This window comes from Pseudomonas sp. SG20052, assembly GCF_031766055.1.
Classification (GTDB): Bacteria; Pseudomonadota; Gammaproteobacteria; order Pseudomonadales; family Pseudomonadaceae; genus Aquipseudomonas; species Aquipseudomonas mandelii.
On the sequence record NZ_CP134498.1, the window covers coordinates 1,200,803 to 1,428,782 of the forward strand.

Annotated in this window: 207 protein-coding genes, 2 tRNA genes and 4 pseudogenes (2 of these 213 cut by a window edge); 131 read left to right on the forward strand and 82 right to left on the reverse strand. The window is 59.7% G+C overall.

Annotation, left to right across the window (positions count from 1 at the left end; translation table 11 throughout):
• From RHP74_RS05320 to RHP74_RS05345, 6 genes are all read left to right on the forward strand, one after another.
• Positions 1–140, forward strand: partial view of a polysaccharide deacetylase family protein gene (locus RHP74_RS05320; protein WP_042932353.1) — the 3' end only. It extends 985 nt beyond the left edge of the window; the window shows 140 of its 1,125 coding nt (coding positions 986–1,125); its start codon lies beyond the left edge, outside the window; it ends in the stop codon at positions 138–140.
• Between the two features lie 347 nt (positions 141–487).
• Positions 488–1,882 (forward strand): PhoH family protein, encoded by a 1,395-nt coding sequence (locus RHP74_RS05325; RefSeq protein ID WP_010463104.1) that lies wholly within the window; start codon positions 488–490, stop codon positions 1,880–1,882.
• Positions 1,883–2,120: 238 nt separating this feature from the next.
• Complete coding sequence (gene moaC / locus RHP74_RS05330; RefSeq protein WP_059406245.1) at positions 2,121–2,594, forward strand: cyclic pyranopterin monophosphate synthase MoaC; 474 nt, start codon at positions 2,121–2,123, stop codon at positions 2,592–2,594.
• Positions 2,591–2,833 carry a molybdopterin converting factor subunit 1 gene (moaD, locus tag RHP74_RS05335; RefSeq protein ID WP_010463101.1) on the forward strand — a complete coding sequence of 81 codons (243 nt, stop codon included), beginning with the start codon at positions 2,591–2,593 and terminating at the stop codon, positions 2,831–2,833. Before moaC ends, moaD begins: the two co-directional genes overlap by 4 nt.
• Position 2,834: 1 nt before the next feature.
• Positions 2,835–3,287, forward strand: coding sequence for a molybdopterin synthase catalytic subunit MoaE (gene moaE / locus RHP74_RS05340; RefSeq protein WP_102593963.1), 453 nt, complete (start codon positions 2,835–2,837; stop codon positions 3,285–3,287).
• A gap of 307 nt (positions 3,288–3,594) precedes the next feature.
• Complete coding sequence (locus RHP74_RS05345; RefSeq protein WP_010463099.1) at positions 3,595–4,371, forward strand: ABC transporter substrate-binding protein; 777 nt, start codon at positions 3,595–3,597, stop codon at positions 4,369–4,371.
• A gap of 75 nt (positions 4,372–4,446) precedes the next feature.
• Here the strand turns inward: RHP74_RS05345 and RHP74_RS05350 are convergent, their stop codons facing one another.
• The 5 genes from RHP74_RS05350 to RHP74_RS05370 form a co-directional block, all read right to left on the reverse strand.
• On the reverse strand, positions 4,447–5,073 hold the full coding sequence (locus RHP74_RS05350) for a transcriptional regulator (protein WP_010463098.1): 627 nt from the start codon (positions 5,071–5,073) through the stop codon (positions 4,447–4,449).
• A gap of 90 nt (positions 5,074–5,163) precedes the next feature.
• Complete coding sequence (locus RHP74_RS05355) at positions 5,164–6,291, reverse strand: FAD-binding oxidoreductase (protein ID WP_154911848.1); 1,128 nt, start codon at positions 6,289–6,291, stop codon at positions 5,164–5,166.
• A 148-nt stretch (positions 6,292–6,439) separates the two neighbouring features.
• The gene (locus tag RHP74_RS05360) at positions 6,440–7,387 is read right to left on the reverse strand and encodes an ornithine cyclodeaminase family protein (RefSeq protein ID WP_282411477.1); all 948 of its coding nucleotides are present in this window, start codon (positions 7,385–7,387) and stop codon (positions 6,440–6,442) included.
• A 126-nt stretch (positions 7,388–7,513) separates the two neighbouring features.
• Positions 7,514–9,001 carry an ATP-dependent RNA helicase RhlB gene (gene rhlB, locus RHP74_RS05365; RefSeq protein ID WP_042932351.1) on the reverse strand — a complete coding sequence of 496 codons (1,488 nt, stop codon included), beginning with the start codon at positions 8,999–9,001 and terminating at the stop codon, positions 7,514–7,516.
• An 85-nt stretch (positions 9,002–9,086) separates the two neighbouring features.
• Positions 9,087–9,743 carry an alpha/beta hydrolase gene (locus tag RHP74_RS05370; protein WP_311098193.1) on the reverse strand — a complete coding sequence of 219 codons (657 nt, stop codon included), beginning with the start codon at positions 9,741–9,743 and terminating at the stop codon, positions 9,087–9,089.
• Positions 9,744–10,211: 468 nt separating this feature from the next.
• Here RHP74_RS05370 and RHP74_RS05375 point away from each other — a divergent pair, with 468 nt between their 5' ends.
• The 6 genes from RHP74_RS05375 (at position 10,212) to RHP74_RS05400 (ending at position 16,642) form a co-directional block, all read left to right on the forward strand.
• On the forward strand, positions 10,212–11,243 hold the full coding sequence (locus RHP74_RS05375; protein ID WP_010463093.1) for an amino acid ABC transporter substrate-binding protein: 1,032 nt from the start codon (positions 10,212–10,214) through the stop codon (positions 11,241–11,243).
• Positions 11,244–11,308: 65 nt separating this feature from the next.
• The gene (locus tag RHP74_RS05380; RefSeq protein ID WP_145306886.1) at positions 11,309–12,490 is read left to right on the forward strand and encodes an amino acid ABC transporter permease; all 1,182 of its coding nucleotides are present in this window, start codon (positions 11,309–11,311) and stop codon (positions 12,488–12,490) included.
• A gap of 10 nt (positions 12,491–12,500) precedes the next feature.
• Positions 12,501–13,598, forward strand: coding sequence for an amino acid ABC transporter permease (locus RHP74_RS05385; protein WP_083374957.1), 1,098 nt, complete (start codon positions 12,501–12,503; stop codon positions 13,596–13,598).
• A gap of 10 nt (positions 13,599–13,608) precedes the next feature.
• Complete coding sequence (locus tag RHP74_RS05390) at positions 13,609–14,373, forward strand: amino acid ABC transporter ATP-binding protein (RefSeq protein WP_010463090.1); 765 nt, start codon at positions 13,609–13,611, stop codon at positions 14,371–14,373.
• A gap of 312 nt (positions 14,374–14,685) precedes the next feature.
• Positions 14,686–15,345 carry a FadR/GntR family transcriptional regulator gene (locus RHP74_RS05395; protein ID WP_010463089.1) on the forward strand — a complete coding sequence of 220 codons (660 nt, stop codon included), beginning with the start codon at positions 14,686–14,688 and terminating at the stop codon, positions 15,343–15,345.
• Positions 15,335–16,642: a CynX/NimT family MFS transporter gene (locus RHP74_RS05400; protein WP_311098199.1), complete on the forward strand. Its 1,308-nt coding sequence runs from the start codon at positions 15,335–15,337 to the stop codon at positions 16,640–16,642. The genes RHP74_RS05395 and RHP74_RS05400 overlap by 11 nt, the downstream gene beginning before the upstream one ends.
• Position 16,643: 1 nt before the next feature.
• On the opposite strand, the gene RHP74_RS05405 is transcribed toward RHP74_RS05400, so the two are convergent.
• The 7 genes from RHP74_RS05405 to RHP74_RS05435 all read right to left on the reverse strand — a co-directional run bounded on the left by RHP74_RS05405 (position 16,644) and on the right by RHP74_RS05435 (position 23,890).
• Entirely contained in the window at positions 16,644–17,294 is a 651-nt protein-coding gene (locus RHP74_RS05405; RefSeq protein ID WP_311098201.1) for a DUF1120 domain-containing protein, read from the reverse strand.
• A gap of 74 nt (positions 17,295–17,368) precedes the next feature.
• The gene (locus RHP74_RS05410) at positions 17,369–17,989 is read right to left on the reverse strand and encodes a DUF1120 domain-containing protein (RefSeq protein WP_311098203.1); all 621 of its coding nucleotides are present in this window, start codon (positions 17,987–17,989) and stop codon (positions 17,369–17,371) included.
• A gap of 82 nt (positions 17,990–18,071) precedes the next feature.
• A complete protein-coding gene (locus RHP74_RS05415) occupies positions 18,072–19,214 on the reverse strand; it encodes a DUF1120 domain-containing protein (RefSeq protein ID WP_311098205.1) in 1,143 nt (380 codons plus the stop codon).
• A gap of 10 nt (positions 19,215–19,224) precedes the next feature.
• A complete protein-coding gene (locus RHP74_RS05420) occupies positions 19,225–21,690 on the reverse strand; it encodes a fimbria/pilus outer membrane usher protein (RefSeq protein ID WP_311098206.1) in 2,466 nt (821 codons plus the stop codon).
• 117 nt (positions 21,691–21,807) lie between these two features.
• Entirely contained in the window at positions 21,808–22,524 is a 717-nt protein-coding gene (locus tag RHP74_RS05425) for a fimbria/pilus chaperone family protein (protein WP_311098207.1), read from the reverse strand.
• A 46-nt stretch (positions 22,525–22,570) separates the two neighbouring features.
• Positions 22,571–23,194, reverse strand: coding sequence for a DUF1120 domain-containing protein (locus RHP74_RS05430; RefSeq protein WP_010463082.1), 624 nt, complete (start codon positions 23,192–23,194; stop codon positions 22,571–22,573).
• A gap of 66 nt (positions 23,195–23,260) precedes the next feature.
• Positions 23,261–23,890 carry a DUF1120 domain-containing protein gene (locus tag RHP74_RS05435; RefSeq protein ID WP_010463081.1) on the reverse strand — a complete coding sequence of 210 codons (630 nt, stop codon included), beginning with the start codon at positions 23,888–23,890 and terminating at the stop codon, positions 23,261–23,263.
• Positions 23,891–24,245: 355 nt separating this feature from the next.
• Here RHP74_RS05435 and RHP74_RS05440 point away from each other — a divergent pair, with 355 nt between their 5' ends.
• The 4 genes from RHP74_RS05440 (at position 24,246) to RHP74_RS05455 (ending at position 26,830) form a co-directional block, all read left to right on the forward strand.
• Positions 24,246–24,878: a response regulator transcription factor gene (locus RHP74_RS05440; protein WP_077748275.1), complete on the forward strand. Its 633-nt coding sequence runs from the start codon at positions 24,246–24,248 to the stop codon at positions 24,876–24,878.
• Positions 24,879–24,980: 102 nt separating this feature from the next.
• Entirely contained in the window at positions 24,981–25,451 is a 471-nt protein-coding gene (locus RHP74_RS05445) for a nuclear transport factor 2 family protein (RefSeq protein ID WP_010463079.1), read from the forward strand.
• Positions 25,452–25,491: 40 nt separating this feature from the next.
• Positions 25,492–25,803, forward strand: a complete 312-nt coding sequence (locus tag RHP74_RS05450; protein WP_282411641.1) for a GIY-YIG nuclease family protein — start codon at positions 25,492–25,494, stop codon at positions 25,801–25,803.
• Positions 25,804–25,891: 88 nt separating this feature from the next.
• Entirely contained in the window at positions 25,892–26,830 is a 939-nt protein-coding gene (locus RHP74_RS05455) for a glutathione S-transferase family protein (protein ID WP_311098211.1), read from the forward strand.
• 54 nt (positions 26,831–26,884) lie between these two features.
• On the opposite strand, the gene RHP74_RS05460 is transcribed toward RHP74_RS05455, so the two are convergent.
• Together RHP74_RS05460 and yejK are read right to left on the reverse strand one after the other, a co-directional pair.
• Positions 26,885–27,235: a glutaredoxin family protein gene (locus tag RHP74_RS05460; RefSeq protein WP_010463076.1), complete on the reverse strand. Its 351-nt coding sequence runs from the start codon at positions 27,233–27,235 to the stop codon at positions 26,885–26,887.
• Positions 27,235–28,239, reverse strand: coding sequence for a nucleoid-associated protein YejK (gene yejK, locus RHP74_RS05465; RefSeq protein WP_010463075.1), 1,005 nt, complete (start codon positions 28,237–28,239; stop codon positions 27,235–27,237). The genes RHP74_RS05460 and yejK overlap by 1 nt, the downstream gene beginning before the upstream one ends.
• A gap of 394 nt (positions 28,240–28,633) precedes the next feature.
• Here yejK and RHP74_RS05470 point away from each other — a divergent pair, with 394 nt between their 5' ends.
• Positions 28,634–28,915, forward strand: coding sequence for an HU family DNA-binding protein (locus RHP74_RS05470; protein WP_007905514.1), 282 nt, complete (start codon positions 28,634–28,636; stop codon positions 28,913–28,915).
• 207 nt (positions 28,916–29,122) lie between these two features.
• On the opposite strand, the gene rlmF is transcribed toward RHP74_RS05470, so the two are convergent.
• The 5 genes from rlmF to RHP74_RS05495 form a co-directional block, all read right to left on the reverse strand.
• Complete coding sequence (gene rlmF / locus RHP74_RS05475) at positions 29,123–30,145, reverse strand: 23S rRNA (adenine(1618)-N(6))-methyltransferase RlmF (protein WP_010463074.1); 1,023 nt, start codon at positions 30,143–30,145, stop codon at positions 29,123–29,125.
• Positions 30,146–30,393: 248 nt separating this feature from the next.
• Positions 30,394–33,240, reverse strand: coding sequence for a valine--tRNA ligase (locus tag RHP74_RS05480; RefSeq protein WP_311098226.1), 2,847 nt, complete (start codon positions 33,238–33,240; stop codon positions 30,394–30,396).
• A 265-nt stretch (positions 33,241–33,505) separates the two neighbouring features.
• Positions 33,506–33,892 (reverse strand): hypothetical protein, encoded by a 387-nt coding sequence (locus RHP74_RS05485; protein ID WP_010463070.1) that lies wholly within the window; start codon positions 33,890–33,892, stop codon positions 33,506–33,508.
• An 8-nt stretch (positions 33,893–33,900) separates the two neighbouring features.
• The gene (locus RHP74_RS05490; protein WP_010463068.1) at positions 33,901–34,329 is read right to left on the reverse strand and encodes a DNA polymerase III subunit chi; all 429 of its coding nucleotides are present in this window, start codon (positions 34,327–34,329) and stop codon (positions 33,901–33,903) included.
• Positions 34,330–34,389: 60 nt separating this feature from the next.
• Complete coding sequence (locus RHP74_RS05495) at positions 34,390–35,880, reverse strand: leucyl aminopeptidase (protein ID WP_304816506.1); 1,491 nt, start codon at positions 35,878–35,880, stop codon at positions 34,390–34,392.
• A gap of 307 nt (positions 35,881–36,187) precedes the next feature.
• On the opposite strand from RHP74_RS05495, the gene lptF reads away from it, so the two are divergent.
• From lptF to pdxJ, 8 genes are all read left to right on the forward strand, one after another.
• On the forward strand, positions 36,188–37,306 hold the full coding sequence (gene lptF / locus RHP74_RS05500) for an LPS export ABC transporter permease LptF (protein WP_010463065.1): 1,119 nt from the start codon (positions 36,188–36,190) through the stop codon (positions 37,304–37,306).
• On the forward strand, positions 37,299–38,360 hold the full coding sequence (lptG, locus tag RHP74_RS05505) for an LPS export ABC transporter permease LptG (RefSeq protein ID WP_077748280.1): 1,062 nt from the start codon (positions 37,299–37,301) through the stop codon (positions 38,358–38,360). The genes lptF and lptG overlap by 8 nt, the downstream gene beginning before the upstream one ends.
• 171 nt (positions 38,361–38,531) lie before the next feature.
• Complete coding sequence (gene lepA / locus RHP74_RS05510; RefSeq protein WP_042932348.1) at positions 38,532–40,331, forward strand: translation elongation factor 4; 1,800 nt, start codon at positions 38,532–38,534, stop codon at positions 40,329–40,331.
• 5 nt (positions 40,332–40,336) lie between these two features.
• Positions 40,337–41,191: a signal peptidase I gene (gene lepB, locus RHP74_RS05515; protein ID WP_010463058.1), complete on the forward strand. Its 855-nt coding sequence runs from the start codon at positions 40,337–40,339 to the stop codon at positions 41,189–41,191.
• Between the two features lie 184 nt (positions 41,192–41,375).
• Positions 41,376–42,065 carry a ribonuclease III gene (gene rnc / locus RHP74_RS05520; protein ID WP_010463056.1) on the forward strand — a complete coding sequence of 230 codons (690 nt, stop codon included), beginning with the start codon at positions 41,376–41,378 and terminating at the stop codon, positions 42,063–42,065.
• The gene (gene era / locus RHP74_RS05525) at positions 42,058–42,960 is read left to right on the forward strand and encodes a GTPase Era (protein ID WP_010463054.1); all 903 of its coding nucleotides are present in this window, start codon (positions 42,058–42,060) and stop codon (positions 42,958–42,960) included. Before rnc ends, era begins: the two co-directional genes overlap by 8 nt.
• Before the next feature lie 166 nt (positions 42,961–43,126).
• Positions 43,127–43,810 (forward strand): DNA repair protein RecO, encoded by a 684-nt coding sequence (gene recO / locus RHP74_RS05530; protein WP_010463052.1) that lies wholly within the window; start codon positions 43,127–43,129, stop codon positions 43,808–43,810.
• Between the two features lie 47 nt (positions 43,811–43,857).
• Complete coding sequence (pdxJ, locus tag RHP74_RS05535) at positions 43,858–44,604, forward strand: pyridoxine 5'-phosphate synthase (protein ID WP_077748282.1); 747 nt, start codon at positions 43,858–43,860, stop codon at positions 44,602–44,604.
• A 129-nt stretch (positions 44,605–44,733) separates the two neighbouring features.
• Here pdxJ and mltF read toward each other — a convergent pair whose 3' ends face one another.
• The gene (gene mltF / locus RHP74_RS05540) at positions 44,734–46,194 is read right to left on the reverse strand and encodes a membrane-bound lytic murein transglycosylase MltF (RefSeq protein WP_311098236.1); all 1,461 of its coding nucleotides are present in this window, start codon (positions 46,192–46,194) and stop codon (positions 44,734–44,736) included.
• Positions 46,195–46,468: 274 nt separating this feature from the next.
• On the opposite strand from mltF, the gene purL reads away from it, so the two are divergent.
• The 4 genes and pseudogenes from purL to RHP74_RS05560 all read left to right on the forward strand — a co-directional run.
• Positions 46,469–50,365: a phosphoribosylformylglycinamidine synthase gene (gene purL / locus RHP74_RS05545; RefSeq protein WP_311098238.1), complete on the forward strand. Its 3,897-nt coding sequence runs from the start codon at positions 46,469–46,471 to the stop codon at positions 50,363–50,365.
• A gap of 5 nt (positions 50,366–50,370) precedes the next feature.
• Positions 50,371–50,682, forward strand: coding sequence for a YqfO family protein (locus RHP74_RS05550; protein ID WP_311098239.1), 312 nt, complete (start codon positions 50,371–50,373; stop codon positions 50,680–50,682).
• A gap of 395 nt (positions 50,683–51,077) precedes the next feature.
• A pseudogene (locus tag RHP74_RS05555) lies at positions 51,078–52,166 on the forward strand (autotransporter outer membrane beta-barrel domain-containing protein); the annotation flags it as partial.
• 610 nt (positions 52,167–52,776) lie between these two features.
• Positions 52,777–53,205, forward strand: a pseudogene (locus RHP74_RS05560) (autotransporter domain-containing protein); the annotation flags it as partial.
• Positions 53,206–53,371: 166 nt separating this feature from the next.
• On the opposite strand, the gene nagE reads toward RHP74_RS05560, so the two are convergent.
• The 7 genes from nagE to RHP74_RS05595 all read right to left on the reverse strand — a co-directional run bounded on the left by nagE (position 53,372) and on the right by RHP74_RS05595 (position 62,112).
• Positions 53,372–55,087 (reverse strand): N-acetylglucosamine-specific PTS transporter subunit IIBC, encoded by a 1,716-nt coding sequence (nagE, locus tag RHP74_RS05565; protein WP_311098241.1) that lies wholly within the window; start codon positions 55,085–55,087, stop codon positions 53,372–53,374.
• 46 nt (positions 55,088–55,133) lie between these two features.
• Positions 55,134–57,650, reverse strand: coding sequence for a phosphoenolpyruvate--protein phosphotransferase (ptsP, locus tag RHP74_RS05570; RefSeq protein ID WP_311098242.1), 2,517 nt, complete (start codon positions 57,648–57,650; stop codon positions 55,134–55,136).
• A 35-nt stretch (positions 57,651–57,685) separates the two neighbouring features.
• The gene (locus RHP74_RS05575) at positions 57,686–58,696 is read right to left on the reverse strand and encodes an SIS domain-containing protein (RefSeq protein ID WP_010463037.1); all 1,011 of its coding nucleotides are present in this window, start codon (positions 58,694–58,696) and stop codon (positions 57,686–57,688) included.
• The gene (gene nagA / locus RHP74_RS05580; protein ID WP_311098245.1) at positions 58,689–59,795 is read right to left on the reverse strand and encodes an N-acetylglucosamine-6-phosphate deacetylase; all 1,107 of its coding nucleotides are present in this window, start codon (positions 59,793–59,795) and stop codon (positions 58,689–58,691) included. The genes RHP74_RS05575 and nagA overlap by 8 nt, the downstream gene beginning before the upstream one ends.
• A gap of 20 nt (positions 59,796–59,815) precedes the next feature.
• A complete protein-coding gene (locus tag RHP74_RS05585; protein ID WP_010463034.1) occupies positions 59,816–60,547 on the reverse strand; it encodes a GntR family transcriptional regulator in 732 nt (243 codons plus the stop codon).
• A gap of 445 nt (positions 60,548–60,992) precedes the next feature.
• The gene (locus RHP74_RS05590; RefSeq protein ID WP_083374948.1) at positions 60,993–61,496 is read right to left on the reverse strand and encodes a murein L,D-transpeptidase family protein; all 504 of its coding nucleotides are present in this window, start codon (positions 61,494–61,496) and stop codon (positions 60,993–60,995) included.
• Between the two features lie 64 nt (positions 61,497–61,560).
• On the reverse strand, positions 61,561–62,112 hold the full coding sequence (locus RHP74_RS05595; protein ID WP_010463029.1) for an NUDIX hydrolase: 552 nt from the start codon (positions 62,110–62,112) through the stop codon (positions 61,561–61,563).
• A 217-nt stretch (positions 62,113–62,329) separates the two neighbouring features.
• Between RHP74_RS05595 and RHP74_RS05600 the strand changes: the two genes are divergently transcribed.
• From RHP74_RS05600 to purT, 5 genes are all read left to right on the forward strand, one after another.
• The gene (locus RHP74_RS05600) at positions 62,330–62,929 is read left to right on the forward strand and encodes a CoA pyrophosphatase (RefSeq protein WP_010463027.1); all 600 of its coding nucleotides are present in this window, start codon (positions 62,330–62,332) and stop codon (positions 62,927–62,929) included.
• 54 nt (positions 62,930–62,983) lie between these two features.
• Positions 62,984–63,508 (forward strand): gamma carbonic anhydrase family protein, encoded by a 525-nt coding sequence (locus RHP74_RS05605; RefSeq protein WP_007944857.1) that lies wholly within the window; start codon positions 62,984–62,986, stop codon positions 63,506–63,508.
• A complete protein-coding gene (locus tag RHP74_RS05610) occupies positions 63,505–63,720 on the forward strand; it encodes a DUF1289 domain-containing protein (RefSeq protein ID WP_010463023.1) in 216 nt (71 codons plus the stop codon). Before RHP74_RS05605 ends, RHP74_RS05610 begins: the two co-directional genes overlap by 4 nt.
• Positions 63,721–63,947: 227 nt before the next feature.
• A complete protein-coding gene (locus RHP74_RS05615; RefSeq protein ID WP_311098251.1) occupies positions 63,948–64,415 on the forward strand; it encodes a preQ0 transporter in 468 nt (155 codons plus the stop codon).
• A 99-nt stretch (positions 64,416–64,514) separates the two neighbouring features.
• On the forward strand, positions 64,515–65,696 hold the full coding sequence (purT, locus tag RHP74_RS05620; RefSeq protein ID WP_311098252.1) for a formate-dependent phosphoribosylglycinamide formyltransferase: 1,182 nt from the start codon (positions 64,515–64,517) through the stop codon (positions 65,694–65,696).
• 104 nt (positions 65,697–65,800) lie between these two features.
• Here purT and RHP74_RS05625 read toward each other — a convergent pair whose 3' ends face one another.
• From RHP74_RS05625 to RHP74_RS05635, 3 genes are all read right to left on the reverse strand, one after another.
• On the reverse strand, positions 65,801–67,114 hold the full coding sequence (locus tag RHP74_RS05625; RefSeq protein ID WP_311098254.1) for an MFS transporter: 1,314 nt from the start codon (positions 67,112–67,114) through the stop codon (positions 65,801–65,803).
• Positions 67,115–67,423: 309 nt separating this feature from the next.
• A complete protein-coding gene (locus RHP74_RS05630; RefSeq protein WP_311098256.1) occupies positions 67,424–68,656 on the reverse strand; it encodes a transporter associated domain-containing protein in 1,233 nt (410 codons plus the stop codon).
• Positions 68,657–68,668: 12 nt separating this feature from the next.
• Positions 68,669–69,481 carry an inner membrane protein YpjD gene (locus RHP74_RS05635; RefSeq protein ID WP_042932342.1) on the reverse strand — a complete coding sequence of 271 codons (813 nt, stop codon included), beginning with the start codon at positions 69,479–69,481 and terminating at the stop codon, positions 68,669–68,671.
• Between the two features lie 210 nt (positions 69,482–69,691).
• Between RHP74_RS05635 and ffh the strand changes: the two genes are divergently transcribed.
• From ffh to RHP74_RS05690, 11 genes are all read left to right on the forward strand, one after another.
• Positions 69,692–71,068, forward strand: coding sequence for a signal recognition particle protein (ffh, locus tag RHP74_RS05640; RefSeq protein ID WP_077748289.1), 1,377 nt, complete (start codon positions 69,692–69,694; stop codon positions 71,066–71,068).
• A 249-nt stretch (positions 71,069–71,317) separates the two neighbouring features.
• On the forward strand, positions 71,318–71,569 hold the full coding sequence (rpsP, locus tag RHP74_RS05645; protein WP_010463010.1) for a 30S ribosomal protein S16: 252 nt from the start codon (positions 71,318–71,320) through the stop codon (positions 71,567–71,569).
• A gap of 5 nt (positions 71,570–71,574) precedes the next feature.
• Complete coding sequence (gene rimM, locus RHP74_RS05650) at positions 71,575–72,111, forward strand: ribosome maturation factor RimM (RefSeq protein WP_010463008.1); 537 nt, start codon at positions 71,575–71,577, stop codon at positions 72,109–72,111.
• Entirely contained in the window at positions 72,093–72,866 is a 774-nt protein-coding gene (trmD, locus tag RHP74_RS05655) for a tRNA (guanosine(37)-N1)-methyltransferase TrmD (RefSeq protein WP_311098260.1), read from the forward strand. Before rimM ends, trmD begins: the two co-directional genes overlap by 19 nt.
• Before the next feature lie 45 nt (positions 72,867–72,911).
• On the forward strand, positions 72,912–73,262 hold the full coding sequence (gene rplS, locus RHP74_RS05660) for a 50S ribosomal protein L19 (protein ID WP_003175895.1): 351 nt from the start codon (positions 72,912–72,914) through the stop codon (positions 73,260–73,262).
• 99 nt (positions 73,263–73,361) lie between these two features.
• Complete coding sequence (gene xerD / locus RHP74_RS05665) at positions 73,362–74,258, forward strand: site-specific tyrosine recombinase XerD (RefSeq protein WP_154911832.1); 897 nt, start codon at positions 73,362–73,364, stop codon at positions 74,256–74,258.
• Between the two features lie 314 nt (positions 74,259–74,572).
• Positions 74,573–75,304: a bifunctional protein-disulfide isomerase/oxidoreductase DsbC gene (gene dsbC / locus RHP74_RS05670; protein WP_010462985.1), complete on the forward strand. Its 732-nt coding sequence runs from the start codon at positions 74,573–74,575 to the stop codon at positions 75,302–75,304.
• A 133-nt stretch (positions 75,305–75,437) separates the two neighbouring features.
• Entirely contained in the window at positions 75,438–76,742 is a 1,305-nt protein-coding gene (locus RHP74_RS05675; protein ID WP_010462982.1) for a homoserine dehydrogenase, read from the forward strand.
• A 109-nt stretch (positions 76,743–76,851) separates the two neighbouring features.
• Positions 76,852–78,261: a threonine synthase gene (thrC, locus tag RHP74_RS05680; RefSeq protein ID WP_010462981.1), complete on the forward strand. Its 1,410-nt coding sequence runs from the start codon at positions 76,852–76,854 to the stop codon at positions 78,259–78,261.
• A 121-nt stretch (positions 78,262–78,382) separates the two neighbouring features.
• On the forward strand, positions 78,383–79,738 hold the full coding sequence (locus RHP74_RS05685; protein WP_077748290.1) for a transporter substrate-binding domain-containing protein: 1,356 nt from the start codon (positions 78,383–78,385) through the stop codon (positions 79,736–79,738).
• Between the two features lie 162 nt (positions 79,739–79,900).
• Entirely contained in the window at positions 79,901–80,188 is a 288-nt protein-coding gene (locus tag RHP74_RS05690; protein ID WP_010462977.1) for a DUF3509 domain-containing protein, read from the forward strand.
• A 169-nt stretch (positions 80,189–80,357) separates the two neighbouring features.
• Here the strand turns inward: RHP74_RS05690 and RHP74_RS05695 are convergent, their stop codons facing one another.
• Positions 80,358–81,317 (reverse strand): TIGR02285 family protein, encoded by a 960-nt coding sequence (locus tag RHP74_RS05695; RefSeq protein WP_311098267.1) that lies wholly within the window; start codon positions 81,315–81,317, stop codon positions 80,358–80,360.
• A complete protein-coding gene (locus RHP74_RS05700; RefSeq protein WP_311098269.1) occupies positions 81,265–82,464 on the reverse strand; it encodes a CaiB/BaiF CoA-transferase family protein in 1,200 nt (399 codons plus the stop codon). Before RHP74_RS05700 ends, RHP74_RS05695 begins: the two co-directional genes overlap by 53 nt.
• A gap of 147 nt (positions 82,465–82,611) precedes the next feature.
• Between RHP74_RS05700 and RHP74_RS05705 the strand changes: the two genes are divergently transcribed.
• From RHP74_RS05705 to RHP74_RS05715, 3 genes are all read left to right on the forward strand, one after another.
• Positions 82,612–83,154, forward strand: a complete 543-nt coding sequence (locus tag RHP74_RS05705) for a YaeQ family protein (RefSeq protein WP_008151638.1) — start codon at positions 82,612–82,614, stop codon at positions 83,152–83,154.
• Between the two features lie 66 nt (positions 83,155–83,220).
• Positions 83,221–84,930: a single-stranded-DNA-specific exonuclease RecJ gene (recJ, locus tag RHP74_RS05710; RefSeq protein WP_010462969.1), complete on the forward strand. Its 1,710-nt coding sequence runs from the start codon at positions 83,221–83,223 to the stop codon at positions 84,928–84,930.
• Between the two features lie 267 nt (positions 84,931–85,197).
• Entirely contained in the window at positions 85,198–86,304 is a 1,107-nt protein-coding gene (locus tag RHP74_RS05715; protein ID WP_010462966.1) for an NADH:flavin oxidoreductase/NADH oxidase, read from the forward strand.
• 181 nt (positions 86,305–86,485) lie between these two features.
• Here the strand turns inward: RHP74_RS05715 and RHP74_RS05720 are convergent, their stop codons facing one another.
• Positions 86,486–88,111, reverse strand: coding sequence for a glucan biosynthesis protein D (locus tag RHP74_RS05720; RefSeq protein WP_010462964.1), 1,626 nt, complete (start codon positions 88,109–88,111; stop codon positions 86,486–86,488).
• Positions 88,112–88,502: 391 nt separating this feature from the next.
• On the opposite strand from RHP74_RS05720, the gene RHP74_RS05725 reads away from it, so the two are divergent.
• Positions 88,503–88,688 (forward strand): hypothetical protein, encoded by a 186-nt coding sequence (locus RHP74_RS05725; RefSeq protein WP_010462962.1) that lies wholly within the window; start codon positions 88,503–88,505, stop codon positions 88,686–88,688.
• Positions 88,689–88,746: 58 nt separating this feature from the next.
• Here the strand turns inward: RHP74_RS05725 and RHP74_RS05730 are convergent, their stop codons facing one another.
• A complete protein-coding gene (locus RHP74_RS05730; RefSeq protein WP_311098275.1) occupies positions 88,747–89,256 on the reverse strand; it encodes a Bro-N domain-containing protein in 510 nt (169 codons plus the stop codon).
• 441 nt (positions 89,257–89,697) lie between these two features.
• Between RHP74_RS05730 and RHP74_RS05735 the strand changes: the two genes are divergently transcribed.
• Both RHP74_RS05735 and RHP74_RS05740 read left to right on the forward strand, forming a co-directional pair.
• Positions 89,698–90,948, forward strand: coding sequence for an ATP/GTP-binding protein (locus RHP74_RS05735; protein WP_010462958.1), 1,251 nt, complete (start codon positions 89,698–89,700; stop codon positions 90,946–90,948).
• 2 nt (positions 90,949–90,950) lie between these two features.
• Complete coding sequence (locus RHP74_RS05740; protein WP_102593533.1) at positions 90,951–91,577, forward strand: RloB family protein; 627 nt, start codon at positions 90,951–90,953, stop codon at positions 91,575–91,577.
• A 50-nt stretch (positions 91,578–91,627) separates the two neighbouring features.
• Here RHP74_RS05740 and RHP74_RS05745 read toward each other — a convergent pair whose 3' ends face one another.
• The 8 genes from RHP74_RS05745 to RHP74_RS05780 all read right to left on the reverse strand — a co-directional run bounded on the left by RHP74_RS05745 (position 91,628) and on the right by RHP74_RS05780 (position 101,715).
• On the reverse strand, positions 91,628–93,112 hold the full coding sequence (locus RHP74_RS05745; protein WP_311098279.1) for an amino acid permease: 1,485 nt from the start codon (positions 93,110–93,112) through the stop codon (positions 91,628–91,630).
• Positions 93,113–93,340: 228 nt separating this feature from the next.
• The gene (locus RHP74_RS05750; protein WP_311098281.1) at positions 93,341–94,765 is read right to left on the reverse strand and encodes a gamma-aminobutyraldehyde dehydrogenase; all 1,425 of its coding nucleotides are present in this window, start codon (positions 94,763–94,765) and stop codon (positions 93,341–93,343) included.
• A gap of 178 nt (positions 94,766–94,943) precedes the next feature.
• Positions 94,944–95,768 (reverse strand): ABC transporter permease, encoded by an 825-nt coding sequence (locus tag RHP74_RS05755; protein ID WP_042932340.1) that lies wholly within the window; start codon positions 95,766–95,768, stop codon positions 94,944–94,946.
• Positions 95,758–96,705 (reverse strand): ABC transporter permease, encoded by a 948-nt coding sequence (locus RHP74_RS05760; RefSeq protein WP_077748299.1) that lies wholly within the window; start codon positions 96,703–96,705, stop codon positions 95,758–95,760. Before RHP74_RS05760 ends, RHP74_RS05755 begins: the two co-directional genes overlap by 11 nt.
• A 1-nt stretch (position 96,706) precedes the next feature.
• A complete protein-coding gene (locus RHP74_RS05765; protein ID WP_311098285.1) occupies positions 96,707–97,744 on the reverse strand; it encodes an ABC transporter ATP-binding protein in 1,038 nt (345 codons plus the stop codon).
• Positions 97,745–97,979: 235 nt separating this feature from the next.
• On the reverse strand, positions 97,980–99,131 hold the full coding sequence (gene ydcS / locus RHP74_RS05770) for a putative ABC transporter substrate-binding protein YdcS (protein WP_311098287.1): 1,152 nt from the start codon (positions 99,129–99,131) through the stop codon (positions 97,980–97,982).
• A gap of 82 nt (positions 99,132–99,213) precedes the next feature.
• Positions 99,214–100,701, reverse strand: a complete 1,488-nt coding sequence (locus tag RHP74_RS05775; RefSeq protein ID WP_077748302.1) for a gamma-aminobutyraldehyde dehydrogenase — start codon at positions 100,699–100,701, stop codon at positions 99,214–99,216.
• Between the two features lie 99 nt (positions 100,702–100,800).
• The gene (locus RHP74_RS05780; protein ID WP_010462940.1) at positions 100,801–101,715 is read right to left on the reverse strand and encodes a LysR family transcriptional regulator; all 915 of its coding nucleotides are present in this window, start codon (positions 101,713–101,715) and stop codon (positions 100,801–100,803) included.
• A 176-nt stretch (positions 101,716–101,891) separates the two neighbouring features.
• Between RHP74_RS05780 and RHP74_RS05785 the strand changes: the two genes are divergently transcribed.
• From RHP74_RS05785 to RHP74_RS05855, 15 genes are all read left to right on the forward strand, one after another.
• Entirely contained in the window at positions 101,892–102,614 is a 723-nt protein-coding gene (locus RHP74_RS05785) for a tellurite resistance TerB family protein (protein ID WP_010462938.1), read from the forward strand.
• Positions 102,615–102,877: 263 nt separating this feature from the next.
• On the forward strand, positions 102,878–104,500 hold the full coding sequence (locus RHP74_RS05790; protein ID WP_311098290.1) for a methyl-accepting chemotaxis protein: 1,623 nt from the start codon (positions 102,878–102,880) through the stop codon (positions 104,498–104,500).
• Positions 104,500–105,036: a chemotaxis protein CheW gene (locus tag RHP74_RS05795; RefSeq protein WP_311098292.1), complete on the forward strand. Its 537-nt coding sequence runs from the start codon at positions 104,500–104,502 to the stop codon at positions 105,034–105,036. The genes RHP74_RS05790 and RHP74_RS05795 overlap by 1 nt, the downstream gene beginning before the upstream one ends.
• Complete coding sequence (locus RHP74_RS05800; RefSeq protein WP_311098294.1) at positions 105,033–106,292, forward strand: CheR family methyltransferase; 1,260 nt, start codon at positions 105,033–105,035, stop codon at positions 106,290–106,292. The genes RHP74_RS05795 and RHP74_RS05800 overlap by 4 nt, the downstream gene beginning before the upstream one ends.
• A complete protein-coding gene (locus tag RHP74_RS05805; RefSeq protein WP_311098296.1) occupies positions 106,289–106,972 on the forward strand; it encodes a chemotaxis protein CheW in 684 nt (227 codons plus the stop codon). Before RHP74_RS05800 ends, RHP74_RS05805 begins: the two co-directional genes overlap by 4 nt.
• Complete coding sequence (locus tag RHP74_RS05810; RefSeq protein ID WP_083374931.1) at positions 106,969–109,269, forward strand: hybrid sensor histidine kinase/response regulator; 2,301 nt, start codon at positions 106,969–106,971, stop codon at positions 109,267–109,269. The genes RHP74_RS05805 and RHP74_RS05810 overlap by 4 nt, the downstream gene beginning before the upstream one ends.
• Positions 109,266–110,276: a chemotaxis response regulator protein-glutamate methylesterase gene (locus RHP74_RS05815; RefSeq protein ID WP_010462926.1), complete on the forward strand. Its 1,011-nt coding sequence runs from the start codon at positions 109,266–109,268 to the stop codon at positions 110,274–110,276. Before RHP74_RS05810 ends, RHP74_RS05815 begins: the two co-directional genes overlap by 4 nt.
• A 48-nt stretch (positions 110,277–110,324) precedes the next feature.
• Positions 110,325–111,326, forward strand: coding sequence for a diguanylate cyclase domain-containing protein (locus RHP74_RS05820; protein ID WP_311098300.1), 1,002 nt, complete (start codon positions 110,325–110,327; stop codon positions 111,324–111,326).
• Positions 111,327–111,597: 271 nt separating this feature from the next.
• Positions 111,598–112,693 (forward strand): peptide chain release factor 2 gene (gene prfB / locus RHP74_RS05825; RefSeq protein ID WP_102593528.1). Its coding sequence is split into 2 segments (ribosomal slippage): positions 111,598–111,669 and positions 111,671–112,693, totalling 1,095 coding nucleotides; the frame shifts between segments, so codons are not numbered across the junction.
• 101 nt (positions 112,694–112,794) lie between these two features.
• Positions 112,795–114,297 (forward strand): lysine--tRNA ligase, encoded by a 1,503-nt coding sequence (gene lysS / locus RHP74_RS05830; RefSeq protein WP_010462916.1) that lies wholly within the window; start codon positions 112,795–112,797, stop codon positions 114,295–114,297.
• A 102-nt stretch (positions 114,298–114,399) separates the two neighbouring features.
• On the forward strand, positions 114,400–115,116 hold the full coding sequence (locus tag RHP74_RS05835; protein ID WP_010462913.1) for a TetR/AcrR family transcriptional regulator: 717 nt from the start codon (positions 114,400–114,402) through the stop codon (positions 115,114–115,116).
• A 157-nt stretch (positions 115,117–115,273) separates the two neighbouring features.
• A complete protein-coding gene (locus RHP74_RS05840) occupies positions 115,274–115,834 on the forward strand; it encodes a hypothetical protein (RefSeq protein WP_077748307.1) in 561 nt (186 codons plus the stop codon).
• A gap of 36 nt (positions 115,835–115,870) precedes the next feature.
• A complete protein-coding gene (locus RHP74_RS05845; protein WP_010462909.1) occupies positions 115,871–117,148 on the forward strand; it encodes a flavohemoglobin expression-modulating QEGLA motif protein in 1,278 nt (425 codons plus the stop codon).
• A gap of 148 nt (positions 117,149–117,296) precedes the next feature.
• Positions 117,297–118,211, forward strand: a complete 915-nt coding sequence (locus RHP74_RS05850; RefSeq protein WP_154503267.1) for an alpha/beta hydrolase — start codon at positions 117,297–117,299, stop codon at positions 118,209–118,211.
• Positions 118,208–118,537, forward strand: coding sequence for a hypothetical protein (locus RHP74_RS05855; RefSeq protein WP_010462905.1), 330 nt, complete (start codon positions 118,208–118,210; stop codon positions 118,535–118,537). The genes RHP74_RS05850 and RHP74_RS05855 overlap by 4 nt, the downstream gene beginning before the upstream one ends.
• A 194-nt stretch (positions 118,538–118,731) precedes the next feature.
• Here RHP74_RS05855 and RHP74_RS05860 read toward each other — a convergent pair whose 3' ends face one another.
• The 3 genes from RHP74_RS05860 to RHP74_RS05870 form a co-directional block, all read right to left on the reverse strand.
• Positions 118,732–119,520: an OmpA family protein gene (locus tag RHP74_RS05860; RefSeq protein WP_172792322.1), complete on the reverse strand. Its 789-nt coding sequence runs from the start codon at positions 119,518–119,520 to the stop codon at positions 118,732–118,734.
• A 55-nt stretch (positions 119,521–119,575) separates the two neighbouring features.
• Complete coding sequence (locus tag RHP74_RS05865; protein WP_010462902.1) at positions 119,576–119,989, reverse strand: DUF4398 domain-containing protein; 414 nt, start codon at positions 119,987–119,989, stop codon at positions 119,576–119,578.
• A gap of 375 nt (positions 119,990–120,364) precedes the next feature.
• Positions 120,365–120,709 (reverse strand): hypothetical protein, encoded by a 345-nt coding sequence (locus RHP74_RS05870; protein ID WP_010462899.1) that lies wholly within the window; start codon positions 120,707–120,709, stop codon positions 120,365–120,367.
• A gap of 214 nt (positions 120,710–120,923) precedes the next feature.
• On the opposite strand from RHP74_RS05870, the gene ppc reads away from it, so the two are divergent.
• The 7 genes from ppc (at position 120,924) to RHP74_RS05905 (ending at position 128,256) form a co-directional block, all read left to right on the forward strand.
• Entirely contained in the window at positions 120,924–123,554 is a 2,631-nt protein-coding gene (gene ppc, locus RHP74_RS05875) for a phosphoenolpyruvate carboxylase (protein ID WP_311098307.1), read from the forward strand.
• A 289-nt stretch (positions 123,555–123,843) separates the two neighbouring features.
• A complete protein-coding gene (gene adk, locus RHP74_RS05880; protein ID WP_010462894.1) occupies positions 123,844–124,491 on the forward strand; it encodes an adenylate kinase in 648 nt (215 codons plus the stop codon).
• Between the two features lie 93 nt (positions 124,492–124,584).
• On the forward strand, positions 124,585–125,259 hold the full coding sequence (tsaB, locus tag RHP74_RS05885; RefSeq protein WP_010462892.1) for a tRNA (adenosine(37)-N6)-threonylcarbamoyltransferase complex dimerization subunit type 1 TsaB: 675 nt from the start codon (positions 124,585–124,587) through the stop codon (positions 125,257–125,259).
• 278 nt (positions 125,260–125,537) lie between these two features.
• A complete protein-coding gene (locus RHP74_RS05890) occupies positions 125,538–125,843 on the forward strand; it encodes a hypothetical protein (protein WP_010462890.1) in 306 nt (101 codons plus the stop codon).
• The gene (locus tag RHP74_RS05895; RefSeq protein ID WP_311098310.1) at positions 125,843–126,703 is read left to right on the forward strand and encodes a DUF72 domain-containing protein; all 861 of its coding nucleotides are present in this window, start codon (positions 125,843–125,845) and stop codon (positions 126,701–126,703) included. The genes RHP74_RS05890 and RHP74_RS05895 overlap by 1 nt, the downstream gene beginning before the upstream one ends.
• A gap of 33 nt (positions 126,704–126,736) precedes the next feature.
• Positions 126,737–127,558 (forward strand): isocitrate lyase/phosphoenolpyruvate mutase family protein, encoded by an 822-nt coding sequence (locus tag RHP74_RS05900; RefSeq protein ID WP_311098311.1) that lies wholly within the window; start codon positions 126,737–126,739, stop codon positions 127,556–127,558.
• Between the two features lie 2 nt (positions 127,559–127,560).
• Entirely contained in the window at positions 127,561–128,256 is a 696-nt protein-coding gene (locus RHP74_RS05905) for an extensin family protein (protein ID WP_311098313.1), read from the forward strand.
• A gap of 16 nt (positions 128,257–128,272) precedes the next feature.
• On the opposite strand, the gene RHP74_RS05910 is transcribed toward RHP74_RS05905, so the two are convergent.
• A complete protein-coding gene (locus tag RHP74_RS05910; protein ID WP_010462880.1) occupies positions 128,273–128,893 on the reverse strand; it encodes a hypothetical protein in 621 nt (206 codons plus the stop codon).
• Between the two features lie 93 nt (positions 128,894–128,986).
• Here RHP74_RS05910 and RHP74_RS05915 point away from each other — a divergent pair, with 93 nt between their 5' ends.
• Positions 128,987–129,769 carry a class I SAM-dependent methyltransferase gene (locus tag RHP74_RS05915; protein WP_010462878.1) on the forward strand — a complete coding sequence of 261 codons (783 nt, stop codon included), beginning with the start codon at positions 128,987–128,989 and terminating at the stop codon, positions 129,767–129,769.
• A gap of 108 nt (positions 129,770–129,877) precedes the next feature.
• Here RHP74_RS05915 and RHP74_RS05920 read toward each other — a convergent pair whose 3' ends face one another.
• A complete protein-coding gene (locus RHP74_RS05920) occupies positions 129,878–130,522 on the reverse strand; it encodes a TetR/AcrR family transcriptional regulator (protein WP_102593520.1) in 645 nt (214 codons plus the stop codon).
• A 93-nt stretch (positions 130,523–130,615) separates the two neighbouring features.
• Between RHP74_RS05920 and RHP74_RS05925 the strand changes: the two genes are divergently transcribed.
• The 3 genes from RHP74_RS05925 to RHP74_RS05935 all read left to right on the forward strand — a co-directional run bounded on the left by RHP74_RS05925 (position 130,616) and on the right by RHP74_RS05935 (position 135,724).
• The gene (locus RHP74_RS05925; protein ID WP_311098316.1) at positions 130,616–131,716 is read left to right on the forward strand and encodes an efflux RND transporter periplasmic adaptor subunit; all 1,101 of its coding nucleotides are present in this window, start codon (positions 130,616–130,618) and stop codon (positions 131,714–131,716) included.
• Positions 131,717–131,722: 6 nt separating this feature from the next.
• Positions 131,723–134,788 carry an efflux RND transporter permease subunit gene (locus RHP74_RS05930; protein ID WP_200667790.1) on the forward strand — a complete coding sequence of 1,022 codons (3,066 nt, stop codon included), beginning with the start codon at positions 131,723–131,725 and terminating at the stop codon, positions 134,786–134,788.
• A 546-nt stretch (positions 134,789–135,334) separates the two neighbouring features.
• The gene (locus RHP74_RS05935) at positions 135,335–135,724 is read left to right on the forward strand and encodes a DUF6124 family protein (RefSeq protein ID WP_083374920.1); all 390 of its coding nucleotides are present in this window, start codon (positions 135,335–135,337) and stop codon (positions 135,722–135,724) included.
• Positions 135,725–135,793: 69 nt separating this feature from the next.
• Here RHP74_RS05935 and RHP74_RS05940 read toward each other — a convergent pair whose 3' ends face one another.
• From RHP74_RS05940 to plsB, 3 genes are read right to left on the reverse strand one after another with little or no spacing between them, the layout of a single operon-like run.
• Positions 135,794–136,483, reverse strand: coding sequence for a DUF4197 domain-containing protein (locus RHP74_RS05940; protein WP_010462869.1), 690 nt, complete (start codon positions 136,481–136,483; stop codon positions 135,794–135,796).
• A 28-nt stretch (positions 136,484–136,511) separates the two neighbouring features.
• Complete coding sequence (locus tag RHP74_RS05945; RefSeq protein ID WP_154911819.1) at positions 136,512–136,910, reverse strand: YbaY family lipoprotein; 399 nt, start codon at positions 136,908–136,910, stop codon at positions 136,512–136,514.
• 54 nt (positions 136,911–136,964) lie between these two features.
• A complete protein-coding gene (gene plsB / locus RHP74_RS05950) occupies positions 136,965–139,466 on the reverse strand; it encodes a glycerol-3-phosphate 1-O-acyltransferase PlsB (RefSeq protein ID WP_311098320.1) in 2,502 nt (833 codons plus the stop codon).
• Positions 139,467–139,633: 167 nt separating this feature from the next.
• Here plsB and RHP74_RS05955 point away from each other — a divergent pair, with 167 nt between their 5' ends.
• A complete protein-coding gene (locus RHP74_RS05955; protein ID WP_010462862.1) occupies positions 139,634–139,843 on the forward strand; it encodes a cold-shock protein in 210 nt (69 codons plus the stop codon).
• A gap of 121 nt (positions 139,844–139,964) precedes the next feature.
• Here the strand turns inward: RHP74_RS05955 and RHP74_RS05960 are convergent, their stop codons facing one another.
• The 4 genes from RHP74_RS05960 to RHP74_RS05975 form a co-directional block, all read right to left on the reverse strand.
• The gene (locus RHP74_RS05960) at positions 139,965–140,342 is read right to left on the reverse strand and encodes a hypothetical protein (protein ID WP_010462860.1); all 378 of its coding nucleotides are present in this window, start codon (positions 140,340–140,342) and stop codon (positions 139,965–139,967) included.
• Between the two features lie 75 nt (positions 140,343–140,417).
• Complete coding sequence (locus RHP74_RS05965) at positions 140,418–141,227, reverse strand: putative RNA methyltransferase (RefSeq protein ID WP_010462859.1); 810 nt, start codon at positions 141,225–141,227, stop codon at positions 140,418–140,420.
• Complete coding sequence (dapE, locus tag RHP74_RS05970) at positions 141,227–142,378, reverse strand: succinyl-diaminopimelate desuccinylase (protein WP_010462857.1); 1,152 nt, start codon at positions 142,376–142,378, stop codon at positions 141,227–141,229. Before dapE ends, RHP74_RS05965 begins: the two co-directional genes overlap by 1 nt.
• A 196-nt stretch (positions 142,379–142,574) precedes the next feature.
• A complete protein-coding gene (locus tag RHP74_RS05975) occupies positions 142,575–145,166 on the reverse strand; it encodes a glycosyltransferase (RefSeq protein ID WP_311098325.1) in 2,592 nt (863 codons plus the stop codon).
• 217 nt (positions 145,167–145,383) lie between these two features.
• On the opposite strand from RHP74_RS05975, the gene tcdA reads away from it, so the two are divergent.
• Positions 145,384–146,196 carry a tRNA cyclic N6-threonylcarbamoyladenosine(37) synthase TcdA gene (gene tcdA / locus RHP74_RS05980; protein WP_010462854.1) on the forward strand — a complete coding sequence of 271 codons (813 nt, stop codon included), beginning with the start codon at positions 145,384–145,386 and terminating at the stop codon, positions 146,194–146,196.
• A gap of 86 nt (positions 146,197–146,282) precedes the next feature.
• Here tcdA and RHP74_RS05985 read toward each other — a convergent pair whose 3' ends face one another.
• The 4 genes from RHP74_RS05985 to RHP74_RS06000 all read right to left on the reverse strand — a co-directional run bounded on the left by RHP74_RS05985 (position 146,283) and on the right by RHP74_RS06000 (position 149,415).
• Positions 146,283–146,687 carry a SufE family protein gene (locus tag RHP74_RS05985; RefSeq protein ID WP_010462851.1) on the reverse strand — a complete coding sequence of 135 codons (405 nt, stop codon included), beginning with the start codon at positions 146,685–146,687 and terminating at the stop codon, positions 146,283–146,285.
• Positions 146,684–147,889 carry a cysteine desulfurase gene (locus tag RHP74_RS05990; protein ID WP_311098328.1) on the reverse strand — a complete coding sequence of 402 codons (1,206 nt, stop codon included), beginning with the start codon at positions 147,887–147,889 and terminating at the stop codon, positions 146,684–146,686. Before RHP74_RS05990 ends, RHP74_RS05985 begins: the two co-directional genes overlap by 4 nt.
• 149 nt (positions 147,890–148,038) lie before the next feature.
• Complete coding sequence (gene dapD, locus RHP74_RS05995; RefSeq protein WP_311098330.1) at positions 148,039–149,073, reverse strand: 2,3,4,5-tetrahydropyridine-2,6-dicarboxylate N-succinyltransferase; 1,035 nt, start codon at positions 149,071–149,073, stop codon at positions 148,039–148,041.
• 33 nt (positions 149,074–149,106) lie between these two features.
• A complete protein-coding gene (locus RHP74_RS06000; RefSeq protein WP_229801834.1) occupies positions 149,107–149,415 on the reverse strand; it encodes an arsenate reductase in 309 nt (102 codons plus the stop codon).
• 265 nt (positions 149,416–149,680) lie between these two features.
• On the opposite strand from RHP74_RS06000, the gene RHP74_RS06005 reads away from it, so the two are divergent.
• Positions 149,681–151,315 (forward strand): Na+/H+ antiporter, encoded by a 1,635-nt coding sequence (locus RHP74_RS06005; protein ID WP_010462844.1) that lies wholly within the window; start codon positions 149,681–149,683, stop codon positions 151,313–151,315.
• Positions 151,316–151,338: 23 nt separating this feature from the next.
• Here the strand turns inward: RHP74_RS06005 and RHP74_RS06010 are convergent, their stop codons facing one another.
• The 4 genes from RHP74_RS06010 to map all read right to left on the reverse strand — a co-directional run bounded on the left by RHP74_RS06010 (position 151,339) and on the right by map (position 157,308).
• A complete protein-coding gene (locus RHP74_RS06010; RefSeq protein ID WP_311098333.1) occupies positions 151,339–152,082 on the reverse strand; it encodes a M12 family metallopeptidase in 744 nt (247 codons plus the stop codon).
• 368 nt (positions 152,083–152,450) lie between these two features.
• Positions 152,451–153,650: a succinyldiaminopimelate transaminase gene (dapC, locus tag RHP74_RS06015; RefSeq protein WP_077748327.1), complete on the reverse strand. Its 1,200-nt coding sequence runs from the start codon at positions 153,648–153,650 to the stop codon at positions 152,451–152,453.
• 122 nt (positions 153,651–153,772) lie between these two features.
• On the reverse strand, positions 153,773–156,475 hold the full coding sequence (locus RHP74_RS06020; protein WP_010462838.1) for a [protein-PII] uridylyltransferase: 2,703 nt from the start codon (positions 156,473–156,475) through the stop codon (positions 153,773–153,775).
• Between the two features lie 50 nt (positions 156,476–156,525).
• Positions 156,526–157,308 carry a type I methionyl aminopeptidase gene (gene map, locus RHP74_RS06025; RefSeq protein WP_311098336.1) on the reverse strand — a complete coding sequence of 261 codons (783 nt, stop codon included), beginning with the start codon at positions 157,306–157,308 and terminating at the stop codon, positions 156,526–156,528.
• 373 nt (positions 157,309–157,681) lie between these two features.
• Between map and rpsB the strand changes: the two genes are divergently transcribed.
• The 23 genes from rpsB to ispD all read left to right on the forward strand — a co-directional run bounded on the left by rpsB (position 157,682) and on the right by ispD (position 183,818).
• Positions 157,682–158,419: a 30S ribosomal protein S2 gene (gene rpsB, locus RHP74_RS06030; protein ID WP_007907989.1), complete on the forward strand. Its 738-nt coding sequence runs from the start codon at positions 157,682–157,684 to the stop codon at positions 158,417–158,419.
• Between the two features lie 190 nt (positions 158,420–158,609).
• Positions 158,610–159,473, forward strand: a complete 864-nt coding sequence (gene tsf, locus RHP74_RS06035; protein WP_311098337.1) for a translation elongation factor Ts — start codon at positions 158,610–158,612, stop codon at positions 159,471–159,473.
• 209 nt (positions 159,474–159,682) lie between these two features.
• Positions 159,683–160,426: a UMP kinase gene (gene pyrH / locus RHP74_RS06040; protein ID WP_003172271.1), complete on the forward strand. Its 744-nt coding sequence runs from the start codon at positions 159,683–159,685 to the stop codon at positions 160,424–160,426.
• Positions 160,423–160,980: a ribosome recycling factor gene (gene frr / locus RHP74_RS06045; protein WP_010462824.1), complete on the forward strand. Its 558-nt coding sequence runs from the start codon at positions 160,423–160,425 to the stop codon at positions 160,978–160,980. The genes pyrH and frr overlap by 4 nt, the downstream gene beginning before the upstream one ends.
• 13 nt (positions 160,981–160,993) lie before the next feature.
• Complete coding sequence (gene uppS / locus RHP74_RS06050) at positions 160,994–161,749, forward strand: polyprenyl diphosphate synthase (RefSeq protein WP_010462822.1); 756 nt, start codon at positions 160,994–160,996, stop codon at positions 161,747–161,749.
• On the forward strand, positions 161,749–162,555 hold the full coding sequence (locus RHP74_RS06055) for a phosphatidate cytidylyltransferase (RefSeq protein WP_010462821.1): 807 nt from the start codon (positions 161,749–161,751) through the stop codon (positions 162,553–162,555). The genes uppS and RHP74_RS06055 overlap by 1 nt, the downstream gene beginning before the upstream one ends.
• Complete coding sequence (gene ispC / locus RHP74_RS06060) at positions 162,552–163,742, forward strand: 1-deoxy-D-xylulose-5-phosphate reductoisomerase (RefSeq protein WP_154912970.1); 1,191 nt, start codon at positions 162,552–162,554, stop codon at positions 163,740–163,742. Before RHP74_RS06055 ends, ispC begins: the two co-directional genes overlap by 4 nt.
• Before the next feature lie 53 nt (positions 163,743–163,795).
• Positions 163,796–165,148, forward strand: coding sequence for a sigma E protease regulator RseP (rseP, locus tag RHP74_RS06065; RefSeq protein ID WP_010462816.1), 1,353 nt, complete (start codon positions 163,796–163,798; stop codon positions 165,146–165,148).
• Between the two features lie 74 nt (positions 165,149–165,222).
• Positions 165,223–167,613, forward strand: a complete 2,391-nt coding sequence (gene bamA / locus RHP74_RS06070) for an outer membrane protein assembly factor BamA (protein WP_010462814.1) — start codon at positions 165,223–165,225, stop codon at positions 167,611–167,613.
• A gap of 45 nt (positions 167,614–167,658) precedes the next feature.
• Positions 167,659–168,162: an OmpH family outer membrane protein gene (locus RHP74_RS06075; RefSeq protein ID WP_010462812.1), complete on the forward strand. Its 504-nt coding sequence runs from the start codon at positions 167,659–167,661 to the stop codon at positions 168,160–168,162.
• Between the two features lie 3 nt (positions 168,163–168,165).
• The gene (gene lpxD / locus RHP74_RS06080; RefSeq protein ID WP_010462810.1) at positions 168,166–169,221 is read left to right on the forward strand and encodes a UDP-3-O-(3-hydroxymyristoyl)glucosamine N-acyltransferase; all 1,056 of its coding nucleotides are present in this window, start codon (positions 168,166–168,168) and stop codon (positions 169,219–169,221) included.
• Positions 169,222–169,329: 108 nt separating this feature from the next.
• On the forward strand, positions 169,330–169,770 hold the full coding sequence (fabZ, locus tag RHP74_RS06085) for a 3-hydroxyacyl-ACP dehydratase FabZ (RefSeq protein ID WP_008154051.1): 441 nt from the start codon (positions 169,330–169,332) through the stop codon (positions 169,768–169,770).
• On the forward strand, positions 169,767–170,543 hold the full coding sequence (lpxA, locus tag RHP74_RS06090; RefSeq protein WP_010462807.1) for an acyl-ACP--UDP-N-acetylglucosamine O-acyltransferase: 777 nt from the start codon (positions 169,767–169,769) through the stop codon (positions 170,541–170,543). The genes fabZ and lpxA overlap by 4 nt, the downstream gene beginning before the upstream one ends.
• 2 nt (positions 170,544–170,545) lie before the next feature.
• Complete coding sequence (lpxB, locus tag RHP74_RS06095; RefSeq protein ID WP_145307565.1) at positions 170,546–171,676, forward strand: lipid-A-disaccharide synthase; 1,131 nt, start codon at positions 170,546–170,548, stop codon at positions 171,674–171,676.
• Positions 171,677–171,687: 11 nt separating this feature from the next.
• Positions 171,688–172,314 carry a ribonuclease HII gene (gene rnhB / locus RHP74_RS06100; protein ID WP_010462803.1) on the forward strand — a complete coding sequence of 209 codons (627 nt, stop codon included), beginning with the start codon at positions 171,688–171,690 and terminating at the stop codon, positions 172,312–172,314.
• A 76-nt stretch (positions 172,315–172,390) separates the two neighbouring features.
• Positions 172,391–175,912 carry a DNA polymerase III subunit alpha gene (gene dnaE / locus RHP74_RS06105; protein WP_311098345.1) on the forward strand — a complete coding sequence of 1,174 codons (3,522 nt, stop codon included), beginning with the start codon at positions 172,391–172,393 and terminating at the stop codon, positions 175,910–175,912.
• Between the two features lie 139 nt (positions 175,913–176,051).
• Positions 176,052–176,999 (forward strand): acetyl-CoA carboxylase carboxyltransferase subunit alpha, encoded by a 948-nt coding sequence (locus tag RHP74_RS06110; RefSeq protein ID WP_010462799.1) that lies wholly within the window; start codon positions 176,052–176,054, stop codon positions 176,997–176,999.
• 133 nt (positions 177,000–177,132) lie between these two features.
• On the forward strand, positions 177,133–178,461 hold the full coding sequence (gene tilS, locus RHP74_RS06115) for a tRNA lysidine(34) synthetase TilS (protein ID WP_311098347.1): 1,329 nt from the start codon (positions 177,133–177,135) through the stop codon (positions 178,459–178,461).
• Between the two features lie 274 nt (positions 178,462–178,735).
• Positions 178,736–180,367 carry a CTP synthase gene (locus RHP74_RS06120; protein ID WP_010462795.1) on the forward strand — a complete coding sequence of 544 codons (1,632 nt, stop codon included), beginning with the start codon at positions 178,736–178,738 and terminating at the stop codon, positions 180,365–180,367.
• Between the two features lie 5 nt (positions 180,368–180,372).
• The gene (gene kdsA, locus RHP74_RS06125) at positions 180,373–181,218 is read left to right on the forward strand and encodes a 3-deoxy-8-phosphooctulonate synthase (RefSeq protein ID WP_311098350.1); all 846 of its coding nucleotides are present in this window, start codon (positions 180,373–180,375) and stop codon (positions 181,216–181,218) included.
• Positions 181,219–181,374: 156 nt separating this feature from the next.
• Complete coding sequence (gene eno, locus RHP74_RS06130; RefSeq protein ID WP_010462792.1) at positions 181,375–182,664, forward strand: phosphopyruvate hydratase; 1,290 nt, start codon at positions 181,375–181,377, stop codon at positions 182,662–182,664.
• Between the two features lie 171 nt (positions 182,665–182,835).
• Positions 182,836–183,114 carry a cell division protein FtsB gene (gene ftsB, locus RHP74_RS06135; RefSeq protein WP_008028992.1) on the forward strand — a complete coding sequence of 93 codons (279 nt, stop codon included), beginning with the start codon at positions 182,836–182,838 and terminating at the stop codon, positions 183,112–183,114.
• Complete coding sequence (gene ispD, locus RHP74_RS06140) at positions 183,111–183,818, forward strand: 2-C-methyl-D-erythritol 4-phosphate cytidylyltransferase (RefSeq protein WP_311098353.1); 708 nt, start codon at positions 183,111–183,113, stop codon at positions 183,816–183,818. Before ftsB ends, ispD begins: the two co-directional genes overlap by 4 nt.
• 136 nt (positions 183,819–183,954) lie before the next feature.
• Here ispD and RHP74_RS06145 read toward each other — a convergent pair whose 3' ends face one another.
• Positions 183,955–184,851 (reverse strand): LysR substrate-binding domain-containing protein, encoded by an 897-nt coding sequence (locus RHP74_RS06145; RefSeq protein WP_010462786.1) that lies wholly within the window; start codon positions 184,849–184,851, stop codon positions 183,955–183,957.
• Between the two features lie 107 nt (positions 184,852–184,958).
• On the opposite strand from RHP74_RS06145, the gene RHP74_RS06150 reads away from it, so the two are divergent.
• From RHP74_RS06150 to rpoS, 8 genes are all read left to right on the forward strand, one after another.
• On the forward strand, positions 184,959–186,071 hold the full coding sequence (locus RHP74_RS06150; RefSeq protein ID WP_010462785.1) for an S-(hydroxymethyl)glutathione dehydrogenase/class III alcohol dehydrogenase: 1,113 nt from the start codon (positions 184,959–184,961) through the stop codon (positions 186,069–186,071).
• Positions 186,072–186,079: 8 nt separating this feature from the next.
• Entirely contained in the window at positions 186,080–186,925 is an 846-nt protein-coding gene (fghA, locus tag RHP74_RS06155; protein ID WP_010462782.1) for an S-formylglutathione hydrolase, read from the forward strand.
• Between the two features lie 43 nt (positions 186,926–186,968).
• Positions 186,969–187,442 (forward strand): 2-C-methyl-D-erythritol 2,4-cyclodiphosphate synthase, encoded by a 474-nt coding sequence (gene ispF / locus RHP74_RS06160; RefSeq protein WP_010462780.1) that lies wholly within the window; start codon positions 186,969–186,971, stop codon positions 187,440–187,442.
• On the forward strand, positions 187,439–188,497 hold the full coding sequence (gene truD / locus RHP74_RS06165; protein ID WP_311098357.1) for a tRNA pseudouridine(13) synthase TruD: 1,059 nt from the start codon (positions 187,439–187,441) through the stop codon (positions 188,495–188,497). The genes ispF and truD overlap by 4 nt, the downstream gene beginning before the upstream one ends.
• Positions 188,485–189,234, forward strand: coding sequence for a 5'/3'-nucleotidase SurE (gene surE, locus RHP74_RS06170; protein ID WP_077748335.1), 750 nt, complete (start codon positions 188,485–188,487; stop codon positions 189,232–189,234). Before truD ends, surE begins: the two co-directional genes overlap by 13 nt.
• Before the next feature lie 41 nt (positions 189,235–189,275).
• The gene (locus tag RHP74_RS06175; RefSeq protein ID WP_010462773.1) at positions 189,276–189,911 is read left to right on the forward strand and encodes a protein-L-isoaspartate(D-aspartate) O-methyltransferase; all 636 of its coding nucleotides are present in this window, start codon (positions 189,276–189,278) and stop codon (positions 189,909–189,911) included.
• 211 nt (positions 189,912–190,122) lie between these two features.
• Positions 190,123–190,980 carry a peptidoglycan DD-metalloendopeptidase family protein gene (locus RHP74_RS06180; protein ID WP_010462772.1) on the forward strand — a complete coding sequence of 286 codons (858 nt, stop codon included), beginning with the start codon at positions 190,123–190,125 and terminating at the stop codon, positions 190,978–190,980.
• Between the two features lie 105 nt (positions 190,981–191,085).
• A complete protein-coding gene (rpoS, locus tag RHP74_RS06185; protein WP_010462770.1) occupies positions 191,086–192,093 on the forward strand; it encodes an RNA polymerase sigma factor RpoS in 1,008 nt (335 codons plus the stop codon).
• Between the two features lie 474 nt (positions 192,094–192,567).
• Here rpoS and fdxA read toward each other — a convergent pair whose 3' ends face one another.
• Both fdxA and mutS read right to left on the reverse strand, forming a co-directional pair.
• Positions 192,568–192,891, reverse strand: coding sequence for a ferredoxin FdxA (gene fdxA / locus RHP74_RS06190; protein WP_008154011.1), 324 nt, complete (start codon positions 192,889–192,891; stop codon positions 192,568–192,570).
• A gap of 142 nt (positions 192,892–193,033) precedes the next feature.
• Positions 193,034–195,601, reverse strand: coding sequence for a DNA mismatch repair protein MutS (mutS, locus tag RHP74_RS06195; RefSeq protein ID WP_191650639.1), 2,568 nt, complete (start codon positions 195,599–195,601; stop codon positions 193,034–193,036).
• Between the two features lie 211 nt (positions 195,602–195,812).
• On the opposite strand from mutS, the gene RHP74_RS06200 reads away from it, so the two are divergent.
• From RHP74_RS06200 to recX, 13 genes and pseudogenes are all read left to right on the forward strand, one after another.
• The gene (locus RHP74_RS06200) at positions 195,813–196,547 is read left to right on the forward strand and encodes an XRE family transcriptional regulator (RefSeq protein WP_102594303.1); all 735 of its coding nucleotides are present in this window, start codon (positions 195,813–195,815) and stop codon (positions 196,545–196,547) included.
• A gap of 597 nt (positions 196,548–197,144) precedes the next feature.
• Entirely contained in the window at positions 197,145–197,438 is a 294-nt protein-coding gene (locus RHP74_RS06205) for a tail fiber assembly protein (RefSeq protein WP_311098363.1), read from the forward strand.
• A 147-nt stretch (positions 197,439–197,585) separates the two neighbouring features.
• A complete protein-coding gene (locus RHP74_RS06210) occupies positions 197,586–197,996 on the forward strand; it encodes a tail fiber assembly protein (RefSeq protein ID WP_083374908.1) in 411 nt (136 codons plus the stop codon).
• Between the two features lie 134 nt (positions 197,997–198,130).
• Positions 198,131–198,475: a phage holin family protein gene (locus RHP74_RS06215; RefSeq protein WP_311098364.1), complete on the forward strand. Its 345-nt coding sequence runs from the start codon at positions 198,131–198,133 to the stop codon at positions 198,473–198,475.
• Between the two features lie 34 nt (positions 198,476–198,509).
• Complete coding sequence (locus RHP74_RS06220; protein ID WP_311098367.1) at positions 198,510–198,698, forward strand: Com family DNA-binding transcriptional regulator; 189 nt, start codon at positions 198,510–198,512, stop codon at positions 198,696–198,698.
• A gap of 10 nt (positions 198,699–198,708) precedes the next feature.
• Positions 198,709–199,557: a putidacin L1 family lectin-like bacteriocin gene (locus RHP74_RS06225; protein WP_311098369.1), complete on the forward strand. Its 849-nt coding sequence runs from the start codon at positions 198,709–198,711 to the stop codon at positions 199,555–199,557.
• A gap of 87 nt (positions 199,558–199,644) precedes the next feature.
• Positions 199,645–200,220: pseudogene (locus RHP74_RS06230) on the forward strand (hypothetical protein); the annotation flags it as partial.
• 4 nt (positions 200,221–200,224) lie between these two features.
• Positions 200,225–200,311, forward strand: a pseudogene (locus RHP74_RS31360) (DUF2635 domain-containing protein); the annotation flags it as partial.
• A 287-nt stretch (positions 200,312–200,598) separates the two neighbouring features.
• Positions 200,599–201,162 carry a glycoside hydrolase family 19 protein gene (locus RHP74_RS06240; protein ID WP_311100437.1) on the forward strand — a complete coding sequence of 188 codons (564 nt, stop codon included), beginning with the start codon at positions 200,599–200,601 and terminating at the stop codon, positions 201,160–201,162.
• Entirely contained in the window at positions 201,144–201,680 is a 537-nt protein-coding gene (locus RHP74_RS06245; RefSeq protein WP_311098371.1) for a lysis system i-spanin subunit Rz, read from the forward strand. The genes RHP74_RS06240 and RHP74_RS06245 overlap by 19 nt, the downstream gene beginning before the upstream one ends.
• 80 nt (positions 201,681–201,760) lie before the next feature.
• Positions 201,761–202,261 carry a CinA family protein gene (locus tag RHP74_RS06250; RefSeq protein ID WP_010462721.1) on the forward strand — a complete coding sequence of 167 codons (501 nt, stop codon included), beginning with the start codon at positions 201,761–201,763 and terminating at the stop codon, positions 202,259–202,261.
• A gap of 83 nt (positions 202,262–202,344) precedes the next feature.
• Positions 202,345–203,397 (forward strand): recombinase RecA, encoded by a 1,053-nt coding sequence (gene recA / locus RHP74_RS06255; RefSeq protein ID WP_007907270.1) that lies wholly within the window; start codon positions 202,345–202,347, stop codon positions 203,395–203,397.
• An 8-nt stretch (positions 203,398–203,405) separates the two neighbouring features.
• Positions 203,406–203,873, forward strand: a complete 468-nt coding sequence (gene recX / locus RHP74_RS06260) for a recombination regulator RecX (RefSeq protein ID WP_311098374.1) — start codon at positions 203,406–203,408, stop codon at positions 203,871–203,873.
• 57 nt (positions 203,874–203,930) lie between these two features.
• Here recX and RHP74_RS06265 read toward each other — a convergent pair whose 3' ends face one another.
• Entirely contained in the window at positions 203,931–205,049 is a 1,119-nt protein-coding gene (locus RHP74_RS06265) for a TIGR00730 family Rossman fold protein (RefSeq protein WP_083374902.1), read from the reverse strand.
• A gap of 478 nt (positions 205,050–205,527) precedes the next feature.
• Between RHP74_RS06265 and RHP74_RS06270 the strand changes: the two genes are divergently transcribed.
• A complete protein-coding gene (locus RHP74_RS06270) occupies positions 205,528–205,722 on the forward strand; it encodes a hypothetical protein (RefSeq protein ID WP_010462709.1) in 195 nt (64 codons plus the stop codon).
• Here RHP74_RS06270 and RHP74_RS06275 read toward each other — a convergent pair whose 3' ends face one another.
• Positions 205,723–206,148 carry a PA3611 family quorum-sensing-regulated virulence factor gene (locus tag RHP74_RS06275; RefSeq protein ID WP_008153984.1) on the reverse strand — a complete coding sequence of 142 codons (426 nt, stop codon included), beginning with the start codon at positions 206,146–206,148 and terminating at the stop codon, positions 205,723–205,725.
• Positions 206,149–206,332: 184 nt separating this feature from the next.
• Between RHP74_RS06275 and RHP74_RS06280 the strand changes: the two genes are divergently transcribed.
• The 3 genes from RHP74_RS06280 to RHP74_RS06290 all read left to right on the forward strand — a co-directional run bounded on the left by RHP74_RS06280 (position 206,333) and on the right by RHP74_RS06290 (position 208,388).
• Entirely contained in the window at positions 206,333–207,091 is a 759-nt protein-coding gene (locus RHP74_RS06280; RefSeq protein WP_311098379.1) for a tRNA-uridine aminocarboxypropyltransferase, read from the forward strand.
• Between the two features lie 208 nt (positions 207,092–207,299).
• Complete coding sequence (gene erdR, locus RHP74_RS06285) at positions 207,300–207,950, forward strand: response regulator transcription factor ErdR (RefSeq protein WP_010462704.1); 651 nt, start codon at positions 207,300–207,302, stop codon at positions 207,948–207,950.
• A 75-nt stretch (positions 207,951–208,025) separates the two neighbouring features.
• Positions 208,026–208,388: a diacylglycerol kinase gene (locus tag RHP74_RS06290; protein ID WP_010462702.1), complete on the forward strand. Its 363-nt coding sequence runs from the start codon at positions 208,026–208,028 to the stop codon at positions 208,386–208,388.
• Here the strand turns inward: RHP74_RS06290 and RHP74_RS06295 are convergent.
• Positions 208,385–209,311, reverse strand: coding sequence for a LysR family transcriptional regulator (locus RHP74_RS06295; RefSeq protein ID WP_010462700.1), 927 nt, complete (start codon positions 209,309–209,311; stop codon positions 208,385–208,387). The two genes, RHP74_RS06290 and RHP74_RS06295, sit on opposite strands and share 4 nt — an antisense overlap.
• 122 nt (positions 209,312–209,433) lie before the next feature.
• On the opposite strand from RHP74_RS06295, the gene fpr reads away from it, so the two are divergent.
• A complete protein-coding gene (gene fpr, locus RHP74_RS06300; RefSeq protein WP_003443014.1) occupies positions 209,434–210,213 on the forward strand; it encodes a ferredoxin-NADP reductase in 780 nt (259 codons plus the stop codon).
• Between the two features lie 132 nt (positions 210,214–210,345).
• Here fpr and tsaA read toward each other — a convergent pair whose 3' ends face one another.
• The 6 genes from tsaA to rimO all read right to left on the reverse strand — a co-directional run bounded on the left by tsaA (position 210,346) and on the right by rimO (position 215,564).
• Positions 210,346–211,044 (reverse strand): tRNA (N6-threonylcarbamoyladenosine(37)-N6)-methyltransferase TrmO, encoded by a 699-nt coding sequence (tsaA, locus tag RHP74_RS06305; RefSeq protein ID WP_311098384.1) that lies wholly within the window; start codon positions 211,042–211,044, stop codon positions 210,346–210,348.
• A 184-nt stretch (positions 211,045–211,228) separates the two neighbouring features.
• On the reverse strand, positions 211,229–211,999 hold the full coding sequence (locus RHP74_RS06310) for an SDR family oxidoreductase (RefSeq protein WP_311098386.1): 771 nt from the start codon (positions 211,997–211,999) through the stop codon (positions 211,229–211,231).
• 192 nt (positions 212,000–212,191) lie between these two features.
• Complete coding sequence (locus tag RHP74_RS06315; RefSeq protein WP_083374900.1) at positions 212,192–212,662, reverse strand: DUF1456 family protein; 471 nt, start codon at positions 212,660–212,662, stop codon at positions 212,192–212,194.
• A 75-nt stretch (positions 212,663–212,737) separates the two neighbouring features.
• The gene (locus RHP74_RS06320) at positions 212,738–213,448 is read right to left on the reverse strand and encodes an rRNA pseudouridine synthase (protein ID WP_010462687.1); all 711 of its coding nucleotides are present in this window, start codon (positions 213,446–213,448) and stop codon (positions 212,738–212,740) included.
• Positions 213,449–213,639: 191 nt separating this feature from the next.
• On the reverse strand, positions 213,640–214,113 hold the full coding sequence (locus tag RHP74_RS06325) for an acetyltransferase (RefSeq protein ID WP_010462685.1): 474 nt from the start codon (positions 214,111–214,113) through the stop codon (positions 213,640–213,642).
• A 113-nt stretch (positions 214,114–214,226) separates the two neighbouring features.
• Positions 214,227–215,564, reverse strand: coding sequence for a 30S ribosomal protein S12 methylthiotransferase RimO (gene rimO, locus RHP74_RS06330; protein ID WP_311098391.1), 1,338 nt, complete (start codon positions 215,562–215,564; stop codon positions 214,227–214,229).
• A 289-nt stretch (positions 215,565–215,853) separates the two neighbouring features.
• Here rimO and RHP74_RS06335 point away from each other — a divergent pair, with 289 nt between their 5' ends.
• Complete coding sequence (locus RHP74_RS06335; RefSeq protein ID WP_311098393.1) at positions 215,854–217,755, forward strand: potassium transporter Kup; 1,902 nt, start codon at positions 215,854–215,856, stop codon at positions 217,753–217,755.
• Positions 217,756–217,962: 207 nt separating this feature from the next.
• On the opposite strand, the gene RHP74_RS06340 is transcribed toward RHP74_RS06335, so the two are convergent.
• From RHP74_RS06340 to RHP74_RS06360, 5 genes are all read right to left on the reverse strand, one after another.
• Positions 217,963–218,289 carry a DUF3077 domain-containing protein gene (locus tag RHP74_RS06340; protein ID WP_311098395.1) on the reverse strand — a complete coding sequence of 109 codons (327 nt, stop codon included), beginning with the start codon at positions 218,287–218,289 and terminating at the stop codon, positions 217,963–217,965.
• 591 nt (positions 218,290–218,880) lie between these two features.
• On the reverse strand, positions 218,881–220,176 hold the full coding sequence (locus RHP74_RS06345) for an AcvB/VirJ family lysyl-phosphatidylglycerol hydrolase (protein WP_311098396.1): 1,296 nt from the start codon (positions 220,174–220,176) through the stop codon (positions 218,881–218,883).
• Positions 220,176–222,818 (reverse strand): bifunctional lysylphosphatidylglycerol flippase/synthetase MprF, encoded by a 2,643-nt coding sequence (mprF, locus tag RHP74_RS06350; RefSeq protein WP_311098397.1) that lies wholly within the window; start codon positions 222,816–222,818, stop codon positions 220,176–220,178. The genes RHP74_RS06345 and mprF overlap by 1 nt, the downstream gene beginning before the upstream one ends.
• Positions 222,819–223,097: 279 nt before the next feature.
• Positions 223,098–223,174: transfer RNA gene (locus tag RHP74_RS06355), tRNA-Met, on the reverse strand.
• Between the two features lie 206 nt (positions 223,175–223,380).
• Positions 223,381–223,457: transfer RNA gene (locus RHP74_RS06360), tRNA-Met, on the reverse strand.
• Positions 223,458–223,758: 301 nt separating this feature from the next.
• Between RHP74_RS06360 and dinB the strand changes: the two genes are divergently transcribed.
• Positions 223,759–224,820, forward strand: coding sequence for a DNA polymerase IV (gene dinB / locus RHP74_RS06365; protein WP_010462672.1), 1,062 nt, complete (start codon positions 223,759–223,761; stop codon positions 224,818–224,820).
• Between the two features lie 83 nt (positions 224,821–224,903).
• Here dinB and RHP74_RS06370 read toward each other — a convergent pair whose 3' ends face one another.
• The 3 genes from RHP74_RS06370 to RHP74_RS06380 all read right to left on the reverse strand — a co-directional run.
• A complete protein-coding gene (locus RHP74_RS06370; protein ID WP_077750278.1) occupies positions 224,904–225,857 on the reverse strand; it encodes a hypothetical protein in 954 nt (317 codons plus the stop codon).
• Positions 225,858–225,874: 17 nt separating this feature from the next.
• Positions 225,875–227,590, reverse strand: a complete 1,716-nt coding sequence (locus RHP74_RS06375; protein WP_010462669.1) for a proline--tRNA ligase — start codon at positions 227,588–227,590, stop codon at positions 225,875–225,877.
• A 130-nt stretch (positions 227,591–227,720) separates the two neighbouring features.
• Positions 227,721–227,980, reverse strand: partial view of an AmpG family muropeptide MFS transporter gene (locus tag RHP74_RS06380; protein ID WP_010462667.1) — the 3' end only. 1,300 nt of this gene lie beyond the right edge of the window; the window shows 260 of its 1,560 coding nt (coding positions 1,301–1,560); its start codon lies off the right edge, out of view; the stop codon is at positions 227,721–227,723.

The window sequence follows — 227,980 nt, forward strand, 5'->3', positions numbered from 1 at the left end:
CGCTGATGCTGCTATGGCGACATGGGGTGATCAACTTCAATGTGAAGCAGGATGCGGTGAAAACGGCGATGCCCTGGCTCATCACGCAAACGGCGCAAAGCGGGATCGGTTGGGAGGACTGTCAGGACGCGTTTCGCTGAAACCGTAAAAAGCCCGGAATCATTGGGGAGGAGGGCGCGGCGGGGTGATTTTCGAGCAGATTTCGATGCAGGCGGACTTCCGACTTTAACGGGGTGATGGCCATCCGCCTAGTGCTATTGGTCACTCTGAAAAATAAACTTCAAAAAAACGTCAAAGTACTTTTTTCTGTCATGGGTTTTGGAGTATTACGAAGACAGACCGCCGAAACCTGCAACACAGGTGGCGTCTTCCAAGACCCTACTTGTTCGCAGTTCACTTGAATCCTCGCAGGTGAATTCGGTGGCCACTTCGAGGCGCAGTACTGTCACGGTATTGCGTCGAATGGCTCCCACAAAGGTGACCGAGTATGGATGATCACGGACGTAGTTCTTCCTCCAACCAGCCAATCCTTTATGTACTCGATACCAACGTATTGATTCACGATCCAAACGCCCTGCTTAATTTCGAAGAACACCACGTTGCCATCCCGATGACCGTGCTTGAGGAGCTGGACAAGCTCAAGAGCGGGCATCACAGCGTGGCCGCAGAATGCCGTCAGGCGATTCGCCTGATCGACAAGACCCTGGGCGATGCCAGCCCCGAAGACGTCGAGCTCGGTGTGCCGATCCAGCGCGGCAAGAGTGGGCCCAAGGGTTTGCTGTCAATTCTGATGAGCAAGCGTGCCGAACCGAACATCATTCTTCCCGAACACCTGAACGACAACATCATCATCAACCAGTTGATTGACCTGCACGCGCGCGAACCGAAACTGCCCGTGGTGTTGGTCACCAAAGACATCAACATGCGCCTCAAGGCCCGGGCGTGCGGGATCGCGGCCGAGGACTACAGCACCGACCAACTGGTCGATGACGTTTCGTTGCTGCCCAACGGTTACCACAACATGACCGGCTCCTTCTGGGACCGGGTGAGGAATGTCGAAACCCGTCAGGACCACGGTCGCACCTGGCATCAGGTGCAATTGATCGACAACCTGCCGGCCGTCCACATCAACGAGTTCATCATTGACGAACAGGGCTTTGTCGGCTGGATCAAGGAGATAGAGGAAGACCGGCTGCTGATCCTTGACCTGCACCAGGAACCGCTGCTGCACCAGGAAGCGTGGGGCCTTAAACCCCGTGACATCTATCAGAGCCTGGCGCTATACGCCTTGCTTGACCCGGACATCCACCTGGTCAACCTGTCGGGTGCTGCCGGCTCCGGTAAAACCATCCTGGCCCTGGCGGCGGCGATCGAGCAGACCATGGTCAGCAAGCGCTACCGCCGGATCATCGCGACGCGCAGCGTGCAGGGCCTGGACCAGGAAATCGGTTTCCTGCCCGGCACCGAAGCGGAAAAAATGGAGCCTTGGCTGGGCGCCATCACCGACAACCTTGAAGCCTTGCACATGGATGACGAAAACACCCATGGCAGCGTCGATTACATCCTCAGCAAAGTGCCGTTGCAGTTCAAATCCCTCAACTACATTCGAGGCCGCAGCTTCCAGCAGAGTCTGATCCTGATCGATGAATGCCAGAACCTGACACCGCACCAGATGAAAACCATCATCACCCGTGCCGGCGCCGGTTCCAAAGTGGTGTGCCTGGGCAACCTGGCGCAGATCGACACCCCTTACCTGTCCGCGACCAGCTCCGGATTGACATACCTGACCGAACGCTTCAAGGATTTCCCCAACGGTGTACACATCACCCTGCAAGGGGTGCCACGTTCGATTCTGGCCGAATACGCCGAAACGCATTTGTAACTACGTCACCAGAACCGGGCGGCCCCAAAAGCCGCCCGGTTTTTTTATGCCCAACACAAATTCCCTTGCAGGAGCGAGGCTTGCCCGCGAAGACGACCGCACATTCAACATCAATCTGTCTGACACGCCGCCTTCGCGGGCAAGCCTCGCTCCTGCAAGGGCCATTCATCCAATAATCAAACGTGCGGAAATTTGACCCACAGGTTTACAATCGACGCTCCTGATCAGGAGTAAACCTGTGCTGACTCATCTCGATTCCCAAGGTCGCGCCAATATGGTCGACGTCACCGAAAAAGCCGTGACGTTCCGTGAGGCAACCGCTCAAGCGCTGGTGCGCATGCTCCCCGAAACCCTGCAGATGATCGTCAGCGGCGGTCACCCCAAGGGTGATGTGTTCGCCGTGGCGCGCATCGCCGGCATTCAGGCTGCGAAGAAAACCAGCGATCTGATTCCCCTGTGCCATCCGCTGATGCTCACCGGCGTCAAGGTCGAGCTGAGTGCCGAAGGCGATGACACCGTGCGCATCGTCGCGCGCTGCAAGTTGTCCGGGCAGACAGGCGTCGAGATGGAAGCCCTGACCGCCGCCAGTGTCGCCGCGCTGACGATCTACGACATGTGCAAGGCCGTGGATCGTGGCATGACCATCGAAAGCGTGCGGCTGCTGGAAAAACTCGGTGGCAAGAGCGGCCATTTCCAGGCAGATCAACCATGAACGTCACCGTGAAGTTTTTTGCCCGCTACCGCGAAGCGCTTGGCGTGGACTCAATCAAGGTTGAAGGCGATTTCGCCACGGTCGACGACGTCCGTGCATTGCTGGCTCAGCGTGACGGTGCCGAGGTGCTGAGCGAGCAGAACTTGATGTGCGCCCGCAACGAGGACCTCTGCCAGCTCGACGAACCGGTGACTGACGGTGACGAAGTGGCGTTCTTTCCGACCGTGACCGGGGGCTGACATGGCGATTCGCGTGCAGTCCACGGCCTTCGATCCGGGTGCTGAAGTCAATGCCATGCACGCCGCCAATGTCGGCGTCGGGGCGGTGGTGAGTTTTGTCGGCTATGTGCGCGACTTCAATGACGGGCTCGATGTGTCCGGGATGTTTCTCGAGCACTATCCGGGCATGACCGAAAAAGCCCTCGGCAAAATCGCCCTGGAGGCTGAACAGCGCTGGCCGCTGCTCAAGCTTGAAGTGCTGCACCGGATCGGCGCCCTTGAACCGGGCGAACCGATCGTCTTCGTCGGCGCCGCCAGCGCCCATCGCCAGGCGGCGTTCGACGCCTGCGCCTTTGTCATGGACTACCTGAAAACCCGTGCGCCGTTCTGGAAGAAGGAAAACACCCGAGACGGACCGCGTTGGGTGGAAGGGCGTGACAGCGATCATGCGGCGGCGGATCGCTGGAAGCAGTGATTCCTGCGGTGTCTGCCAGTATGCCTTCGCGGGCAAGCCTCGCTCCTACAGGTTTTGTGTCGTGCGCACATTTTGTGAACAACACAAAACCTGTAGGAGCGAGGCTTGCCCGCGAAGAGGCCATCAGCAACACCAAAAATCCCAATGACCCTCGCCCGACCACCGGCCGGCACATCTCCATTCTCCCCAATTGACGGCTAATACATAAAAGTCCAGTATGGAATTATAAGTACAAAAAAGGCGTTTCCCCGTTTCCAGCTCTTTCTTCTGTCTTGCCAAACCAACAACAACCCGCGAGAGAACGAACATGAAGAAATTCCCCCTCATCACCGGTCTGGCGTTGAGCCTGTTCGCGTGCAGCACGCTGTTCGCCGCTGAAAAAACCCTGCGCATCGGCATCGAAGCCGCTTATCCGCCCTTCGCGTCGAAAACCGACAAGGGCGAGATCGTCGGTTTCGACTACGACATCGGCAATGCCCTGTGTGCGCAAATGAAGGTCAAGTGCGTGTGGGTCGAAGGCGAGTTCGACGGTCTGATTCCTTCCCTGAAAGTGAAGAAAATCGACATGGCGCTGTCGTCTATGACCATCAACGAAGACCGCAAGAAGTCGGTGGATTTCTCCCACAAGTACTACTTCACTTCATCGCGTCTGGTGATGAAGGAAGGCGCGTCCGTGGATGACCAATACGCCAGCCTCAAGGGCAAGACCGTTGGTGTGCAGCGTGCCACCACCACCGACCGTTACGCCACCGAGGTGTTTGAGCCGAAGGGCATCAACGTCAAACGCTACGGCAACAACGAAGAAATCTACATGGACCTGGCAGCCGGTCGCCTCGACGCCATTTTTGCCGACACCATCCCGTTGAGTGACTTCCTGGCGATGCCGCGTGGCAAGGGCTATGCCTTTGTCGGGCCGGAGTTGAAGGATCCGAAGTACGTGGGCGAGGGTGCCGGGATTGCGGTGCGCAAGGGCAACACCGAGCTGGTGAGCCAGTTGAATACTGCCATTGATGGCATTCGTGCGAGTGGCGAGTATCAGAAGATTTCCGAGAAGTACTTCAAGGCTGACATCTACGGCGATTGATCAACCGCATCGCAGGAACGCCGCCGGGCGGCGTTCCTGCGATGGCGTCAGATCAGGCAACAAACACCTCAGGGCTCAGCCCTTCAATTCCTTCAAATGCTTGTAAACAGTCGCCCGCCCCATGTTCAGCACATTGGCCACATAGTTCGAAGCGCTTTTGCCCTTGAAGGCCCCTTCGGCGTGCAACGCCAGCACCAGTTCACGTTTGTGGTCGCGCGTCAGCAGGTTCAGGCTCAGCTGGCGTTCGCGCAGCCAGGCGTGCAGGAAAGTATTGATGCGCTCCTGCCAGTCATCGCGAAACAGAGAGTCCGGCTGCGGAATCAGTTTGCTTGGTGACAGGAACAGGTCGAGCGCGGCCTTGGCATTTTCGAACAGCGAGATGTTCAGGTTGATGCACAGCACCGCCAGTGGGTGGCCATCGCTGTCGCGCAAGACACTGCTCAGGCTGCGAATCTTCTGGCCATCCCAATTGAGCTTTTCGTAGGGCCCGATGTTCCGTTCGCTGACATCGTCGCTGAGCATGTCCTCGAGTGCCGCGTCATCGCCCACTTCCCGCTTGGACAGATTGTTGGCGATGTAATCGATTTTTTGCGTGCGCAGATCGTGCAGCACCACCTCGGCATGAGGGAAGAACAACGTAGCGATCGCATCGGCGATCGCCCGGTAGTTGTCCATGGCCGGGTCTTTTTCAGGTGCGTTCATACGGTGGAACTCCAGGCAGCGTCAGCGCCCTGCAAAAAGGGCGCTGGAAGTTTGCCGCAATCGGGTCGACACGTCACCTGAGGACGAAAATCAACCCAGGCGGGCAGGGGAGAGCATCTCGGCGTCCAGGCCGAAACGGCTGAGCTGTTCGGGCAAGGCTTCACCGCGTACCAGCGCTGCGCTGGCCTGGCCCATGGCAGGTGATGTCTGGATGCCGTAGCCGCCTTGCGCCGCGACCCAGAACAGCCCTGGCACATGTTGATCGAAGCCGCAGATCAGGTCTCCGTCCGTTACGAAGCTGCGCAGACCGGCCCAGGTGCGGGTCGGACGGCGGATGGTCAGCGTGGTGGCTTCTTCTATCTGGTAGATGCCCATCGCGATGTCCAGCTCTTCGGGCTGCACGTCATGCGGCTCCACCGGGTCGGCGTTGGCTGGCGAGCCGAGGAACATTCCGGCGTCGGGTTTCATGTAGAACGATTCGTCGAGGCTGACCAGCATCGGCCAATGGTGGATGTCCACGCCCTCGGGGCCGGCGAAGATGAACGCCGCGCGCCGCTTCGGTTGCAGGCCCAACGACTTGGCGCCAGCCAGCTCGCCGATCTTGTCGGCCCACGCGCCTGCCGCGTTGATGATGATCGGTGCGCTGAAAGTCTGGTTGTTGGTTTGAACCTGCCACATGCCTTCTGCATTGCGGGTCAGGCTCAGCACTTCGCTGTCGGTGTGGACTTCGCCTTTATTGCGACGGATACCGCGCAAGTAACCCTGGTGCAGGGCATCGGTGTCGATGTCGCTGGCAGTCGGGTCGTAGATCGCACCATGGACTTTTTCACGGCGCAGGATCGGCAGGCGCGCGCAGGCTTCGTCGGCACTGAGCAGTTGCATTTCCGCCACCGTGGCCTTGGCGCTCAGGTATTGATTGTTCAGCTCGGCCGGGTCGCCGGTGAAGTCCACGGTCATCTCGCCACGCGGGGTCAGCAGCGGGTGTTCGCAGAAACCGACTGGCGGGGCGTCGAAGAATTCGCGGCTGGCCTGGGTCAGCGCGCGAACCTGCGGTGTGCCATACGCGGCGGTGTAGAGCGCAGCGGAGCGTCCGGTGGAGTGATAAGCCGGATGGGATTCGCGTTCGAGCACAATCACCCGAGCATGCTGCGACAGCCAGAAACCGGTGGAAGCGCCGGCAATCCCGCCGCCGATGATGATGAAATCTGCCTGGCTCATGAACGTCTCCTGTCGAGCGCAAATGCCGAAATTGTGGAAGTCCCCTGTGGGAGCGAGCTTGCTCGCGATAGCGTTGGGTCAGTCGATACCAATGTTGACTGATTAACCGCTATCGCGAGCAGGCTCGCTCCCACAGGGGATTTTGGTGTCAGGGTTGTAGGCGGTAGATGGCATTGGCCAGTGCGATGTCTTCCAGGCCCAGGCCGATCGAACGAAAGAACACATGACGGTCGTAGTCGGGACGCGGGACCTTTTCGCTGAGCAAATCAGGCAGGTCGCCGACAATCAAGCACTTGTCCCAGCCATGTTGTTCCCCCGCAATCAGCATTTCGCCCGCCGAGCCCGGGGTAGTCAGACGATAGTCGCAGAACACCTGCATGTCATTGAGGCTCTGCGGCGGGACTTCATGGGCGCGCGGGGCGTTGGTGCTGATGGAGGTGATCAGCGCCGGTTTGCTCAGGTTCGAGGGATCGATCACCGGGCCGGCGGACGAGGTGCACAGCATGATCACGTCGGCATCTTCAATCGCCGCTTCGCGACTGTCGGCGATGGTCAGGCGTGGATCGAGGCGTTTCAGCTGTGCCAGCGTTTCAGGGTTCTTATCGCTCAGGCTCGGGGAATAGAGGCTGATGCTTTGCCAGTCACGCAGATCTTTAACGTAATGCAGATGCGCCTGAGCCACCTTGCCGCTGCCGATAATCGCCAGGCGCTGCACCTTCAGCGGAGCGAGGGCATCGACGGCGACGGCGGTGGTCGCGGCCGTGCGTGCGGTGGTCAGTTCGCCGGCATCGCACAGCAGTAACGGTTGGCCGGTCTGCATCGACATCAACAATGTCCAGGCCGTCACCAGCGGACCTTGTTCGCGCACGATGTACGGCGAAGTCTTGACCCCGTAGACGCCATCTTCAGCCAGCACGCCCAGATAGTTGATGAAGTCGCCGGCACCCTGAGGGAATTCCACCAGCTGTTGCGCCGGTTGCACCGCTTGCCCGGCCGCCAGGTCGCGAAACAGCTTGCGCAGGATCTGCGGCACGTCGACCTGCGCCAGCAGTTCGCGGGCCTGGGGTTGGGTGATCACATAAGGCGTACTGGACATGGTCGGCTCCGGGCGCTGAAAGTAAACTAATTTGTCCATTATGGACTTTTAGTTGTATCGAGCAACAACGGGACGAAAAAAAAGCGCAGTCCGTTTCCGGCTGCGCCTCTTTCAGCAAGGGCCGAGTTACGGGCGCTTACGCTCAACCGCCCGCAGTAGATGCGTCGGCGGTGTTTCACAGCTGATTTTCCGACCCAGCAATGCCTCGATGGACGGTAGCTGGTAGGAGTCATCTTCACCGGCGAAGCTGATGGACACGCCCTCCGCGCCAGCACGACCGGTACGGCCGATGCGGTGCACGTAGTCGTCCGGGACTTCCGGCAGGGTGAAGTTGATCACGTGGCTGATGCCGTCGATGTGGATGCCGCGACCGGCCACATCAGTGGCGACCAGCACGCGGATCTTGCCTTCGCGGAAACCTTCCAGGGTCTTGATGCGCTTGTGCTGCGGCACGTCGCCGGACAGTTGCGCGGCGTTGACGCCGTCACGCACCAGGCGCTCTTCAATGCGCCGCACTTCATCCTTGCGGTTGGCAAACACCATCACCCGCTCCCAGCCGTTGTCGTTGACCAGGTTGTAGAGCAGTTTGTATTTGTCGGCACCGGCGACGGCGTAGATGTGTTGCTCGACGTTTTCGCTGGCCACGTTCTGCGATTCGATCTCGACGATCGACGGGTCGGTGGTCCATTGCTTGGCGAGATTCATCACGTCTTCGGTGAAGGTTGCGGAGAACAGCAGCGTCTGACGTTCGTTCTTCGGCGGCGTCTGGCGAATGATCTGGCGCACTTGCGGGATGAAACCCATGTCGAGCATGCGGTCGGCTTCGTCCAGCACCATGACTTCGACCATGTCCAGATGCACGTCACCGCGCTGGTTGAAGTCGAGCAGGCGGCCCGGGGTGGCCACGAGGATGTCGCAGTGACGGGCTTCGAGGTGCTTGAGCTGCTTGTCGAAGTCCATGCCGCCGACAAACGTCATGACGTTGAGGCCGGTGTACTTGGTCAGGTCGGCGGCGTCCTTGGCGATCTGCACCACCAGCTCGCGGGTCGGCGCGATGATCAGCGCCCGCGGTTCACCCATGTAGCGTTCCTTGGGTGGCGGGGTTTCCAGCAGTTGCGTGATGATCGAAATCAGGAACGCGGCGGTTTTGCCGGTGCCGGTCTGGGCGCGACCGATGGCGTCTTTGCCAGCGAGGGTGAAGCCCAGCACTTGCGCCTGGATCGGCGTGCAGTACGGGAAGCCCAGGTCCTGGATGGCGTGCATCAATTCCGGGGCGAGTTTGAAATCGTGGAAACGGGTTTTGCCTTCCTGGGGTTCAACGGCGAAGTCTTCGAGTTTCCAGGGAATGACCGGCGCTTTCGGTTTCGGTTCGCGACGCGGTTTTGCCGGTTTCGGCGATTCGCTGCGCGGTGGCTCTGCGGCGACAATCTCGACAGGGGGGGCGGCCGGTGTGGTCACAGGCTCGTGTTTCGGTGCCGCTACGGTTGCGGTCCGGCCAGGCTGATTACCGTCGGTGCGGTGGCTGGGGATATGAGACGGAGCGCTGGGAACTGGCGCGAGCTGCTCAGTCTCGCTTTTACCGAACATTTTCTTGAGTGCTTTGAGCACGGTCATCTCATCAATTGGTTAAGGAATATACGCCGGCCAGTGTAATGCAAGAATCGGGCGCGGCGTAGTGGGATGGATCAATGGGTAGCTTTTAGCGTAAACGCTCGGCCAGCCAGACGCCGATGTCGCGAATTTCTTCGGGTAACACTTCGTGGCCCATTGGGTATTCCTGCCATGTCACGGTGACACCATGCTGCATTAAAAACTCGTAGGCGGTGCGGCCCATCGAGTTTTGAACGACGTCATCGTACTGGCCATGCAACGACAGCACGGGAATGCGTTGCTGGCTGGCCGAAAGCTCCATTTCATCGCTGAAGGTCGGTGCGTAAGTCGAGAGGGCAAGTACGCCACCCAGCGGCCCCTGCCACTTCAGGAAAGCGGTGTGCAAGACCACGGCGCCACCTTGGGAAAAACCTGCCAGAAAGATACGCGAGGCGTCTATTCCGCTGGCGCGCTGCTCTTCAATCAAATCAAAGACTCGCTGCGCCGACGTTTCCAGTTGCTCACGACTGATCGCGCGCGCCGGGCTCATGGCCAATATGTCGTACCAGCTTGGCATCTCGTAACCGCCGTTGATGGTCACGGCGCGGGTCGGTGCCTGGGGCAGAACGAAGCGGGTGGTCAGCAGGGTTTCCTGCAAGGCTTCGGCAACCGGCAGAAAGTCGTAGCGGTCGGCGCCCAGGCCGTGCAGCCATATAACGCAGGCGTCTGCGGGCTTTACGGGTTGAAGAATCAAGGGCTCGGTCATGGCTGCTCCAATTTTGTGCGTGCGCTCTCATTAAGTGCGTGATGTGAGTGCGCGTCGGGTTGATCCGTTAAGAAGATGTCGCAAGGTTACAAGTTTTGCTATTGACCTGTCCCTTAACCGCATCGGCAAGCGGTCTGGTACGGGCTTTGCTATGTGAAAGCGGTGCAACCAATCTCGCGCCTTGCGGTAACACTATCAGTGTACTGCTGGCAGCGGGATAGCAAAGAATCCGGTGATGGATGTTCGCCAGTGGCCGCTACGGGCTTCGCGAACGTGAAAGGGCTGCAGCCCGTTCGGCCGATTGGTGAGAAGTGAGTTGTCCATGATGTGGATTTTCTCTTACTAGACTCATAGCTAAGGTCTTTACGTCGGTTGACCCCAAAAAAAGCCAACACGGGTCGACTACGCCTCATAAGGGTGCGACTGGACTCACGCTCCGACACAACAAGAGCAAAACTGGAGGTTTGAATGAAGATGTTGAAATCCACCCTGGCCATCGTGACTGCAGCTGCAGTGCTCGGTGTCAGCGGGTTCGCTCAGGCGGGTGCAACCCTGGATGCAGTGCAGAAGAAAGGTTTCGTACAGTGCGGTGTCAGTGACGGTCTGCCGGGTTTCTCGGTTCCGGACTCCACTGGCAAGATCATCGGTATCGATGCTGACTTCTGCCGCGCTGTGGCCGCTGCCGTTTTCGGCGATGCGACCAAGGTCAAGTTCAGCCAGTTGAACGCCAAAGAGCGCTTCACCGCGCTGCAGTCCGGCGAAATTGACATTCTGTCGCGCAACACCACCATGACCAGCTCCCGTGACGCGGGCATGGGCCTGAAGTTCCCAGGCTTCATCACCTACTACGACGGCATTGGCTTCCTGGTAAATAGCAAGCTGGGCGTCAAGAGTGCCAAAGAGCTCGACGGTGCGACCATCTGCATCCAGGCTGGTACCACCACTGAGCTGAACGTTTCCGACTACTTCCGCGGCAACGGTCTGAAATACACCCCGATCACCTTCGACACCTCCGATGAAAGCGCCAAGTCGCTGGAATCCGGTCGTTGCGACGTACTGACCTCGGACAAGTCCCAACTGTTCGCTCAGCGCAGCAAGCTGGCTTCGCCGAAGGACTACGTGGTTCTGCCGGAAACCATTTCCAAGGAACCGCTGGGCCCGGTCGTGCGTAACGGCGACGACGAGTGGCTGGCCATTGTTCGCTGGGTAGGCTACGCCATGCTCAACGCTGAAGAGGCTGGTGTCACTTCGAAGAACGTCGAAGCCGAAGCCAAGTCCACCAAGAATCCGGACGTCGCACGTATGCTGGGTACCGACGGTGAATACGGCAAAGACTTGAAAGTGAAGAAGGACTGGGTCGTCCAGATCGTCAAGCAAGTGGGTAACTATGGCGAAGTGTTCGAGAAAAACCTCGGCAAAGGCACTCCGCTGGAAATCGACCGCGGGCTGAACGCCTTGTGGAACGCTGGCGGCATTCAATACGCACCACCAGTGCGCTGATGGTTCTATCACCCGGTGGGCCAACCACCGGGTGATGTTCTGTTCCATTACATCCGGGGCACTTCATGCAAAATTCAATCGGCGCACCAAAGCAGAGGCTCAGCCTCAGCGATCCCAAAGTGCGTGCGTGGCTATTTCAGATCATCACCATTGTGGCGGTGGTCTCCATGGGCTGGTATCTGTTCGATAACACCCAGACCAACTTGCAACACCGGGGCATTACTTCCGGCTTCAGCTTTCTGGAGCGCAGTGCCGGTTTCGGCATCGCTCAAACCCTGATCGACTACACCGAATCGGACAGCTATGCCCGAGTGTTTGTCATCGGCCTGCTCAATACCCTGCTGGTGACCTTCATCGGGGTCATCCTGGCGACGCTCCTCGGTTTCATCGTCGGCGTTTCACGCCTGTCGAAGAACTGGATCATTGCCAAGCTGGCGACTGTTTATGTGGAAGTCTTCCGCAACATTCCGCCGCTGCTGCAAATCCTGTTCTGGTACTTCGCGGTGTTCCTGACCATGCCAGGGCCACGCAACAGCCATAACTTCGGCGACACCTTCTTCGTCAGCAGCCGCGGCCTGAACATGCCGGCAGCGTTGACGGCGGATGGTTTCTGGCCGTTTGTGGTCAGCATCGTCGTGGCCATTGTCGCCATCGTGCTGATGAGCCGCTGGGCGACCAAACGCTTCGAAGCGACCGGCGTACCGTTCCATAAATTCTGGGTCGGCCTGGCGCTGTTCCTGGTGATCCCGGCGCTGTGCGCATTGATCTTCGGCGCGCCAGTGCACTGGGAAATGCCGAAGCTGCAAGGTTTCAACTTCGTCGATGGCTGGGTGCTGATCCCGGAACTGCTGGCGCTGACCCTGGCCCTGACCGTGTACACCGCGGCGTTCATCGCCGAGATCGTGCGTTCGGGTATCAAGTCGGTCAGCCACGGCCAGACCGAAGCGGCGCACTCGTTGGGCCTGCGCAACGGTCCGACCCTGCGCAAGGTGATCATCCCGCAAGCCATGCGCGTGATCATTCCACCGCTGACCAGCCAATACCTGAACCTGGCGAAGAACTCCTCGCTGGCGGCCGGTATCGGTTATCCGGAAATGGTGTCCTTGTTTGCCGGTACGGTGCTGAACCAGACCGGGCAGGCGATCGAGGTGATTGCCATCACCATGAGCGTGTACCTGGCGATCAGTATCAGCATTTCCCTGCTGATGAACTGGTACAACAAGCGCATTGCGCTGATCGAGCGGTAAGGAAAAGCGCATGAGTACTCATACTTTCAAACCCGACATGCCACCACCGAGCAAAGTCTTCGGGCCGATGGCGTGGATGCGCGCGAACATGTTCTCCAGCTGGCTGAACACCGCGCTGACCCTGTTCGCGTTCTACCTGATTTACCTGGTGGTGCCGCCGATCCTGCATTGGGCGATCCTGGACGCCAACTGGGTCGGCACGTCCCAGGCCGACTGCACCAAGGAAGGCGCCTGCTGGGTGTTCATCCAGCAGCGCTTCGGCCAGTTCATGTACGGCTATTACCCGCCGGTACTGCGTTGGCGCGTAGACCTGACCGTGTGGCTGGCAGTCATCGGCGTGGCACCGTTGTTCATCTCGCGCTTCCCGCGTAAAGCGGTTTACGGCCTGAGCTTCCTGGTGCTGTACCCGATCATTGCCTGGTGCCTGTTGCATGGCGGCGTTTTCGGCCTGACCCAGGTGGCGACCAGCCAATGGGGCGGCCTGATGCTGACCCTGGTGATCGCCACCGTCGGTATTGCCGGTGCGTTGCCGCTGGGGATCGTGCTGGCGCTGGGCCGTCGTTCGAACATGCCGGCGATTCGAGTGGTCTGCGTGACCTTCATCGAATTCTGGCGCGGCGTGCCGTTGATTACGGTGCTGTTCATGTCCTCGGTGATGCTGCCGTTGTTCCTGCCTGAAGGCATGAACTTCGACAAACTTCTGCGGGCGCTGATCGGCGTGATCCTGTTCCAGTCGGCCTATGTTGCCGAAGTGGTGCGTGGCGGTCTGCAAGCGATTCCCAAAGGTCAGTACGAAGCAGCCGCAGCGATGGGCCTCGGTTACTGGCGCAGCATGGGGCTGGTGATTCTGCCGCAAGCCCTGAAGTTGGTTATTCCTGGCATCGTCAACACCTTCATTGCGCTGTTCAAGGACACCAGCCTGGTGATCATCATCGGCCTGTTCGACCTGCTCAACAGCGTCAAACAAGCTGCCGCCGACCCGAAATGGTTGGGCATGGCCACCGAAGGCTATGTGTTCGCGGCCCTGGTGTTCTGGATTTTCTGTTTCGGTATGTCGCGCTATTCCATGCATCTGGAACGCAAGCTCGACACTGGCCACAAGCGTTAGGAGTTCTGTAATGAGCGAAGCAATCAAAAAGCCTGTGAGCCCTGAAGGCATTATTCAGATGCAGGGCGTGAACAAGTGGTACGGCCAGTTCCACGTGCTGAAAGATATCAACCTGAACGTCAAGCAGGGCGAGCGAATCGTCCTGTGCGGCCCGTCGGGTTCCGGCAAGTCGACCACCATCCGCTGCCTCAACCGTCTGGAAGAACACCAGCAGGGGCGCATCGTGGTCGATGGCGTGGAATTGACCAACGACCTCAAGCAGATCGAAACGGTCCGTCGTGAAGTCGGCATGGTGTTCCAGCACTTCAACCTGTTCCCGCACCTGACCATCCTGCAGAACTGCACGCTGGCACCGATGTGGGTGCGCAAGATGCCCAAGCGCCAGGCCGAAGAAATCGCCATGCATTACCTGGAGCGCGTCCGCATTCCGGAACAGGCGCATAAATTCCCGGGACAACTGTCCGGTGGTCAGCAGCAGCGTGTGGCGATTGCCCGTGCTTTGTGCATGAAACCGAAAATCATGCTGTTCGACGAACCGACTTCGGCACTCGACCCGGAAATGGTGAAAGAGGTGCTCGACACCATGATCGGCCTCGCCGAAGACGGCATGACCATGCTCTGCGTGACACACGAAATGGGCTTCGCCCGCACCGTGGCCAATCGTGTGATCTTCATGGACAAGGGTGAAATCGTCGAGCAGGCTGCGCCGAACGACTTCTTCGACAACCCGCAGAACGATCGGACGAAGATGTTCCTGAGCCAGATCCTGCATTGATCGGCACTTGGCAGTGAAATAAACCCGGACAGTGTTCCGGGTTTATTTTTGTCTGCGGTTTGCAGTCAGGATGCGAGCGCGGAGGGGGGGGATCGATCGAGGTCCACCAATAAACGTTGCAAGTCTGCACCCTCTTGAAGTATTTGCACGTCGCCCAGTAATTCTGGATGCCGATCAAGCAAAGGGTAATTCTTACTAATCGAAAATCCCGCTTCCTCTCCTGCCCTTTGAACTTGGGCGGTTGCCGTCCTACGCATAGCTGACTAACATGTCAGAAAATTCATCCTATGATTGGATGAAAGGGCGAATCCTATGTCAGACATTTCTCCACTCGTTAAGCGATCCCTGGTCGACCAGGCCCTGGATCAACTGCGCCAACGCATCAACGCTGGCGCCTGGCAGGTCGGCCAGCGTTTACCCACAGAGCCAGAGCTGTCCGCCGAGTTGGGCATCAGCCGCAACACCGTGCGCGAAGCCATGCGTGTATTGGCGTTTTCCGGTTTGATCGAAATCCGTCAGGGCGACGGCAGCTATTTGCGGGCGGTGATCGATCCACTGGACACCATGAAAGCCTTGTCGCGCTGCTCCCATGAACAGGCCCGCGAGACCCGGCACATCCTTGAAGTCGAAGCCATCGGTCTCGCTGCTCTGCGCCGAACGGATGAGGATCTGGTGGCCTTGCGCGAAGCGCTGGGCGTCAGCGGCAGTCACTACCACGGCGATCTCGACAGCTACATTGCCTGCGATCTGGTGTTCCACCGCCGTCTGGTGGACGCCGCGCACAACCCGACCCTCAGCGAGCTGTATCGCTATTTCTCCAGCATCGTCGGCGCGCATTTGCGCCAGACCCTGAACATCACCCCGCGACGCCAAGAGGTGTTCGACCTGCATATCGAACTGCTTGATGCCGTCGAGCAACGCGACCCGGAACGGGCCAAAGCCCTGTCGAGGCAGTTGATCAATGAACCTTGAAACCGAGAACTCCATGTCGAGCCGTAACAGCAACATCACTCAACCCAAGCGCACGGCAGAACTCGAAGAGCTGCTGATCGACGCCGAGGCCGATGACGAAGAGGTCCAGCAGCGTCATCCCGTCCTGCGTCGTCCATGGCTGTTGCTGCTGGGTCTGATCCTGGTGGCGCTGAACCTGCGTCCGGCGTTGTCGAGCATGGCGCCGATGCTCAGCGAAGTGTCGAAGACCCTCGGCCTGTCGGCGGCCCAGGCCGGGTTGCTGACGACGTTGCCGGTGCTCTGTCTCGGCTTGTTTGCTCCGCTGGCGCCCTTGCTGGCGCGACGTTTTGGCGCCGAGCGCGTGGTGTTGGGCATTCTGTTGATGCTGGCCGGCGGAATCATCCTGCGCAGTTCCTTCGGTGAGATCGGCCTGTTCGCCGGCAGTGTGCTGGGCGGCGCGAGCATCGGTGTGATTGGCGTTTTGTTACCGGGCATCGTCAAGCGCGACTTCCCGAAACAGGCCGGCACCATGACCGGCGTGTACACCATGGCCCTGTGTCTGGGCGCGGCGATGGCGGCGGGGGCGACCGTGCCGCTGAGCGAGCATTTCGATAACAGCTGGGCCTTGGGCCTCGGCTTCTGGGTAGTGCCTGCGCTGGTCGCGGCGGTTTTCTGGTTGCCGCAAGTGGGGCAGAAACACGGCGCACATAACGTCGCGTATCGGGTTCGCGGCCTATTGCGTGATCCGCTGGCCTGGCAAGTCACGTTGTATATGGGCCTGCAATCATCCCTGGCGTACATCGTCTTTGGCTGGTTGCCCTCGATCCTGATCGGTCGCGGCCTGACCCCGACCCTGGCCGGTCTGGTGCTCTCGGGTTCGGTGATCGTCCAGTTGGCCAGTTCTCTGGCGGCGCCCTGGCTGGCGACGCGCGGCAAGGATCAGCGGCTGGCGATTGTGGTGGTCATGCTGCTGACCCTCGGCGGCCTGTTCGGCTGTCTCTATGCACCGATCGAAGGCCTGTGGGGCTGGGCGATCCTGCTCGGCCTGGGGCAGGGCGGTGCATTCAGTCTCGCATTGACCCTGATCGTGCTGCGCTCGCGCGATGCTCATGTGGCGGCCAACCTGTCGAGCATGGCCCAGGGCTTCGGTTACACCCTGGCGTCGATGGGGCCGTTCGCGGTCGGGATCGTGCATGACTGGACGGGCGGCTGGACCGCGTTGGGCTGGATCTTTGGCGTGATCGGCCTCGGCGCCATCGTTGCCGGCCTCGGCGCCGGGCGTTCGCTGTACGTTCAGGTCGTCAGCGAAAAGGTCTGAACTACAGGTAAACAACGTCCAGGGTCGCCGAGCCGTCGAGTTGCACTTCGGCACTCAGGTCCAGTTCGGAGGTGGGCGCGATGACCGTTTCGACCGTCACCCGGCTGGTCAGGTTGCGGATGGCTATCGGGCCGGCGCTGCTGCCTGCGCTGTCGGTAAAGCCGAGATAGCTTCGGGAGCCCATCGGGATGGGCTGGCTGTTCGACGGGCTCCAGGCTTTGCCCCCCGTGGTCGAGTCGGTTCGATAGACCTGCGTCAGGTCGTCCACCACCGTGCTGGCAGGATCGAAGTTCAGCGAATACAAGCCGATTTTATTGTGGCTGTGGTCGTGGTTCAGGCCGTAGTAAATCTCGCTGTTGACGATGGCCGAGCCGTCGCGGTTGTCGCGCATCAGCAGAGCAAAACGCGTGAGCGCATTGCACTGAATGTTGAGGTCGAGTGTCTGGTCGCGCAGTCGAGTGCGTTTGTCGACGTTCAGGTCTTGCCGGGAGATTTTTCCGTAATCGACGAGGCCGCTGTTGGACAGCATCGGGGTGCAGGCAAGTGGGGTGATGAGGCCTGTGACCCTCAGGTCTGTCGATGAGGAGGCCAAGGTGAGCGGCGACGTCAGGACGAAGATCGCCATCGTCAGCGCGTGTGGAGTCTTTTTCATGGGACAGGTTTCGCTGTGTGTGGTGAGCGGAATCAGTCCTTGCCCGAAGCAGGACCTCGGGCAAGATGCACGGCTTACAGGTACTTCATTTCAAATGTGGCTGAACCGTCGATAGTGACATCGTCGGTTAAGGTGAGGCTATCGGCGCGGGCAATGAAGGTGTAGATCATCAGTTCCATCGTGAGGTCTTTCACGGAGATTGGCGTGAGAGTGCCGACAGCGCTTACCGATGTGAGGTTATCCTTCAGGATCTGATAGATGCGCATCCAACTCGCACCGTTATCAGTTGATCTGATCGAGTGCACAGGTTGTCCGTCCGCAAGCGCGCTTTGGATCGATGGCGTGAAATAACCTATTTTTTCGTTATGGCTGGTCAGGCCCAATCCGAAATACAGGTTGGACGATGATGTTCCGGCTTTGTTATCAATACCGTTAAGTGCAAATGGCGTTGACGCGTCACACGCGACCGTCAGCTGTATCGGATGACTGCCTACTATCGTGTCACTTGTCAGGTTGAGGTCTTTTGCCTGCACCTGGCCGACGTCGACCGTTCCTCCATCGGACAACGAAGGAGTGCAAGCTCTCGGCGTGATGAGACCTGTGACAGTCAGGTCAATGCTCGAAGCCGCCACTGCATAAGGCGCAACGCCAATCAGTGCGGTGGCGGAGAGTGCTGCAAAGTACTTTTTGATCATTATTTGCTCACTTCTAGGGTTGTGTCCTGACTGCCCCGGGCCGCTCAAGTGCGCCGCGAAACCAGCAGGATCGGGCTGGGTGTTACAGGTAAATAATCTCGATCGTCCCCGCGCCATCGAGCTCGATGGCTCGGCTCACATCCAGGCTTTGGGTGGGGGCGATAACGGCGTCGACGGTCACGGTGGTGCTGAGGTTCTGGATCAGCACCGGGCCGGCACTGCTGCCGTCGTTGTCGGTGAACGCCAGGTAACGGCTTTTGCCGATAGCGATCGGGTTGGCGCTGCCGGTGTTCCAGGCTGTGCCGGCGATGCTGGAGTGGGTTTGATAAAGGCGGGCGAAGCCGTCGGCATTGGCGTCGGCCGGGTCGACGCGCAGTGAAAAACGGCCAATCCTGTTGCCGCTGCCGTCCTTGCCCAGGCCGTAGTCGATCTCGCTGTCGAGCATCGCCGAGCCTGAGCGGTTGTCGTGCATGATCAAGGCGAAGGACGTCGGCGCGTCGCAGCCGACCCTCAGCGTCAACGACTTGGGCGGCAGGCGTGTGTCCTGGTCTGCGTGCAGGTCTTTTTTCGACAGGGTGCCGAAGTCGACCACGCCGCCGTTGGACAGCACCGGCTCGCAGGCCGCCGGAGCGAAGCGGGCGCGCAAGGTCGCCTCGCGGGTGCGTCCGGCGGCGACGGCGTCGAACACCCCGAAGGCTTCCCAGGTCACCGCGTCACGCACCTGCATGCCTTGCTCTTGAGCCCAGGCCGTCAGCTGAAGCTGCGCCGAGAAACTGCGTCCTTGCACCGCCACGCCGGCCTGCACCGGGACGATCCCGTGCTCCGGTCGCCAGATCAGGCTCGACGCCATTTCTGCCGGCGGCTGACCGACGCCGGCAATCAACCCGATCTCGACCGATTGGCCATCGAGCACGGCATCGCGAATACGCATCTGATAGCTGCCGCGTTCGGCAAAGTGAAAGCGTTCGGCGGTCGCGGCCATCGCCCGGTAGAACAGGCTCATGTCGATGGGCTGCGCACAGCTCAAGGTCAGGCTGAGCTGGCGTTCACCGAGGTTGCGCTCCGGTGCGGCATCAGGCCGTATCGCCCGGTTCATCAGCCCGTAATCGAGCACCGGCTGGCTCAGGTTGAACTGGCAGTCGTCCATGGACGCCGAGGCCACTGGCGTGAATCCACTCAGTGCCAGGAGCGCGAGGGTCAATAGCAGAAAGCGCAACAGGTTCATGAAGTCATCCTCAGAGGGCTCGGCACTTGGCGGGGGCGGTTTCGTAGTACGCGTCGGCGTCGGCGTCGGTGGGCAGCTCGAAGCGCAGTTCGCAGCGCTCCAGCTCCGGCGCGCTGATCCACAACGCACGGCGGTCGAGCGCGTTGGGCAAGAAGACCAGGCCGCCGTCCTGCACCAGGGTCACGAACTCGCCATCCTCGGTGTTCACGGAGGCACCGCGCGGCAGGGGCGCGCCGTTGGCGGTGGTGGCCTTGAGTAAGGCCCGGCGGGTCATCGTGATGCCGAATTCAACGTTGTCGACGGCGCCGCGACCGGCCGAAATCACCGCCAGCCCGTTGTGAATGTCGGCGTTGCGCGGCAGGGTTTTGGTGTCGACTTCCACCGGGCTTTTGCCATAAGCCGTCACTTGCGGGATCACCGCCTGACCTTGCCAGTCGGTCCACACCGGACCGCTGGGCGTCGACACTTTGATGGAGCCCATGTCACCGACCGACAGCAACGCAAAGGTGTCGCTCACCGGGTATGGCGACAGCGTCACGCCACCGCCATGCAGTACGGCGCCACCGCGAGCGCTGGCCTGATAGCTGGAGCGCTCGGCATCGGCGCGGGTGTAGTTGAGATCGAGCTGGGTGTAGCGCGGCAGCAGCGACACGCCGGCCGTGGATTGCACCTGTTTGTCGCGCGTGTCGTGTTCGACGCCAACCCGGTAACCCAGCTGATCGTTGACCCGTTCACTCAAGCCCACGCCGCTGCGGTATTCGCCGGCGGAACGGCGTACCCAGCTGCGTGCCCGGCGGTTCTCGCCCAGGGGAATGCTGAGGTTCAGGTAGACGCTGTCATCGTTGCCGTTCGAACCGCTGAGCTGCCATTCGGCGGTCGCCGAGACGGATACGCCCGCGATGCTGGTGCCCCAGGATGCGAGGGCGCGGCTGCTGCTTTGGCCGTCGAACGAACTGGACCGGCTGAAGCCGCTGCTGAAGGCGCCGAGCCATGGATGCGACCATGACAGGGCCGCGCTTTGCTGATCGCGGTAACGTGACTGGCTGTTGTCGGACGTGTTGGCGAACACCGCCTCCTCCAGTTCCCGGTAGCCCAGGGTTCGGTAAGAACTGCCGGCACTGAGCGCCCACTGCTCGTTCAACCGATGCGAGACGCTCAGGTCGGCTTGAAGCCCCTGGCTGGCGTGTCTGCCGCTGGCGTCCGCGCCGGTCAGCGTGGCTTGCACCTGAGTGAACGGCGAGGGCAACAGGCCGACGCTGGCACCCGCCGCGCGATAGTCGGCGGCGCCGGTGAGGCCGGCGCTGAGCAATAGTTGCGGGGCGAGCGCACCGCTCCAGCCGCCGCTGATGACCCAGGGATCGCCTCCCTGAGCGTCACCGACACTGCGCACCTGACCGGCGCCCAGCGAATAACCGGGCGCTGGCAAACTGACCCCCAACATCGCGGCCGGCACGGTAAAACGGCGCTCGCTGCCATCGGTCTCCTTGATCGTGACTTCCACGTCGGAACGCGTGTTGAGCCGCCGCACGTTGGTGAGCACGAACGGGCCGGCGGGTACCACCGTGGAATGGATCAGCGAACCGTTTTGCCGGACCTCGACCTGGGCCTGACTGTTGGCGATCCCTTCAATGACCGCGCTTTGCCCTTCGACCTGCAGGGCTTGTTCATTCAGCACTTGCACGCCGGTGATCTGCGCACCGGCGAGCACCGGGTTGTAGAGGTTGATCTGGCCCGCCTGCAACACCGCTTCCTGGCTGGCGAAAGTCCGCTGGGCGTAGGCCGCAATATGAGTCGTTGTGGACACGTCGTCCTGCCAGGTCTGCACCTGGCGGCTGCGCACGATCCAGTCACCGGCATTGAAGCCGAGTTCGGTGTTGGCTGAGGCGTAGCGGCTGGTGCTGTCGCCGGAACGGCTGTGCAAACCGGTGACGTCGTAGTTGATCAAGCCGGCGACACCACCGGTTTGATAGCCGGAAAAATCCCGGGCAGTGGGGCGTATCGCATCGGTGGGCACGATCAGCGACAGGGCCAGGCCAGCGGGGTCCGGTTCGATGACGGTCTGCGGCGCGCGGCCTAGAAAGTCGTGGCATGGGCCATCGTCCAGCGTAAGCGCGGGCACCGTAAGGTTCGCCGCATCGAGCAGCGTGCGATCGAAGCACAACGCCCCTTCGCGATCGAACGTGACGTCGACCCGGCCATGACGCTGGCCGTTGACGGTGAGCGTGACCGGGTGGCGGCCGGCCGTGAACTGCGGCGCCTGCATCAGCAGCGTCGCCAGCGCCGGATCGATGCCGCGCTGCCGTAACGTGTCTTTGTCGAACGACGCTGGCATCGACACCTCACCGTAGGCATCGAGCATCATCAGCGCGTTGCTCAGCAGCACCGCCAATATGGTTCGCTGCCATGGATGAGGGCGAGCGCCGTCGCGAATAACGGGCACGGCTTCGCCATCACGGTAATTCGATACTGTGTTCATCAGGATCACTTGGGTTATTGCGGCGTGCGGTTACAGGCACGCCTGTGGCAACGGCCAAGGGGCCGTCGCCTTGAAACATGGGCGCTCATCGTTCCTTGATGACGCCGTCAGGGTGGTTCAGGACTGGATGGGCGCCTCGTAATGCGGCACGGCAAAGCCGTAGACCGTCGCCGGTTGAAAACGCACCTGCGTGGCGACGCCTTCGGGCACCTTGATGCTGATGTGCTCACCGGGCAGCACGTAGGTTTTCGGCAGCATCGCGTTGCCCGCGGCCGGTAACAATTGCACTTCCTGGCCCAGACGCACCACGTAAGGCGTGTCGTTGCGCACGGTCAGTTGACCGTCTTTCAGCGACCATTGCAGGTCGGTCCACGGCGTGCGATTGGGCGCCAGGCCTTTGGGGTGCAGGATCACCGGCAAGTTCTGGCGCACCGTCACGCCGACTCGGGCCTGACCTGCCTCGGCAGGCGCTTTGCCTTGGGGGATGCCTTCGAAGATCACCCGCTTCAAGCGCTGAGTGAGCAGCGGTTTGTCCGTTTGCAGAATGAACCGCACCAATTGGGTTTTGCCCGCTTCGACGCGCGCCAGGGGGGGTGTCACGAACACCAGCGATTCGCTGTCTTCGGCAATGTCTTCGAGGGTGACGTGCATCAACGCCAGGTTGGCATCGGTGTTGGTCACCGACACGGACGCTTCGCCGTCAGCCTCGTTGACGATCACCACCGAAGTGTTCGGCACCATGCCGTCGGCCTGGGCGTGTGCGGTCAGCAGCAGGGCGAATGCGCCGATGCCCGAATGGAACAGATGACGGGTGACACTGGAAAACATCGTCATGACGTGTCTCGTTGAATGGTTTTAAAAAGGAGCCTGGATTACCGGCCTATCGATAATTCAGCTGCACGGTGACATGCCCGTCGATGGGGATTTCGTCGGTCAGCGTCAGGTCGTTCGCGCGAACGATGGTGGTAAACGCCGTGAGCCGCGCGCGCAAATTCTTGATGGCGATCGGTGTACCCAGGTCGTTCAACGCCGCGAACGCGGTCCGGCCGGCGTGTCCCAGGTAGGAAGACACTCGCCAGGAGGCACCGTCGTTCAAGGACATGATGGTTTTCACCGCCGCGCCATCGGCCACCGTATCGAACAGGCCGAACGCAACACTGCCCAGGTTTTGGTCGTCGTTGACGACGCCCAGCCCGTGACTGTTAGGGTGAAAGACGGAAGAGCCTTCGCGATTGTCGATCGTCGTCAGGGTAAACCGCGTGGCGGCATCACAATTCACCTCCAGATACAGCGTGCCGTTTTCCAGGGCCGTGGGCTGGTCAGGTCTCAGATCTTTCACCGTCACTTTGCCGTGGTCGACGATGCCGCCGCCGGACAGGCTGGGCGTGCAGGCGCCGGGTGTAATCAGGCCGGTAACGCTCAGCTCGGTGCTGCTGGCGGCCAGGGCTGCGGGGGCACAGATGAGCAACAGGGGCGCCAATCGAGCGAGGGAGCATCTTTCCATGATGGTTCGTCCTTTGAGTGAGCGGGCATTGCCGTGGGCCGGGCGTTGCTCGTTGATGACGGAGGGTTACAGGTACTTGATCTGTAGGGTTGCGGAGCCGTCGAGCGTCACTTCGTCGGTCAGGGTCAGGCCGTTGGTGGGGGCGATGCCGGTACGCACATACAGATCAAGGCTCAATTCCTTCATCGCGATGGGAGCAATGACGGTCCCCTGAGCACCGACACTCCAGATGTTGTTGACCCCCCAGAATGCTGTCGACCCTTCCTTAAGCCAGGTCTTGCCGCCATCAGTGGAGAGAATGGCTTGAGCTTGGGTGGCGTCCGCCATCACATTGCGCGGAGCAACGCGAAAGTGGCCCAGCTTTTCGTGGGTATTGATCAGCCCCAGACCAAAGTAATTGCCCGACGTGCCTGTGCCTGCACGGTTATCAATCGGGCTGATCGCAAACGGCGTAGCCGCATCGCAGTTCACTGTCATTTGCATGATTATTTCAGGCAAGTAAGTGTGCTTGTCGGGATTGAGGTCTTGTACGGAAAACTTGCCGTGATCGGCAATACCGCCGCCGGCCAGTGCTGGTGTGCATGCATTTGGCGTGATCAGACCCTTCACGGTCAGGTCCGTGCTGGAGGCGGCAATAACGGACGATGCGCCAGTCAGCAGCAAAGTAGCCGTCAGGAGGGTTATGTATTTGTTCATGCGTCGACGCTTCCTTGATGAAAGATGATTGAGGAGTTTGCCCGGAGCGGGCAGGGCGCAATCTATCGGTCGAGGTCGCCGGACGAAATGCAACTAATACGAAAAAGGCGGGGCGAGTGTATGAAAGGTCAGGGCGGGCTACAGGTCGTCATCGTTCGACCTGTTGTCTGTAGTCTTTTGGTGTGAGCTGCGTAGCTTTAAAACGTAGGGCGGTTCCTTTTGTTTTATCAGAGAAAGGACAGGGGCCCGGATCCGTTGAGGACGGTGGTTGAGCGGTCGAGATTGGTCGTTGTGGTCGGAATAGGACGGCGTTACTTTTCGCGTATTCCAGTCACCACACAGGATAAATCCGACAATGCGCGTAATTATTGCTGACGACCATCCTGTCGTCCGCATCGGGTTACGGATGCTCATCGATCTAAGCCGGACGTGTGTGATCGTGGGTGAGGCCGATGGCCCGGACAGCCTGTTGAGCCTGCTCTCGACCACGCCGTGCGATCTGTTGATCACTGACTTCTCCATGCCGGGCAACCAACAGGCCGACGGACTGAAGATGCTGAGCACGGTTCGACGTCACTACGCTTCGACGCCGATCATTCTGGTCACCATGTTTGCCAACGTTGCGACGCTCAGGGTGGCATTCGCGCAAGGCGTGATGGCGATCGTGGCCAAGGATGCCTCGGCGACGGAGCTCCCTCTGGCAATCAAATCAGTGGGTGAAGGGCGGCGTTTCATCAGCGAGTCCTTGCGTACCGCGCTCGCTCAGGCAGACGTCGAGGCTCATTCGCATTCCCCTTCGCTGTCGGCCAAAGAACATGAAGTGGTGAGAATGCTCGCCAGCGGCATGACCGTCAGTGAGATCGCGAGCTATTTCAAACGCAGTGTGTCGACCATCAGTAAACAAAAAAGCATGGCCATGCAGCGGCTGGGCATTTCCACGGATGTGGATCTCTTCGCTTATGCCCGGGACAACGGCATGGTGCACTAGGCGACAGCGCACCCCAGGGTATTCCCGCCACGAATGCCGATAGTGTTCCGCGCATTTGTTGACTATCGTGCAGGCAATCCTTTAAACGTCCGGAGCCTGCCCATGAGTGATGCCAACCGCGCATTGATCACCCAGTTCTACCAAGCCTTCCAGCGGCTGGATGCCGAGGCCATGAGCGCCTGCTATACCGATGATGTGCTGTTCAGCGATCCGGCATTCGGCGAATTGCGCGGACGCGATGCCGGGGACATGTGGCGCATGCTCACGACTCGGGCGAAGGATTTTTCCCTGACGTTCGACAACGTTCGCGCCGAGGACCGTACGGGCGGCGCGCATTGGGTCGCGACCTATCTGTTCAGCCAGACCGGCAACACGGTGGTCAATGATATTCAGGCGCAGTTCGTGTTTCGTGACGGCAAGATCTGCGAGCACCATGACAGCTTCGATATGTGGGCCTGGTCGCGCCAGGCGCTGGGTTTCAAAGGCCTGCTGCTGGGCTGGACTCCGGCGGTAAGAAATGCCGTTCGCGCTCAGGCGTTGAAGGGGCTGAAGGCATTCCAGGCCAGTCGCTGATAAGATCGCGGCTTGTTTCCTTTCAAGCCTTGATCGTGACGTGACTACCCTCAGCGAAATCCCCGTCGACGCCGACACACCGGTGAGTAAACCCTGGTTCGTCTACCTCGTTCGCGCGGCCAATGGTTCGCTGTACTGCGGGATCAGCGACGATCCTGTGCGCCGCTTCGCTACTCACCAAAGTGGCAAGGGCGCACGCTTCTTCCTCTCCAGCCCTGCCGTTGCCTTGGTCTACACAGAAGTCTGCCGCGACAAAAGCGAAGCCTTGCGTCAGGAACGCTTGATCAAAAAACTCAGGAAAAGCGCCAAGGAATGTCTGGTCGCAAGTGCCGCCGCGGGCTTATCAACCTGACTGATAAGTGCCCATCAGGCAGACCTGTAGGCTGCTCCCGAATTGCGCGCTAAGCTGCGGATTCCTAATCCGTGCGGCGGAGCCGAGCATGTCCGAGTTGATTCTTCATCATTACCCGACGTCCCCTTTCGCCGAAAAGGCCCGCTTGCTGCTGGGTTTCAAGGGGTTGTCCTGGCGCTCGGTAAAGATCGCGCCGGTCATGCCAAAACCTGATCTGACCGCCCTGACCGGTGGCTACCGCAAGACGCCAGTGCTGCAGGTTGGCGCAGATATTTACTGCGACACATCGCTGATCGCCCGTCGACTGGAGCAGGAGAAAGCCTTGCCGGCCTTCTTTCCGGAAGGCCAGGAAATGATCGCCGCGACGTTCGCCGCCTGGGCCGATTCGGTGGTATTCCAGCATGCCGTGAGCCTGGTGTTTCAACCGGAATCGATCGCGGTGCGTTTCGGCAATCTGCCGCCGGAAGCGATCAAGGCGTTTCTGGCTGATCGCGCCGGACTCTTCAGTGGCGGCAGCGCGACAAAGTTGTCCGCCGAGCAAGCCCGGCATCAATGGCCGACAATCATGGCGCGCCTGGAGCAGCAGCTTGAGCGCGAGCAGGGCGACTTTCTGTTCGGCGAGCCATCGATTGCCGACTTCGCGCTGGCCCATCCGATGTGGTTCCTCAAGGCCACGCCCGTGACCTCGCCGTTGGTTGATGCATATCCGGCGGTGTCGGCGTGGTTGGGTCGCGTGATGGGGTTCGGGCATGGCGCGTTCAGCGAGATGACATCCGAGGCCGCGCTGGACGTTGCGCGTAATGCCACACCCGCCGCGTTACCGGACGAGCAGTTCGATGAGCCGAACGGGTTTGAGCCTGGCCAGCAGGTGGTCATCGCGGCAACGGATTACGGCGTTGATCCGGTGGCGGGTGAGTTGTTGTTTGCGGGCAGAGAGGAATTGATTCTGCGTCGTGAAGACGAGCGGGGCGGAGTGGTGCATGTGCACTTTCCGCGGTTTGGGTTCCGAATCGACAAACGCGTATAAAACTGCCTGTGGCGAGGGGATAAATCCCCGCCACAGGTGTGTGAGCCTGATCAGTTACTTCAGGGCGGCGAGGATTTCATCCGGGTCATACCCGCGAATCAATGTCCCGTTCACATCGATCAGCGGAATCCCGCGTCCACCCAGCGCCTCATATGCCTTGCGTGCCTCGGCATCCTTTTCGATATCGAATTCCTTGTACGGAATGCCTTTCTGATCGAGAAAGCGTCGGGTCAGCTTGCAGTAGCCACACCATTCGGTCGCGTAGAGCACGACGTTGGCCTTGGCCTGGGTCTGCTCGGACACCACTTGGCTGGGACTGAACACCCGCTCGATCTTGCCCCAGTTCTGGTAAACCACGACCACCAGCAGGATCAGCAGGAATTTCTTCAGCACGCCGTTCAGCATCAGTTGCGTCGCTTCAGCTGATCGGTCAGCTGAGTGGGCAGGCCCTTGATAATCAGTGTGCCGGCCTCTTCGTCGTATTCGATCTTCGAGCCCAGCAGGTGCGCTTCGAAGCTGATGGACAGGCCCTCGGCGCGGCCAGTGAAGCGGCGGAACTGGTTCAACGTGCGTTTATCCGCCGGGATCTCCGGAGACAAGCCGTAATCCTTGTTGCGGATGTGATCGTAGAAGGCTTTCGGGCGCTCTTCGTCGATCAGCTCGGAGAGTTCTTCCAGGCCCATCGGTTCGCCGAGCTTGGCCTGGCTGCTGGCGTAATCGACCAGGGTCTTGGTTTTCTCGCGGGCGGATTCTTCCGGCAAATCTTCGCTTTCAACGAAATCACTGAAGGCCTTGAGCAAGGTACGGGTTTCGCCGGGGCCGTCGACGCCTTCCTGGCAACCGATAAAGTCGCGGAAATACTCCGACACCTTTTTTCCGTTCTTGCCTTTGATGAATGAAATGTACTGCTTGGACTGTTTGTTGTTCTGCCACTCGGACACGTTGATCCGCGCGGCCAGGTGCAACTGGCCCAGATCCAGGTGACGGGATGGGGTCACGTCCAGCTGATCGGTGACTGCAACGCCTTCGCTGTGGTGCAACAGGGCGATCGCCAGGTAATCGGTCATGCCCTGCTGGTAATGCGCGAACAGCACGTGGCCGCCCACGGAGAGGTTCGACTCTTCCATCAGCTTTTGCAGGTGTTCCACCGCCACCCGGCTGAACGCCGTGAAATCCTTGCCGCCCTCGAGGTATTCCTTCAGCCAGCCGCTGAACGGATGCGCCCCGGACTCGGCATGGAAGAATCCCCAGGCCTTGCCTTGTTTGGCGTTGTAGCTCTCGTTGAGGTCGGCAAGCATGTTCTCGATGGCGCTCGATTCGGCCAGTTCCGAGTCGCGGGCGTGGAGAACTGCGGGTGTGCCGTCGGGTTTTTTGTCGATCAGGTGGACGATGCAATGACGGATCGGCATGGGCTTCTCGGCTGATTGAAGAGAGGAGGGCGTGCTCCCCCAAAAAGTGCCAAGTGTACCGCAACCACTGGTTTTGGCGCGGTTCGTAGGGTAATTCGCAGCCGTGCGACGACCCTTATGCAGTTTTTTCCCGTTTTAGAGCAATAAAGCTGACCAAATGGGTAGCTAGAGGCGGATATTTCCCCGTCTCTGTGCTAGTTTTGCCCCGTCTTACGCGAAGTCACTGCGTTAAGCGTGCATTCAGCATTTGTCAGGTCGAACCAAACCCTGATTTCGGTATCTATAACCCCGATCCAGTGGTTATTGGCCGAGGGTGCCAGATCCAGAAGATCGGGCTCGATGGCTGACACTGCACTCTGCAATCCATATGAATTTGATAGGGAAGGAACACTACATGGCTCTTACTAAAGACCAACTGATCGCCGACATCGCTGAAGCTATCGACGCGCCAAAAACCACCGCGCGTAACGCTCTGGACCAACTGGGCCAAATCGTTGCCGATCAGCTGGAAAACGGCGGCGAAATCACTCTGCCAGGTATCGGCAAACTGAAAGTGACTGAGCGTCCAGCCCGTACCGGCCGTAACCCTTCGACTGGCGCTGCCATCGAAATCGCTGCCAAGAAAGTTATCAAGCTGGTTGTGGCCAAAGGCCTGACCGACGCTGTTAACAAGTAAGACGCAGTAAAAAAAGCCGTGCTCCGGAGCAATCCGGGCACGGCTTTTTTGTGTCTGTGATTCAGTGGCTGACCTGAAAACACCGCTAACCCCATGTAGGAGTGAGCCTGCTCGCGATGGCGCTGCATCAGTCGACATCATAGTTAACTGACACGCCGCTATCGCGAGCAGGCTCACTCCTACAGTTGATCTGCGGTGGTCAGTGACTCAGCTCTTGCGAGCCCAACGTTCGCGCCAGACCTGCTGCTCGGACTTGGTCTGGAAGGTCCAGGCGACGAAGCGGCTTTGCTTCTGTCCCTGGGACATTTCCACAACCTGGCTTTCCAGAACACCGGCTTTTTTCAGCGCCGTCTGGATCGAAGGCAGGTTAGAAGCCTTTGACACCAACGTGCTGAACCACAAGACCTTGTGCTGGAAGTGCGCACTCTCGGCGATCAGTTGCGTCACAAACCGTGCTTCGCCACCCTCACACCACAATTCTGCCGATTGACCGCCAAAGTTCAGCACCGGCAGTTTGCGTTTAGGATCGGCGCGGCCCAAAGCGCGCCATTTACGCTCGCTGCCTTTGGTCGCTTCGTCCATCGAAGCATGGAACGGCGGGTTGCACATGGTCAGGTCAAAGCGTTCGCCGGGTTCCAGCAAGCCCAGCAGAATGTGCTTGGGATTGCTTTGCTGACGCAACTGGATGGCTTTGTTCAGTCCGTTGGATTGCACGATGGCTTTGGCCGCGGCCACCGCAGTCGGGTCGATTTCCGAACCGAGGAAGTGCCAGCGGTAGTCGCTGTAGCCGATCAACGGGTAGACGCAGTTGGCGCCCATGCCGATATCGAGCACTTTGACCGGTGCGCCACGAGGGATTTCGCCGTCGTTGACGCTGGCCAGCAGGTCTGCCAGGAAGTGCACGTAATCGGCACGGCCCGGAACCGGTGGGCAGAGGTAATCGGCCGGGATATCCCAATGGGCGATACCGTAGAACGACTTGAGCAGCGCCCGGTTGAACACCCGCACCGCATCCGGGCTGGCGAAGTCGATGCTTTCCTTGCCATAGGGGTTGATGATCACGAACTTCGCCAGTTCCGGCGTGGTTTTGATCAGCGCCGGGAAGTCGTAGCGACCCTGATGGCGGTTGCGCGGGTGCAGGCTGGCCTTTTCGCGCGGCTCAACGGCTTTAGCCGGTGTCGCGGTGTCGGGCTTCTTGCGCGCAGGTCTTGGAGTGCGGGGGGCGTTCATGGGCGTGGTCGATTCGGGTATGGCTAAAAGTGGCGGGTATTGTCCCACAGTCGATAGCCGCGTGGGGATCCTGTAGGAGCGAGGCTTGCCCGCGAAAGCGATCTGTCTACCACCTCAATGCCAGACATGACGGCCCCTTCGCGGGCAAGCCTCGCTCCTACAGGAAGCGGTTTGCGGTGTATGGGGGGAATGTGGCGGGCATAAAAAAGGGAGGCCGCTTGGCCTCCCTTTTTCATCGCGATTGACCGTTACAGGCTGGCAATCCGCGCATGCTGCTCGGCCAACTTGCCCAAAGCCTGTTCAGCCTCAGCCAGTTTGGCGCGTTCTTTCTCGATGACTTCGGCCGGAGCCTTGTCGACGAAACCGGCATTGGACAGCTTGCCGCCCACCCGCTGAACTTCGCCCTGCAGACGCAGGATTTCCTTGTCCAGGCGTGCCAGTTCGGCGTCCTTGTCGATCAGGCCGGCCATCGGCACCAGCACTTCCATCTCGCCCACCAGTGCGGTGGCGGACAGCGGTGCTTCTTCGCCGGCAGCCAACACCGTGATCGATTCGAGGCGAGCCAGCTTCTTCAGCAGGGCTTCGTTCTCGGTGAGACGACGCTGGTCTTCGGCGCTGACGTTCTTCAGGAACAGGTTCAGCGGCTTGCCCGGGCCGATGTTCATCTCGGCGCGAATGTTGCGCGTGCCGAGCATCAGCGTCTTCAGCCACTCGATGTCATCTTCGGCACCCTGATCGATGCGTTCGTCATTGGCCACGGGCCAAGGTTGCAGCATGATCGTCTTGCCTTCGATACCGGCCAGCGGCGCGACGCGCTGCCAGATTTCTTCGGTGATGAACGGCATGAACGGGTGCGCCAGGCGCAGGGCAACTTCCAGCACCCGAACCAGGGTGCGGCGGGTGCCGCGCTGACGTTCGACCGGGGCGTTTTCGTCCCACAGCACAGGCTTGGACAGTTCCAGGTACCAGTCGCAATACTGGTTCCAGATGAACTCGTACAAGGCTTGTGCGGCCAGGTCGAAGCGGAACTGGTCGAGCTGACGGGTTACTTCGGCTTCGGTGCGTTGCAGCTGCGAGATAATCCAGCGATCCGCCAGCGACAGTTCGTAAGCCTCGCCGTTCTGGCCGCAGTCTTCGCCCTTGTCCAGAACATAACGCGCGGCGTTCCAGATCTTGTTGCAGAAGTTGCGATAGCCTTCTACGCGGCCCATGTCGAACTTGATGTCGCGACCGGTGGACGCCAGCGAGCAGAAGGTGAAGCGCAGGGCGTCGGTGCCGTAGCTGGCGATGCCGTCGGCGAACTCTTCGCGGGTCTGCTTCTCGATCTTCTTCGCCAGTTTCGGCTGCATCATGCCGGAGGTGCGCTTCTGCACCAGCTCTTCGAGCTCGATACCGTCGATGATGTCCAGCGGGTCCAGGACGTTGCCCTTGGACTTGGACATCTTCTGGCCCTGGCCATCGCGGACCAGACCGTGAACATAAACGGTCTTGAACGGAACCTGCGGCGTACCGTCTTCGTTCTTCACCAGGTGCATGGTGAGCATGATCATCCGGGCGACCCAGAAGAAAATGATGTCGAAGCCAGTCACCAGCACGTCGGTGGAATGGAATTTCTTCAGGAACTCGGTCTGCTCCGGCCAGCCGAGGGTGGAGAATGTCCACAGGCCCGAACTGAACCAGGTGTCGAGAACGTCGTTGTCCTGTTGCAGCGCAACGTCCGGGCCGAGGTTGTTTTTGGCACGCACTTCGGCTTCGTCGCGACCGACATAGACCTTGCCCGACTCGTCGTACCAGGCCGGAATCCGGTGGCCCCACCACAGCTGACGGCTGATGCACCAATCCTGGATATCGCGCATCCACGAGAAGTACATGTTTTCGTATTGTTTCGGCACGAACTGAATGCGGCCGTCTTCAACCGCAGCGATGGCCGGCTCGGCCAATGGCTTGGTAGAGACGTACCACTGGTCGGTCAGCCACGGCTCGATGATGGTGCCGGAGCGGTCGCCTTTCGGCACTTTCAGGGCATGATCGTCGACGCTGACCAGCAAGCCGGCGGCATCGAAGGCGGCCACAATCTGCTTGCGCGCTTCGAAACGGTCCAGACCGGCGTATTCGGCCGGAAGCGTGCCGTCGATGCTTTCGTTGAGCGTGCCGTCGAGGTTGAACACCTGACAGGCCGGCAGTACGGCGGCGTTCTTGTCGAAGATGTTCAGCAGCGGCAGGTTGTGGCGCTTGCCGACTTCGTAGTCGTTGAAATCGTGGGCCGGGGTGATTTTCACGCAACCGGTGCCGAATTCAGGATCGCAGTAATCGTCGGCGATGATCGGGATGCGGCGGCCGACCAGCGGCAACTCGACAAATTTACCGATCAGGGCCTGGTAGCGTTCGTCGTTCGGGTTAACCGCGACGGCGGCGTCGCCGAGCATGGTTTCCGGGCGAGTGGTCGCGACGATCAGGTAGTCCTTGCCTTCGGCCGTCTTGGCGCCATCGGCCAGCGGGTATTTCAGGTTCCACAGGAAACCTTTCTCGTCGTGGTTTTCCACTTCGAGGTCGGAAATCGCCGTGTGCAACTTGGTGTCCCAGTTGACCAGGCGCTTGCCGCGATAGATCAGGCCGTCTTCGTGCAAACGCACGAACGCTTCTTTAACGGCTTCCGAGAGGCCGTCGTCCATGGTGAAGCGCTCGCGGCTCCAGTCGACGGACGAGCCGAGGCGGCGGATCTGACGGCTGATGTTGCCGCCGGACTGATCCTTCCACTCCCAGACTTTCTCGAGGAATTTTTCCCGGCCCAGATCGTGACGATTCTGGCCTTGGGCTTCGAGTTGGCGTTCCACCAGCATCTGCGTGGCGATACCGGCGTGGTCGGTGCCCGGCTGCCACAGGGTGTTGCGACCCTGCATGCGGCGGAAACGGATCAGGGCGTCCATGATCGCGTTGTTGAAGCCGTGACCCATGTGCAGGCTGCCGGTGACGTTCGGCGGCGGGATCATGATGGTGTAGGACTCGCCCGCGCCTTGCGGGGCGAAGTAATTCTCTGACTCCCAAGTGTTGTACCAGGAAGTTTCAATGGCGTGCGGCTGGTAGGTCTTATCCATGCGCGGCGGGACCCTATTGGCATTTATTCAGGAAAAGCCGGCAAGTATAGCGGGGCATGGGGCAGAGGGCGAGCAGGGGCAGACCGGGCGCAGATCAAATGTGGAATGATCCTGTGGCGAGGGAGCTTGCTCCCGCTGGGGCGCGAAGCGGCCCCGATAACAGCAAGTCAGGTGTGTCAGGTACACCGTGTGTTCAGGTTTTGCGGTTGCTTTGCAACCGAGCGGGAGCAAGCTCCCTCGCCACAGACGCCCGCTCGACTCAGTGTTATTCGTACTGGCTGAGCAACCGTTCCATCCGCGCATCCAGCCGGCGCTTGATCTCGGTTTCGATATGCGGTGCGAAGTCGTCGATCACGTCTTGCATGATCAACAGCGCTGCCGCACGCAGTTCGCTGTCCAGGTGCAGCAAGGCATCGGGGCCTTTGCTGGCCGCAGGTGCCGGTTGCGCGGCAGGGGCGGGCGGTGTCGGTTCGACGGTCTGCGGCGCAGCGCTGACGGAGTCGAACAGCATGGGAATCTGTTCCTGATCACCTTCGATGACCGTGTCGGTCAGCAGCGGCGGTTGCAGGTTGTCATCGCCGAGCAGTTGGCGGATCGACTCGAGGTCATCCAGCAGGTGCGCGGACTTTTGTTGCGGTTTTGGAGTGTCCATCGGAATGCTCAGAGTCGCTGTAAACGGTGATCTTGCAGAGGATAGCCCTGTTCGCGATAGAAACGGAAACTCTCCCGCGCGGCCGCACGAATCGTCGGATCCTCCACCACCACTTCCGCTACACGGGCGAACTTGCTGGCAAAGGCCGGGACTTTCAGGGCAAGGTTGACCAGCAGATCCTGATGTTGACCGCAGTCATCGCCAAGACCCAGGACAATCAAACTATCCGGCTCGCTTTCGGCAGGACCGTGAGGCACGAAGCTTTCGCCCTTGAAGGCCCACAAACGCGCGTCGAGATCCTCGCGTTGGGCGGCATCGCTGCAATGCAGGTAAATGCGGTGGCCCATGCGCCAGGCTTTTTCGGTGAGCTTGCAGGCGAAATCCAGCCGTGCCGACGGATCGGCGCTGGGCAGGACATAGAAGTCGACTTTGGTCATTGCGGTTCCTGAGCCCGGGGCTGCGTTACTCGAAAGCAACGCAGCCCGAGGTCATCGGTTTCAGGCTTTGGCGCGGTCCAGCAGGTATTGGGTCAGCAACGGAACCGGACGGCCAGTGGCGCCCTTGTCCTTGCCGCCGCTGGTCCATGCGGTGCCGGCGATGTCCAGGTGCGCCCAGTTCAGGTTCTTGGTGAAGCGCGACAGGAAGCAGGCGGCGGTGATGGTGCCGGCTTTCGGGCCGCCAATGTTGGCGATGTCGGCGAACGGGCTGTCCAGCTGCTCTTGGTACTCATCGAACAGCGGCAGTTGCCAGGCGCGGTCGTCGGCGGCCTTGCCGGCGCTCAGCAGTTGGCCGATCAGTTCGTCGTTGTTGCCCAGCAGGCCGGAGGTGTGCGCGCCCAGTGCAACGACGCAAGCGCCGGTCAGGGTCGCAATGTCGATCACGGCTTGCGGCTTGAAACGCTCGGAGTAGGTCAGGGCATCGCACAGCACCAGACGGCCTTCGGCGTCGGTGTTGAGGATTTCCACGGTCTGGCCGCTCATGGTGGTGACGATGTCGCCCGGGCGCGAAGCATTGCCGCTCGGCATGTTCTCGGCGCACGCCAGGATGCACACCAGGTTGATCGGCAGTTTCAACTCGAGCACGGCACGCAGGGTGCCGAACACGCTGGCTGCGCCGCCCATGTCGTACTTCATTTCATCCATGCCCAAGCCAGGCTTGAGGCTGATGCCGCCGGTGTCAAAGGTGATGCCTTTGCCGACCAGTGCGTAAGGTTTCTCGGATTTCTTGCCGCCGTTGTATTGCATGACGATCAGGCGCGGTGGCTGGGCGCTGCCCTGGCCCACGGCGTAGAACGAGCCCATGCCCAGGTCCTTGATCTTCTTCTCATCGAGGACTTCGACTTTCAGGCTCTTGAATTCCTTGCCCAGGTTCTTGGCTTGTTCGCCAAGGAAGGTCGGGTGGCAGATGTTCGGCGGCAGGTTGCCCAGGTTGCGGGTGAACGCCATGCCGTTGGCAATCGCAGTGGCGTGGGCCACGGCGCGCTCGACTTCGGCCTGTGCCGCCTTGATGGTCACCAGGGTGATTTTCTTCAGGGCGCGAGGTTCGGCTTTCTGGCTCTTGAACTGGTCGAAGGTGTATTCGCCATCCACCAGGGTTTCGGCCAGCAGGCGGGTCTTGCCGTAGCTGTCGCGGCCCTTGACCACGATTTCGTCCAGCGCCAGAACGGCGTCGGTGCCGCCCAGGCCTTTAAGGGTATTGAGGACGCCGGCGATGATTTTACGGAACGGGCGGTCGCCCAGCTCTTCGTCCTTGCCCACGCCGACCAGCAGAACGCGTTCGGCCTTGAGGTTCGGCAGGCTGTGCAGCAACAGGCTCTGGCCGACTTTGCCGGCCAGGTCGCCGCGCTTGAGTACAGCGCTGAGGGCGCCGCCGCTCAGTTCGTCGAGTTGTCTGGCAGCGGCGCCGAGCTTGCGGCCTTCGCCGACGGCGACCACCAGAGTGGCGGTCTTCAACGTTTCTGGGCTAACGCTCTTTACAACCAGTTCCATGTCCGGGTCCCTGAATGAATGGTCAACGTGCGCGGGCAAAACGGCGGCGCACAGACGCTTGCTTATAGATAGAAAGACGCAGGTCACGGCCCGCGACAAAGGCCGCAGTTTGAACCTCGCTCCCTGCGCCTGACAACCCTCGGTTGTACGATCTTCAACGCATTACCCGCCTGCTTGAGCATGCGCAGTGACAGGCGCACCCAATCACAGGATAATGCGCCAACTTTTTCGGCGGCTCTGCCCTGCGGGCTGTCTGATACGTTTGCTTGTTTGGCCGCCTTAGCCTGACAACCCTGGAGTGTCTGGTTTGATTGTCTTCCGTTATCTGTCCCGCGAAGTCCTGTTGACCTTGAGCGCCGTCAGCGCCGTGCTGCTGGTCATCATCATGAGTGGGCGCTTCATCAAATACCTTGCCCAGGCGGCCTCGGGCCTGCTGGATCCGGGCTCCCTGTTCCTGATCATGGGCTTTCGTCTGCCAGGTTTCCTGCAACTGATCCTGCCGTTGGGCCTGTTTCTCGGGATCCTGCTGGCCTACGGTCGCCTGTACCTTGAAAGCGAAATGACCGTGTTGTCGGCCACCGGCATGAGCCAGCAACGTCTGTTTGCCATGACGCTGTTTCCGGCCACGCTGGTTGCGCTGGTCGTGGCCTGGCTGAGTCTGAGCCTGGCGCCACAAGGTGCCAATCAGTTCCAGTTGCTGCTGAACAAGCAGGATGCGCTGACCGAGTTCGATACCCTTGAGCCGGGTCGCTTCCAGGCGCTACGTGACGGGACTCGGGTGACCTACACCGAAACGCTGTCGGATGATCGTATCAACCTCGGTGGCGTGTTCATTTCGCAAAAGAACATCTCGTCCGATAAGAAGGATCGCGGGATCTCCGTGCTGGTGGCCGAGAAGGGTCGTCAGGAAATCCGCCCTGACGGCAATCGCTACCTGATTCTCGACAACGGCTATCGCTACGACGGTAACCCGGGGCAGGCCGACTACCGGGCGATCAAGTACGAGGAATACGGCGTATTGCTGCCCAAGCCGGACGTCAGCGACGAAGTCACCGACCGCGATGCAATGACCACCCGTTCCTTGATCGGCAGTGATGACATTCGTTCGCGCACTGAACTGCAATGGCGCCTGTCCCTGCCGTTGCTGGTGTTCATCGTGACCTTGATGGCGGTGCCGCTGTCGCGGGTCAATCCACGTCAAGGCCGTTTTCTCAAGCTGCTGCCGGCGATTCTTCTTTATATGGCTTACCTGAGCATCCTGATTGCCGCGCGCGGCGCCCTCGAAAAAGGCAAGATCCCGCCGGCGCTGGGGTTGTGGTGGGTTCACGGCATCTTCCTGGCCATTGGCCTGGGCTTGCTCTACTGGGAGCCGTTGCGCTTGAAGATGGCGAGTCGCCGCAGTGCGCTGGAGGTGGCTCGTGGTTAAGCTCGATCGCTACATTGGTAGCAGCGTATTCGTAGCCATCCTGGCGGTGCTGGGGATTATCCTTGGCCTGGCGACCCTGTTTGCCTTCATCGATGAGATGAGTGAGGTCAGCGACACCTACACCTTGGTGGACGTCTTGAGCTACGTCTTGCTGACCGCGCCCCGTCGTTTGTACGACATGTTGCCGATGGCGGCACTGATCGGTTGCCTGATCGGCCTTGGTAGCCTGGCCAGCCACAGCGAACTGACGATCATGCGCGCCGCCGGTGTGTCGGTCGGCCGGATCGTCTGGGCCGTCATGAAGCCGATGCTGGTGCTGATGGTGGCGGGGGTGCTGATCGGCGAGTACGTCGCGCCGGCCACCGAAGTCACCGCTCAGGCCAACCGTTCCCTGGCTCAGGGTGGCGGCGATGCACAGAGCGCCAAGCATGGCTTGTGGCATCGCCAGGGTGACGAGTTCATTCACGTCAACTCTGTGCAGCCGAACGGTCTGCTGTACGGCGTCACCCGTTATCGTTTCGACAATGAGCGTCATATGCTGTCGTCCAGCTTCGCCAAGCGGGCGAAGTTCGATCAGGATCACTGGCAGTTGAGCGACGTCACCACCACGCTGTTCCATGAAAAGAGCACCGAAGTGGTCACTGCACCGGAAGAGCGTTGGGATGTTGCCTTGAGTCCGCAACTGCTGAGCACGGTGGTGATGTCGCCTGACACGCTGTCGATCAGCGGTCTGTGGGGTTACATCCACTACCTGGCTGACCAGGGCCTGAGCAACGGCCGTTACTGGCTGGCATTTTGGGTCAAGGTGTTGCAGCCGCTGGTGACCGCCGCGCTGGTACTGATGGCGATTTCCTTCATCTTCGGGCCATTGCGCTCGGTGACCCTTGGTCAGCGGGTCTTCACTGGCGTGCTGGTCGGCTTCACCTTCCGCATCGTCCAGGATTTGCTGGGGCCTTCGAGCCTGGTGTTCGGTTTTTCGCCGCTGTTTGCGGTGTTGGTTCCGGCCGGTGTCTGTGCCCTGGCGGGTGTCTGGCTGTTGCGCCGAGCCGGCTGATCAGGGCGTTCCCCCGACCTCGCTGGTGATAAAAAACGCCCCTGTCGCAAGACCGGGGCGTTTTTGTAGGTGCCGTCTGACCTGCGAACGTGACGCTTGCGCCGTGGATCAGGTACAATTCCCGGCTATTTTTCGGCGGGCTATGCCTGCAGCCTTTTTGAGTGTTGATCCGTGAGTGATTTGAGTCATATCCGCAATTTCTCCATCATCGCCCACATTGACCATGGCAAGTCGACGCTGGCCGATCGCTTCATCCAGATGTGCGGCGGCCTTGCCGAGCGCGAAATGGAAGCCCAGGTGCTGGACTCCATGGACCTGGAACGTGAACGCGGGATCACCATCAAGGCCCACAGCGTCACCCTGTATTACACCGCTCGCGATGGCATCAAGTACCAGCTGAACTTCATTGACACCCCGGGCCACGTTGACTTCACCTACGAAGTCAGCCGGTCGCTGGCGGCCTGTGAAGGCGCGTTGCTGGTGGTCGATGCCGGTCAGGGCGTTGAAGCGCAGTCTGTAGCCAACTGCTACACGGCGATCGAGCAGGGCCTTGAAGTCATGCCGGTCCTGAACAAGATCGACCTGCCGCAGGCCGATCCGGACCGCGTCAAAGAAGAAATCGAAAAAATCATCGGCATCGATGCCACCGATGCGGTCGAGTGCAGTGCCAAGACCGGCCTGGGCGTCGACGAAGTGCTCGAACGCCTGGTTCACACCATTCCTGCGCCGACTGGCAACTACGAAGATCCGCTGCAAGCGTTGATCATCGACTCCTGGTTCGACAACTACCTGGGCGTCGTTTCCCTGGTCCGCGTGCGTCACGGTCGCGTGAAGAAGGGCGACAAGATCCTGGTCAAGTCCACCGGCAAGATCCACCTGGTGGACAGCGTCGGTGTCTTCAACCCGAAACACACCGCGACCGTTGACCTGAAAGCCGGCGAAGTGGGCTTCATCATTGCCGGCATCAAGGACATTCACGGTGCACCGGTCGGTGACACCCTGACCCTGAGCTCCACGCCGGACGTTGACGTGTTGCCAGGCTTCAAACGCATCCAGCCGCAGGTCTATGCCGGCCTGTTCCCGGTCAGCTCCGACGACTTCGAAGATTTCCGTGAAGCCCTGCAAAAGCTCACGCTGAACGACTCGTCCCTGCAGTACACCCCGGAAAGCTCCGACGCCCTGGGCTTTGGCTTCCGTTGCGGGTTCCTCGGCATGCTGCACATGGAAATCATCCAGGAGCGCCTGGAGCGCGAGTACGACCTGGACCTGATCACCACGGCGCCGACCGTAATTTTCGAGCTGTTGCTGAAAACCGGTGAAACGATTTACGTCGATAACCCGTCGAAGCTTCCAGACCTGTCCTCGATCGAAGACATGCGTGAACCGATCGTGCGGGCCAATATTCTTGTGCCGCAAGAGCACCTGGGCAACGTCATTACCCTGTGCATCGAGAAGCGTGGCGTGCAGCACGACATGCTGTTCCTCGGTACGCAGGTCCAGGTGACCTACGATTTGCCGATGAACGAAGTGGTCCTCGACTTCTTCGACCGTCTGAAGTCCACCAGCCGCGGCTATGCTTCGCTGGATTATCATTTCGATCGTTACCAGTCGGCTAATCTGGTGAAACTGGATGTGCTGATCAACGGTGACAAGGTCGACGCCCTGGCGCTGATCGTGCACAAGGATAACGCGCACTACAAAGGTCGCCAGTTGACCGAGAAGATGAAAGAACTGATTCCGCGCCAGATGTTCGACGTCGCGATCCAGGCCGCCATTGGCGGGCAGATCATTGCGCGGACCTCCGTCAAGGCACTCAGAAAGAACGTATTGGCCAAATGCTACGGCGGTGACGTTAGCCGTAAGAAAAAACTGCTTGAAAAGCAAAAGGCCGGTAAGAAACGCATGAAGCAAGTCGGCAACGTGGAAATTCCACAAGAAGCCTTCCTTGCGGTGCTCAGGTTGGATAGTTAGGTCCTATGTCACTAAATTTCCCGCTGTTGCTGGTCATCGCCGTGTTCGTCTGCGGCCTGTTGGCGTTGCTCGATCTGCTGTTCCTGGCGCCTCGGCGCCGGGCTGCCATCAACTCCTATCAGGGGAGTGTCAGCCAGGCTGACATGGTGGTCGTCGAGAAACTGAACAAAGAGCCGCTGCTGGTCGAATACGGCAAGTCGTTCTTCCCGGTGTTGTTCATCGTGCTGGTGCTGCGTTCGTTCCTGGTGGAGCCGTTCCAGATTCCTTCCGGCTCGATGAAACCGACCCTGGACGTCGGCGACTTCATTCTGGTGAACAAGTTTTCTTACGGGATCCGCTTGCCGGTGATCGACAAGAAAGTCATCGAAGTCGGTGATCCGCAGCGCGGCGATGTGATGGTGTTCCGCTACCCGAGCGATCCGAACGTCAACTACATCAAGCGTGTGGTGGGCCTGCCGGGCGACCAGATTCGCTACACCGCCGACAAGCGTCTGTTCGTCAACGGTGAATCGATTGCCGAACAACTGGTCGGCTCCGAGCCGGGCACGTTGGGCAGTGCCGAGCTCTACAAGGAAAAACTCGGCGTCGCCGAGCACCTGATTCGCAAGGAGATGAGCCGCTATCGCGCATCGCCGGACCGTTCATGGACCGTGCCGGCCGGGCATTACTTCATGATGGGCGACAACCGCGACAACTCCAACGACAGTCGCTACTGGGACGATCCGAGCATTCCCAAGGATCTGCTGGGCATGGTTCCCGACAAGAATATCGTCGGCAAGGCCTTCGCAGTCTGGATGAGCTGGCCGGAACCCAAACTCAGTCACCTGCCGAATTTCTCGCGGGTTGGCCTGATCAAGTAATCACACACGGCGCTGTTGAACACAGCGCCGAATGCATTTCTGGAGTCGGCACAATCGGCGCCAGAGGCATGAAAACAACGATATTCAGGACGTAATTTTTGAACACAGCGTTAATTGTCCCAAGCCTGCGTCGTATCACGGCCATGGCGGTGGAATCCAGCCACGAACTCAGCGTGGGTAAACCGTGAGCGTCTCCTTAAGCCGTCTAGAGCGTCAGCTCGGCTACACCTTCAAGGATCAGGAGCTGATGGTCCTGGCCCTGACTCACCGCAGTTTTGCCGGGCGCAACAACGAACGCCTGGAATTCCTCGGTGATGCCATCCTCAACTTCGTCGCTGGCGAGGCGCTGTTCGATCGCTTCCCGCTGGCCCGTGAAGGCCAGTTGTCGCGTTTGCGCGCACGTCTGGTGAAAGGTGAGACGCTGGCCGTACTGGCCCGCGGTTTCGATCTGGGCGAATACCTGCGCCTGGGCTCCGGTGAGTTGAAAAGCGGCGGGTTCCGTCGCGAGTCGATTCTGGCCGATGCCCTCGAAGCGTTGATCGGTGCGATCTACCTGGACGCTGGCATGGACATGGCGCGCGAACGCGTGCTGGCCTGGCTGGCCGGTGAGTTCGAAGGCCTGACGCTGGTCGACACCAACAAAGATCCAAAAACCCGCCTGCAGGAATTCCTGCAATCGCGTGGTTGCGAGCTGCCGCGTTACGAAGTGGTGGATATCCAGGGTGAGCCGCATTGCCGGACGTTCTTCGTCGAATGTGAAATCACCTTACTGAATGAAAAAAGCCGAGGTCAGGGTGTGAGTCGTCGTATTGCCGAACAGGTAGCGGCCGCCGCAGCACTGATTGCCCTGGGTGTGGAGAATGGCAATGACTGATTCAACTGCAACTCGCTGTGGCTATGTTGCCATCGTCGGCCGTCCCAACGTGGGCAAGTCCACGCTGCTGAACCACATTCTGGGTCAGAAACTGGCGATCACCTCGCGCAAGCCGCAAACCACCCGCCACAACATGCTGGGCATCAAGACCGAAGGCGCCATCCAGGCCGTCTACGTCGACACCCCGGGCATGCACAAGGGCGGCGAAAAGGCCCTGAACCGCTACATGAACAAGACCGCCTCGGCGGCGTTGAAAGACGTCGACGTGGTGATCTTCGTGGTGGATCGCACCAAGTGGACCGACGAAGACCAGATGGTCCTCGAGCGGGTCCAGTACGTGACCGGCCCGCTGATCGTGGCGCTGAACAAGACCGATCGCATCGAAGACAAAGCTGAACTGATGCCGCACCTGAGCTGGTTGCAGGAGCAGCTGCCGAACGCGCAGATCATGCCGATCTCGGCCCAGCACGGGCACAACCTTGAAGCGCTGGAGCGGGTGATTGCCGGTTACCTGCCGGAAAACGATCACTTCTTCCCGGAAGACCAGATCACCGACCGCAGCAGCCGTTTCCTCGCCGCAGAACTGGTGCGCGAGAAAATCATGCGCCAGATGGGCGCCGAGCTGCCGTACCAGATCACCGTCGAAATCGAAGAGTTCAAGCAGCAGGGAAAAACCCTGCACATCCATGCCTTGATCCTTGTCGAGCGTGACGGCCAGAAGAAAATCATCATTGGCGACAAGGGCGAGCGCATCAAGCGCATCGGCACCGAGGCGCGCAAGGATATGGAATTGCTGTTCGACTCCAAGATCATGCTTAACCTGTGGGTGAAAGTGAAAGGCGGCTGGTCCGACGACGAGCGCGCATTGCGTTCGCTGGGCTACGGCGACCTGTAACACCGGATCCAGATACACCGAAGAACCCCTGTGGGAGCGAGCCTGCTCGCGATGAGGACCTGAAATTCAACATCACTGTTGACTGGCAGACCGCAATCGCGAGCAGGCTCGCTCCCACATTGGTTTCTGGTTGTTTATAAGATCGCGTTTCTTCATTGAGAACTCCATGTCCCAGCCCATTGGCCAACCCGCCTACGTCCTCCACTCCCGCGCCTACCGCGAAAGCAGTGCGTTGGTGGACTTCCTCACGCCGCAAGGTCGGCTACGGGCGGTGTTGCGCAGCGCGCGGGGCAAGGCCGGGACATTGGCGCGGCCCTTCGTGCCGCTGGAAGTGGAGTTTCGCGGGCGGGGTGAGCTGAAGAACGTTGGGCGAATGGAAGCCGCCGGTGTTTCAACCTGGCTCAACGGCGAGGCGCTGTTCAGCGGCCTCTACCTCAACGAACTGCTGATCCGCTTGCTGCCCGCCGAAGACCCGCACCCAGGCGTGTTTGATCACTACGCTGCGACGTTGCTGGCGCTGGCCGAAGGCCGACCCCTGGAGCCGTTGCTGCGATCCTTCGAGTGGCGCCTGCTCGACGACCTCGGTTACGGTTTCGCCCTGACCACCGACATCCACGGCGAGCCCATTGCTCCGGACGGTCTGTATCGTTTGCAAGTGGATGCTGGCCTGGAGCAGGTCTATCTGCTGCAACCCGGTCTGTTCAACGGCACCGAGCTGTTGGCCATGGCTGAGGCTGACTGGACCGCACCCGGTGCGCTGTCCGCCGCCAAGCGTCTGATGCGTCAGGCATTGGCTGTTCACTTGGGCGGTCGTCCGCTGGTCAGTCGCGAGCTGTTTCGCAAGCCGTAGTCTCCCCGTATGCTGTGCGCCGAATCTTTAAATTCAGGAGCGCTTCCGTGACCACCAGCAATCGCATTCTTCTTGGCGTGAACATCGACCACGTTGCCACTCTGCGTCAGGCCCGGGGCACTCGTTACCCGGATCCGGTCAAGGCAGCGCTGGACGCGGAAGAGGCGGGGGCTGACGGCATCACCGTGCACCTGCGCGAAGACCGTCGACACATCCAGGAACGCGACGTGCTGTTGCTCAAGGATGTACTGCAAACCCGCATGAATTTCGAAATGGGCGTCACCGAAGAAATGATGGTGTTCGCCGAGCGCATCCGCCCGGCGCACATTTGCCTGGTCCCGGAAACCCGTCAGGAACTGACCACCGAAGGTGGCCTGGACGTGGCAGGGCAAGAGGCGCGGATCAAGGCGGCGGTGGATCGCCTGTCGAAGATTGGCTGTGAGGTGTCGCTGTTCATCGATGCCGACGAGCGGCAGATCGAAGCGTCCCGTCGTGTGGGGGCGCCGGCTATCGAGTTGCACACCGGTCGTTATGCCGATGCCGAGACACCGACCGACGTGGCGCAAGAGCTGAAGCGTGTGGCGGATGGCGTAGCGTTTGGCCTGGCTCAGGGGCTGATCGTCAATGCCGGCCACGGCCTGCATTATCACAACGTTGAAGCGGTGGCCGCGATCAAGGGCATCAACGAACTGAACATCGGCCATGCGCTGGTGGCGCATGCGTTGTTTGTCGGGTTCAAGTCGGCGGTGTCCGAGATGAAAGCATTGATCTTGGCTGCGGCCTTGAAGGGCTGAGAACGAGGTGCTGCCTTCGCGGGCAAGCCTCGCTCCTACAGGGCCGGTGTCGTATGCAAAGTTGCGGCACAACACGGCCCTGTAGGAGCGAGGCTTGCCCGCGAAGGCGTCCTCAAAAGCAACCCAGATTTAAAGCTGCGGGGTTTCCTGATTCGGCTTGGTCTTGTCGACCCCCGGCACATGCAGGTTGCCTTCAGCCACCTGATTGCCTTCAAGCTGAGGCTGCGTGACCCACGTCAGAATGTCGTAGTAACGACGGATGTTCGCCACGAAGTGCACCGGCTCTCCGCCCCGGGCGTAGCCATAACGCGTCTTGCTGTACCACTTCTTCTCTGACAGGCGCGGCAGGATCTTCTTCACGTCCAGCCACTTGTCCGGGTTCAGGCCTTCTTTCGCCGCCAGTTTGCGCGCGTCATCCAGATGGCCGCTGCCGACGTTATAGGCCGCCAGTGCAAACCAGGTGCGATCCGGCTCCTGGATCGATTCGTCCAGCTGATCCTTCATGTAGGCCAGGTATTTGGCGCCGCCCATGATGCTTTGCTTGGGGTCGAGGCGATTGGATACGCCCATGGCCTGCGCGGTGTTCTGGGTCAGCATCATCAGCCCGCGAACGCCGGTCTTGGACGTGACCGCGGCTTGCCATAACGACTCCTGATAACCGACGGCCGCCAACAGGCGCCAGTCGACTTTCTCTTTCTTGGCGTAGGCCTTGAAGTGTTGTTCGTACTTGGGCAAGCGTTGCTGCAAGTGTTGGGCGAAGGTGTAGGCGCCCACGTAGCCGAGGACATCGACATGTCCGTAGTAACGGTCTTTCAGACGTTGCAGAGTGCCGTTTTTCTTCACCTTGTCGAGATACGCATTGATCTCGTTGAGCAGGCTATTGTCGTCACCCATCGCCACGGCCCAGCTTTGATCGCTGGCTTCACCGAGGTCGAAGGCGACCCGCACTTTGGGGAAATAGACCTGGTTCATCGCCACTTCGTTGGAGTCGACCAGGGTCAGGTCGATCTGATCTTCATCGACCATCCGCAGCAAGTCGACGACTTCAACGGCGTCGGACTCTTCGTATTCAATGCCGGGGTATTTCTTTTTCAGCTCCGCCAATTGCTCGGCGTGGGTGCTGCCCTTGAGCACCATGATCTTCTTGCCGACCAGGTCGCCAGCATCGGTCGGCCGCGATTTGCCGTTGCGGTAGATGACCTGTGGGGTGACTTCGAGATAGGAGTGGGAAAACCGCACCTGCTGTTTGCGTTTCTCGCTGCTGACCAGACCGGCAGCAGCCAGCACCGGGCCGTTAGGCTTGCCCACCTGATTGAACAGGTCGTCGAGGTTGTCGGCGGTCTCGATCTTGAGTTCCACCCCCAGATCGTCGGCGAAGCGCTTCACCAGCTCGTATTCGAAGCCGGTTTCACCGTTGCGATCCTGAAAGTAGGTGGCGGGGCTGTTTCGGGTAACCACCCGCAGCACACCATCCTCCTTTACGCGCTCCAGTGTGTTGGGTTTATCAACACAGCCACTGAGCATCAGGAAGAGTCCGGTTGCGATCAGCCATTTGGCGAACCGCGGACGCAAAGCCGTTGGGGAAAACATCTGCGCAGTATACGCAAAGGACCACGAGCGCCATATCTCGACAGCGAAGGGCTTGTCTGCTAGGCAGCGTAAAACCCGCTTGGAGCCCGCAGGAATGGGCCCGAACGGTAATTTGTGACATAAAAAATAACCCTCGGCGAACCGCTGTTTAAGGTCCAAATGCCCGGCCCGACGTTCGGGTGCACCCGCGCGCACCGTTTCGGGTGATGTCGCGGGCGGTTTAGGCTAGAATGCACGGCCTCAAAGCACACCCCTTCCCGAGGCTGTCCCGAAGATGTTGATCCTGCGCGGCGCTCCTGCCCTTTCTGCCTTTCGCCACAGCAAACTCCTTGAGCAACTGAGCCAGAAGGTCCCGGCTGTCAGCGGCTTGTATGCTGAATTCGCTCACTTCGCCGAAGTCACCGGCGTCCTGACCGGCGACGAACAGCAGGTGCTCGCGCGCCTTCTGAAGTACGGCCCAAGTGTTCCGGTACAAGAGCCGACCGGTCGTCTGTTCCTGGTGTTGCCACGTTTCGGCACCATCTCGCCATGGTCCAGCAAGGCCAGCGACATCGCTCGCAACTGCGGCCTGAGCAAGATCCAGCGCCTGGAACGCGGCATCGCGTTTTACGTGGCCGGTCAGTTCAGTGACGCCGACGCGCAACTGATTGCGGACGGTCTGCACGACCGCATGACTCAAATCGTGTTGGGCAACCTCGAACAAGCCGCCGGCCTGTTCAGCCACGCCGAGCCGAAACCGCTGACCGCGATTGACGTGCTGGGTGGCGGCCGCGCCGCGCTGGAAAAAGCCAACACCGAGCTGGGCCTGGCCCTGGCCGAAGACGAGATCGACTACCTGGTCAACGCCTTCGTCGGCTTGAAGCGCAATCCTCACGACATCGAACTGATGATGTTCGCCCAGGCGAACTCCGAGCACTGCCGTCACAAGATCTTCAACGCCAGTTGGGACATCGACGGTCAGAGCCAGGAAAAAAGCCTGTTCGGCATGATCAAGAATACCTACGTGATGCACAGCGAAGGCGTTCTGTCGGCTTATAAGGACAACGCTTCGGTGATCGTCGGTAACGTCGCCGGCCGTTTCTTCCCGGACCCTGAAACCCGCCAGTACGGTGCGGTGCAGGAACCGGTGCACATCTTGATGAAAGTCGAAACCCACAACCACCCGACCGCGATTGCCCCGTTCCCGGGCGCGTCCACCGGCAGTGGCGGCGAGATTCGCGACGAAGGTGCTACCGGTCGTGGCGCCAAGCCAAAGGCCGGCCTGACCGGTTTCACCGTCTCCAACTTGCAGATCCCGGGCTTCGAACAGCCGTGGGAAGTGCCGTATGGCAAGCCTGAGCGCATCGTTACTGCGCTGGACATCATGATCGAAGGCCCACTGGGTGGCGCCGCGTTCAACAACGAATTCGGCCGTCCAGCCCTGACCGGTTACTTCCGTACCTTCGAACAGTCGATCACCACCCCGCGTGGCGACGAAGTTCGCGGTTACCACAAGCCGATCATGCTGGCCGGCGGTATGGGTAACATCCGTGCCGAACACGTACAGAAAGGCGAGATCACCGTTGGCTCCAAGCTGATCGTCCTCGGCGGCCCGGCAATGCTCATCGGCCTGGGCGGCGGCGCCGCTTCCTCCATGGCCACCGGCACCAGCTCGGCAGACCTGGACTTCGCTTCCGTACAGCGCGAAAACCCTGAGATGGAACGTCGCTGCCAGGAAGTCATCGACCGTTGCTGGCAACTGGGCGACAAAAACCCGATCAGCTTCATCCACGACGTCGGCGCGGGTGGTCTGTCCAACGCCTTCCCGGAACTGGTCAACGATGGCAACCGTGGTGGCCGCTTCGAACTGCGCAACATTCCAAACGACGAGCCGGGCATGGCCCCGCACGAAATCTGGAGTAACGAATCCCAGGAACGCTACGTTCTGGCGGTCGGCCCGGCCGACTTCGAACGCTTCCAGGCGATCTGCGAACGTGAGCGTTGCCCGTTCGCCGTGGTTGGCGAAGCCACTGCTGAGCCGCAACTGACGGTCACCGACAGTCACTTCGGCAACAGCCCGGTGGACATGCCGCTCGAAGTGCTGCTGGGCAAAGCCCCGCGCATGCACCGTTCGGCCGTTCGTGAAAACGAACTGGGCGACGATTTCGATCCGTCGACCCTCGACATTGCCGACTGCGTCGAGCGCGTGCTGCATCACCCGGCCGTGGCGAGCAAAAGCTTCCTGATTACCATCGGCGACCGCACCATCACCGGCCTCGTGGCCCGTGACCAAATGGTCGGCCCGTGGCAGGTTCCGGTGGCTGACGTTGCCGTCACCGCCACTAGTTTCGACGTCTACACCGGTGAAGCCATGGCCATGGGCGAGCGTACTCCGCTGGCACTGCTGGACGCTCCGGCGTCGGGCCGCATGGCCATCGGCGAAACCCTGACCAACATTGCCGCTTCGCGCATCAACAAGATCTCCGACATCAAACTGTCGGCGAACTGGATGTCCGCTGCCGGTCACCCGGGTGAAGACGCGCGTCTGTACGACACCGTGAAAGCGGTCGGCATGGAGTTGTGCCCGGACCTGGGCATTACCATTCCGGTGGGCAAGGACTCCATGTCCATGGCCACGCGCTGGAACGACGAAGGCGTCGACAAGACCGTGACCTCGCCGATGTCCCTGATCGTGACCGGTTTCGCGCCAGTGGCTGACATCCGTCAGACCCTGACCCCGGAACTGCGCATGGACAAGGGCACCACCGACCTGATCCTGATCGACCTGGGCCGTGGCCAGAACCGCATGGGCGCCTCGATCCTGGCCCAGGTTCACGGCAAGCTCGGTTCGCAAGCGCCGGACGTCGATGATGCCGAAGACCTGAAAGCTTTCTTCGCCGTGATCCAAGGCCTCAATGCCGACGGTCACCTGCTGGCCTACCACGACCGTTCCGACGGTGGTCTGCTGACCAGCACCGTGGAAATGGCGTTCGCCGGTCACTGTGGCCTGAGCCTGAACCTCGACGGTCTGGCTGAAACCTCCGCCGACATCGCCGCGATCCTGTTCAACGAAGAACTGGGCGCCGTGATCCAGGTTCGCCAGGACGCCACGCCGGACATCCTCGCGCAGTTCAGCGCTGCCGGTCTGGGCGAGTGCGTGTCGGTGATCGGTCAGCCGATGAACAACGGCCAGATCAACATCACCTTCAACGGCGAAACCGTGTTCGAAGGTCAGCGTCGTCTGCTGCAACGTCAGTGGGCTGAAACCAGCTACCAGATCCAGCGTCTGCGTGATAACGCCGACTGCGCCGAGCAAGAGTTCGACGTGCTGCTGGAAGAAGACAACCCGGGCCTGAGCGTCAAGCTGAGCTACGACGTCAACCAGGACGTCGCCGCGCCTTACATCAAGAAAGGCATCCGCCCACAAGTTGCCGTGCTGCGTGAGCAGGGCGTCAACGGTCAGGTGGAAATGGCGGCCGCGTTCGACCGCGCCGGTTTCAACGCGATCGACGTGCACATGAGCGACATTCTGGCCGGCCGTGTCGACCTGAACGAGTTCAAAGGTCTGGTGGCGTGCGGCGGTTTCTCCTACGGAGACGTACTCGGTGCCGGCGAAGGCTGGGCCAAGTCCGCGCTGTTCAACAGCCGTGCTCGCGATGCGTTCCAGGGTTTCTTCGAGCGTACCGACAGCTTCACCCTCGGCGTGTGCAACGGTTGCCAGATGATGTCCAACCTGCACGAGCTGATCCCGGGCAGCGAGTTCTGGCCGCACTTCGTGCGCAACCGCTCCGAGCAGTTCGAAGCGCGTGTGGCGATGGTTCAGGTCCAGGAGTCGAACTCGATCTTCCTGCAAGGCATGGCCGGTTCGCGCATGCCGATCGCGATCGCTCACGGTGAAGGTCATGCCGAGTTCGCCAGCGAAGAAGCGTTGCTGGAAGCGGATCTGTCCGGTTGCGTGGCGATGCGTTTCGTCGATAACCACGGCAAGGTCACCGAAAGCTACCCGGCCAACCCGAACGGCTCGCCGCGCGGGATCACCGGTCTGACCAGCCGCGACGGTCGCGTAACGATCATGATGCCGCACCCGGAACGCGTGTTCCGCGCTGTGCAGAACTCGTGGCGTTCGGAAGACTGGAACGAAGACGCTCCTTGGATGCGTATGTTCCGTAATGCGCGCGTCTGGGTGAACTAAGGGCTGTGTACAAGCTCAGCTTTTTTGTTCCGGCCAGTCACGTGGAACAGGTCAAAAGCGCCGTATTCGCTGCCGGTGGCGGGCGGATCGGGGCTTATGATCATTGCGCGTGGCAGGTGCTTGGCCTGGGCCAGTTTCGACCTTTGGATGGCAGTCAGCCGTTTATTGGGGAGGCGGGGCAGGTCGAGCAGGTTGAGGAATGGAAGGTTGAGCTGGTGGTGGCGGATGAGTTGATCGTGGCCGTGGTGGCCGCATTGAAACTCAGCCATCCCTACGAGACACCGGCTTATGAGGTGTGGCAGCTGGAAGATTTCTGAGTCTTTGGCCGCTGATAAAAGAACCGCTGAAAATGATTTTAGCGGTTTTTTTTGCCTGCTTTTTTTTGATAATGCCAAAGCGCTATATAGGATCATCGAGTCATAACGACAAAAGGATTTCTCGCATGTTTTTTACCCGTCATCGTTTCACCGTATGTATGGCCTCGGTTTTTGCAGGAGGTTTCTTCAATCAAGTCAGAGCGGCAGAGACGATCAGCGATGCCTTCAGTCGGGTGGCCGTTCCTCATACACGTTATACCGACCTTAGTCGTTATGCTCGGACGGCGAACGGTGCCCATGCCGCTGAAAGTATCCAAACGATAAGCCCTGCACTCGATTTCGACCCGATCTTTGGGCCTCCAGGGTCTGGATTTCCGGTCAATGGGGACAAGTCCAACGTCCTTTACAACGCTGTCATGACGATCTCTCAAAGTGCTGCAGGCATTAGTGCAGCCATCGAAAGTCTCGCCGCTGGCAGCAATGCCAATTTGAGCAGCGCCACACTGGCCGCCAGTTCGTCGGTAATGACCAGCATGCGTATAGCGATGCAGCAAATGGGCAGCGATAGCGGTTTGCGGGTGGGGCTGGATTCATCACAGACACCAGTTCTGGCGGCCACTGGCGTTGCGAAAACTGTTCGCAATTTGAACGATCCAAGCGCACCGGGCCGCGTATGGCTGCAAGGCATTGGCAGCTACGGCAAGCTCGACGGCGAACAGGGCAATTCCAGTTTTGAGCAACGCACAGCCGGCAGCGTGCTGGGAGTTGATTGGTCACTCTCACCCTTGTGGCGTGTAGGCGTTTTAGCTGGCTATTCAAAGAGCAATCTTGATAGCCATAACGTGGATGGCCAATTTCACAGCTGGCATGTTGGCGCTTATGCCATGCGTAGGGACGGTCCATTCGTATTGCGCTTGGGGGCGGCTTATAGCGGCCATGACGGCGACAATAAACGTATTGTCGAGTTTGAAAGTTTTCGCGACCGGCCAAAGGGCAGTTACGATGCCGACAGCCAACAGGCATTTGCTGAGGCCGGTTATCTTTTGGGTAGCGGGCGCCTGAATATCGAGCCTTTTGCCAATCTGGGATATCAGCGTTATCACCGTGATCATTTTGCCGAGAAGGGTGGAATTGCAGCCCTGGCTGTCGATGCTCAGACGCAGGAGAATTTCAGCAGCACAATGGGCGTGCGGTTGGTGCTGCTTCATCAACTGCAGAACGGTATCAGTCTGACGCCACGAACCAGCTTGGGATGGCGCCATATCTACGGGAATGTCGACAGTCAAACTCGTCAGGCTTTCCTGTTGGGTGGAAACGCATTCAATGTTGAAGGCACTTCACTGGATCGAAACAGCCTGGTGGTTGAGGCAGGGGTGGATGTTGGGCTTTCGGCGCGTCATACCCTCACCGTTGGTTACAACGCGGATCTGGGAAGTAATAGTCGTAATCAGGCATTGATCGGGCAGTGGCAGATGAGTTTCTAAAACCAGGCTTTTCAGAGTTTGAGTTCGAATCGGTATGTCATGTCGGGGTCTCTCATCGTTCTTCGCGAGCATGCCCGCTGTCACAGGGGGAGCGTACTTCCATTTGGGAGTTGGCTTGCCAACGATGGCGCCCTGTAAGGCAACCTGATTTTTGCAGATGTACTCAATGCATTGTAGGAGTGAGCCTGCTCGCGATGACGTACTGACAGACGACCAATTTCTACCTGACTGCATTCAATCCAATTGTGGGAGCGGGCTTGCTCGCGAAGGGGACCTGACAGCCGACTGATCCTTTGCAGATGTCCTCAACCCCTGTGGGAGTCTGGCTTGCCAGCGATGACGGCCTGTCAGCCGACCACTTTCTATCTGAATACACCGGGTTCAAACTGTGGGAGCCCAGTTCAGTCATCAAGGACATTGGGCCTGTTTAAGTCTGTGTCAAATAACCAGAACCTTCCCACAGGGTTTTCAGGTTGTCCGTCGGACGTCGGGTCTCTAGTCTTTGGCTGTCACTGAATGTTCAGTGATCGGGTGTGAGAACTCGGGTTAGTGTCATTCCAGCGCCAGTAGTCCCATAATTGCCGCCAGCTGATTCGCTGCTGCATTGTGTCGCTTGAATGTCGAGCCGTTTGCCAATCTGGGTTACCAACGTTATCACCGGGATGGTTTCACCGAGAAAGGTGGGCTCGCCGCACTGAACGTCGATGACCAGACAGAGGCCAATTTCAGCAGCACCTTCGGTGTGCGCCTGGCGCACCTCAATCGATTGGAGAACGGCATCAGCCTGACACCCCGGGCCAGCCTGGGCTGGCGCCATACGTTCGGTGATGTCGACAGCGAAACCCGTCAAGCCTTTCTATTGGGCGGCAGTGCATTCAACGTCGAAGGCAGCGCCCTGGATCGTGACAGCCTTATGGTCGAGGCCGGGGTGGATGTCGGACTTTCCGCACGTCACACGTTGAGTGTTGGTTACAACGGGGAGCTAGGTAGCAACAGCCGTAATCATGCCCTGATCGGGCAGTGGCAAATGAGTTTCTGAGGTGAAAATCAAAAGCCCGCCGAGCCTGTGAAGGTGAGCGGGCTTTGCATTTTTCAGTGTTTGTGAGGGCCCCGTCGCGAGCAAGATCACTTCCACAATGGTTCGGTGAACACAGATCCAATGTGGGGAGCCTGCTCGCGATGACAGACTGCCAGGCGCCAGAAATCTAAACCTTGGCACTCACCTCACTGCGATTGACCAACGCCTCCAGCGCCCCACTCAAACTCGGCGCCTTGTCGCCAATCAGCAGGTGCCAGACACCGCCTTCAAGCTGACTGACCCCCTGGCAACCCAGCGCCTTCAAATCACCCTCCGACAACGCCTTGCCATCCGCCAGTTGCAACCGAATCCGCGTCATGGCCACGCAATCCATCTGCAACACGTTGTCTCCACCACCCAATGCCTTCAGCCATTGCTGCGCCTCCGATTTTGCTACAGCTGCCGGTACAGGCGCATCGACAACGGCAGGAGGGGAAGAAACAAGCGCACGCCCCAGCGCCGGCATCGCCAGACGAATTTCATCGGCAATGCTATCCGCCATCGGCCCGACCACCACCTGCAAGCTCCCGCCCTTGCCGGGACGCACGACCGCCATCGCCCCCAGCGCTTTTAACTCCGCATCGTTGGCCTTGTTGCGATCCACCATGTCCAGCCGCAACCGCGTGGTACATGCCCCGACGGTGATCAGATTCTGTGCCCCGCCCAGTGCCTTGATGTATGCCCCGGCTCGTTCATTCTCGGTGACCACAACCTTGTCACCGGTCGGCACCTCTTCACGCCCTGGCGTCTTGAGGTTGAAGCGGCGAATGCAGAAATCAAACACCCCGTAATACACCACCGCATACGCCAAGCCTACCGGCACCACTAACCAGCCGTTGGTGGATTTTCCCCATCCGAGCACCATGTCGATGAAGCCGCCCGAGAAGGTGAAACCCAGGTGGATGTTCAGCGCATTGGTGATCGCCATCGACAACCCCGTCAGCAGCGCATGGAGCAAAAACAGAAACGGTGCGAGGAACATGAACGCAAATTCGATGGGTTCGGTGACGCCGGTCAGGAAGGAAGTCAGCGCCATCGACAGGAAGATCCCGCCCATGACTTTGCGGCGTTCCGGCAGGGCGTTGCGGTACATCGCCAGGCAGGCGGCGGGCAGGCCGAAGATCATCACCGGGAACATGCCGGTCATGAATTGGCCGCCCTTCGGATCACCGGCGAAGTAGCGCGACAGGTCGCCGGTGACCATGGCGCCCGTGGTCGGGTCGGTGAAGTTGCCGAAGACGAACCACGCCATGTTGTTGAGGATGTGGTGCAGGCCAGTGACGATCAGCAACCGGTTGAACACGCCGAAGACGAAGGCGCCGATGCTGCCGCTCTCCATCATCAGTGCGCCGAAACCGTTGATGCCGTGCTGGATCGGCGGCCAGATCAAACCGAAAATCACGCCCAGACCGACGGCGGCGAAGCCGGTGACAATCGGCACGAAGCGCCGTCCGCCGAAGAACGCCAGGTACTCCGGCAGCTTGATGTCCTTGAAGCGGTTGTACAGCGCGCCGGCCATCAAGCCGCTGACGATCCCGGCGAGCATGCCCATGTTGATGCTCGCATCCAGCACCTTGAGCGTGGAGATCATCACCAGGTAACCAATCACCCCGGCGAGGCCTGCGGTGCCGTTGTTGTCCTTGGCGAAACCGACCGCGATGCCGATGGCGAAGATCATCGCCAGGTTGGCGAAGATCACCTGGCCGGCGTCATGGATGATGGCGATGTTCAGCAGGTCGGTGTCGCCCAGACGCAGCAACAGGCCGGCAATCGGCAGGATCGCGATCGGCAGCATCAACGCGCGGCCGAGACGTTGCAGGCCCTCGATGAAATATTGGTACATGGCGGTTCTCCCTGTGCTCTTTTTGTTTGAGAGGTGTTGTAGTTGTTCAGCTCAGAGGCCATTGCTGGTGACAGGCGTGACGCACCGCCCCGGCGCTGCTCAGCTTGAGCAGGTCGTGGCTGACGCTTCGGCATTGCGCGGCGTCGAGGTGGCGCACGCGATCCTTGATTTCACCGATCTGCACCGGGCTGACCGACAGCTCGCTGACGCCCAGGCCGATCAGGACTGGCGTGGCCAGCGGATCGGACGCGAGTGCGCCGCAGACGCCCACCCAGCGGTTATGCACCGCCGCGCCGGCGCAGGTCTGGGCGATCAGCCGCAGCAGGGCCGGGTGCATGGCGTCGACGCGCGAGGCGAGGCCGGCGTGGTCGCGGTCCATCGCCAGGGTGTACTGCGACAAATCGTTGGTGCCGATGGACAGGAAGTCCGCATGCTCTGCAAGCTGCTCGGCCAGCAGCGCAGCGGCCGGGACTTCGATCATCACCCCCAGTTCCGGACGTTCACTCACCCCGAGTTCCAGGCACAACGCATCGAGGCGCTGGCGTATGTGCAGCAACTCATCGACCTCGGTCACCATCGGCAACAGGATCCGGCAGCGCGACAGCGGGCTGACATGCAACAGTGCGCGCAGTTGCTGATCGAGTAATTCCGGCCGCACCTGAGCCAGGCGAATGCCGCGCAAGCCGAGCACCGGATTGGCTTCGACCGGCAATGGCAGGTAGTCGAGTTGCTTGTCGCCGCCAACGTCGATGGTACGGATGATCACCGACTTGTCACCCATGGCGTCGAGCACGGCTTGATAGGCGAGGCGTTGCTCCTGTTCGTCCGGCGCGGTGTTGCGGTCGACAAACAGAAACTCGGTGCGCAGCAGACCGACGCCATCGGCGCCGTTGGCCAGCGCATCGGCCGCTTCTGCGCTGGACGCGACATTGGCGGCGATTTCGATGTGCACGCCATCGCGTGTCAGTGCCGGGGTATGAGCCTGCGATTGTTGAAGCGCACGGCGTTGCTGATGATCGCGTTGCGCCTGATGCACGTCGGCCAGGCGTTCGGCCGTCGGCGCCCATTCGAGCCGACCACCGTCGGCATCCAGCACCACCGCCTGGCCTTGTGCCTGATCCAGCAGCGCCGAACCCAGCGCCACCAGGCACGGCAAACCTTTACCCCGCGCCAGAATCGCGACGTGGGACGTCGCGCCACCCTCGGCCATGCACAACCCGGCGACCCCTTGCTCGCTCAGTTGCAGCAAGTCCGACGGCGTCAGCTCATGGGCGGCGACGATGGCGCCGACCGGCACGTCGTAGTGCCAGGCTTCGCCGAGCAAGGCGCGCAGCACCCGCTGCTTGAGATCGCGCAGATCGTTGGCGCGTTCGGCCAGCAACGCGCTGCCGAGTTGTTGAAGGACGTCGCACTGCACGTCGATCGATTGGCTCCAGGCGTGCGTCGCGGCCATGCCTTGAGCGATGCAGGCGTTGGCCGCGTCCAGCAGCGCCGGGTCTTCGAGCAAGGCGAGGTGCGCGGTGAAAATCGCTTCTTCGTCAGTGTTTTTGTGTTTCCTGGCCTGGGCCAGGGTGTGCTCGACTTCGCCGCGCACGACGGTCAATGCGGTATCGAGGGCGTGCAGCTGTGACTCGGGAGCGTGGTGGCCGGCATCCACCGGCAGGCTGATGGTATTCAAGCGAAACAAGGGGCCAGCGACCAGGCCGGGCGCGGCGCAAACGCCGTGCAGCACACCCGCTTCGGCAGTCCGAGTGCGTCGGGTGATCGGCGCAGGCGCAGCGGCATGGCTGTCTTCGGCCAACGCCGTGGACAAGGTGATCAGCAACGCTTGCAATGCCGCCTCGGCGTCCGGGCCCTGGCAACTGACCTGAACCTCATCCTGCTCGCCGACGGCCAGGCTCATGAGCCCGATCAAGCTGTCACAGGTCGCCGATTTGCCAGCGAAATGCAGCTGCGATTTGCTCTTGAACCCTTGTGCGGTCTGACGAATCAGCGCAGCAGGGCGAGCATGCAGACCGCCGCGATGAGCGATGCGCACGTGACCGAAATGCGCTTCAGCCGAAAGGTCCGCCTCTGCCTGGGCGCCCGGCGCCGCCCGGCGAATGATGTGCAGCAGCGGGTCGCCGACTTTGACCGATTTCAGCGTGATGGGCCGCGCCTGAAACTCCTGGCTGTTGGTCAGGATCATCAGGCTGACCAGGCTTTTGCACTGCTGCGCGACCTTGTCCAGGTCGTAGCGCAGCAACGGTTGGCCATTGCTGACGCGGGCGCCTTCCTTGACCAGCATCGAGAAGCCTTCGCCCTGCAACTCGACGGTGTCGAGGCCCAGGTGCAGGAGCAATTCGGCACCGTTGTCGGCACGCAAGGTGACGGCGTGACCGCTACGGGCTACGTGCACCACGACGCCGGCGCAGGGGGCGTGAAGGGTGTCGTTCAGTGGATCGATCGCGATACCGTCGCCCATCGCGCCGCTGGCGAACACCGGGTCCGGGACTTTGGCGAGCGTGAGCACCGGACCGCTGAGCGGGGCGCTGAGGGTCAGCTCTTTATTGTTGTTATGCATGGCTCGGTCTCATCAGGAAATCGTTCGGGGCGGACTTAGTGCGTGCGCGTCACTTTGCTCAAATGCCGCGGCTGGTCCGGGTCCATGCCACGGGCCACGGCCAAACCAGCGGCCATGACGTAGAAACTCTGGATCGCCAGAATCGGGTCCAGGGCCGGGTGTTCGGCGCGGGTCAGCGTGAGGTCACGTTCGGCAATGTCATCTGGTGCCGCCAGCAGAACGCGAGCGCCGCGCTGGCGCATGTCGGCAGCAAGGCTCAGCAAACCGGCCTGCTCGGCACCCCGTGGAGCGAAGATCAGCAAGGGATAATTCTCGTCGATCAATGCCATCGGGCCGTGACGCACTTCGGCGCTGCTGAAGGCTTCGGCCTGGATCGCCGAGGTTTCCTTGAACTTGAGGGCTGCTTCCTGAGCGATGGCAAAACCGGCACCGCGGCCGATTACCATCAAGCGTTGGCAATCGCGCAGGGCGTCGATGGCCAGGCTCCAATCCTGTTGCGCCGCCTCGCGCAGACCTTCCGGCAAGGCGTTGCCGGCTTCGAGCAATTCCACGTCTTCTTTCCAGTGGGCGATCAGACGGGCGCTGGCGCTGAGGGTGGCGATGAAACTCTTGGTGGCGGCAACGCTGCTTTCCGTTCCCGCGCACAGCGGCAGGCTGAATTCGCACGCGGCTTCCAGCGGCGAGCTTTCGGCGTTGACCAGGGCAATGCTCAGGGCCCCGCGTTTGCGTAACAGGCGCAGGCTGTTCACCAGATCCGGACTTTGCCCCGACTGCGAGAACGCGAACGCCACTTGGCCGCTGACCTTCAATGGTGCTTGCAGCATGGTCACCACCGACATCGGCAGCGACGCCACCGGGTAGCCCAGTTGCTGCATGGTCAGGTAGGCGAAGTAACTGGCGGCATGATCTGAACTGCCGCGAGCGACGGTCATCACGACTTGCGGCGGCTGACGGCGCAGGCGCCCGGCGATCTCGATCATCTGCGGGTCGAGTTGCTGCAGTTGGGCTTGCACGGCCTCGAACGAGGACAGCGCCTCTTCAAGCATTTTTGAAGTCAATGTCTTCTCCTTCGACCATGACGGCGGTGAGTGTGAGTGAGCGATCCAGCCGCACGCAGTCGGCCCAGCTGCCCGGTTGCAGGCGACCGCGTTCGGTGAGGCCGAGGTAGTCGGCGGGGAATTGCGAAAGACGTTGCGACGCCTCGGCGATCGGCAGACCGATCTTCACCAGATTGCGCAGCGCCTGATCCATGGTCAGCGTGCTGCCCGCCAGGGTGCCGTCGGGCAAGCGCACGCCACCCAGGCACTTGGTGACCGTGTGGCTGCCGAGCTTGTATTCACCGTCGGGCATGCCGGCAGCGGCGGTGGAATCCGTCACGCAATACAGGCAGGGAATCGCGCGCAGGGCCACCCGCATGGCGCCGGGATGCACGTGCAGCAAGTCCGGAATCAGCTCGGCGTATTTGGCGTGGGCCAGCGCTGCGCCGACGATGCCCGGCTCGCGGTGATGCAGCGGGCTCATGGCGTTGTAGAGGTGAGTGAAACTGCTGGCGCCGGCCGCGAGCGCGGCGACGCCTTCCTCGTAACTGCCAAGCGTGTGACCGATCTGCATGCGAATGCCACGCGCACTGAGGGTGCGGATCAAGGCGTCGTGGCCGGCGATTTCCGGGGCGATGGTGATCACGCGGATCGGTGCCAGCGTGAGGTAGTCCTCGACTTCGGCCATCAGCGCGGTGTGGGCAAAGTTCGGCTGGGCGCCGAGTTTGCCGGGGTTGATGTACGGGCCTTCCAGGTGCACGCCGAGCACCCGGGCGCAGCCTGTTGGCCGCTGCTCGCAGAACTCGCCGACGGCTTTGAGCACGCTGGAAATCTCTTCCGGCGGCGCGGTCATGGTGGTCGCCAGCAGCGACGTAGTGCCGAAGCGCACGTGGGTTTTGCTGATGGTTTCGAAGGCGGTTGCGCCTTCCATGATGTCTTTGCCGCCGCCGCCGTGAACGTGCAGGTCGATGAAGCCAGGCAGCAGATAAGGCAAGTCGTTGTCGGCCGGCTCGCAGGGCACGCCGTCGATGGACACGACCTTGCCGTGTTCGTGAATCAGCCGGCCGCGAACCCAGCCGTGGGCGGTGAGGATGTTGTCTTCGGACATGATCGGTTCTCGTTGCTTGATTAGCGGCGAAGCTCTGCGACAAAGTCGTAGTAGTCGTTGCGGCAGTAGGTGTCGGTGACTTCGATTGGCGTGTTGTCTTCCAGGTAGCCGACCCGGGTCATCAGCAGCATGGCGGTGCCGGGGGCGATGCCGACGAGGGCGGCGAATTCGTCCGAGGCGTTGATCGCCTGGATGTGCTGCAAGGCGCGGACGATCGGTTTGCCGATGCCGTCGAGGTATTCGTAGAGCGAATCACCCACCGCTTGCGGCTTGGGAATGATCGAGGCGGGCAGGGTGCTCATCTCGATCGCCATCACCGTGTCGTCGGCTTTGCGCAGACGTTTGAGCCGCGCGACCTTGTCGTTGGGCGAGAGGCCGAGGCGGATCAGTTCTTCGTGGGTCGGCGGGGTGATCTCGCGTTCCAGCCATTGCGAGCCGGGAACGAAGCCCTTGAGGCGCAGCATCTCGCTGAAACCCGAGAGGCGCGACAGCGGTTGTTCCAGGCGCGGCGTGATGAACGTGCCGGAGCCTTGGTTGCGGCGGATCAGACCCTGTTCGAACAAGACTTCCAGTGCCTTGCGGGCAGTGACGCGGGAGATGCCCAGCAGCTCGCTGAGGTTGCGCTCCGAAGGCATGGCTTGCTCGGCTTTCCACTGCCCGGCATGGATCGCCGCTTCCAGATTGCGCGCCAGTTGCAGGTAGAGGGGCGTGGGCTGGGTGTCGTCAGGGCGTAGGGCCTGGAGGTCATTCATGTCAGGGATGTCCGATGCGGATATTGGAGTGTTGTGTTCCGCGAATGGCCGAAAATTAATACCACTTGAATACCATGTCAATGCCAGTACTTTGCCGTTGGCGTGGGAAAGGCGGCCCTGTTGAGTGCGGGAAATGGGGTTTGGTATCAAGTGGTATTAGAGGTGGGGGTTTTGAGCGCAAAGATCGCAGCCTGGGGTAACGCTTGCCGGGGAGATTGGTATCTTCCCGGCAGTCATTACTGCAGGCTGCGATCTTTTGAATTTATTTTTCGAGGAGCGACCGAAGGTAGCGCTAAGAAGAAGGACTCGGTGCTTTTGTGGCGAGGGAGCTTGCTCCCGTTGGGCTGCGAAGCAGTCCTGAAATCAGCGAATGCGGTGTCAGGTCATTTTTTGGGGCCGCTTCGCAGCCCAGCGGGAGCAAGCTCCCTCGCCACAGGTAAAGGGGTTACGGGCGAATCTCGATCATCGTGCCATCCGGCACCAGGCCCCAGACCTCACGCATGTCCATGTTGCGCATGGCAATGCAGCCGTCGGTCCAGTCCAGGGTGTGGAACAGGTCTTCCGGGTTTTCTTCGGTATCTGGTGTGCCATGGATCATGATCATGCTACCCGGATCGACGCCTTCACGCCGGGCGCGGGCAGCGTCGCTGATGTTGGGGTAGGAGATGTGCATCGACAGATTGAATTTATCGCTGACCTTGCGCCAGTCCAGCCAGTAAAAACCTTCAGGCGTGCGTCTATCGCCTTCCATCAGTTTTTGGCCTTTCGGATTTCTGCCCAGGGAAATGCGATAGGTCTTGAGCGGCTTGCCGTCATTGATCAATTGCAATTGGTGGGCGGATTTGAGCACCAAAACTTTTTCGATGACTTTGCCGTTCAGGGTTTCCGCAACGGAAGCCTGTGACAGAGTGACGAACGACAAGCAAACCACGGCAAGCAACCAGCGCATTGAAACGATATCCCTGAAAGGTGTCGCGACTATTTAGTTATAGGTGATTCTGGAGCCAGGAGCTTTAGGTGATGGCAGGCTGAGCAAGCGGCGGGATCGACTCGGACCGCACGGGGTAGACCTCGGTCCGCCGGTCAGCGAAGAAGCATTCTAAGGTACGGCCCACCGTGCGGAAAGCCAACTCGGACCACGGGATGTCGGCTTCGTCGAAAAGCTGCACTTCCAGGCTCTCGGGGCCGGCAGAAAAATCCGGGTCCACCAGCTCCGCGCGAAAGAACACATGCACCTGACTGATGTGCGGCACGTCGATCAACGTATAGATACTCAGGTTGCGCACCCGCGCACAGGCTTCCTCGGCGGTCTCGCGAATGGCCGCCTGCTCGATGGTTTCACCGTTTTCCATGAAACCGGCGGGCAGGGTCCAGTAACCGAGCCGAGGCTCGATGGCGCGTCGGCACAGCAACACTTTCGAGCCCCAGGTCGCCACGCAGCCGGCGACGATATTGGGGTTCTGATAGTGAATCGCCTGACAGCTGTCACAGACAAAACGCAGGCGCGAGTCGCCTTCGGGAATGCGTTGGGTGACCGGGTTACCGCACTGACTGCAAAATTTCATGCTGGGGTTCCTGAATGCTGCGCCTATCTTGGCGTGCGGCGGTGTCTGTCGGCAAGTTGTCGTTTAGCGACATGCAGTGGTTATGGGGTTGGGCGGCCGGTTCGATTGGTGCATGATGCATAGGGTCTGTTGACGTTTGCTGACGAACTGCGTTGGCGCGCAACGCGGTTGTCAGCAAACGTCAACAGACCCTACGGCCAACAGATCGAGAAGACTCATGCTGGACGAGCTACTGCATCGAGTAAGCAACCACACCCCACGCACAATGGAAACCGACAAACGTTTCCCCGAAGCCGCGGTATTGGTACCCATCACCCGTAGTGACGAACCGGAGCTGGTTCTGACCCTGCGCGCCAGCGGGCTCTCGACCCATGGCGGTGAAGTCGCCTTCCCGGGTGGGCGGCGCGACCCCGAAGACCCTGATCTTATTTTCACCGCGCTACGGGAGGCTGAAGAAGAAATCGGCTTGCCACCGGGGCTGGTCGAGGTGATCGGCCCGCTGAGCCCGTTGATCTCCCTGCATGGCATCAAGGTCACGCCGTATGTCGGAGTGATTCCGGGTTTTGTCGAGTACCTGGCCAACGATGCCGAAATCGCCGCCGTGTTCAGTGTGCCTCTGGAGTTTTTCCGTGAGGACCCAAGGGAGCACACCCACCGCATCGATTACCAGGGGCGCAGTTGGTACGTGCCGAGTTATCGTTATGGCGAGTATAAAATCTGGGGCCTGACGGCAATCATGATTGTCGAGTTGATCAACCTGCTCTATGACGCCGACATCAGCCTGCACCACCCGCCCAAAAGCTTTATCAATACTTGAAGCCATCGTTCGTATGGCGTGAACCGCGGCTGCCTGAGCCTTGAGGACAACAAGATGAAATATCGCCTGGGCGATGCCCGCGTCGAAACCCATCCGCAGAGCTGGGTTGCACCCAATGCCGTGCTGGTGGGCAAGGTCAAACTGGAAGAGGGCGCCAATGTCTGGTTCAACGCCGTGTTGCGTGGCGACAACGAATTGATCCTGATTGGCAAGAACAGCAACGTCCAGGACGGCACGGTGATGCACACGGACATGGGCTACCCGCTGACCATCGGCACCGGCGTGACCATCGGCCACAACGCCATGCTTCACGGCTGCACCGTGGGCGATTACAGCCTGATCGGTATTAATGCAGTGATTCTCAACGGCGCGAAAATCGGCAAGAACTGCATCATCGGCGCCAACTCGCTGATCGGCGAGGGCAAGGAGATTCCCGACGGTTCGCTGGTCATGGGCTCGCCCGGCAAAGTAGTGCGTGAACTGACCGAGCAGCAAAAGAAAATGCTGGAGGCCAGCGCCGCGCACTATGTGCACAATTCGCAGCGTTACGCCCGTGATCTGGTCGAGCAGGAAGAATGAACGCCACCGAACGACCGGTCCTCTCGCCATGCGTGAACATCTGCGCGTTGGACGAAGATGATATTTGCACCGGGTGTCAGCGCACGGTCGAAGAAATCACGCGCTGGAGTCGCATGGACAACGAAGAACGCCGCAGGGTTTTGGGGCTGTGCCATGAGCGGGCCAAGTCGAGCGGGTTGATCTGGATGTTGCCTTCCAGATCCGATTCCTGAGCCCTGTGAGCTTTTGTGGCTGATGAGGTTTTTTGTGGCGAGGGCGCTTGCTCCCGCCGGGCTGCGAAGCAGCCCCATAGCTGACAAACACATTCAACCTGACACACCGCGCCCTCTGACTTCAGGGCCGCTGCGCGACCCAGCGGGAGCAAGCGCCCTCGCCACAGGCTATTTGTAAAGCCGAGATGGTAATCTGTGCGCCAAATTGACAGGTATCCCGCCACCTCATGTTCTTCCTGATCGCCTATATCAGCAGCGTCGTGCTGATCAACTACGCCTTCTCCACCGCCCCGCACCTGGACATCATCTGGTCGGCCTGGGGCGGGTTGGTGTTTGTCCTGCGCGACATGGTGCAAACCCGCTTCGGCCACGGCGCGATCGCGGCGATGCTCGCAGCGTTGGTCCTGTCCTATGTCACCTCCGATCCGTCCATCGCGCTGGCCAGCGCCACGGCCTTCGCGGTGTCCGAATGCATCGACTGGCTGGTGTTCAGCATCACCAAGCGTCCGTTGCACGATCGCCTGTGGATAAGTTCGGCCCTGAGCATTCCCCTCGACACCTTCATCTTCTTCGGCATGATCGATGCTTTCACCCCGGCCGTAATCCTTACCGCCATGGGCTCGAAGTTCGCCGGCGTGACGGTCGTGTGGCTGATCATGGCCTGGCGCTTGCGCAAACAGGCTGTCGCCGGCTGAAGCCAAACCTTGCGGTTCATGTAAAATGCCGCGCTTTCTCCCCATGGGAAGCGCGCCAGACGCCGCGACCCTCGATGATCCGCTTCTTGAGGACCTGAGATGACCCGTATCGGAACTCCATTGTCGCCAACCGCGACCCGCGTATTGCTGTGTGGCTGTGGTGAGTTGGGCAAGGAAGTGGTAATCGAGCTGCAACGCCTGGGCGTTGAAGTGATTGCCGTCGACCGTTACGCCAACGCGCCGGCCATGCAAGTTGCGCATCGCAGCCACGTTATCAACATGCTCGACGGCGCCGCCCTGCGTGCCGTGATCGAAGCCGAAAAGCCGCACTTCATCGTGCCGGAAATCGAAGCGATCGCCACCGCGACCCTCGTGGAGCTGGAAGCCGAAGGCTTTACCGTGATCCCGACCGCGCGCGCCGCGCAGCTGACCATGAACCGTGAAGGCATCCGTCGCCTGGCCGCCGAAGAGCTGGACCTGCCGACCTCGCCGTACCATTTCGCCGACACTTTCGAGGACTACAGCAAGGCCGTCCAGGATCTGGGCTTCCCGTGCGTGGTCAAGCCAGTGATGAGTTCGTCGGGCAAAGGCCAGAGCCTGCTGCGCAGCGCCGATGACGTGAAAACCGCTTGGGATTACGCTCAGGAAGGTGGCCGCGCCGGTAAAGGTCGCGTGATCATCGAAGGCTTTATCGACTTCGACTACGAAATCACTCTGTTGACCGTGCGCCACGTCGGCGGCACGACCTTCTGCGCACCCGTCGGTCACCGGCAGGAGAAGGGCGACTATCAGGAATCCTGGCAGCCACAAGCCATGAGCCCGATTGCCCTGGCCGAATCCGAGCGCGTTGCCAAAGCCGTCACTGAAGCATTGGGCGGTCGTGGCCTGTTTGGTGTCGAGCTGTTCATCAAAGGTGACCAAGTGTGGTTCAGCGAAGTGTCGCCGCGCCCGCATGACACCGGTCTGGTCACCCTGATTTCCCAGGACCTGTCGCAGTTCGCGCTGCACGCACGGGCGATCCTGGGCCTGCCGATTCCGTTGATTCGCAAGTTCGGGCCATCGGCGTCGGCGGTGATTCTGGTGGAAGGGCAGTCGACCCAGACTGCGTTCTCCAACCTCGGTGCTGCGTTGAGCGAACCGGATACGGCGCTGCGTCTGTTTGGCAAACCAGAGGTCAATGGCCAGCGCCGGATGGGCGTGGCGTTGGCGCGGGATGAGTCGATCGAAGCGGCTCGTGCCAAGGCAACCCGTGCTTCTCAGGCTGTCGTGGTAGAGCTGTAAACCGAGGCGCGGCAGGCTAGCTCCCACAGGGTTATTGGTTGGTCACAGATTTTGTGTACACCCAATTTCCATGGGGGAGCCAGCCTGCTGGCGATGCTTCTGCTTCAGGTCACCCGATTCAAATCGTTATGCCGCGTCTCCTTCAGGCACAGCACCGCAATCAAGCTCAGCACCGCCGCCCCAGACACATACCCTCCGACAAAACTCAGACCGCCCATCGCCACCAGTTTCTGCGCGAAAAACGGCGCTGCCGAGGCCCCGACGATTCCGCCCAGGTTGTAGGCTGCGGACGCGCCGGTATACCGCACATGCGTTGGAAACAGCTCCGGCAGCAACGCGCCCATCGGTGCAAACGTCACGCCCATCAGAAACAGCTCGATGCACAGGAACAGCGCCACGCCCCAGGTCGAGCCTTGGGTCAGCAGCGGTTCCATCAAGAATCCCGACAGGATCGCCAAGACGCCGCCAATGATCAGCACCGGTTTGCGCCCGTAGCGGTCGCTGGCCCAGGCGGACAACGGCGTGGCGGCGGCCATGAACAGGACGGCGAAGCACAGCAGCCCAAGGAAGGTTTCGCGGCTGTAGCCGAGTGTCGACACGCCGTAGCTCAATGAAAACACCGTCGAGATGTAGAACAGCGCGTAGCACACGACCATCGACCCTGCCCCCAGCAACATCGGTACCCAGTACTGGCTGAACAGCTCGACCAACGGGATCTTCACTCGCTCCTGACGTGCCATGGCGTTGGCAAACACCGGGGTTTCGTGGAGTTTGAGGCGCACATACAGGCCCACCATCACCAGCGCGGCGCTGAGCAGAAACGGAATCCGCCAGCCCCAAGAGCGGAACTGCTCGTCATTCAGGGTCATGGCGAGCGTCAGGAACAGACCGTTAGCCGCCAGAAAGCCAATCGAGGGGCCGAGCTGCGGGAACATGCCGTACCAGGCGCGCTTGCCTTTGGGCGCATTCTCCGTCGCCAGCAGGGCCGCACCGCCCCATTCGCCGCCCAGCCCAAGGCCTTGGCCGAACCGCAGCACGCAGAGCAGGATCGGCGCCCAGGCTCCGATGCTGTCATAACCCGGCAATACGCCGATCAACGTGGTGCACACACCCATCAATAGCAGCGAAGCGACCAATGTCGATTTGCGCCCGATGCGGTCACCGAAGTGCCCAAACAGCGCCGATCCCAAGGGGCGGGCGAGGAATGCGATGCCGAAGGTGAGGAACGCCGACAGCATCTGGGCGGTGCCGGAGGTCTGCGGAAAGAACACCGGACCGATCACCAGCGCCGCAGCGGTGGCATAGACGTAGAAGTCGTAAAACTCGATGGCGGTGCCGATAAAACTCGCCGTGGCCACGCGGGTGGCGGAGTTCGTCGGTTGGGTAGGCGCGTCGCTATAAGTCGTGCTGGTCGTCATGCGGTTATCCCTGACAGTCATGTGCCCCAGTGGAGCGAATTATTATGGTCGAACACCCAGGGATGTGGGAGTGAGGCGCGGCCGCTGTTCAAGGTAGGAACAGTCGTCGGTGTGGTGCGGAAAGTGCCGATGGTCTGGCCGGAACCTGCTGCGTGCGGGGTAAGCACGTGGTTCGGCCGGGGCTTGGGTAAGCGGATTCGATTATAGGAAGGTGGCTAACGATCTAACAAGGGGCTTGGGATTGGCGAGGTCTTTGTGGCGAGGGGGCGTTCCGACAAGCCCCCTCGCCACGGTGTTATGTGTCCGACATCAAATCACTGTTGGAACGGAGCTGGTATGCCAGATCAAAACCTGAGTAACCCGATTGTCTTCCGTCTCCAGAATTTCCAGCCGATAACGCCCGATCTTCAGGCATACCGCACTTTCTGGAATGGTCTCCAGTGCCTCGGTCACCAAGCCGTTCAGGGTTTTCGGGCCGTCGCTGGGCAGGTGCCAGCCCAGGCTCTTGTTCAATTCGCGAATCGACGCCGCACCTTCGATCATCAGTCGGCCATCGGCCTGCGGGTGGATGTGCGGGTTGTCCAGGCTGTGCTGACTTTCGAATTCGCCGACGATTTCTTCGAGAATGTCTTCCAGGGTCACGATGCCAAGTACTTCGCCGTACTCGTCGACCACCATGCCCAGGCGCCGCTGCTGTTTGTGGAAATTCAAGAGTTGCAGTTGCAACGGCGTGCTTTCCGGCACGAAGTACGGTTCGTGGCTGGCGGCCAGCAACGCTTCCAGGGTCAGGCTCGCATCGGGTAGCAAGTGGCGGATCTGCCGGGTATTGAGCACGGCTTCGACCTGATTGATGTCGCTGTGAAACACCGGCAGGCGGGTGCGCTTGTTGTTGCGCAGTTGCTCGACGATCTCTGCGAGGGAGTCGTCGAGATTGATCCCGTCGACGTCACTTCGCGGCACCAGAATGTCGTTGACCGTGATGTTGTCGAGCGCGTGGATGCCCGTCAGCGGGTGAGGGCGGCAGACGGCTTCGTGATCGTCCTTGCGCTCGCCGGGGCTCTCGTCTTCGCTCTGTTGCACCACCTTGACCTTGCGGGCAAACGGTCGCATCAGCAGCCGGGTGAAGCCATTGAGCAGCCAGGCGGCCGGGTAGATGATTTTCAGCGGCGCACCGAGCAGCGTGTTGCCCAGGGCCAGGACGGCGTCGGGATAGCGCACGGCGAGGGCGCGCGGCAGGTAGTCGGCGAACACCACCAGTGCGATCCCGGCGCCCAGGCAGGCAATCCACGGGCCGTTTTCCGCCCAGATGAAGATCGCCAGCAAGGTGCTGATGACCACTGCCAGTGCGCGGCACAGGGTATTGCAGAAGATCAGGCTGTTGAGCGGGAAGCTGAGCTTCGCGACCGGTTTGTCGCTGGAACGCGAGGCGGTGCGCTGGGCCAGCAAGTGCTGTTGTGCGGATTCGATGGCGGTAAACAGCCCCGACCATAAAATCAGCAGGGCCAATACCGCGAGCATCGGCCCTATGGGCAAGTCGTCCATTAATGCCGCCCGTCAGATGTGCAGGATGTATTCACGGACCAGCTTACTGCCGAAGTACGCCAGCATCAGCAGGCAGAAACCGGCGAGGGTCCAGCGAATGGCCTTGTGTCCGCGCCAGCCGAGGCGGTTACGTCCCCATAGCAGCACGCTGAAGACGATCCAGGCCAGGCAAGCCAGCAAGGTTTTGTGCACCAGATGCTGGGCAAACAGGTTGTCGACAAACAGCCAGCCAGAGAGCAGCGACAACGACAGCAGGGTCCAGCCGGCCCAGAGGAAGCCGAACAGCAGGCTTTCCATGGTTTGCAGCGGCGGGAAGTTCTTGATCAGGCCCGACGGGTGTTTGTGCTTGAGCTGATGGTCTTGCACCAGCAGCAGCAAGGCTTGAAACATCGCGATGGTGAACATGCCGTAAGCGAGGATCGACAGCAGGATGTGCGCGAGAATGCCCGGCTCTTCGTCGATGACCTGCACCGTGCCGGCAGGGGCGAACTGCGCCAGCAGCACCGTGGCGGCACCGAGCGGGAACAGCAATATAAGCAGGTTCTCCACCGGGATCCGCGAACAGGCCAGCAGGGTCAGGGCGATGACCGCCGCCGCAATCAGGCTGGCGGCGCTGAAAAAGTCCAGGCCCAGGCCGATCGGGGTCAGCAGGTGGGCGAACAGGCTGGCACTGTGAGCCAGCACGGCAAGCACGCCAAGCGTGACCAGCAGGCGTTTGTTCGCCTTGGCACCAGTGGCCAGGCGAGTGCCTTGATAGATAGTCGCAGCGGCATATAAGCAGGCGGCGGCGAGGGTAGTCAGCATACTGGGTGACAAGGGGAGCATAAATCCTGTTAGGCAAGCCCGAAAGGCGCTGAGTTTGGCATAGAACCCCCGCAGCACGAAAGACCATGCAACCTGACGACGAGGTGTCCGCCAGACGCAGTCTTCGCTATAATCCGCGACCTGCCCACGCCGCAGGCTCGCCGAGCACATGTTTATTCCGGTCTGGGCCGCCATTATCCCGGTCTACACAGGGCCTGAAAGGATCGCGCAATGTTTGAAAACTTAACCGACCGTCTCTCGCAGACGCTGCGCCATGTCACCGGCAAGGCCAAGCTGACCGAGGACAACATCAAAGACACCCTGCGCGAGGTGCGCATGGCGTTGCTCGAAGCCGACGTCGCCCTGCCGGTGGTGAAAGACTTCGTCAATTCGGTCAAGGAGCGCGCCGTCGGCACCGAGGTGTCTCGCAGCCTGACGCCGGGCCAGGCCTTCGTGAAGATCGTCCAGGCCGAACTCGAAAGCCTGATGGGCGCCGCCAACGAAGACTTGAACCTGAGCGCCGTTCCACCGGCCGTGGTCCTGATGGCCGGTTTGCAGGGTGCGGGTAAAACCACCACTGCCGGCAAACTCGCGCGTTTCCTTAAGGAGCGCAAGAAGAAGTCGGTCATGGTCGTGTCCGCGGACGTTTACCGTCCGGCGGCGATCAAGCAGCTGGAAATGCTCGCCGGTGAAGTCGGCGTCACCTTCTTCCCGTCCGACCTGAGCCAGAAGCCGGTCGACATCGCGCAAGCGGCTATAAAAGAAGCAAAGCTCAAGTTTATTGATGTGGTCATCGTCGATACCGCCGGTCGTCTGCACATCGACGAAGAGATGATGGGCGAGATCAAGGCCTTGCACGCCGCGATCAACCCGGTCGAAACCCTGTTCGTGGTCGACGCCATGACCGGCCAGGACGCCGCCAACACGGCCAAGGCCTTCGGCGACGCCTTGCCGCTGACCGGTGTGATCCTGACCAAGGTAGACGGCGACGCCCGTGGCGGTGCCGCGCTGTCGGTTCGCGCCATCACCGGCAGGCCGATCAAGTTCATCGGTATGGGCGAGAAGAGCGATGCGCTCGAACCGTTCCACCCTGAGCGTATTGCTTCGCGCATCCTCGGCATGGGCGATGTGCTCAGTCTGATCGAGCAGGCGGAAGCGACCCTCGACAAGGACAAGGCCGACAAACTGGCCAAGAAGCTGAAGAAGGGCAAGGGCTTCGACCTCGAAGACTTCCGCGATCAGCTGCAACAGATGAAGAACATGGGCGGCCTCGGTGGCCTCATGGACAAACTGCCGAACATCGGCGGCGTCAATCTGGCGCAGATGGGCAATGCCCAGGGCGCGGCAGAGAAACAATTCAAGCAGATGGAAGCCATCATCAATTCCATGACCCCGGCCGAGCGCCGCGACCCTGAGCTGATCAGCGGTTCGCGCAAACGCCGGATCGCCATGGGTTCCGGCACCCAGGTGCAGGACATCGGTCGCTTGATCAAGCAGCACAAGCAGATGCAGAAGATGATGAAGAAATTCTCCGCCAAAGGCGGAATGGCCAAAATGATGCGCGGTATGGGCGGAATGTTGCCCGGCGGCGGCATGCCGAAAATGTAAAGAATTCGCGCAAGGGCTTGCTCTTGCGCAGCCCACACGGAAGTGGGATCTCCAGCAAACCCGCACTTGGCGGGAGCTGACTGGCCGTTTTCAACGACGGCTCTATAGCAAATCTTGATGGCGACCGGAAGGCCGCCGGAAAAAGTCATTTGCAAAAGTCCGGATATTCCTTAGAATATGCGGCCTTTCGGGCACCTATGCCCGCTGTGCCTTTAGATTTGCAGCACCGACTACAGGAACGATGTTCACATGCTAACAATCCGTCTTGCCCTTGGCGGCTCCAAAAAGCGCCCGTTTTACCACTTGACCGTAACCGACAGCCGCAACCCGCGCGACGGTTCGCACAAGGAACAGGTTGGTTTCTTCAACCCTGTTGCTCGTGGTCAAGAAGTCCGTCTGTCCGTGAACCAAGAGCGCGTAGCCTACTGGCTGAGCGTTGGTGCACAACCTTCTGAGCGTGTTGCTCAGTTGTTGAAGGATGCATCTAAGGCTGCGGCCTGAGCAATATGAACGCGACGCCTGCCATTGCTGATGATTTGATCGTTATCGGCAAGATTTATTCTGTTCATGGCGTTCGCGGCGAAGTGAAGGTTTATTCCTTTACTGATCCGACTGAAAACCTGTTGCAGTACAAAACCTGGACGCTCAAGCGCGAAGGCAATGTGAAACAGGTCGAGCTGGTCAGCGGACGTGGGAACGACAAGTTCCTGGTCGCAAAGCTCAAGGGTCTTGATGATCGTGAAGAAGCTCGTCTTCTGGCCGGTTATGAGATCTGCGTGCCGCGCAACCTGTTCCCTGAATTGACCGACGGCGAGTACTACTGGTACCAGCTGGAAGGTCTGAAGGTTATTGATCAACTCGGGCAATTGCTCGGGAAAATCGATCATCTTCTGGAAACCGGCGCCAATGATGTAATGGTGGTCAAGCCTTGCGCTGGCAGCCTGGATGATCGCGAACGCCTGTTGCCCTATACGGAGCAATGCGTGTTGGCCGTCGACCTTGCCGCAGGCGAGATGAAGGTGGAATGGGATGCGGACTTCTAAGCGTGGCTAACTTGCGCGTAGAAGTGATCAGTTTGTTTCCCGAGATGTTCTCCGCCATCAGCGAGTACGGCATCACCAGTCGTGCGGTGAAACAGGGGCTGTTGCAGCTCACCTGTTGGAATCCGCGAGACTACACGACGGATCGGCATCACACTGTGGACGATCGCCCATTTGGCGGTGGTCCGGGCATGGTGATGAAGATCAAGCCCCTGGAAGATGCTCTGGTTCAGGCCAAGGCAGCAGCCGGGGAGGCGGCGAAGGTGATTTACCTGTCCCCCCAAGGCCGTCAACTGACTCAGTCGGCGGTACGCGAGTTGGCGAATCTGGATGCATTGATCCTGATTGCCGGCCGCTATGAAGGCATTGACGAGCGTTTTATTGAAGCTCATGTCAATGAAGAGTGGTCGATTGGCGACTATGTACTGTCTGGCGGCGAGCTGCCGGCGATGGTCCTGATCGATGCGGTTACACGACTGCTGCCTGGAGCTTTAGGGCATGCGGACTCCGCCGAGGAAGATTCCTTTACGGATGGTTTGCTGGATTGCCCGCACTACACCCGACCGGAGGTGTATGCGGATCAGCGTGTTCCCGACGTGTTGCTAAGTGGCAATCACGCGCATATCCGGCGTTGGCGTTTACAGCAGTCCCTTGGTAGGACCTTTGAACGACGCGCCGATCTTCTGGAAAGCCGCTCGCTTTCTGGAGAAGAGAAGAAGCTGCTCGAGGAATACATCCGCGAGCGGGACGATAGTTAACAACGTATCGATGGTAGATCCGACGATCTACCTTAGGAGCACAGCATGACTAACAAAATCATCCTTGCACTCGAAGCAGAGCAGATGACCAAAGAGATCCCTACCTTTGCCCCGGGCGACACCATTGTCGTTCAGGTGAAAGTGAAGGAAGGCGACCGTTCGCGTCTGCAAGCGTTCGAAGGTGTTGTTATCGCCAAGCGTAACCGCGGCGTAAACAGTGCTTTCACCGTTCGTAAAATCTCCAACGGTGTTGGCGTAGAGCGTACTTTCCAGACCTACAGCCCGCAAATCGACAGCATGGCCGTTAAACGTCGCGGTGACGTACGTAAAGCCAAGCTGTACTACCTGCGTGACCTGTCCGGTAAAGCAGCTCGCATCAAGGAAAAACTGGCTTAAGTCCAGCTTCCGATGCAGAAAAAAGCAGCCTACGGGCTGCTTTTTTGTTGCCTGCGATTTATCTTTCGTGACCGTACTGTCGGTCTTGCCTGAGCTTATATGCCCGCCATCGATCATCCATTGATAGACCAATTCCTCGACGCGCTGTGGCTGGAAAAAGGTCTTTCCGATAACACTCGCGATGCCTATCGCAGCGACCTGGCCTTGTTCAATGGCTGGTTGCAGGAAAAGGGTCTGGAGCTGATCAGCGCCGGCCGCGAGTTGATCCTCGATCACCTGGCCTGGCGCCTGGAACAAAACTACAAACCCCGTTCAACGGCGCGATTCCTCTCCGGTGTGCGTGGGTTTTATCGTTATCTACTCAGGGAAAAGCTGATCGCGGTCGATCCGACCTTGCGCGTCGATATGCCCCAACTCGGTAGGCCTTTGCCTAAGTCTCTGTCGGAAGCAGACGTGGAAGCGCTGCTGAAGGCGCCGGACTTGAGCGAAGCTATCGGTCAGCGGGACCGCGCCATGCTCGAAGTGCTTTACGCCTGCGGCTTGCGGGTGACGGAGTTGATCAGCCTGACGCTGGAGCAGGTCAATCTGCGTCAAGGCGTGCTGCGGGTCATGGGCAAAGGCAGCAAGGAGCGCCTGGTTCCGATGGGCGAGGAGGCGATTGTCTGGGTTGAGCGATACATGCGCGATGGCCGCCAGGAACTGCTCGGCGGGCGTCCCAGCGATGTCATGTTCCCCAGCCAGCGCGGTGAGCAGATGACTCGCCAGACCTTCTGGCATCGCATCAAGCACCAGGCCAAGGTCGCCGGGATCGGCAAGTCGCTGTCGCCGCATACCTTGCGCCATGCGTTCGCCACGCACCTGCTCAACCACGGCGCGGACCTTCGGGTGGTGCAAATGCTGCTCGGCCACAGCGACCTGTCGACCACCCAGATCTACACCCACGTCGCCCGCGCACGCTTGCAGGACTTGCACGCCAAACACCACCCGCGCGGCTGACGGATGGAACAAATCACCGGTGGCGAGGGCGCTTGCTCCCGCTGGGGCGCGAAGCGATCCCAAAACTATGGACCACGGCTAATCAGGAAAATCGAGGTGCCTGTCTTACGACTGCTGCGCAGTCGAGCGGGAGCAAGCTCCCTCGCCACAACACGTGTTATCAGATACGCACCATTATGTGTGTTGCGTCAGGCGCATTCGGCCACAGGAGCCTTATGTGGTAGGCTTTGCCGGTTTGCACGATGGGCGGTTATGACCCGGTGTTTCGGCACGGGCGTTCTGATCGTCCCATTTGTCCGCCTTCAGGAGTTCTCATGCGTCTGACCCAGATTTTCGCCGCCGCAGCCATTGCGTTGGTCAGTACCTTTGCCGTCGCCGATGACGCGGCCGACAAAGCCATTCGTAAAAGCCTGGAAAATCTCCAGCTGGAAGTACCGGTAGAAAGCATCTCCGCCAGTCCGTTGCCGGGCCTGTATGAAGTCAAACTGCAAGGCAGCCGCGTGCTCTACGCCAGCGCCGACGGCCAATACGTGGTGCAGGGCTACCTGTTCCAGCTCAAGGACGGCAAGCCGGTCAACCTGACCGAGAAGACCGAACGCCTGGGCGTGTCCAAACTGGTCAACGCCATCCCGGTTGCAGAAACCGTGGTCTACCCGGCGATCGGCGAAACCAAATCGCACATCACCGTGTTCACCGACACCACCTGCCCGTACTGCCACAAACTGCATGCCGAAGTGCCTGAGCTGAACAAGCGCGGCATCGAAGTGCGTTACGTCGCGTTCCCGCGCCAGGGCCTGGGCTCGCCGGGTGACGAACAATTGCAAGCGGTCTGGTGCTCGAAAGACAAGAAAGCTGCCATGGACAAAATGGTCGACGGCAAGGAAATCAAGGCCGCCAAGTGCGATAACCCGGTTTCCAAGCAGTTCGCCCTCGGTCAGTCGATCGGCGTGAACGGCACACCGGCCATCGTTTTGGCTGACGGTCAGGTCATTCCGGGCTACCAGCCTGCGCCACAAGTCGCCAAACTGGCGCTGGGCGCGAAATAATTCGCATCGTCACGGCCAGCCTTTGACGATCATGGTCCGGCGGTACCATTTGCCGGGCCATTAATAGAGAGCCGCGAGTATGCGGCTGTTTTCACGGCCGGCCTTGAGTCGGCCGTTTTATGGGGAGTTCACAGTGAAACCGGTCAAAGTAGGCATCTGTGGGTTAGGGACCGTCGGTGGCGGTACCTTCAACGTACTTCAGCGCAACGCCGAGGAAATTGCTCGTCGTGCCGGGCGTGGAATCGAAGTGGCACAAATTGCCATGCGCACGCCAAAGCCTCAGTTCCAAACGACCGGTATTGCGATTACCAACGATGTCTTCGAAGTGGCCACGAACCCTGAGATCGACATCGTTATAGAGCTGATGGGCGGCTACACCGTTGCCCGCGAGCTGGTACTCAAGGCCATCGAGAATGGCAAGCATGTGGTCACCGCGAACAAGGCACTGATCGCCGTTCACGGTAATGAGATTTTCGCCAAGGCACGTGAGAAAGGCGTGATCGTGGCGTTCGAAGCGGCTGTGGCCGGTGGCATTCCGGTGATCAAGGCGATCCGTGAAGGCCTGTCCGCCAACCGCATCAACTGGGTCGCCGGGATCATCAACGGCACCGGCAACTTCATCCTCACCGAAATGCGCGAGAAGGGTCGCACCTTCGAAGACGTACTCGCCGAGGCGCAAGCCCTGGGTTACGCCGAAGCCGATCCGACCTTCGACGTTGAAGGCATCGACGCGGCCCACAAGCTGACGATCCTGGCCTCCATCGCCTTCGGCATCCCGCTGCAGTTCGACAAGGCTTACACCGAAGGCATCACCAAGCTGACCACCGCTGACGTGAACTACGCCGAAGCGCTGGGTTATCGCATCAAGCACCTCGGCGTCGCTCGCAGCACCGCGTCCGGTATCGAGTTGCGCGTGCACCCCACGTTGATCCCGGCCGATCGTCTGATCGCCAACGTCAACGGCGTGATGAACGCAGTGATGGTCAACGGTGATGCGGCCGGTTCGACCCTGTTCTACGGCGCGGGCGCCGGCATGGAGCCGACGGCTTCGTCGGTGATCGCCGACCTGGTGGACGTGGTTCGCGCCATGACCTCCGACCCGGAAAACCGTGTGCCGCACCTGGCCTTCCAGCCGGATTCGTTGTCGGCGCACCCGATCCTGCCGATCGAAGCGTGCGAAAGTGCTTACTACCTGCGCATTCAGGCGAAAGACCATCCGGGCGTACTGGCCCAGGTCGCGAGCATTCTGTCGGAGCGTGGCATCAACATCGAATCGATCATGCAGAAAGAAGTCGAAGAGCATGACGGTCTGGTGCCGATGATCCTGCTGACTCACCGTGTGCTGGAACAGCACATGAACGACGCGATCGCCGCGCTGGAAGCCCTGGCAGGCGTGGTCGGTCCGGTCGTCCGGATCCGCGTCGAGCATCTGAACTAAACAAAAGCAGCGGCAAGCTGCGAGCTTCAAGCGACAAGTCAAAGGCACTCTGGCTTTTACTTGCCGCTTGTAGCTTGAGACTTGAAGCTCAAACCAAAGGTTTGCCCCTATGCGTTATATCAGTACCCGCGGCCAGGCACCGGCCCTGAATTTCGAAGATGTCCTGCTGGCCGGTCTTGCCACCGACGGTGGTCTGTACGTCCCGGAAAACCTGCCACGTTTCACCCAGGAAGAAATCGCTTCCTGGGCTGGCTTGCCGTATCACGAGCTGGCCTTCCGGGTGATGCGCCCGTTCGTTACCGGCAGCATCCCTGATGCCGATTTCAAAAAGATCCTTGAAGAAACCTACGGTGTGTTCTCGCACAGCGCCGTGGCACCGTTGCGTCAGCTGAATGGCAACGAATGGGTGCTCGAGCTGTTCCACGGCCCGACCCTGGCGTTCAAAGACTTCGCCCTGCAACTGCTCGGTCGTCTGCTCGACTACGTGCTGGAAAAACGCGGCGAGCGCGTGGTCATCGTCGGCGCGACCTCCGGTGACACCGGTTCGGCCGCCATCGAAGGCTGCAAGCACTGCGAAAACGTCGACATCTTCATCCTGCACCCGCATAACCGCGTGTCCGAAGTGCAGCGTCGCCAGATGACCACCATCTTCGGCGAGAACATCCATAACATCGCCATCGAAGGCAACTTCGATGACTGCCAGGAAATGGTCAAGGCCAGCTTCGCTGACCAGAGCTTCCTCAAGGGCACGCGTCTGGTGGCGGTGAACTCGATCAACTGGGCGCGGATCATGGCCCAGATCGTTTACTACTTCCACGCAGCCCTGCAGTTGGGCGGCCCGGCGCGCTCGGTATCGTTCTCGGTGCCGACCGGCAACTTCGGCGACATCTTCGCCGGTTACCTGGCACGTAACATGGGCCTGCCGATCAACCAGTTGATCGTCGCCACCAACCGCAATGACATCCTGCACCGCTTCATGAGCGGCAACCAGTACGTCAAGGAAACCCTGCACGCCACGTTGTCGCCGTCGATGGACATCATGGTGTCGTCGAACTTCGAGCGTCTGCTGTTCGATCTGCACGGTCGCAACGGCGCAGCGATTGCCGGTTTGATGGACAGCTTCAAGCAGGGCGGCGGTTTCAGCGTCGAACAGGAACGCTGGACCGAAGCCCGCAAATTGTTCGATTCCCTGGCCGTGGATGACGCGCAAACCTGCGAAACCATTGCCGAAGTCTACGAGCAAACCGGCGAACTGCTGGATCCGCACACCGCCATCGGCGTGAAGGCCGCGCGCGAATGCCGTCGTAGCCTGGATATTCCAATGGTGATCCTCGGCACGGCCCATCCGGTCAAATTCCCGGATGCAGTGGAGAAAGCCGGCGTAGGAAAAGCGCTTGAACTACCTGCACATCTTTCTGATTTGTTCGAGCGAAATGAGCGTTGCACCGTGTTGCCGAATGATTTGAAAGCCGTGCAGGCCTTTGTCAGTCAGCATGGCAACCGCGGCAAGCCGCTGTAACCACTCAAAGCTGTCACATTTTGAAGCCCGTCTCCTGACGGGCTTTCTCATTTCTGCATGCCACACTTGTCGTGTTTTCGCCCCAGAAAGGATGGGCGAGTTGATTGCGAAGGAAGTGGTAATGCGGTTTTTCAGAGGGTTCAAACCAGCCGTGTGCTGGATGTTTTTGATCGGCGTCCTGGGCTTGGATCAAGCAGGGACGGCCGCGCAATTGGCGACGCCCGAGTCCAGGGGGGCGGGCGTCGGCGCAATCATCGAGCTGGATGCTCAGGAACTGAGGTGGGTTGCCGAGCATCCGCAAGTCATCGTCTCGTCGGTGCAATACCCGCTTTATCTGTTCAAGGATGAACACGGTCAGTGGAGCGGTCTGAACAACGATCTGCTCAATCGCATCAGTGCCATGACGGGTTTGCAGTTTGTTCACGAGGAGTCGTTTTCCACCGACCAACTGCTTGGGCGTCTGGAAAGTGCCGAGGCGGACATGAGCACAACGCTGGCGATGAATGACGAGCGAAAGGCGTTCCTGGATTTCAGTCATGCGTTCGGTGGCGCTGGATGGGTGTTTGTCGGACGGGCAGACGCACCGGTCGTGCACTCCTTGGCGCAGTTGGCGAAAAGAGTGCTGGTGTTGCCGGCCCGGCACGCACTCGAAGGCACGATTCGCCGCGACTACCCGGCGATAGAGTTGCGCACGGTCAAGACTTACGCCGAGGCCAGGGCGCTGGTTGAAAGTGGTGAAGCCTTTGCCACCATCGAAAATGAAATCGGGGCGCAGCTCTATCCGTTGGGGCAACTCAAGGTCGGCCGGGCCGTGGAGGGCAAGTGGGAGGCTGATCACCTCGCGGTACGCAAAGGCCAGTCGCCGCTGCTGAGCATTCTCAACAAGGCGCTTGAGGCCTTTCCTGCGGCCGACTTGCGTGCCATTCGCCTGAAATGGCTCAGCGGTATCGCGCCCGTCGAGTCGCCTTCTCGCTGGCGGCAGCTGACTCACTGGTTTTGCTGGGGCATGTTTATCGTCAGCCTGTTCGGTCTGCTTTCCTTGCTCTGGAATCGCAGGCTCGCGGCACTGATCAAGCAGCGCGCAGACGCTGAGAAGGGGCTGGGCGATCAGCTTGCGTTCCAGCATGCGTTGATCGACGCCATGCCCGATCCGATGTTTGTTCGTGATCTGCAAGGGCGTTTGATCATGTGCAACAAAAGTTATGAGGAGAGCCTCTGCACCCGTTTTGACCAGGTTCAAGGGCGACGGCTGGTTGAGCTCGATGTCCTGCCGGCGGAAACCGCAGCGCTGCTGCATGCCGAATTCATGGCGCAGATGGAGACTCGAAAGCCACGCTTCAGTGAACGTCAATTGCTGTTCAACAACGGGGTCAGGGACATCTACCAATGGACGGTGCCGTTCTACAGCGTCGACGGCCAATTGCGAGGGTTGCTGGGGGGATGGACTGATATCGGTCACCGGACAAGGCACCTGTGAACAGGCTGTTTTTTCCCTGTCATCTTTTCCGTGCATGCTCTATCGACCAGGGACGCCGACGCGTCTGCACCTGGAATCCAGAACTTTCTTCTCGGGTCGGTGGTCATTTACTGTGAACACACCCCAGGCACTTTGTTTTCGGACTATTGAGTGGTGATCGAGATGGAAAGTATCAGTCTATTGCTCGGTGAGGCTCTGAGCCCGTATCAGGTCAAGCTGACCCCGTCGGGCGCCCATGGCGAATGCCTGGTGACACTGAAGAATGCGACCGGCGCGATCGTGGTCGAACGGGCGTTCAATCAAGCCCAGTTAACCGATTACCGTCTGCTGACGGATGTCGTCGACGGCTTGCACCGCGACGTGCTGATTGCCGAAGGACGGCTGGAACCCTGCGTCATCGCGGCGCTGCGCAATGCGGCTCAGGATAAGGTCCTGGCCAGTCGAAATTGAATTGTTCTTTTGTGGGAACCTTCCTGCGCTCAGGTCGTCAGACCATGTAACAGCAGGATCAAGCATTGTGCTCCGGTGCTTGTAGCTTGCTGCCACTGGTCTTTATGTAGGCCACGTTTAACCCCGAGTCGTCTCCCCACTTCTCGGGGTTTCTTTTGCCTGCGATTTGTCATTGCCCAGCCTGATTCTCGAAAAAGGCTTTGGCTTCTTTCAGGTAGTCGTTGCGTCTTTCTGGGTCCAGCCACTCAGCGTACAGCTGGTCCAGTCGCTCATGGGGCAGGGTGCGTAACAGTTCATTGATCTCTTGGATGGCCTTGCGGCCCTGGACTGTACCGGAGCAGCCAATGTGCCCCGACAGGTATTTGCCCGTGCCCTTCACCGGGTAAAATTCCAGCTGATCGTCGGCGATGTGCTCTCGATTAGCCTGATAGCGAATTTCCGGCCAGTACCCCAGAACCATTTGCAAACGGCCCAGGCGCTGCATCTGCAACAGGCTGGCAAGGGCATCGTTACCGTAATGGGGAGCCAGTGCGTCCGGTGGCGCCAGTTTCAGCAGCGTGTCGAGGACTTGGCCGTAACTGCGCTCGGCGACGACCCCGATTTTCTTTTGGCCACTGGCCAGCAGAGCCGCAAGATCGACTTCGCCGTCGATCAGAAAAGGATCCAGCTGCGCGCGGTCTTCCCGGCGGACGACAAGTCCATTGCTCACCGCGCGGAAGGCCGGAATGGAGAACGCAATCCATTGTTCGCGCTCTTTGGTCCAGACCAGTGACGGATCGCAGGTAAACGATTCTTCGCGGAGCATTTGCGTGGCGCGGGCCCGGTTGACTCGCATCAGGGTGTGCTCGTATTGCGGCATCCCGGCTATCAACAGCGGCAGGATCTGATCGACAATCCCCTGACCTTTTTTCGGACCTTCAAAGATCATCGTGGGTGGCAAGTCGCGGAGTAACCAGTTCAGCGTCGCTTTGGGTTGTGCCCAAACGGGTGTCGCCAGCGCGGCCAATAGCCCCAATACCGCCGCTGTACGCCAGTTGCGGGTGTTGTGAGTGGCTGTTGAAAGCAGGCGTTTCAGCTTAGATGGCCCCGTCTTCGCGCAGCTTGGCAATCTGTTGCGGGTCGTAACCAAGATCGTTGAGTACCTGCGCGTTGTGCTCGCCTAACTGCGGCCCGACCCATGCGCAATCGCCGGGTGTCTCAGAGAGTTTCGGCACAATCCCCGGCATCTTGAAGTCTTTGCCGTCCGGCAGCTTGGCCTGCAGGAACATTTCCCGGGCCAGATACTGCGGATCACTGAACATATCTTCGGCGCTGAAGATCCGACTGACAGGCACATCGGCCTGATTCAGCTGCGTGAGCACGGTGTCCAGCGGCTGCGAATTGACCCAGCGATCGATCACCCCGTAAATCTCGTCACGGCGGCTGTCGCGGCCATCATTGCTGGCCAGCGCCGGGTCGTTGGCCAGGTCTTCGCGACCGATGACCAGCATGAAGCGTTTGAAGATTGCATCGCCATTGGCGCCTATCTGCACATGCTTGCCGTCGGCGCTGGTGTGGATCGAGGAGGGCGTGATGCCTGGCATGATGTTGCCGGTGCGCTCGCGAATGAAACCGAACACATCGAACTCCGGCACCATGCTTTCCATCATGGCGAAGATTGCTTCATACAGCGCCACGTCCACCACCTGGCCCTGGCCACCGTTGACCTCGCGGTGACGCAACGCCATCAGTGCGCCAATCACACCCCATAGCGCGGCAATCGAGTCACCGATGGAAATCCCGGTGCGCACCGGTGGCCGGTCTTCGAAACCGGTGATGTAGCGCAGGCCACCCATGGATTCACCAACGGCGCCAAAACCGGGTTGATCCTTCATGGGCCCGGTCTGGCCGAAGCCCGACAGCCGTACCATCACCAGTTTCGGGTTGAGGGCGTGCAAGACGTCCCAGCCCAGGCCGAGTTTTTCCAACACGCCAGGGCGAAAATTCTCGATCAGGATGTCCGCTTCGCCCAGCAGCTTTTTCAGGATTGCCAAACCGTCAGGATGTTTAAGGTTCAGGGTCAGGGACTTTTTGTTGCGGGCCTGGACGAACCACCACAGCGAGGTGCCTTCGTAGAGTTTTCGCCATTTGCGTAGCGGATCACCGCCGTCGGGGGATTCGATCTTGATTATTTCGGCGCCGAATTCACCGCAAATACGCGAGGCAAACGGGCCGGCGATCAAGGTGCCCAATTCGATGACTTTCAGACCTGAGAGCGGTTTGGCGGTGAGCGGCATGCTGGATCCTGTAGGACAAAGGCTGAGCGGATATAGCCTTTTAACATAGCCCAACGTCAGACGACCAAGGTTGATCGCCTTCTATTCGTTGATTGCCTACTGCATCGGTTAGACTTGCCGCCTTTCCTCGTATCAAGAAGCCCGTTCATGGCCCAGCCGTCCACGACCTACAAGTTTGAACTGAACCTCACCGACCTCGACCGCAGCGTCTACGAGAGCGTGAAGCAGACCATCGCCCGTCACCCTTCGGAAACCGAAGAGCGCATGACCGTGCGGCTGCTGGCCTACGCCTTCTGGTACAACGAGCAACTGTCGTTCGGTCGCGGTCTGTCAGACGTGGATGAACCGGCCCTGTGGGAAAAGAGCCTGGACGACCGTGTCCTACACTGGATCGAAGTCGGCCAGCCGGACGCCGATCGCCTGACCTGGTGCTCGCGCCGTACCGAGCGCACCAGCCTGTTGGCTTACGGCAGTCTGCGCGTCTGGGAAACCAAAGTGATCCCCGCGATCAAGAACCTGAAAAACGTGCACATCGCAGCCGTGCCTCAGGACGTCCTGGAAACCCTGGCCAAAGACATGCCCCGCGTTATCAAGTGGGACGTGATGATCAGCGAAGGGACGATTTTCGTCACCGACGACCGGGGTCAGCATGAAGTCCAGTTGCAGTGGCTGAGCGGCGAGCGCGGCTGATTTTTCGCCGTTTGTCCGTTTGATCCGGTTTTATCCTACGTATTCAAGAGAAGCACCTGTCACCCCATGCGCATCGAACCTCGCCTGTTGCCCGACACCCTGCCATTCCTCGGCGATCTGCCGCCGCTGCTGACGCGTCTTTACGCGGCGCGGGGCGTGCAATCCGAGGCGGAACTGGACAAGAGCCTGGCGCGGTTGATCCCGTTCCAGCAGCTCAAGGGCATGGATGCGGCGGTGGATTTGCTGGTCACGGCGTTGGAACAGCGCCAGCGGATTCTGATTGTCGGCGACTTCGACGCCGATGGCGCGACCGCCAGTACCGTGGGCGTGTTGGGTTTGCGGCTGCTGGGCGCGGCACATGTCGATTATCTGGTGCCGAACCGCTTCGAGTATGGCTATGGCCTGACCCCGGAAATCGTTGAGGTGGCGCTGACGCGCACGCCGCAGTTGCTGATTACGGTGGACAACGGCATCTCCAGCGTCGAAGGCGTGGCGGCAGCGAAAAAGGCAGGCCTGAACGTGCTGGTCACCGACCACCACTTGCCCGGCGACGAACTGCCGTTAGCCGATGCCATCGTCAATCCGAACCAGCCGGGTTGCGAATTTCCGAGCAAGGCACTGGCCGGCGTCGGGGTGATTTTCTATGTATTGATGGCCCTGCGCGCACGCTTGCGTAGCCTCGGCTGGTACGCGAGCACGCCGCAGCCGAACATTGGCGAGCTGCTGGACCTGGTGGCGCTGGGGAGCGTCGCCGACGTGGTGCCGCTGGATGCCAACAATCGGATTCTGGTGCACCAGGGCCTGGAGCGGATTCGCGCCGGCCGCGCCCGTCCGGGCATCAAGGCGATTCTTGAAGTCGCCAAGCGCGAACCGGCACGCATCACCTCGACCGACCTGGGCTTCATTGTCGGCCCGCGCCTGAATGCGGCGGGGCGCCTGGATGACATGAGCCTGGGCATTGAATGCCTGATCACCGACGACGCCGGGTTGGCGCGGGAAATGGCCGTGCAGCTTGACGGCATGAACCAGGACCGCAAATCCATCGAGCAGGGCATGCAGCGTGAAGCGCTGGCTCAGCTCAAGGATTTGCCGGTCGAATCGATGCCGTTTGGCCTGTGCCTGTTTGATCCCGAGTGGCACCAGGGCGTCATCGGCATCCTCGCTTCGCGTATGAAAGAGCGCTATTTCCGTCCGACCATTGCCTTTGCCGATGCTGGCGATGGTTTGCTCAAAGGGTCGGGGCGTTCGGTTCAGGGCTTTCATATTCGTGACGCCTTGAGTGTGGTGGCCGCGCAGCATCCGAACCTGATCAGCAAGTACGGCGGCCACGCCATGGCGGCCGGTCTGACCTTGCCGGAAGCAAATTTTCCGTTGTTCGCCGAGGCCTTTGACGCTGAAGTGCGCCGGCAATTGCGCGAAGAAGACCTGACCGGGCGTCTGCTGTCGGACGGGGTTTTGGCGGTCGAAGAATTCCATCTCGAACTGGCCCGTGCGCTACGCCATGCCGGACCTTGGGGGCAGCACTTCCCTGAACCTTTGTTTCATGGCGTGTTTCAGTTGGTTGAGCAGCGCGTCGTCGGCGAGCGACACCTCAAAGTGGTGCTCAGAAGCGAATGTGGCTCGGTGAAGCTCGATGGCATTGCCTTCGGCATCGACCGCGACATTTGGCCGAATCCGACCATCAAGTGGGTGGAATTGGCCTACAAACTCGACCTCAACGAGTTTCGCGGGAACGAGACGGTGCAGCTGATGATTGCCCACATCGAACCGCGTTGAGCCCTTCGCGAGCAGGCTCACTCCTACAGGATTTGCACAAAACCTGTGAGAGCGAGCCTGTTCGCGATAGCGATCTTTCTGACACCGAATCCCTCGGAACCCTCCCTCATCCCCCGATGTCGACTAGGCTCTAAGCACTGCTTGATTATCCTTGTGACGTCTTGTCCAATTTTTGCCCGCGGGGGCGGGTGCTGCGCCTTTTTCCTGTCACTCGTCGACTTTTCAAACAGAACCCTGGAGCCTGCCCACTGATTCGAGAGGTGCCCCATGAGTCTGCTGCTTGAACCCTATACCCTTCGTCAATTGACCCTGCTCAACCGCATTGCCGTATCACCGATGTGCCAGTACTCCAGCGTCGATGGGCTGGCCAATGACTGGCACCTGGTCCACCTCGGCAGCCGCGCCGTCGGCGGGGCCGGCCTGATTTTTACTGAAGCCACGGCGGTCACGGCCGACGGGCGCATCACCGCCGAGGACCTCGGCTTGTGGAATGACGAACAAATCGAACCCCTGCAACGCATCACGCGCTTCATCGCCGCTCAGGGCGCGGTGGCCGGTATTCAACTGGCGCACGCCGGGCGCAAGGCCAGCACCCATCGGCCGTGGATCGGCAAGCATGGCAGCGTCAAACCCGAAGACGGCGGCTGGGTGCCGGTAGGGCCGTCGCCGATTGCGTTCGACCCGCAGCACACACATCCCAAGCAGCTGGATGAAAGCGAGATTGCTGAGGTCATTCAGGCCTTTGTCGCCTCAGCCAAACGAGCGCTGACTGCCGGTTTCAAAGTGGTCGAAGTCCATGCCGCTCACGGTTACCTGCTGCATCAGTTTCTTTCGCCCCTGAGCAATCAGCGACGCGATCAATATGGCGGTTCGTTCGAGAACCGGATTCGGCTGGTGCTGCAAGTCACCGAGGCGGTGCGTGCGGTCTGGCCTGAGGAGTTGCCGGTGTTTGTGCGAGTGTCTGCCACCGATTGGGTGGAAGACGGCTGGAACCCTGATGAAACAGTGGAGTTGGCGCGGCGCCTGAAAGATCTGGGTGTGGACCTGATCGACGTCTCGTCGGGGGGGACGGCGGCCAACGCCGAAATTCCTACAGGGCCGGGTTACCAGACCCGCTTTGCCGAACGGGTGCGCAAGGAGTCAGGCATCGCCACCGGCACGGTAGGAATGATTACCGAACCGGCCCAGGCCGAACACATCTTGCGTACCTGCCAGGCGGACATCATCTTCCTTGCGCGGGAACTGTTGCGCGATCCGTATTGGCCGCTGCATGCCGATGATGATCTGGGCGGTCGCAAGGCGATCTGGCCGGCGCAGTATCAGCGGGCGACGCATCGGGATCAGCCGATTCATGAGTCGGATTTGCGTGACTGAATTCGGCTGTAAAAGCAAAAAGCCCCGATCGCTGTGATCGGGGCTTTTGTGTTTCTGGGCCGAAACATTTGTCGTCTGTCAGGCCGTCTTCGCGGGCAAGCCTCGCTCCTACAGTTGATCGCATGCCTTGGTAGGAGCGAGGCTTGCCCGCGAAGAGGCCGGCCCAGACAACCTATTGCTCTCAGGTGTACTTACGCTTATCCGGCGCTGGCGGGAAATACTGGTACAACCAGGTCTCACTCAACGTCCGGTCATTAGTGCGAATGAACAACCGCAGCTCAACCGGCGCCACGCTGTCATTGGTCGGGTACCAATCGAAGGTAATCCGATAGCCCTTGATGTCATCCAGCACCAGCACGTTGAAGTCCTTCACCTCGCCGTTCGAGCAGGTCACCACGGGCTCGATCCCCGCGCCTTCCGGCAAGCGATCCAGACCGCCACCGGTGAAGTCCACGGCAAAGCGTCGCGCCCAGACTTCCGGGTAATGCTCGCCCGGTGCCCAGCCTTCGATAAACCCGCCCATGCCCGAACGGGTCGCATTGACCCGCGCCAGCGGCGTGCTCACCGGTGGCAGGGCGCTCCAGTAGAGCTTGTAGCCGTAGTTCAGGGAATCACCGGCCGCGACCGGCTTCTTCGGGGTCCAGAACGCGACGATGTTATCGAGGGTTTCGCCGGTTGTAGGAATTTCCAACAGATCGATAGAGCCTTCGCCCCACGCGGTCGTAGGTTCTACCCACAGGCTTGGACGCTTGCTGTACCAGTCAACGGTGTCCTGATAGTTGGCGAACTCGTGATCGGTCTGCACCAGGCCGAAACCTTTCGGGTCGGTGTCGGCGAAGGCGTTGAACTGCAGGGTCGCCGGGTTGTTCAGCGGGCGGCAGATCCACTCGCCGTTGCCGCGCCACATGGCCAGGCGATCCGAGTCGTGAATCTGTGGGTGAATGGTGTCGCACATCCGGCGCTCGTGGGTGCCGCAGCTGAACATGCTGGTCATCGGTGCGATGCCCAGTTGTTCGATGGCGGTGCGCGCGTTGATGTGGGCGTCAATCTCCATCACCACGCGTTCGGCCTGGCAATCGATGTCAAATCGATAGGCGCCAGTGGCGCTCGGCGAATCCAGCAGCGCGTAGACCACAAAGCGGGTGCTGTCCTTGCCCGGCGTCTCGAACCAGAACTTGGTGAAGTCCGGGAATTCCTCACGCTTCTTGGCGTAGGTATCGACGGCCAGGCCGCGGGCCGACAGACCGTACTGGCCAGTGGCGTCTACCGCACGGAAATAACTGGCGCCGAGGAAGGACAACACATCGTGCCTGTCCAGTTCCGGGGCCTTGAACAGCTTGAACCCGGAAAACCCCAGGTCGCCGGTGAGCTGCTTGGTGTCGACCGTGGTTTTTTCATAGTTGAACAGGGAAGGGCGGAAATGCACTTCCCGGGCCTGGCGGGTCTTGGGATCGACGCTGTACATGCGCACCGGCTGCTTGAAGCCCATACCGACGTGGAAAAACTGCACGTCCAGCTGACCGTTCAAGTCTTTCCACAACGAGTGGTTGCCGTCGTAGCGGATCGCGTTGAAATTCTGCGGCGTCATGGTCGCCAGCGTCGGCGGCAGCACCTGCTTGGTGTCCTGATAGCGATTGCCGGCGAGTTGCTTGGCCTGAATCTTCAGCGTCTCGAAATCGAATGCCTGGGCTGCGCCATCAGCGGTGCCGCTGGCCGCCCAGGCACGGGAGGCGAGCAGGCCGGTGGCCGACAAACCGGTGTAGGCAGCGATGGCCATGGACGCTTTGAGCAAATTCCTGCGATGCATAAGTACAACCTGTCGTGAACAATCCCGCGCCGTTCCTGGCACGTGCTGGATCAAAAATATCGGTTCGGACATGCCTTCGGCCAAACGCAACGGACTTTAAACAGATAACAAATAGCTTAAACCGTTCGGTTGCAGAGAAAAAATGATTGGTAGCACTTTGATGATGCGGCAATGAAACAAGACATGTCGGTGAATTTTTCCGACAGCACTTTCTGATTTATAGGGCATTTCTGCTTTTTTTGACTAATTACTCTAAAAACCGCTTTTCAGCGCCGGGAATGTTCCTATCCTGTGTTCATGACCGGTTTCTGCCCTTCAGGCCGGCGGCTAATAAAAGGATAGGGCGATGCGGTTTTTGAAGTTTTCTCGGGCTTATAGAAGGACATCGTCCATGACGAAAGTACAAGGCATCACAGAAATGTTGGGAATCTTCCCTTGCCTGGCCACCGGGCGGCGAAGGCATCGCCTCAGTTCGGACGAAATGAAGCTGCTGGAGCGGTATCGCGAGCTGTCGGAAAACGACCGGATTGCGATGCGGTATCTGGTGGATGCGATGCGGAGTGTTTCGCGGTTTTGAGCGCTAAGCCAAGGGGCGGACTGTAAAGTCTGCCCCTTTTTCATTTTTCACCCTGCCTTCAACTGCAAGTGCCCACGATCGTGAACGGTCGCTGTGCCTGCATCAGATCCGGCATGTCGCGCCACTTGATCCAGGCTTGATGCTGCCAGTGCAGCAGCGGCACCGAGATGCCTGCCCACTGCAACGAACTCAGGCTTGGAATGTTATCCACAGCCGCTCTCGACTCACGCAGCGTCGGGATGACTTCGTTGCTTAGCCACTGACGCAGGTTTCGGTTTTCCGGGATGAAATGGTGGACTAGCAATGCATACATTCCCGATTCGCTGACCATCAACGATTCGACGGTTTTGCCATCCTTCAGCAACCAGACGTATCGGCGTTGATCGGGATCGAGTTTCAGGGTGAGACGTTGGTCCAGCGGACGGCCCATCAAGCGACCGAGGTCCTGGACGCAGAACCAGGCTTGGTTGTCCTGCATGAAGGCGTGGAGGAAGCGGTTGTGGCGGGTGAAGATGGCAGGGATGAAATGAGGATGGGTTTCAGACGGTTTTAGCGTGTGCTTGAGCATTTTTCGACTCCATGTTGAAAAGGGAGCCGCCACTAATCCTTCGACAGATTATGGGTGGCGGACCGTGCGGCGTTCGAAGTCGGGACATTCTCGATCAACATGCAAGCCAAGAGGCCCGCGCCACACGGCCCACCATAAAGCAAAACTGAAAGGCAAAAAATTGCCCCAGTTCATATGGGGGCGCGGATGCGCCATGTTGATGATTTACCGGCTTCGACACCGGGTCGCTGATGTGGCAGCGACGAGGTAAAGCCTATCGTTCGGGCGCTCGCGGCGCCAAGTCTACTCTGGCGCCGCGCGTTGTAGGAATTGGAGTCTTCACCGGAAGGCTTGATCTGTAGGAATTTCCTGTTTTTGCCTGAAGTGCGCTGAAGCAGCATCGTCGCCCTGGTTTTTCCTATAGTTTTTTCCGCTTTCAGGAACGAACTGCAGGTTTGCTACATGTTGATCGAATTTTCAGTTTCCAATTACCGCTCCTTCCGTGACAAGCAAACCCTGTCCATGGCAGCAACGCCGCGCCTGAGCAAAAAGCGCAACCTTTTCAAGTCGCCGGTGAATGGAGAAAAACTGCCGGACTTACTGAAGATCGCTGCGATATACGGGCCGAACGCGTCGGGTAAATCGTCGCTGATCCGGGCGATGGGAATTATGGGAAGCTTGCTCGCTGCGCCTCCGACCTCAAATGAGGAATCGCTACCGGTTTCCCCGTTTCGTTTTGACCCGCAGCTTAACGACGAGCCAAGTTGTTTCGAATACAACTTTATTCAAGGCTCACTCCGCTATCGGTTTTTACTGCGAATGACGGCGCAGCGAATCATCGAGGAACACCTCGTCTCTTATCCGAAAGGAAAGGAGACGCTGTTATACCAGCGTTGTTTGGGGGAGGAGGGTGAGCAGTACGTGTTTGGCTCAAGCCTTGAGGGAGGAAAAGAGGTTCACAATGCCTGGCGGCGTTTGACCAGCCCGAAGATGTTGTTCATTGCACAGGCCGTCGCGAACAGCAGCGAAGAGCTGACGCAGTTGCGAGAGCCTTTTAGCTGGTTTCAATCCGGGCTTCTCGTCATCGAGCAGAACAACATGATGGGGTTGTCGGCAGCCTCCATCCGGTTTCTTCAGATGGCATCGGACTACACGTGCAACTTGAGAGACTTTCTACTAGAGGTAGATATTCCAGTCTCGGACATTCAGCTCAATTCTGATGCAGACGCTGCTCCAGCCAGCAGAAAACTCACGCTCAAAGAATTCTTCGCCGCGGCGCGAAAAGACAAAGTGACCCTGACGCACACGAGTCATCTTGGAGATGCGGAGTTTGATTTTTCAGAAGAGTCTGGTGGCACAAAAAACCTGATTGGATTCTGGTTGCCCTGGTTCATGATCAATCACACAGACGGGAGCGGGATACTGGCCGTCGATGAGTTGGACAGCAGCCTTCATCCAGCAATAGTGGCTGATCTGATTGGAAAACATCTGGACAGCGGGCAGAACACCCAGCTGATTTTCACGACTCACGACACGCATCTAATGGATACCCAAACGCTGCGGCGCGATCAATTCTGGATCACCGAGCGTGATGCCAACGGCGCAACCTGTCTTTTTTCCGTTCACGATTTTGATGGGCGCGAGGGAGAAGACGTCGAGAAGCGGTACTTCGAAGGCCGTTACCGTGGTTTGCCGTTGATCAGGCGGAGGTGACCATGGTGCGCACGACACGCTTATTTGATCGAAAGAAATCACGGTTCAAACCGCAACCCAAGGTGCTGATCCTTTGTGAGGACAGTCAGTCAGGTAAGCGATATCTGGAGGATGCGGCCTTTCACTTTCGTGCCAATGCTCAGGTTGAAGTTGCCCATTGCGGCGTGACTCATCCTAGCGGGATTGTCGAAAGAGCAATTGCACGGCAAAGAAACTTCGATAAGGTTTTTTGTGCCTTGGACCGTGACACTCACCTTTGCTTCGACCGTGCGGTCGACTTGGCAAAACCGCATCCCAAGATAAAAGTGATAGCGTCTTTTCCCTGTTTCGAGTTTTGGTTGCTACTGCACTTTGGCTACAACAGAAAGCCATTCGCTGCTGCAGGTGGAAAATCCCCTGGCGAACTTGTTACCAAGAGTCTTAGGGGCCAACCTCTGATGGAGAATTATGAGAAGGGTAAAAATGTCAGTCATTTTGATCTGTTGAAGGGAGAGCCTTTCAATACAGCGAGGGTACTTGCTCCTCGAATTCTTCTCGATGCTGTTAACAGCGGTGAGCTCAATCCAAGTACTGAAATCCATCTGTTGATGGATGAGTTTGAAGTCCTTTCCGCGCCTCAATCGATCTAACTTCGTAACAACTCGCCCCGGTGCCACAACCAGCCCCGGGGCGAAATCAATTACCGACTAACCTTCCACGCATCCCCCGCTGGCGCAGTCCCGTGGTCATACGGCTTGGCCAACCACATGTACAACAACCCCAACCCAATAACGATCGCTGTACTCAACACCATCGCATAGTTGATGTACCACGCCGCATCCGGTGTGCGCGGCCAGGCCATGTTGATGATCGCGCCGACACCGTAAACCAGCGCGCCGACGTTCACCGCCCAACCCCAACCGCCGAGGGTGAATTTGCCGCTTGGTTTCCAGCCTTTCAGGCGTGCGTATAGCGCGGCGAGGACGATCATCTGGAACGCCAGGTAGATGCCGATTGCGGCGAAACTGACGATGGTTGCCACCGCATCTTGCAGGAAGAAGCCGAGGATGATGATCAGGGCCGGCAGGACGCCGGACACGAACAGCGCAGCCACAGGCACTTGGGTCGTAGGAGAAATCTTCTTCAGCAGGGAACTGCCAATGATCATTTCATCTCGGGCGTAGGAGTACAGCAGACGACTCGCCGCCGCTTGCAGGCTGATGACGCAGGAGATGAAGGAAATCATCACCACGCCCATGACCACTTTCGAGCCGACCGGGCCGAAGGCGTTGTTGAGGATGGTGGTGACCGGGTCTTTGTCGGTGCCGTTGATTACCGCTTGCATGTCCGGCACGGCGAGGATCAGCGCCAGGCAGGCGAACATCGCCGCGATGCCGCCGATGTAGATGGTCATGCGCATGGCCACCGGAATCTGCTTGCTTGGGTTCGGGGTTTCTTCGGCCACGTCGCCGCAGGCCTCGAAGCCGTAGTACAGGAACATCCCCGCCAGCGAGGCGGTGAGGAAGGCCGGCAGGTACGAGCCGTCAATGCTGATATCGAAGGTGTTGAACAACACGCTGATCGACTGGTGACGCTCGAAGATCAGCAGGTAGACGCCAACGATCACTGCGCCGACCAGCTCGCAAAGGAAGCCGAACATGGCGATCCGCGCCAGCATTTTGGTGCCGCTGAGGTTGACCAGGGTGGCGAACAGCGTCAGGAACAGCGCGATGACGATGTTGGTGTTATTGCTCGGTTCAAAGCCCATCATTGCGGCCAGGTACGGACCGGCACCGACGGCAACGGCAGCGATGGTCACGCACAGGGCGATGGAGTAGATCCAGCCGACCATCCACGCCCAGCGCTTGCCCACCAAGCGACGAGCCCAGGGGTACACGCCGCCGGAAATCGGGAACTGCGAGACCACTTCACCGAAGATCAGGCACACCAGCAACTGGCCGCAACCGACCAGTAAATAAGCCCAGAACATCGGCGGTCCACCGGCGGCCAGGCACAGGCCGAAGAGGGTATAAACCCCGACGACCGGGGAGAGGTAAGTGAAGCCCAGGGCGAAGTTTTCCCACAGGCTCATGCTGCGGTTGAAGTTCGAGGTGTAACCCAGCTTGCGTAGCTGCTCGGCGTCGCTGTCGGCAACGGCTACAGAGAGTTCGGGTGATGCGCTCATGGTGTGTCAGCTCCGGAAAATCGGCAGATTTCGGATGTCCGAAACCGTGGCGGGGCCTTGGAGGCGCTGCCCGGATCGGTGGTTATTGTTTTGGTTTTCTGGCGTTGAACCCTGGTGGTGCGTGGTGCCGGTTTCTACCTTGAAACCGAGGTGATGCCTTCGCGGGCAAGCCTCGCTCCTACAGGTACTGCGGCGAACCTGTAGGAGCGAGGCGTGCCCGCGAAGCTTTTAATGCTTGAACATCACATGCCGCACTACGGTGTAATCCTCCAGCCCATACATGGACATGTCCTTCCCGTAGCCAGACAGTTTCTGACCGCCATGGGGCATTTCGCTGATCAGCATGAAGTGCGTATTCACCCAGGTGCAGCCGTATTGCAAGCGGGCAGACAAGCGATGCGCGCGACCGACGTCAGAGGTCCAGACCGACGATGCCAGGCCGTAGTCCGAATCGTTTGCCCAACCCAGCACCTGCGCTTCATCGGTGAATTTGGTCACCGACACCACGGGCCCGAACACTTCGCGACGGACGATTTCGTCGTCCTGTTGAGCGTCCGCAAGCACCGTCGGCTCGAAGAAGAAACCATTCCCCTCCACAGACTTGCCACCGGTGACCAGGCGGATATGCGGTTGCGCCACGGCACGTTCGACAAAGCCGGCCACGCGGTCACGGTGCTGCGCAGTGATCAGCGGCCCCAGCTCGGTCGACGGGTCATCCTGCAACCCGTACTTGATGCTGCTGACCGCTTCGCCAAGCTTCTCGACGAATTTGTCGTAGATGCCTTCCTGCGCGTAGATGCGGCAAGCTGCGGTGCAATCCTGGCCAGCGTTGTAGAAACCGAAGGTGCGAATGCCTTCCACGGCGGCGTCGATGTCGGCGTCGTCGAAGATGATCACCGGGGCCTTGCCGCCCAGTTCCATGTGCATGCGTTTGACGCTGTCGGCGGTGCTGGAAATGATGTTCGATCCGGTGGCGATCGAGCCGGTCAGCGAGACCATGCGCACTTTCGGGTGCGTGACCAATGGGCTGCCAACGGTAGGACCACGGCCGAAGACGAGGTTGAGCACGCCGGCCGGGAAGATTTCCGACGCCAGTTCCGCCAGACGCAGCGCGGTCAGCGGGGTTTGTTCTGACGGCTTGAGCACCACGGTATTACCGGCGGCGAGGGCCGGGGCGATTTTCCAGGCGACCATCATCAGCGGGTAGTTCCACGGCGCGATGGAGGCGATCACGCCAACCGGGTCGCGGCGGATCATCGAGGTGTGGCCGGGCAAGTACTCGCCACCCGCCGAACCGCTCATGCATCGGCTGGCGCCGGCGAAGAAACGGAACACGTCAGCAATCGCCGGGATCTCATCGTTCAGCGCAGCGCTGTAGGGTTTGCCGCAGTTGTCCGACTCCAGCTTGGCCAGCTCTTCGCCGTGGGCTTCGATGGCGTCGGCGAGTTTGAGCAGCAGCAGCGAGCGTTCCTTCGGCGTGGTTTGCGACCAGCTTTCGAAGGCGCTGTCGGCGGCTTGTACGGCGGCATTGACCTGGGCTTCGCTGGCTTCGTTGATTTCCACCAGCACACGGCCGAGGGCCGGGTTGAACACCGGTTGGGCGGGGCCGTCGCCGTCGATCAGTTGGCCGTTGATCAAGAGTTTGGTTTGCATGGCATTGTCCTCTTCAAACTATTGTTTTTCTCTGAAGGAACCGGTTCAAACTGTGGGAGCGAGCCTGCTCGCGAATGCGGTTTAACATTCAACATTGATGTTGGCTGACACACCGCTTTCGCGAGCAGGCTCGCTCCCACATTCGATTCGGTTACGACAGGGAGTAATCGTTATTCGGTTATTTCCCGCCGCTACCCGCCACGCTCTCACCGCCCCGGGTCAGGTAATAAGCACCGAGAATCGGCAGCATGGTCACCATCATCACCAGCATCGCGACAACGTTGGTCACTGGCACGTCCCGTGGGCGGCTGAGCTGGTTGAGCAGCCACAGCGGCAGGGTGCGTTCATGGCCGGCGGTGAAGGTGGTGACGATGATTTCGTCGAACGACAGCGCAAACGCGAGCATGCCGCCGGCCAGCAACGCCGAGCCAAGGTTCGGCAGGACGATGTAACGGAAGGTCTGCCAACCGTCGGCGCCGAGGTCCATCGACGCTTCAATCAAACTGTGCGAAGTGCGGCGCAAACGGGCGATGACGTTGTTGTAGACGATCACCACGCAGAAGGTCGCGTGGCCGACGATGATGGTGAACATCCCCGGTTCGATCCCCAGTGTCTTGAAGGTCGCCAGCAACGCGATCCCGGTGATGATCCCGGGCAACGCAATCGGCAGGATCAGCATCAACGAGATGCCTTGCTTGCCGAAGAAATCCCGCCGGTACAACGCCGCCGACGCGAGGGTGCCGAGGACCATCGCAATCAGTGTCGCGATGGCGGCGATTTCGGCCGACAACTTGATCGCTTCCAGTACATCGGGCCGAGAAAACGCCACGCTGAACCAATGCAGGGTGAAGCCCTTGGGTGGAAAGCTGAACGCCGCTTCTTCGGTGTTGAAGGCGTAAAGGAAGATGATCAGGATCGGAAAGTGCAGGAACACCAACCCGCCCCAGGCTGCGATTTTTAATCCGATAGAAGCCTGCCCCTGTGATGAAGAGTCAGAGTGCATCGAAGGCCCCCAGTCGTTTGACGATAGTCAGGTAAATGGCGATTAACACAATCGGCACCAATGTGAAGGCCGCGGCCATCGGCATGTTGCCGATTGCGCCCTGCTGCGCGTAAACCATGCTGCCCACAAAGTAACCCGGCGGGCCCACCAGCTGCGGCACGATGAAGTCGCCCAGGGTCAGCGAAAAGGTGAAGATCGAACCAGCTGCGATGCCTGGAATCGACAGCGGCAGAATCACCTGCATGAAGGTCTGGCGTGGCTTGGCACCCAGGTCTGCAGACGCTTGCAACAGCGACGGCGGCAGGCGTTCCAGCGAAGCCTGGATTGGCAGGATCATGAACGGCAGCCAGATGTAGACGAACACCATGAAACGGCCCAGGTGCGAGGTCGATAAAGTGCTGCCGCCTACGCCGGGAATGCCCAGCACGAATTGCAACACCGGCTCCAGCCCCAGGTGTTGAACGAACCACTGCGCGACGCCGCCCTTGGCCAGCAGCAAGGTCCAGGCATACGCCTTGACGATGTAACTGGCCCACATCGGCAGCATCACCGCGATGTAGAAAAACGCCTTGGTTTTGCCAGTGGTGTAACGCGCCATGTAATAGGCAATCGGGAACGCGACGATCGCGCTGGCGAGCGACACGGCGACGGCCATGCTCAGCGTGCGCAGGATGATGTCGAAGTTCGACGGCTGGAACAGCGCTGCGAAGTTCGCCAGGGTCAGGTCGGGGGTGACCGCCATGGTGAAGTCATCGAAGGTGTAGAAGCCTTGCCACAGCAGTACCAGCAGCGAGCCGAGATAAATTGCACCGAACCACAGCAGCGGCGGCACCAGCAGCAGCGACAGGTAAAAATTCGGTCGGCGATACAGCAGGTTGGAAAACCTGCGCAACGGCGAACCGCCGGCCGGGGTTTGAGGGATAGCCACGCTGGTCATCTCACACCCCACCGACAACGTTGTCGTGCAGCGGGACCATTGCCTCGCGCGCCCAGCGTGCGCGGATGCGTTGCCCGGTCTGGTGCTGGGCGCTGACGTCCAGCCACTGCACGTTGGCCTGGCTGATGTTCAGGGTCTGGCCGTTTTCCAGTTTCAGTTCATAGCGCGTGGCGCTGCCCTGGTACTGAATGTCGTGGAGCAAGCCGCTGACTTCAATCTCGTGGCTGGCCAGCGGGCCTTCGGCAAAACGCACGTGTTCCGGGCGAATCGAAAACGGCTGTGGATTGCCACTCAATTGCTGGGCCAGATCGCCGCGAATCACGTTGGACGTGCCGACGAATTCCGCGACGAACGTGGTGGCCGGTTTCATGTACAGGTTGCGCGGGGTGTCGACCTGCTCGATGCGTCCTTTGTTGAACACTGCCACACGGTCGGACATCGACAGCGCTTCAGTCTGGTCGTGGGTGACGAAGATAAAGGTGATGCCGAGCTGGCGTTGCAGCTTCTTCAACTCGCTCTGCATCTGTTCGCGCAGCTTCAGATCGAGAGCGCCCAACGGCTCGTCGAGCAGCAGCACGCGAGGGCGATTGACCAGGGCGCGGGCCAGGGCCACACGCTGGCGCTGGCCGCCGGACAGTTGCACCGGTTTGCGCTCGCCGTAACCGCCGAGGGCAACCATGTCGAGGGCTTCTTCGGCGCGTTTCTGCCGTTCGGCTTTACCGACGCCTTTGACTTTCAAGCCATAGGCGACGTTGTCGAGCACGTTCATGTGCGGGAACAGCGCGTAATCCTGAAACACCGTGTTGACGTCACGCTCATACGGAGGCAGCCCGGCGGCTTCCTCGCCATGAATTCGGATAGAGCCAGCGCTCGGTTGTTCGAAACCGGCGATCAGGCGCAAACAGGTGGTTTTGCCCGAGCCGGAAGGGCCCAGCATGGAGAAGAACTCGCCGTCCTGGATATCGATGGAAACCCGGTCAACGGCCTTCACTTCGCCGAACTGACGGGAAACGTTGGTGAACTGGACTGCAAGCGTCATGGTGCGGTGCTCCAAAAAGGCGAGGGCCGTCACAGCGGCCCTGCCTGGACTTCTGAAAAATCTGAATCAACTTTCTGGTTGGAAAACTTATTGTGGCGAGGGAGCTTGCTCCCGCTGGAGTGCGCAGCACTCCCAAAAGGACTGATGCGGTCTCTCTGATTGACCGCATTAACTGGTTTTGGGGCAGCTTCGCCACCCAGCGGGAGCAAGCTCCCTCGCCACAGGGGCCGGTGGGTTAGCGGCCGCCCATAATCGCGATGTAGTCCTGGGTCCAGCGGCTGTAAGGCACGAACTTGCCCCCTTCAGCCTGCGGGGTTTTCCAGAAGGCGATTTTCTCGAACTGGTCGAAGCCGTTGGTCTTGCAGCCTTCGGCACCCAGCAATTCACTGCCGGTACAGGCCGCTGGCACCGCTGGCAACGAACCGAACCAGGCCGCCACATCACCCTGGACTTTCGGTTGCAGTGACCAGTCCATCCATTTGTAAGCGCAGTTCGGGTGCTTGGCTTCGGCGTGCAACATCGTGGTGTCGGCCCAACCGGTGGCGCCTTCTTTCGGGATGGTCGAGGCGATCGGTTGTTTCTCGTTGATCAGGCCGTTGACCTGATACGGCCAGGCGCTGGACGCGACCACGCCTTCGTTTTTGAAGTCACTCATCTGCACGGTGGTGTCGTGCCAGTAGCGATGGATCAACGGCTGCTGGGCGCGCAACAGATCGAGAACTGCCTTGTACTGGGTTTCGGTGAGTTGGTACGGGTCCTTGATGCCCAGTTCCGGCTTGGTGGTTTTCAGGTACAGCGCCGCGTCGGCGATGTAGATCGGGCCGTCGTAAGCCTGCACGCGGCCCTTGTTCGGTTTGCCGTCCGGCAGGTTCTGCGCATCGAACACCACGCCCCAGCTGGTCGGCGCAGTTTTGAATACGTTGGTGTTGTACATCAGCACGTTCGGGCCCCACTGATACGGGGTGCCGTAGGTCTGCTTGTTGACCACGTACCACGGCGCATCTTTGAGGCGTGGGTCGAGGCTTTTCCAGTTCGCAATCAACGCGGTGTTGATCGGCTGCACACGCTTGCCGACGATCAACCGCAACGAGGCATCGCCTGACGCCGTCACCAGGTCATAACCGCCCTTGGCCATCAGGCTGACCATTTCATCGGAAGTCGCCGCAGTCTTCACATTGACCTTGCAGCCGGTTTCCTTCTCGAAACCGGTCACCCAGTCGTAGGCCTTGTCGCTTTCGCCACGTTCGATGTAGCCGGGCCACGCCACGATATCCAGCTGGCCTTCGCCGGCACCGACGGCTTTCAGCGGTTCGGCGGCCTGGAGACTGGCGCTGGCCAGCAGCGCCGTGGTGATTGCACTGAGCAGTGCGGTCTTGTGCACGAACATGGGGATTCCCTCTTCTTTAATTATGGTCGGGGCAGTTGTGAACGTGGTGAAGCATGCCGTTAGCGGCTTGTTATTAGCGTAGTCAGAGATGCTGTCCGTGGCGCGCCATGATGTGCCGCACCACGCTGTAGTCCTGAAGCGAATCGCTGGATAAGTCTTTGCCATACCCGGACCGCTTGAGGCCGCCGTGGGGCATTTCGCTGACCAGCATGAAATGGCTGTTGATCCAGGTGCAGCCGTACTGCAACCGCGCCGCGACCTGCATGGCCTTGTCGAGGTTCTGCGTCCAGACCGAGGAGGCGAGGCCGTATTCCGAATCGTTGGCCCAGTCCACGGCTTGTTCGAGCTGATCGAAACGGGTCACGGTGACCACCGGCCCGAATACTTCGCGCTGGACGATCTCGTCGCTCTGCTTGCAACCGGCCAGCAGCGTCGGCTGGTAATAGAAGCCGGCACCGGAATGCACCGCCGCGCCGGTCACCCGCTCGATGTGCGGCTGGCCGAGGGCGCGCTCGACGAAACTGGCCACGCGGTCGCGCTGGCGGGTGCTGATCAGCGGGCCGATTTCGTTGTCGGCGTCGCGTTTACCGGCAAAGCGCAGGCTGCTGACCGCCGCGCCGAGTTCCGCCACCAGGCGGTCGTGAATCCCGGCCTGTGCATAAATCCGGCAAGCCGCGGTGCAATCCTGCCCCGCGTTGTAATAACCGTAAGTGCGCACGCCTTCGACCACGGCTTGAATGTCGGCATCGTTGCAGACGATCACCGGCGCTTTGCCGCCGAGCTCAAGGTGCGTGCGTTTCAACGTCTTGGCGGCGGCCTGGAGGATTTTCTGCCCGGTGACGATATCGCCGGTCAGCGACACCATGCGCACTTTGGGATGGCTGACCAAGTGGCTGCCGACGCCTTCACCGCCGCCGCAGACGATGTTGATCACGCCGCGTGGAAGGATCTCGGCCAGCGCCGGCGCCAGGGCCAGAATCGACAGCGGCGTGTGTTCGGACGGTTTGAACACCAGCGTATTGCCGGCGGCGAGGGCCGGGGCGATTTTCCACGCGGCCATCATGATCGGGTAGTTCCACGGCGCAATCGAGGCGACCACGCCAATCGGATCGCGCCGGACCATGCTGGTGTAGCCCGGCAGGTATTCGCCGCTGAGCTGGCCGGTCTGGCAACGCACGGCACCGGCAAAAAAACGGAACACATCGACCGTCGCGCTCAAGTCGTCCTGACGGGCCAGGTGCAACGGCTTGCCGCAATTCAGCGATTCGAGTCGGGCGAGGAGGTCGGCTTGTTTTTCGATGGCGTTGGCGATGTCCAGCAACAGGTTCGAGCGTTGCTGCGGTGTGGTCCGCGACCAGCCGGCGAAGGCGCGGTGGGCGGCAAGGATGGCGGCTTCGACTTGCTCGGTGCTGGCTTCGGCGATGTGGGTCAGCACTTCCCCGGTGGCGGGGTTGAGGATCGGCTCGACAAAACCCTGACCCGCGACCAATTCGCCATCGATCAACAACGCGGTGAACAACGGGGTCTGCGCGCCAGCCATTTTTCGGGTTCTCTTTTCTTGTGTGGCCATGGTGCTCCCAGTGACTGGGCCCGGCCGTCTTATTGATGGAGCAAGACTAGTGCGCGGGCCCGAGGTCGACAAATTCTAAATACTGAAGGTGGCGTTCGATTAAATAGATGGCTTGCGCCCGCCGTGGGGTTGTTCGCGGGCCACGGTCAAAAACGGGTCTACCAACGCCGGACGCGCCGTGCCACGACGCCATGCCAAGCCGACGTCGAGGGTCTGGCTCAGATCGGCAATCGGGCGGGCTTCGATGATGTCGCCCTCCAGTGACCAGGGTCGGTAGGTCATGTCGGGCTGGATCGATACACCCAGGCCTGCGGCCACCAGGCTCCGAACGGCTTCCGTCGACGCGGTTTTCAAGGTGATGCGCGGTTGCAGCCCGGCACCACTCCACATGCGGTGGGCGTTGCGGTCCATTTCGTCGACGTTGAGCTGAATCAGCGGCTCGCGGGCTACATCGGCAAGGTTGATGCTGTCGTGTTCCAGCAACGGATGCTGGGCCGGCAACCACAACCGGTGGGGCGAATGAGTCAGCACTTCAGTCTGCAAGGCATGGCGGTCTTCGAGGTTGGACAGGATCAGCACGCCGACATCGATCTCACCGCTGACCAGCAAATGTTCGATGTATGGGCGTTCGTCCTCCATCACCCGGATTTCGACGTTGGGATAGGCGCGCTGGAAACGGGTGAGCAAATCCGCAAGGTAATAACCGGCCACCAGGCTGGTCACGCCAATGATCAGCTGCCCGGCGACCTGATCGGTGCTTTGTTGCAGGCTGCGTTTGGCGTTGTCCACCGTGGCCAGAATCAGGTGCGCCTGGCGCAGGAATTGGTGGCCCTGATGGGTCAGGCTCATGCCCTTGGCGTGTCGGTTGAACAGGCCGACGCCAATCTCCTCTTCCAGTTGCTGGATCGCCAGGGTCAAGGTCGATTGGGAAATGAACGCGGTTTGCGCGGCGGCGGAGATCGATCCGGTCTCGGCCACGGCGATGAAGTGACGGATCTGACGCAAGGTCATCATGGGGAGTTACCCGGTGGGCGGTTTTTATAGATTCGCTTGAGTGTATATCGCTTTAATCGATGGCCCGTTTTTTTCAGGCAACATCCAGAAGCACTCTCGTCCCCGGTCGCCGGGCACTTTCGTTCTAGGCTGGTGGCCTTATGTGTCCGGTTAACCCCTTTCGTGGAGGCGGCAAAATGAATACGCGTGGATTGCTCGATCAACTACTCAAGTCCGGTCAGGACCTGATGAAGAACAAGGCCGGCGCAAATCAAAACAAGTCATCCAGCGGTGGATTGGGCGGATTGCTCGGTGGCAGCGGTGGTTCGGGCGGCCTCGGCGGTTTGCTCTCCGGCGCGGGCGGTGGTGCCTTGGCGGCTGGTGCCATGGGCCTGTTGCTCGGCAGCAAAAAGGCCCGCAATGTCGGCGGCAAAGTCGCCATCTACGGTGGTCTCGCGGCGCTCGGCGTGATTGCCTACAAGGCTTACGGCAACTGGCAGGCCCAGCAGGGCACCGCGCCGAAGACCGAGCCGCAGACGCTCGACCGCCTGCCACCTGCGCAGGTTGAGTTGCACAGCCAGGCGATTCTCAAGGCATTGGTGGCTGCGGCCAAAGCCGATGGCCACGTTGATGATCGCGAGCGTGCATTGATCGAAGGCGAATTCACCAAGCTCGACAACGATCAGGAATTGCAGCAGTGGCTGCATGCCGAACTCAGCAAGCCGCTCGACCCGACGGAAGTCGCCCGCGCGGCCAGCACGCCGGAAATGGCGGCTGAGATGTACATCGCCAGCGTGATGCTGGTGGATGAGGAGAGCTTCATGGAGAAGTCCTACCTGGATGAACTGGCACGGCAGTTGAAGCTGGAGCCGGGATTGAAGGCGGAGCTGGAAAAGCAGGTGCGGCAGGCTTCCCTTTAATTGCGCAGTCAGGTCAGTTAAACCGTGTCATCGTTTTTCGCGAGCAGGCTCGCTCCCATAAGGGACCGCGTTCGATTGATCAACCCGGTCAATGGAGCGAGCCTGCTTGCGAAGGCGTTTGCTTCTCTCATCCCGTGATCCATTCACCGCACGCGCCTGCCAATTCGCTTTCATCGCGACGAAATAGAAGCATGGCACCCGTCTTATAAATGAAACACCCTCAGCTATACTCCCCGGCATTTGAACCGCCCGAGGATTGACCCGTGAAGAACTGGACGTTGCGCCAACGCATCTTGGCGAGCTTTGCGGTGATTATCGCCATCATGTTGTTGATGGTGGTTGTCTCCTATTCGCGACTCTTGAAGATTGAGGTCAGCGAAGCCAGTGTGCGTGAGGACGCGTTGCCCGGGTTGTATTACAGCTCGATGGTTCGCAGTGCCTGGGTCGACACGTACCTTCGAACCCAGGAGATGCTCGGTTTGAAAGAGGGGCAGGGTTTCAGCGCAGAAGAAGCCGACAGCTTCAAAAGCTTCGAAGCTCATCTGCAGGAGCAAATGAAGAACTACCAGGCCACCGTCACCACGGATGAAGACAAGGTCGAATTCGCCGTTTTTGAAAAACTCCATGCCGATTACAACAAGGTCCTGGCCGCTGTGCTCGACTTGCACAAGCGCAATCAGGGAGCCGACGCGATCAAACTGTTCAACGAGCAACTGACCCCGGCCTGGACCGCAGGTCGCATGAAGCTCAATGACATCATCCGCGAAAACAAAGCGGTCGCCGACCAGAGCATCGCGGCCATTGATGACGCCGTGATCACCGCGAAAGTCATCATGGGCATTTCCCTGTTGGTCGCGGTATTGGCCGCCGGCCTCTGCGGTTTGCTGTTGATGCGCGCGATCATGGCGCCGATGAACCGGATTGTGCAGATCCTCGAAATCATGCGCACTGGTGATCTCAGCGGCCGTCTGAACCTGGAACGCAAAGACGAATTCGGGGCCGTGGAAACCGGCTTCAACGACATGATGACCGAACTCACCTCGCTCGTGTCCCAGGCCCAACGCTCCTCCGTCCAGGTCACCACGTCGGTGACCGAAATCGCCGCCACCTCCAAGCAACAACAAGCCACCGCCACCGAAACCGCCGCCACCACCACCGAAATCGGCGCGACGTCCCGCGAAATCGCGGCCACCTCCCGTGATCTGGTGCGCACCATGACCGAAGTCTCCACCGCCGCCGACCAGGCCTCGGTCGCGGCCGGGTCCGGGCAGCAAGGCCTGGCGCGCATGGAGGAGACCATGCACTCGGTGATGGGCGCGGCCGATCTGGTCAACGCCAAACTGGCGATCCTCAACGAGAAGGCCGGCAACATTAACCAGGTGGTGGTGACCATCGTCAAAGTCGCCGATCAGACTAATCTGCTGTCTCTGAATGCCGCGATCGAAGCCGAAAAGGCGGGTGAATACGGGCGCGGATTTGCCGTGGTCGCCACCGAAGTGCGGCGTCTGGCGGACCAGACCGCCGTGGCCACGTATGACATCGAGCAAATGGTCCGTGAAATCCAGTCGGCGGTGTCGGCCGGGGTCATGGGCATGGACAAGTTCTCCGAAGAAGTGCGGCGCGGCATGTCTGAAGTGCAACAGGTCGGCGAGCAGTTGTCGCAGATCATCCACCAGGTTCAGGCGCTAGCGCCGCGGGTGTTGATGGTCAACGAAGGCATGCAGGCGCAGGCCACCGGCGCCGAACAGATCAACCACGCGCTGGTGCAGTTGGGTGATGCCAGCAGCCAGACCGTCGAGTCCCTGCGCCAGGCCAGTTTCGCCATTGACGAGCTGAGCCAGGTGGCCGTCGGGCTGCGGGGCGGCGTCTCGCGATTCAAAGTCTGATGAGCGAACTCGCGGCCAAACACAGCACGGTGATGCCGGCCAGACACGCGTTGTTTCTGCTGTTTCGCATCGGCAACGAACGTTATGCCTTGCAGGCACGCGAGGTGGCCGAGGTGCTGCCGCGTCTGCCATTGAAGCCGATTGCCAAGGCGCCTGACTGGGTCGCCGGGGTGTTTGCCTATCGCGGCGCGGTGGTGCCGGTGATCGACCTCAGCGCGCTGACCTTTGGCGAGCCGGCGCAATCGCGCACCAGCACACGGCTGGTGCTGGTGCACTATTGGCCGGACGAGCAGACGCCTTCACAGTTGCTTGGACTGATTCTTGAGCAGGCCACCGACACCTTGCGTTGCAGTCCGGCGGACTTTAAGCCCTATGGCCTGGACAATCGCCAGGCGCCGTACCTGGGGCCGGTCCGTGAAGATGCCCAAGGCTTGCTGCAATGGGTGCGGGTGGCCGATCTGCTCGATGAACAGGTGCGCGCGCTGCTGTTTCCTTCGCCACCGCTGGCCCCGGCGCTGCTTGAGGATGGGCCATGAGCAGCGATCAGCGGTTCTTCGATTTCCTCAAGGAACGCATCGGCCTCGACGTGACGTCGGTGGGGCCGGCAATCATCGAGCGCGCGGTGCGCCAGCGCAGCACCGCCTCCAGGGTGCTGACGGCCGATGAGTATTGGCACACATTGCAAGGTTCGCAGGACGAACAGCAGGCGTTGATCGAAGCGGTGATCGTTCCCGAGACCTGGTTCTTCCGCTACCCGGAATCCTTCGCAACCCTGGCGAAACTGGCCATCCAGCGTTTGGCCGACCTCAATTACATGCGCGCGCTGCGGATTCTCAGTCTGCCGTGCTCCACGGGCGAGGAGCCGTACTCCATCGCCATGGCCTTGCTCGATGCCGGACTCAAGCCGCATCAGTTCAAGGTCGAAGGCATGGACGTCAGCCCGCTGTCGGTGGAAAAAGCCAAGCGTGCGCTGTACGGCAAGAATTCGTTTCGTGGCCAGGACATCGAATTTCGCGAGCGGCATTTCAGCGCCGAAGAAGACGGCTACCGCCTCAACGAGCGAGTGCTTGAACAGGTGCGTTTGCAAGTCGGCAATCTGCTGGATCCGGCGCTGCTGGCCAGCGAGCCACCCTATGATTTTGTGTTCTGCCGCAACCTGCTGATCTATTTCGATCTGCCTACCCAGCAACAAGTCTTCGAAGTGCTCAAGCGCCTGACCCATGTCGACGGCGTGCTGTTTATCGGCCCGGCCGAAGGCAGTTTGCTCGGTCGATTCGGCATGCGCTCGATTGGCATCCCGCAGTCGTTTGCCTTCAGTCGTCAGCGTGCGCCCGAGCCTTTGCCAGTCTTTGTTCCGACACCGCTGCCAGTGCGTCAGCCGGTGCGTAGCGTGACTCCGCCGCCCGTGCGCCATCGTCCGTTCGCAACTCACACGCCGCCGATCGTCACGCCAAAAGCTTCGGACGCTGCCGCCTTGCTGGCCAACATCGCTGCCCTCGCCAACGAAGGCAAAAGTGCCGAAGCTCGCGCCGCCTGTGAAGGTTATTTGCGCAGCCACGAGCCTGTGGCCCAGGTGTTTTATTGGCTGGGGTTACTCAGCGATGTCGCTGGTCGAGCCCTTGAAGCCCAGGGATTTTATCGCAAGGCCCTGTACCTCGAACCGCAACATCCCGACGCGTTGATGCACCTGGCAGCCTTGCTGCAATCCCAGGGCGACACGGCGGGTGCGAAAAGATTGCAGGACCGCGCCGCCCGCAGCGAGCGCGCCGCCGACAGTGAGCGTAAACGATGAACGCCTCCGACACTTTGAGCCTCACCCATAAAGATGCCCAGGCCATCGATGATTGCTGGAACCGCATCGGAATCCACGGCGACAAGTCCTGCCCGCTGCTGATCGAACACATTCACTGCCGCAACTGCGCGGTGTATTCCGCCGCGGCCACGCGCTTGCTCGACCGCTACGCCTTGCAACAGGACGATCGCGAGCAGGTCTCGGTGTCGGTGGAAATCGACGTGAAAACCCGCTCGCTGCTGATGTTTCGGCTTGGCGAAGAATGGCTGGGCCTGGCCACTCGCAGCCTGGTCGAAGTGGCACCGCTGCAAGCGATTCATTCGTTACCGCACCAGCGCTCTCGGGCCTTGCTCGGCGTGGCGAATGTGCGCGGTGCGTTGGTGGCGTGCCTGTCGCTGGTGGAACTGCTCGGTCTCGATGGCACTGCCAGCGTGACGTCAGGCGCGCGCGTGATGCCGAGGATGCTGATCATCGCCGCCCACGGCGGGCCAGTGGTGGTGCCGGTGGACGAAGTGGACGGGATTCACGCCATCGACGAACGCATTCTCGAGGCCGCCTCGCAGTCCGGCACCCAAGCCAGCGCCAGATACACCCGGGGCGTGTTGCAATTCAAGGGTCGCAGCCTGCGTTGGCTGGATGAAGAACAGCTATTGTCCGCCGTGACCCGGAGCCTCACATGACCCCCGAGCAACTGCGCGACGCCTCGTTGCTGGAGCTGTTCAGCCTCGAAGCCGAAGCCCAGACCCAGGTGCTGAGCGCAGGTCTTCTGGCGCTGGAACGCGATCCGACCCAGGCCGATCACCTCGAATCGTGCATGCGCGCGGCTCACTCGCTCAAAGGCGCGGCGCGGATTGTCGGGGTTGATGCCGGCGTCAGCGTCGCCCATGTGATGGAAGATTGCCTGGTCAGCGCGCAGGAAGGGCGGCTGTACCTGCGGCCCGAGCACATTGACGCCTTGCTGCAAGGCACTGATTTGCTGATGCGCATTGCGACGCCGAGTAACAATCCCGAATCGGCGGATATCGAGGCCTATGTGGCACTGATGGCGCGGTTGCTGGATCCAAATGCGCTGGCCGCGCCGATCAGCACGCCGATCGCCCCGTTCATGACCGAGTCCGAGTCCGAGCCGGAGCCTGAAGCACTCGCGCCCAAAGTCGAGGAACTGATTCCGGTCGCCGAACCGCCACCCGTCGAACCGCCGAGAAAGCTCCGGCGCACCACTGAAAATGGCGAACGCGTGTTGCGCGTCACGGCCGAACGCCTGAACAGCCTGCTCGATCTGTCGAGCAAGTCCCTGGTGGAAACCCAGCGACTCAAGCCGCACCTGGCCACGATGCAACGCCTCAAGCGCATGCAGAACAATGGCCTGCGGGCGCTGGAAAACCTCAACGTCCACCTCAAGGAACATGCCTTGAGCCTCGAAGCTCAGGAGGCCCTGGGCGATGCCCGGCGGCTGCTGGCCGAAGCGCAGCAATTGCTGGTGGAAAAAAACGCCGAACTGGACGAGTTTGCCTGGCAGGCCAGTCAGCGGGCGCAGGTCTTGTACGACACTGCGCTGGCCTGTCGCATGCGGCCGTTTGCCGACGTGTTGAGCGGGCAAGTGCGCATGGTCCGCGACCTCGGTCGCAGCCTCGGTAAACAGGTGCGGCTGGAGATCGAGGGCGAGAAAACCCAGGTCGATCGCGACGTCCTGGAAAAGCTCGAAGCGCCGCTGACGCATTTGCTGCGCAACGCTGTCGATCACGGCATCGAATCCCCCGAGCAGCGTTTGCTCGCCGGTAAGCCTGAAGAAGGGCTGATTCGTCTGCGCGCCTCTCATCAAGCCGGTCTGCTGGTGCTGGAATTGAGCGATGACGGTCACGGCGTCGATCTGGAAAAGGTCCGTCGCAGCATCATCGAACGGCAGCTATCCCCCGCTGAAACCGCTGCCCAGTTGAGTGAAGAAGAGCTGTTGACCTTCTTGTTTCTGCCGGGTTTCAGCCTGCGCGACCGGGTCACCGAAGTGTCCGGTCGCGGTGTCGGCCTGGACGCGGTTCAGCACATGGTCCGTCAGTTACGCGGCGCGGTGGTGCTGGAGCAGACCGCAGGCGAGGGCAGCCGCTTTCATCTCGAAGTGCCGCTGACGCTGTCGGTGGTGCGCAGTCTGGTGGTGGAAGTCGGTGACGAGGCGTATGCGTTCCCGCTGGCGCACATCGAGCGCATGTGCGACCTGGAGCCGGCGGACATTGTTCAGGTCGAAGGGCGCCAGCACTTTTGGTACGAAGGCCGGCATGTCGGGCTGGTCGCTGCCAGTCAGCTGTTGCAGCGTCCGGCGAGTGCGAGCAGTCAGCAAACCCTGAAAGTCGTGGTGATCCGCGAGCGCGAGGCGATTTACGGGGTGGCGGTCGAGCGGTTTATCGGCGAGCGGACATTGGTCGTATTACCGCTGGACGAACGTCTGGGCAAGGTGCAGGACATTTCCGCCGGGGCCTTGCTCGACGACGGGTCGGTCGTGCTGATCGTCGACGTCGAAGACATGCTGCGCTCGGTGGACAAGCTGCTCAACACCGGGCGTCTGGAGCGGATTGCCCGTCAGGGCAGCCAGGCCGTCGAAGCGGCCCGCAAACGGATTCTGGTGGTCGACGATTCGTTGACCGTTCGCGAGTTGCAGCGCAAGTTGCTGCTCAATCGCGGCTACGACGTGGCCGTAGCGATCGACGGCATGGATGGCTGGAACGCCCTGCGTTCGGAGGATTTCGATCTGCTGATCACCGACATTGATATGCCGCGCATGGACGGCATCGAACTGGTGTCTTTACTGCGCCAGGATAATCGCCTGCAATCGCTGCCGGTTATGGTGGTGTCCTATAAAGACCGCGAAGAAGACCGTCGTCGTGGACTGGACGCCGGAGCCGACTATTATCTAGCCAAAGCCAGTTTTCATGACGACGCCCTGCTTGATGCAGTGGTTGAGCTCATCGGAGGAGCGCGGGCATGAAAATAGCGATCGTCAACGACATGCCCATGGCGGTTGAGGCCCTGCGCCGCGCCCTGGCATTCGAACCGGCGCATGAAGTGGTCTGGGTCGCCGGCAATGGCGCGGAGGCGGTGCAGCGTTGCGCCGAAAATACCCCGGACCTGATCCTGATGGACCTGATCATGCCGGTGATGGACGGCGTCGAGGCCACCCGGCGGATCATGGCCGACACTCCCTGCGCCATCGTCATTGTCACGGTTGACCGTCAGCAGAACGTGCACCGGGTGTTCGAGGCCATGGGCCACGGTGCGCTGGACGTGGTCGACACCCCGGCCCTCGGTGCCGGCAATGCCCAGGAGGCAGCGGCGCCGTTGTTGCGCAAGATCATGAACATCGGCTGGCTGATTGGTGACAAGGGCAATCGTGAGCGATCGGCCCCCAGCCCGCTGCGTAGCTCGGCCTCGCGCCAGCGCCTGATTGCGATCGGCTCGTCGGCAGGCGGCCCAGCGGCGCTGGAAGTCTTGCTGAAAGGGCTGCCACGGGATTTTTCGGCCGCGATCGTGCTGGTGCAACATGTTGACCAGGTGTTCGCCGCCGGCATGGCCGAATGGCTCAGCAGCGCCAGCGGCCTGAAGGTGCGCCTGGCTCAGGAAGGCGAGCCTCCTTTGGCCGGCACAGTGTTGCTGGCGGGCACCAACCACCATATTCGCTTGCTGAAAAACGGCACGCTGGCCTATACCGCCGAACCGGTCAACGAGATCTATCGGCCCTCGATCGACGTGTTTTTCGAGAGCGTGGCCAGTTACTGGAATGGCGATGCCGTGGGCGTATTGCTCACCGGCATGGGACGCGACGGCGCGCAGGGGCTTAAACTCATGCGCCAACAGGGCTACCTGACCATCGCGCAGGACCAACAAAGCAGTGCGGTTTACGGAATGCCGAAAGCGGCAGCGGCCATCGACGCCGCCGTGGAAGTTCGCCCACTGGACAAGATAGCGCCACGATTGCTGGAGATTTTCCCAAAATGAAGACTTTTCGCAGCAATCCTGGCCCATGCAGTATTCAGGTGACCGCACATGACTGACCTACAGCTCGACGACTTCAAGACCGACGAAAACGCCGCCATGGTGTTGCTGGTGGACGATCAGGCGATGATCGGCGAGGCGGTGCGTCGCGGGTTGTCGAATGAAGACAATATCGACTTCCACTTCTGCGCCGATCCACACCAGGCCATTGCGCAGGCGATCCGCATCAAGCCAACGGTGATCCTGCAGGATCTGGTGATGCCCGGGCTGGATGGCCTGAGCCTGGTACGTGAGTACCGTAATCATCCAGCGACCAAGAACATTCCGATCATTGTCCTGTCGACCAAGGAAGACCCGCTGATCAAGAGCGCGGCGTTCGCAGCCGGGGCCAATGATTACCTGGTCAAGCTGCCGGACAACATCGAGCTGGTGGCGCGAATTCGCTACCACTCGCGGTCCTACATGACGCTGTTGCAGCGCGATGCGGCCTACCGCGCGTTGCGGGTCAGCCAGCAGCAGTTGCTCGACACCAACCTGGTGTTGCAGCGGTTGATGAACTCCGACGGCTTGACCGGGCTCTCGAACCGCCGGCACTTCGACGAATACCTGGAGCTGGAATGGCGCCGTTCCCTGCGTGAGCAGAGCCAGTTGTCGCTGCTGATGATCGATGTCGACTACTTCAAGTCCTACAACGACAGCTTTGGCCACCTCGAAGGCGATGAAGCCCTGCGTAAAGTCGCGACCGCGATTCGCGACGCGAGCGCCCGGCCCTCGGACCTGCCAGCCCGTTACGGCGGGGAAGAGTTCGCCTTGGTGTTGCCCAACACCACGCCGGGCGGGGCGCGGCTGGTGGCGGAAAAACTCCGCCTCACCGTGGAAGCGCTGAAGATTCCGCACATTGTCCCCAGCGAAGGCTCTGGCCTGACCATCAGCATCGGCCTGTCGACCATGATCCCGCAGCCGGGCAGTGATTGCCGGCAACTGATCTCGGCGGCGGACAAGGGGCTGTATCTGGCGAAGAACAATGGGCGCAATCAGGTGGGCATCGAGTAGCGACCGACCGAGATTGCGAATATTGATCTCTTGGATGGGAAATACCCCCTGTGGGGAGGGAGCTTGCGCCGCTGGGCCACGAAGCGGCCCCTCTTCTGCGCAAAAAGAAGGGGACTGCTGCGCAGTACAACGGGAGCAAGCTCCCTCGCCACAGATTACTCGGCGTCCGCTTTAATCATTCGCCCCTAAAGCCGCCAGGCGGGCTGCCGTGACAGCTTGATTACGTTATACTCGCCGGCTTTCAAAAGTTCGCCAACGAGTGCTGCCCGCCATGGAAATCAACCCGATCCTTAACAGTATCAAGGACCTGTCCGAGCGCTCCGAAACTATTCGGGGGTATCTTTGACTACGATCAAAAGCATGAGCGTCTGACTGAAGTCAATCGCGAGCTTGAAGATCCGGCTGTCTGGAACAACCCGTCGTACGCTCAGGAACTGGGCCGCGAGCGGTCGCTGCTGGCTCAGATCGTCGAAACCCTCGACGAAATGCACAGCGGTCTGGCCGATGCCAAAGATTTGCTGCTGATGTCCGCCGAAGAAGAAGACCAGGCCGCCGTCGATGACGTCGCTGCCGAAGTCGAGCGCCTGCGCGAGTCGCTGGAAAAACTCGAATTCCGTCGCATGTTCAGCGGTGAGATGGATGCCAACAACGCCTACCTGGACATCCAGGCCGGCTCCGGCGGCACCGAGGCCCAGGACTGGGCCAACATCCTGCTGCGCATGTACCTGCGCTGGGCTGACAAACGCGGTTTCGACGCGACCATCATGGAACTGTCGGCCGGTGAAGTCGCCGGGATCAAGGGCGCCACGGTCCACATCAAGGGCGAATACGCCTTTGGCTGGCTGCGCACCGAGATCGGCGTGCACCGTCTGGTGCGCAAGAGCCCGTTCGACTCCGGCAACCGCCGCCACACCTCGTTCTCGGCCGTGTTCGTGTCGCCGGAAATCGATGACAACATCGAAATCGACATCAACCCGTCGGACCTGCGCATCGACACCTACCGCTCCTCCGGTGCCGGTGGTCAGCACGTAAACACCACCGACTCGGCCGTACGTATCACCCACGTACCGACCAACACCGTGGTCAGCTGCCAGAACGAACGCTCCCAGCACGCCAACAAAGACACCGCGATGAAAATGTTGCGGGCGCGCTTGTACGAGCAGGAAGTGCAGAAACGCAACGCCGCCTCCCAGGCCCTGGAAGACACCAAGTCGGACATCGGCTGGGGTCACCAGATTCGCTCTTACGTGCTCGATGCGTCGCGAATCAAGGATTTGCGCACTAACATCGAACGCAGTGACTGCGACAAGGTGCTCGACGGCGATATCGACGAATACCTGGTGGCCAGCTTGAAACAAGGGCTTTAACGCACGCCCTGCGGGGGTCAATACGACCCTGTAGGAGCGAGGCTTGCCCGCGAACCCCGGCGAATGCCGGGGGCAACGAACCTGATGGAATATTTAAAGACATGAGCGACCTACAACTCGACCCGCAAGCCCTGCAACAGGAAGAAAACTCCCTGATCGCCCTGCGCAAGGAAAAGCTTGCTGCCGAGCGCGCCAAGGGCAATGCCTTCCCCAACGACTTCCGCCGCGACAACTACTGCGAAGACTTGCAGAAACAGTACGCGGACAAGACCAAGGAAGAGCTGGCAGAGGCTGCAATCCCGGTCAAGGTTGCCGGTCGCATCATGCTCAACCGTGGCTCGTTCATGGTGATCCAGGACATGACCGGGCGCATCCAGGTCTACGTCAACCGTAAGACCCTGTCCGAAGACACCCTGGCCGCGGTGAAAACCTGGGACATGGGCGACATCATCGCAGCCGTTGGTACCCTGGCCCGTTCCGGCAAGGGCGACCTGTACGTTGAAATGACCGAAGTGCGCCTGCTGACCAAGTCGCTGCGCCCACTGCCGGACAAGCACCACGGCCTGACCGACACCGAACAGCGCTACCGTCAGCGTTACGTTGACCTGATCGTCAACGAAGAAGTGCGCCAGACGTTCCGCGTTCGTTCGCAAGTGATCGCGCACATCCGCAGCTTCCTGATGAAGCGTGACTTCCTCGAAGTCGAAACGCCGATGCTGCAAACCATCCCGGGTGGCGCAGCAGCCAAGCCGTTCGAGACGCACCACAACGCGCTGGACCTGGAAATGTTCCTGCGTATCGCGCCTGAGCTGTACCTCAAGCGCCTGGTGGTTGGCGGTTTCGAGAAAGTGTTCGAGATCAACCGCAACTTCCGTAACGAAGGCGTTTCGACGCGTCACAACCCTGAATTCACCATGTTGGAGTTCTACCAGGCGTACGCCGACTACGAAGACAACATGGACCTGACCGAAGAACTGTTCCGCGAACTCGCGCAGCTGGTCCTGGGCAGCACCGACGTGCCGTATGGCGACAAAGTGTTCCACTTCGGCGAACCGTTCGTGCGTCTGTCGGTGTTCGACTCGATCCTCAAGTACAACCCCGAGCTGACCGCTGACGACCTGACGGACATCGAGAAGGCTCGCGCCATCGCCAAGAAGGCCGGCGCCAAGGTGCTGGGCTTCGAAGGTCTGGGCAAGTTGCAGGTGATGATTTTCGAAGAACTGGTCGAGCACAAGCTGGAGCAGCCGCACTTCATCACTCAGTACCCGTTCGAAGTGTCGCCGCTGGCCCGTCGTAACGACGACAACCCAAGCGTCACCGACCGTTTTGAACTGTTCATCGGCGGCCGTGAAATCGCCAACGCCTACTCCGAGTTGAACGACGCGGAAGACCAGGCCGAGCGCTTCATGGCGCAGGTGGCCGACAAGGACGCGGGCGACGACGAAGCCATGCACTACGACGCCGACTTCGTTCGCGCGCTGGAGTACGGCATGCCGCCAACGGCCGGTGAAGGGATCGGTATCGATCGTCTGGTGATGTTGTTGACCAACTCACCGTCGATCCGCGACGTGATCCTGTTCCCGCACATGCGGCCACAAGCGTAAGTGTTTCAATAAAAAAGCCGCCTATAACAGGCGGCTTTTTATTGCCTGTCTGGTACAAACGTATCAAATGGTTACTTTTGAAGTAAGAGAGGAATACCTGTCGTGAACCGTGCAATTGCTCAAGAAGGTGCAGCGGGCGTCGCCACTGCGGTCGCTGAAAGCGTTCAGTACCAGGGCCGCAAGGCCAGCCGACAGGGCAGCGAGCAGCGTCGACAGGACATTCTCGATGCGGCGATGCGCATTGTCGTGCGCGATGGCGTGCGGGCCGTGCGTCACCGAGCGGTAGCGGCCGAGGCCGGTGTGCCGCTGTCGGCCACCACTTATTACTTCAAGGATATCGATGACTTGCTCACCGATACCTTCGCCCAGTACGTGGAACGCAGCGCCGCGTTCATGGCCAAGTTGTGGATCAATAACGAGGGCCTGCTGCGCGAGATGGTGGTCAGCGGCGACGGCAGCCCCGAGTCGCGCTCGCAGCTGGCGGACGACATTGCGCGGTTGATGTCGGACTACGTTCACCGGCAACTGATCAACCGTCGCGAGCACTTGATGGCCGAACAGGCGTTCCGCCAGGAAGCGCTGCTGAACCCGCGCCTTGCTGAGCTGGTACGTTCACATCAGCAGATTCTGCTCCAGGGCACATGCCAGCTTTTCCAGGTATTGGGTTCGCGCGAACCACAACAGGATGCCAAAGTGTTGACGGCGATTATCGGACGGATGGAATATCAGGGCCTGCTCAACGACGCCGAGCCTGTCGCCGAAGCCGAAATGCTCGGTATCCTGACCCGCTACATGCATTTGGTATTGGCGTCGGTGTAATTCCTGCGGGGCGCTCGACCCTGTAGGAGCGAGGCTTGCCCGCGAAGGCGGTATAACATTCAACCTATGTGTTGACTGACACAACGCCTTCGCGGGCAAGCCTCGCTCCTGCAAGGTCGGTGACCATTCGGGGCTGTGTGTTCATAGGGAGTGTTGAATGAAAGCCTGGCGTGTCGTTGTGATCGCCTTGTCGTTCCTGCTGCTCAGTGGCTGTCTGGTGACCTTCAGGGACCCACTGCCCGCCAGCGACCCCGCGCCCAAAGGTCTGCTCGGCAAATGGACCAGCACCAATGCCTGGGGCGAGCCGATGAACCTGGAGCTGACCCGTCTGGGCGACAGTCGTTACCAGGCGGTCAGCTACCTCAAGGCCAAACCCAAAGAGCGCGAGGCCTACCCCTTTACGGTGTCGCGCCACGGCAGCCGCTGGTACCTGTCGGCGAAGGTGCCGGCGCAGTTCGGCGGGCATTTCATCATCGCCGGGTTTGAACTGACCGATAAGCACGAATTGGTGGTCTACAACCTCGATCTCGAACAGATCAATCAAGCCCTCGGACAAAAAGTCCTGAGCGGTGAAGGTTTCGAGACCGATGATGGCGACGGCGTATTGATCAACAGCAGCATGGATCAGGTCTTTGCCTACCTGGATGACCCGGCCAATTCCGATGTCTTCGTCGAGGCCGTGCGCTATCAGCGCCTGGCCAAAGCCAACGTTAAATAAAGCCAGCACCTAACGGTTTTTCTACAGGAGTTTCGGGTGGACGATTACCAGCAGACGATACGCATTTTGTCCGATCGCATTGTGCTGGCGCAGACGCCGATTCGCGTCCTCGATGCGGTCAAGTGGGACGACAGCATCCGCAAGGGGTTCCTCAAGGCCAAGGGCAAGGAAATGCCCGCTGTAGATCGCGATTATTACCTCAATCGGCCGCTGTCGTTCGATTCCAGCAAAGTGAAGCTGGAGTTCCAGAACATTGAGCGTGACATCACCCGTCAGCTCGGCCAGTTCAACCCGGTCGGCCAAATCATGCGGCGCATGTGCAAGGAATACCGGATGGTGGTGCGCATGCTCGAAGCGCGCGGCACCGAAGATTTCGGCCTGATTTCCCAGGAGTTGTACGGCGCTGCTTCCGACGCGTTCCATGCCGGTGACCCGACCCTGTCCGACCTCGGCCTGATGCTCTCCGATTACCTGAACAACATCGATGGCCGGGGTGACCTGAAGGACGAGCCGAAAATCCTCACCGCCAAGGATGCCGTGCATTTGTTGCAAACCCGGCTGAGCAAAGTGTTTGGCGAGGCCGAAGAAACCATTCGGGTGTTCGAGTCCGACGGCATTGTCGCCGATGCGGCGGCCGGCGCCGACTACATCAAGATTCGCACCGACGCGATGTTCAACGAACGTGACGTGCGCGCCCTGGAAGTTCATGAAGGGCTGGTCCACGTCGGCACCACGCTCAACGGGCTGAACCAGCCGATCTGCACCTTCCTGTCCAAAGGCCCGCCGTCGTCGACGGTGACCCAGGAAGGGCTGGCGATCCTGATGGAAATCATCACCTTCGCGTCGTACCCGAGCCGCCTGCGCAAACTGACCAACCGTACCCGGGCCATTCACATGGTGGAGGAGGGCGCGGACTTCTTGCAGGTCTTCGAATTCTTCCGCGAGCAAGGCTTCGAAATGGCCGAAAGCTACGGCAATGCCAGCCGGGTGTTCCGTGGTTCGATACCGACCGGCCTGCCCTTTACCAAAGACTTGTCCTACCTCAAGGGCTTTATCATGGTTTACAACTACATTCAGTTGGCCGTGCGTAAGGGCAAGCTTGAACAGATTCCGCTGCTGTTTTGCGGCAAGACCACGCTGGAAGACATGCGTACCTTGCGTCAGTTGGTGGACGAAGGGCTGGTGGTGCCGCCGAAGTATTTGCCGGATCAGTTCCGCGACCTGAACGCACTGTCGGCGTGGATGTGCTTCTCCAACTTCCTCAACCACCTGAGCCTGGACCGGATAGAAGCGGATTACTCCAACATTCTCTAACGATCACGAAATCCCTTGTGGGAGTGAGCCTGCTCGCGATAGCGGCCGAACATTCAACATTGATGTTGTCTGACACACCGCCTTCGCGAGCAGGCTCACTCCTACAGGGGAATGTGTTTCAACTCCAATTCTTGCGAGGTTTCAACGGATGAGAATCCTCGGCATCCTTTGCCTTCTCCTGACCTTGAGCGGTTGCAGCTCCTTGCTGTTCTACCCCGAGCCGGGCCAACTGTTCACCCCGGAAAAAGCCAAGCTCGACTACCGCGAAGTGACCCTGACCACCGCCGATGGCCTCAGGCTGAACGCCTGGTGGCTGCCGGCGAAAAAAGGTGTCGAGGTCAAGGGCACGGTGCTGCATCTGCACGGCAATGGCGGCAATCTGCCGATGCATCTGGGCGGCAGTTGGTGGTTGCCGGAGGAAGGCTATCAAGTGCTGTTGATCGATTATCGCGGTTACGGGTTGTCCGAAGGCGAACCGAGTCTGCCGGCGATATATCAGGACATCGACGCCGCGTTCAAGTGGCTCGACCAGGCACCGGAAGTCAAAGGCAAGCCGTTGATCCTGCTGGGCCAGAGCCTCGGCGGTTCCATGGCGGTTCACTACCTGGTCCAACATCCCGAACGGCAGAAACAACTCAAGGCTTTCGTCCTCGACGGCGTGCCCGCCAGTTATCGCAGCATCGGCCGGTTCGCCCTGAGCAATTCCTGGCTGACCTGGGCGTTCCAGGTGCCGCTCTCGTGGCTGGTGCCGGACGGTGACAGCGCGATTAACTCCATGGCGCAGCTCAACGACGTACCGAAACTGATCTACCACAGCATCGACGATCCGATCGTGCCCCTTTCCAACGGCATCCGTCTGTATCAAGCTGCGCCGCCGCCACGCGTGCTGCAATTGACCCGCGGTGGTCATGTGCAGACATTTGCCGACCCGGTCTGGCGCAAGGTCATGCTGCGGTATCTCGACGACCCGCAGCATTTCAACGGCCTGCGCCGCTTGGGTGAAATCCCCAACTACCCGGCACCCCCGAATTCAGAAGATGAACCATCAGAGAGTCCGCAATGAGTGAAGAACGTAACGCCATCCCGCTGATCATCACCGGTATCTGCAGCATCCTCGGCACGGTGGGTGCCCTGTGGTTCTACGGCTACCTGCACTTCGCCAAACCGGAAGATGCGCTGCTGCTCAGCGACTTCACCATGATCAAGACCGTGCCGGGAGAGGACTACAAAGTCTCCCTGGAGCCTGCCTCGCAAGTGGCCCAGTGCATCGATGGCGTGCTGGTGATGTTTGACACTGAACAGAAAGGCCTGACGGGCGTCTTGGTCAACAACAAGAAAAAAGCCGTGCGCTGCATGGGCGAAGAAACTCCGCAGAAGCTGGAGCAGTAACCCGGTCCTGCATTCACTGAAGATCCTTGTAGGCGTGAGCCTGCTCGCGATAGCGGTTTAGCATTCAACACTTCTGTTGTCGGACACACCGCTATCGCGAGCAGGCTCACTCCTACAAGGGTGTGTGAACTGCAGACATAAAAAGCCCCGCCTGATCGACTCAGGCGGGGCTTTTGTGTTTCAGCGGGTGAAGCTTAGTTCGAGCTGATCGCCGAACGCGGCATCACGGGCTGGTTGTCGTTGGAAATGGTCACTTCCACACGACGGTTCATCGCACGACCCGAGGTGCTGGTGTTTTCCGCAACCGGGTATTCCTTGCCATAACCCTGCGCAACGACGCGCGCTGGATCAACGCCCATCTTCACCAGCGCCATGCGCACGGAACCGGCACGACGCTCGGACAGCGACTGGTTATGCGAAGCCGTACCGGTGCTGTCGGTGTAGCCTTCGACGATCACTTTGCGATCAGGGTTTTCCTGAAGGAACTGCGCCAGTTTGTTGATGTTCACCAGACCGCTGGATTTCAGGTCGGCACGGTCGGTGGCGAACAGCACATCACCGAAGGTGACCAGCGTACCGCGATCGGTCTGCTTGGCGTTGAGGCTGTCCTGCAGCTGCTTGATCTGCTGATCGCGAGCGTCGAGACGCGCCTGGGCACGTTGCGCCGAAGCATTTTTCAGGTTGGCTTCAGCGGTGCGCAGGGCGATGGTTTGCTTCGCCACTTCAACACGCTGGTTGGTCAGGTAAGCCAGTTGGTCGACCTCGTTCGGGTCTTTCTTGTCCATATAGGCCTTGTCGGCCTTGTCCAGGTAATCGCTGGCGTCTTTGGTTTCCAGTGCCGCCACTTTGCTGGCTTGCGGGTTGGCTTGCAGGCCGCTGTAGTTGGTGCGGGCCTGTTCCAGGTTCGCGTTAGGCGGTGTGGAGCAGGCAGCCAGTGCAACGCTTGCGGCCAGGAGAGCGGGGATCATCAATTGTGTACGCATAATAATTCGTCCTTTCTATCGATAAGAGCTTCAAGTCTGGTGTCGGGATGCGCGCTTACTGCACGGTGCGCTGGCTTTCCTGACGCAGTTCCTGAACCCCTTTCTGAGAGTCCTTCACAGCTTGTTCGGCTTTCATCGCCTGAGCTTTGCGTTCGGCTACGCGAGCGTCCCACTCAGCCTGCTCGGCCAGCACTTTGGCCTCGGCATACTTTTTGTCGTGCATGGCGATTTCGGCTTGCTTGAGCTTGTCCTGCGCGGACTTCATTTCCACGGCGGCGAACTCGGTGCCGCCGGCGCTGACGGCGCCATTCACAGCCGATTGGGTCACGGCGAATTGCTCGGTCGGCGGATTGCCAGCACAACCGGCCAGTACGAAGCTGCTGCCGATTGCCAGGGCAGCCAGTTTCAGACTGCGCAGGTGGGTGAACGAGGATTTGGCAGTTCGGGTCTTCATGGTCTTCAACTCCATTGGTGTAACTCCTGAAAAACTTAAAATCCATGCTGGGCAAGGAGCCGTAACCGTCAATTTCCGGGGGTGTTTTGAAACGGCCGTCCAGGCGTGGTTAATGGCTGTGACCCGAGGGGTTTTTCAAAAGTTCAGAGAAGATGGCCTATCGCCCGAAAATACTTTGACCGAACGGACAAGGCTCTAAATCGGGAACTTTGGCGATGTGCAGCGGTATGCCCGACCTTTTCAAGGCTCGGGAACACGCAATTATCGAAGGAATACGCAGGCTAAATGTGGGAGCGAGCCTGCTCGCTAGCGGTGTATCAGCCAACAGAAATGTTGAATGTTCAACCGCATTCGCGAGCAGGCTCGCTCCCACAGGGTTCGGCGGGGGGATCAGTGTTTCTGCTTGTCATCGCTCGATGACAAATCGTGCAAGTGACGACGGGACAACGCGAGAAAACGCGGGGTCGGGCCGATGTCTTCGTACAGCGGATCACCTTCTTCATCGGTGGCGACCACGGTCGATCCCTTCACGTATGGAAAGCTCTTTTCGAGCTCTTCCAGCGCGGCGCCGATCAGTTCGCCAAGCAGTTCTTCGGGTTGGCGTTTGGGATACATCTCGGTAATCGCCGCCAGCCGTGCGGCCGCTTCCATGTCCAGATGAATCCTGTAACCGGTGTCGGTCAGGCGACCCTTGGCGTTTTCTTCCCAATGCTGGGCAAGTTCGCGGATTTTCATAAAAACCTCATTTCGCTCCTGCTCGTGGCAGGCGTGTGAGTGTCCGCCAGTGGCCGGCGGCAAGCCGTTGTACGGCTTACTCTTCAGACTAGCTCGAACCCATAAGGTTTACCGCCCCTTCGTCGTCTGCTTGTAAGAAGCGCTTTAGAGCGGCACTCTCTGTTAACAGAGCATGGCATTCATAGACACCCGGATTTTCGCTGGAGAACTGCTGATGACCGATATTGATGCACGCTTGCGCGAGGACGTTCACCTGTTGGGTGAGCTGTTGGGCAACACCATTCGTGAACAGTACGGGGACGGCTTTCTCGACAAGATCGAGCAGATCCGCAAGGGCGCGAAAGCCGACCGTCGCGGTTCGATGGACGCCGAGCTGAGCGCCAGCCTCAACCAATTGAGCGAAGACGAGTTGTTGCCGGTGGCGCGGGCGTTCAACCAGTTTCTCAACCTGGCCAATATCGCCGAGCAGTATCAGCTGATTCACCGCCGGGAAGAGTCGCAACCGGCACCGTTTGAAGCACGGGTGTTGCCGGAACTGCTCGCGCGCCTGCGTGCCGAGGGACATAGCGGCGAATCCCTGGCCCGGCAACTGGGACGGCTGGAGATCGAGCTGGTCCTCACCGCGCACCCGACCGAAGTGGCGCGCCGCACGCTGATCCAGAAGTACGACGCCATCGCCGCGCAACTGGCCGCCCAGGATCATCGCGACCTGACGACAGCCGAACGCGAGCAGATCCAGGCGAAGTTGCAGCGCCTGATCGCCGAAGCCTGGCACACCGAAGAAATCCGCCGCACCCGCCCGACGCCAGTCGACGAAGCCAAATGGGGTTTCGCGGTGATCGAGCATTCGTTGTGGCAGGCGATCCCCAACTACATGCGCAAGGCCGATAAAGCCCTGCACGCCGCCACCGGCCTGCATCTGCCGCTCGAAAGCGCGCCGATTCGCTTTGCCTCGTGGATGGGCGGCGACCGTGACGGCAACCCGAACGTGACGGCCGCCGTGACCCGGGAGGTGTTGCTGCTGGCGCGCTGGATGGCTGCGGATTTGTACGTGCGCGACATCGATCACCTCGCCGCTGAACTGTCGATGCAACAGGCCAGCGATGCACTGAAAGCCAAGGCAGGGGACAGCGCCGAACCTTATCGCGCGGTGCTTAAGCAGTTGCGTGAACGTCTGCGGGCGACGCGTAATTGGGCGCATGCCTCTTTGACGGCCACCACCCCGGCACCGGCTGATGTGCTGCAAAACAACCGCGACCTGCTGGATCCGCTGGAGTTGTGTTACCACTCCTTGCACGAGTGCGGCATGGGCGTGATCGCTGACGGTCCATTGCTCGATTGCCTGCGTCGGGCGGTGACCTTCGGGCTGTTCCTGGTGCGGCTCGATGTGCGCCAGGATTCGTCCCGTCACACGGCGGCGATGACTGAAATTACCGACTACCTCGGCCTCGGTCGCTACGAAGACTGGAGCGAGGAAGAGCGCATCGCCTTCCTGGTGCGTGAGCAGAACAATCGGCGGCCGTTGCTGCCAGCGTACTTCAAGCCGTCGGCCGACACCGCCGAAGTGCTGGCGACGTGCCGGGAAATTGCTGCCGCCCCGGGGGCCTCGCTCGGCTCTTATGTGATCTCCATGGCCGGTGCCGCTTCCGACGTGCTCGCCGTGCAACTGTTGCTCAAAGAGTCCGGCGTATTGCGGCCGATGCGCGTGGTGCCCTTGTTCGAAACCCTCGCCGACCTCGACAACGCCGGCCCGGTGATTGAAAAGCTGTTGCTGCTGCCGGGCTATCGCTCGCGCCTGCAAGGGCCGCAGGAAGTGATGATCGGCTATTCCGACTCGGCCAAGGACGCAGGCACCACCGCCGCGGCCTGGGCGCAGTATCGGGCGCAGGAGCGTTTGGTCGACATCTGCCGCGAGCAGCAAGTCGAGCTGCTGTTGTTCCACGGTCGCGGCGGCACCGTGGGGCGCGGTGGTGGTCCGGCGCACGCGGCGATTCTGTCGCAGCCGCCCGGTTCAGTGGCGGGACGTTTCCGCACCACCGAGCAGGGGGAAATGATTCGTTTCAAATTCGGCCTGCCGGACATCGCAGAGCAGAACCTCAATCTGTACTTGGCGGCGGTGCTGGAAGCGACACTGTTGCCACCGCCGCCACCGGAACCGGCGTGGCGCCATTTGATGGACGAGTTGGCCGCCGACGGCGTCAAGGCTTACCGCGCCGTGGTGCGGGAAAATCCGCAGTTCGTCGAGTACTTCCGCCAATCCACCCCGGAGCAGGAGTTGGGTCGCTTGCCGTTGGGCAGCCGCCCGGCCAAGCGCCGCGCTGGCGGGATTGAAAGCCTGCGCGCCATTCCATGGATCTTCGGCTGGACCCAGACGCGCCTGATGTTGCCGGCCTGGCTCGGCTGGGAAGCGGCGCTGAGCAAGGCGCTGGAACGTGGCGAGGGCGAGCTGCTGGGGCAGATGCGCGAACAGTGGCCGTTTTTCCGCACGCGCATCGACATGCTGGAAATGGTCCTGGCTAAAGCGGACGCTGACATCGCCCGATCCTACGATGAGCGTCTGGTCGAGCCTGATTTGCTCCCTTTGGGTGCGCATTTACGCGACCTATTGTCGCAGGCGTGCGCTGTGGTCCTCGGGTTGACCGGTCAGTCTCAGCTACTGGCACATAGCCCAGACACTCTCGAATTCATCCGCTTGCGCAACACCTATCTCGACCCGCTTCATCTATTGCAGGCCGAACTGTTGGCGCGTTCGCGGCAACAGGAAGTGGCGCAGGGCAGCCCGGTAGAACAGGCGCTGCTGGTGTCTGTGGCGGGGATTGCTGCCGGTTTGCGAAATACCGGCTAAGGTTTTCGTCGTGGGGGGAAGGCACCCGGCGCGAGCTTCGGGTGCCGGTGGACGAGGGGCTGAAAAGGTCTGACAAGCGACAGTTAATGACGGGGTTGCGACTAGGAGTACCCCGTCCCAAGGTCACGCAAGGCGCGGGTTTCTCCGACTTTCGGCGGCTTGTGTGGTCCGGGCCTGCTGTGTATCTTGATCAGCCTTTGGCCGTTTGGGCGGTCACGACCCTGTTTTTGAGATTGGCCCCACGAGGCGAATCCGTTGTTATCTATATAAAAAATTGAGGAGCACATCGATGCGCGTCATTCTGCTGGGAGCTCCCGGGGCCGGTAAAGGTACTCAGGCTAAGTTCATCACCGAAAAGTTCGGCATCCCGCAAATCTCCACCGGCGACATGCTGCGTGCCGCTGTCAAGGCTGGCACCGAGCTGGGCCTGATCGCCAAAAGCGTCATGGACAGCGGTGGCCTTGTGTCCGATGACCTGATCATCAATCTGGTCAAGGAACGCATCAGCCAGGCCGATTGCGCCAACGGTTTCCTGTTTGACGGTTTCCCGCGCACCATTCCCCAGGCTGAAGCCCTGGTGAAAGCCGGCGTCGAGCTGGATCACGTGGTCGAGATCGACGTCAAGGACGAGGACATCGTCCAGCGTATCGCCGGTCGTCGCGTGCATGAGGCTTCAGGTCGCGTGTACCACATCGTCTACAACCCGCCGAAAATTGCCGGTAAGGACGACATCACTGGCGAAGAGCTGGTACAGCGCAAAGACGATACCGAAGAAACCGTGCGTCATCGTCTCTCCGTCTACCACGCTCAGACCGAGCCTTTGGTGAAGTTTTACCAGGAGCTGTCCACCGCTCAAGGCAAACCGAAGTACAGCCACATCGAAGGTGTTGGCTCGGTTGAAGCGATCACCGGCAAGGTGCTTGAAGCGCTGAACTGAAAAGTCTGAATCGCTTCATCTTCTACGGCCCGCTTGCGGGCCGTAGTTGTTTATACTGGCGCACTTTTTCTGACCTCTCTTACGGAAACATCGATGAGCACCTTGCTGGCCCTGGACACCGCGACTGAAGCTTGCTCCGTTGCCTTGCTGCATGACGGCAAGGTCACGAGCCATTACGAGGTGATCCCGCGCCTGCATGCGCAAAAGCTGTTGCCGATGATCCAGCAGTTGCTCGCCGACGCCGGGACCACCCTGCAAGCGGTTGATGCCATTGCCTTCGGTCGTGGACCGGGCGCATTCACCGGCGTGCGGATCGCCATTGGTGTGGTGCAGGGCCTGGCGTTTGCGCTGGATCGCCCGGTGTTGCCGGTCTCCAACCTGGCGGTACTGGCACAACGGGCTTATCGCGAACACGGCGTCAGCCAGGTCGCAGCCGCCATCGATGCGCGCATGGATGAGGTGTATTGGGGGTGCTACCGCGAAACGGCAGGGGAGATGCGCCTGGTCGGCAATGAAGCGGTGTTGGCGCCGGAAGTGGCCGCATTGCCGGCTGATGCCAGCGGTGAATGGTTCGGCGCCGGCACGGGGTGGGGGTATGCCGAGCGCATCGCTGTCAATCTGAGTGGGCAGGATGCAGGCATGCTGCCGCACGCCGAAGACCTGCTGACGCTGGCGCGGTTTGCCTGGGCGCGTGGAGAGGCAATCGTGGCGGACGAGGCTCAGCCGGTTTATCTGCGCGACAAAGTGGCGACGCCGAAAGCGCGTTAATCCCAATGCTGTTGTGGCGAGGGAGCTTGCTCCCGTTGGGTTGCGAAGCGACCCCAGGATTCCATCAGCAACACCGAGCCGGCAGGTTTTGCGACGGCTGCACAGCCGAACGGGAGCAAGTTCCCTCGCCACAATGGACATTCCAACTGCGGCCAATCGTCGATTTATCCGCCGGCTTTTAAACCTTTTCGTATTTCTGTGTTCTAGTTATCACTCGGTGGTTTGCGAAGTGGGTTATGTGCCACTAAACTGCCATTACTGATACCGGACATGTACTTATGCGTATAGACGGCCTTTCCTCCCAGTCCTACCCCCTCAAGCGCAAGCCTCGCAAAGGCCCTGTGGCGGATGACGACTACGTCGATATCGACGGCGAGCTGGAAATCCCATCCGAAGAGCAAATGGCCGCCCGTGCCGCCAAGGCTTCCGCGCAACGCCTGAGCAATCTCCCGGCCCGTCAGCAAGACATGATCTACCACCGCGCCATGAGCAAAAGCGTCGCCACGGCACTCGCCAGCTACCTGAGCACTGCCGGTTTTGTCGATTGGGATACCGATGTAATGGGCCTCGACCTGTACATCTGATGCGGCTGCCTTATTACCTCGGCTGCCCGTCCTGGAGTGAAAACGCCTGGCGCGATTATCTTTATCCGCCAGATGCCAAGCCCGCTGACTTCCTGAATCTCTATTCCCAAGTATTCAACGCCGTAGAAGGCAATACGACCTTCTACGCGAGCCCGGCTGCCAGCACCGTGCAGCGCTGGGCCGAAATCATGCCCGAACACTTTCGCTTCACCGCCAAGTTTCCCGGCGACATCAGCCACGGCGGTGACCTGCGCGAGCAACTGACCGCCGCCGACACCTTCCTGCAATTGCTCAGCCCGCTCGGTGAACGGGTTTCGCCCCTGTGGCTGCAACTGTCGAAAAGCTTCACGCCACACCGATTGCCCGAACTGGCCGGCTTCATCGATGCACTTGAGCGACCGCTGGCCGTTGAAGTGCGGCATGATGAGTTCTTTGCCAAAGGCGATAGCGAGCGCCGGCTCAATCGTCTGCTGCTGGATCGGGGCATAGAACGCATCTGCCTTGATCCGCGAGCCCTGTTCAGTTGCACGTCGACCGATCCTTCGGTCCTCCACGCCCAGTCGAAAAAGCCCAGGGTGCCGCCACGTCCGGCAGCGTTTACCCAGTTTCCGCAGGTGCGTTTCATCGGCCATCCGCAGCTTGAGGCGAACGATCCGTTTCTGGAGCCGTGGGTCGAGAAAATCGCCATGTGGATCGAAGAGGGCCGCACGCCCTACATCTTCCTGCACACTGCCGATAACTTGCTGGCGGCCAAACTGGCGCAACGTTTTCACGCAAAACTGATAGTGCGTTTGCCTGGCTTGCCGCCGTTGCCTGAGCTATACAGAGAACCCGCCGCCGAGCAACTTGGCCTGCTCTGAGGCGGATTCGTTCCCCTTTTCAGGAGCCTGCCAATGGATGCGCAAACCCTTCGAGCCCAGGTGTTCAAAGCACTGCACGAACGCGAGGGCGCTTTTGTCATTCCCAATCCGTGGGACGCCGGCTCGGCGAAGATGCTCGCCAGCCTGGGTTTCGAGGCGCTGGCGACTACCAGTGCCGGTTATGCCTTTTCCAACGCACGCCCTGATGGAGGGTTGACGCTCGACGATACGCTGGCGAACGTGCGGGCGATTGTCGCGGCCACCGATCTGCCGGTGGCAGTGGATCTGGAAAACGGTTTCGCGGACGACCCGGATGAGTGCGCACAAAGCATTTTGGCGGCCGCGGCGGCCGGTGCGGTCGGGGGCTCGATCGAAGATGCCACCGGTCGTGAAGACGCGCCGATCTACTGTTTCGAACATGCCGTGGCGCGCATTGAAGCCGCCGTCGCAGCGGCTCGCAGCCTTCCTTTCCCTTTTATGCTGACCGCCCGTGCCGAGAATTTTCTGCACGGCAATCCTGACCTGGCCGATACCATTCGCCGTTTGCAGGCGTTCGCCGAAGCGGGCGCGGACGTGTTGTACGCGCCGGGGCTGCGCAGCGCTGAAGACGTGTTGGCGGTGGTCCGCGCCGTGGCGCCGAAACCGGTCAACGTGTTGATGTCCGGGGGGCTCAAATTGACGGTGGAGCAATTGAGCGAGATGGGCGTCAAACGCATCAGCGTCGGCTCGGCCCTGGCCTTGGCGGCCTACGGTGAGTTTTTCCGCGCGGCCGAAGAGATCAAGACGTCGGGCACCTTCGGGTTCACGTCACGGTCGATGCCATACGCCAAGGCCAATCAATTGTTCAAAGGCTGACGATGCGGTTTCGGTGGTGGCTGTTGTTGATGCTGTTAATGATCGGTGCGGCGGGCGTGAGCGTCTGGCGCGGCTGGATCTCGCTGCCACCCCAGTGGAACCCTTGGGCGCCGCTGGACGTGAAGGCCGCCCCGAACTTTCTGACACGCTACAAACTGATGCGCCTGCGCGATGATCCGCAATTGTGTGATCAGGCCTTGAGCAGCTCCGGTTTACGCGTTGCGCATCAGGCCGACAGCCCCGGCGCGACGTGCCCATTGATCAACACCTTGCGTGTCCAGGGCGGCGATGTGGCGTTGAGCAGCAGCTTTCTCGCCAGTTGCCGTTTGGCGGTGTCGTTTGCCCTGTTCGAGCACCACGCCCTGCAACCCGCCGCGCAAGCGGTGTATGGGCAGCCTGTCAGCCGGGTCGATCATCTTGGCAGCTTCGCCTGTCGCAACGTCTATGGCCGCGAAAACGGCAGGCGAAGCCAGCACGCCAGCGCCGATGCGCTGGACATCGCCGGTTTCCGCCTGGCGGATGGTCGCTCCATCAGCGTGCTCAGGGATTGGCCCAAGGATAATCAGGACGCCCAGTTTCTGCGCCAGGTTCGCGATGGCGCCTGTGGCGTGTTCAGTGTGGTGTTGAGCCCGGACTACAACGACGCCCATCGCAATCACTTTCATGTCGATGTCGGGCCGTGGTGGGTGTGTCGCTGAGGGCTTTTGTTGAAGGTCAGGCGGCGATGCGCAGATTTTGCAGGACGATCGGGCGAGCCCAGCCGGTATCGAAATCGAAGTGTTTTTGTTGCTCGACCAATTCTTCGGGGGAGAACGGCGGGAACGGTTTGTCCAGCAGGTCGAGTTCGAATTCGGCGATCGGCAAGTGCAGAGGACGCGGTTGTGGTGCCGCGCCGGCTTCTGGCGCAGGCTGGCCGGCGGTGAGCACGATCGGCCGCACCCAGCCACTTTCAAAGTCTTGTTGCTTCTGCTGGGCGACGATTTCTTCAGCCGGGAACGGCGGGAAAGGCTTGTCGGCCAGGTCCATTTCGAACTCGGCAATCGGCAGGAACAGCGGCTCGGGTGGTTTGACTTCGGTTTCTTTCACATCGCATTCGCGTTGGCTGACGATGTGCGCCAGCAGTTCGCTGCCGACGGTCGGCTCCACCGGGCTTTCGAGATCAACCGGAGGAAACGTGCCACACGCCGGCACCACATCCGTCGACTGTTCGGCCAGGGCCTGGGCAAAAAAATCCTGCCACAGGTGACTGACGCCGCTCAGTGCCTGGGAATTTCGCAGGCCATAATCGCCATGACGCGATATGTAGCCTACGGATGTGGATTGAATGCCTGACATTTTTCTCGGTCGACGCTCAGCTCTGGCAAAATGCTCGTTAGTTTTGTTATCGGCCGTTTTTGCCGATCATTAATTTTTTGAGCGTGTTTTCCCATGATTGAGCAACCTGCGGCCTGCCGCATCCATGTCGAGGCCTCAGCCCCGGCGTTTCAGCCACAAGCCGAGCAGTGGGCCGAACGCCTGGGCTTGCCTTTGCACGTGGATGACGGCGAGTTTGCCTTGCAGGTGGGCGAACAAGGTTTGCAGCTGCAGCAACTGGGGCCGGACGCACCGGGGCCGGTGCGGGTGGACTTCGTCGAGGGCGGCGCGGCGCATCGGCGGTTGTTCGGCGGTGGCACTGGGCAAATGATCGCCAAGGCGGTGGGCATCGCCCAGGGCGTGCGTCCGCGTGTGCTGGATGCCACGGCGGGGCTGGGCAAGGATGCGTTCGTGCTGGCGAGCCTTGGCTGCGAGATGAGCCTGATCGAGCGTCAGCCGCTGATTGGCGCGTTGCTTGAGGATGGACTGGCCCGTGGCGCGGAGGATTTCGACGTGGCGCCAATCGTGGCGCGAATGAAGTTGCTCAAGGGCAACTCAATCGAGGTCATGCGCAACTGGGAAGGCGAGCCGCCGCAAGTGATCTACCTCGACCCGATGTTTCCGCACCGTGAGAAAACGGCGTTGGTGAAGAAGGAAATGCGTCTGTTCCGGCCGTTGGTCGGCGATGATCCCGATGCGCCGGCACTGCTCGAGGCCGCATTGGCACTGGCCAGCCATCGGGTGGTGGTCAAGCGTCCGCGCAAGGCACCGTGTATTGCCGGACCCAAGCCCAGTCATGCGCTGGACGGCAAATCCAGTCGGTATGACATTTATCCGAAGAAAGCGCTCAAGCCGTAAGACCGCGTTGCACCATTCGCGGGCAAGCCTCGCTCCTACAGGGCCTGCGTTAAACCTGTCGGAGCGAGGCTTGCCCGCGAAGGCGCCAGACCAGACAACCAAGCCTTATCAGGCTGTCTCTGGTCGATAAGCCCGCATAAACAACCCCACCACTTCCCGTACATGTTCCTCGGCCGCATCGCCCGTCACCGGCTCTCCGCAGCCATACAGCAAGCGGAAATTGCCCGCGCCCTTGAGCAGGCAGAAGAAATGCTCTGCCGCATTGCGCGGTTTATCGATGCTCAACGCGCCGCTCTGATCAACCTTGGTCAGCAACCGCTCCATGCCATGCAACATGCGTTGCGGCCCGGCCTCGAAGAAGATCAGTGAGAGTTTCGGGTCCTGGCTGCCCAAGGCCATTATCAGCCGATGCAGGTTCACCGATTCATCGCTGTTGATCAGCTGGTGAAAGCCGCGTGCGATGTTCAGCAGCACCGTTTCTACCGAAATGCCGTCCGGCAACTCGAAAAACAGTGTGGGCAACTGCTCTTCGCACTTGGCGATCACGGCGGCGGAGAACAGCGTCTCCTTGTCGTTGAAATGGCTGTAGACCGTCAACTTCGACACGCCGGCTTCAGCCGCCACGGCATCCATGCTGGTGCTGGCGTAACCATTACTCAGAAACAAAATTTTCGCCGCATCGAGGATGGCCTGGCGCTTGGCCAGATCCTTGGGGCGGCCCGGGCCGTTGGGTGCTGAAAGATTGTTCGACATTCTTCGCTTTAATACTGGACTGGTGAGTTTGCTATTAATAACATACTCGCCAGTATAATTATTCCAAGCACCATTAGCGAAAGGTCCTTCACCATGTTCCGCTATGCCTTGCCCCTCGCGTTGCCAGTGTGTCTGGCGTTTCTATTGTCTGCGTGTGGCCACGAAGAGGCGCCGAAAATCACTGTCCGCCCGGCCATGGTGGTGCAGCCAGAGCCTTCGGCCCAGGCAATGGAAAGCTATCCGGGTGAAGTGCGGGCTCGTTATGAGCCGGACCTGGCGTTTCGCATCGGCGGCAAGGTAAGTCGACGACTGGTAGAAGAAGGGCAGCGGGTCAAGGCCGATCAGCCTTTGGCCGAACTCGATCCCCAGGACGTGCGCCTGCAACTGGAAGCCACCCGTGCCCAAGTGGCCGCCGCCGAGGCCAATCTGAGCCTGGTGCGCGCCGAGCGTGATCGCTACAAGACGCTGATGGACCGTCAGATGGTCAGCCGTTCGCAGTACGACAACGCCGAAAACCTTTACCGATCCGGTGAAGCACGCCTCAAGCAAATCAAAGCCGAATTCAACGTCTCGACCAATCAGGCCAGCTACGCGGTGCTGCGAGCGCCCCAGGATGGCGTGGTGGTCAAGCGTGCGGTGGAAGTCGGGCAAGTGGTGGCGGCCGGGCAAACCGTGTTCACCCTCGCCACCGATGGCGAGCGCGAAGTGTTGATCAGCTTGCCGGAGCAGAGCTTCGGCCGCTTCAAGGTTGGCCAGCCCGTCTCGGTAGAACTCTGGACCCAGCCCGATCAGCGTTTTGCCGGGCGTATCCGTGAGCTGTCGCCGGCTGCCGATCCAAAGTCCCGCACCTTCGCTGCCCGGATTTCATTCACCGGCGGCAAGGTCCCGGCCGAACTCGGCCAGAGCGCCCGGGTGTTCGTCCAGACAACTGACGTGATACCGCTGTCCGTACCGCTATCGGCACTGACGGCGGAAAACGGCGCGACCTATGTCTGGGTCGTCAGTGCCAACAATACCTTGAAGAAAACCCCGGTCCGGGTCGGTGCCTTCGGCGAAAAAACCGTCCCGGTGCTCGAAGGCCTGAATGCCAGCGACTGGGTGGTGGCCGCTGGCGTCCATGTTTTGCTTGAAGGGCAGCAAGTGCGCCCGGTGGATCGCTCCAACCGCGTGGTCAATCTGGCGGACAAGGAGTAATCCCCGATGGGTTTCAATCTTTCCGAATGGGCGCTGCGCAATCGCCAGATCGTACTGTTCCTGATGCTCTTGCTGGCCGTCGTCGGCGCGCTTTCCTACACCAAGCTCGGCCAGAGCGAAGACCCGCCGTTCACCTTCAAGGCCATGGTGATCCGCACCAACTGGCCGGGCGCCACGGCGCAGGAAGTCTCGCGCCAGGTCACCGAGCGCATTGAAAAGAAACTGATGGAAACCGGGGAATACGAACGCATCGTGTCGTTCTCCCGTCCGGGCGAATCCCAGGTGACGTTCATTGCTCGTGACTCCCTGCATTCGGTGCAAATACCGGACCTTTGGTATCAGGTTCGCAAAAAGGTCAGTGACATTCGGCATACGTTGCCGCCGGGCATCCAGGGGCCGTTTTTCAACGATGAATTCGGCACAACCTTCGGCAATATCTATGCGCTGACCGGCGATGGATTTGATTACGCGGTGCTCAAGGATTACGCCGACCGCATTCAGATCCAGCTGCAGCGGGTGAAGGATGTGGGCAAGGTCGATCTGCTCGGGCTGCAAGACGAGAAGATCTGGATCGAACTCTCCAACGTCAAACTTGCCACGCTCGGTCTGCCATTGGCCGCGGTGCAGCAAGCCCTTGAAGAGCAGAACGCGGTGTCCACCGCCGGGTTCTTTGAAACCACCAGCGAGCGATTGCAGCTACGGGTCTCGGGGAATTTTCAGACAGTCGATGAGATCAAGAACTTCCCGATTCGCGTCGGTGATCGCACTTTCCGTATTTCCGATGTGGCGGACGTGCGTCGCGGCTTCAACGATCCACCGGCGCCTCGAATGCGCTTCATGGCGGAAAACGCTATCGGTCTGGCCGTGGCGATGAAGGACGGCGGCGATATTCTGGTGTTGGGCAAGGCGCTGGAGATCGAGTTTGACCGCATCCAGAAAAACCTTCCGGCCGGCATGCAGCTGCGCAAGGTTTCCGATCAGCCCGCAGCGGTGAAAACCGGTGTCGGCGAGTTCGTTCAGGTGTTGGTGGAAGCCCTGGCGATTGTGTTGCTGGTGAGCTTTTTCTCCCTAGGTGTGCGCACCGGCATGGTGGTGGCGCTGGCGATTCCGCTGGTGTTGGCGATGACCTTCGCCTGTATGTATTACCTTGGCATCGGCCTGCACAAGATTTCCCTCGGCGCGTTGGTGCTGGCCTTGGGCTTGTTGGTCGACGACGCGATCATCGCCGTGGAAATGATGGCGATCAAAATGGAGCAGGGCTTCGACCGTATCAAGGCCGCCAGTTATGCCTGGACCAGCACCGCGTTCCCGATGCTTACCGGCACCCTGATTACCGCCGCCGGATTCTTGCCCATAGCCACGGCGCAATCGGGCACTGGGGAATACACGCGCTCAATCTTCCAGGTGGTGACCATCGCGTTGCTGGCTTCGTGGATTGTGGCGGTGGTGTTTGTGCCGTACCTGGGGGAAAAACTCCTGCCGGACCTGGCGAAGATTCATGCCGCCAAACATGGCACGGGTCAGCCCGACCCTTATGGCACGCCGTTCTATCAACGGGTCAGGCGCTTGGTGGAGTGGTGCGTGCGCTGGCGTAAAACTGTCATCGTGCTGACCGTGGTGTTGTTCATCGGCTCGATCGTGCTGTTCCGCTTTGTGCCGCAACAATTCTTCCCGGCCTCGGGTCGACTTGAATTGATGGTCGATCTGAAACTCGCCGAAGGCGCGTCCCTGAGCAACACTGCCGACGAAGTCAAACGCCTTGAAGCCTTGCTGAAGGATCACGCCGGTATCGACAACTACGTGGCCTACGTCGGCACCGGTTCGCCACGTTTCTACCTGCCGCTGGATCAGCAACTGCCGGCGGCCAGCTTTGCTCAGTTTGTCGTCCTGGCCAAGACCATCGAGGAGCGTGAAACCCTGCGCACCTGGCTGATCGAAACCCTCAACGAACAATTCCCGGCCTTGCGCTCTCGGGTCACACGCCTTGAAAACGGTCCGCCGGTTGGCTATCCGGTGCAGTTCCGGGTGACCGGTGAGCACATCGAGGAAGTCCGCGCATTGGCCCGCAAAGTGGCGGCCAAGGTTCGCGAGAACCCGCACGTGGCGAACGTCCATCTGGACTGGGAAGAACCGAGCAAAGTCGTCTACCTGAACGTCGATCAGGACCGCGCCCGGGCCTTGGGCGTGAGCACGGCGAACCTGTCGAAGTTCCTGCAAAGCTCCCTGACGGGGTCCAGTGTCAGCCAGTACCGCGAAGACAACGAGTTGATCGAGATCCTGCTGCGCGGCACCCTGCATGAGCGCACCGAACTGTCGTTGTTGCCGAGCCTGGCGGTGCCGACCGACAACGGCCGCAGCGTCGCGCTGTCGCAGGTCGCGACGCTGGAATATGGCTTTGAGGAAGGCATCATCTGGCACCGTAATCGCCTGCCGAACGTGACGATCCGCGCCGACATCTACGGCAAGGAACAGCCGGCGACGCTGGTGCAGCAGATCTTGCCGACCCTCGACCCGATTCGCGCCGAATTGCCGGACGGTTACTTGCTGGACGTTGGTGGCACGGTGGAAGACTCGGCCCGTGGCCAGAACTCGGTGAAGGCCGGCGTGCCGCTGTTCATTGTGGTGGTGCTGACCTTGCTGATGCTGCAACTGCGCAGTTTCTCGCGCACGGTGATGGTGTTCCTGACCGCACCGCTGGGTCTGATTGGCGTGACGCTGTTCCTGATGGTGTTTCGTCAGCCGTTCGGTTTTGTCGCGATGCTCGGGACCATCGCACTGTCCGGGATGATCATGCGTAACTCGGTCATTCTGGTGGACCAGATCGAGCAGGACATCGCCGCCGGGCTCAAACCGTGGCAAGCAATCATCGAAGCCACGGTGCGACGCTTCCGACCAATTGTGCTGACCGCGCTCGCGGCGGTACTGGCGATGATTCCGCTGTCCCGCAGCGTATTCTTTGGGCCAATGGCGGTAGCGATCATGGGCGGGTTGATCGTGGCGACGGCACTGACATTGCTGTTTTTGCCAGCGTTGTATGCGGCGTGGTTCAGGATCAAGAAAGAGTCGGTGTAATCTCGGCGGCCTTCGGGCCGCCCGCTCTCTTGCTGACGTTCACCGCTCTAAATTGTGGGAGCGAGCCTGCTCGCGATGGCGTCGTGTCAGGCAATACATTTCGCAAATGGACGACCGCTTTCGCGAGCAGGCTCGCTCCCACAGTTAATCTTCTGAATACAAATACCGTGTACGACACAAAACCCTGTGGGAGCGGGCTTGCCCGCGATGGCGATCTGGCAGGCGACTATGTTTAAAGATCTGCCAAAACATCAGAACCTTCCCACGAAATTTTCAGGTTGTCTGTCGGAAGCGCGATCTCTAGGCTTTTGGGTGTCGCTGCAAAAAGCAGCGACCGGGTTTCGCAGCCCGGTTAAACTTCAGACGCACAGCGTCCACCATCCGAAAGCGGGCGTTTTTTTATGCCTGTGTTATGGCGGCTGTGCGCGGGAGATCTTCGGGTCTGCCGGGTTCCTGAAGTCCCGGTCTGCGAACCTGCGTACAGCTGCCACCTTATGTTCGTTTCGCAGCGAACGGTGACAGCTCCACTACTTCAGGAGTTACACGATGATTAAAGACAGCCCAAATCCTCCAGACACGGAAGCAGAACTGGAAAAAGAAACCGACCCGGTTTCCCCTTACGCCTTTCTCGATTCCAAAAAACTCCACGACGCGGCAATTCGCGCTCTTGATCACTATTTGGCGCCACCACCCGAAAAAAAGGCTAAAGCTGACCGTCGTCCCAGCTCGGTTTTCGTCGTCGCCCCCAACGTTGATTCCGAAACCCTTTTGGCTCACGCCTGCGAAACCCTCGCTTCGGCAAATGTGATGGCCAGTGAGTTAGCCTTCGGTCTGAACGGACCGACATGCAATCTTATGTTGGCGGTTCAACAGATGATTTCGCTGGCGGAGTTATCGGTAAATCGCGTTCTGGATCAGGTTGATCCGCACCAGTAGCGCAAACGGAAAAAGCCCACTGACCTGTAAAGACCAGTGGGCTTTTTTGCGAGTTTCAATTGCCTGGAATTAAAGCGTACCAAACACCTTCTTCGCCAGACTCGTCGCCGCCGCCGCAGGGTTCTTGCGAATGGCTTCTTCCTGCTTGCCGATCATCTCGAACAAGCCGTTCAGTGCCTGCTCGGTCACGTAGCTTTCGATGTTGGCGTTCTTGGTATCCAGCACGCCCATGGTCGCTGCCTGGCCTGCGAAGGTGTTGTATTGCTTGGCCAGGCCGACCTGGTCGGTGGCTTGTTTCACGATCGGCAGAAACTTGACCCGAATCTGTTCGCGGCTGGTTTTGCTCAGGTACTGGGTGGCCGAGTCGTTGCCGCCGCTGAGAATCCCTTTGGCGTCATCGACGCTCATCTTCTTCACGGCATCCACCAGTATTGGCTGGGCCTGGGTCACGGCGGTTTCGGCCGCTTTGTTCATGCTGGTTTCCAGCTCAGTGACCTGATCGCCCATGCCGAACTGTTTCATTTTGCTGGCGACTTTGCCCAGTTTGCCCGGCAGTTCGATTTTCACGTCCGGATTGTTGCTGAAGCCGCCCGGCGTGCCGAGTTGTTTGACGGCCAGTTGCGCGCCTTGGGTCAGGGCATCCTTGAGGCCACCGGTGGCGTCTTTTTGCGACAGGTCATTGAGCGACAGCGCCAGTGCGCTGGCGGAGATCATCAAGCCTGCACACAGGCCGGCAAAGCGAAGGGTAGGGCGGAGCATGGCGGCTTCCTTGTTCAAAAAAGAGACATTAGCGAATGGCGTCGACGCGGATTTTCAGTGGCTGCGGATCGCTGCCATCCAGCTGTACGGCGTGGTGTTCGGTGGTGATGAACATCAGTTTGCCGCCGACTTCGATGCGCGCGCTGACGGAGTAGCGATGGCCGGGTTTGACCTGGGCCGGATCGTAACTCAGATGAAACGGCAGCGGCACCTGGCCTTTGACCGGGCCTTTCTGTTCGTCGAGGATAACGGCGGGCGCATCCGCGAGGGACACGTCCTGCAAGCTGACGCTTAAGGTTGCGCTCGGTGGCAGGGCAATGCGTTGCAGGTAGAAGACTTCGCCATCGAGGGCGGTTTTAGCGGCGGGTTGCATCGTTTGACAGGCGCCCAATAAAGTGGTCATTGCCAACAAAGAGAGTTTTTTCATCGCCGATCTCCGGTCAATGTGGGCGCGAGCAAGCTCGCTCCCACAGGGATTACATTAAGCCTCGGGCTGAGGGGCGACCTGATCCGCCGCATCTTCGCTGCGATGCAACGCCACCTGACGGATCGACAAACGAATCTCCGCCGGCAACACCCGTTTCGCCGCGCCTTCGGCCAGTTCGCCCAGCAGTTCGTGATAACTCAGCTTGCCGGCTTCGTCGCGTTTGAGCACGTCAAGATCCAGCATGGTTTGAATGAAGTGGCGGAACAGGCTCTTGTCGAAGAACTCCGGGGCATTCAGTCCGTGCAGGATCGACAGGCGCTGGGCCATGACGGTGCACAGGTCTTCCAGTTCTTCGGCGCTGATGCTGTTCTGGCCGCTGTTGAGCAGCAGGGACACAGTCATGTAGAAGCGTTGCAGTGTCTGGGCGATGCTCTTCGACAACAACGTCAGCAACACAAAATGCCGCGAACTTGGTGCCGGGCGCAGGTAGACGTCGTTCTCGAATCGCAGCAGACCTTGATCGACGAACGCGTCGAGCCATTGATCGATCACCGCATCCAGTTCGTCCAGCGACCAGCGAATGAACAGCTCCGATTGCAGGTACGGATACAGCGCCCGGGTGTAGCGCAGGATCTGTTCGCGGCTCATGCGCGAGGCGCTCTGGAAGAAACTCGCGAGCAAGGCGGGCAGGGCGAAGATGTGCAGCACGTTATTGCGGTAGTAGGTCATGAGGACGGCATTCTGCTCGTCCAGATACAAAATCTTGCCCAGGGCATCGCTTTGCTCGGACAACAGGTCCATGTCCTTCACATGCTCGATCAACGCCCGGCCGTCACCGTCCGGCAGCGTGGTGTGCGGCGAATACGGGACCTTGCGCAACAGCGCCAGATACAAATCAAGCACCCGCGCCATGGCGCGATCATCCAGCGCCAGGCGGGTGGTGGACAGCAACGCCAGGGCCACCAGGTTGACCGGGTTGATCGCCGCCGCCTCGTTCAGATGCTGTGCGACTTTTTCGCCGAGACGGTTGGTGGTTTCGTTGAGCCAGGCCGGTTTGAACTGCGGGCCGAGTTCCTGTTTACGCCAGTCGGGCTGTTCGCTGTCGAGGAATTCCGCGAGTTTGATCGGTTCGCCGAAGTTCACCGCCACCTGGCCGAAACGCTGCTTGAGCGCACCGATGACTTTGAAGATGTCGAAGATCGATTCTTTCTTCTTGCTCGCACCACGCAGTTCGCCGAGGTAGGTTCGGCCTTCCAGCACACGCTCGTAGCCGATGTAGACCGGAATGAACACGATGGGCATGCGCGATGAACGCAGGAAGCTGCGCAGGGTAATTGCCAGCATCCCGGTTTTCGGTTGCAGCATGCGCCCGGTGCGCGAGCGGCCGCCCTCGACGAAGTACTCGACCGGGAAACCTTTGGTGAACAGAGTGTGCAGGTATTCGTTGAATACCGAGGTGTACAGCGGATTGCCCTTGAAGGTGCGGCGCATGAAGAATGCGCCGCCACGGCGCAGCAGGCTGCCGATCACCGGCATGTTGAGGTTGATCCCTGCGGCGATGTGCGGCGGGGTCAGGCCATTGCGGAACAGCAAGTAGGACAGCAGCAGGTAGTCGATGTGGCTGCGGTGGCACGGCACGTAAATCACTTCGTGGCCCTGGGCAACTTTCTGCACGCCTTCGATGTGGTTGACCTTGATGCCGTCGTAGATCTTGTTCCAGAACCAGCTCAGCACTACTTCCAGGAAGCGGATCGCGGTGTAGGTGTAGTCCGAAGCGATCTCGTTGCCATAGCGCAGCGCCTGGGCCTTGGCTTTCTCCGGGGAGATGTTCTCGCGCTCGGCTTCGTCGAGGATTGCTTGCTTGACCAGCGGTTGATTGAGCAGGCCTTTGACCAGGTTGCGACGGTGGGAAATGTCTGGGCCGATCACCGCGGCTTTCAGGTTGCGGAAGTGTACCCGCAGGATCCGCTGGGCCATGCGCACCGTGCGCTCGTGGCCTTTGTTGTGGTCGATCAGCTCTCGCAAGTGAATCGGTGCCGAGAACTGCACGCGGGTCTTGCGCCCCAGCACGATGACGCTCAGCAATCGACGCAGGCGACCGGTAACGGCCCAACTGTCGGCGAAGAGCAATTTCCACGGGCTCGATTCGCTGTCGGGTGACTGCCCCCAGAACACGCTGACCGGAATGATCTGCGCGTCTTCGGCGGCGTTCTGGCTCAGGGCACTGACCAAGCGGGTCAGGGTGGGCGGCGCACCACGTTTGTCCTGTCGGCCGAGCCAGTCGGGCTCCGGTGTCAGGTAGAAAAATGCGGCGGGTTCCACCAGATTACCCACCGACACAGGCAGCACCGGACGGGGCAGGCCGGCTTTGCTGCATTCGGTGTCGACCACGGCCAGGTCAGTCAGCGAAGGGTTTTGCAGGACGTAGAACACCGGACGACTGCGGTCGAGGTTGAGGGTGAACGACGACTGGTTGATCGTCTCCGAGCGAACCCAGAGATAGAGCAGTCGGCGCAGGGTGCCAAAAACAAGACGGCGGAACGGGGAACGGGTCATACGGCTTCTGCGTGAGTGAGTAAAACCAAGCAATTGCTCGGGCGGCCGATAGTGTGCCGTATTCGTCGAAAATCGGCAAAAAAGCGGGTAAGTAAAGTTGAGTTGAGAGTTTTGGCGCCTGTCATATACTCGGCGCCTCAACAATAAAAAGAAGGGGGTATCGATTCATGGCTACGCGCGAAACCGGCAATGTGAAGTGGTTCAACGACGCCAAGGGCTACGGCTTCATTCAGCGCGAGGACGGGGTGGACGTGTTCGTGCACTACCGCGCGATCCGCGGTGAAGGGCATCGCTCGCTGGCTGAAGGTCAGCAGGTGGAATACGCCGTGGTGACCGGCGAGAAAGGCTTGCAGGCAGAGGATGTGGTGGGTTTGTAACCCCACTCCTCAGATCACACAAAAAACCTGTGGGAGCGAGGCTTGCCCGCGAAGGCGTCATCACTGGCGCTAAAAGCTTCGCGGGCAAGCCTCGCTCCTACAAGTTTTGTGGGAACGTGGATTACGCGGTTTTCCAGATGATTTCTTCTTCACCATCAGCGCTGATGCGCATCCAGCGATCGGCCGTTTCTTCACCTTCTTCCTCAACCCAGCTGCCCGGTGCGCAACGCACTTCGACATTCAGTGCGGCAAACGCGGCGCGGGCGCAGGCGATGTCGTCTTCCCACGGGGTCTGGTCGCTGTCCAGGAACAGGCTGTTCCATTTGCCCACGGCTTTGGGCAGCCAGGTGACCGACACGTTGCCGGCCTTGCACTTGTAGGTCTGGCCCTTCTTGACCCATTCACTGCACTGGCCCAACGCTTCGCTAAGCCAGTCTGCAACGGCCTTGTAGTCGACGTCAGCGTCTTTCAGGTAAATCTCGATATCGGGTTGGCGCATGGATGTCCTCACTGCGGTCTTGAAAAATCCATTCGCGGATTTAGCCGGCCTCAAGCTGTTGCTCAAGACCAAAAATTATTGAAGTACGAAATAATCGTAGCGCATCGACACGGTGACCTCGAACGGCTCCGCCTGCTCGATGACGGCCGTCCGGCGTTCGGCACTGGCACGCCAGCCGTGTGGCGTCATGGCCAGCAGGTTGGCGCGATCCTGGCCATTTGAAAGTGTCAGTCTGAATTCCAGGGTCTCGCTGTGTTGCAGCGCCATGCCTTCCGGCACCAGGGCCAGATGCTTGTCGTCGGTGTATTCACGGACTTCGTCGTACAGCCGCTCGCGCAATTCCATCAGGTGGCCGCTGGTCGGCCCGACTTTCATCAAACCGCCGCCGGGGCTGAGCAGGCGTTTGGCTTCTTCCCAATCCAGCGGACTGAAGACGCTGGCGAGAAACTGGCAGCTCCCCGAGGCCAACGGCACCCGGGCCATGCTGGCGATCAACCAGGTCAGCTGCGGGTTGCGTTTGCAGGCGCGTTTGACCGCTTCCCGGGAGATGTCCAGCGCATAACCATCGGCATTGGGCAGGGCTTCGGCAATTTGCGCGGTGTAGTAACCCTCGCCGCAACCGATGTCCAGCCAGCGCTGGGGCGCGTACTGCGCGGCCAGTTCGGCCAGGCGCTTGGCCACCGGCGCGTAATGGCCGGCGTTCAGGAAGTCGCGACGGGCCTCGACCATGGCGAGGTTATCCCCAGGGTCGCGGCTGTTCTTGTGCTGCACCGGCAGCAGATTCAGGTAACCCTGCCGCGCACGGTCGAAACGATGCCCGGCGGGGCAGGCCACGCCGTTGTCCACCGCGTTGAGCGGTTCGCTGCAGATCGGGCAGGCGAGCATCAGGCGAGCAACTTGATCAGGGTCTGGTAGTAGATTTCGGTCAGCACATCGAGGTCGGCGGCCAGTACACGCTCGTTGACCTGGTGAATCGTCGCGTTGACCGGGCCCAGTTCAACCACTTGGGTGCCCATGGTTGCGATGAAGCGCCCGTCGGAGGTGCCACCGCTGGTGGAGGCTTTGGTTTCGCGCCCGGTGATGTCCTTGATGCTCGACGCCACGGCATCCAGCAATGCACCCGGCTCGGTCAGGAACGGCAGGCCGGACAATGCCCAGTCGATGTGCCAGTCCAGGCCATGTTTGTCGAGGATGTCGGCGACGCGCTTTTGCAGGCCTTCAACGGTGGACTCGGTGGAGAAGCGGAAGTTGAACACCGCCACCAGGTCGCCCGGAATCACGTTGGTCGCGCCGGTGCCGGAATTGACGTTGGAAATCTGGAAACTGGTCGGCGGGAAGAAATCGTTGCCGTGGTCCCAATGCTCGGCGGCCAGTTCGGCCAGGGCCGGGGCAGCGAGGTGGATCGGGTTCTTCGCCAGGTGTGGATACGCCACGTGACCTTGCACACCGCGAACGGTCAGCTTGGCACCGAGTGAACCGCGACGGCCGTTCTTGACCACGTCACCCACCAATGTAGTGCTCGATGGTTCGCCGACGATGCACCAGTCCAGACGTTCCTTGCGTGCGGCGAGGCGTTCAACCACGGCCTTGGTGCCATGGTGCGCCGGGCCTTCTTCGTCGCTGGTGATCAGGAACGCGACCTTGCCCTTGTGATCCGGGTAGTCGGCGACGAAGCGCTCGGCGGCCACGGTCATGGAGGCCAGGCTGCCTTTCATGTCGGCCGCGCCACGACCGCAGAGCATGCCGTGTTCGTCAATCAGCGCGTTGAACGGGTCGATCTGCCAGGCAGACACCGGGCCGGTCGGCACCACGTCGGTGTGTCCGGCGAAGCACAGCACCGGGCCGTCGTGTTTACCGTGGGTCGCCCAGAAGTTATCCACATCTTCGATGCGCATCGGCTCCAGGGTGAAACCGGCATCGCCCAGGCGCTGCATCATCTGCTTCTGGCAATCGGCGTCGACCGGCGTCACGGACGGACGGCGGATCAGGTCGATGGCGAGTTGAAGGGTCGGCGAAAGGTCGGCGTGGGCCGTCATGTAAGACTCCGGAGCTTTATTTGTAGGAGCGAGGCTTGCCCGCGAAGAACGATAGTGAGGTGTATCTGTTACACCGAGTCGCTTCATTCGCGGGCAAGCCTCGCTCCTACAGGAATTGAGGCAAGGCGCGCAAAATGGCGGTTATCTTAAAGCAAAACGGCGGCCATTGGCCGCCGTTTAGTGCATCTGTACTGATTTAGACAGCCGGTGCGGTCGCGGCTTCGGCCACCGGTTTCGGCAGCGAAGACAGGAACGCCATGATCAGCGCCGCCAGGTACGGCAGCGACTGTACCAGCAACATGGTCACCCAGAAGCGCATGTCGTTGCTCGGCATGCCGTTCACCAGGTAAATCCCCAGCGCCGCACCCCACAACAGCAGCATGATGAACACCTCTTCGCGCGCCTCCGAAATCGCCACCCAGAAGCCGTGGTTATCGGCGTTCTTTGGTGTGCGGAAAAACGGAATGCTGCTGGTGAAGAAACCGTACAGCACTGCTTTGGCGATGGTGTGCGACAACGCCAGCCCGGCCAGCGCCGCGCAGAACGCATCCTTGAGGTTGACCCCGACCGCACGACGGTAGAGGAAGATGATCTTGCCCACCTTGAACACGAACAGCGCCAACGGCGGGATGGCGAAAATCAGCAACGGCGGATCGACCCGCTGCGGCACGATAATCATCGCCGCCGACCACAACAGGGCGCCCACGGTGAAGAAGATGTTCATGCCGTCCGCTACCCACGGCAACCAGCCCGCGAGGAAGTGGTAACGCTGGCCACGGGTCAGCTCGCTGCCTTTGCCGCGCAGCAGGCTGGTGGTATGACGCTTGATGATCTGAATCGCACCGTAAGCCCAGCGGAAACGCTGTTTCTTGAAGTCGATAAAGGTATCGGGCATCAGGCCTTTGCCGTAGCTGGTGTGGTAATACGCCGCCGACAGGCCTTTTTCGAACACCCGCAGACCCAACTCGGCGTCTTCACAGATGCACCAGTCGGCCCAGCCCAGTTCCTCGAGCACCGAACGTCGGGTCATGGTCATGGTGCCGTGCTGGATGATCGCGTCACGGTCGTTGCGGGTGACCATGCCGATGTGGAAGAAGCCTTTGTATTCCGCGTAGCAGAGCTTCTTGAACGTGCTTTCGTTCTGATCGCGGTAATCCTGCGGCGACTGCACCACGGCGATTTTCGGGTCGGCGAAGTGCGGCACCATGTGCTTGAGCCAGTTCGGGTCGACGCAGTAGTCCGAGTCGATCACCGCGATCACTTCGGCATCCTTGGCGGTGTGCGGAATCAGGTAATTCAGCGCGCCACCCTTGAAGCCGGCCAGTGGTGCGACGTGGAAGAACTTGAAACGCGGGCCCAGGGGTGCGCAGTAATCGCGCACCGGTTCCCAGACCGCCGGGTCCTTGGTGTTGTTGTCGATGATCAGGACTTCGAAGTCCGGATAGTCGAGGTTGGCCAGGGCGTTGAGAGTCTGTTTGACCATCTCCGGCGGCTCGTTGTAGCAAGGGACGTGAATCGACACTTTCGGTCGGTAGTCCGATTCGCCCACCACCGGCAGGAATTCGCGCCGACGCTTGTGGGTCCAGACCGCTTCGGCCAGTTCATGCGCCTCGGTCAGCAATACGATAAAGACCCCGAGTGCGCCCAAGGCAAGGAGAAATCCTATCGTCAGGCTGAACCAGGTGCTGTATTGCAGGCTGTAGTCGTAACCGATCCACACCAGCACCGATCCGCAGAGGAAGGCGATAAAGGTCAGGAAGGTACGACCGCGTTGACGCAGGGCCGAGCCGTCGATCATCAGCAGGGTCAGGGACAGCAGCGCCAGGACCACCGAACCGACCGCCAGCACGCGCCATTGCGGAATCGCGACAACCGGGCCTTCGAAGTTGAATTTCTGCTGGCGCGCGGCGTTGAAAACACCCCAGTAAGCGCCCACCGAACCTTCGTCGCTGGCCTTCCACGGTTGGTCAAAGGCTTCGATCACGAAGTAGTTGAAACCCTGGCGGTTGAGCTTGTTGACCAGCGTGCGCAGGTAAATCGCCTGGTCTGCCGGCGACGCATCGGCGCCACCGCGCATACGGCCGTTGCTCGGCCAGCCGACTTCCGACAGCAACAGCGGTTTTTTCGGGAACATCTTTTTCAGATCACGGGCACGGTCGAGTACGAACTGCCCGGATTGCTCCATCGGCACATGTTCCCAATACGGCAAGACGTGGGCGGCGATCAGGTCGACGTGCTTGGCCAGGCTCGGGTTTTCTTCCCAGACGTGCCATTGCTCGGACGTAGTCACCGGCACTTTCACTGCCGCGCGGACGCGATCCAGAATGATGCTGAGTTCTGCGGCGGTAATTTCCTTACGGAAGATCGCTTCGTTGCCTACAACCACGCGAACCACGCTGCGGGAGGTATTGGCGAGTTCGATGGCGCGCAGGATCTCACGCTCGTTGCGTTCCTCGTCCGGGCTGATCCAGATACCGAGGGTGACCCGCAAGCCGAATTCTTCCGCCAGTTTGGGAATGTCTCCCAGGGAGCCGTCGACCGAGTAAGTACGGATGTTGTCCGTCAGCTTGCTCATGATCTCCAGGTCGCGACGCATTTCATCGTCGGTCGGGTACTGCTCCTTCTGCGGATACTGGCCTTGCTGGAACGGCGAGTACGAGAAGCCGGAGATCTGTTCGGGCCAGTTGGGGGCGGTGACCGGGCGATTGATCAGCGCCCAGAAGCCGGTAAACAAGGCGGCGATGGCGAGCACCACGACCAGGTTGAGTCCAAATTTACGCGATGACATAGCTATTTCAGGTTCCAAAGGCTGTGGAACGAAGGACCGGTCGGCGTGTGCCAAGGGGCGCGCATCCTACACCGGGCATTCCCTGAGCGTATAGCTGACAGGGAAATGCCCTACGTTTGGCAATCCCGTTTCGCATAAGTTCTTACACTTGTCGCGGGAACTTAGATCTTGTCGCTGTCTGGCCCTATAATGCGCGCCGGTTTTTGGGGTTATGGTCATGAGTACAGAAGATCCGCGGTTTGCAGGCATCGCCCGTTTGTATGGCATCGAAGGCTTGGAGCGTCTGCGCGCAGCCCATGTGGCCATCGTCGGTGTCGGTGGCGTCGGTTCTTGGGCAGCGGAAGCCATTGCCCGTTGTGGCGTCGGCGAGATTTCGCTGTTTGACCTGGACGACGTTTGCGTCAGCAACGCCAACCGCCAACTGCACGCGCTGGACAGCACTGTCGGCAAACCCAAAGTCGAGGTGATGGCAGAGCGGTTACGCGGGATCAACCCGGACTGCACGGTGCACGCGGTGGCGGATTTTGTGACGCGCGAGACCATGGCCGAGTACATCACGCCAAACATCGACTGCGTGATCGATTGCATCGACAGCGTGAATGCCAAGGCAGCGCTGATCGCCTGGTGCAAGCGCCGCAAGATCCAGATCATTACTACCGGCGGGGCAGGCGGGCAGATCGACCCGACACTGATCCAGGTCTGCGACTTGAACCGCACCTTCAATGACCCGTTGGCATCGAAAGTGCGCTCGACCCTGCGCCGTGACTACGGCTTCTCGCGTACCGTGACGCGTCATTACAGCGTGCCGTGCGTGTTTTCGACCGAGCAACTGCGCTACCCGAAACCGGATGGCAGCATCTGTTTGCAGAAGAGTTTTGTCGGCGATGGCGTGAAGCTCGACTGCGCCGGCGGGTTTGGCGCAGTGATGATGGTGACGGCGACGTTCGGCATGGTCGCGGCGACCAAGGCTGTGGATAAGATTGTGGCGGGTGTGCGGCGGCCGGCGGATCGGGTCAAGCCTGAGGTTTAAGGTTGCAGTTGTCGGCCTCATCGCGAGCAGGCTCGCCCACAGGTGAACGCGTTCCAATGTGGGAGCGAGCCTGCTCGCGATGGCGATTAACCAGCCAACTCATTCATCCGCTGAAGCACCGCGTTGAGGCCATTACTGCGCGAAGGCGACAGTTGCCGCGAAAGCCCAAGCTGATTGAACCACTCCGGCAAATCCACTTGGCGCAACTCATCCGCCGACAAGCCGTTGACCCGCGCCAGCAGCAACGCCACCAACCCACGGATCAACCGCGCATCGCTGCTCGCTGCAAACTGCCAGTGACCGTCATTCAACGAACCCACCAGCCACACCTGACTTTCACAGCCGTGCACGCGGTTGGCGTCGACTTTATCCACATCACTCAACGCAGGCAGACGGTCGCCCCATTGCATCAGCAGCCGCGCCCGCTGCTCCCAACCGGCGGCAGCCTGAAAGGTGTCGAGTGCCATGACGGCATCAGCCGGTAAGCTCATCGCAACAACTCCAGCGCCTGATCCAGCGCTTCAAAGAACCGTTCGAGGTCTTCTGAGTCGTTGTACAGCGCCAACGACACCCGGATCGCCCCGGCCAGTTCGAAGCTTTTGAGCAACGGCATCGCACAGTGATGACCGGCGCGCACGGCGATGCCCTGTTCGGTCAGCAAATGCGCCAGGTCAGAGTTATGCACACCCTCGACGACAAAACTGGCCAACGCCAATTGCGGTTTGCCCAGCAGTCGAATGCCATTGCGCGCTTCAAGCCCCTTTAATAAATAGTCATGCAGCGCCGCTTCATGGGCCGAGACCGCGTCCTGATCAAGCCCCGCGAGATAATCCAGCGTCGCCCCCAGGCCGATCACACCGGCAATCGGCGGAGTACCGGCCTCGAAACCCAGAGGCGCGGGGCGAAAGCGTGCGCTGTGGTAATCCGCATCCATCACCATTTCACCGCCGAACTGCCAATGGCGCAGTTGTTTCAGCGCCTCATGGCGACCGAACAGCACGCCCAGACCGTCGGGGCCATAGAGTTTGTGGCTGGAAAATACATAGAAGTCGCAACCCAGCGCCTGCACGTCATGCCGACCATGAACCACGCCTTGCGCGCCATCGACCACGGTCAACGCGTCGTGCGCCTTGGCCATCGCCAGCAAGGCGGGTAACGGCTGCCAGACACCGAGCACATTCGACAGCTGACTGACCGCCAGCAAACGGGTTCTTGGGCCGATCAATTGTGTGGCGGCGTTGAGGTCGATCACCCCGTCGGCGTTCAATGGCAGGACCACCAGTTTCAAGTCGCGCCGGTGCGCCAGTTGCTGCCACGGCAGCAGGTTGGCGTGATGCTCCAAGGCGCTGATGACAATCTCATCGCCCGGATTGAATAGGTGCTCAAGGCCATAGGCCAGGAGGTTCAGCGCGGAGGTCGCGCCATGGGTAAAGATGATCTGCCCGCAATCGCCGGCATTCAGCCATTGCGCGACTTTGCTGCGGCTGGCCTCGAATGCCTGTGTGGCATGGGCGCCGGGCAAGTGTTGCGCCCGATGTACGTTGGCCGCGCCGTTGGTGTAGTAATGCGTCAGCGCATCCAGCAAGGCTTGAGGTTTTTGCGTGGTGGCGGCGTTATCCAGATAGGTCTGGTCTTGCCGTTGGAGCGCGGCGATAGCCGGAAAGTCGGCGCGCCAGGGAGAGAGAATCATCATGCTGTCGGGCCCTGGTCAACATGGGCGGGTGAACACCTGACCTGATGGTCTGGTCTACGCCGAACCTGTAGGCGCGAAGCTTTTGGCGGCCTCAAGGGCCCCCTTCGCGAGCAAGCTTCGCTCCTACAGGGTAATCCGTGTGACGCCGCTTAGTTGTGAGCGTGCAGCGCTTCGTTCAGTTCGATCGCCGATTTGTGGGTTTTGCATTCCACGGCACCGGTTTCCGAATTGCGACGGAACAGCAAGTCAGGCTGGCCAGCGAGTTCACGGGCCTTCACGACTTTCACCAGCTGGTTTTTTTCGTCCAGCAGTGCGACTTTGGTACCGGCGGTCACGTACAGGCCCGACTCGACGGTGTTGCGATCGCCCAACGGAATGCCGATACCGGCGTTCGCGCCGATCAGGCAGCCTTCGCCAACCTTGATCACGATGTTGCCGCCGCCCGACAGGGTGCCCATGGTCGAGCAACCGCCACCCAGGTCAGAACCCTTGCCGACGAAGACGCCAGCGGAAACGCGGCCTTCGATCATGCCCGGGCCTTCGGTGCCGGCGTTGAAGTTGACGAAACCTTCGTGCATCACGGTGGTGCCTTCGCCGACGTAGGCGCCCAGACGAATTCGTGCCGCGTCAGCGATACGCACGCCGGCCGGAACCACGTAGTCGGTCATTTTCGGGAACTTGTCTACCGAGAACACTTCCAGCAGCTCGCCGCGCAGACGGGCTTCCAGTTGATGCTCGGCCAACTCGGCCAGGTCGATGGCACCCTGGCTGGTCCAGGCTACGTTCGGCAGCAGCGGGAACACGCCCGCCAGGTTCAGGCCGTGCGGCTTGACCAGACGATGGGACAGCAGGTGCAGCTTGAGGTAGGCCTCAGGCGTGGAGGTCAATGGGGCGTCTTCGGCCAGGATGGTCGCGACCAACGGCTTGTGGCTCTCGGCCAGACGGGTCAACAGGGCGGCTTGGGCTGCGTCGACGCCTTTCAGCGCTTCAGCCAGTTGCGAAGCTTGGGCGGTGCTGAATGCGATGGCCTGATTGCCTTCGGTGTAGCCCAGAACCGGCGCGATGGCCGCGACCAGTTCGGCTGACGGGTTAAGCAGTGGCTGTGCGTAAAACACTTCCAGCCATGCGCCTTGACGGTTTTGAGTGCCGACACCAAAGGCCAGGCTGAACAGGGTAGTGGACATGTAAATACCTCTAACAAAATTGAACGGGCAGGCTTACTTGAGCGCCGCCGCGTAGATATCTGGCTTGAAGCCAATCAGGGTTCGGTCACCGAGATCGAGCACCGGGCGCTTGATCATCGAGGGTTGTGCGAGCATCAGTTCGATCGCTTTCGCTTGGTCGAGATCGGCTTTGCGTTCGTCGTCGAGCTTGCGAAAGGTCGTGCCTGCACGGTTCAACACCACTTGCCAGCCGTGCTCGTCGCACCATTGGGTCAGGTGTTCACGGTCGATTCCGGCCGTCTTGTAATCATGGAAGTCATAGCTGACAGCGTGTTCATCGAGCCAGGTGCGCGCCTTTTTCATGGTGTCGCAGGCTTTGATGCCGAAAAGGTGCAACGTTTTGCTTGAAACGGTCAAGGAATTGCCCCCTTTGCAGGTGCTGGAAATAAAAGGTGAAGGATTATGCCATGACCGGACGGTTTCGCGGCGGCCGCGGTCGTTTAGTCATCGTAAGCCCGCTGGGTTTGCGCTGTTTCAGGGTGATGCGACATTGGTGCAACGGTCAGCCCGCAGTCTAAGCGGCTAATATGGCACTTCAATGCTGTCGATTACTTGGGAACCGCGCTTTATGCAAACCGCCTACACCGTCCTGATCCTGCTGATGCTGGTGGGCCTTTCACGCCTGATCGGACGGGTGATCCCGCTGCCGTTGCCCTTGGTGCAAATTGCCGCGGGTGCGTTGCTCGCCTGGCCGACCCTGGGTTTGCATGTGGCGCTGGATCCGGAATTGTTCCTCTTTCTGTTCCTGCCGCCGCTGCTGTTCTCCGACGGCTGGCGTATGCCCAAACGTGAACTGTGGCGCCTGCGCGGGCCGATCCTTACCCTGGCGGTGGGGCTGGTGTTGTTTACGGTGGTCGGCGCTGGCTATTTCATACATTGGTTGTTACCGAGTATTCCACTGCCGGTGGCCTTTGCGCTGGCGGCCGTGTTGTCGCCGACGGATGCTGTGGCGGTCTCGGCGATTTCCCAGAACCGCTTGCCGACGCCGCTGATGCACATGCTGCAAGGCGAGGCGTTGATGAACGATGCCACGGGCCTGGTGACGTTCAAGTTTGCGTTGGCCGCAGCGGTGACCGGGGTGTTTTCGCTGGCGAATGCCAGTGTGACCTTTGTGCTGGTGGCGCTCGGCGGCCTGGCCGTCGGTGTGGCCTTGAGCTGGCTGGTGGGACGCCTGCGTTCCTGGATGATCGCTCGCGGCTGGGATGATCCGGCGACGCATGTGGTGTTCATGTTGCTGCTGCCGTTCGCGGCTTATGTGCTGGCTGAGCGTCTTGGCGCTTCCGGCATCTTGTCCGCCGTGGCTGCGGGGATGATGCAGAGCTGGCTCGACCTGCTCCCGCGCCAGACCAGCACTCGATTGCTCAACCGCAGCGTCTGGTCGTTGCTTGAGTTTGCTTTCAACGGCTTGATCTTCCTGCTGCTGGGATTGCAACTGCCGGACATCATCAAGGCGGTGGTCAGCCACGAAACATCGCTATGGCCGACGTTGCTGTATCGCTGTCTGGACGTAGTGGCGATTTTTCTGGTGCTGCTGTTGTTGCGCTTTGTCTGGGTGCAGAGCATCTGGCGCTTGTCTGTTTTGCTGCGACGCCTGCGCGGTAAAGGCGAAGTGACTCAAGTGCCGACCGCGCGCTCCTGCTGGTTGCTGACGGTCGGCGGCGTGCGCGGCGCCGTGACGCTGGCGGGGGTACTGTCGGTGCCGTTGCTGATGGGCGGCGACGCGTTTCCCGAGCGGGACCTGCTGATTTTCATCGCCGCCGGGGTGATTCTGCTGTCCCTGATCGCCGCTTGCATCGCTTTGCCGCTGTTGCTGCGCGGCATCGAAAAAAGCCCTGACGACAAGCGCCGCAATGAAGTGCGTGATGCCTGGCGCAAAACCGCTGAAGCGGCGATTCATGCACTGGAAGTCGAGGAAGCCAAGCCTGCGGATGCGGCCGAGGCCGCGTTGGCCGTCGAACTCAAAGCGCGGATCATGTCCGAATATCGGCATCAACTGGAGGTCTTCAATGACTCGGCCGAGGCCCAGGCATTGGCCTTTCAGATGGACTTGCTGGAGCGGCGTCTGCGGTTGAAGGCGCTGCGAGCGCAGCGCCTGGAGTTGTACAAACTCAGTCGTCATCACCAGATTGGTGATGACGTGTTGCGAGAAGTGTTGGGTGAGCTGGATTTGAGTGAGGCCAACCTGGGTCAAGTGAAGGCATGAGCGAAGGGTCGACCTGACGGTTTTCAGCGTGGGTAAACCGAGCTGATGAACTTGATATCTTGCTCGGACAGTTGGTTGTTTTGAGGGACTTCGACCTTGTCCCACATGACACTCGCAGGAAAGGCGTAGTGCATGATTGATTTCGGGTCGTAGGGTGTTTGCCGGGTGTGGCTGTAATCAAATTTTTTCAGGACATTCCGGTAAATCTCTTCTTCGGTCCAGCCGTGTTCTTTGAATTCGCGATAGAGAGCGGATAAATTCCAGTCCAGTGGCGCGTCGGGATGCTGATGTTCATGTTCAACCCCTAGTGCATGGCCGAACTCATGCATGGCAGCTACCGTGAAAAAAGAAGACTGGTAGTCGGTGCCCAGCACCATTGTGGGCAGGTGCGGGAGAATGTTTCGTGCGTCTGTCCCAATGACAGAGCTGCCTGCGCCATCTTTGAAGTGAGACAGTAATATTCGTATGTCCCCGTCATACAACTCGTCGTTATCGTCCAGCTCGATGAATTCGAATTTCAGGTTTACGTGGGGCGCCCATTGGTTGATGGCGGCGACGACGGCCTGGAACATGGCTTCGTCATAGCGTGTGATAGCAATACGCAGCGTTTGGCCGTTGGTCCAGAATTTGGCAGGCGCCGCGACGCTTCGTGTAGTGCGGGAAAGGGAGTTGCCAATAGCCTCGTGATCGAGTGCTTCGGAGGTGTTAGTAGTAGAGCCGGCATCGATGAGGCCGTAAGTGCGGCAGCAGGGTTTTGGGATATTCATATATTATTGCTACTTGTGGGTGTTTAAATATTTTGATGTTTTTAAGGCGCAAAAAACTGCTCGCATGGCAGTTGCATGTGTTTTGCGTTCGATAAGTTGTAATTGATATAAAGGCAAGTAGCGAATATTGTGGTGTTTCAGTATGTTTTGGTTTGAAGGTGTTGTGTTGTGCGTTGTGAATGCTAAAGGTTGTTTGTGTGGTTATATAGTTAGGAGTGGCTATATATACTGGGTGGTTTCTTTTATTTCGAGTATGCAGAAGTGCTACTGGTAAGAAGTGCATTCAAGTAATTTGAATGTCTGTAACGGGGTGAGTTCGGCTTTATAAACAAGCCCCGCGCCATGAGGTATGGCGCGGGGTGTCAGTGTTATTTATGGCGCGTAATAAAGGCGCGGATGCGTTCTGCGGCTTCTATGCATTCTGCCAGTGGCGCAACCAGCGCCAAGCGTACACGGCCTGCGCCCGGGTTGAAGCCATCAACCGCACGGGACAGATAAGAACCCGGCACCACGGTCACGTGTTCTTCCACAAACAGATCACGGCAGAACGCCTCGTCATCGCCTTCAACATTCGGCCACAGGTAAAAACCACCGTCCGGACGCTGCACATCCATCACCGGGCTGAGGATTGCCAGCACCGCATCGTACTTCTCGCGGTACAGCGCACGGTTGGCGCGCACATGTACTTCGTCATTCCACGCGGCGACGCTGGCCAGTTGGGTTTGAACGGGCATGGCGCAGCCGTGGTAGGTGCGATAGAGCAGGAAGCCCTTGAGGATGTCGGCGTCACCGGCGACAAAACCTGAACGCAGGCCCGGCAGGTTGGAGCGCTTGGACAGGCTGTGGAACACCACGCAGCGTTTGAAGTCCTTGCGGCCCAGTTCCACGCAAGCGCTGAGCAGGCCCGGCGGCGGTGTCTGTTCGTCGAAATACAGCTCGCTGTAGCATTCGTCAGCGGCGATCACGAAGTCGTATTCGTCAGCCAGGGCGATCAGTTTTTTCAGGGTGTCGAGCGGAATCAGCGCGCCGGTCGGGTTGCCTGGCGAGCACAGGAACAGGATCTGGCAGCGTTTCCAGATGTCCGGCGAGACAGCGTCGAAATCCGGGTTGAAGCCGTTTTCGTCCAGGCATGGCAGGTAATGCGGCTTGGCTCCGGCGAGGAACGCCGCGCCTTCGTAGATCTGATAGAACGGATTCGGGCTGACCACCAGCGCGTCTTCGCCACGGTTGACCACGGTCTGGGTGAAGGCAAACAGCGCCTCGCGGGTGCCATTGACTGGCAACACGTTGCGCGCCGGGTCGAGCCAGCCGGTCGGAACGCTGAAGCGGCGTTCACACCATGCAGCGATAGCTTCACGCAGGGCCGGGATTCCGAGGGTAGTCGGATACACGGCCATCTGATCCAGATTGCTTGCCAGGGCTTCAGCGACAAAGCTTGGGGAGCGGTGCTTCGGCTCGCCGATGGACAGCGCGATGGCGCGCTTTTCCGGGTTTGGCGTGACGCTGCCGAGCAGGGCGCGGAGCTTCTCGAACGGGTAGGGCTGCAACTGGTTCAGAGCGTTGTTCATGAGGGGGCCTCGTTCATTGTGGGAGCGAGCCTGCTCGCGAAGGCGGTGTGTCAGAAACGATGATGTTGACTGACCCTCCGCTATCGCGAGCAGGCTCGCTCGCACAGGGGAAAATTGTGAGTTCAGATACTGATGCGTGACAATTTGATATCGGGTTCGTTACTGACGGTCAGCTGTTCAACGATCGCATCTTGCAAGCGGGTACACAGCAGCGGGTCGGACAATGGCTGGTTGTTCGCGTCGGTGATAAAGAACACGTCTTCCACGCGTTCGCCCAAGGTCGCAATCTTGGCGTTCTGCAGCGACAGGTCGAACTCGAGGAAGATCGTGCCGATCCGCGCCAGCAGACCCGGACGGTCTGGAGCACTGAGTTCCAGCACCGTCACCGGACGCTGAGCGTCGTTGTGGATCGTCACCTGTGGCGCAAATGCGAAATGCTTGAGTTGACGCGGCACGCGACGCTGGATGATGGTCGGGTAGTCGTCCGGGTTGCGCAGGGCTTCGGTCAGACCCTCGCGGATCTGTTTGACCCGCGCCGGGTTATCACCGATCGAGTCGCCGTCAGTGTCGAGCACGATATAGGTGTCGAGGGTGAACTGGCTGCTGGAGGTGATGACCCGAGCGTCGTGAATGTTCAGGTTGAGCTGGTCCATCGCGGCCACGGTCACGGCGAAGAAGTCATGCTGGTCAGGTGCGTAGATGAAGATCTGCGTACCCCCCTCGAATTCACGCTGGGTGGTTTCCTTGATCAACACCAGCGGCCCGCCATCGGCCGGTTGCTGGAGGATCGCGTCACTGTGCCAGGCGACGTCGCCGGCAGTGTGACGCAGGAAGTAGTCATCGCCCAGTTGCGACCACAGCTGTTCGACATCGTCCGGGTCGGTACCGCCGCGCACCAGGATGTCCAGGGCGGCGCTCTGAGTCTGGCGGATCTGCATTTCGCGGTCCACCGGGTTTTCCAGGCCGCGTCGCAAGGCGCGCTTGGTCTCGGTGTAGAGCTGGCGCAAGAGGCTGGCGCGCCATGAGTTCCACAGGGTCGGGTTGGTGGCGTTGATGTCGGCAACGGTCAATACGTACAGGTAGTCGAGACGGGTTTCGTCACCGACGGCCTGGGCGAAATCGTGGATCACCTGCGGGTCGGACAAGTCCTTGCGCTGGGCGGTGGTCGACATCACCAGGTGGTTCTGCACCAGCCAGACGATCAGGCGAGTGTCCCATACCGGCAATTGGTGGCGCTGGCAAAAGGCTTCGGCATCCACCGCGCCGATTTCCGAGTGGTCGCCATGCCGGCCTTTGCCGATGTCGTGGTACAGGCCTGCCAGGTAAATCAGCTCGGGTTTGGGCAGCTTGGCCATGAGTTTGCTGGCCAGCGGGAATTTTTCCGACACCTGGGTGTACTGCAACTTGCGCAGGTGCTTGATCAGATTCAGGGTGTGGGCGTCGACCGTATAGATATGAAAGAGGTCGTGTTGCATCTGCCCGACAATGAAGCCGAACTCCGGCAGGTAACGCCCGAGGATGCCGTAGCGGTTCATCCGGCGCAGGTTGCGGTGGATACCGATCTTGCACTTGAACAGCTCGATGAACAGGCTGGTGTTGCGAATGTCGTTGCGGAAATCGTCGTCGATCAGGTGACGATGCTCGCGCAGCAGACGAATGGTGTCGGCGCGCACGCCTTTGATTTCCGGTTGCTGGGCCATCAGCACGAAAATCTCGAGCATGGCGAACGGCGTGCGACGGAACACGTTGTCGTTGCGCGCTTCGATATAGCCATCGTGTAGCTGGAACCGCGAGTTGATCGGCTGCGGCGGCGCTTCGTCTTCCGGGGCGAGGATGACTTCTTCGAAGTGCTGAATGATCAGGTCGCTGAGCTGGGCAATGCTCATGACCACCCGGTAATACTGCTGCATGAAGTTTTCGATGGCTTGCTTGGCGTCATCGCCCTCGAAACCCAGTAGCCCGGCAATCGAGCGCTGGTGGTCGAACAGCAAGCGGTCTTCGGAACGACCGGCGAGCATGTGCAGCGCGTACCGGACCTTCCACAAAAACTCCTGGGACGAGGCGAGCAGGGCGTTTTCGCTTTCGACCAGAAAGCCTTCGCCGGCCAGTGCTCGCAGGTTCAGGGTGCCGTATTCGCGACGGGCGACCCACAGAATCGTCTGAATGTCCCGCAGGCCGCCGGGCGAACCTTTGACGTTGGGTTCCAGGTTGTATTCGGTGTCGTTGTATTTGTGGTGACGGGCCTTTTGCTCGGCACGCTTGGCCAGGAAGAACTCCTTGCTCGGCCACATGTGCGCGGTGCTGGTGACGTCAAGCATGCGCTGGCGCAAACGCTCGGGACCGCAGATGGTGCGGCTTTCCATCAGGTTGGTGACCACCGTCAGGTCGGCGCGGGCTTCAATGGCGCATTCGTCCACCGAGCGAACGCTCTGGCCGACTTCCAGGCCGATGTCCCACAACAGCGTCAGAAAACGCTCGATGGAATCGCGGAAAACTTCGTGATCGGCGCTGTCCAGCAGGATCAGCAGGTCGATGTCGGAATAAGGGTGCAACTCACCGCGACCGTAGCCACCGACCGCGACCAGCGCGATGTCGGCGTCTTCGCTCCAGTTGAACTGCTCCCAGGCCTTTTGCAGGATGTTATCGACGAACCAGGCGCGATCCTCGATCAGCCGGCGAATGTCCCGGCCGCTGCGAAAGCGCCCGTCGAGCACCTCGCGGGCCTGGCGGATCGCCTTCTTGAAGGCCGCGATCGGGCTTGCCTTCAGGGCCAGTTCAGCCTGGAACTGGCCGCGGTCGAAGAGTTCGGGATCCACCTGCGGCATCGATTGGCTTTCCTATCTATCTATAAGGCTGGGAGCTGCCTGGGTTCGGATCAGGCCGAAACGCGCGGGATGGTGTCATCGGCGCGCAAGGTGAAGATCTCGTAACCGGTCTCGGTCACCAGCAGGGTGTGCTCCCACTGGGCCGACAACTTGCGGTCCTTGGTGATCGCGGTCCAGCCGTCGCCCAATACCTTGGTGTCAGCCTTGCCCTGGTTGATCATCGGCTCGATGGTGAAGGTCATGCCCGCTTTCAGCTCCATGCCGGTGCCGGCGCGGCCGTAATGCAGGATTTGCGGCTCTTCGTGAAACACCTTGCCGATGCCATGGCCGCAGAACTCGCGAACCACCGAGAAACCGTTCTTTTCAGCGTGTTTCTGGATGATTTCACCGATGTCGCCCAGGCGGCAGCCGGGTTTGACGATCTCGATGGCCTTGTACATGCATTCCTGAGTCACTTTCGACAGGCGCTCGGCCCAGACCGGCACGCTGCCGACGTGGAACATGCGGCTGGTGTCGCCGTGGAAACCGTCCTTGATGACGGTGACGTCGATGTTCAGGGTGTCGCCATCCTTCAGCGGCTTCTCGTTCGGGATGCCGTGGCAGACCACGTGGTTGATCGAGGTGCAGATCGACTTCGGGTAGCCTTTGTAGTTGAGCGGGGCAGGGATGGCTTTCTGCTCGTTGACGATGTAGTCGTGGCAGATGCGGTCCAGCTCTTCGGTGGTGATCCCCGGCTTGACATGTTCGGCAATCATTTCCAGCACATCGGCGGCCAGTTTGCCGGCGACACGCATCTTTGCGATGTCCTCGGGGGTTTTGAGGGTGACGGTCATACAGGCTCTCTCTGCGCTCAATGGCGCTTGCTAAAACGAAATGGGCATTGCGCGTTCGATCTTCGCGGCCCTGAAAAACGCAATTCTAACAGACGATCAGCGCAAATCTGAGCCTCTGTGCATCGCTTCTCTCTATAGATTGGCGCATTCTTGGGCGATTCCAAGTGCGCGGTTGAAGTCACGCATCAGGAATTGAGAATCCGGGTTCCGTTTTTTGCATCCCTGTGATATAAAATGCGCCGCTTTCCGGGGATACCCCGAAAGGCTTAAATCCACACACGTGTCGACACGATGACCTGGGTGCCTTCAGCTGATGCTGCTGGTTGGTCATTGGGATACGTGGAGGCCAAACCCGACTTATTAAGGAACTATCATGTCCCAAGTCAACATGCGCGATATGCTGAAGGCCGGTGTGCACTTCGGTCACCAGACCCGTTACTGGAACCCGAAAATGGGTAAGTACATTTTCGGCGCGCGTAACAAGATTCACATTATCAACCTTGAAAAAACCCTGCCAATGTTCAACGAAGCTCTGACTTTCGTAGAGCGTCTGGCCCAGGGCAAAAACAAGATCCTGTTCGTCGGCACCAAGCGTTCCGCTGGCAAGATCGTTGCTGAAGAAGCAGCACGTTGCGGTTCGCCGTACGTCGATCACCGCTGGTTGGGCGGCATGCTGACCAACTTCAAAACCATCCGTGCTTCCATCAAGCGTCTGCGTGACCTTGAAGTGCAAGCCGAAGACGGTACTTTCGCCAAGCTGACCAAGAAAGAAGCGCTGATGCGCACTCGCGATCTTGAGAAGCTCGATCGTTCCCTGGGTGGTATCAAGGACATGGGCGGTCTGCCAGACGCTCTGTTCGTTATCGACGTTGATCACGAGCGCATCGCGATCACCGAAGCCAACAAGCTGGGCATCCCGGTTATCGGCGTAGTCGATACCAACAGCAGCCCGGAAGGCGTTGACTACATCATCCCAGGCAACGATGACGCAATCCGCGCTATCCAGTTGTACATGGGTTCGATGGCTGACGCAGTCATCCGCGGTCGGAACCACGTTGCTGGCGGCACCGAGCAGTTCGTTGAAGAAGCTCCGGCGGCTGCAGCTGAGTAATTGACGCCCTGGCGTTGACTCAGTAAGCAAAAAGGGGGCTTGGCCCCCTTTTTGCCACCTCGAAAACCGTTTGTGGGCAGCGCAGCTACAGCCTTTGTAACGTGCAGCCGCTAACAAATGGGGTCGGGAAGAATTGATCGCCCGTTTGATCGGGTGGAATGGTTGAAAACCTATCCAAGAGGATTTTGAAATGGCAGAGATTACTGCAGCGTTGGTTAAAGAACTGCGTGAGCGTACCGGCGAAGGCATGATGGATTGCAAAAAGGCCTTGACCAAGGCCGGCGGCGACATCGAAAAAGCCATTGATGACATGCGTGCTTCCGGCGCCATCAAGGCTGCCAAGAAAGCAGGCAACGTAGCTGCTGAAGGCGCTATCGCTCTTAAAGAAGACGGTAAAACCGCCGTTCTGTTGGAAGTTAACTCGCAGACTGACTTCCTGGCCCTGCAAGACGACTTCAAGGCATTTGTTGCTTCCAGCGTTGAAAAAGCGTTCGCTGACAAGCTGACTGATGTCGCTCCGCTGATCGAAGCTCAAGAAGCCGATCGCCTGGTTCTGGTCGGCAAGGTTGGCGAAAACGTTAACATCCGTCGCCTGGCTCGCGTTGAAGGTGATGTTGTTGGTGGTTACCTGCACGGCAACAAGATCGGTGTTGCGGTTGTTCTCAAAGGCGGCACCGTTGAGCTGGCCAAAGACATCGCCATGCACGTAGCGGCCACCAACCCTGAATTCCTGCTGCCATCGGAAGTTTCCGCTGAAGCGGTCGAGCGCGAAAAAGGCGTTTTCCTGACCCTCAACGCTGACAAGATCGCTGGCAAGCCAGAAAACATCGTTGAAAACATGGTCAAAGGCCGTATCAGCAAGTTCCTGGCTGAAGCGAGCCTGGTTGAGCAGGCGTTCGTCAAGAACCCTGAAATGAAGGTCGGCGAACTGGCCAAGAAAGCCGGTGCTGAAATCGTTTCTTTCACCTACTTCAAAGTAGGCGAAGGCATCGAGAAGCCGGTCGACAACTTCGCTGAAGAAGTTGCTGCCCAGCTGGCTGCCGCCAAGCAATAAGACGGTTTTTAACTGTCGCCCTGAAGAGGCTGCCCGCTTACGCGCGCAGCCTCTTTTCAGATGGGGCACCAATTTTTATTGGTTTCCCTTTGGAACTGGCTTACAAAGCCATGTTCCGATGGCGCTGAAGCAGCGCCAAGCTAGAGTGAACGCCAGCTGTAAACAGCTCGCAAAGAATTTTTAAAAATACGCCGCAGGAGAGATTCGCAATGGCTCAGCAGGGCAGTGGTTATCAGGCTCGCTATAAACGCATTCTACTCAAGCTTAGCGGCGAGGCCCTGATGGGCTCGGAAGAGTTCGGGATCGATCCGAAAGTTCTGGATCGCATGGCGCTTGAAGTCGGCCAACTGGTCGGCATCGGTGTTCAGGTCGGTCTGGTGATCGGCGGTGGCAACCTGTTCCGCGGTGCAGCGCTGAGCGCGGCCGGCATGGATCGGGTAACGGGCGACCACATGGGCATGCTGGCCACTGTGATGAACGCCTTGGCCATGCGCGATGCGCTGGAACGTGCCAATATCTCGGCCATCGTGATGTCGGCCATTTCCATGGTAGGCGTGACTGATCACTACGATCGTCGCAAAGCCATGCGTCACCTGAACGCCAAGGAAGTGGTGATTTTCGCCGCCGGTACCGGGAATCCGTTCTTCACTACGGATTCGGCAGCCTGCTTGCGAGCAATCGAAATCGACGCCGATGTCGTGCTCAAGGCGACCAAGGTCGATGGCGTCTACACCGCTGACCCATTCAAAGACCCGCATGCCGAGAAGTTCGATCATCTGACTTACGATGAAGTGCTGGATCGCAAGCTGGGCGTGATGGATTTGACGGCCATTTGCCTGTGCCGCGACCACAAGATGCCGTTGCGCGTCTTTAACATGAACAAGCCCGGCGCCCTGCTGAACATCGTGCATGGCGGCGCTGAAGGGACCCTGATCGAGGAAGGCCAACAATGATCAATGAAATCAAGAAAGACGCTCAAGAGCGCATGAAAAAATCCGTGGAATCGCTGCTGCACAACTTCGGCCGTATTCGTACCGGCCAGGCGCACCCAAGCATTCTTGAAGGCGTGATGGTGCCGTATTACGGTTCCGACACCCCGATCAAGCAGGTGGCGAACATCACCGTCAAAGACGCCCGTACCCTGCAAGTCGTGGCCTTTGAGCGCAACATGCTGGGTGCTGTCGACAAGGCCATCGGTAGTGCGGGTCTGAACCTCAACCCGACCAACCTGGGCGAGTTGTTGCTGATCTCCATGCCGGCCCTGACCGAAGAAACCCGCAAGGGCTTCACCAAGCAGGCTCGTGACGTCGCTGAAGATGCCCGTGTTGCCGTGCGCAACATCCGTCGCGATGCCAACAGCTCGCTGAAGGATCTGGTCAAGGAAAAAGAAATCAGCGAAGACGAAGAGCGTCGCGCCACTGGCGAGATCGACGATTTGACCAAGAAGTATGTGGCTGAAATCGACGCACATCTGGCACAGAAAGAAAAAGACCTGATGGCCGTATAAGGGTCGCGTTTTCATGGAAAAGACTAAGCAGACTGCGCCGTCCGCGGTGCCGCGCCATGTCGCGATCATCATGGATGGTAATAATCGCTGGGCGAAAAAACGCTTTATGCCGGGTGTCGCCGGGCATAAAGCGGGCGTGGATGCAGTTCGCGCAGTGATTGAGGTGTGTGCCGAGGCCGGGGTCGAGGTATTGACCCTTTTCGCCTTCTCCAGTGAGAACTGGCAGCGCCCGGCCGATGAAGTCAGTGCCTTGATGGATCTGTTCTTCAAGGCGTTGCGTCGCGAGGCCAAGCGCCTCAATGACAACAACATCAGTCTGCGCATCATCGGTGATCGTTCGCGCTTTCATCCCGAGCTTCAAGTGGCCATGCGTGAAGCCGAGGCGATGACTGCTGGTGCCAACCGCTTTGTCCTGCAGATTGCCGCCAACTACGGCGGCCAATGGGACATCGCGCAAGCCGCGCAGCGTCTGGCGCGGGAGGTTCAGGCCGGGCACCTGCGTCCGGAGGACATCACTCCGGAGCTGTTGCAGACCTGTCTGGCCACCGGCGATCTGCCGTTGCCAGACTTGTGCATCCGCACCGGTGGCGAGCACCGCATCAGTAACTTCCTGCTCTGGCAACTGGCTTATGCCGAGTTGTACTTCTCCGACCTGTTCTGGCCGGACTTCAAACACGACGCCATGCGTAACGCGCTGGCCGATTTCGCTTCTCGCCAGCGCCGCTTCGGTAAAACGAGCGAGCAGGTCGAGGCTGGAGCCCGGGTTTAATGCTCAAACAACGAATCATCACCGCGCTGATCCTGCTGCCGATCGCCTTGTGCGGGTTTTTCCTGCTCGAAGGCACAGGCTTTGCGCTGTTCATCGGGCTGGTCGTGACCCTCGGCGCGTGGGAGTGGGCTCGCCTGGCAGGCTTCAACGCCCAGCCGATTCGCGTGGCCTACGCGGTTGTGGTCGCCTTGATGTTATTTGTCATGCACATCCTGCCGGGGCTCGCGCCCTGGGTATTGGGCGCTTCGGTGCTCTGGTGGGGTGTGGCGACGTATCTGGTGCTGACATACCCGCGTTCCAGCGAGCACTGGTCCAGCGCCGCCTGCAAGCTGGTGATCGGTTTGCTGATCCTGCTGCCGGCCTGGCAGGGGCTGGTCCAGATCAAGCAGCAACCTTTGGGTAACTGGTTGATCATGGCGGTGATGGTCCTGGTCTGGGGTGCCGATATCGGCGCGTATTTTTCCGGCCGGGCCTTTGGCAAGCGCAAGCTGGCGCCGCAGGTCAGTCCTGGCAAGAGCTGGGAAGGCGTGTACGGCGGCTTGCTGTTGAGTCTGGTGATCACGGCGATCGTTGGTTTTGTGCGCGACTGGAGTTTCGTGCAAATGCTGATGGGCCTGATCGGTGCGGCAGTGATCGTTTTCATCTCGGTCGTGGGCGACCTCACCGAGAGCATGTTCAAGCGTCAATCGGGGATCAAGGACAGCAGTAACTTGCTGCCGGGCCACGGCGGGGTGCTGGATCGCATCGACAGCCTGACGGCCGCGATCCCGGTCTTTGCCGTGTTGTTGTGGATGGCTGCACCGTGAGCCGCCCACAACAAATTACCGTTCTGGGGGCGACCGGTTCTATCGGTCTGAGCACCCTGGACGTGATCGCTCGCCATCCCGAGCGTTATCAGGTGTTCGCCTTGAGCGGTTTTACTCGCCTGAGTGAGCTGCTGGCTTTGTGCGTACGTCATACGCCGCAGTTTGCCGTCGTGCCGGAAGCGGGCGCTGCCCGAGCCTTGCAGGTCGACTTGCGCGCCGCAGGCCTCTCGACCCGCGTGCTGGTTGGGGAGGAGGGGCTGTGTCAGGTGGCTTCCGACCCTGAGGTCGATGCGGTCATGGCGGCCATCGTCGGCGCGGCGGGCTTGCGTCCGACCCTGGCGGCCGTCGAAGCGGGCAAGAAGATTCTGCTGGCCAACAAAGAAGCGCTGGTCATGTCGGGTGCGCTGTTCATGCAGGCCGTGCGCAAAAGCGGTTCAGTGCTGCTGCCGATCGACAGCGAGCACAACGCGATTTTTCAATGCATGCCGCAGGATTTCGCCCGCGGACTTGGCGCGGTGGGCGTGCGTCGGATTCTGCTGACTGCTTCTGGTGGTCCGTTCCGACAGACACCGATGGCCGAACTGGTGCATGTTTCCCCTGAGCAAGCGTGCGCTCATCCGAACTGGTCCATGGGGCGTAAGATTTCGGTTGATTCGGCCAGCATGATGAACAAAGGGCTCGAGTTGATCGAGGCCTGCTGGCTGTTCGACGCCAAGCCATCCCAGGTCGAAGTGGTGATTCATCCTCAAAGCGTGATTCATTCGCTGGTCGACTATATCGATGGCTCGGTACTGGCCCAGTTGGGCAATCCTGACATGCGCACGCCGATCGCCAACGCCCTGGCCTGGCCAGAGCGCATCGATTCTGGTGTGGCGCCACTGGATCTGTTTGCCATCGCGCGACTGGACTTCCAGGCGCCCGATGAAGAGCGTTTCCCTTGCCTGCGCCTTGCGCGTCAGGCTGCCGAAGCCGGCAATAGCGCGCCGGCCATGCTCAATGCGGCGAATGAAGTGGCTGTCGCGGCGTTTCTCGACGAGCGGGTTCGCTACCCGGAAATCGCGAGTATCATCGAGGAAGTGTTAAACCTTGAGCCGGTCGTTGCGGTGGATGATCTCGAGGCGGTGTTTACCGCCGACGCGAAAGCGCGGGTACTCGCCGAACAATGGTTGAGTCGTCACGGGCGGTAAGTGCTGCAATACGTTGACCCATGCGGCATTGGACAGGATTGCGGAGAAAGTAGATGAGCGCGCTCTATATGATTGTCGGCACCCTGGTTGCACTGGGCGTGCTGGTCACCTTCCACGAGTTTGGCCATTTCTGGGTCGCACGTCGCTGTGGGGTCAAAGTGCTGCGTTTCTCCGTAGGCTTCGGCATGCCGCTGCTGCGCTGGCACGACAAGAAAGGCACAGAGTTCGTGGTGGCTGCCATTCCGTTGGGCGGCTACGTGAAGATGCTCGACGAGCGCGAAGGTGATGTGCCAGCCGATCAGCTCGATCAATCCTTCAATCGCAAATCGGTCCGCCAGCGCATTGCTATCGTGGCTGCCGGACCGATCGCCAACTTTTTATTGGCAATGGCTTTTTTCTGGGTATTGGCCATGCTCGGCAGCGAGCAGGTGCGGCCGGTCATCGGTGCGGTCGAGTCCGGCAGTATCGCCGCCAAGGCCGGTCTGGGTGCTGGTCAGGAAATTATTGCCATCGATGGCGAGCCAACTTCTGGCTGGGCCGCAGTGAATCTGCAGCTGATCCGTCGTCTTGGCGAGAGCGGTTCTATTCAATTGCTGGTGCGTGAGCAGGGCTCCACGGCGGATTCACCCCGTGAGCTGATGCTGGATAAATGGCTCAAGGGTGCTGACGAACCGGATCCGATTCGTTCGCTGGGTATTCGCCCTTGGCGTCCGGCGTTGCCGCCCGTGCTGGCTGAGCTTGATTCGAAAGGGCCGGCACAGGCAGCGGGCCTGAAGACCGGTGATCGGTTGTTGGCACTTGATGGCAAGTCACTTGATGACTGGCAGCAGGTGGTCGACACGGTCCGTATGCATCCGGATACCAAAATCATGCTGCGCGTTGAGCGTGATGGTGCTCAAATCGACGTCCCTGTGACCTTGGCCGCTCGCGGCGAAAGCAAGGCGCCCACCGGTTATCTGGGCGCGGGGGTGAAAGCGGTTGATTGGCCACCAGAGATGATTCGCGAGGTCAGTTATGGCCCCGTGGCCGCAATTGGCGAGGGTGCACGACGCACCTGGACCATGAGCGTGCTGACCCTCGATTCGCTAAAGAAAATGTTGTTCGGCGAGCTCTCGGTAAAAAACTTGAGTGGACCGATAACCATTGCTAAAGTGGCGGGCGCTTCTGCCCAGTCGGGTGTCGCTGATTTCCTGAATTTCCTTGCTTATCTGAGTATTAGCCTGGGGGTTCTGAATTTGTTGCCCATTCCTGTACTGGATGGGGGACATTTGTTGTTTTATCTGATCGAGTGGGCGCGTGGTCGTCCCTTGTCGGATCGGGTGCAGGGTTGGGGGATACAGATCGGTATCAGTTTGGTGGTCGGGGTGATGTTGCTTGCTCTGGTCAATGATTTGGGCCGTCTGTAACACTTCGCTGAATTGCGAATCTGCCGCATTTTGCGGCAGTTTGTTTATTGCCAGTTGGAATAAGAAAGGACTTCATGAAACGTCTGCTGCTAACTGCGGTTCTCACCGTATTGATGATCGCCGAAGTTCACGCCGAGTCCTTCACTATCTCTGATATTCGCGTCAATGGCCTCCAGCGGGTCTCCGCGGGTAGCGTCTTTGGTGCTTTGCCGTTAAACGTCGGTGAACAGGCGGATGATCGTCGCCTGGTGGAATCCACTCGTGCGCTGTTCAAAACCGGGTTCTTTCAAGATATCCAGCTGGGCCGCGATGGCAACGTCCTTGTCATCACGGTAGTCGAGCGCCCGTCAGTCGCCAGTATCGAGATCGAAGGTAACAAGGCGATCTCTACTGAAGACCTGATGAAGGGACTCAAACAATCCGGTCTGGCCGAAGGCGAGATCTTCCAGCGTGCCACCCTCGAAGGTGTACGTAACGAACTGCAGCGCCAATATGTCGCCCAGGGTCGCTACTCCGCCACCGTCGACACCGAAGTGGTGCCGCAGCCGCGTAACCGCGTCGGCCTGAAGGTCAACATCAACGAAGGCACCGTTGCGGCAATCCAGCACATCAACGTGGTGGGTAACACGGTCTTCCCTGACGAAGACCTGATCGACCTGTTTGAATTGAAGACTACCAACTGGCTGTCGTTCTTCAAGAACGATGATAAGTACGCCCGTGAAAAACTGTCCGGTGACCTGGAGCGTCTGCGCTCCTACTACCTGGACCGTGGCTATATCAACATGGATATCGCTTCGACCCAGGTGTCCATTACTCCAGACAAGAAACACGTCTACATCACCGTCAACGTCAACGAAGGCGAGAAGTACACCGTTCGTGACGTCAAGCTGAGCGGCGACCTGAAAGTCCCTGAGGACCAGGTCAAGTCCCTGCTGCTGGTTCAGAAAGGCCAGGTGTTCTCGCGCAAGCTGATGACCACCACGTCCGAGCTGATCACCCGTCGCCTGGGTAACGAGGGTTACACCTTCGCCAACGTCAGCGGCGTGCCTCAGCCGAACGATGAAGACCACACGGTCGACATCACTTTTGCCGTCGATCCGGGCAAGCGTGCTTACGTCAACCGCATCAACTTCCGTGGCAACACCAAGTCCGAAGACGAAGTGTTACGCCGTGAAATGCGTCAGATGGAGGGCGGCTGGGCTTCGACCTACCTGATCGACCAATCCAAGACCCGTCTTGAGCGTCTGGGCTTCTTTAAAGAAGTCAACGTCGAAACCCCGGCTGTACCGGGTGTCGACGACCAGGTTGACGTGAACTACAGCGTTGAAGAACAGGCTTCCGGTTCCATTACCGCCAGCGTCGGTTTCGCTCAGAGCGCCGGTCTGATCCTCGGTGGTTCGATCACCCAGAACAACTTCCTGGGTACCGGTAACAAGGTCAGCATCGGTTTGACCCGCAGTGAATACCAGAGCCGTTATAACTTCGGTTATGTCGACCCGTACTGGACTGCAGATGGCGTGAGCCTGGGCTACAACGCTTTCTATCGCACCACTGACTACAAAGACCTTGATGTCGACGTAGCCAGCTATGCCGTAGACAGCCTGGGTGCTGGCGTCAACGTCGGCTACCCGATCAGCGAGACGTCGCGACTGACCTTTGGCCTGAGCGCGCAACAGGACAAGATCAAGACCGGTCAGTACACCGTTGACGAGATTTTCGACTTCGTTAACCGTGAAGGCGACAGCTACCTGAACTTCAAAGCGTCGGCCGGGTGGTCCGAGTCGACTTTGAACAAAGGTGTGCTGGCGACCCGTGGCCATTCCCAGAGTCTGACTCTGGAAACCACGACGCCGGGTAGCGACCTGTCGTTCTTTAAACTGGATTACCGTGGTCAGCTGTTCCAGCCAATCACCGAAAACTACACCGTTCGTCTTCACACCGAACTGGGCTACGGCGACGGTTACGGTTCGACCGACGGCTTGCCGTTCTATGAAAACTACTATGCTGGTGGTTTCAACTCGGTTCGTGGCTTTAAGGACAGTACCCTGGGGCCGCGCAGTACACCTAGCCGTGGTCAGGCTGTAACGGGTAACGCCGGTACACTCGCCGACCCGGACCAGGATCCGCTGCCGTTCGGTGGTAACGTTCTGATCCAGGGTGGTGTCGAGTTGCTGTTCCCGTTGCCATTCGTCAAGGATCAGCGTTCCCTGCGTACTTCGGTATTCTGGGACGTGGGTAACGTATTCGATTCCAAGTGCGACAAAACGACAAACGCCAATGTCGGTTCGACCTCTCAAACAGAGTGCAACGACATCAGCTTGAGCAACGTTGCGAGCTCTGTCGGTGTGGGTGTGACCTGGGTCACCGCACTGGGTCCTCTGAGCTTCGCGTTGGCCATGCCGATCAAGAAACCGGATGACGCTGAGACTCAAGTGTTCCAATTCTCTCTCGGCCAGACGTTCTAAGCGTCTGCCCCAAAATAACGACAATGGATTTTGTAGGAGTACATCGTGCGTAAGTTGACTCAATTGGTTCTCCTGGCGACCGTACTGGTAGCAGGTCCGGCTTTTGCCGACATGAAAATCGCCGTTCTGAACTATCAGATGGCCCTGCTGGAATCCGACGCGGCCAAGAAATACGCCGTGGACGCCGAGAAGAAGTTTGGTCCGCAACTGTCCAAGCTCAAGACGCTGGAAAGCAGCGCCAAAGGCATCCAGGACCGTCTGATGGCTGGCGGCGACAAGATGCAGCAAGGCGAGCGTGAACGCCTTGAGCTCGAGTTCAAGCAAAAGGCCCGCGACTTCCAGTTCCAGTCCAAGGAGCTGAACGAAGCCAAAGCCGTTGCCGACCGTGAAATGCTGAAGCAGCTCAAGCCGAAACTGGACAGCGCTGTGGAAGAAGTCATCAAGAAAGGTGCTTTTGACCTGGTCTTCGAGCGTGGCGCAGTGATTGATGTCAAACCTCAGTACGACATCACTCGCCAGGTTATCGAGCGCATGAATCAGCTGAAGTAATCCATGACAGCGACTATAAAGCTCGGCCAGTTGGCCGAGTTCCTCGGCGCCACGCTACGTGGCGACCCGGAGAAAGAAATTACTGGGCTAGCCACTTTGCAAGAGGCTGGCCCAGCTCAGTTGAGCTTTCTCGCAAACCCCCAATACCGAAAATACCTGGCGGACTGCCGGGCTGCAGCGCTGTTGCTGAAGGCCGCTGACGCTGAAGGTTATGCCGGTAATGCGCTGGTGGTGCCTGATCCGTATCTGGCCTATGCGCGTATTTCCCATCTGTTCGATCCCAAGCCCAAGGCGCCGGCCGGTATTCATCCGACAGCGGTAGTGGCCGCGGACGCAGTGGTTGATCCGGCTGCGAGCATCGGTGCCTTTGCGGTGATCGAAAGCGGCGCGCGTATTGCTGCCGGTGTGACCGTGGGGGCGCATTGCTTCATCGGTGCCCGTAGCGAAGTCGGCGAAGGCGGCTGGCTGGCCCCGCGGGTCACGCTGTACCACGACGTGCGCATCGGCAAGCGGGTAGTGATCCAGTCCGGTGCCGTGCTGGGTGGCGAAGGCTTCGGCTTTGCCAACGAGAAAGGTGTCTGGCAGAAAATCGCCCAGATCGGCGGTGTATTGGTCGGTGATGATGTGGAGATTGGCGTGAATACCGCTATCGATCGCGGTGCGCTGGCCGATACCGTACTGGGTAACGGTGTGAAGCTCGACAATCAGATTCAGATCGCCCACAACGTACAGGTTGGTGATCACACCGCCATGGCCGCGTGTGTGGGGATCTCCGGCAGCACCAAAATCGGCAAGCATTGCATGCTCGCCGGGGGCGTTGGGCTGGTGGGGCATATCGAAATTTGCGACAACGTTTTTATCACCGGGATGACCATGGTGACCCATTCGATTACCGAAAAGGGTTCCTATTCTTCCGGTACGGCGATGCAACCAGCCGCCGAATGGCGCAAAAGCGCGGCCCGTATCCGTCAGCTCGATGACATCGCGCGACGTCTGCGACAGCTGGAAAAGCGTGTAGGGGACGTGACCCCTGACGGTAATGCTTCATCAGATGGCTGATACCATTTCCATATCAAGTGTGCACAGCCGCTAGACTGCCTCCTTGATTTGCTAGAGGGGTGCGCGTCAGTCGCGCGCTCCCAATCTTTACATAGGCTTCCCCCCGAAATGATGGACATCAACGAGATTCGCGAATACCTGCCTCACCGTTACCCGTTCCTGCTGGTGGACCGGGTCGTGGATCTGGATGTGGAAGGCAAGCGCATTCGCGCCTACAAGAATGTCAGCATCAACGAACCGTTCTTCAATGGTCACTTCCCCGCGCATCCAATCATGCCGGGCGTACTGATCATCGAAGCGATGGCTCAGGCTGCCGGTATCCTTGGTTTCAAAATGCTCGACGTGAAGCCTGCCGACGGCACGCTCTACTACTTCGTCGGCTCCGACAAGCTGCGTTTTCGCCAGCCCGTCACTCCAGGCGATCAATTGATCCTCGAAGCCCGTTTCATCAGCTGCAAGCGTCAGATCTGGAAGTTCGAGTGCCAGGCTTCGGTCGATGGCAAGCCAGTCTGCTCCGCTGAAATCATCTGCGCGGAACGCAAACTATGAGTTTGATTGACCCTCGCGCAATCATCGATCCGACGGCCGTTCTGGCTGAAGGTGTCGAGGTCGGCCCATGGTCGATCGTCGGCGCAGGTGTGGAAATCGGCGAGGGGACAGTGATCGGGCCGCATGTGATTCTCAAGGGCCCGACCCGAATCGGTAAGCACAACCGCATCTACCAGTTTTCCTCGGTAGGTGAGGACACGCCCGATCTGAAATACAAAGGCGAAGAAACCCGCCTGGTCATCGGTGACCACAACATCATCCGTGAAGGCGTGACGATTCACCGTGGCACGGTTCAGGACCGTTCGGAAACGACCCTGGGCGATCACAACCTGATCATGGCCTATGCCCACATCGGCCACGACAGTGTCATCGGTAACCACTGCATCCTCGTCAACAACACTGCGTTGGCTGGCCATGTGCACGTTGAAGACTGGGCTATCCTGTCCGGCTTTACCCTGGTTCACCAGTATTGCCACATCGGCGCCCACAGCTTTTCCGGCATGGGTACCGCCATTGGCAAGGACGTTCCCGCCTACGTCACGGTGTTCGGCAACCCGGCCGAAGCCCGTAGCATGAACTTCGAAGGCATGCGCCGTCGTGGTTTCAGCGAAGACGCGATCCACGCCCTGCGTCGTGCCTATAAGGTGGTTTACCGCCAAGGCCTGACGGTTGAGCAGGCACTCACCGAGTTGGCCGAACCTTCGGACCAGTTCCCGGAAGTCGCGGTGTTCCGTGATTCCATCCAGTCTTCGACCCGCGGCATCACACGTTAATCATGGCTAATCTGCGTATTGCGCTGGTGGCGGGTGAGGCTTCCGGTGACATTCTGGGCGCGGGCATCATGCGCGCACTCAAGGCTCAGCATCCGGCAGTGGAGTTCATCGGTGTCGGTGGTCCGCTGATGCAGGCCGAAGGCCTGACTTCGTATTTCCCGATGGAACGTCTTTCGGTCATGGGCCTGGTGGAAGTGCTGGGTCGATTGCGTGAACTGATGGCGCGTCGCAAAAAGCTGATAGCCCACCTGATCGCCGAAAAGCCGGACGCATTTATCGGCATCGATGCCCCGGACTTCAACCTCACTATCGAACTCAAGCTGCGTCAGGCCGGGATCAAGACCGTGCATTACGTCAGCCCGTCGGTGTGGGCGTGGCGGCAGAAGCGGGTGCTGAAGATTCGCGAAGGCTGCGACCTGATGCTGACGCTGTTTCCATTCGAAGCGAAGTTCTACGAAGAAAAGGGCGTGCCGGTGCGGTTTGTCGGGCATTCCCTGGCTGATGCGATCCCGCTTGAAGCCGATCGCGCCGCCGCTCGGGCCGAACTCGGTTTGCCGGACGGACCGCTGGTTGCGTTGATGCCGGGCAGTCGTGGCGGCGAAGTCGGCCGTCTCGGTGCGTTGTTCCTCGATACCGCCCAACGCCTGCGGGCCTTGCGCCCCGGCGTTCGGTTCGTCATGCCTTGCGCCAGCCCGGAACGCCGCGCGCAGCTTGAAGAGTTGCTGGCCGGTCGCGATCTGCCGCTGACCCTGCTCGATGGCAAATCCCATCTGGCCCTTGCCGCCTGCGACGCCGTGTTGATTGCCTCCGGCACGGCGACCCTTGAAGCGCTGTTGTACAAGCGGCCGATGGTGGTCGCTTATCGCCTGGCGCCGCTGACGTTCTGGATTCTCAAGCGCATGGTGAAAAGCCCCTACATCTCGTTGCCGAACTTGCTGGCCCAACGCCTTTTGGTGCCGGAGTTGCTGCAAGACGACGCGACGGTCGAAGCCCTGGCCCAGACCTTGTCGCCGTTGATCGAGGGTGGCGAAGAACAGACCCGTGGCTTCGACGAAATCCACCGGACCTTGCGTCTGGATGCCTCCAACCAGGCGGCAGATGCCGTGCTGAAACTGATTGGCCCAGTACAATGAGTAAAACAAGCATGCAAATGGGGCTGGATTTCACCTTGGTCGCTGAAGTGGAAGATCTGGTTGCCGGTGTCGACGAAGTCGGTCGCGGCCCGCTCTGCGGCGCCGTGGTCACGGCTGCGGTAATTCTCGATCCGAATCGGCCGATTCTTGGTCTGAACGACTCGAAGAAACTCACCGAAGCCCGCCGCGAAAAGCTCTACGACGAAATTTGCGAAAAAGCCCTGAGCTGGTGCATCGCCCGGGCCGAAGTTGAAGAAATCGATGAGCTGAATATTCTGCATGCCACCATGTTGGCCATGCAGCGCGCGATCGAAGGGCTGCACATCCAGCCGAAACTGGCGATGATCGACGGCAACCGCTGCCCGAAACTGTCCATGCGCGCCGAAGCGGTGGTGCAGGGCGACGGCAAGGTGCCGGCCATCGCTGCGGCGTCGATTCTGGCCAAGGTCAGCCGTGACCGTGAAATGGCCGCTTTCGAATTGATTTACCCGGGTTACGGGATCGGCGGCCACAAAGGCTACCCGACCCCCGTTCATCTGGAAGCTCTGGCCCGATTGGGGCCAACGCCGATTCACCGTCGTTCTTTCGCCCCGGTGCGCCTGGCTTACGAGGCTCGCGAAAACCTGATCGAGAGTTAGTCGCGAGGCTGATGTTTTACTCAAGGCCCGGTACAATCCGGGCCTTGTTGTCTTCACGTTTCTAGACAGGATCACTATGCCGGCTTCATTCGTTCATCTACGCCTGCACACTGAATATTCCCTGGTCGACGGTCTGGTGCGGATCAAACCGCTGGTCAAGACCCTGGTCGGCATGAACATGCCTGCCGTCGCGGTCACCGACCAGAACAACATGTGTTCCCTGGTCAAATTCTATAAAGCCGCCATGGGCGCAGGCATCAAGCCGATCTGCGGTGCCGACCTGTGGTTGTCGAACAAGGACCCGGACAACGCCCTGAGCCGGATCAGCCTGCTGGTGATGAACGCTGTCGGCTATCGCAACCTCACCGAACTGATTTCCCGCGGCTTCATCGACGGCCAGCGCAATGGCTCGGTCATCATCGAGCGCGAGTGGGTGGCCGAAGCCAGCGAAGGCTTGATCATGCTGTCGGCGGCCAAAGAGGGCGAGATCGGCCTGGCCATGCTCAGCGGCAATCCGACAGAAGCGGAAAACCTCGCACGCGAATGGATGGCCGTGTTCCCGGATCGTTTCTATCTGGAGATCCAGCGCACCAACCGCCCCAACGACGAAGAGCAGTTGCACGGCGCCGTGGCGCTGGCCGAGAAGATCGGTGCGCCGCTGGTCGCCACCAACGACGTGCGTTTCATCAAGCAGGAAGACTTTGCCGCTCACGAAACCCGCGTCTGCATCGGTGAGGGCCGCGCCCTCGACGATCCGCGGCGTTCGAAGAATTACAGCGATCAGCAATACCTCAAAAGCGCCGAGGAAATGGCCGAGCTGTTCAGCGACATTCCCGAAGCGCTGGCCAACACCGTCGAGATCGCCAAGCGCTGCAACATCGAAGTGAAGCTGGGCACTCACTTCCTGCCCAACTTCCCGATCCCTGATGGCATGACCATCGACGAGTATTTCCGCAAAGTCTCGTTCGATGGCCTGGAAGAGCGCCTCAGCGTTCTGCTGCCCCGAGACACCACCGAAGACTACGAAACCAAGCGTCAGGTCTACGTCGACCGGTTGAATTTCGAACTGGATATCATCATCCAGATGGGCTTCCCCGGTTACTTCCTGATCGTGATGGACTTCATCCAGTGGGCCAAGAGCAACGGCGTGCCGGTCGGGCCTGGCCGGGGGTCGGGTGCCGGGTCGCTGGTGGCCTATGTGCAGAAGATCACCGACCTCGACCCGCTGGAATATGACCTGCTGTTCGAACGTTTCCTTAACCCGGAACGGGTTTCCATGCCCGACTTCGACGTCGACTTCTGCATGGACGGTCGTGACCGTGTGATCGACTACGTGGCCGAGAAATACGGCCGTAATGCGGTGAGCCAGATCATCACCTTCGGTTCCATGGCCGCCAAGGCGGTGGTCCGAGACGTGGCGCGGGTGCAGGGCAAGTCCTACGGTCTGGCGGATCGTCTGTCGAAGATGATTCCGTTCGAAGTCGGCATGACCCTGGAAAAAGCCTACGAGCAGGAAGAAATCCTGCGCGACTTCATCAAGGTCGATGAAGAAGCCGCGGAAATCTGGGAAATGGCGCGCAAGCTTGAAGGCGTTGTGCGTAACGTCGGCAAGCACGCCGGTGGTGTGGTGATCGCGCCGACCAAGCTGACTGACTTCTCGCCAATCTATTGCGATGAGGCCGGCGACGGTCTGGTGACCCAGTTCGACAAGGACGACGTTGAAGCCGCCGGCCTGGTGAAGTTCGACTTCCTGGGCCTGCGGACCCTGACGGTCATCGACTGGGCACTGAAAACCATCAACCGCGACCGCGCCAAGGTCGATCAGCCGCCGCTGGATATCGCGTTCATCCCGCTGGATGACAAACCGACCTACCAGCTGCTGCAAAAAGCTGAAACCACCGCGGTGTTCCAGCTCGAGTCGCGCGGCATGAAAGAGCTGATCAAAAAGCTCAAGCCCGACTGCCTGGAAGACTTGATCGCACTGGTGGCCCTGTTCCGTCCGGGCCCTTTGCAATCGGGCATGGTGGACGACTTTATCAACCGTAAGCACGGTCGCGCCGAACTCGCGTACCCGCACTCGGATTACCAGTACGAAGGCCTCAAGCCCGTATTGGCTCCGACTTACGGCATCATCCTGTATCAGGAACAGGTGATGCAGATTGCCCAGGTCATGGCCGGTTACACCCTCGGCGGCGCGGACATGCTGCGTCGGGCCATGGGTAAGAAAAAGCCGGAAGAAATGGCCAAGCAGCGCGGCGGTTTCATTGACGGTTGCAAGACCAACAATATCGACGCCGACCTGGCCGGTAACATTTTCGACCTGGTAGAAAAATTCGCCGGTTACGGCTTCAACAAATCCCACTCCGCCGCTTATGGCCTGGTTTCATACCAGACCGCTTGGCTGAAGACGCACTACCCGGCGCCGTTCATGGCCGCGGTACTGTCGGCGGATATGCACAACACCGACAAGGTCGTGACCTTGATCGAAGAAATTCGCACCATGAAGCTGCGTCTCGACGCGCCTGATGTGAATACTTCCGAGTTCAAGTTCACAGTTAATGACGAAGGCCGGATTATTTACGGCCTCGGTGCGATCAAGGGGGTGGGCGAAGGCCCGGTCGAGGCGATTACCGAGGCGCGTCAGGACGGTCCGTTCAAGGACCTGTTCGATTTTTGTGCCCGTGTCGACCTCAAGCGAATCAACAAGCGCACCCTGGACGGTTTGATCCGCAGCGGTGCACTGGATCGTCTGGGGCCTTATTTCCATGACGAGCAGAAAGCCTATCAGGCCAATATCGATCGTAACCGGGCGGTCTTGCTGAACGCCATGGAAGGGGCGATCAAGGCGGCCGAACAAACCGCGCGTACCCATGACAGCGGTCATGTCGACCTGTTTGGTGGTCTGTTCGTTGAAGAAGACGCCGACGTCTACGCCAATCACCGCAAAGCCAAGGAGCTGACCCTCAAGGAGCGCCTGAAAGGGGAGAAAGACACCCTCGGCCTGTACCTGACCGGTCACCCGATTGACGAGTACGAAGGCGAGATCCGCCGTTTTGCCCGTCAGCGCATCATCGACCTGAAGCCGGCTCGTGATACGCAAACCGTCGCCGGCATGATCATCGCCTTGCGGGTGATGAAGAACAAAAAGGGCGACAAGATGGGGTTCATCACCCTTGACGATCGCTCCGGGCGGATCGAGGCTTCGCTGTTTGCCGAAGCGTTCCATTCGGCGCAATCGCTGTTGCAGACCGATGCGATGGTCGTGGTCGAAGGCGAAGTCAGCAACGACGACTTCTCCGGTGGCCTGCGGCTGCGGGTCAAGCGGGTGATGAGCATGGAAGATGCGCGCACCAACCTCGCCGAAAGCCTGCGCCTGAAGCTGCAGACCAAGGATTTGAAGGGCGATCAGCTACGCTGGCTGGGTGAGTTGTTCAAGCGTCATCGCGGCGCGTGCCCGATCACCATGGAGTACACGAGCCCCGATGCGAAGGCCTTGCTGCAGTTTGGCGAGACCTGGCGGATCGATCCGGCGGATGCGTTGATTCAAGCCTTGCGTGACCAGTTCGGGCGAGACAACGTCTTCCTCCAATACCGTTGACGGTCGGGGCTGTCTGTAGGCTCCGATCTCGACCAGAATTTTTAATCTCGACCTGAACGCGCCTGTCCCTTAAGGTAGGGCGCGAATAGACAACCGGCCGGCCCAAGCTCTCTTGGACGTCGACCCAAGACGGACGCCTATGAACCCGAATTTTCTAGATTTCGAACAGCCGATCGCCGACCTGCAAGCCAAGATCGAAGAGTTGCGCTTGGTCGGTAACGACAATTCGCTGAATATCGGCGATGAGATCTCCCGCCTGCAGGACAAAAGCAGCACGCTGACCGAAGACATCTTCGGCAAGCTGACCAGCTGGCAGATCGCACGTCTCGCGCGTCACCCGAAACGTCCGTATACCCTGGACTACATCGAACACATCTTCACCGAGTTCGACGAACTGCACGGCGACCGTCACTTCTCCGACGACGCTGCGATCGTCGGCGGCATTGCCCGTCTGGACGATCAGCCGGTGATGATCATCGGCCACCAGAAAGGCCGTGAGGTGCGCGAGAAAGTCCGCCGCAACTTCGGTATGCCGCGTCCTGAAGGCTACCGCAAGGCGTGCCGCCTGATGGAAATGGCCGAACGTTTCAAAATGCCGATCCTGACCTTCATCGACACGCCGGGCGCTTACCCTGGCATCGATGCTGAGGAGCGTAACCAGAGCGAGGCGATTGCCTGGAACCTGCGCGTCATGGCCCGCCTGAAAACCCCAATCATCGCCACCGTGATCGGTGAAGGTGGTTCGGGTGGCGCGCTGGCGATCGGCGTCTGCGATCAACTGAACATGCTTCAGTACTCGACCTACGCGGTGATCTCGCCGGAAGGTTGCGCCTCGATTCTGTGGAAAACCGCCGAGAAAGCGCCGGACGCGGCTGAAGCCATGGGCATCACCGCCGAGCGCCTGAAAGGCTTGGGCATCGTCGACAAAGTGATCGGCGAGCCATTGGGCGGCGCTCACCGCGATCCGGCAGCGGCGGCGGCTTCGATCCGTGCCGAGCTGAGTTCGCAACTGGCGATGCTGAAGAAGTTCGATAACGAGGCGCTGCTGGCCCGTCGTTACGAGCGTCTGATGAGCTACGGTCTCTGATCTGACCGCGCTTCACCCATGTGGGAGCGAGCCTGCTCGCGAAAGCGGTATAACAGCCAACAGATAAGTTGAATGTTAAGCCGCCATCGCGAGCAGGCTCGCTCCCACATTTGATTTGTGCGAAGTGATCGATATGAGTCTGCCAACGCGTGATCTCTCCACCAGGCTTCTGCTGAATCTCGCGCCGTGGCGCAACGCCACAACCTGGCGCGTCGCCTTCTCCGGCGGACTCGACTCCACCGTCCTGCTGCACCTCCTTGCCCACCTCGCAAAAACCCAATCCCTGCCGGCGCTCAGCGCCATTTATGTTCACCACGGCCTTCAGGCTGCGGCTGATGCGTGGCCGCAACATTGTCAGTCGGTCTGTGATGCGCTGGGTGTGCCGCTGCAGGTGGTTCACGTTCAGGTTCAGCCCGGCGCCAGCCTTGAGCGTGCCGCCCGGGATGCGCGCTATGGCGCCTTCGTTGAAGCCACTCAAGCCAATGAGCTGCTACTCACCGCGCAGCACCGGGACGACCAAGCGGAAACCCTGTTGTTTCGGCTGTTGCGCGGGGCAGGGGTGAGGGGCTTGTCGGGCATGCCGCGCGAGCGCGTCCTGGGTCGCGGGCATCTTTTGCGTCCGTTGCTCGATGTCACACGCGCCGAGCTTGAGGCTTTTGCGGCCGAGCATCGGTTGAGCTGGATCGAGGACCCCTCGAACCAGGACCGCCAGTTCTCACGCAACTACCTGCGGCATCAAGTGTTCCCGGTATTGACCGAGCGCTGGCCGCAAGCGACGGCGACCATGGCTCGCACTGCCGCGCATCTGAGCGAAGCGCAGGGGTTGCTCGATGAGCTGGCCCACATCGATCTGGCCAGCGCCAATACCGCCAATGAATTCGATTGGCTGGGTCTGCCATCCCTGGAGTTGGCGCCGCTGGTCAGGCTTTCTGCCGCGCGCCAGCGCAACGCATTGAGTCACTGGCTTGCAGCATTGACGCGGCTGCCGGATAGCGACCATTGGTCGGGTTGGAACGATTTGCGCGATGCCACGGGTGATGCCCGTCCGGTCTGGCGATTGGCGGAGGGCGAATTGCATCGGGCGGGCGGGCGTATCTGGTGGCTGTCGGGTCGTTGGCTGCGCGTTCCCCCCCCAGTTGGCCTTTGGACTGATCCTTCGACAACGCTGGTATTACCGGAAAACGGCGAGCTTACGATCACCGGCCAAATCCCCGCCGGCCCGCTGCAAATCCGCTATCGTGAAGGAGGCGAGGTCATGAATCTGCCTGAGCGCGGCCACCGGGATCTCAAGCGTTTGCTCAACGAACGCGGGGTTCCGGGCTTCGTCCGTGGCAGATTGCCGCTGCTTTACCGGGACGCGCAATTGCTGGCGGTGGCCAACCTGCGGGACCTCGATGGCAACGAGCAGGAGGGCTGGCATTTGCATTGGGACCCACTGAGCGAAGATCAAGGTTTGAGCTGAAAGGGGCTTTCCGGTAGACTACGCTCCCTTCTTGATACAACTTCTGTGGATTCGCCTGAATTACAGAAGTTGCCGATTACCAAGCAGTCTTTGCTGGGCGATTCCAAAAAATGTGTAGCGAGCAACGTACCGGTGTTTCATCTGCCGGTCTGTCCCAACGCGGCGGTTTTTTTGAAAGGTGCACTGTGATTAATGCAGGTGATCGGGGGCTTCGGCCTTCCTTCGCTTTCCCCGGCGGCTCGGACCGCTTTAACGCAGACTTCTAGGGTTTTTCATGACGCGCTACATATTCGTCACGGGCGGTGTTGTTTCTTCATTGGGGAAAGGCATTGCCTCGGCTTCATTGGCGGCCATCCTGGAGGCGCGGGGACTTAAGGTCACCATGCTGAAGCTGGACCCGTACATCAACGTTGACCCGGGCACCATGAGCCCGTTCCAGCACGGTGAAGTGTTCGTCACCCACGACGGCGCCGAGACCGACCTGGACCTGGGCCACTACGAGCGGTTCATCCGCACGACCATGACCCAGAACAACAACTTCACCACCGGCCGTGTCTACGAACACGTCCTGCGCAAAGAGCGCCGTGGTGATTACCTGGGTGCAACCATCCAGGTAATCCCGCACATCACCGACGAAATCAAGCGCCGCATCATCAAGGGTGCCGGCGATGCTGACGTGGCGATGGTCGAGATCGGTGGCACCGTGGGTGACATCGAGTCGCAACCGTTCCTCGAAGCGATCCGTCAATTGCGTTTCGAAGTCGGCGCCAAGCGCGCGATGCTGATGCACCTGACGCTGGTGCCGTACATCGCCACTGCCGGCGAAACCAAAACCAAACCAACCCAGCACTCGGTCAAGGAACTGCGTTCCATCGGCCTGCAGCCAGACGTGCTGGTGTGCCGTTCCGATCACCCGATCGACATCTCGTCGCGTCGCAAGATCGCGCAGTTCACCAACGTTGAAGAACGTGCGGTGATCGCGCTGGAAGATGCCGACACCATCTACAAGATCCCGGGCATCCTGCACTCCCAAGGCCTGGACGATTTCGTCGTCGAGCGTTTCGGCCTGCAATGCGGCAGCGCGGACCTGTCCGAGTGGGAAGCGGTGGTTGACGCCAAGCTGAACCCGGAACACGAAGTCACCATCGCGATGGTCGGCAAGTACATGGAGCTGCTGGACGCCTACAAGTCGCTGATCGAAGCGATGAGTCACGCCGGCATCAGCAACCGCACCAAGGTCAACCTGCGCTACATCGATTCCGAAGACATCGAAAACCAGGGCACCGCGCTGCTGGAAGGTGTCGACGCGATCCTCGTACCGGGCGGCTTCGGTCTGCGTGGCGTGGAAGGCAAGATCACCGCCGTTCAATACGCTCGCGAAAACAAGGTTCCGTACCTCGGCATCTGCCTGGGCATGCAAGTGGCCGTGATCGAGTTCGCTCGTAACGTGCTGGGCTGGAAAGACGCCAACTCCACCGAGTTCGATCGCGCCAGCGGTCATCCGGTCGTGGGTCTGATCACCGAGTGGGAAGATGCCACCGGCGCCGTCGAAACCCGTACCGAATCGTCCGACCTGGGCGGCACCATGCGCCTCGGCGCTCAGGATTGCCTGCTGGAACCGGGTTCCCTGGTGCACGATTGCTACGCCAAGGACGTGATCGTCGAGCGTCACCGTCATCGCTACGAAGTGAACAACAACCTGCTGCCGCAAATCATGGAAGCCGGCCTGAAAATCTCCGGTCGTTCCGGTGATGGCGCGCTGGTCGAAGTGGTTGAAGCCCCGGATCATCCATGGTTCGTCGCTTGCCAGTTCCACCCTGAGTTCACCTCGACACCACGCGACGGTCACCCGTTGTTCAGCGGTTTCGTTAAAGCAGCTTTGGTTCAACACCAGAAGAAGGCGTAAATCCGATGGCGCAGAAGATCATCAGTGTAGGCGATATCGAGATTGCCAACGACAAGCCTATGGTGCTTTTCGGTGGCATGAACGTGCTGGAAAGCCGCGACATGGCGATGCAGGTCTGCGAAGAATACGTAAAGGTCACCGAGAAACTCGGTATCCCTTATGTGTTCAAGGCCAGCTTCGACAAGGCCAACCGTTCCTCCGTGGCCTCTTACCGTGGCCCCGGCCTGGAAGAGGGCATGCGGATTTTCCAGGACATCAAGCAAGCCTTCGGCGTGCCGATCATCACCGACGTCCACGAGCCTGACCAGGCCGCGGTCGTCGCTGAAGTCTGCGACATCATCCAGCTGCCGGCCTTCCTGTCGCGCCAGACCGACCTCGTGGTCGCGATGGCCAAGACCGGCGCGGTGATCAACATCAAGAAAGCCCAGTTCCTCGCCCCGCATGAGATGAAACACATCCTGAGCAAATGCGTGGAAGCGGGTAACGATCAGTTGATCCTCTGCGAGCGCGGTTCGAGCTTTGGCTACAACAACCTGGTCGTCGACATGCTTGGCTTCGGCATCATGAAGCAGTTCGAATACCCGGTGTTCTTCGACGTGACCCACGCGCTGCAAATGCCCGGTGGTCGCTCCGATTCCGCCGGCGGTCGTCGCGCCCAGGTCACTGACCTGGCCAAGGCAGGCATGAGCCAGTCGCTGGCCGGTCTGTTCCTCGAAGCCCACCCGGACCCGGACAACGCCAAGTGCGACGGCCCTTGCGCCTTGCGCCTGGACAAACTGGAGCCATTCCTGGCCCAGCTCAAAGCCCTGGACGAACTGGTGAAGAGTTTTCCGACGGTAGAGACCGCGTAAACCTCATTTCTCCGGTAAAGTACCCCACGATTTGTTGCTCAGGCCCTCGGGCCTGAGCCTTATCGTCCGCAAGTCTGCCCGCTGCACACCACTTGCCGACGGTAAAAGATTTCCTCTAGCTGCGTCGTTTTCGTCAACTTTGGAGTGTTTACAACAATGGCAAAAATCGTCGACATCAAAGGTCGTGAAGTTCTCGACTCCCGTGGCAATCCCACCGTGGAAGCGGACGTGCTTCTCGATAACGGCATCATCGGTAGCGCGTGCGCGCCGTCCGGTGCTTCCACTGGCTCGCGTGAAGCGCTCGAGCTGCGTGATGGCGACAAGAGCCGTTACCTGGGCAAAGGCGTACTCAAAGCCGTTGCCAACATCAACGGTCCGATCCGCGATCTGTTGCTGGGTACAGACCCAAGCGACCAGAAAGCACTGGATCACGCGATGATCAAGCTTGATGGCACCGAAAACAAAGGCTCCCTGGGCGCCAACGCGATCCTCGCCGTTTCCCTGGCCGCCGCCAAGGCCGCCGCACAGGACCAGGACCTGCCGCTGTACGCGCACATCGCCAACCTGAACGGCACCCCGGGTGTCTACTCGATGCCGGTTCCGATGATGAACATCATCAACGGTGGCGAGCACGCCGATAACAACGTCGACATCCAGGAATTCATGGTTCAGCCGGTTGGCGCCAAGTCTTTCTCGGAAGGTCTGCGCATGGGCACCGAGATTTTCCATCACCTCAAAGCTGTTCTGAAGGCCCGTGGCCTGAGCACCGCAGTGGGTGACGAAGGTGGTTTCGCACCGAACCTGGCTTCCAACGAAGACGCGTTGAAAGTGATCTCCGAAGCCGTGGCCAACGCCGGTTACAAGCTGGGCACCGACGTGACCCTGGCACTGGACTGCGCGGCCAGCGAATTCTACGAAGACGGTAAATACAACCTGTCCGGCGAAGGCCAGGTGTTCACCGCCGAAGGTTTCGCTGACTACCTGAAAGGCCTGACCGAGCGTTATCCGATCATCTCGATCGAAGACGGCCTGGACGAGTCCGACTGGGCTGGCTGGAAAATCCTCACCGACAAGATCGGCGAGAAGACCCAGCTGGTGGGCGACGACCTGTTCGTGACCAACACCAAGATCCTGAAAGAAGGCATCGATAAAAAGATCGCCAACTCGATCCTGATCAAGTTCAACCAGATCGGCACCCTGACCGAAACCCTGGAAGCCATCCAGATGGCCAAGGCCGCTGGTTACACCGCCGTGATCTCGCACCGCTCCGGCGAAACCGAAGATTCGACCATTGCCGACCTGGCGGTGGGCACTGCGGCTGGCCAGATCAAGACCGGTTCCCTGTGCCGTTCGGACCGCGTGTCCAAGTACAACCAACTGCTGCGTATCGAAGAGCAGTTGAATGGCAAAGCCAAGTACAACGGTCGCAGCGAATTCCGCGGTTAATCGTTAACTGGTAAAAAGACACCGGATTGTGTCGGAAAAATCGCTACAGCGATGGATTTGCCACTAATCTGATGCCTTATAAGCACAAGCCTGGGTCTTCCAGGCTTCGTGCTATCAGAAGCTTCAAAGTTTTGGCATGGCTGTCTTTTTTCACTGGATACCTGATATTCGATGCGCAGTCCCAATTGGTTGTTCCTCGTCTTGCTCTTGCTGCTGGCTGGCCTGCAATACCGCCTGTGGGTGGGAAATGGCAGTCTGGCGCAAGTGGCCGAGCTGACTCAGCAGATCGCAGATCAGCACGCTGAGAACGAAGGGTTGCTGGAACGCAATCGGGTCATGGACGCCGAAGTCAGCGAGTTGAAAAAAGGCATGGAGACCGTGGAAGAGCGGGCTCGTCATGAGTTGGGCATGGTCAAGGACGGTGAAACCCTTTACCAGTTGGCTCAATGAATAACTCGTTACCGGCCTTCTGGGCCGTGATTCCTGCCGCGGGTGTCGGTGCCCGTATGGCCGCGGACCGTCCCAAGCAATACTTGCAATTGGGCGGGCGCACTATTCTCGAACACAGCCTTGGCTGTTTCCTTGATCATCCTGCCCTGAAGGGGTTGGTGGTCAGTCTTGCTGTTGATGATCCCTACTGGCCGAACCTGGCGTGTGCTGCCGATCCGCGTATTCAGCGGGTCGAGGGCAGCGACGAGCGTTCCGGGTCAGTGCTCAATGCCTTGCTGCATCTGCACGCTCAAGGTGCTGACGATGAAGACTGGGTGCTGGTTCACGATGCTGCACGGCCGAATCTTTCGCGTGATGATCTTGATAAGTTGCTGGGTGAGTTGGCGGACGATCCAGTGGGCGGGCTGCTGGCAGTTCCTGCCCGCGATACGCTCAAACGGGTCGACAAGCACGGTCGTGTGGTTGAAACCGTGGATCGTAGCGTGATCTGGCAGGCGTACACGCCGCAGATGTTTCGCCTCGGCGCGTTGCATCGAGCATTGGCGGACAGTCTGGTGGCGGATGCCTTGGTGACTGATGAAGCGTCGGCCATGGAGTGGGCTGGATTGGCGCCGCGTCTGATTGAAGGGCGGTCCGATAATCTCAAGGTTACTCGCCCTGAAGATCTTGAATGGCTTCGTCAGCGTTGGGCTAATCGCCACTGAGTCACTCATTGGCTGTTCAGCCGCCATCGCGAGCAGGCTCACTCCTGCATTGGAATGAATTTCCCTGTAGGAGTGAGCCTGCTCGCGATGGCGTTCTATCAATCAGCAAAACTGTCACTGAAAGCGGCAATCCGAGCTAAGTTCGATACTCCGGCCGCTCAGCCAACCCTTGCTTCAAATAATCCACCAACTTGCGCACCTTCGGCGATAGATGCCGCTGCTGTGGATACAGCGCCCAAACCGCCGTGTTCGGTGGCTGGTGCGCCTCCAGCAATGAAATCAATTCGCCGTTTTTCAGGTGCTCCAGCACGTAATAGTCTGGCAGCTGACACAACCCGACACCCTGTAGTGCCGCATCCAGAACCGCTTGCCCACTGTTGCAGCGCCAGTTTCCCTGCACCCGTTGCGAAAATTCCCGCCCGTTCTGCTCCAGTTGCCACATGTCCGAACTGCCGATCAGGCAATTGTGGCGGCTGAGTTCCGACAAACTGTGTGGGCGACCATACCGTTCCACGTAGGACGGCGACGCGCACAAATACATCCGCCGTGGTGCCAGGCGCGTGGCGACCAGTCGCGAATCCTGGAGACGCCCGAGGCGGATTGCCAGGTCCAGCCCTTCGTGCACCAGGTCGAGAGGACGGTTGCTCAATTCAATGTCGACGCGCAGTTGTGGATAAAGGCCCATGAAACGGGTCACCAATGGCACGATGAAGCGTTCGCCATACGCCACGGCGCAGGTCATGCGCAGCATGCCCTTAGGCTCGCTGGTCAGGTCGCCGACCGCGCGCAAGGCTTCTTCGCGACCGTCCTGCAAGCGCTGGCAATGTTGCAAAAAGGTTTGCCCGGCTTCGGTCAGCGTCACCCGGCGAGTGCTGCGGTAAAGCAGTCGCGTCTGAAGGCGCTCTTCGAGGCGTGCGATTTGTCGACTGATGTGAGAGGAAGAAACTCCAAGGCGCTCCGCCGCCGCCGTGAATTGGCTGCACTCGGCCACGGCGACGAACTCGTCGATTCCTTCCCAGCGGTTTTCAGACATCCAGGATTATCCCTGTGTGGCAATAATGTTTTGCTTTTGCCCGGATTATTCCTCGTAGCGCGCTGTATTACACTCCTTGTCTCGTTTTTATTCACTGGAGAATCCACATGATCAAGTCGCGCGCTGCCGTTGCCTTCGAGGCCAAGAAACCCCTCGAGATCGTCGAAGTCGATGTCGCCATGCCCAAGGCCGGTGAAGTTCTGTTGCGAGTGGTGGCCTCCGGTGTCTGCCATACCGATGCCTACACCCTGTCGGGCGCTGACCCGGAAGGCATCTTCCCGTCGATCCTCGGTCACGAAGGTGGCGCGGTGGTTGAGGCGATCGGTGAGGGCGTGACCTCCGTCGCGGTCGGCGACCATGTGATCCCGCTGTACACCCCGGAATGCCGTCAGTGCAAATTCTGTCTGTCGGGAAAAACCAACCTGTGTCAGGCGATTCGCGCGACTCAAGGCAAGGGCCTGATGCCGGATGGCACTTCGCGCTTTTCCTACAAGGGCCAGCCAATTTTCCACTACATGGGGACCTCGACATTCTCCGAATACACCGTGCTGCCGGAAATCTCCGTCGCCAAAATTCCAAAAGAAGCCCCACTGGAAAAAGTCTGCCTGCTGGGCTGCGGTGTCACCACCGGTATCGGTGCAGTCCTCAATACCGCCAAGGTAAAACCAGGTGATACCGTCGCCATTTTCGGTCTGGGCGGCATCGGTTTGTCAGCCATCATCGGTGCGGTCAAGGCCAAGGCTGGTCGCATCATCGCCATCGACATCAACCCGGCGAAGTTCGAGATCGCCAAGCAGCTCGGTGCAACCGACTGCGTGAACCCGAAAGATTTCGACCGTCCTATCCAGGAAGTCATCGTCGACATGACTGACGGCGGCGTCGACTTTTCCTTCGAGTGCATCGGCAATGTGCAATTGATGCGTGCGGCCCTTGAGTGCTGCCACAAGGGTTGGGGTGAGTCGGTGATTATCGGTGTGGCCGGTGCCGGCCAGGAAATCTCAACCCGTCCATTCCAGCTGGTGACCGGTCGTGTCTGGCGCGGTTCGGCATTCGGCGGCGTGCGCGGTCGTACCGAATTGCCAAGCTACGTCGAGATGGCCGAAACCGGCGAAATCCCGCTGGATACGTTTATCACCCACACCATGGGCCTGGAAGACATCAACAAGGCTTTCGACCTGATGCACGAAGGCAAAAGCATCCGTAGCGTCATCCATTTCTGAGGTCGGTCATGAGCCTGGAAAATATCTCCTGCCAGAAAAGCTTCGGTGGCTGGCACAAACGCTACAAGCACCGCTCCGATGTCCTCGGCTGCGACATGGTGTTCGCCGTGTACCTGCCGCCGCAGGCGGAGCAGGGCGGCAAGTTGCCGGTGCTGTATTGGTTGTCCGGCCTGACCTGTACCGACGAAAACTTCATGCACAAGGCCGGCGCGATGCGCATGGCCGCCGAGCTTGGGTTGATCATCGTTGCGCCGGACACCAGCCCTCGCGGACCCGATGTTCCAGGTGATCCGGACGGCGCCTGGGACTTCGGTCTCGGTGCCGGGTTTTATCTGAATGCCACGCAGGAACCCTGGTCCCGGCACTATCGGATGCATGACTATGTCGTGCAGGAATTGCCGGCATTGGTCGAAGCCCATTTCCCGGCGTCGGACAAGCGCGGCATCAGCGGTCACTCCATGGGTGGCCACGGGGCGCTGGTCTGCGCCTTGCGCAATCCGGGGCGTTACCAATCGGTGTCGGCGTTCTCGCCGATCAACAATCCGATGGATTGCCCGTGGGGTCAGAAAGCGTTTTCCCGCTACTTGGGGGAGGACCGCTCGAAGTGGCGCGAATGGGATGCCTGCGCACTGATCGCCGAGGCCGACGAAAAGTTGCCGTTGCTGGTCGATCAAGGTGACCGTGATGATTTCCTGGCGACTCAGCTCAAGCCTGAAGCCTTGCAACAGGCGGCCAAACTGGCCGGTCATCCGCTGACGTTGCGCCTGCAACCGGGCTACGACCACAGCTATTTCTTCATCGCCAGCTTCATTGACGACCACTTGCAGCATCACGCACGCGCTCTAGGCGCCTAATGCAGGTAGAATCACGTCCTGACAAAAATCGGGGCGTTTTTTTATGCGTATTGGCCACGGCTATGATGTGCATCGTTTCGCTGAAGGCGATTTCATTACTCTGGGCGGTGTGCGCATTGCACACGGCTTCGGGCTGCTCGCTCACTCCGACGGTGACGTCCTGCTGCACGCCTTGAGCGATGCCTTGCTCGGCGCCGCTGCGCTGGGTGATATCGGCAAGCACTTCCCGGACACCGACCCGACATTCAAGGGCGCCGACAGCCGCGTGCTGTTGCGTCACGTCGTCGCACTGATCCATGCCAAAGGCTGGAAAGTCGGCAACGTCGATAACACCATCGTCGCCCAGGCGCCGAAAATGGCCCCGCATATCGAATCGATGCGCGCGCTGATTGCCGCGGATCTTCAAGTTGAGTTGGATCAAGTGAACGTGAAAGCTACCACCACCGAAAAGCTTGGCTTTGTCGGTCGCGAAGAAGGCATTGCCGTGCATTCCGTTGCCTTGTTGCTGCGCGCATGAACGAAGCGCAATTGCTCGGCCCGCGAGCCTATGGCGGCGCCCTCGGTACGGCGGTTCTGAAAGCCACGGCAGAAGATTTTCAGGTCGATGAAGTGCTCGATATCCCCCTCAGTGGCGATGGCGAACACTTGTGGATCTGGGTGGAAAAGCGCGGCCTCAATACCGAAGAAGCGGCACGGCGCATTGCCAAGGCGGCGGGTGTGCCATTGCGCACCGTCAGCTATGCAGGCCTCAAGGATCGTCAGGCGCTGACTCGCCAGTGGTTCAGCGTGCAGCTGCCGGGCAAGGCCGATCCTGATTTGTCGGCGGCCGAAAACGACACGCTGAAAATCCTCAAGACCGGTCGGCACAAGCGCAAGCTGCAGCGCGGTGCCCATTCGGCGAATGGCTTCACCTTGCGCCTGACGCAATTCGCTGGCGACAAAGCCGCGATTGAAGAGCGGCTGCAGCTGATCGCCAAGCAAGGTATTCCCAATTATTTCGGTGCCCAGCGTTTCGGCTTTGATGGCGGTAACGTGGTCGATGCCCGTGCCTGGGCCGCGCGCAAGGCGTTGCCGGAGCAGCGCAATGTCCGTTCGCGTCTGCTCTCCACTGCCCGCAGCTTCCTGTTCAACCAGGTATTGGCGGCGCGTGTGGCCGATGGCACCTGGCAGCAAGCGCAGGTCGGCGATCTGCTGGCCTTCACCGACAGCCGCAGTTTTTTTCCGGCAGGTGAAGCCGAGTGCAGCGACCCGCGCCTGGCAATTCTCGACCTGCACCCGACCGGTCCCCAGTGGGGCGAAGGTGACTCGCCGGCGACCGGCGCTGTCCATGTACTGGAGCAGGCAATCGCCGCTCGCGAAGCGGATCTGCGCGATTGGTTGATTAACGCCGGAATGAACCACGAACGTCGCATCCTGCGGCTGCCCATTGGTGGGTTGACGTGGCATTATCCGGAGCCTGACATTCTGCAACTGGAATTCGTCCTCCCGGCCGGATGCTTTGCCACCGTATTGGTGCGCGAGCTTGTTGATCTGGTGCCGGTGGGGCAGACGGACAGCCCATGCGTATTCTGATTTCTAACGACGATGGGGTAGCCGCACCCGGTCTCGCCGCGCTTTATGCTGCGCTGGCGGATTACACCGAGTGCGTGGTTATCGCCCCGGACCAGGACAAAAGCGGCGCCAGCAGTTCGCTGACGCTCGACCGTCCGTTGCACCCGCAAACCCTGGCCAACGGCTTTATCAGCCTGAACGGCACACCCACCGATTGCGTGCACCTGGGCCTTAACGGCTTGCTGGAGCGCGAACCGGACATGGTGGTTTCCGGCATCAACCTGGGCGCCAACCTGGGCGACGACGTGCTGTATTCCGGCACCGTTGCGGCGGCACTCGAGGGACGTTTCCTTGAGCGTCCTTCGTTCGCCTTTTCGTTGGTCTCACGGCAAGTGGAGAACCTTCCCACGGCCGCTTACTTTGCGCGCAAACTGGTCGAGGCCCACGCTGACCTCGACTTGCCACCGCGTACGGTACTGAGCGTGAATATTCCCAATTTGCCGCTGGACCACATTCGCGGTATTCAGCTGACCCGCCTTGGGCACCGCGCACGTGCTGCGGCACCGATGAAAGTGGTCGACCCGCGCGGCAAGTCCGGTTATTGGATCGCCGCCGCCGGGGACGCCGAGGATGGTGGCCCGGGCACCGACTTTCATGCGGTGATGCAGGGCTTTGTCTCGATTACTCCGCTGCAACTGGATCGCACCTTCAATGATGCCTTCAGAAGTCTCGATGGCTGGTTGGAGGGGTTGCGCTAATGGCTCGTGAACAAGACGATATTCTGCGTCGCGGCATCGGGATGACCTCGCAACGAACCCGCGAGCGCCTGATTCAGCGTCTGTATGAGGAAGGGGTTTCCAACGCCAAGGTGCTGGAAGTCATCCGTCGTACACCGCGTCACCTGTTCGTCGACGAAGCGCTGGCTCATCGCGCCTACGAAGACACGGCCCTGCCGATCGGACACAACCAGACCATCTCCCAGCCTTATATGGTGGCGCGCATGAGCGAGCTGCTGCTGGAGGCCGGTCCCTTGGACAAGGTGATGGAAATCGGTACCGGCTCGGGTTACCAGACGGCGGTGCTGTCGCAGCTGGTTGAACGGGTGTTCTCCGTGGAGCGCATCAAGGTGTTGCAGGACCGGGCCAAGGAACGCCTGGTGGAGCTGAACCTGCGCAATGTGGTGTTCCGCTGGGGCGATGGCTGGGAAGGCTGGCCGGCACTGGCGCCATACAACGGCATTATCGTGACCGCAGTGGCGACCGATGTACCCCAGGCGTTGCTGGATCAATTGGCGCCTGGCGGGCGGCTGGTGATTCCTGTCGGCTCCGGTGAGGTGCAGCAACTGATGCTGATCATCCGCGAAGAACAAGGCTTTTCACGTCGTGTTCTGGGGTCGGTTCGCTTCGTGCCACTGCTCAACGGGCCGCTGGCCTGAGCATTTGTTCAAGTACGCTGAATTCTCTTCGATTGCCCGGGTCTTACAGCGGCATAGATGGGTTAAACAGGATTCATCGGCAGGCAGCAAACGTGTGCGCGAAGCGATTTCGCTTCATTAAAGGTAAAGCCTGTTCGGCCCGTTATACTTGCGACATTTCGTGCCGAAACACGGCAATCCACTATTTCAGCCACCAAAAAGGGAGCGGCGGGTGAGTCTCACAGTCATTGCGCAGCGTATGGGTACAAAGAGCTTTCAGCGCCTGGTGACTGGCCTCGTCTTGAGCACCTTGCTGGTCGGTTGCTCCAGTTCCAAAACGAGTGACGTGCGTGTCGTCGATCGCAACAAGTCCGTCTCCCAGCGTCCGGCGGTGACCACGGGTCAATACGTCGTTCGACCAAAAGATACGTTGTTCTCGATCGCTTTTCGCTACGGCTGGGACTACAAAGCCCTCGCCGCACGGAACAATATTCCTACGCCGTATACGATCCATCCGGGTCAGACAATTCGCTTTGACGGTCGCACCGGATCAACGTCGGCGGCGGTAGCCAGTGCTACCGATTCAACGCCTTCGTCGTCGCTGAAAACCACGGTAATCCGGCGCCAGCCAAATGGCGCAACCACCAGCACAGCGGTGGTTGCACCGTCCGTCGCCAGCAAGCCGACCCCCGCTCCGATGCCTCCTGCCGGCCCGGCCCCGACCGGCTGGGGATGGCCATCTAATGGCATTCTGATTGGAAAGTTCTCCTCAAACGGTAGTTTGAATAAAGGAATTGATATCGCCGGGGATTTGGGACAGCCTGTTTTAGCTGCGTCTGATGGGACGGTGGTATACGCCGGGAGTGGCTTAAGGGGCTACGGCGAATTAGTCATCATCAAACACAGCGACACCTACGTCAGTGCCTACGGACATAACCGCAGGCTGTTGGTTCGGGAGGGGCAGCAGGTCAAGGTCGGACAGACAATTGCCGAAATGGGGTCAACGGGTACAGACCGGGTGAAACTGCATTTTGAGATTCGCCGACAAGGTAAACCTGTAGATCCACTGCAGTTCCTGCCACGTCGTTGATTTGTTACCAGCCTGTTCCGTCACGTAGAGGGGACAGGCTCCAGCGTTGCCAAGGATAAAGGCGCCGCTTGAGCTTGGGGTCGAACTCACCAAAGGACTATAACAATGGCTCTCAGTAAAGAAGTGCCGGAGTTTGACATCGACGATGAGGTTCTCCTTATGGAGACCGGCATCGCTACGGATTCGATGTCGAATGATGAAGGGGCTGCTCCACCTTCCGTTCGTGCCAAATCCAAACACTCCGCTTCGCTAAAGCAACACAAGTACATCGACTACACGCGGGCACTTGATGCCACGCAACTGTACCTCAACGAAATCGGCTTTTCCCCGCTGCTCTCCCCGGAAGAAGAAGTTCATTTTGCGCGTCTGTCGCAAAGTGGTGATCCGGCCGGGCGCAAACGCATGATTGAAAGCAACCTGCGGCTGGTGGTGAAAATCGCCCGGCGTTACGTCAATCGTGGGTTGTCGCTGCTGGACCTGATCGAAGAGGGCAACCTCGGACTGATCCGGGCAGTGGAGAAATTCGATCCTGAGCGCGGCTTCCGCTTTTCAACCTACGCAACCTGGTGGATTCGTCAGACCATCGAGCGCGCAATCATGAATCAGACCCGGACCATCCGGTTGCCGATCCATGTGGTCAAAGAGCTCAACGTGTACCTGCGGGCTGCACGAGAGCTGACCCAAAAACTCGATCACGAACCCTCACCCGAAGAAATCGCCAACCTGCTGGAAAAACCAGTGGCAGAGGTCAAGCGCATGCTCGGCTTGAACGAGCGGGTTTCTTCGGTCGACGTCTCGCTGGGTCCGGATTCGGATAAAACCCTGCTGGACACCCTTACAGATGACCGACCAACCGATCCATGTGAGCTGTTGCAGGATGACGACCTGTCCCAGAGCATCGATCAATGGCTTTCGGAACTGACCGACAAGCAACGCGAAGTGGTGGTACGCCGCTTCGGCCTGCGCGGTCACGAGAGCAGCACACTTGAAGACGTGGGCCTGGAGATCGGCCTGACCCGGGAACGGGTCAGACAGATTCAGGTGGAAGGCCTGAAACGTCTTCGGGAGATTCTCGAGAAGAACGGCCTGTCGAGCGAGTCGCTGTTTCAGTAAGCAACGCGCTTGAGTAGCATTAAAAAACCTCGACTGGTTCGGGGTTTTTTAATGCCTGGGAGATGGCTGGCAAGCGCCTCAGGATTGTAGTTTCGCGCTGTAAGTCTTTGCTTACTCTTTCGTAAGTGTTCGTTATTTTTACAGTGTGGCAGTCGCTCATCTGATACGTCTGCTCGAGTTATCTAATTGATTTATATGGTTATTAATAAAGATTAAAAGCATATGACAGAGAGTTGTGCGGATTGGGAGCGATTGCGCTTGGTGGGGAACTCTCTAGTATCTGAACTGTGTCAACGGACAGACACACCCTTCAAGGATGAGGGGAATGGACATCGCAGGGAAGCGATTCATCAGGACGATGAAAAGGAACACAGGGAATAGGGAAAAAATGTGGGCGGGTCAAACCGCCCCTTTTTTTTTCCTGCAGAAAAGCAAAAAGGCCCCCTAGGGGCCTTTTCGAGAACGCGGGGGAAATCAGCGTTCGAGGTCTTTGATCTTGCCTTTGACGCCATCCCACTCTTCAGCGTCGGGCAGCGATTCTTTCTTCTCGGTGATGTTGGGCCAGATTTCGGCCAACTCAACGTTCAGCTGAATGAACTGCTGCATGTCTTCCGGGACTTCATCTTCAGAGAAGATGGCCACGGCAGGGCATTCTGGTTCGCACAATGCGCAGTCGATGCACTCATCCGGGTGAATCACCAGGAAGTTCGGGCCTTCGTAAAAGCAGTCCACCGGACAGACTTCTACGCAGTCGGTGTACTTGCACTTGATGCAGTTGTCGGTGACGACGAAGGTCATTTCTAATTTTCTCCTCAGGCGGCGGCAGCGGAGCCCCTTCTTGTTGGGGTCGCCAGGTTTGGGAGCGATAGTCTGCAGGCCAGGCTATTAGCCTGCAGCATCCCAAACCGCGCGAGATTCTAACAGCTTGCAGGCAAGTGCGTTAGATCCGTGTCTTTAGTGTATAGAGCATTTCTAACGCGCGACGCGGTGTCATGTCATCCAGATCCAGTTTGGCCAGTTCATCCAGCACCGGATGCGGCAGGCTGGCGAACATATCGCTCTGCTGCGGCGCGGCCGGTTTGCCTCTGGTTGGTTTCGGAACTTCATGGGGCAGGGCAGTCGCTTCCAGTCGGCCCAGGTGCTCGCGAGCACGCACGATCACTTCACTCGGCACACCGGCCAACTGCGCAACTGCCAGGCCGTAGCTCTGGCTGGCAGGCCCGGGCAGCACGTGGTGCAGGAACACGATGCGCTCGTTGTGCTCGGTGGCATTAAGGTGAACGTTGGCCACCAGCGGCTGGGCTTCCGGTAACACCGTCAGCTCAAAGTAGTGGGTGGCAAACAGCGTGTAAGCCCGCAGATGCGCCAGACGTTCGGCGGCAGCCCAGGCCAGGGACAGGCCATCGAAGGTGCTGGTGCCGCGACCGACTTCGTCCATCAGTACCAGGCTACGTTCGGTGGCGTTGTGCAGAATGTTCGCGGTTTCGCTCATTTCGACCATGAAAGTCGATCGCCCGCCCGCCAGGTCATCGCTGGAACCGATCCGGGTGAAGATCCGGTCCACCAGAGACAATTCGCAACTGGCTGCCGGCACGAAACTGCCAATGTGCGCCAGCAGCACGATCAACGCGGTCTGGCGCATGTAGGTGGATTTACCGCCCATGTTCGGACCGGTGATCACCAGCATGCGCGTGTTGTCGTCGAGGCTCAGGTCGTTGGCCACGAACGGCGTGGTCAGCACTTGCTCGACCACCGGGTGGCGACCCTGGGAGATGCGCATGCACGGCTCGTCAACGAAGCGCGGGCAGTTCAGGTCGAGGTTCAGCGCACGCTCGGCAAGGTTGCTCAGCACGTCTAGCTCGGCCAGTGCCGCGGCGGTGTCTTGCAACGGCGGCAATTGGGCGATCAGGTCTTCGAGCAGCGCTTCGTACAGCATCTTCTCGCGGGCCAGGGCGCGGCTCTTGGCTGACAACGCCTTGTCCTCGAACGCTTTCAGTTCCGGCGTGATGAATCGCTCGGCACCTTTGAGCGTCTGGCGGCGGATGTAGTCGGCCGGTGCCGATTCAGCCTGCTTGCTCGGCAACTCGATGAAGTAACCGTGAATGCGGTTGTAGCCGACCTTCAGGTGCGACAGGCCGGTGCGAGCCTTCTCCCGTGCTTCCAGGTCGATCAGGAACTGCCCGGCGTTTTCGCTGAGCGATTGCAAGTCGTCCAACTCGGCGTCGTAACCGGTCTTCAACACACCGCCGTCACGGATCACCGCCGGCGGGTTGTCGATGATGGCTTTTTCCAGCAGCGCCGCAAGTTCCGGGTAGGTGCTGGTGGTCTTCGCCAGTTGAATGATGTGCGGCGCTTCCAGTTCAGTCATCGCCACTTGCAATTCTGGCAATGCACCGAGCGCATCGCGCAGGCGAGCCAAGTCGCGAGGACGGGCATTGCGCAGGCCGATCCGCGCCAGAATCCGCTCGATATCACCGATTTCCTTGAGCTGCGGTTGCAGCTTTTCGAAACGGTAACCGTCGAGCAGGCACGTGATCGAGGTCTGTCGCGCCAGCAATACGGTCAGATCCCGCAGCGGACGGTTCAGCCAGCGGGTCAGCAGGCGGCTGCCCATGGCGGTCTGGCAGCGGTCTACCACCGACTGCAACGTGTTGTCGCGGCCTCCGGCCAGGTTGGTGTCCAGTTCCAGGTTGCGACGGCTCGCGCCGTCCAGCACCACGGTGTCATCCAGGCGTTCATGGCGCAGGCTGCGCAAATGGGGCAGGGCGGTGCGCTGTGTTTCCTTGGCGTAGCTGAGCAGGCAACCGGCGGCGCCGATGGCCAGGGTCAGGTTCTCGCAACCGAAGCCTTTCAGGTCCTGGGTGGAGAATTGCTGGCAAAGGCTTTTCAGTGCCGAGTCGCGCTCGAAATCCCACGGCGCACGGCGACGAACCCCGCGACGTTTTTCCGCCGGCAGGTCCTTTGGCCAGTCATCGGGAATCATCAGCTCCACCGGATTGACCCGCTCCAGCTCCGCCAGCAGGTTTTCCCAGCCCTTTATTTCCAGCACGGTGAAGTTGCCGCTGGTGATGTCCAGCACCGCCAGACCGAACAGACGTTCGTCACCCAACACCGCCGCGATCAGGTTGTCCCGACGCTCATCCAGCAGCGCTTCATCACTGACCGTGCCCGGCGTGATGATCCGCACCACCTGACGATCCACCGGCCCCTTGCTGGTGGCCGGATCGCCGACCTGTTCACAGATCACCACCGACTCGCCGAGCTTCACCAGTTTCGCCAGGTAGCCTTCGGCGGCGTGGTAAGGAATCCCACACATCGGAATCGCCTGACCGGCCGACTGCCCACGGGCCGTCAGGGTGATGTCCAGCAACTTGGCGGCCTTCTTCGCGTCTTCATAGAAGATCTCGTAGAAGTCGCCCATGCGGTAGAACATCAGCTGGTCGGGGTGCTGGTTCTTCAGGCGCCAGTATTGCTGCATCATTGGCGTGTGGGAGGACAGATCGGACAGTGCTTTATTCATCGGATATCAGGCAAATTCGTTGAAAGGTGTAGGGCAAAGGAGGGACATCAGCCCGGCTTTTCCGCGATGGGCGCAAGGTTAACATGAGCGGTCTGCCGGACGCAGGCATGAAAGCCCTGCCGCACATTTCCAATGTTTATGCATGATTTATGCGAATCAGCATTTGTCTTCCGAAAAAAGTTCAAGCACTATGCCCGTTATGCAAAAACGCAATGTTTCTACCGTCTTAAGAGCGCTGCTCGATCAGCACGGGATCTCCCCCACGGAGCTTCACCGTCGCACCGGCGTGCCTCAATCCACTCTCTCGCGAATCCTCAGCGGGAAGATCGTCGACCCTTCGGATAAACACATTTCGAAGATCGCCGAGTACTTCGCTGTGAGCACCGATCAGTTGCGCGGGCGCGCGGATGTCGCTGCCACCGCCAATGCCGGGCGCGATCAATTGCATTCCGAACTCAAGGATATAAGTCTGTGGGACGATGACACGCCCGTCGATGATGACGAGGTGTCGGTCCCCTTTCTTCGCGAGGTTGAATTGGCTGCTGGATCAGGAAGATTCGTCATCGAAGAAAGCGAGCGCTCTAGCCTGCGCTTCGGCAAGCGCAGCTTGCGCCATAACGGTGTGCAATTCGATCAGGCCAAATGCGTGACGGTGCGCGGCAACAGTATGCTGCCGGTGCTGCGCGATGGCGCCACCGTTGGCGTGAATGCGGGCAAGTGCGGGATTGGCGACATCATTGATGGCGACTTGTATGCCATCAATCACAATGGCCAATTGCGGGTGAAACAGCTTTATCGCTTGCCGACCGGTATTCGCCTGCGCAGCTTCAATCGGGATGAACACCCGGACGAGGACTACACTTTTCAGGAAGTCCAGGAAGAGCAAATCGTCATCCTCGGTCACGTCTTCTGGTGGGGCATGTACGCCCGTTAACCTCACCGCCCTGCAATAAAACCCGCCACCGAGCGGGTTTTTTTTCGCCTGCCACAAACCGTCAGCGCCTTTGTTTGCGGGGTGCTCATGCGTCAGTGCATTTATGATGCATAAGTAAATGCATTTACGCATTGACTGTATATGCATCCATGCATATTCTTTGTCTCAAGCCGCTCAACAAAGCAGCTCGAAACGAAGCTCTTTAGTTCCACCACAAAAGGCAGCGATGAACCGGCCTCAACGGTTCAGAGGGTTGGCAACTGACCCGGGTGTGCAGCGTAAAGCACCAGAAGCAGTTATCCGGCGGGCAGGGACCGCGGTCGGAAAAACAATCTGAATGGATCCGTACCGCGCCAGTAGCGCCGAAAGATCAACGCGAAGGACCGCATTACTGAAAAGCCCGGCAAGCGCCGGGCTTTTTGGAATGCCTACCTCGGGGTAGGAGTCGAAACACCGGGATGCCGGTGATCAATAAGGACATAAACATGAAAAAAGTGCGCACGCATTGTCGGCGGCAAAGTCGACAACATCTACCAGACCGTAAACCCCATCGCTGACGAGTTTCCGTCCGGCCAGCTCTGGGTCGAGGTCACCGGGTTGTCCAGCAACCAGGTCGACTACTCCTACAACGCCGTGAACACCGACGGTGTATGGAGCTTCAACTCGGGCTTCCCTTATCCAAGCTCGCCGCACGGTGAGCAACTGCGCAATGAAAAGGTCCGGCGACTCGACAATGTCACGGCCAGCGTTGAGTCCCTGGCCTTGCAATTCAAAGTCGACGTGGGCGTGGCCACTACCGCGGAGCAGACTTACCTGCTGGCTTTCAAGGAGTACTGCATCGCTTTCAATCAGGTCAATAAACAGCCTGGCTTTCCGCTGACCATTGTCTGACCCGAGTTGCCTTGAACACGATCTGAAATCGCAGCAAAACAAAGACCGCATGACCCGTCCGCAGCGCGTGCAATGGCTGTCGCTGCGCGACCCGGCATGCAGAAATGAAAAGCAGCGTCCGCTGCAAACTTTACAAGGAGTTGGAAGATGAACCGATATGCATGCGCAGACGGGATGAATGGCAAGGTCACCGCACTGGTGGATGCCGAGCAAGCGCCGACTCCCATCGCACCGTGGATTTTCTGGGTTGATGTAACGGGTAACACGGAAATTCGGGTGGGATGGAAGGCAGAGCAAATCGACGATGTCTGGACGTTTACGGAGCCTCCCTACGAAGAGCTCCTCAATCAGGCGCTTGGTCGCACACAGCAATTTCTGGAAGAGGCAGGCCGTTGGCTGATGTTCAATCCTTTGCCATACAAGATTGATCTCGGCATCGCCTCACCGTCGGACGAAGCTTTGCTGTTGGCCTACAAGCAATACGTCGTCGCCGTGAGTGAAGTGAAAAATCAACCGAGCTATCCGCGAAACATCAATTGGCCCGTCGTTCCCTGGTAATCCAACAGTTCGTTCAAGCCATCGCAACGGATAGCAATGCATCACCGAAGAACCCGGCGCTCGCCGGGTTTTTTTTCAATGCCTTTTCACGTCGTGCCATTCAAGCACGCATCAATCACCCCGGGAGGCGTGACATGACAAACGAGCAACAAGCGTTGCTGGACATGCCGATCTGGCTCGTCATCGTGCTCGCGCTGGTGGGTGGGGTGTCTGGCGAAATGTGGCGCGCTGACAAGGAAGGCGCCCGCGGCTGGTCATTGCTGCGGCGTCTGGCCTTGCGCTCCGGAGCCTGCGTTATCTGCGGGGTCTCGGCCATCATGCTGCTGTATGCCGCCGGCGTGTCGATCTGGGCCGCTTGCGCATTTGGCTGCCTGACGGCGATGGCCGGGGCGGACGTGGCCATTGGTCTTTACGAGCGCTGGGCAGCCAAGCGGATTGGTGTTTGCGACGTGCCGCCCAACAATAAGAATACTGAGTAAAGGGGTAAAAGGGATATTTGAAAAGGAGGTCAATATGTTGAGCGACTTTCGCTGCGGCAAGTGCAATCGGTTACTCGCAAAAGTAGATGTACTCTATCAAGTACAGATCAAGTGCCCCCGATGTGCCACCTTAAATCATGTGAAGACTGAAAGTCTCGGACGTTCGCCTGTGAGCGAAATCAATGCAGCTTCTACTGCAAGAAAACAATCAATCGACTTATAGGTGAAACTAAATGGCTACGCTTCCTCGTTATCCGTTCACTGAGAACGGTAGTTCGGTTCTTTTGCCACTGTATGAGATGAGTGCCGGGCAATATCTTCAGTCACCCGACAAACGTTTTAAGATGATTCTTCAGCCCGACGGTAATCTTGCCATCTACGACGGTGCCAATACTGTCTGGGTGGCTGTCGCTGGTCAACCGTACACGAGTGGCGGGACGAAGATAGATAACTCAAAAATTTATTTCTATCTCATGTATTACGCGTTCCTGAATGATCCTTCGCGCAATCGCATGTGGGGTACGGCAAACAGTACACCGCTCAATAATGATATTTGGGGCGCTTACAATCGCACCTATCTGTCGCTGCAAAATGATGGAAACTTGGTAGTGGTTGACTCGGTTCCCGTCTGGGCGAGTAACTCGGCTATTCCAATAAGCCCCTCCATCGACTCGGTATATATTGCGGCTGGGACAACACTAGAAGTTGATCGGCGTTATGTATCTGGGGGGACCACGCTAATATTTCAATCGGACGGCAATCTGGTGGTTTCGAATGGGCCGCTGGGTGTTCTCTGGGCGAGTTGGACACAAAATAAGGGCGCTACTCGTGCTGTCATGCAAGAGGATGGGAACTTTGTGATTTATGGCGTAAATAATACACCTCTCTGGTTTACCGGCACTGCCGGTCGACCTGGTGCAATGGCAAAAGTCCAAGCGAATGGCAGTTTCTCAATTGTCAGCGAAAAACCTGTCTGGGCTCGATTTGGTTTTACACCGACCATTCTGCCAAAGCGCGTATTCAATTTTGATAACGGGCCATGGGTACCAATTTATGAGCGTCCTCTCTGGACGTTTAATTAATCAATGATGCTTGCCCTGCGTGATGGCGGGGCTTTTTTTAAACCCCGACGCGTTATCTGGCGTTTTTTTCAATGCCCGGTGAAAACCATGAAAATTTCGTCCCTGATTGCACAACTCCGCGATCAATGCCCAACCCCGGGCAATCGAATCGGGACGGGCATCGATCTCGCCAACTTGCAAGCCAACACCCCGCTGCAAACCCCTTGTGCTTACGTCGTACCGGTTGCCGATCTGGCGAGCAAAAGCGTGGCGCAAAACCTGAATCTGCAACCCATCCGCGACAACTTTGAAGTGACCCTGGTGTATGACATCACGGACGCTAAAAAAGCGCGGGACCTGATGCACGAGCTGCGGGCCGAGCTGTGGCTTGTGCTGGTGGGTTTCAAGCCCGGCAGCGACTACGAAGCTATCGCGTACGACGGCGGCAAACTGGTTTCGATCAACAGCAACCGTTCGCTGTATTGCCTTCGCTTTTTTACCGAGTTCCAGATCGGCCGCAATCAGCCTGGTCAGTCAGCGGAGAGCTGGCAAGATCGTGAACTGGACGGCTTGTCGTCCTTTCCCGGGGGCACGGTGCGGGTCGATGCGATTTATCCGGCGGACCCCAATCTGAAACGCCCGGGGCTCGAAGAGCGCCTAGAACGGACTTTTTCTGGAGACGTACCTCATGAGCAATCGCAACGCTCTGCTGCCGACCCCAGGCTGTCCCGTACCCGACCCGGAACTGGGCGATCTGTTGCCCCGCGAGGTCTGTGACGTGCCGGACAGCGCCTGGTGGTGTCGTCGTCTGACCGATGGCGATATCACTACCGAAGCCGTGAAAGCGGCAAAACCACAGGAGCCAAATAATGGTGATCGGCTTCAGCAACATCCGCGCGGACATCCATGTTTCGCTATTTCACGCCGGATGGATAACTCGGCGGCTAATCGCGCATCGTCGGCCATGCACCGTCGATATCGGGGCTTCTTAGCCCGAGGGGGCGGCCTGATCACTGTTCTCAATTTTTGTGCGCTAAACCAAATCAAATTCGGGGATATCTTATGCCTATCACTGAAGGGCAGTTGCTGGAGATCATGCCCAACGCCCGCTCCCAAGCGGGCGTTTTCATTTCCGCTCTCAACACCGCCATGCTTCGTTTCAGCATCAACACCCCAAAACGCGCCGCCGCCTTCCTGGCGCAAGTTGGCCATGAATCTGGACAACTACATTACGTGCGAGAACTCGGCAGCGATCAGTACTTGAACAAGTACGACACCGGCACGTTGGCCGCACGTTTGGGAAATACGCCTGCGCTGGACGGCGACGGCCAAAAATACCGCGGCCGAGGCCTGATCCAGATCACCGGTCGTGACAACTACCTCCAATGCAGCCTCGGACTGTTCGGCGATGATCGCTTGGTGTTTGTTCCGCAGCTGTTGGAACAACCCCAATGGGCCGCCGAATCAGCCGCGTGGTTCTGGGAGCAAAACGGCCTCAATGAACTGGCCGACCGCGATCAGTTCAACAGCATCACCCGCCGCATCAACGGTGGGCTTAACGGTCTGCAAGATCGTCTGCAGCTGTGGGCGCGGGCGAGGGCGGTGTTATGCCAGCCTTCGGTCTGATCCCGGTTTCTTACCGGGTGATCGGCCTTGTTGTGTTACTGGCAGTGCTGGCCGGCGGATCGGCGGCGCTGGCCTGGCACTTTCAGGATTGGCGCTATGGCCGGCAACTCGCGGAGCTGGCCAGGCTGCATGCCGAGGCACTGAATCAGCTGGCGCTGGCCGCCGCAACGCAGCAACAGGCCGAGCAGGACAAGCGTCTGGCGCTGGAGCAGCGTCTGTCGGCCAGCGAACAAATCCATTACCGAGCGCTTAGCGATGCCCAACGTGATCAAGGTCGCCTGCGCGATCGTCTTGCCACTGCTGATGTGCGCTTGTCAGTCCTCCTCGATGCCGGCGACGTTGCCTCAGGCAATTCAGTGCCAGCCTCCGCCAGCACCCGCAGCCTGGATAATGGCGCCCCGCGAGCCCGACTTGACCCGGCGCATGCTCAACGAATTATCGCCATCACCGATGCCGGCGACAGCGGACTGATTGCCTTGCAGGCTTGCCAGGCCTATGTCAGAGCCATCGCTCGATAACATTTTGACCGATCCTGTGCCTTGCAAGCGCAATCTGCTCGTGTACGGTAGTGCTCATTCCGCTCGCTCAGGAGATGACCGTGAAAGAAATCACTCAACTGGCCGCTGAACTTGGCAGGCGCTTGCAGGTTCTGAATGCCCACGTCGCCGCAGCCGAGTCGTGTACCGGCGGCGGGATCTCAGAGGCGATCACTCGCATTCCGGGGAGTTCGGCGTGGTTCGAGGCCGGTTATGTGACGTATTCCAACCGACAGAAAACCGAGCAGTTGAACGTGCCTCCCGAATTATTCGAAACGGTCGGCGCCGTCAGTCGCGAGGTGGTCGAGGCGATGGTTCGCGGTGCTCAGGAAAAAAGTCAGGCGCATTTTGCCGTGGCGGTCAGCGGTGTGGCCGGCCCCGATGGCGGTTCGCCGAACAAACCGGTCGGCACGGTTTGGCTGGCCTGGGGCGTCGGTGAGCAGGTGTTCAGCGAGGTGCAGCACTTCGCCGGTAACCGCGATGAGGTCCGCCGACAAACGGTTAAGGCCGCGCTAGAGGGGCTGCTGCGTCATGCCGCTGGAGAAATCTCAAATCAGGGGTAGGCGATCCTGAAACGCTGTGGAATAATACTGGCTACTTATACAGGTGTTGGCCGTCAGGCCTTATTGATTACGTGAGGACTTTAATGGACGACAACAAGAAGAAAGCCTTGGCTGCGGCCCTGGGTCAGATCGAACGTCAATTCGGCAAGGGTGCCGTAATGCGTATGGGCGATCAGGACCGTCAGGCGATCCCGGCTATCTCCACTGGCTCTCTGGGTCTGGACATCGCGCTCGGCATTGGCGGTCTGCCAAAAGGTCGTATCGTTGAAATCTACGGTCCTGAATCCTCCGGTAAAACCACGCTGACGCTGTCGGTGATCGCCCAGGCTCAAAAAGCCGGCGCGACCTGCGCATTCGTCGACGCCGAACACGCCCTCGACCCTGAGTACGCCGGCAAACTGGGCGTCAACGTCGACGACCTGCTGGTTTCCCAACCGGACACCGGCGAGCAAGCCCTGGAAATCACCGACATGCTGGTGCGTTCCAACGCAGTTGACGTGATCATCGTCGACTCCGTGGCCGCGCTGGTTCCGAAGGCTGAAATCGAAGGCGAAATGGGTGACATGCACGTGGGCCTGCAAGCCCGTCTGATGTCCCAGGCGCTGCGTAAAATCACCGGTAACATCAAGAACGCCAACTGCCTGGTAATCTTCATCAACCAGATCCGTATGAAAATCGGCGTGATGTTCGGCAGCCCGGAAACCACCACCGGTGGTAACGCGTTGAAGTTCTACGCCTCGGTTCGTCTGGACATCCGTCGTACCGGCGCGGTGAAAGAAGGTGATGAAGTCGTCGGTAGCGAAACCCGCGTCAAAGTCGTGAAGAACAAGGTGGCTTCGCCGTTCCGTCAGGCCGAGTTCCAGATTCTTTACGGCAAGGGCATCTACCTCAACGGCGAGATGATCGACCTGGGCGTGCTGCACGGTTTCGTTGAGAAGTCCGGCGCCTGGTATGCCTATGAAGGCACCAAGATCGGTCAGGGCAAGGCCAACTCGGCCAAGTTCCTGGCAGACAACCCGGAAATCGCCGCCAAGCTCGAGAAGCAACTGCGTGACAAGTTGCTGACCCCGGCGCCGGACGTCAAAGCATCGCCAGTCAAAGAGACGGCTGATGACCTGGCTGACGCTGATATCTGATTGATCCGATGACCGCCGTACTCGATACACTCGTCGCAGTGCGGCGAACCGCCATGGACCTGCTCGCACGACGCGAGCACGGTCGAGTCGAGCTGACGCGTAAACTGCGTCAGCGCGGCGCTCTCCCTGAAATGATTGACACAGCACTCGACCGTTTGACGGAAGAGGGCCTGCTGTCCGAAGCCCGTTACCTCGAAAGCTTCGTTTCCTACCGTGCTTGCTCCGGCTACGGCCCTTTGCGTATTCGTGAAGAACTGAGTCAGCGCGGCCTGCAACGTAACGACATCGAACTCGCCTTGCGCGAGAGCGGTATCAATTGGCAGGAGCAACTGGAAGATACCTGGCGGCGCAAATTTGCCGGGCATCTGCCGATAGACGTTCGGGAACGAGCCAAGCAAGGACGTTTCCTGAGTTATCGGGGATATTCCATGGAGATGATCGGCCGCTTGTTCAGCGGTCGGGGAATGGATGATTGAATAAAAACGGCCCGCTATTTCGATAGCGGGCCGTTTTTTTTTGCCTCGATTTTTGCCTCACGTCACCTTGGACGGCTCTCGCGTGCGCTGTTGCGCCTGGGGTTTGGAGTCGGCCCAGTTTTCCGGCAGGTTGATATAGTCCACCAATTCCCGCAGGCGGCCATGATCCCTGGCGTTGAAGTTGAAGGCCAGTCGCGCCAGATGACTGAACTGCGCTTCATCGTGCTCCTCGCCGCTATAGGCGTGCTGATGAAAGTGATCGCTCAGGCACAGGTCGGCGAACGCTTCCTGCATGTGTTCGAGCGCCTGGTCGCTGAGCTTGTGGTTCATGCGGATCACGAACTGATGCTTGAGCCAGCGACTGGAGTGGAAGTTGCCGTAGAACTGATTGATCTGCTCTACCGCTTCTTCGGCGCTGTAGACCAGGCTCACGAGCTTCATGTCGGTGGGCAGGATATAGCGATTTTCCTCCAGTTGATGATGAATGAAGTCCAGCGCGCCTTGCCAGAACTTGCCGCCCGGCGCATCCAGCAGCACTACCGGCACCAATGGGCTTTTGCCGGTCTGAATCAACGTCAACACCTCGAGTGCTTCATCCAGGGTGCCGAAACCACCTGGACACAGGACCAGCGCATCGGCTTCCTTGACGAAGAACAGCTTGCGGGTAAAAAAGAAGTGGAAGGGCAGCAGGTTGGCAGTGCCCTGAACCGTGGGGTTGGCATGCTGCTCGAAGGGCAGGGTGATATTGAACCCCAGGCTATGTTCCAGGCCGGCACCTTCATGGGCCGCCGCCATGATGCCGCCACCGGCACCGGTGATGACCATCAGGTCCGAGCGTGCCAGCGCCGCGCCGAGTTCCCGGGCCAGGCCATACAGCGGGTGTTCGATCGGTGTGCGCGCCGAGCCGAAGACCGTGACCTTGCGTCGCCCCCTGAACTGTTCGAGCACGCGAAAGGCATGCTCCAGTTCGCGCAGGGTTTGCAGGGTGATTTTGGCGTTCCAGCGGTTGTGGTCTTCCTGGGCCATGCGCAGCACGGTCAGGATCATGTCGCGGTAAATCGGAGTGTTGGGGCTGTTGGGTGAAACCAGGTTGAGTTGCTCTTCGACCTTGCTGATGAGGTCGTGGCCGCTTTCTTCGAAATGACGGCTCAGGAGGTCATTCGGTTGGTAAGGCATTCAACTTCTCCTTCTGCACAGAACCCTTGGCACCGACAAAACAGTCGTCAGCGCCGCGACACTTCATGTGTCGCTGTCTGCCCAAGCCCATGCCTGGGCGCTCCACTCGACTCGGTTCGAGTCGTCCATACAGGCTCTGTTTTTCCCTTGGATGAAAGAAACGTTCGCACAACAAGACACGCGATGGGCAGCCCCTTTCCTGCCCTGAAAAGTGATCGTGAACACTCTGAATCTAGACCCTTGCAGAGATTCTCGCTGCCTTGATCATTGCGCCGCAAAGTCTTTCCTGGCAACCGCTTATTGACGATTTGCAAGGTGAATTCACCGTTCGTCCGAACGCAAGCCGCAGGCCTCGCGCTCTGATTTACTAAGTTACAGGCATGACACGACAACTTTGCGTCAAAGGCAGGGCGCACGGTTCAAGCGGTTTAAGGATTTTTCGCTCAAAAAGGGGCGAGGTGCAGGGAGGCTGGAAGCTATGGCCAGAGTCATTCTGGAAATCGATACGCATCTGTATCGATTACTGAAGTCATCCGCCGAGACCAATCATTTGAGTCTTGAGGAGGAGTGTTGCCGGCGTCTGGAAGGCGCCGAGCGGCGTTCGCGATACTTGCAGGCGTTGGTGGCAGAACTGCGCGCCGAGGATGAACAGCGACGCGCCAATTCCCGATGATTACTTCTTCTTGGCCGGTGCTGCTTTCGGGCAATCCGATTCCTGATAGCTGGCGGAACCGACCGAGCGATTGGTCTTCACTTCAGTAAAGTCGTAGCGCATGACTGCGCCCTTGGCCATCAGTTTACGGAACGATGGGTTGTTGCACACAGAGGCGCCCAGCTGGAAATACACGGCTTTGGGGTCGGCGCGCATCTTGTTGGCGTGGCTGCTTTGTACACTCAGGTGGTTGATCAGCGTGTTGCCTTCAACGGTGTAGCCCTGATCAAGAATGTCTTCGTTGATCGCCCGTGGAGTACCGACACTGCTTTGTGTGGCGACGTTTCGCAGTTCTCTGTTGAGATTCTGCTCACTCAAGGACGCAGCCTGAGCGCTGAAGGACGACGCCAGCAAAATGGCAGCGGTGGGAACGATAAGGCGCAGCATGAAACTCTCCTGGTTCAGTGACTGATGGTTCGACCCGTCACATGACTGTGCGTTCAGTGGCGGCGAATTATAGGGGACGAGGCCTGGACGGTACAGGCTTGCGCCGGCCGCTCTGATAAACTGCCGCCACTTTCTGACTTGCCGAGCGTTATTCGTGTCGATTTCCCCTCCGGTGCTGCCTGCGATGAGCCCTGTAACCCCAACCTTTGCTGCAAACGCCGTCGCCCGCTTGCGCGACGAACGAGAGGAGGAGGGCATCAAGCCGATCCAGGCCCGTGGCTGGAGGGCGCCGCGTTGCCGTGCCTGCCGCGTGATCGAGAGTCACTGCCTGTGCGCCTGGCGTCCGCGGGTTGAGGCCCGCTCCGGCGTGTGCCTGATCATGACTAACAAAGAAGTGTTCAAACCGAGCAACACCGGTTGGCTGATCGCCGATGTGGTGCGCGACAACCATGCCTTTATCTGGTCACGCACGGAAACGGATCCGCAGTTGCTGGCGTTGCTGGCCGACCCGCAATGGCAACCGTATCTGGTCTTTCCGGGTGAGTACGTCGAGCCTGAGCGAGTGACGAACACCGTCGAAGCCGATAGCACCAAGCGGCCATTGTTTATTCTGCTCGATGCGACCTGGACCGAAGCCCGGAAGATTTTCCGCAAAAGCCCTTACTTTGATCGGTTGCCGATCCTGAGCCTGTTGCCCGAGAAGCTGTCACGGTACCGGTTGCGCCGCTCGACCCGCAGCGAGCACTTGTGCACCGCCGAAGTGGCGGCACTGTGCCTTGATCTGGCGGGCGATACCGAGGCGGCCTCGGCGCTGGACGCTTATTTCGACGTGTTCAGCCAGCATTACCTTGATGCGAAACATCAGCTGGACATGAACGTGGCAACGCCGGCCCACACCGAACTGATGCCTTTCGTGCAGAACGCGGCGCCGGTGGCCCGCTGATTGTCGCCCATACTGCAAAGAACTGTACCGGCCATGCACCTTGACCACCCCGGTTTCGCTGGGCATGCTTGGCGCCGATTAGGGCGCGGCCAAAGTTTGATACGCCGTATTCTTTGCGTGATAGCCACGTAATTGGCGTTGAACGTGCCCTGCTGGTGCAGCTCCGTGGCTGTGCCTTGAGTTGTTTGAAAACAGGATCATTAGAAAAATGGCCACATACGAAATCCTGATTGCCGATGACCACCCTCTTTTTCGTAGCGCCCTGCATCAAGCGTTGACCCTGGGCCTGGGTCCGGATGTCCGTCTGGTGGAAGTGGCAAGCATTGCCGAACTGGAAACCCGGCTGGACGAAAAGTCTGACTGGGACCTGGTACTGCTCGACCTCAACATGCCGGGGGCCTACGGTTTTTCCGGGCTGGTGCTGCTTCGCGGTCAATACCCGCAGATCCCGGTGGTGATGGTGTCGGCTCAGGAAGAGGCCTCGATCATGGTGAAGTCCCGTGAATTCGGCGCCAGCGGCTTCATTCCCAAGTCCAGTGACCTGAGCGTCATCCAGAAAGCCGTGCGAGCGGTGCTCGATGGCGATGTGTTCTGGCCGCCTCAGGCGTTCGAAGCCGTCAGTGTCTCCGCTGAAGCCAAGGCCGCCAGTGAAGGCCTTGCCAGCCTGACACCTCAACAGTTCCGGGTGCTGACCATGGTCTGTGAAGGGCTGCTGAACAAGCAGATTGCTTATGAGTTGAGCGTTTCCGAAGCGACGATCAAGGCGCATGTTACGGCTATATTCCGCAAGCTGAATGTGCGCACTCGCACCCAGGCGGCGTTGCTTCTGCAACAACTTGAGTCAATTTCAAGCCACTAAGCGCTGGCATCTTCACGCTTTTTTGACTTTGGTTGATCTAGCTTTCCCACTCCTTTTTGGTCAGTTGCCCACTCTATGTCACCTTTCAAAGGCCAAACCGGCCTCAAACGCATTCTCAACGCTTCCGGTTACTCGCTGGATGGCCTGCGCGCAGCCTTTACCGGTGAAGCGGCTTTTCGGCAGCTGGTGTTGCTCAATGTCATCCTGATCCCGCTTTCGTTCTTTCTGAACGTCAGTCGTGTCGAGCAGGCATTGCTGATCGCGGTCTGCCTGTTGGCGTTGATCGTCGAGCTGCTGAATTCGGCAGTGGAAGCGGCCATCGACCGCATTTCCCTTGAGTTGCACCCGCTGTCCAAGAACGCCAAGGACATGGGCAGCGCCGCTCAATTCGTGGCGTTGAGCATGATCGGGCTGGTGTGGGCGGTAATTCTGCTTTAAGCGATGCTGGGCAGCACGATCTCGTCGCTGCGCTGAACCCCGGCGGTGAACGCGCGGCACAGGTCGAGGAATTCGCGCATCGCCGAGGTCTGATATTTCTGTTTGTGCCAGATGAAATAGAACTGCCGCGCCAAGTCCAGATCCGGTGTCTCCACCGGCACCAGACTGCCGCGGCGGAACGCATCGCGCAGCGCCAGACGCGAAATACAGCCAATCCCCAGGCCTGATTCCACCGCGCGCTTGATCGCTTCGGTGTGTTCCAGTTCCAGTCGGATATTCAGCGCGCTGCGATGATGACGCATGGCCTGGTCAAAGGTCAGCCGCGTGCCAGAGCCTTGTTCCCGCAGAATCCAGGCCTCGTGGGTCAGTTCTTCCATGCTCGCGCTGCCACGCTGGGCCAGCGGATGTTGCGGCGCGCAGAACACCACCAGCTCATCCTCGACCCAGCTCTGCACCTCGATGTCCGGATGACTGCAATCGCCTTCGATTAGACCTAGATCAATTTCATAGTGCGCGACTTGCTGCACGATGTTGGCAGTGTTCTGCACATGCAGCTTCACCTGACTTTCCGGATGGCGCTGCATGAAGCTGCCGATCAGCAAGGTGGCCAGGTAATTGCCGATGGTCAGGGTCGCGCCGACGGCCAGGGAGCCGAAACCGGACTTGCCGTTGAGCAGGTCTTCGATTTCCTTGGCCTGGTCGAGCAGCGCCACAGCTTGTGGCAATAGCTGTTTGCCGAGGGCGTTAAGGCTCAGCCGTTTGCCGGCGCGGTCGAACAGCTGGCAGCTGCACTGACGCTCTAGCTCGGTGATCGAGGTGCTCGCCGCCGATTGCGAAAGGTTGAGCGTCAGGGCAGCACGGGATACGCTTTCCTGCTGGGCGACGGCGACGAATACTTGAAGTTGACGGAGAGTAAATCGCATATCTATATAACCGATAACCCTTATCTTAATAATCCATTTAACAGATATTGTCGCTGCCATTAGAATGCGATGCAATTGCGCACATCAGCGGCGCAGGCAAAATCTCCAGGAGTCCCACGTACATGAGCAACATGAACCACGAGCGTGTCCTCAGTGTTCATCACTGGAACGACACTCTGTTCAGCTTCAAGTGCACCCGCGATCCGGGCCTGCGCTTCGAGAACGGTCAGTTCGTGATGATCGGCCTGCAACAGCCCAACGGCCGGCCGCTCATGCGCGCTTACTCGATTGCCAGCCCGAACTGGGAAGAGCATCTCGAGTTCTTCAGCATCAAGGTGCCTGATGGCCCGCTGACTTCCCAGTTGCAGCATCTGAAGGAAGGCGACGAGATCATCATCAGCAAGAAGCCTACCGGCACCCTGGTGCTGGATGACTTGAAGCCTGGCAAACATTTGTACCTGCTCAGCACCGGTACTGGCCTGGCGCCGTTCATGAGCGTCATCCAGGACCCGGAAACCTACGAGCGTTTCGAAAAAGTGATCCTGTGCCACGGCGTGCGTTACGTCAACGAAGTCGCTTACCGCGAGTTCATCACCGAGCACCTGCCGCAGAACGAGTTCTTCGGCGAGGCGTTGCGTGACAAGTTGATCTACTACCCGACCGTGACACGCGAGCCGTTCGAGAACGAAGGTCGCCTGACCGATCTGATGCGCAGTGGCAAGCTGTTCAGCGACATCGGCCTGCCACCGATCAACCCGCAGGACGACCGCGCCATGCTGTGCGGCAGTCCGAGCATGCTCGACGAGACCAGCGAAGTGTTGAACAGCTTCGGCCTGAAAGTTTCGCCGCGGATGCGCGAGCCGGGTGATTACCTGATCGAGCGTGCGTTCGTCGAGAAGTAAGCACAACGCCTGACGGCTTTGCTTTCCCTGTGGGAGTGAGCCTGCTCGCGATAGCGGTGTATCAGTCAGCATTATTGCCGACTGCCACACCGCTATCGCGAGCAGGCTCGCTCCCACAGTGGTTTCTGGCGTTCAGGTTTTTGCGGGAATGACTTCCAGGACGCGGATGACGCCCGCCTCGGGATAATGCCAGCGCACATCCAGATCCCAGAACTGCGCTCCATATTCCCGCTCAGGTGTAGGCGTCTGGTACGCCGGACGTGGGTCTTGTGCCAGGCATTGATCAATCAGGGCAACCAACGGCTCGCCGAGGCGCTGAGCGTGCTCGTGAGCTTGTTGCAGCGCTGTCTCCGCCCACCGCACAGGAATCAACTGCGGCGCGGCGCTGGCGATGCTGTTGGAGGCGCTGTCGATGATGTCGGCGTAAGGCACGTAGGGTTTGATGTCGAGAACCGGCGTGCCGTCCAATAGGTCGATACCGGAGATAAACAACCGACTGGCTTCGACCTTGTCCAGTTTCACCACGGATTGGCCGATGCCATTGGGCCGATGTGTCGCACGGGTGGCGAACACGCCCATGGATTTGTTGCCGCCCAGGCGAGGAGGGCGGACTTTCAGGCGTGGCTTCTCTTCCAGGGCCTGATGAAACAGGAACAGCAGCCAGACGTGGCTGACCTGCTCGAGACCTTGCACCGCATCGCCCTGATCGAACGGCGCCACCAGTTCCAGCACGCCACGAGCGGCCGGGGCCAGCTGAGGCTGGCGCGGGATGGCGAACTTCTCCTTGAAGCAGGAGCGCACGAAGCCGATGGGGGAAACGCTGTAGGTCATGGTTTGGGTCGAGGCGGGATGGGGCGGGCATGATAACCCGGCGGGCCTCAAGACGGGTGGTGACTGAGCGGGCCTCTTCGCGGGCAAGCCTCGCGCCTACTGGGTTATCGAGCGAACACGGCGTTTGTGTACGCCAAAGAACCTGTAGGAGCGAGGCTTGCCCGCGAAGGCCGCACCGCCAATCTCAGAGACTGAACCCACCATCCAGCGGAATAACATTCCCGGTCATATAAGCCCCCGCCGTACTTGCCAGACTGATTGCCAGCGCCGCCATCTCTTCCTCCCGGCCCCAGCGCTTCATCGGAATCAGCGCCGTATCCTCCGCCAGCGCTTGCTCATCGTTACCAATGTGCTGCGTCATCTTGCTCGGGAAGCGCCCCGGCGCAATCACGTTGACGTTGATGTGCTGGCTCACCAGCTCCCGCGCCAGAATCCGCGACAGTTGATGGAGGGCAGCCTTGCTCGGTCCGTAGGCATACGCCTGTTCGCCAAAGGACGTAATCCCCGCCACCGAACCGATGTTGATGATCCGCGCCGGATTCGCCTCTGAACCCGCCTTGCGCAGCAAAGGCAAAAACTGCTGGATGCAATTGAACACCGAGGTCACGTTAAGCTGCATGACCTTCTCCCAGCCCTTGACCGGGTAGCTTTCCAGCGGAGCGCCCCATGTGGTGCCAGCGTTGTTCACCAGAATGTCCAGATGACTGATTTGCTCGCCCAGCCGCATGGCCAAGTGCTGCACGCCTTCTTCAGTCGCCAGATTGGCGGCCACGGCATGGCAGGTTCCCAAGGCGCTCAACTCGTCAGCCGTTTGCTGACACGCTTCGGCATCCCGGGCACAGACGTACACGGTGGCGCCGGCCTCGACATACGCCTTGGCGATCATTTTGCCGATACCACGGGTGCCACCGGTCACCAGAGCGGTGCGGCCTTGCAGGGAAAAGTACGGGTGCATGGCGAATCCTGAGAGCTGAGGGTCAATACACCCTAGTCGTCAGCCGCCAGAAGCGGAGCCACTATTTTTGCGAGGAATGAACATCTATACAGATTGGCCTGCGACCGCTCTTGCAGGAGCCTGCTTGCTGGCGATGGCGTTTTGAAGATCGCCATCGCCAGCAAGCCGGCTCCTACAGGGCGCGCGGAGCGCTTACTGCGGGCGAACGCGCAGGGTCAGGCCCTTGAGGAAGTTGCGCAGCAACTGGTCGCCGCACGGGCGATAGTTGGTGTGGCCGAACTTGCGGAACAGCGCGCTTAGCTCAGGTTTGGACACCGGGAACTCGGACGCCTTGAGTATCGCGTGCATGTCGTCTTCTTTGAGTTCGAAGGCCACGCGCAGTTTCTTCAGGATGATGTTGTTGGTCACCGGCACTTCGATCGGCTGCGGCGGACGGCTTTCGTCCTTGCCGCGCTTGAAGATCACCAGGCCGTCGAGGAAGTGCGCCATGACTTCGTCCGGGCAGCGCACGAAGCCTTCCTCGTCTTCCTCTTTCTTGTCGAGGTAGGTCAGCAGGTCTTCCAGGGACACGTCCATGCCGCCGATCTTGATGATCTCGATGACTTTCTTGTCGCTGATGTCGAGCATGTAGCGCACGCTGCGCAGTACGTCGTTATGAATCATGGTGTGCAATCCTGATATTCAGCAGTGGGCGCAGCGTAAACAGCGGCGCCGGAATGTGTGGCGGCGTGAAAAGTCTCAGAACTTCTCTTTGCCGGACAGGTAGCGCCATTGCCCCAACGGTACTTTGCCGATGGACACGCCGCCAATGCGGATGCGGCGGATGGCGACGACCTTCAGGCCAACGGCCTGGCAAAACAGGGCGATCACGCCCGGTTGCGGGTTCTTCATCGCGAAACGCAGGCGGTTTTCGTTCTGCCAGCTGGCTTTGACCGGCGGCAGTTCCTTACCTTTGTAGGTCAGGCCGTGGTTCAGGCGGTTGAGGCCGTGAGCCACCATGTCGCCTTCTACCTCGACGACATATTCTTGTTCGATCTTGGCGGAGTCGGCGGTGAGCTTGCGCAGGATCTTCCAGTCCTGGGTGAACACCAGCAGACCGCTGGCGTTGGCCTGCAAGTCGGTGCTGGCGGTCAGGCGCAGGAAGTGGCCCTTGAGCGGACGTTTGCTGAAGCGGTGTTCTTCGCTCAGGGTCTCGGCGCTGATGGTCGCCATTGCGGTTTCCGCGTCCATGCCCACGGGCACGTTCAGCAGGATGGTCACCGGTTCCGGCGCAGTGGCCTTGGCCTCGGGGTCGAGCTCGACTTTCTGGGTGTCAACCTTGAATTGCGGCTCGTCGATGACTTCACCGTCCACGGTGACCCAGCCGCCCTCGATGAACAGCTCAGCCTCCCGACGGGAACAGCCGACGAGCTCGATGAGGCGTTTGGAGAGACGAATCGGGTCAGTCATGACAGGGCCGTAACAAAAAAGGGGTGGGCATTGTACCTGCTGGGCGCTGGTTAATCCCGGCTCCATTTGCCGCAGGTGCTTTTAATGTGGGAGCGAGCCTGCTCGCGAAAGCGTCTTCAGCTTCAACATCAATGTCGATTGATAGACCGCTTTCGCGAGCAGGCTCGCTTCCACAAGGGTTTCATGTTGTGTCAGCCGTTGCGGGTCTTTTGTTGCGCCTGGCGCAAACGCATGTGCAGCAACGGATAAGGCTGGCCCATGCCATCGACCTCCGAACGACCAATCACTTCGAACCCCTGCTTGAAGTAAAACCCCAAGGCCTGCGGATTCTGCTCGTTGACGTCCAGCTCGTTGGCGTTCAGGTGTTCCATGGCGTAACGCAGCAACTGCTTGCCCAAACCCTGACCCCGGTGGGCCGGGTCGATGAAGAGCATCTCGATCTTGCCCGCCGCCACCCCGGCAAACCCGGTGATGCGCTGGCGCGAGTCCTTGGTGCAGATCAGCATCACCGCGTCGAGGTAGCGGGTCAGCACCAGGTTCTTCAGCAATTCAATGTAGCTGTCCGGCAGAAAGTCATGGGTGGCGCGCACCGAAGCTTCCCAGACTTGTGTGAGTTCTTCGTAGTCGCTCTGTTTCGGCGTGTGGATGACCGAATGTTGGCGCATGGCCGGTTACCCCTTTTACCGTGGAGTGTGCGAGTCCTTTCTTCCACAAAACGATAGACCTAAAAAAGCCCCGCATCTCGTCAAGAGAGCAGGGCTTTTCGTATTTTTTGCGTTTAGATCTGTTCAGCCCACAGGTCGTATTCGTCGGCGTCGGTCACTTTGCACCAGACCTTGTCGCCTGGCTTGAGGTTGCTGCCGTTGTCGATGAACACGTTGCCGTCGATTTCCGGGGCATCGAAGAAGCAGCGGCCAACGGCGCCTTGCTCGTCGACTTCGTCTACCAGCACTTCGATTTCACGGCCGACGCGCATTTGCAGGCGCGCCGAGCTGATGGCCTGCTGGTGCGCCATGAAGCGATCCCAACGGTCTTGCTTGACGTCGTCCGGCACGATGGCCGCGTCCAGCAGGTTGGCCGGTGCGCCTTCGACTGGTGAGTACTGGAAGCAGCCGACGCGGTCGAGTTGCGCTTCGGTCAGCCAGTTCAGCAGGTACTGGAAGTCTTCTTCGGTTTCGCCGGGGAAGCCAACGATGAAGGTCGAACGGATGATCAGGTCCGGGCAGATCTCGCGCCAGTTCTTGATGCGCGCCAGGGTCTTGTCTTCGAAGGCCGGGCGTTTCATGGCTTTCAGGACTTTCGGGCTGGCGTGCTGGAACGGGATGTCCAGGTACGGCAGGATTTTCCCGGCGGCCATCAGCGGGATCAGCTCGTCGACGTGCGGGTACGGGTAAACGTAGTGCAAGCGGACCCAGACGCCGAGGGTGCTCAGGGCTTCGCAGAGTTCGGTCATGCGGGTTTTCACCGGCGCGCCGTTCCAGAAACCGGTGCGGTATTTCACGTCGACGCCGTAGGCGCTGGTGTCTTGCGAGATCACCAGCAGCTCCTTGACGCCGGCCTTGACCAGGCGCTTGGCTTCGTCGAGCACGTCACCGACCGGACGGCTGACCAGCTTGCCGCGCATCGACGGGATGATGCAGAAGCTGCAACTGTGGTTGCAGCCTTCGGAAATCTTCAGATAGGCGTAGTGGCGCGGGGTCAGCTTGATGCCTTGCGGCGGCACCAGGTCGATCAGCGGGTTGTGATCCTGGCGCGGTGGCACGGCGTCGTGCACGGCGTTGACCACTTGCTCGTACTGCTGCGGACCGGTCACGGCCAGTACGCTCGGGTGCACCTTGCGGATGTTGCCTTCTTCGACGCCCATGCAGCCGGTCACGATGACCTTGCCGTTTTCCTTGATGGCTTCGCCGATCACTTCCAGGGACTCAGCCTTGGCCGAGTCGATGAAACCGCAAGTGTTGACCACCACGACATCGGCGTCCTCGTAAGTGGACACGACGTCATAGCCTTCCATGCGCAGCTGGGTAAGGATGCGCTCGGAGTCGACCAGTGCTTTGGGGCAACCCAGGGATACGAAGCCAACTTTTGGATTGGCCGGCGCAGGAGTGGTGGACATGTCTAACCTCGGTATTTGGGACGCCTCCAGCCGAAGACGGCAAGGCGACAGACGGGCGCTATGTTGCGCCTCTGGTCAAAAAGTGCGCAATTCTAGCGATGAGACGCGCACTTGACCAGCTTTATGCAGGGAAATACGACGAGTGCTGCGCTATGCTTCGCGCCTTTACGCTTTGCCGATTTTTTACAGTCAATGAAACTTCTGTAACGTCATGTAAAACAGCGCATGCTGCGCGGCAAAGAATAGTGCTTCTTATAAGAAGTCCGGGTCTGAGTAGTAGGAGTTTTGGATGGGGCAGGCAAGTAGTCAGGCAGCGGGTGCCGAGCATTCGGCGGCAAAGCCGATCGGCATGCTGGTCGCGGCGGTCGGGGTGGTTTATGGCGATATCGGCACGAGCCCGCTGTACACCCTCAAAGAAGTGTTTTCCGGGGGCTATGGCGTACCGGTCAACCATGACGGCGTGTTGGGCATCCTGGCACTTATCTTCTGGTCGCTGATCTGGGTCGTCTCGATCAAATACATGATGTTCGTGCTGCGTGCCGACAACCAAGGCGAAGGCGGGATCATGGCCTTGACCGCGCTGGCGCGGCGAGCGGCGGCGGGGCATCCGAAGTTGCGGGCGTTGCTGGTGGTGTGTGGGTTGATCGGTGCGGCGCTGTTCTATGGCGACAGCATGATCACCCCTGCGATTTCGGTGCTCTCGGCGATTGAAGGCTTGGGGCTGGCGTTCGAAGGCATCGACCATTGGGTGGTGCCGCTGTCCTTGGTCGTGCTGGTGGCGCTGTTCCTGATTCAGAGCCACGGCACCGCGCGCATCGGCATTCTGTTCGGGCCGATCATGGTCACCTGGTTTGTGGCGCTCGGTGCACTGGGTGTCCACGGCATCTTGCAGCACCCGGAAGTATTACAAGCGCTGAACCCGGTCTGGGGCGTGCGTTTCTTCACCCAGCATCCGGGCATGGGCGTGGCGATCCTCGGCGCGGTGGTGTTGGCGTTGACCGGTGCCGAAGCGCTGTACGCCGACATGGGCCACTTCGGGCGCAAGCCGATTGCCCGTGCGTGGTTCATCCTTGTGCTGCCGGCGCTGGTGCTGAACTACTTCGGCCAGGGAGCGCTGTTGCTGGGTGATCCGGAAGCCGCTCGCAACCCGTTCTACCTGTTGGCGCCAAGCTGGGCGTTGCTTCCATTGGTGGGGTTGTCGACGATGGCCACGGTGATTGCCTCGCAAGCGGTCATCTCCGGCGCGTTCTCCCTGACTCGTCAGGCGATCCAGCTCGGCTACATTCCGCGCATGCACATCCGCCACACCTCCAGCGCCGAGCAGGGCCAGATCTACATCGGTGCGGTGAACTGGGCATTGATGGTCGGCGTGATCCTGTTGGTGCTGGGCTTCGAGTCCTCAGGCGCCCTGGCCTCGGCCTACGGCGTGGCGGTGACCGGCACGATGCTGATGACCACCATCCTGGTGTCGGCGGTGATATTACTGCTGTGGAAATGGCCGCCGGTGCTCGCAGTGCCGGTGTTGCTCGGCTTCTTGTTGGTGGACGGTCTGTACTTTGCCGCCAACGTGCCGAAAATCATTCAGGGCGGTGCGTTCCCGGTAATCGCCGGTATCGCGCTGTTCGTGCTGATGACCACCTGGAAACGCGGCAAACAACTGCTGGTGGAACGCATGGACGAGGGTGGCCTGCCCCTGCCGATTTTCATCAGCAGTATTGCCGTACAACCGCCGCATCGCGTCCAGGGCACTGCAGTGTTTCTCACCGCGCGCCCAGACGCCGTGCCCCACGCACTGTTGCACAACCTGCTGCATAACCAGGTACTGCACGAGCAAGTGGTGCTGTTGACCGTGGTCTACGAAGACATCCCGCGAGTACCGTCGAGCCGACGCTTCGAAGTCGATTCCTACGGCGAAGGGTTCTTCCGGGTGATCCTGCACTTCGGCTTCGTCGACGAGCCGGACGTGCCGCAAGCACTGAAGCTGTGCCATCTCGATGACCTCGACTTCAGTCCGATGCGCACCACCTACTTCCTCAGCCGCGAGACGGTGATCGCCTCCAAACTCGAAGGCATGGCCCGTTGGCGCGAGGCGCTGTTCGCCTTCATGTTGAGGAATGCCAATGGCAATTTGCGCTTCTTCAATCTGCCGCTGAACCGGGTGATTGAGCTGGGTACTCAGGTCGAGATGTAAGCCCCCCATTGAAAAGCCCCCGTTGCCAGTGCGGCAGCGGGGGCTTTTTTGTGCCTGGAATCTCGCCCTGAAGGCCAAGAAGGTCCCTTGTGGGAGCGAGCCTGCTCGCGAAAGCGGTGTATCAGCCAACCTTGATAGTGGCTGACACGACGCCTTCGCGAGCAGGCTCGCTCCCACAAGGGGCGGCGGTGTTTCATGTCTGTGCGCTTACTGGCACTCAGGCAGCCCTTCTTCTGATTCGGTCTTCGTCCGGGCCGGCCGCGGCGTCAGCACCTTCACAACATCATCAATCACGGCTTTGCCCATCGCCGTCAGATAGTGAGCGGCCCAGGCGTGGCGGTCGGTGTCTCTTGCGTAGGCAGCATCCTCGGCGAATGATTTGCCGAGGAACAGCAGGTCAGAGGCTTGTGACAAGGCATCAACGATGGGGGCGCCGGCGCGGACGTTGAACAGCGCCTGATCCGGGCAGTAGATGAGTGGGGTGTAGCCTATGGTTTTTAATTCTGAGATCGCGGAAGCATCTGTTTTGGTCATGGTCTTTCTCCAGGGTTCGAGGAGTCGCCACGTTCGTTTCCAATCGAATAGGTGGCGACTGTACGCAGGTTGGAAAACCGGGAACCAAGGAACCGGCACGCCCGAGGGCGTCCCACGCACAGCCGCCATAACTCAGGATCGCAGTCGTAAAACTACTGCGGCCATGATGGGCGATGGTGCGCTTTGGTTCGACGGGTTTCCAAGCCCGATCGCTGAATGGTCAGCGACGTCCGGAGAGTATCCCGTCGAAGAAAAACGCAACAAGGCGGCAAAGTGCCCAAACACGAGATTCGGAGTTTGCCTACAAGGTGTGCGGGCGTCTTCCGATATTGCGACACCGGAAGTAAACGAAACTAAACAGGCTGGACGAATTTACGATGGCGGAACGTCGATGAGATCCCTTGTAGGAGTGAGCCTGCTCGCGATAGCGGACTGACATTCACCATCGTTGTATCCGACAGATCGCTATCGCGAGCAGGCTCACTCCCACAAGGTATCTGATCTACCCAAGGGATTTGTGGTGTCTGTGGAAATGAAAAAAAGCCCCTGCAATCTTTCGGTTGCGGGGGCTTTGGGTGGTCGCGCCTCAGATCACTCCTGAGCCGTCTCACCCTTGACCTGACGCTTCTCGATGATGTCCACCAAACGCTTTGCCAGCGCCGGGTAGTTCTCGTCGAAGTGGTGGCCGCCCGGTAGCTTCATCGCTTCGCCCACGGCGGTCTTGTCGGTGCAGCCGCTTTCGTCGACTTCTTCTTCACCGTAGATGCACACCACTTTTTCCGGTGGCAGCTTGGCCATTTCCGGGCCGGTGGCGGCTTCTTTGCCGGCGTTGCCGAGCCAGCCTTCGACTTCGATTTCGAAGCTGCCGGTGCGGGCGAAGGCGAGCAGGATGATGGCGTCGACGCGTTGCTGTTCTGCGGGTTCCAGGCGGTTGTAGATCGCTGGCAGGACATCGGCGCCGAACGAGTAGCCGGTCAGGATGAAGCGCTTGGTGCCCCATTTCTGCCGGTAGTGTTGCATCAGCTCGGCCAGGTCCAGAGCGCTTTGCTCCGGGCTCTTGTGCTGCCAGTAGTAGCGCAGGGTGTCGATGCCGACCACCGGGTAGCCGATCTTGGCCATCTCGCCCGCGACGTCGCGGTCCAGGTCACGCCAGCCGCCGTCACCGGACAGGAACAGGGTCACGGTGTCCTTGGCTTGGCCGGCCGGGACTTCGACCACGGGGATTTGCAGGCCGCCAGCGGCTTTGTCGCCGCCGACCAGGAGTTTACGCAGTTCGTTGTTCAGCACTTGCGGCAGGTTGATGTCGTAGTCGCTGATGCTGGTTTCGGCGTTGGCTTGATCGCGCACGAAGCCGGCGCTGGTGTCGTCCGGGTTGTCGTTCCAGGCCACCAGCCAGTGACCGTGAGCGGCACTTTTTGGCAGCAAGTGGGTGCAGCCGGGTTTTTCCAGTGCAAGGTCGACGGAGACAGCCTGGGCCTTGTCGTCCTTCTGCTCGGACAACCAGCGCCACGCCAGCACCGCGCCAGGGCCGATACCGCTGACCAGGGTCGCCGGGCCTTTGAGTTCTCGCAGGCCTGATTGCAGGGCACGACTTTGCAGCAGGCAGTCCTTGGGCAGGATCACCTGAACAATCTGCGCCGAGCCGGTGCGGCTCAGGGTCATCAACTGTTTGTCGCTGAGTTTCTGGTCTTCATTGACCGCCACCAGCACCTGGGCGCGTGGCGTGTTGCCGGGAATGACGCGCGTCATCGCCGTGCCATCAGCCGGGTTCAGCTGTTCGAGGGTCGGTTCGGGGGCCGGGCGCTTCAGGTACCAGTAACCGCCACCGATAATCAGGGCCAACACGACCAGTGTGCCCAGTACGTACCGCAAGGAGCGTTGAATCATCAGCGTTTCACCAATCCAGTCAAGCCGCCCGCAATCAGGGCAGCAGTATCGGCCAGGGCAACCAGCGGATCGAGTCCGGCGGGCACGGCCATATAACGGGGTTCCCAGTCAGGCTGGAATTTGTCTTTGAAGCGGCGCAAGCCTTGGAAGTTGTAGAGCTGCTCACCACGGCGGAAAACCATCGAGCCCAGGCGCTGGGTCAGCGGTGCGCCACGCCGGGGTTGCAACCCCGACAGCGGCACCATGCCCAGGCTGAAACGCGCGTATCCATGATTTTTATAATGTTGAATCAGGCCGACCATCATGAACTCCATGGTCAGCTTGGGCGCGTCCGGGTGCGCGCGCATCAGGTCGAGGCTGGCCAGGTCATGGCCGTAAGTCTCGAGCAGGTTGGCAAATGCCACCGGGCGCCCTTCGAAACGAATCACCGCGACGCGGAAATGCTTGATGTAATCGTCACTGAAACGCCCGAGCGAGAAGCCTTTCTCGCGCACGTTCTTGCCGGTCAGCCAGGCATCGGAAATCACCTTGAGCTCATCCATCGGCGCATGGCCCGGCTCAAAGATCTCCAGCGACAACCCATCGCGAGTGCCGCGATTCCAGGTGTAACGCAGGTCCTTCATCTCTTTGCCCTTGGCTTCGAGATCAAAACGTTTCAGGTCGACCCGGGCTTCTTCGCCGAGCTTGATCGCGGTCAGGCCGATGTCCATGTAGTACGGCAGGTTTTCGGCGCGCACTTGATAGAACACGGGGCGGGCGTGGTGGACGTCGCAGAGGTCGCGGAACTGCCAGATCATTTCCGCCCGTTGCTGGGTCGGGCCGATCGGGTCGTACAAGGCCACCAGGCTGCGGCCACGGCGGGCGTACATCAGGAACGCCTCGTCGTTGGGATGAAACAGCAGCGCCTTGTCACCGGTCAGGGCGAGGCCGCCGTCCGGTTGGGAGGAGGCCATCAGGATCTTTATGGCGCGATCCAGCTCGTCAGGCGTCGGCAAGTGAATCACCGGGCGCGCGGTGCGCAGCAACCAGGTCAGCGACACGACCACCAGCAGGACGGCGGCCCCCAACAATGAGCGCAAGCCACGCGGGGCGTCGGCGTCGAGGGTGAATTGCCACCAGAGTTGATGGCTGTAGGGAACGTCCTGGTACGCAAACAGCAGCAACCAGATCGAGGCGCCGAGCACGCACAGGCTGGAGACCAGATAGAGCGGCGAGAACGGCAATTCAGTCAGGCGACTCGGGCGGTAGAACGAGCGGCGAAATACGCCCAGCAGGCTCGCCGTCAGGGTCATCAGGCAAGCTTCTTCCCAGTCAAAGCCTTTGAGCAGGGAGAGCAGGGCGCCGACCAGCAATAGAATGGTGGTCAACATCCAGGCGGCGGACAGTCGACGACGCAGGCCTTGAGCCAGCAACAGGCACAGCACGCCGACCAGACTGGCACCGAAGTGCGAGGCGTCGACCAGGCGGTGCGGGATCAGAAAGCCGATGTGTTCCAGCCGGGTGTCGATTTCCGGGGTGACGCCGGAGAAAAGCAGCACCACGCCGGACAGGAACACCAGCACCGCCAGGATCGGCGCCGCCAGACCGGACGCGGCCCTCAGGGATTGGCGCGACTGAAACAGACGCTGGCCTTCGTTGATCAACAGGAGCACACACGCCACCAGCAGCGGCAGCACGACGTAGATCAGGCGATAGAGCAGCAACGCAGCGGCCAGTGGTGCGGCGCCGAGCGTGTCGGCGAAGGCGGCCAACAGAATGGCTTCAAATACGCCGACTCCGCCGGGCACATGGCTGAGCACACCGGCGGCCAGGGCTAGCAGGTACACCAGCAGGAACGCACCGAAGGGCGGCGCTTCCGGCAGCAACAAATAGAGCACGGTCGCGGCGGCGGCCACGTCCAGTGCGGTGATGATCAGTTGCAGGAAAGTCAGGCGGCGACCGGGGAGGCGCAAGGTGCGGCGCCCGACCTTGACCAGCAGGTTATCCGGGGAAGGTTGTTCCGGCAGGCGACGGCGGTAGATGCCGATGGCCAATACGCCGAACAGCAGCAAAACCGCCGCGGCAACGCCCCCCAGCAAACCTTCGGACAATCCCAGGGCCGCCGAAGCAGCAGGCAGATTGCTGAGGGTCGCCAGGGCGGCCAGTGGTGGCAGTGCGCAGCCGAGCGAGAGGCTGGCGAATAACGTCATGTGAGCGACATCTGACGCCCCCAGACCGTGCCGTGCATATAAACGGTAGCGGACCGAGCCCCCCGAGAGCATCGAAAGACCGATGGCGTTGCCGATGGCAAATGCCGTGAAGCCCCCCAGCGCAAGAATTCGCGGCGCCAGCGTCACGCCCGCGTAGCGACTGGCGGACCATTCATACCCCAGCAGAATGATGAAGCCGACCACGGTCGCCGCCAATGCGCCCAGCAGTGCCGGTTTAGGGACTTCAAGAATCGAGTCGTGCAAAGCGTACAGATCGAGTTCGCTCAGCAGATGACGACAGGCAATCAGCGCGATAGCGAACAACAGCAGCGTCACCGCCAGGCCGATGGGCTGGCGATATTTGCTGGCCAGATCCAGCAAGCGCAGGCGCTCGGCCTTGATCGATTGGGTCGCTGTGACGGTGTCTTGTGGATCAGACGAGTTGGCGCGCATCAATCACCTCTTGGATTGTGCGCGACAGGATGGGGGTATCCAGCCAAGTTACCAATCCCTGTAGAAAAAAATAATCACAAATATTAACGCCTCTCACCGGTTGACGGCGATGGCTTGTCATTGGGCGTTGGGGGGATCTGTCTGCGAATCAGCATAGTCTGAACTCATCGCATTGGAGATCCCGAACGCTTCGCTACACAGTGACAGGTCATTGTTGCGAAAGGACTTTTTCAACAGATACAAAAAAGGCCACTCTTTCGAGTAGCCTTTTTTGATGTTTGGTTGCGGGAGCCGGATTTGAACCGACGACCTTCGGGTTATGAGCCCGACGAGCTACCAGACTGCTCCATCCCGCGTCTGTGTGGCGGCATTCTATAGAGATACGCCTGTGTGTCAACCGTTAATCTGCAACCGGGTCAAATAAGCGTAAATAAGCGGCGAACGGTCGCGGAGCAGACTTAAGTTTCGGAATCAGAACGATTTCTCGCTTCTGTTCATGAAGAGGGCACAAAACAGGCGCGCACAAAAAAGGCCACTCTTTCGAGTAGCCTTTTTTGATGTTTGGTTGCGGGAGCCGGATTTGAACCGACGACCTTCGGGTTATGAGCCCGACGAGCTACCAGACTGCTCCATCCCGCGTCTGTGTGTCGGCATTCTACAGAGGATCGCTGGGCTGTCAACCTTCAATCCAGATAAAACCTGTTCTGGTTCAATCGCTTAGCGGGAAGGAAGGGCTGGGTGATCGTCTGCGAGGCAGGCATGGCAAGGCTTGCAGCTCTATCGGGTGACGCTTTTCGATTGAGAAAATAAATTCATCGGTAACTTTTCCTACCGGTGGGGAAGAAGATTCAGACTACTGGTGCTATATACAGGTGTCAGTGAGATACTGCCGATCCGGCACGCCATGACCCCATTTCTTCACCATGAACACCGCTTTTATATGAGCCAGCGAAAAATCATCCACGTCGATTGCGACTGCTTCTACGCTGCCATCGAGATGCGTGACGACCCGCGCCTGGCGGGTAAACCGCTGGCTGTGGGTGGCTCGGCAGACCGGCGCGGGGTGATCGCCACTTGCAACTATGAGGCGCGGGCCTACGGCGTGCGCTCGGCCATGTCTTCCGGGCAAGCCCTGAAGCTGTGTCCGGACCTGACCATCGTCAAGCCGCGCATGGACGCCTATAGAGAAGCGTCGAAGGAAATTCATACGATCTTTCGCGATTACACCGACCTGATCGAGCCGCTTTCCCTCGACGAGGCTTACCTCGACGTGTCGGACTGTGCGCATTTCGGTGGCAGCGCCACGCGCATCGCCCAGGACATTCGCCGCCGAGTCTCCAATCAGTTGCACATCACGGTCTCGGCTGGCGTGGCGCCGAACAAGTTTCTGGCCAAGATCGCCAGTGACTGGAAGAAGCCCAACGGTTTGTTTGTGATCACGCCTGATCAGGTTGAAGACTTTGTCAGTGGTTTGCCCGTCAGCAAGCTGCATGGCGTTGGCAAAGTGACCGCCGACAAGCTGGGCAGGCTCGGCATTGTCGATTGCTCGCATTTGCGCGAGTGGGGCAAGTTGGCGCTGGTGCGTGAATTCGGCAGCTTCGGCGAGCGACTCTGGAGCCTGGCCCGGGGGATTGATGACCGTCAGGTGCACAACGACAGCCGCCGGCAATCGATCAGTGTTGAAAACACCTATGACGTGGACCTGCCGGATCTGGTCAGCTGCCTGGATAAACTACCCGAGCTGCTGGAAACGCTGGCGGGGCGCATGGCGCGGATCGACAGCAGCTATCGGCCGGGCAAGCCGTTCGTCAAAGTGAAGTTCCATGACTTTACCCAGACGACGCTGGAACAAGCCGGGGCAGGGCGGGATTTGGGCAGTTATCAGTTGTTGCTGACCCAGGCGTTCAATCGCGGCGGGAAACCGGTGCGGTTGTTGGGGATTGGCGTGCGGCTGGAGGATTTGCGGGGTGGGTTTGAGCAGATGGAGTTGTTTGAGCGGTAGTTTTGCGGTGAATGTGAGGGCCTCTTCGCGGGCAAGCCTCGCTCCTACAGGTATCGCATCTTGTAGGGGCGAGGCTTTTGCTTTTAATTCGGTCCAGGATCCGCCACCAGTCGCCCGGCATCCTTGGTCAATGACTTGAGGAATTCGGTCTGCAACTCTGGATCGTTGCGGGTCAGTTCGATCAGGCTTTGTTCCAGCTCGCTGGCTTCTTCTTCAAGACCCAGTTCCGACAAGCGCTTGACCCGGTGTACCCACTGGCTCACTTCGTCGTCTTCGAGGTCGTCATAAATCAGGCCATGGGCTTCGAGCAGTTTGCCGCGCAATGAACTGCTGACTGCCAGGGACGAATCGCTGTGTACATCGTCCTGGCCGTCTTCGACGCTGATCAGCAGTCGGCTCAGATGATTGATGTCATGTTCGGCGAATGGGCTGTCCAGCAGGTTCAGGCGCAGAACACCGTTTTTGTCGGTGCTCAGATCAAACGTTTCCTTGCCGGCTTTCACCACCACCGGGCGCTCGCTCCAGGGCAGGCTCGAGTATTCGGTGCGCTTGTCGAGCTGGATCTCATCGATCCCGGCCAGGTTTTGTTGCGCCCGACCGTTGGACTGCACGTTCATGAGCGGGTTGAGCCCGGCAAAACCGTAGCTCAGCCAATCCTTGGTCACGCTGTCCGGCAGACTGCCGAGGGTGAATACGTTGACCACATTCGCCCCGACACCGCCCACCACCGCGACCGCGCCCAGCGGGATCTCGTAGACCTCCCGCCAGGGTTGGTAGGGCGTGTAGCGATCATAGTGACGCGTGACTTCGAATTCGGTGACTTCGAACGTTTTCTGCTCGTGGATTTTCACCCGACGTTGCGGCAACTCAAGCACCTTGGGCTCGCCGACATCGATCTGCAGGCTGTGATCGAGCAATTTGCGCTCGACACGCTCCTCGTGCTCGCTGCGTTGCGACATGTGATTGGCACAGCCGCTGACCAGCAGGGTGACGCACAGGGCGCCACCACCGAGGCCTAAGGTGTTTCGCTTGAACATGACTTCTCTATCTGGTGTCAGCGGCGGATACGGGCCTGGAGGAAAGACAGCACGTCAGCAACCGGCAGCGCTTGCGCTTCAGGTTCGGTACGGCTCTTGTATTCCAGATTGCCTTCGGCGAGGCCGCGGTCACTGACCACGATCCGGTGAGGAATGCCGATCAGCTCCATGTCCGCGAACTTGATGCCCGGGCTGGTTTTCTTGTCGCGATCGTCCAGCAGCACTTCGAAGCCGGCTGCAGTCAGTTCTGCATACAGCTTGTCGGTGGCTTCACGAACCTGTTCGGTTTCGTAGCGCAATGGCACCAAAGCGACCTGGAATGGAGCCAGTGTGTCGCTCCAGATGATCCCGTTGGCGTCGTTGTTCTGCTCGATGGCCGCAGCCACCACGCGGGAAACGCCGATGCCGTAGCAACCCATTTCCAGGGTAACCGGCTTGCCGTTCTCGCCCAGCACTTCGCACTTCATCGCCTTGCTGTACTTGTTGCCCAGCTGGAAGATGTGCCCGACTTCAATGCCGCGCTTGATTTCCAGGGTGCCCTTGCCATCCGGGCTTGGGTCGCCGGCGACAACGTTACGCAGGTCGGCAACGGTCGGAACCGGCAGATCACGCTCCCAGTTCACGCCGAAGTAGTGCTTGTCGTCGATGTTGGCACCGATGCCGAAGTCGCTCATCAGCTCGACGGAACGGTCGATGATGATCGGCAGTGGCAGGTTCAACGGGCCGAGGGAACCGGCGCCGGCGCCAATGGCGTCGCGCAATTCGCTTTCGGAAGCCATGACCAGCGGGCTGGCAACGCCTGGCTGGTTGCCGGCCTTGATTTCGTTCAGCTCGTGGTCGCCACGGATGATCAGGGCAATCAGCTTGCCTTGCTCTTCAGCGTGAACCACGAGGGTCTTGATGGTCTTTTCGATCGGCAGGTTGAAGCCTTCGACCAGTTGCGCAATGGTCTTGGCGTTCGGCGTGTCGACCAGGCGCAGTTCTTCAGTCGGTGCGGCGCGGGAGGTTTCACGCGGCACGGCTTCGGCTTTCTCGATGTTCGCGGCGTAGTCGGAACCGTTGCTGAAGACGATATCGTCTTCGCCGGACTCGGCCAGTACATGGAACTCGTGGGAGCCGGCACCGCCGATGGAGCCGTTGTCGGCTTCTACAGGGCGGAACTTCAGGCCCAGACGGGTAAACACGTTGCAGTACGCCTGGTGCATGCGGTCGTAGGTGATCTGCAGCGAAGGCTGATCAGCGTGGAACGAATAGGCGTCCTTCATGATGAACTCGCGGCCGCGCATCAAACCGAAGCGTGGGCGGATTTCGTCACGGAATTTGGTCTGGATCTGATACAGGTTGATTGGCAGCTGCTTGTAGCTGCTCAATTCGTTGCGCATCAGGTCGGTGATCACTTCTTCGTGGGTCGGGCCGGCGCAGAAGTCGCGACCGTGGCGATCCTTGAAGCGCAGCAATTCAGGGCCGTATTCTTCCCAGCGACCGGATTCCTGCCACAGCTCAGCCGGTTGGGTGCTCGGCATCAACACTTCGAGAGAGCCTGCGGCGTTCATTTCTTCACGAACGATGGCTTCGACCTTGCGCATCACTCGCAAGCCCATCGGCAGCCAGGTGTAGAGGCCCGAGGCGAGTTTGCGGATCATGCCGGCGCGCAGCATCAGCTGATGGCTGATGACGACCGCGTCGGAAGGCGTTTCTTTCTGTGTGGCGAGCAAAAATTGACTGGTGCGCATGGTTGGCCGTTGTCGGTTGCTGATGACGAGAAATGACGGAGCATTGTACGGGCGAGATCCGCTGGCGTACAGGCGTGCGGTCGGCGGTGTGGCACGAGGGCGGGAATCGTCGCGCCCTCTGCGAAATGTCCTACGATTCTTCCGCGACCTGGGTCGGCACCGGTTCGGGTGTCGGCGTCGGACCTGCGCGACGGCTCTCCTGGTACCAGTGCAGGGCGATCAACAGCAGGGTCGGAACACCCAGCAGCGCCGTGATCAGGAAGAAGTTGTGGTAACCGAATTTCTCCACCATGACCCCTGAATAACCGCCGATCAAGCGTGGCAGCAGGAGCATGATCGAGCTGAGCAGGGCGTACTGGGTGGCCGAGAATTTCAGGTTTGTCAGGCTCG

Excerpts from the sequence above, each read along its gene's own strand:
- rimM (WP_010463008.1), top strand. The coding sequence starts at position 71,575 with ATGAACGCGACGCCTGCCATTGCTGATGATTTGATCGTTATCGGCAAG.
- RHP74_RS06240 (WP_311100437.1), top strand. The coding sequence starts at position 200,599 with ATGCCTATCACTGAAGGGCAGTTGCTGGAGATCATGCCCAACGCCCGC.
- recX (WP_311098374.1), top strand. The coding sequence starts at position 203,406 with ATGACCGCCGTACTCGATACACTCGTCGCAGTGCGGCGAACCGCCATG.
- rplS (WP_003175895.1), top strand. The coding sequence starts at position 72,912 with ATGACTAACAAAATCATCCTTGCACTCGAAGCAGAGCAGATGACCAAA.
- RHP74_RS05380 (WP_145306886.1), top strand. The coding sequence starts at position 11,309 with ATGCAAAATTCAATCGGCGCACCAAAGCAGAGGCTCAGCCTCAGCGAT.
- rpoS (WP_010462770.1), top strand. The coding sequence starts at position 191,086 with ATGGCTCTCAGTAAAGAAGTGCCGGAGTTTGACATCGACGATGAGGTT.
- RHP74_RS05605 (WP_007944857.1), top strand. The coding sequence starts at position 62,984 with ATGAAATATCGCCTGGGCGATGCCCGCGTCGAAACCCATCCGCAGAGC.
- RHP74_RS05705 (WP_008151638.1), top strand. The coding sequence starts at position 82,612 with ATGGCCCAGCCGTCCACGACCTACAAGTTTGAACTGAACCTCACCGAC.
- RHP74_RS05395 (WP_010463089.1), top strand. The coding sequence starts at position 14,686 with ATGTCAGACATTTCTCCACTCGTTAAGCGATCCCTGGTCGACCAGGCC.
- lpxB (WP_145307565.1), top strand. The coding sequence starts at position 170,546 with ATGGCTAATCTGCGTATTGCGCTGGTGGCGGGTGAGGCTTCCGGTGAC.
- RHP74_RS05590 (WP_083374948.1), bottom strand. The coding sequence starts at position 61,496 with ATGCGCTGGTTGCTTGCCGTGGTTTGCTTGTCGTTCGTCACTCTGTCA.
- RHP74_RS06110 (WP_010462799.1), top strand. The coding sequence starts at position 176,052 with ATGAACCCGAATTTTCTAGATTTCGAACAGCCGATCGCCGACCTGCAA.
- RHP74_RS06310 (WP_311098386.1), bottom strand. The coding sequence starts at position 211,999 with ATGCACCCGTACTTTTCCCTGCAAGGCCGCACCGCTCTGGTGACCGGT.
- RHP74_RS05375 (WP_010463093.1), top strand. The coding sequence starts at position 10,212 with ATGAAGATGTTGAAATCCACCCTGGCCATCGTGACTGCAGCTGCAGTG.
- lepB (WP_010463058.1), top strand. The coding sequence starts at position 40,337 with ATGTCACTAAATTTCCCGCTGTTGCTGGTCATCGCCGTGTTCGTCTGC.
- RHP74_RS05735 (WP_010462958.1), top strand. The coding sequence starts at position 89,698 with ATGTTGATCGAATTTTCAGTTTCCAATTACCGCTCCTTCCGTGACAAG.
- RHP74_RS05370 (WP_311098193.1), bottom strand. The coding sequence starts at position 9,743 with ATGACCGAGCCCTTGATTCTTCAACCCGTAAAGCCCGCAGACGCCTGC.
- RHP74_RS06175 (WP_010462773.1), top strand. The coding sequence starts at position 189,276 with ATGACCTCGCAACGAACCCGCGAGCGCCTGATTCAGCGTCTGTATGAG.
- pyrH (WP_003172271.1), top strand. The coding sequence starts at position 159,683 with ATGGCTCAGCAGGGCAGTGGTTATCAGGCTCGCTATAAACGCATTCTA.
- RHP74_RS05850 (WP_154503267.1), top strand. The coding sequence starts at position 117,297 with ATGAGAATCCTCGGCATCCTTTGCCTTCTCCTGACCTTGAGCGGTTGC.
- RHP74_RS05490 (WP_010463068.1), bottom strand. The coding sequence starts at position 34,329 with ATGACCAAAGTCGACTTCTATGTCCTGCCCAGCGCCGATCCGTCGGCA.
- recO (WP_010463052.1), top strand. The coding sequence starts at position 43,127 with ATGTCCCAGCCCATTGGCCAACCCGCCTACGTCCTCCACTCCCGCGCC.
- RHP74_RS05820 (WP_311098300.1), top strand. The coding sequence starts at position 110,325 with ATGACTGACCTACAGCTCGACGACTTCAAGACCGACGAAAACGCCGCC.
- RHP74_RS05915 (WP_010462878.1), top strand. The coding sequence starts at position 128,987 with ATGATTGAGCAACCTGCGGCCTGCCGCATCCATGTCGAGGCCTCAGCC.
- RHP74_RS05455 (WP_311098211.1), top strand. The coding sequence starts at position 25,892 with ATGTCCGAGTTGATTCTTCATCATTACCCGACGTCCCCTTTCGCCGAA.
- RHP74_RS05615 (WP_311098251.1), top strand. The coding sequence starts at position 63,948 with ATGTTCTTCCTGATCGCCTATATCAGCAGCGTCGTGCTGATCAACTAC.
- RHP74_RS05595 (WP_010463029.1), bottom strand. The coding sequence starts at position 62,112 with ATGAAATTTTGCAGTCAGTGCGGTAACCCGGTCACCCAACGCATTCCC.
- RHP74_RS05855 (WP_010462905.1), top strand. The coding sequence starts at position 118,208 with ATGAGTGAAGAACGTAACGCCATCCCGCTGATCATCACCGGTATCTGC.
- RHP74_RS05485 (WP_010463070.1), bottom strand. The coding sequence starts at position 33,892 with ATGGACACTCCAAAACCGCAACAAAAGTCCGCGCACCTGCTGGATGAC.
- lpxD (WP_010462810.1), top strand. The coding sequence starts at position 168,166 with ATGACAGCGACTATAAAGCTCGGCCAGTTGGCCGAGTTCCTCGGCGCC.
- RHP74_RS06210 (WP_083374908.1), top strand. The coding sequence starts at position 197,586 with ATGAACCGATATGCATGCGCAGACGGGATGAATGGCAAGGTCACCGCA.
- RHP74_RS05430 (WP_010463082.1), bottom strand. The coding sequence starts at position 23,194 with ATGGAAAGATGCTCCCTCGCTCGATTGGCGCCCCTGTTGCTCATCTGT.
- RHP74_RS05345 (WP_010463099.1), top strand. The coding sequence starts at position 3,595 with ATGAAGAAATTCCCCCTCATCACCGGTCTGGCGTTGAGCCTGTTCGCG.
- RHP74_RS05635 (WP_042932342.1), bottom strand. The coding sequence starts at position 69,481 with ATGCTCCCCTTGTCACCCAGTATGCTGACTACCCTCGCCGCCGCCTGC.
- RHP74_RS05385 (WP_083374957.1), top strand. The coding sequence starts at position 12,501 with ATGAGTACTCATACTTTCAAACCCGACATGCCACCACCGAGCAAAGTC.
- RHP74_RS06220 (WP_311098367.1), top strand. The coding sequence starts at position 198,510 with ATGTTGAGCGACTTTCGCTGCGGCAAGTGCAATCGGTTACTCGCAAAA.
- RHP74_RS06145 (WP_010462786.1), bottom strand. The coding sequence starts at position 184,851 with ATGTCTGAAAACCGCTGGGAAGGAATCGACGAGTTCGTCGCCGTGGCC.
- RHP74_RS05920 (WP_102593520.1), bottom strand. The coding sequence starts at position 130,522 with ATGTCGAACAATCTTTCAGCACCCAACGGCCCGGGCCGCCCCAAGGAT.
- RHP74_RS05600 (WP_010463027.1), top strand. The coding sequence starts at position 62,330 with ATGCTGGACGAGCTACTGCATCGAGTAAGCAACCACACCCCACGCACA.
- RHP74_RS06010 (WP_311098333.1), bottom strand. The coding sequence starts at position 152,082 with ATGAATATCCCAAAACCCTGCTGCCGCACTTACGGCCTCATCGATGCC.
- ptsP (WP_311098242.1), bottom strand. The coding sequence starts at position 57,650 with ATGCATAACAACAATAAAGAGCTGACCCTCAGCGCCCCGCTCAGCGGT.
- RHP74_RS05480 (WP_311098226.1), bottom strand. The coding sequence starts at position 33,240 with ATGGATAAGACCTACCAGCCGCACGCCATTGAAACTTCCTGGTACAAC.
- fdxA (WP_008154011.1), bottom strand. The coding sequence starts at position 192,891 with ATGACCTTCGTCGTCACCGACAACTGCATCAAGTGCAAGTACACCGAC.
- fghA (WP_010462782.1), top strand. The coding sequence starts at position 186,080 with ATGAGCCTGGAAAATATCTCCTGCCAGAAAAGCTTCGGTGGCTGGCAC.
- dapE (WP_010462857.1), bottom strand. The coding sequence starts at position 142,378 with ATGACGGCCCACGCCGACCTTTCGCCGACCCTTCAACTCGCCATCGAC.
- surE (WP_077748335.1), top strand. The coding sequence starts at position 188,485 with ATGCGTATTCTGATTTCTAACGACGATGGGGTAGCCGCACCCGGTCTC.
- RHP74_RS05585 (WP_010463034.1), bottom strand. The coding sequence starts at position 60,547 with ATGAATGACCTCCAGGCCCTACGCCCTGACGACACCCAGCCCACGCCC.
- RHP74_RS06265 (WP_083374902.1), bottom strand. The coding sequence starts at position 205,049 with ATGCCTTACCAACCGAATGACCTCCTGAGCCGTCATTTCGAAGAAAGC.
- RHP74_RS06290 (WP_010462702.1), top strand. The coding sequence starts at position 208,026 with ATGTCACCTTTCAAAGGCCAAACCGGCCTCAAACGCATTCTCAACGCT.
- RHP74_RS05965 (WP_010462859.1), bottom strand. The coding sequence starts at position 141,227 with ATGCTCGCCTGCCCGATCTGCAGCGAACCGCTCAACGCGGTGGACAAC.
- RHP74_RS06275 (WP_008153984.1), bottom strand. The coding sequence starts at position 206,148 with ATGCTGCGCCTTATCGTTCCCACCGCTGCCATTTTGCTGGCGTCGTCC.
- RHP74_RS06055 (WP_010462821.1), top strand. The coding sequence starts at position 161,749 with ATGCTCAAACAACGAATCATCACCGCGCTGATCCTGCTGCCGATCGCC.
- RHP74_RS05685 (WP_077748290.1), top strand. The coding sequence starts at position 78,383 with ATGCGGTTTTTCAGAGGGTTCAAACCAGCCGTGTGCTGGATGTTTTTG.
- yejK (WP_010463075.1), bottom strand. The coding sequence starts at position 28,239 with ATGCCGATCCGTCATTGCATCGTCCACCTGATCGACAAAAAACCCGAC.
- ffh (WP_077748289.1), top strand. The coding sequence starts at position 69,692 with ATGTTTGAAAACTTAACCGACCGTCTCTCGCAGACGCTGCGCCATGTC.
- RHP74_RS05840 (WP_077748307.1), top strand. The coding sequence starts at position 115,274 with ATGAAAGCCTGGCGTGTCGTTGTGATCGCCTTGTCGTTCCTGCTGCTC.
- RHP74_RS06370 (WP_077750278.1), bottom strand. The coding sequence starts at position 225,857 with ATGTTCAAGCGAAACACCTTAGGCCTCGGTGGTGGCGCCCTGTGCGTC.
- tcdA (WP_010462854.1), top strand. The coding sequence starts at position 145,384 with ATGAGTACAGAAGATCCGCGGTTTGCAGGCATCGCCCGTTTGTATGGC.
- RHP74_RS06345 (WP_311098396.1), bottom strand. The coding sequence starts at position 220,176 with ATGATTCAACGCTCCTTGCGGTACGTACTGGGCACACTGGTCGTGTTG.
- RHP74_RS05935 (WP_083374920.1), top strand. The coding sequence starts at position 135,335 with ATGATTAAAGACAGCCCAAATCCTCCAGACACGGAAGCAGAACTGGAA.
- RHP74_RS05360 (WP_282411477.1), bottom strand. The coding sequence starts at position 7,387 with ATGTCCAGTACGCCTTATGTGATCACCCAACCCCAGGCCCGCGAACTG.
- xerD (WP_154911832.1), top strand. The coding sequence starts at position 73,362 with ATGCCCGCCATCGATCATCCATTGATAGACCAATTCCTCGACGCGCTG.
- frr (WP_010462824.1), top strand. The coding sequence starts at position 160,423 with ATGATCAATGAAATCAAGAAAGACGCTCAAGAGCGCATGAAAAAATCC.
- RHP74_RS05755 (WP_042932340.1), bottom strand. The coding sequence starts at position 95,768 with ATGCACTCTGACTCTTCATCACAGGGGCAGGCTTCTATCGGATTAAAA.
- ftsB (WP_008028992.1), top strand. The coding sequence starts at position 182,836 with ATGCGCAGTCCCAATTGGTTGTTCCTCGTCTTGCTCTTGCTGCTGGCT.
- RHP74_RS06335 (WP_311098393.1), top strand. The coding sequence starts at position 215,854 with ATGGGGCAGGCAAGTAGTCAGGCAGCGGGTGCCGAGCATTCGGCGGCA.
- tsaB (WP_010462892.1), top strand. The coding sequence starts at position 124,585 with ATGAGCACCTTGCTGGCCCTGGACACCGCGACTGAAGCTTGCTCCGTT.
- RHP74_RS06150 (WP_010462785.1), top strand. The coding sequence starts at position 184,959 with ATGATCAAGTCGCGCGCTGCCGTTGCCTTCGAGGCCAAGAAACCCCTC.
- purT (WP_311098252.1), top strand. The coding sequence starts at position 64,515 with ATGACCCGTATCGGAACTCCATTGTCGCCAACCGCGACCCGCGTATTG.
- ispF (WP_010462780.1), top strand. The coding sequence starts at position 186,969 with ATGCGTATTGGCCACGGCTATGATGTGCATCGTTTCGCTGAAGGCGAT.
- tsaA (WP_311098384.1), bottom strand. The coding sequence starts at position 211,044 with ATGACCTACAGCGTTTCCCCCATCGGCTTCGTGCGCTCCTGCTTCAAG.
- RHP74_RS05815 (WP_010462926.1), top strand. The coding sequence starts at position 109,266 with ATGAAAATAGCGATCGTCAACGACATGCCCATGGCGGTTGAGGCCCTG.
- RHP74_RS05355 (WP_154911848.1), bottom strand. The coding sequence starts at position 6,291 with ATGAGCCAGGCAGATTTCATCATCATCGGCGGCGGGATTGCCGGCGCT.
- rhlB (WP_042932351.1), bottom strand. The coding sequence starts at position 9,001 with ATGACCGTGCTCAAAGCACTCAAGAAAATGTTCGGTAAAAGCGAGACT.
- RHP74_RS05690 (WP_010462977.1), top strand. The coding sequence starts at position 79,901 with ATGGAAAGTATCAGTCTATTGCTCGGTGAGGCTCTGAGCCCGTATCAG.
- RHP74_RS05760 (WP_077748299.1), bottom strand. The coding sequence starts at position 96,705 with ATGACCAGCGTGGCTATCCCTCAAACCCCGGCCGGCGGTTCGCCGTTG.
- dinB (WP_010462672.1), top strand. The coding sequence starts at position 223,759 with ATGAGCCAGCGAAAAATCATCCACGTCGATTGCGACTGCTTCTACGCT.
- RHP74_RS05625 (WP_311098254.1), bottom strand. The coding sequence starts at position 67,114 with ATGACGACCAGCACGACTTATAGCGACGCGCCTACCCAACCGACGAAC.
- RHP74_RS06315 (WP_083374900.1), bottom strand. The coding sequence starts at position 212,662 with ATGATTCATAACGACGTACTGCGCAGCGTGCGCTACATGCTCGACATC.
- RHP74_RS06245 (WP_311098371.1), top strand. The coding sequence starts at position 201,144 with ATGCCAGCCTTCGGTCTGATCCCGGTTTCTTACCGGGTGATCGGCCTT.
- ydcS (WP_311098287.1), bottom strand. The coding sequence starts at position 99,131 with ATGTTCGTGCACAAGACCGCACTGCTCAGTGCAATCACCACGGCGCTG.
- RHP74_RS06005 (WP_010462844.1), top strand. The coding sequence starts at position 149,681 with ATGCAAACCGCCTACACCGTCCTGATCCTGCTGATGCTGGTGGGCCTT.
- lpxA (WP_010462807.1), top strand. The coding sequence starts at position 169,767 with ATGAGTTTGATTGACCCTCGCGCAATCATCGATCCGACGGCCGTTCTG.
- recJ (WP_010462969.1), top strand. The coding sequence starts at position 83,221 with ATGCGCATCGAACCTCGCCTGTTGCCCGACACCCTGCCATTCCTCGGC.
- RHP74_RS06225 (WP_311098369.1), top strand. The coding sequence starts at position 198,709 with ATGGCTACGCTTCCTCGTTATCCGTTCACTGAGAACGGTAGTTCGGTT.
- RHP74_RS06020 (WP_010462838.1), bottom strand. The coding sequence starts at position 156,475 with ATGCCGCAGGTGGATCCCGAACTCTTCGACCGCGGCCAGTTCCAGGCT.
- RHP74_RS05865 (WP_010462902.1), bottom strand. The coding sequence starts at position 119,989 with ATGGAGTTGAAGACCATGAAGACCCGAACTGCCAAATCCTCGTTCACC.
- RHP74_RS05405 (WP_311098201.1), bottom strand. The coding sequence starts at position 17,294 with ATGAAAAAGACTCCACACGCGCTGACGATGGCGATCTTCGTCCTGACG.
- RHP74_RS06270 (WP_010462709.1), top strand. The coding sequence starts at position 205,528 with ATGGCCAGAGTCATTCTGGAAATCGATACGCATCTGTATCGATTACTG.
- RHP74_RS05955 (WP_010462862.1), top strand. The coding sequence starts at position 139,634 with ATGGCTACGCGCGAAACCGGCAATGTGAAGTGGTTCAACGACGCCAAG.
- RHP74_RS05495 (WP_304816506.1), bottom strand. The coding sequence starts at position 35,880 with ATGGAACTGGTTGTAAAGAGCGTTAGCCCAGAAACGTTGAAGACCGCC.
- eno (WP_010462792.1), top strand. The coding sequence starts at position 181,375 with ATGGCAAAAATCGTCGACATCAAAGGTCGTGAAGTTCTCGACTCCCGT.
- RHP74_RS05410 (WP_311098203.1), bottom strand. The coding sequence starts at position 17,989 with ATGATCAAAAAGTACTTTGCAGCACTCTCCGCCACCGCACTGATTGGC.
- ispD (WP_311098353.1), top strand. The coding sequence starts at position 183,111 with ATGAATAACTCGTTACCGGCCTTCTGGGCCGTGATTCCTGCCGCGGGT.
- RHP74_RS05775 (WP_077748302.1), bottom strand. The coding sequence starts at position 100,701 with ATGGCCACACAAGAAAAGAGAACCCGAAAAATGGCTGGCGCGCAGACC.
- RHP74_RS05925 (WP_311098316.1), top strand. The coding sequence starts at position 130,616 with ATGTTCCGCTATGCCTTGCCCCTCGCGTTGCCAGTGTGTCTGGCGTTT.
- RHP74_RS05870 (WP_010462899.1), bottom strand. The coding sequence starts at position 120,709 with ATGAAAATCCGCGAACTTGCCCAGCATTGGGAAGAAAACGCCAAGGGT.
- fabZ (WP_008154051.1), top strand. The coding sequence starts at position 169,330 with ATGATGGACATCAACGAGATTCGCGAATACCTGCCTCACCGTTACCCG.
- RHP74_RS06295 (WP_010462700.1), bottom strand. The coding sequence starts at position 209,311 with ATGCGATTTACTCTCCGTCAACTTCAAGTATTCGTCGCCGTCGCCCAG.
- RHP74_RS05445 (WP_010463079.1), top strand. The coding sequence starts at position 24,981 with ATGAGTGATGCCAACCGCGCATTGATCACCCAGTTCTACCAAGCCTTC.
- RHP74_RS05460 (WP_010463076.1), bottom strand. The coding sequence starts at position 27,235 with ATGCTGAACGGCGTGCTGAAGAAATTCCTGCTGATCCTGCTGGTGGTC.
- erdR (WP_010462704.1), top strand. The coding sequence starts at position 207,300 with ATGGCCACATACGAAATCCTGATTGCCGATGACCACCCTCTTTTTCGT.
- rpsB (WP_007907989.1), top strand. The coding sequence starts at position 157,682 with ATGTCCCAAGTCAACATGCGCGATATGCTGAAGGCCGGTGTGCACTTC.
- RHP74_RS06325 (WP_010462685.1), bottom strand. The coding sequence starts at position 214,113 with ATGCGCCAACATTCGGTCATCCACACGCCGAAACAGAGCGACTACGAA.
- RHP74_RS05400 (WP_311098199.1), top strand. The coding sequence starts at position 15,335 with ATGAACCTTGAAACCGAGAACTCCATGTCGAGCCGTAACAGCAACATC.
- RHP74_RS05435 (WP_010463081.1), bottom strand. The coding sequence starts at position 23,890 with ATGAACAAATACATAACCCTCCTGACGGCTACTTTGCTGCTGACTGGC.
- ppc (WP_311098307.1), top strand. The coding sequence starts at position 120,924 with ATGACCGATATTGATGCACGCTTGCGCGAGGACGTTCACCTGTTGGGT.
- dapC (WP_077748327.1), bottom strand. The coding sequence starts at position 153,650 with ATGAACAACGCTCTGAACCAGTTGCAGCCCTACCCGTTCGAGAAGCTC.
- RHP74_RS05470 (WP_007905514.1), top strand. The coding sequence starts at position 28,634 with ATGGCTCTTACTAAAGACCAACTGATCGCCGACATCGCTGAAGCTATC.
- RHP74_RS06340 (WP_311098395.1), bottom strand. The coding sequence starts at position 218,289 with ATGACCAAAACAGATGCTTCCGCGATCTCAGAATTAAAAACCATAGGC.
- truD (WP_311098357.1), top strand. The coding sequence starts at position 187,439 with ATGAACGAAGCGCAATTGCTCGGCCCGCGAGCCTATGGCGGCGCCCTC.
- RHP74_RS05765 (WP_311098285.1), bottom strand. The coding sequence starts at position 97,744 with ATGACGCTTGCAGTCCAGTTCACCAACGTTTCCCGTCAGTTCGGCGAA.
- RHP74_RS05780 (WP_010462940.1), bottom strand. The coding sequence starts at position 101,715 with ATGATGACCTTGCGTCAGATCCGTCACTTCATCGCCGTGGCCGAGACC.
- mprF (WP_311098397.1), bottom strand. The coding sequence starts at position 222,818 with ATGCGCGCCAACTCGTCTGATCCACAAGACACCGTCACAGCGACCCAA.
- RHP74_RS05910 (WP_010462880.1), bottom strand. The coding sequence starts at position 128,893 with ATGTCAGGCATTCAATCCACATCCGTAGGCTACATATCGCGTCATGGC.
- RHP74_RS05800 (WP_311098294.1), top strand. The coding sequence starts at position 105,033 with ATGAGCAGCGATCAGCGGTTCTTCGATTTCCTCAAGGAACGCATCGGC.
- RHP74_RS05795 (WP_311098292.1), top strand. The coding sequence starts at position 104,500 with ATGAGCGAACTCGCGGCCAAACACAGCACGGTGATGCCGGCCAGACAC.
- RHP74_RS05700 (WP_311098269.1), bottom strand. The coding sequence starts at position 82,464 with ATGCCGCTCACCGCCAAACCGCTCTCAGGTCTGAAAGTCATCGAATTG.
- RHP74_RS05785 (WP_010462938.1), top strand. The coding sequence starts at position 101,892 with ATGAATACGCGTGGATTGCTCGATCAACTACTCAAGTCCGGTCAGGAC.
- RHP74_RS05575 (WP_010463037.1), bottom strand. The coding sequence starts at position 58,696 with ATGCTTGAAGAGGCGCTGTCCTCGTTCGAGGCCGTGCAAGCCCAACTG.
- mltF (WP_311098236.1), bottom strand. The coding sequence starts at position 46,194 with ATGTTTTCCCCAACGGCTTTGCGTCCGCGGTTCGCCAAATGGCTGATC.
- RHP74_RS05440 (WP_077748275.1), top strand. The coding sequence starts at position 24,246 with ATGCGCGTAATTATTGCTGACGACCATCCTGTCGTCCGCATCGGGTTA.
- moaD (WP_010463101.1), top strand. The coding sequence starts at position 2,591 with ATGAACGTCACCGTGAAGTTTTTTGCCCGCTACCGCGAAGCGCTTGGC.
- rnhB (WP_010462803.1), top strand. The coding sequence starts at position 171,688 with ATGCAAATGGGGCTGGATTTCACCTTGGTCGCTGAAGTGGAAGATCTG.
- RHP74_RS05890 (WP_010462890.1), top strand. The coding sequence starts at position 125,538 with ATGCGTATAGACGGCCTTTCCTCCCAGTCCTACCCCCTCAAGCGCAAG.
- RHP74_RS05805 (WP_311098296.1), top strand. The coding sequence starts at position 106,289 with ATGAACGCCTCCGACACTTTGAGCCTCACCCATAAAGATGCCCAGGCC.
- dsbC (WP_010462985.1), top strand. The coding sequence starts at position 74,573 with ATGCGTCTGACCCAGATTTTCGCCGCCGCAGCCATTGCGTTGGTCAGT.
- RHP74_RS05945 (WP_154911819.1), bottom strand. The coding sequence starts at position 136,910 with ATGAAAAAACTCTCTTTGTTGGCAATGACCACTTTATTGGGCGCCTGT.
- RHP74_RS05985 (WP_010462851.1), bottom strand. The coding sequence starts at position 146,687 with ATGAGCTTACCGGCTGATGCCGTCATGGCACTCGACACCTTTCAGGCT.
- RHP74_RS05905 (WP_311098313.1), top strand. The coding sequence starts at position 127,561 with ATGCGGTTTCGGTGGTGGCTGTTGTTGATGCTGTTAATGATCGGTGCG.
- RHP74_RS06120 (WP_010462795.1), top strand. The coding sequence starts at position 178,736 with ATGACGCGCTACATATTCGTCACGGGCGGTGTTGTTTCTTCATTGGGG.
- rpsP (WP_010463010.1), top strand. The coding sequence starts at position 71,318 with ATGCTAACAATCCGTCTTGCCCTTGGCGGCTCCAAAAAGCGCCCGTTT.
- moaE (WP_102593963.1), top strand. The coding sequence starts at position 2,835 with ATGGCGATTCGCGTGCAGTCCACGGCCTTCGATCCGGGTGCTGAAGTC.
- RHP74_RS05725 (WP_010462962.1), top strand. The coding sequence starts at position 88,503 with ATGACGAAAGTACAAGGCATCACAGAAATGTTGGGAATCTTCCCTTGC.
- map (WP_311098336.1), bottom strand. The coding sequence starts at position 157,308 with ATGACCGTCACCCTCAAAACCCCCGAGGACATCGCAAAGATGCGTGTC.
- tilS (WP_311098347.1), top strand. The coding sequence starts at position 177,133 with ATGAGTCTGCCAACGCGTGATCTCTCCACCAGGCTTCTGCTGAATCTC.
- RHP74_RS06000 (WP_229801834.1), bottom strand. The coding sequence starts at position 149,415 with ATGAAAAAGGCGCGCACCTGGCTCGATGAACACGCTGTCAGCTATGAC.
- RHP74_RS05715 (WP_010462966.1), top strand. The coding sequence starts at position 85,198 with ATGAGTCTGCTGCTTGAACCCTATACCCTTCGTCAATTGACCCTGCTC.
- tsf (WP_311098337.1), top strand. The coding sequence starts at position 158,610 with ATGGCAGAGATTACTGCAGCGTTGGTTAAAGAACTGCGTGAGCGTACC.
- RHP74_RS05730 (WP_311098275.1), bottom strand. The coding sequence starts at position 89,256 with ATGCTCAAGCACACGCTAAAACCGTCTGAAACCCATCCTCATTTCATC.
- RHP74_RS05990 (WP_311098328.1), bottom strand. The coding sequence starts at position 147,889 with ATGATGATTCTCTCTCCCTGGCGCGCCGACTTTCCGGCTATCGCCGCG.
- RHP74_RS05350 (WP_010463098.1), bottom strand. The coding sequence starts at position 5,073 with ATGAACGCACCTGAAAAAGACCCGGCCATGGACAACTACCGGGCGATC.
- RHP74_RS05720 (WP_010462964.1), bottom strand. The coding sequence starts at position 88,111 with ATGCATCGCAGGAATTTGCTCAAAGCGTCCATGGCCATCGCTGCCTAC.
- era (WP_010463054.1), top strand. The coding sequence starts at position 42,058 with ATGACTGATTCAACTGCAACTCGCTGTGGCTATGTTGCCATCGTCGGC.
- purL (WP_311098238.1), top strand. The coding sequence starts at position 46,469 with ATGTTGATCCTGCGCGGCGCTCCTGCCCTTTCTGCCTTTCGCCACAGC.
- RHP74_RS05930 (WP_200667790.1), top strand. The coding sequence starts at position 131,723 with ATGGGTTTCAATCTTTCCGAATGGGCGCTGCGCAATCGCCAGATCGTA.
- rimO (WP_311098391.1), bottom strand. The coding sequence starts at position 215,564 with ATGTCCACCACTCCTGCGCCGGCCAATCCAAAAGTTGGCTTCGTATCC.
- RHP74_RS05325 (WP_010463104.1), top strand. The coding sequence starts at position 488 with ATGGATGATCACGGACGTAGTTCTTCCTCCAACCAGCCAATCCTTTAT.
- kdsA (WP_311098350.1), top strand. The coding sequence starts at position 180,373 with ATGGCGCAGAAGATCATCAGTGTAGGCGATATCGAGATTGCCAACGAC.
- rlmF (WP_010463074.1), bottom strand. The coding sequence starts at position 30,145 with ATGAACGCCCCCCGCACTCCAAGACCTGCGCGCAAGAAGCCCGACACC.
- RHP74_RS05390 (WP_010463090.1), top strand. The coding sequence starts at position 13,609 with ATGAGCGAAGCAATCAAAAAGCCTGTGAGCCCTGAAGGCATTATTCAG.
- RHP74_RS05740 (WP_102593533.1), top strand. The coding sequence starts at position 90,951 with ATGGTGCGCACGACACGCTTATTTGATCGAAAGAAATCACGGTTCAAA.
- plsB (WP_311098320.1), bottom strand. The coding sequence starts at position 139,466 with ATGACCCGTTCCCCGTTCCGCCGTCTTGTTTTTGGCACCCTGCGCCGA.
- fpr (WP_003443014.1), top strand. The coding sequence starts at position 209,434 with ATGAGCAACATGAACCACGAGCGTGTCCTCAGTGTTCATCACTGGAAC.
- RHP74_RS05415 (WP_311098205.1), bottom strand. The coding sequence starts at position 19,214 with ATGAACCTGTTGCGCTTTCTGCTATTGACCCTCGCGCTCCTGGCACTG.
- RHP74_RS05750 (WP_311098281.1), bottom strand. The coding sequence starts at position 94,765 with ATGCAAACCAAACTCTTGATCAACGGCCAACTGATCGACGGCGACGGC.
- RHP74_RS05745 (WP_311098279.1), bottom strand. The coding sequence starts at position 93,112 with ATGAGCGCATCACCCGAACTCTCTGTAGCCGTTGCCGACAGCGACGCC.
- recA (WP_007907270.1), top strand. The coding sequence starts at position 202,345 with ATGGACGACAACAAGAAGAAAGCCTTGGCTGCGGCCCTGGGTCAGATC.
- RHP74_RS05900 (WP_311098311.1), top strand. The coding sequence starts at position 126,737 with ATGGATGCGCAAACCCTTCGAGCCCAGGTGTTCAAAGCACTGCACGAA.
- nagA (WP_311098245.1), bottom strand. The coding sequence starts at position 59,795 with ATGTCCGAAGACAACATCCTCACCGCCCACGGCTGGGTTCGCGGCCGG.
- bamA (WP_010462814.1), top strand. The coding sequence starts at position 165,223 with ATGAAACGTCTGCTGCTAACTGCGGTTCTCACCGTATTGATGATCGCC.
- RHP74_RS06320 (WP_010462687.1), bottom strand. The coding sequence starts at position 213,448 with ATGACTGACCCGATTCGTCTCTCCAAACGCCTCATCGAGCTCGTCGGC.
- RHP74_RS05960 (WP_010462860.1), bottom strand. The coding sequence starts at position 140,342 with ATGCGCCAACCCGATATCGAGATTTACCTGAAAGACGCTGACGTCGAC.
- adk (WP_010462894.1), top strand. The coding sequence starts at position 123,844 with ATGCGCGTCATTCTGCTGGGAGCTCCCGGGGCCGGTAAAGGTACTCAG.
- RHP74_RS05420 (WP_311098206.1), bottom strand. The coding sequence starts at position 21,690 with ATGAACACAGTATCGAATTACCGTGATGGCGAAGCCGTGCCCGTTATT.
- RHP74_RS06375 (WP_010462669.1), bottom strand. The coding sequence starts at position 227,590 with ATGCGCACCAGTCAATTTTTGCTCGCCACACAGAAAGAAACGCCTTCC.
- uppS (WP_010462822.1), top strand. The coding sequence starts at position 160,994 with ATGGAAAAGACTAAGCAGACTGCGCCGTCCGCGGTGCCGCGCCATGTC.
- RHP74_RS05810 (WP_083374931.1), top strand. The coding sequence starts at position 106,969 with ATGACCCCCGAGCAACTGCGCGACGCCTCGTTGCTGGAGCTGTTCAGC.
- RHP74_RS05975 (WP_311098325.1), bottom strand. The coding sequence starts at position 145,166 with ATGTCATCGCGTAAATTTGGACTCAACCTGGTCGTGGTGCTCGCCATC.
- RHP74_RS06215 (WP_311098364.1), top strand. The coding sequence starts at position 198,131 with ATGACAAACGAGCAACAAGCGTTGCTGGACATGCCGATCTGGCTCGTC.
- RHP74_RS06200 (WP_102594303.1), top strand. The coding sequence starts at position 195,813 with ATGCAAAAACGCAATGTTTCTACCGTCTTAAGAGCGCTGCTCGATCAG.
- RHP74_RS05860 (WP_172792322.1), bottom strand. The coding sequence starts at position 119,520 with ATGCGTACACAATTGATGATCCCCGCTCTCCTGGCCGCAAGCGTTGCA.
- nagE (WP_311098241.1), bottom strand. The coding sequence starts at position 55,087 with ATGTACCAATATTTCATCGAGGGCCTGCAACGTCTCGGCCGCGCGTTG.
- lysS (WP_010462916.1), top strand. The coding sequence starts at position 112,795 with ATGAGCGACCTACAACTCGACCCGCAAGCCCTGCAACAGGAAGAAAAC.
- RHP74_RS05940 (WP_010462869.1), bottom strand. The coding sequence starts at position 136,483 with ATGCTCCGCCCTACCCTTCGCTTTGCCGGCCTGTGTGCAGGCTTGATG.
- RHP74_RS05895 (WP_311098310.1), top strand. The coding sequence starts at position 125,843 with ATGCGGCTGCCTTATTACCTCGGCTGCCCGTCCTGGAGTGAAAACGCC.
- rseP (WP_010462816.1), top strand. The coding sequence starts at position 163,796 with ATGAGCGCGCTCTATATGATTGTCGGCACCCTGGTTGCACTGGGCGTG.
- thrC (WP_010462981.1), top strand. The coding sequence starts at position 76,852 with ATGCGTTATATCAGTACCCGCGGCCAGGCACCGGCCCTGAATTTCGAA.
- RHP74_RS05610 (WP_010463023.1), top strand. The coding sequence starts at position 63,505 with ATGAACGCCACCGAACGACCGGTCCTCTCGCCATGCGTGAACATCTGC.
- RHP74_RS05630 (WP_311098256.1), bottom strand. The coding sequence starts at position 68,656 with ATGGACGACTTGCCCATAGGGCCGATGCTCGCGGTATTGGCCCTGCTG.
- trmD (WP_311098260.1), top strand. The coding sequence starts at position 72,093 with ATGGGATGCGGACTTCTAAGCGTGGCTAACTTGCGCGTAGAAGTGATC.
- dapD (WP_311098330.1), bottom strand. The coding sequence starts at position 149,073 with ATGTCCACTACCCTGTTCAGCCTGGCCTTTGGTGTCGGCACTCAAAAC.
- RHP74_RS06280 (WP_311098379.1), top strand. The coding sequence starts at position 206,333 with ATGAGCCCTGTAACCCCAACCTTTGCTGCAAACGCCGTCGCCCGCTTG.
- RHP74_RS05425 (WP_311098207.1), bottom strand. The coding sequence starts at position 22,524 with ATGACGATGTTTTCCAGTGTCACCCGTCATCTGTTCCATTCGGGCATC.
- dnaE (WP_311098345.1), top strand. The coding sequence starts at position 172,391 with ATGCCGGCTTCATTCGTTCATCTACGCCTGCACACTGAATATTCCCTG.